Here is a 230,686-nt window from a genome sequence, read left to right on the forward strand (position 1 = left end):
TAGAAATGGCATATGCTGTTCTTAGTGCATAGTCAACGTGTAACTGATAAAGCTTTTGAAACGCTTGCTGATTCCCTTTTTTAATTTTCTTTATCAGCTTCTTCTCGTCATCTGCCATATTACTGCCTCCTTTTCACTCCTTTACTTACTAATACTACCCATCAGATTACAGAAAAGTTTTATTTTATTTATTTTTTCATAAAAAAAGCTGCCGAAAAATATGTTTTCCGGCAGCTTTTCACTATTTATTCATACTAGAGAAGAAATCTCCAAGCGGATCCTCTTCCTCTGCTTCTTCCTCTGTATTTTCTTCGTTGTTATGAACATCTAACTCTCCAATATCCAAGTCATCCATACGAAACTCAGACGCAGCAGACTCATGAAATGCCATAGGCGGTTCTTCTTCTTTTTCTAAATATTGATCAGCTTCTTCAATATCTTTGTTTAGAGTTGTCATTATAGATGTTACTCGTTTAGGGTCTGTTAGTAACTGATATAAGATAGAGCCAATCATAGCTTCAGAATGCTCATGCTTTAACCAGCTTTTCTGCTCTCTTGTTAATGGTTTAGGCAAAGGAACTGTTACAGTCTCTCTTTCTCGAACTACCGTCTCATGAACACCCTTTAAAACAAAATGTGCTATTTTACTAGAAAAATTTCTTCTTTCTACGTCTTTTAACTGTTGCAATTGTTTTAACAAATAATCTGGGGTTTCAGAGGGTACTCGAAATGTAATTGTTTGACCTCTTTCAATTTTCTTTACCATTTAATCACCTTATTTTGATTTCGTAGTCTTTTTTTCTTTTTCCACTACTTGTGGAGAAGATTTTTGCACAAAGTCGGTGATTAGCTTATAGTACGCATTCGCCATCATCCAAATGCTCTCGTTTTCATCTTCAAAGAATTCAATATTATAGCCATCTAACTTATTGTTTAACGCCTTAATATAATCTTTTAATACAGCCGATCCCCCACCCACAAAATAGCAAATTTCAGATTGGGAATTCTTCGCCCATACATTTCTTAAATAGCGATACTCTTTTTTCGCTAACTCTAATAAAATATGGTCTGTAATATCATGGACATTCGTTCGACTTCCTTTTACCATAATATGATTTCGATCATTTTTTCTAGTAATAATGTCCACTACATCTCTGCGGCTATCTAATTCTACTCCGTGTTTGGTTCGAATTTCTTCCCGAATTTGTTCCAATGATTCGGATACACCTAAATTAAACCCTTGTGCTTTATCATCATCAACATTTCGATTTCGAATAACGGCAATATCTGTGGATAAACCACCGATATCTTGGATCAAAATCTGTTTATCTATTATATCCTTGTTGATTACTTTTAAGTCATTATCCATTATTAAATTCACATAAGCAGCGAATCCTTCTGGATAAACTTTAACTTCATCAAACTTTATATTTACTTTTTTACCTTGATATTTTGGTGTTACAAGAAATTCAATTTGATGTACGGAACTTAATAAGTGGGATCGATAAGCTACGTCTTTACCTTCTTTTACTTCTCGCAGAGGTAAACCTGTACCCAGTGTATAGTTTGCATCTATTACTCCATTTTTCTCTTCAAAATCACTAGCGCTTACAGCATCTAGTGCCAATGACGTCAACAACATAATCAATGTTTGATCTTCTTCTGATTTACTACTACCTTGGTCTAATTCTTGAGAGTTCGTTGTCTTTGTAGCTAAACTACCGACTCTATATATAAGATTATTCTCAGATAGAGCAGGGGAGTGTATGCGAATATGTATATTCTCTAAGATTTCCTTATCATCTAACTCTTCAATTCCTATTACTGGTCTTTCTTCCAAATCTGGTGCAATAACATTCGGGATATATAATTCATTTTCTAACTTTCCATAATTTCCTTTTAAAGCATCATTACCTACATCTACTGCAGCAATTCTTGATTTTGTCATCATTTTACTCCTCTCTTCTATTAACCTATGAATCTAGCATATCGTTTTTTTATAAAAATCTCAAGTGATAAAAACATATTGTTTATAATATCGTATACTTGTAATCTTTTTGCAAACATTGATATAGCAATTTGTATTCTTTTTTGTTTACATGTGTACTTTAAATGTTTACGTTTGTTTACATATTTTGTATACATGTAAACTTTAAATTTTAATGATTAATAGCATCGTTTTTTCTTTTTGAGATACATTGTAAATATTTACAATAATTTCTTACAATTCACATCTTTCTATGCTATTATATTTAAAATGGGTATAATAGCCTATACGCAAGCTGATAAAATAACTATGGAAAGGATTTAATCTATGTACCGGTTACGCTTATTTATACTATTTATTTTTGCTTCTGCAATAACTGTTGCATTTTTATCTGGACCAATTAATGTTAGTATTTCTACTTATCTACCTGTGTTCGGGGTCTACTTCCTGTTTACAGCTTTATATTCCAACTTAAAAACAATTGTGAGGACAGGAAATGTAAATGTAGACTATAGCATTTCTTATAATTTGTCTTTAGTTTTGTATACTGGGCCGCTAGGATTATTTATTTTTGAGGTCTTTAGTAGATTTTACGTTTATGTTATCCGCAAAAAAAATGGTACAGCAGATGAGGATGAATTTCTGCACACGTTTTATAATATAGGTGGTCCTACTCTTCTTAATGTAATTGGATACTTTTGCTTCTTTTCCATCTATCCCTATGTAGAGCATCATACATTTGGTATCTGGCTTTTATTAATACCGATCGTTATCATCATTGATTTCTTATCGTCGTTATTACTACTAACGATATTTCATTTTGCAGGTAACATAAATACTGGACAAGATGCATGGGCTTTTATAAAAGGAAAAAGCATTTTAGATACGCTAAAAGGGGCTATTTCCAATGGGTTATTGTTTTTATTTCTAACAGAACAACATTGGGAAGCAATTATTGGGTTATTTATACTGAACTATTTAGTAAGCAGGTCAGCCGTTCTTCAATCTCGGACTCTCCAACATAAGATTGAAAGAGATCGATTTGAACAAATGGCTTATACTGACTTCCTTACTAAACTACATAATCGAACATACATGAATAAAATAATGAATGAACTCAATGAATCAGAGCAGTTAGTAGGCATTGTCGTAACAGATATCGATACTTTTAAACGAATTAATGATACATTTAACCACAACGTGGGGGATAAAGTAATTCAACATTTTGCCAATCATATTAAAAGCAAACTTAACGAACATGATTATCTATTTCGCAGTGGCGGAGAAGAATTCACAATAATCCTGACTAATCGGACTTACGAACAGTGCCAAGAACTAGTTTTGCTTTTAAAGGAAGAAGTGGCACAAACAAGTGCACAAGCAGAATATAGAGGAGATACTATTCACGTAGACTACACTGCTACATTTGGTCTCAATTACTACGATTGTGGGGAAAAGAGCGATATTCGAAAAGCATATATTCAAGCAGATGAGCTCCTAATTAAAGCGAAAAATAACGGTAAAAATAAAGTTTATATAGTTAATAGTACCCGTACGAACACTCAAGAAGATCTAGATATTATTGAGTGAAACATAAGAAGTCATACGTAGCAATAAAGAAAATGGACAAAACACGGTCATTTAAAACTCGCTTCAGCAATACGCCACTTATCTTAAGTGAATTTGTCAGCCTCAGGATGCTTATCCATCGAGGCTGCTCTTTCGTCTACTTATCGATGATACAAACTTCTTACCAATCAATTTTTATGTCTCAACCTCTTCTTCATATTTAGCAATAGCCGTAATTCACACATAAAAGGGTCTCTCAGAAGAATATCATACTATAAGTCAACTATGTACCATCGATCCATAAACGAATGATCTGAGCCTTCTATTGGACTCGGTAATAATGTAAAGTCGTTCTGCTCGTATAATTTATTTGCTTGTTTTAATTCATGTCTTGTTTCTAAATAGCATTGATTATATTTTCTTTCAGCAAATTCCAAAGCAGTTCTTAATAACTTTCTGCCAATTCCTTTGCCTTGATAATCTTGATGTACATAAAACTTTTGTAATTCACATATACCTTTCTCTTTTACATAAGGGGCAATACCAATCCCCCCTACTACTTCTTCACCCTCCACAGCTATCCAATACGAACCATCCTGGATTGAACTATAGTACTGAGATAAACGAGGTAATTGTGGGTCATAATAAGCTGTTCCTTCTCGATCAAGACTTACCGATTCTAAAGATTCTTTTATTAGTTTTTCTATTTGACGATTATCTTTTTCCTCAATCTCTCTAATGAACATAGATCAAACTCTCCTCCATATACAAAAAGCTCCCTTAATTGATAAAGGAAGCTTTCTTATAAAACTTAAACCGCTTTTGATTTCTTAATTTGTTTACTTCTGAGCTGACCGCAAGCTGCATCAATATCAGCTCCATTTTCCCAACGAACACCACAGTTAATACCAAGCTCCGTTAATGTCTCATAAAACGCTTGGATGTTTTCTGATTTACTACGACGATAATCAATATGCTCATCTACCGTATTGTATGGAATTAAATTAACATATGCTAGATGACGATGATTTTTAATTAAATTCGCAAGTTCGATCGCTTCTTTCTTATGGTCATTTACATCATCTAACATAATATACTCATACGTAATTCGTCGATTCTTCTTCTGTAAGTAATAATCAACAGATTTCATCAGTTTGTCTATTGGAAAAGCCCGATTAATTTTCATGATTTTCGTACGCAACTCATCATTCGGTGCATGTAATGAAATAGCCAGGTTTACTTGAATTGGATCATCAGCAAACTCATAAATTTTATGCGCTAATCCACTTGTAGATACCGTAATATGTCTTGCACCAATATTTAGACCACGATCATCATTTACTGTGTATAAGAAGTCCATGAGATTATTATAATTATCGAATGGTTCACCAATACCCATGACAACTATGTGGCTTACTCTATCCTTTTCACCGCGTTCGTCTAGATGTTTCTGTACATTCATAATTTGCTCTACAACTTCCCCACTAGAGAGGTCCCTACTCTTTCTTAACAGACCACTAGCACAGAAGGTACAACCAATATTACAACCGACCTGAGTAGTTACACAAACCGATAAGCCGTAATGAAAACGCATCAATACTGTCTCAATTAAGTTTCCATCTTCTAATTTAAATAAGAACTTTATAGTACCATCTTGTGACTCTTGGCGAATTTCCTCCCCCATTGTGTGTAGCACAAAATTATCTTTCAATAACTGAATAGCTGATTGATTCACGTTATTCATTTCGTCAAAGCTATTAATTCTCTTCTTATAAAGCCAATTCCATACTTGTTCGGCACGGAAACGCTTCTCACCATGTTCGATCAACCAATCTTTTAACTTTTCATATGTTAAGCCATATATAGATGATTTACTCATCAATAACCCTCATTTCCATTTTTACTCCTACACTATATTACTTGATATAGATTTGTATATCAAATAGATTTTTAAGAATTTAGCTAATTTAAAAGCACTCCCTATTAATTTTGACTAACAGGAGTGCTTTTAGACATTTTATATTAAATAATTATGGAAGTATCGTGTCTCCCATTAAGAAACGATCACACTCACGTGCAGCTCCTCGTCCTTCATTTATTGCCCAGACGATTAGACTCTGACCTCGTCGCATATCTCCAGCTGCAAAAACACCGTCGATATTCGTTTGAAATTCGCCGTATTTTGCTTTCACTGTAGAACGTGTTGTTGTTTCAACATCTAATGATTCGATTAGATCTTGATCTGGTCCTTGGAACCCAATAGCAACTAATACTAGATCCGCTGGCCACACTTTTTCTGTTCCTGGTATTTCTTCACGAATTTTCTTACCACCTTCATAACGTGTCTTTACGTTAATCGTGTGCACTTCTTTCACATGACCGTTTTCATCGCCTACAAACTTTGTAGTCTGAACTGCATAAGCTCGTGGATCCTCACCAAATTGTGCTTCCGCTTCTTTTTGACCATACTCCACTCGATGAATTTTTGGATATTGGGGCCATGGATTTGCTTCTTCATCACGTAAAAGATTACGTTTTTCATAGATATCAAATTGTGTAAGGCTTTTACAATTATGCCGAACAGAGGTAGCAAGGCAATCCGTTCCTGTATCACCACCACCAATGACGATAACATTCTTATCTTTAGCTGAAATATAGCTTCCATCTTCTAAGTTAGAATCTAATAGACTTTCAACATTGGCATGTAAAAAGTCCATAGCAGGATGAACTCCTTTAAGCTGACTACCTTCTACTGGCATGTCACGATGTAAACTTGCACCGCCACATAGTACAACGGAATCATATGTTTCTTGTAACTCTTCATTTGTAATATCTTTACCAACTTCTGTATTCGTAATAAACTCAATGCCTTCTTGTTCTAAGATGGACACACGTCTGATTACAATATCATAAGATAGTTTCATTTCTGGAATTCCATATGTTAATAGCCCACCAACGCGCTTATCTCGCTCATAAACTGTAACAGAATGTCCTGCTTTGTTTAACTGATCTGCTGCTGCTAAACCGGCTGGACCAGATCCAACTATTGCTACACGTTTACCAGTTCGGATTTTTGGTGGATTTGGTACAACCCATCCTTCTTCAAATCCTTTTTCAATAATCGAACGTTCCACCGTACGGATAGCTACCGCAGGCTCATTTATTCCTAACACACATGCACCTTCACAAGGGGCCGGACATGCGATTCCTGTAAATTCAGGGAAATTATTCATTTGATGTTCTTTATCAAGTGCTTCTCTCCATTTCCCCTCATATACTAAGTTATTCCACTCTGGAATTAAGTGATAGACAGGGCAACCTGAAGTTACCCCTGCTATCTCAATTCCTTGATGACACGTAGGAACACCACAATCCATACAACGAGCACCCTGTTTTTGCACTTCCTCATCTGACATCGGTGCCGTATAATCGTTCCAGTCTTTAACACGCTCTTGTGGATTTCTACCAGGACGCGTTTGTCGTTCATACTCCATAAAACCCGTTTGTTTTCCCATCAAAAGCCTCCCTTTCTGCTGACATGAATCGTACTTACACGTTCACCTTATCTTTTTGAACTTTAATTTGATTCGTTTCCTCAAAAGCTTGTAGTTCTGCTTCATACTTAGTCAATCCTGTATTCATTAACGTGGAGATACGTTCTCTCATTGCTAAATATGCTTTAGGAATCACGCGACTAAATGATATAGAATATTTTTCCCAGTACGCTAAGATTCGTGCAGCATGACCACTATCTGTATATTCCACATGCTTTTCAATTGATGCATACAGTTCTTCCAATTCATTTGCATCTGTAACACGCTCAACTTGAACGAGAGAATTATTTACCATATTCTTAAATTCGTCTTCTTCATCAAATACATAAGCAACTCCACCAGACATTCCAGCAGCAAAGTTTCTTCCGGTTTTTCCAAGCACGATTACTTGGCCGCCAGTCATATATTCACAGCCGTGATCACCGATACCTTCTACAACAATCGATGCGCCACTATTTCGCACTGCAAATCGTTCTCCTGCTATTCCTCGAATGTAAGCTTCACCTGCAGATGCACCATAAAATGCGACGTTTCCAATGATAATATTTTTTTCAGGTTCAAACGTAACTGTAGAAGATGGCCTAACAATAATTTTCCCTCCGGATAATCCCTTACCGACAAAATCATTGGCATCCCCTATTAATTTTAGTGACATTCCTTTTGGTATAAATGCTCCAAAGCTCTGTCCTGCTGAACCATTAAAGTTTAATTTAATCGTATCTTCAGGCAAACCATGTTCACCATATCTTTCTGTAATCGCATGACCTAATAAAGCCCCTGTCACACGGTTAATATTCCGAATAGCAACTGAAAATTCTACAGGTGTACCATCCTCGATTGCCGATTCACAAATTGGTAGTAGTTCTTGATAATCTAATGTTTTATCAATACCATGATCTTGCTGTTTCGTAGCATATTGATCTATTTTAAAAGGTAGTTCAGGTCTATATAATAATGCAGATAAATCTATATCTTTCGCTTTCCAATGATCAAGCTTCTTCTCCTCTAACACATCGGAGCGCCCAATCATTTCATTAATTGTACGGAAGCCAAGTTTCGCCATGATCTCTCTTGCTTCTTGAGCGATAAACTTCATGAAATTAACGACATGATCCGGATCACCAGAAAACTTTTCTCGTAAGCTTGGGTTTTGTGTTGCAATTCCAACTGGACAGGTATCTAAGTGACACACACGCATCATGACACAGCCTAATGCTACTAAAGGTGCTGTAGAGAATCCGTACTCTTCTGCTCCTAATAATGCAGCTACAACTACATCTCTACCCGTCATCATTTTACCGTCTGTTTCTACCGTGATACGGTCACGTAAACCGTTTAATAATAATGTTTGATGTGTTTCAGCTAATCCAATTTCCCAAGGAAGTCCAGTATGCTTCAAGCTAGTACGAGGTGCAGCACCTGTCCCTCCATCATAGCCACTGATTACAACATGGTCCGCTCTACCTTTCGCTACACCTGCTGCGATTGTTCCAACCCCTACAGCCGCAACTAGTTTTACACTAATTCGCGCATTAGGGTTCGCATTTTTTAAGTTATAGATTAATTCCGCAAGATCCTCAATGGAATAAATATCATGGTGAGGTGGCGGCGAAATTAATTCAACTCCAGGAGTTGATCCACGAACTTCTGCTACCCATGGATATACTTTTTTACCAGGTAGCTGACCACCTTCACCGGGCTTAGCTCCTTGTGCTACTTTTATTTGAATCTCATCTGCATTTACTAAATAATTACTAGTTACGCCAAAACGTCCAGATGCAACTTGTTTTACCGCACTTCGTCTTAAGTCACCATTTTCATCTGGTGTAAAACGATCGATAGACTCTCCACCTTCTCCAGTATTACTACGTCCACCTAATCGATTCATTGCAATTGCTAAAGCTTCATGTGCTTCTTTACTTATTGAACCAAAAGACATAGCACCTGTTTTAAATCGTTTTACTATATTCTCAACAGGCTCCACCTCTTCGATTGGTACCGGAGCTCTGTCTTTAAAATCTACTAATCCCCGTAAGGATTGTAAGTTTAATGCATCATCGGTTAGCATATTAGAATATTTCTTAAAGAGTTCATAGTTATTGGATCTAACAGAATGTTGCAATGTTTGAATGGTATGGGGATTATATTGATGATCCTCCCCATTGACTCTGTATTGGAACTCATCACCAGGTGTTAAATGACGTTTTCCTCCACGCGCATCTGCAAATGCTAGCTTATGCCTCATCATTGCTTCTTTTTCGATAATATCCAGCTTAATTCCACCTAATCGTGAAGCTGTACCGGTGAAGTAATAATCAATAACTTCTTCGTGTATACCTACTGCCTCAAAAATTTGAGCACCACGGTAACTTTGAATTGTAGATATCCCCATTTTCGATAATATTTTAATAATTCCGTCAGTTATAGCGGTAATATATCTCGTATAAGCCTCATCTACAGAAGAAACATTTATTTCATCTGCTTGGAATAGATTAAAATACGTATCGAAAGCAAGATAAGGGTTAATTGCTTCCGCTCCATATCCTAATAACGTCGCAAAATGATGTACTTCTCTAGGTTCCCCAGATTCAACCAATAAACTAACTTTCGTACGAACTCCTTTACGAATTAAATGATGGTGCAGACCAGAAACCGCTAATAAAGCTGGGATGGCTGCTTGTTTATCATTTACACCCCTGTCTGACAGGATAAGTAAACTAACACCTTTCTCCATCGCTGCATCAGCTTGTGCAAATAGTGAATTAAGTGCTTCTTTCATATTTCCTTCATTTTCAGTATCAAACAACGTAGATAGCGTTTCTACGGATAACTTATCTAAACGTTGACGACGTATCGCCTCTAACTCTTCATTACGTAAAACGGGAGTTTCTAGACGAATATGTCTACAATTATCCGCTGTTGGCTTCGTTAAGTTTCCTTCTGCTCCTATTGTTGTCTCTACCATTGTAATAATCTTCTCTCGAATCGCATCCAACGGTGGATTCGTTACTTGCGCAAACAATTGTTTAAAATAATTATATAGAAGTTGAGGACGTTTCGATAAGACTGCTAATGGTGAATCATATCCCATCGAACCTACTGGGTCTTTCCCATCTGAAACTAATGGTTTCATAATTTTATTTAACTCTTCTTGTGTATAACCAAAAGCTAACTGCTGTTCTAATAATTTATCTCCGTGGTTCACAGGAAAATCACTCGTCGTTTGCGGAAGATCCTGTAAATCAATCTTATTTTTCAACCATTCTTTGTAAGGCTTTTCTGAAGATATTTGCATTTTTATCGTTTCATCAGGTACAATAACTCCTTTTTCTAAGTCAATAAGTAGCATTTTTCCTGGTGCTAAACGATCCTTATACAAGATATCATCGGCAAATATATCTAAAGCCCCAACTTCAGAACCTAAAACTACCATTCCATCCTTGGTAACATAATATCTTGCTGGTCTTAATCCATTGCGATCCAAGCACGCCCCAATTTGATTACCGTTCGTAAATACTAAAGCTGCCGGACCGTCCCACGGTTCCATTAATGTACTATGATATTCATAAAAATCACGCTTTTCATCTTTAATATTGTCATCATTTGACCAAGGTTCCGGTACCATCATCATTGCTGTATGAGCTAATGATCTTCCTGAAAGATGTAAAAATTCAAATGTATTATCAAATATAGAGGAATCACTTCCATCTGTATCCATAACAGGTAATATCTTCTGCAAGTCTTCTTCACTAAAATGATCAGATACACAGAGTTGTTCCCTGGCTTGCATCCAATTTACATTACCACGTAGCGTATTAAATTCTCCATTATGGATGGTATATCGATTAGGGTGAGATCTTTTCCAACTTGGGAATGTGTTGGTACTAAAGCGTGAGTGTACGAGTGCTAGAGCAGATTTGAAATCAGGATGGTTGAGGTCAATATAATAAGCATCTAATTGTTCCGGTACTAACATACCTTTATAAACAATCGTTCTTGTAGATAAACTACAAATGTATACATCCTCATATTCCGGTTGACCTGCAACAATATTTTCGATGCATTTACGTATCACAAATAATCTACGTTCAAATTCCATCTGATCCTTAATGCTATCCGAGCGTTGGATAAAAAATTGTCGAACCGATGGGGCACTCTTAGATGCAACTTTCCCTATAAAAGATTCATTCGTTGGTACAGGCCTCCAGCCTAAAAATGTTTGTCCTTCATCTTCAACAATTTGTTCTATCATTTTTCTGCATGTCATTCTTAATTGGCGATCTCTAGGTAAGAAAATCATCCCTACGCCATAGTCACCTTCACGAGGTAAGTGAATATTCTCTTTCACACATTGAAGTTGAAAGAAACGGTCTGGTATTTGAGTCATAATACCAGCGCCATCACCGGTGCTTGTATCAGCTGATTGTCCACCTCGATGTTCTAGGTTACACAATATATTTATCGCATTTTGTACTATATTGTGAGTTTTCTTACCATTTATATTGGCAATCATCCCTATTCCACATGCTTCATGTTCAAAGTCTGGATGATATAGTCCCTGTTGATCAGGATATCCATGTTTACTCATCACAACAGCTCCTCTCTCGTATAGTTTCCGTTTTGAATCATTCTGTTTTTTTGAAGGACAACGCATCGTGTTTTGTTATTATATCATAAATTCAATTTAGACATAAAATTCTGATTACATGTTTTTATTGATTTATTCTCGCTACTCAAAAATGTAATCGCTACCATCATTAACACATTAACTTTTTTATTTTTTGAAATTTTTATCGTAAAATCGGTATTTTAATCTTGCAGACAGTTGCTTTTTTCTAAAAAGTATTTATTTATGTAACATTCGTCGCTAATAAAGTTCCCTCTAACAACAATAGTTCACTTATCAACAATTGATAGAAATTTGCTATTATTTCGTTATAATAATTACTTTCATAATACCAAACAAATAAGTAGACTCTAAAAGAAGAAACACTTATCATTGTTCTCATAACCTAGAAAGCAAGGAGGTTACTTGATGTTAACAAACGACAAACACAAAACATTTCAAGGTATACCGCTCTCTGTATTAGATTTAGCTCCTATTGTTCAAGGTTCTAATGCTAAACAAGCTTTTCAAGATAGCGTGCGTTTAGCCCAGCATGTAGAAAAGCTAGGATTTAATCGTTATTGGCTAGCAGAGCATCATAATATGCAAGGTATTGGCAGTTCAGCAACCTCGGTTCTAATAGGCTATATAGCAAGCCATACGAATCATATGAGAATTGGATCTGGTGGAGTAATGTTGCCAAACCATGCTACGCTTGTGATTGCCGAGCAATTCGGAACATTAGAATCACTTTATCCAGGCAGAATTGACCTTGGATTAGGTAGAGCTCCCGGAAGCGATCAAGCTACCGCTTACGCATTAAGACGAACATTACATGCAGGTCCCGACGAGTTCCCTATGCAGGTAAATGAACTACAAGATTATTTTTCTAATGATCCTGTATCACAAGTAAAAGCAGTTCCTGGTCAAGGTTTGGATATTCCTATATGGCTACTAGGATCTAGTGACTTTAGTGCTCGATTAGCAGCTGAAAAAGGACTTCCTTTCTCGTTTGCTTCTCATTTCGCACCACAATACACCGTGCCAGCGATACAGTTATATAAACGAAATTTCCAACCTTCAAATATAATGGAAAAACCGTATGCGATGGTTGGAATAAATGTTATTGCCGCAGATACCGATGAAGAAGCGGAATACTTAGCGAACTCTCATCGTATGCAGTTTCTAAATTTACGCAGAGGAAAAGAATCCAAACTTCAGCCACCTGTGGAAAATATGGACACCGTATGGACTCCAATGGAGAAAGCTGCAGTAGAAGAATCTCTTGATCCTCGTACAACCATAATTGGCAGTAAAGAAACAATCAAAAAAGGAATTGAAGCATTCCAAAAAGAAACAGACGCAGATGAGATGATAATTACCTCTCAAATTTATGATATGAAGGCTCGCCTTCGTTCGTATGAAATTATTGGAGAGATTATGGATTAACATAAAAATATCCGAACCTAACAGCCTGGTATTTATGAGAAGCTGTGGTTCGGATTTTTTATATTCACATGAATCAATTTCATAATTTATATATTGGATATAAAACCTTAATGTAACGCTGTGTTTGATTGCCATTGCAGACAGACACTATCCTTGAAGTAGTCGCCGTCCTCCATGACAATCAACGCCTTTCCTGATATCCATTTTAAATGAATTCAGTTGATTCTTTCAAGAAGACATACATTCAGCTTGTTCTGTTTATTATTCTTTAATCCGTATATTTTGCAATCTGATTTTGCTACTTGGTTGAGCAGGGACTTGATTGAGCTTATAGTTCAAATCTTGATCAGGAACATCATAATCTAATCGTAACAAGTATTCCAAGCTGATTCGCATCATTTGTGTTGTTATTCCCTCTCCTGCACATCGATGCCCAAACTCTAAGTCACCCGCCCCTTGCGGAATAAGTTTATAACGGTCTTTTTTATCTAAAAATTGAAACCGCTCAGGCACAAACTTTTCTGGTTCTTCCCATGTATCTTGATGGTGATTAGACCCATACAAATCTAGCAAGACAAGTCTGTTTTTAGGAAAATAGATATCTTTCCATATAAAACTTTCTCGTGCCTTAGCCACTACAAAAGGAACTGCAGGATAAAATCTCTTTACTTCCTGTATGAACCAATCAACATACTGTGAGTCTTTATGAAGCCTGTGCTTTACCTGTTTATTTTCTAGTATAGCTAATTGGCTAAAACAAGCATATCTCGTAATCGCAACAAACGGTCGTATTATATTTATTACTTCCTCAGCGGCATTTGGTATAGATAGTAATTTCCCGTTAGAATCTTCATACCAAGCGATTTGATATAGTGGAGATTTCTCTTTTGGGTGAATTCTACCCGTTCGTACCTGTCTAATAATGTAAGATATCCATTTAAGCGCACGCTTTTTTGCTTGATTTCCCTGGAAATAATTTGTTCCTTTGTTCGTAAAAGCCGTCAGCATTGAACGAATATCTTTTGTACGTAATGAAACATTCTTTGCGTACAAAGGAATGCCAATCCAGTTACAAACAGTAATGGTGAATAATTGTTCCAATTCATCTAACAATACTATCTCATCTTTTTGTTTCCATTGTTCTATAGCAATTTCCCATTGATTCTTGCTAATTTGTTCAAGTTGGATTTGCTGTTCATCATTCAATACATTTAACAGCATTTGTTTTCGTTTATGATGTTGACCATCATCCAAATGAAATACACTGTTCTTTCCAATAATTACACTTGCTGCCTTCTTGGGAAGTGCACCATAACGAATAAAACGAGATGAATCGTAAAATAATTCAGCAGCCTCCGGTCCACGCATTGCAATGCATTTTTTTCCGAGTATCTTTGTTTCAATAATATCTGAATTAAATTGATTCATACGATTGGAAAGAAATAAATAACCTTCATTCATCCATGCAATTGTATGATCAAGACCTTCTTCTTTCGGTAATGGTTTTACCATGGCGACTCCTCCTACTATAAGTAGCATTCCCTTATCCAACATAATAAAACGAAAAAAAGAGCTCATCAACGTTTAACGCTAATAAGCACTTTATATTTTATTTTGCAATGATCTTTTTAGTGATTTCAATTAATCTTTTTGTTTGTACAGAAACGGCAGGTTGAATATCTTTTGTGAAATTTCCATCCTGGTCCACCGTTGCACTTGCTCCATACGGATTCCCACCTGTGGTAAAAAGTACTGGATCAGAATATCCTGGAGGAATAATAATCGCGCCCCAATGCATTAATGAAGTATAAAAGCTTAAAATACTTGCCTCTTGTCCACCATGTTCATTTTGAGCAGAGGACATTGCACTTACCGTCTTATTAACTAAAGCTCCTTTGGCCCAGAGGCCTCCCTGTGTATCTAAAAACTGTTTCATTTGTGAGGCATAACCACCAAACCGAGTAGCCGTGCTAAAAAGAATTGCATCTGCCCATTCAACATCATCTGAAGAAGCCACTGGTACATCCTTTGTTTCTTCTACATTCTTTTTCCATGCTGGATTAGATTCTATTGCTTCTTTAGGGGCTAACTCTTGAACTTTTCGAACTTTCACTTCAGCTCCTGCTTCTTTACCAGCTTCTTCTGCCCACTTAGCCATCTGATAATTCGTTCCAGTTGCACTATAATATATAATCGCTAGTTTTACCATCATATCTCCCTTTCACAATAAACCTTTTATCTTGTTTATTTTTCCCATCATATGATGAACTATTCGAAGAAAGGCATGTTAAATTAGCGTTAGTAGTTGTGAAGCGTTCATTTCGATTTAATGTGCAACAATTTATCCTTTTAAATCTACATAAAAAACTCCAACCAAGTATGGATGGAGTTTTTCTTATTCACGTTCTCTTTCTTGATCAGATTCTTTATTGTCTGTTTGTTCAACATCTTCTTCTGTTTTTTCTCTAGACTCCTGTAAATTTTCCTTTTCTTCCTTCGTTTCTTCTTGTACTTCTTTTATAACATCTCTTAATTCGTCCTCAATTGTCGTATCAGCCATTTTTACACTGGCACGATATGCTGCTCTTGTTATTAAATGTCCAGCCACTGGAGCAGTTAAGAATACAAAAGCAATACCTAATAAAAGACGCACACTATAAAAGCCTTGTTCTGAAGCAAAGTAAATAAACGCGCCTAATAAAGTCATCAATACCGCTAATGTAGAACTTTTTGTACCTGCATGAGAGCGAGTATATACATCAGGGAAGCGAATTATTCCAATTGCACTAATGACCGCCATAATTGCTCCACCTAACATAAATAATGCTGCAACAAATTCAATCATTTCGTTTCCGGTCAATGATAACCCCCCTCTCAATATATTTCGAGAAGGCAATCGTGCTTATAAAAGCGAGAATTGCAAGTATTAAAATAACCTCTAGATAAGCTTTTGTTCCCTGAAGTACAGATATAATTGCTATGGAAGATACAAGCATTACACCAATCATATCTAAAGCTACAACACGATCAGGTAGGCTAGGACCAATTATAATACGAAACGCACTTATTGCTATTCCAACACCATATAGGGTAAGTGCTGCAATTAACATGCCTTGAATCATTACCTAGTCACCCCCATAATCGCTTTTTCGAATTTATTCAGTGAGCGTAATAACATATCTTTTGATTCTTCTACATCCATTGCATGGATATAAAAGGCATCTCCTTCTTGTGTTACCTCAATGACTACAGAACCAGGAGTCAACATCAATAAAAGCGCTAAGGCAGTAATTTCCCAGTCACCACGAAGCACTGTTTCATATTTAAACAATCCCGGCTTTATTTTAATTTTCGGGCTTAAAATATGCCCTAATACTAATTTCGTTGATAGAACTAATTCTCGAATGTAGATGAATATTAACTTAATCAAAGCAAAGAATCTAGCTAAGTAGAAACGTTCACCAAAAAATCGGTGCATTAAAAATACAATGGCGATACCAACAAGATATCCTGCAACAAATGTTGTAAATCTTAATTCATCTTCATCGCTTATTAAGGTCCATAATACTGCAATAAACACATTTAATAAAAACTGGGCGGGCATTTATAATCCACCTCCTCTAAGACAATTCTTAGTTATCATATAAAACCGCATCAATATAAATTTGTGGATTCGCTAAAACTTCCGCTGCATCTTTTACATAAACAGTTAAAGGTTCAACTCCGATACCAAGAATAAAAGATCCTGCTGCTAATATTATACATGGAATAATCCAGCCATTTTTCATTGGAATTTTATCTTCTTTACTTATAATCGTTTCTCCCCAAAAGCTAGTAAGGAATACACGCATTAATGAATATAGAACAAAAATACTCGAAATAAACGCTAAAGCGAGTAAAATATATGCCCCAGCCTCGACAGCTCCTTGGCCAACTAAGACTTTTCCAATAAAGCCACTTAAAGGCGGGATACCTGCTAATGCAAGTATAACAATGAAGAAAATCCAACCAAGTAAAGGATAATTTCGAATTAGTCCACTCATATAATCTATTCTTGTCTCCCCTGTAACAGCAATCATCGTTCCTGCAAGTAAGAATAAGAGTGCTTTTACAATCATGTCATGGATTAAATAAAAGATGGAGCCTTCCATCGCAGTCGGTGTTGCAACAGCTAACCCTACCAATATAAAACCAACAGCAATAACAACATTGTATGAAGCGATTAAACGCACATCCTTGTATGCTACTGCTCCAATACTTCCAATTATTAACGTCAATCCTGCCAATATGCCAATAATTGTATGCGTAATGTGTGGTTCATGATAAAACAGTAGCGTAAACACGCGAAACATCGCATATATTCCTACCTTCGTTAATAAAGCTCCAAATAAAGCAGCGATTGCAGTCGGTGGAACACTATAGGACCCCGGTAACCAGAAATATAATAATAATCCTGCTTTTAAAGCAAATACTGTCAGGAATACAATACTCACGACAGTAAGCATCGGCGACTGACCTTGTTCAGCTATTCGTACAGAAAGATGCGCAAAATTTAGTGTTCCTAATGCGCCATACGTATAAGCAATCGCAATTAAAAAGAACCAAGACGATACAACATTTATAATGACATATTTAATCGATTCTCTAAGCTGTCCTTTACGACCGCCAAATGCAATTAACACATAAGAGGCTAACAACATAATTTCAAAACACACATATAAATTAAATAGATCCCCTGTTAAGAAAGAACCGTTTACTCCTGCGACTAAAAAATTAATAAAAGGGTAAAAGAACATCTGCTCATAAGACTTTTCTGTTGAAGAAAAAGCATAAACAAGACATATTGCAGCAACAATACTTGTAGTTAACACAAGTAGCGCAGAAAATGAATCAGCCACAAATAATATCCCAAATGGCGGCTCCCATCCGCCGAAATCTAGACGGAGAATTCCATTTTGTTGAATTTGATGTAAGATATATGCAGTGATTCCGATATTGGCAATCATCGCAGCTAAACTACTCCAACGTTGCAGTTTAATGTGATGACGGAAAAATATTAACAGAATTCCAACAAGTATAGGGATCATCATAGGCATTGCAATAATATTATTCATTCCGATCCCCCCGTAACTGATCCAATTTGTCTGTTCCTGTTTCCTGGTACGTACGGTAAGCTAATACTAAGGACACAGCTGTTACAGCAAAGCTAATCACGATAGAAGTTAAAATAAGTGCCTGAGGTAGTGCATCAACGGGATTAGCATCTCCTTCACCTATAATTGGGACACTCCCATTTTTCAATCCACCCATTGTAATGATCAATAAGTGAGCAGCATGAGATAAAATAGCTGTTCCTAAGATTACTCTAATCAGACTTTTAGATAATATTAGATACGTAGCTGCCGTTACTAATATACCTGCTAGGATGGTTATTAATGTTTCCATAGTTATACATCCTCACTAATACTTAAAATAATCGTAACTACGACACCCACAACAGCTAATGCAACACCAGCTTCAAATAACATCACTGTTGCAAGTTCCGTTTCACCAAAGAAAGGCAAATCAAAATAATCAAAAGTTTGACTTAGAAATTCCTCTCCAAAAAGAAGTGCTCCAAAACCTGTTCCAACCGATAGAAGCGCTCCAAACGCTGCTACCTTTTTAAAATCAAATGGTAGAGCAGTACGAATTGTTTCAATATCATAAACAATAAATAACAATACGAAAGCAGAAGCTAATACAAGCCCTCCAATGAAGCCACCTCCCGGACTATGATGTCCAGAAAGAAACAAATAAACTGCAAGGGTGAGTATGATAAATGAAACAAGTTTTGCAACGGTACGAAGAATAACGTTATTTATCTTCATACTGCTCACCCTCCTTATTGTTATTCTTTAATTTAATAAATATATAGACACCTAGCCCGGCAATAAGTAGGACTATTACCTCCAGCATCGTGTCTAATGCACGAAAATCACCGAGAATAGCATTTACCATATTCTTTCCACCAGCAAGCTCATATGAGTCCTCGAAGAATTTCGAAATGGATTCAAATGTTTTTCCACTTTGGACCATTAATGCAATGACTGTAAATACCACACCAACACAAATGGAAATGACCAAATTAGTACCTCGTGTTTTCTTCGGGGTATCTTCTTTCTTCCATTCAGGGAGAAAGTAGTACGCTGCTAAAAATAGAACAGTGGTAACAGATTCTACAATTGTTTGTGTTAGAGCTAAATCTGGTGCTCTAAATAATACAAAGAATATCGCTACTCCAAACCCTAGAATACTATTTAACAGAATTGCAGTAAGTCGTGATTTCGCAAATAGGATTGCGATCGCCGCTGACATCATTGCTAGAGCAGTGATCAGCTCAAAATTAGAAATCGCAGCATTGGTAGGCAATTCAAATTGATATGCTTCGGTATAAATTAGGATTCCGCCTATAGCGATAATAAAGAATAAATAAATATATACTAAATAGTCTCTTAAATTTTGTGTCATATACGCATTTGTGAATCCAGTCGATTTTTCCTCTACTTGATCTAACATAAAGCTATAGAATACATTAAATGACCATTTTTGTGGAAATAGTTTATACACTCCTACCCAATACCTCTTAGTAAAGAATAATGCCAAACCAAAAAGCACCACTCCGATCGTCATAAATAATTCAGGTTCAAAGCCATGCCATGCATATATAGACTCGCTTAGCTCTGCACCTTCAGCGGCAAGATTCGGAAATATCCCAGCCATTGCGGGTGTAATTAAATTCTTTCCAATTATATTCGGGAAGAAGAAAATACCAATGACTAATAAAGCTAATATAATTGGTGAAACCAGCATCCCTGGTTTTGGTTCATGTGCAGGATGTTCTAATTTTTCTTCTTGATATGGACCTAGGAAAGTCTTTATAACGAGTATCATGGAATACACAAACGTAAATACACTTGCAACCCAAGCAATTATCGGCAGCAGGATCCCCCAAGTTTCTAGAGCGAAAAATTCTGCTTCACTTATATTAACAACTGCCATGAAGAACATTTCTTTACTTAAAAAACCGTTTAATGGCGGTAAACCTGCCATAGACAAGCTTCCAATTAACGCAATAGAGAATGTAACAGGCATCAGAGTAATTAATCCACCAAGTCGACGTATATCTCGAGTCCCTACACTATGGTCGACAATACCTACCACCATAAATAGAGCTCCTTTAAACGTAGAGTGATTTACGAGATGGAATAATGCAGCAAAAGAAGCACTTGTAAATGCAACCGATTCTGTGGAGTACCCTAAATTTAATGCGGCAGAACCAATACCAAACATACTCATAATCATCCCAAGCTGGCTAATTGTAGAATATGCGAGTAATGCCTTCAAATCTGTCTGTCGAACTGCATTAAAAGAACCCCAAAACAGCGTGAATAACCCTACACCTGTTACCGCCCAGAACCAAATAGATTCTCCACCAAAAACAGGAGTAAATCGAGCAACAAGATAGATTCCTGCTTTTACCATTGTCGCTGAATGCAAATATGCACTAACCGGAGTAGGTGCTTCCATCGCATCAGGTAACCATATATGAAATGGGAATTGAGCAGATTTTGTAAATGCACCGACCAATACTAAAATCATCGCCGCAATAAACAGATAATGATTATTAAATAAATTAACATTACCAATTACTTCCCGGATTGACCACGTGCCAGACATTTGACCAACCATAATGAATCCGACTAGCATGGCTATACCACCAGTAACGGTGATTAGTAATGATTTTTTCGCCCCATCTCTCGACCGCTTCCGTTGGTACCAAAAAGCTATTAAAAGGAACGAAGATATACTTGTCAGTTCCCAAAATACATATAAAACTAGCATGTTATCGGATGTTACCACTCCTAACATTGCCCCCATAAATAACATAAGGTATGTATAGAAGTGACCCAGTGATTCTTTGGATGAAAGGTAATAAATCGAATATAGAATGACGAGTGCACCTACACCAGATATTAGTAGGGAAAAAGTCAAGCTTAATCCATCTAGATAAGATGTAATGTTAATTCCGTAAGACGGTATCCAATTTAAGGTGATGGTGATTACATCTCCATTAGCTATAGTAGGGATAAATTGAGAAAAATAAATAAATAAACCAGTAGATACGACTAATGCAAACCAACCGACATGTATTCGCCGTACATATTTGTAAAGGAAAGGTATAATTGCTGCTGCAATAAAAGGAAAGATTATTGCAATAATCAATGTTGTCAAACTGTAACCTCCAATCAATAGGTTAACTTTACTGTTATCACACAAAAGTGTTAACAGGATATACTATTTAATGAATATCTATGACACCCATTTGTTGTGAAATAGGCGGGGTAATTGTAAACAAATGGAAAGACAAGATAAAAGTGGATGTACCCTGGTATAAATAAATGGTATTTAATCTACTCTAAATATGGTTACTCTGCTATAAAAGTTTATCCCACAATTTACATTAGTAATTATACAGGAAATCATTAGCAAGTGCATGCTTGAACACTTTACCACGATATAGACTAGAATTTCTTATTTTTTTCAAGTATGCTAGTAAAAGAATAGTTCCATGTATATGTTTTTAAAAAATAAAAATAAGGTCTATACGAATAAATAAATACGTGTTAGAATAATACAGTTTCATGGAAAATAACTAAGTTTCATATTTATTATAAACATAATAAACGTTACCATCCGGTTATACAAAAATAACTAAAAGGATTGTCCTTCACATTAGACTGCTAACCGGATTAAAATCGTTACATGAATATATTTAAAGAGGTGAGTTGCCGTTATGAAAAAAATTAGAGGCCGCATGGACGAAAGCATCCTTGTCTGCGTATACTATGGTCCAAATGGAGAGCGTTTAATCCGTCGTGGACATAAGCTTGCGCAAATCATGGATTGTCCTTTATATGTATTAACTGTAGATGCTTTACCTTACGATGAATTCGATGCAGAAAAATCCGGTTATGTAGAACGTTGGAAAGAACTTTGTGATGAACTTGATGTTGAAGACTTTATTATTAGAGATAATGAAAGGCGCTCATCCGTAAAAGCGATAAAAGAAGTAGCACACCAACATAATATTACCCAAATAATTATTGGCCAAAGTGCACAAAATCGCTGGGAGGAAATCACAAAAGGATCTTTTGTCAATGTATTACTTCGTGAAATTACATTTATCGACCTTCATATCGTGTCGGTTGATCGTACATTGAAAAGTACAGATGATATGATCTACGAAAAAGGCGTGCGTGGATTTTTGCAAAAAGATGAAGAAAAAGAAGCTTATCGCTTAAGTTTTGCACGTTCCAAGCATAATTTATATGAAGGCATTTTCTATAAAGAGATTGGCACCGACTTTAATAACGGTATTTTTAAATTCGTTAATAGTAAAGGTAAAACCTGTCAGGTTCATGTTACTGAAGATATTTGCACAGGAAAATTGACTGATCCTCCAAACGTTAAAAATAATAATTAATGATTAAAAGATCCAAGCCATTAGTCGCTCATTCCGATTAATCGTTTGGATCTTTATTTTGGAAAAATGGTCACTTGGTTCAACCAAAACTTAGCAACTTTGAAATTGATTGATTTTAATATAGTTCCGGAACCCTACTTTCAAAAATTGGTACATTCTTTCTGGCTTCCCTTACTTTCTGTAGATCAATATTATCAACAATCGTTTCCTCGTGATTTTCTGAACCTAATGTACGTATATCTCCCCATGGATTAATTACCAAGGATAGTCCACAAAATTCCACATTATTAAATATACCGACTCGATTGGCCGAAATAATAAAACATTGGTTCTCAATCGCTCTTGCTAGTTGTAAGTTTTTCCAATGATCTTTTCTTGCAGATGGCCATTCTGCCACAATATATATTACTTCAGCTCCGGATACTGCTAAGGAACGAGTAAGTTCTGGAAAACGAAGATCATAACAAATAATTAATCCCATTTTTATACCGTCTAATTCAAATGTACGTACCTTCTCTTCCCCACCATTTAAATAAGTAGGCTCATCTAGCATTGGAACTAAATGAATCTTATCGTACGTATAAACCTTTTCTCCGTTGCGATTTACAACAATTGCGGTATTATATATTTTTCCATTCCGTTTATTTGCTATGGAACCAGCTATGATATGCACTTGATTTTCTCTAGCTAACTGTTGTAAAAATGAACAAGTCGGTTCTTCTCCCTCATCAGCTACTTCATTTAAATCGGCAAGCGTATATCCCGTTGTCCACATTTCCGGAAGCACTATGATATCAATATCGTTCTTGGAAACTGTTTGTTCTATCCATGTTTTCACCTTTGTTCGATTTGCTTCTGGATTTCCTGGTACAATATCCATTTGATATATCGCATGTCTCATTCTACCCATCCCCTATCTCCATTTGTTTTATTGTATCAAAGTTGTAAAATTTTCAAAATCAGATACATGAATATGCTGCTTATTTGTATCCCAATCAGACTGCCGCTTTTAGAGGCATAAGGGTGGAACAAAATAATGCTAAAAGGAATTCGCTAGAAATAAAACCTCTAAAGTGACAGTCAACAGAAACAATTATAAAATAAAAGTATGGATATCATTAAATCCATGTTCTTACAGGAGGTAATGCAATGAATATTCAAGAAATATTTAACCAACTTCATGACCGAACTCCATCCCTCATGGGGCACGAACATTTCAAAGAATCCTCTGTAATCATCCCACTAATCGAAATAGATGGTGAAACTCACATATTGTTTGAAGTGCGTTCCATGCAAATGCGTAGTCAGCCAGGAGATATATGTTTTCCTGGTGGTCGAGTTGATTATACAGATAAGGACCCATCTCACTGTGCGATTAGAGAAACAATGGAAGAACTTGGCCTTTCGGAACAAGATATTACTGAACCAATCCCCCTAGACTATATCGTGAATGACCTTGGTAGAATTATCTATCCGTTTGTGGGCAGAATCATTCATCCTGACAAAATGACACCGAATCCAGCAGAAGTTGATCATACTTTTACAGTACCACTATCTTTCTTTTTAGAAACAGAGCCGAAAAGATATAAAGTACATTTACAAGTAAAACCAGAGGATAACTTTCCTTACCATCTAATTGTTGGCGGAGAAAATTATGACTGGCGTATCCGTCATGTTGAGGAATTGTTTTATCATTATAACGATCAGGCCATCTGGGGATTAACCGCCAAAATATTGACTCATTTTATTGAACTTATTAAAACAAACGAAAGGAGCTAGCACAATAACTAGCTCCTTTTTTCTATTCATCAAAACGCTCCCGCGCCTCCACCACCTGTACTGCTAGTTGTATTATTATTACTAGAGCTACTAGCATATACAGCTGGATTTATCATCATATTACTTGTATTAAATGTACTCGCTGTTGCAGTAGGATTATATATTAATGGAAAAGTAAGTTTCAATTCCTCAGGAAGATTTAATTCTTTACATACTTTTGTGAATTTACCCTCTGCTCCAATGACAATCGCATACTCTAATATTCGTTCCATCTTATCTGGTTCAGATGAAGTAGGATATCGATTTGTTGCAAATAAATGAGATGCATGTCGTACGGCATATTTCCGCTTTCGAATTTCCTTTATCCAGTAGTTAGCAGGAATAATCAACACAACCAACCCTGTAATTCCATAAAAAACGAGAGATAAAATAGTACCAGTATTAATTGTAAAGAATAAAGTAGGAAAAATTAAAATATAGAAATATAGTATCCACAATATCCATTTCTGTCGACGGAACCAAATACTAAGAATCGCTAGAACACCAAGTATTATAGTTAATACCCATTGTTCCGTTTGAGAAATAGGTTGAATCGTTAGAAGATGATAACACAAACCACTTACAGCAATCGTTGAGAGAATTGATAATACCGTAAATCCAGCAAAAGGGCGACGTAAATTTTGAAATCGATCTTGTTTCATTACGATATCTTTCCACTTTTGGAATTCATTATGGAAAATTTCTGCTTTCTCTTCTTTTTCTTTATCGGAGAGATCCTTATCTTCTTGTATGGATTCAAGGAGAAAATAGGCACCTTTCTCATCACGCTTTGTAAATAACCATTTCTTTAAAAATTGATCTGCCTCATTTAGTTGCGTCTTAGATTTCCCCCATGAAAACCGATACGTATTTTCTCCTTCCGTCCTCTCCGAAGGTACTTGCGACATGGTAACAATACCTCTTTGTTTTAATGAGAATAGCGCAGCAATAAAGCTTTCCGGCATGAGGGAACCTTTTTTCAAGAAGCTATTCATTAAAGGGTCCGTATCCTCAAAAACCCGTATCAAATAATCAGAACCTTTATCTCCGCGATATCGATTCGGGTGCACAAAAAATAGATAAGCCCCCGCCAATAATACTACTACAATACCTCCCCAAATTACTGGAGTAATTCCGCTTGTTGCTGTATCTAAATGAAGAATACGATTTTCGAGTTCTTCTTCCGCTTGTAATATAGCTAATTCCATTTCTTTATGCTCATCGATCTCCATACCGGAGAGTTGCTCTGCAGGAAACAACATTCGTATTTCTGAATCCTTACCTGCCTGTAAAGTCGAATTCGTGTACTGTATACCACTATCAACAGCACTTACCTTTCCACCTTCATCATCATGCAAAAAATAATGCATATTCTCATCTGTTTGATGCGGCGTGTGGATAGAAATCATTACATTACCAAGATCGGTTTCATTATCACTATCAAAAAATGCATACGTTACATCAGCAACATCTTCATACTTCGTAACAGAGCCATGTACTTCATAACTGTACAATACTTTTTTCGTTTCATTATTTGATTCCGTATAAATTTTCCACATATCGTCATCTTCTTCAGTTGTTAGCTTCTCTAGACCTTCTGTTGATATAGCGGGATCATCACTTGTCGTTAAAAAAGCTTCAAAATCTTTAACATCGGAATGAATTGACCGGGTTGTACCTTCATATGAACCGTCAAAGGTATATGTATACAATTCTTGTACAGTAATCCTACCGTCTTCTTGTATGTGAGCATCAATTTGTACTTCATCAATTGTAAACGAGCGATCATCTGAACAACCGCTAATAATAACAACCATGGATAACATCATTATAATAAAATATTTTTTCATCGTATCACTCCACCTCTATTAAGCAATACGTTTATCTGATAATAAAAGTTTCAAAAAACTCGAGCAATGCATCCACATCACTCGAGTATTACTTCATCAATTATTTAATAATGAATCTAGCACCGTAGCATCCGTAGCATGTTTCCATATATGAACGACTCCTGAATCACTTTCTGTACGAATAAGACGACCAATTCCTTGTTTCATCCGTAACATCATGTACGGAATATCAATTTCATGTAACGAATCTTTGGTGTATTTCCGCTTTGCCTTGAATACAGGATCATTCGGCGGATATGGTAAGGAAGCAATAATAACTTGGCTAAGTGCTTTTCCTGGGATATCCAACCCCTCCCATAAATGATAAGCACATAAAACAGATGGTACATCATACTGAAATCTACGGACAATTTCGCTGATTTCTTGATCTCCTTCATAAAGCATTGCGTATTCCCAATTCTGCTTATTAGCCCATTGACGAAACTCATTCATATCTACTTCTGAACGGAACAGAACTAAGCTATGCCCTTGATTGTGATTTAACTGTTCTTGTATTCCTTTGAATCGCTCATCTGAATCCTGATAAGAATGAAGTGTTATTTCTCGATTTGATTCATAATCAAACGGAGAGTCCACCGAAAAATAATCGTACTGTCCAATACCTAAACTCTTTTGCAAATAGGAAAAGTCATTGTCCTGAGATAAAGTAGCAGAAGAAAATATAAACGGAATATTTTGTGAGAATACTTCTTCTCGTAATACTTTCTCCACCAACCTTGGCATAATAACAAGACTACTATTGGTTTCATCTTGTTCTAACCAGTAAATTCCTTCATCATCATTTAATAGAATAGATAGACCATAAGAAAAAAACTCTAGATATTCTTCGATAATCTTGGTATGGTAAGCATCAATTGTAAAAAGCTCTGCATCAAATACAAGCTGTTCTAATAATTCCTCCACCATTTTATCTAATCGTCTTGCCATTTCTAACATCGGTTCACTGCGAGGAATTTCTAATCGATCGGACCCTTCAATATTTATCGCACTACTGGTAATAACATCAAACCATTCATCATGTAGGGATAAGATATCCTCTGCTAATTGTAGTGATTCCTCTCGTACATCTTGACCAGTATATCCAGTCAATACACTTGTAATATTATTAAAATTAAAACGATAAGTAAGTCCTTTTTGTGCTGCAAACTCTAATAAATGTCCTTCATCAAAAATAACAGAACTTGCTTCAGGAAGCAGTGGCAATTGCCCTTCACGTTTACGTGATTCTTTTGTCCAGACATGCTCCATATAGAAATCATGCGAACAAATAATAAGATCTTGTGCATGACGATAGTATTCACGGTTTAAGGTTTGCGCACTTCGATGTCTCCAATCACATGTCGCACATTGTTTTAATGGATCCCAACCAATTTGTTCCCATTGTCGATCGGACACCCATGGATACTCTTTACGATCCCCATACCGATAAAAGGATTGCATCGAGACTCCTTGTTCAAATACAAAATCAGGGATTTGATCATGTACAGCTAATATATCTTCATCATTGATTTTCTCTATTAAAGGATCTAGTTTTTTCATACATACATAGTTTTCTCTTGCTTTTGCAAGTCTAACATCTACTTCTAAGTCTAGTGCTTTCTCTAACTTATCAATATCTCCGCCTTCTTTGACAAGCTGTTCGATCAACGTTTCATCGGCGCATGAAATAATTACAGGCCTCCCCATATAACGGGCATAACAAATTGCATATAGTAAATAAACGATTGTTTTGCCAGTACCTACGCCCGCTTCTGCAAACATCGTTCTTTTATGTTTAAAAGCTTGCTCCAGCTGAAAAGCCATATAAATTTGCTCATCACGGAGTTCAAAACCTTTTTCAGGCAATATATCATAGAAGACATCGCCAATATAATCTCCTAATCGTTCAAAAAATCTTTCGTTTTTTGAAACAGTAAATGGTAGTGATTTTTTTTCAGTCATTATAGACTCCTTCAACTAACGTATTTATCTGTGAGTCCAAAAAGGATATTTATCCCATACTTTTTGAACATCACCATTAAACAACCCTCATCGTACCATTATAGTCAATTTTCTAGCAAGTTATCATCCTTTTTCTATTAAATTCGTTTTTTCTAAAACAAAAGCGCTACCGATTGTTTATCATCCTAGGTCCTGGACGTGGCTAATTAACGTAATACGCTTATCCACAGATGCAAAATGTTATCATTTCCTAACACACCAAAAAGACACATGAATAGCCTGCCCGCTATACATGTGTCTTCTAATATAATATCCCCTTTTGTCTTACACTTGTGGCACTGCCGGCAGCATTGTTCCATGCTCTCGGAAGTTAGCATGCCAAGAAAAAGCTTTTTCTAGAACATGCGGAGTCTGCCCACCCCGTTCTAGCGCTTCTTGGTAATACTCCCATAACGCTTCCTTATATAAAGGATGCACACAATTTTCAATAATTTGCGGCACTCGTTCTCGTGGTGCTAATCCACGAAGGTCTGCATAACCTTGTTCCGTAACAATTACATCTACATCGTGTTCGGTATGATCTGTATGCGATACATATGGAACGATACTAGATATATCGCCATTTTTCGCAATCGACTTTGTAACAAAAATCCCCAATCTAGCATTTCTAGCAAAATCGCCTGAACCACCAATACCGTTCATCATTTTCGTTCCGCCAACGTGTGTAGAGTTCACATTGCCGTAAATATCAAATTCTAATGCTGTGTTAATCGCAATTAGACCCAGTCGACGAATGATTTCTGGATGATTCGAGATTTCTTGCGGACGTAAGACAAGCTTACTCTGATATTCCGCTAGATTACTAAACACATGCTTCATCTTGTCTTCTGATAACGTAATGGAACATGCAGAAGCAAAGCTCACTTTACCTGCATCAATCAAATCGAAGACAGCATCTTGAAGCACTTCAGAATAAACCGTCAAATCTTTAAACTCAGAGTCTAGCATACCATGTAATACGGCATTAGCAACAGAACCTATTCCGGACTGCAATGGCATAAGCTTCTCTGTTAATCGTCCTGCCTGAATCTCCTCCCTAAAGAAATTCAGTAGATGGTTCGCAATTTGTTGCGTCTCCTCATCTGGCGGAACAATTGTCGAAGCTGAATCAGGTTGATGCGTAAAAACTATCCCCTTAATTTTATCCGTATCAACCTGAATACCGACCTTACCAATACGCTGATCGACCTCTTTTAATGGAATCGGATCACGATCTCCTTGTTTCCCAGGACCATAAATATCATGCATTCCTTCTAATTCCATTGGTTGCGCAGTATTGAGTTCAATAATAATGTTATCGGCAGTTTCAGCAAATGCAACTGAGTTACCTACTGATGTACTTGGAATAATATAACCATTTTCTGTTACAGAAATTGCTTCTATTATGGCATAATCGACAGCCTCCATCGCATCACCACGAAGCATTTCTGATGTGTGTGAAAGGTGTTGGTCGACAAATAAATGTTCCCCAGCATTTATTGCCTTACGCATAGATGGCTCAGCCTGAAATGGAATTCTTTTATTAACGATTCCTGCTTCTGCAAACAGCTTATCGATATTAGATCCTAAAGATGCCCCTGTGTATACATTGACTTTGAGGGATTCTCCCGCTTCCGCTCTTTTCACCAGCGCAGTCGGAACCGCCTTTGCATCTCCCGCACGTGTAAATCCACTAAGCCCCAATGTCATACCATCTTTAATCCAAGAAGCTGCTTCTGCTGCAGTTACCACTTTTTGCCCTAATTCCTTGTTTTGTATGCGCTTTAATTTTTCTTCCATCCTAATCCTCCCCCCCTTTTTGCAATTGTTCTTTCATCTTAACTGATTTTTCTAATTAATCGGGAGATTTAGAAGAAAAAAAGAATAATGCGCTTAATATACAGCAATCGATGATTTAAACAGCATAATCCTGTTAAAATCCTAATAATTTTCGGAAATAACTAGAATATGATTGACTTACCGGCACTTGTTCCCCATTCTTCATACCGAGCATAAAAGTAGAATGAGTATCCGGATAAATCTCTTCTATATTATTCACATTGACAATATAAGAACGATGGCAGCGTATAAAGACATCTGTAGGCAGCATGAACTCAAACTCCTGTAATGTATTTGTGTGAAATCCAGCATAGTCTTGAGCTACAGCATATGTTTTACGTTCCTTTGCTTCTAAATAAATTAACTCAGAAAAAGGTATTGGTTTCCAACCGTCTTGACTACGTACGGTAACCACTGATTTCCCCTCTGTATAAGCTGGATAGATCGCAAGTACACAACCTTCCATTTCATCCTCATTATAATAAGGTACCGCCATACCATGATAAGGCACACCATATATATTTCGATCAATAAATTCGGATACTTTTTTATTTGTTGTAATTGCTTTATAAGCTAGCGTTCCTTTTTTTATTGGATCGCCTTCATGAATCTTCAAATCAATACGCTTACTTCGTCGGTAATAAACATATTCATGCTTATTTGTAATTGCAATTGATACTTCTTCCGAAAACAATTCTACCATTACATCTAATAATGAACTTAAACTTAGTTGCTTCATAGAACATTCCCCTTATCATTACTCTCATTAGATTATATCATGAATAAGAAATGACCCAAGGCAAGTACATTATTTTCACAATTTTGTTTGATAAAAAATTTATAGCTGCATTTAACTTCAAACAGTGTGACCTAAGTAATTCATATGAAATAAAATTGATTTAATCAATAATCGTTATAATCGAGATGACAGCTTAGTCAATATTTGATACTCTAGAACCTAGGAAGAAGGTTTCATACATATAAGGGGTGTGCTTGCATGAAGAAGGTCGTAATACTCGGGGGAGGATATGGCGGAATTAAAGTACTAGCTGGATTACTTAATCAGTCATTATCTGAGGATATACATATAACAGTTGTAGATCGAAACCCATTTCGTTCGTTAAAAACAGAATTTTACTCTATCGCAGCAGGAACATCAGCTGATCACGATGTTCGTGTGGAGTTTCCAGAAGATTCCAGAGTAAACTATCTGTTTCAAGAAATCACTAAAATAGATGTCGAACAAAAGCGAATTTTATTTAACGACCCAGACATCATTGTAGAATATGATTATTTAGTTATCGGAATTGGTTGTGAAGATAATTTCCACGGAATTCCAGGAGCAAAAGAATACGCAGAAAGTGTTCAAACTTTTTCTAAAGCTAGACATACTGGAGTAGCAATTGGAAACTTGAAGGCATACGGAAAAGTTTCCGTGATTGGTGCAGGTTTAAGTGGAATTGAAGTTGCTTCAGAAATAAGAGAAAGTAGACCCGATTTAAATATTCGTTTGTTAGATCGCGGTGCGAATGTATTAAAAGCGTTTGATTCAAAAATACAAGACTATGTTGAGCAATGGTTTATAAAAAATGATGTAGACGTTATCCATCATTCTACTGTGGAATATGTAGAGAAAGATGGCGTATGTAATAACGGAGTGTGTTATTTGAATGATGTTACTATATGGACTGCAGGAGTACAGCCAAATTGGCTAGTTCGCCAACTACCTTTCAAAAAAGACATACAGGATAAAGTTATCGTAAATGATTTCTATCAAGTACCCGAGGATCCAAATGTGTATGTCTTGGGAGATTGTGCATCAAGTGAATACTCTCCAAGTGGACAATTAGCTGGATTACAAGGTGAACAAATAGCAGAAGTGCTATTATCCATCCTCGCAGACAAAGAACCAAAACAACCAAAACCTTTAAAATTAAAAGGTACGCTTGGTTCACTAGGAAAATCAGACGGATTTGGCAATATGGTAAAAACACCATTAACTGGACTCTTACCTCGACTTGCTAAAACAGGCGTCTTATGGCTAAGTAAACGACATTAATTTTATATCACCCATGAACTCAACTTAGATTGCCATCATCCATGGTAAAGAGAGTTGAGTTTTTATTTACCATAATCGGTAACTCGAACAAAACATACGTCAGTAAAATCCCTCATAAACATAAACAAGCAAAAAGAGGATCGGTAGACTGTTTACCCGCTCCTCATATATTTAATAGCTTCTGAAGTTCACACTATGCAAACATATTCAAATTCTAAAATAAAATGTATGAAATTTATCATCTAACTCATTCCTGAGAAAGTTAATTTCTAAATTCACGAAGTTGTTTGTTTATTTTAGTAGTTGATGAATATACTTCCTTGTACAAAAGGAATAAATCGTGATATACCTTAACGTTTTCCTCTATTGGTTTATATACCTTTTCTTCTTGAATAAAAACATCACCGCAGTCAGCTAAACTATTAAACCAACCAACTCCGACACTAGCAATCATTGCTGCTCCCATTCCTGGTCCTTGCTCACTCGTTAATCGAATAACATTTGCTTGAAAGATATCCGCTTGCATTTGTAGCCATAAATCACTTTTTGCTCCTCCACCTAGAGAAATAATAGATTCTATTTTCTTTCCACTTTCCCGTAAGATAGTTACACTTTCTTGCAAGGAAAAGGTAATCCCTTCTAAAACTGCTCTAGTGAAGTGTTGACGCTTATGGGATGCGTCTATGCCAATAAAACTCCCTCGAATATTTGCGTCCACATGCGGGGTTCTTTCTCCATTTATATACGGTGTAAATAATAAACCATTAGCTCCAGGATTTACAGTAGATGCTTCTTGTATTAATTCATCAAAACATATATCATGTGCAAATGTCTCCTTAAACCAAGAAAGGCTGTGACCTGCAGCAAGTGTTACTCCCATTGTATAAAAAGCATCAGGAGCTCCATGATTAAAGTAATGAACTTTACCTTCAAATTTTTTATCACCCGATTCTTCATAACTAAGCACAACACCGGAAGTACCAATACTAGCTAGAGTTTTCTCCTTACTAAGTACACCTGAACCAATAGCTGCACAAGCGTTATCCGCTCCTCCAGCAAATACTTTTGTTGCCATGTTTAACCTCGAATTCGTTGATGCTTCTTCTGTTAAAGTTCCTACTTCTTGGATTGAATTTATTAATTCAGGACAGATTTTAGTTGGAATTTCAAATAATTCACAGATTTCTTTACTCCACCTATTCTTCTCTACATCCAACAGTAAGGTTCCTGCTGCATCAGAATAATCCATGTGTAATTTTCCAGTTAGTTGATAACGAACATAATCCTTTGGTAATAAAAAAGTCGTTGTTTTTGCAAAATTAATTGGTTCATGCTTTTTCACCCATAATAATTTAGGAAGAGTAAACCCTTCTAGCGCTATATTCTTTGTAATTTCTAGTAATCGATCTTCCCCTAAAATACTATAAATTTCTTGGCATTCTTCGCTAGTTCTCGTATCATTCCATAAAATTGCGTTACGAATAACTTGATTTTTATTATTTAATAGTACTAAACCATGCATTTGTCCAGCAAAGCTTAACCCCGTAATTTTAGCAGGGTCAACCGCATTATCCGTTACTAATTCTTTAATCGCTTCATATGTTTGACTAACCCATTCATCAGGATCTTGTTCAGCATAGCCAGTTTTTTCTTGTATTAATGTTAATGATTTCGTTTTTTCATATTCTACTTTACCTTTTTTATTTACAAGAAGTACTTTAACACCACTTGTTCCAAGATCGACACCTAATACATATGACATCTAACATATCTCCTTTCATATAAACACAATCACATAGAGCAGACTCTGCTGCTCTATGTGATGATTGCACACCAATTATGCAAATGTCGTTAACAAATATTGATTGATTTTATTCTTAATAACTTCCAATTGACCTGAAGGTTGTGTAATTTCAGATAGTGTTAAGGCGTGTTTCTCTAATTGATGGAAATCTGTTTTTCCAGAAACAATATCTCTCCCTATCCCTTGGTTAAAAGAACGGTAACGATCCTCAACAACATTCTCAAGCACCCTATCATCCATTAACCGCTGCGCGACTTTCAATCCTATTGCAAAGCTATCCATTCCTGCTATATGTGCATGGAAAAGATCTTCTGCTGTGAAGGAACCTCTTCTGACTTTGGCATCAAAGTTCAAACCACCTTTTCCTAACCCATCATTTTTTAGAATTTCATACATTGCTAATGTGGTCGTATATATATCAGATGGAAATTCGTCCGTATCCCACCCTAGTAAAGGGTGTCCTTGGTTTGCATCAACAGATCCAAGCATATTATGAATACGTGCATAATGTAACTCATGTTCAAATGTATGACCTGCTAACGTTGCATGGTTTGCTTCTATATTAAATTTAAACGTATCTTGTAAATCATAGTTTTGCAAAAATGCGTACCCGCTAGCTACATCGAAATCATACTGATGACTAGTAGGTTCTTTTGGCTTCGGTTCAATTAAGAATTGTGCATTAAAATCAATTTCATTCGCATAATCTTTGGCCATATGGAAAAAGCGTGCTAAGTTATCCAATTCTAGCTTCATATTTGTATTAAGTAATGTTTCATATCCTTCTCTTCCGCCCCAGAAAACATAGTTTTCAGCTCCAAGTTCTTTACCAACCTCTAGCCCTTTCTTTACTTTCGCTGCTGCATAGGCAAACACATCCGCATTATTAGAAGATGCTGCTCCATGAACAAAACGAGGATGTGTAAAATTATTCACTGTATTCCAAAGTAATTTTGTTTTACTATCTTTCATATACTCTTTAATCATCGCTACAACAGTATCTAGATTTTCATTAGATTCTTTTAAACTACTTCCCTCTGGAGCAATATCTACATCATGAAAACAGAAATAAGGAATTTGTAATTTTTCAAAAAACTCAAATGCTGCTTCCACTCTTGCTTTTGCTAAGTCCATTCCATTGAACTTATCCCATGGACGTATTGCTGTGCCATTTCCAAATGGATCTGATAAGTCTTCTGTAAACGTATGCCAATATGCGACCCCAAATCGAAGATGCTCTTCCATTGTTTGTCCATTAATGGATTCCGTTGGGTTATAGAATTTAAAAGCGAATGGATTGTCAGATTTTGCTCCTTCATACTGAATGGTTCCAATTTCATTAAAATAACTCATCATTAATTCCTCCTCAAAATGTTTGTTTATCTAACAAACAAAGTTGATAGATAAACAGATTGTCCCTATACTATCTATATATGATACCCCTTACAAAGAAGGAGATATTTTCAATGAATCTATTTGCAAGTCGTCTTTATACCATAATGGAATGGGTGATGAAATATGCTTATTTACATTTATTGTGGGTTGTTTTCACCTTGTTAGGATTAGTAATAACTGGATTTTATCCTGCCACTCTTTCTGTATACTCGATCGTAAGAAAATGGTTTACCTCAAATCCGGATATCCCAATTTTTTCTACATTCTGGACTACATACAAAACTTATTTCAAGAAAGGCAATATATTAGGAATCGGTGCTAATCTAATCCTTAGTTTAGCGGTATTAAATATAATCTTTATTCAATCCTATCAAGGAACTTTTTCATTGATTCAAATTCCTTTATTAGCTTATTTATTTTTAGTTTGTTTATTTTTCATTTACTTATTTCCAGTTGCAGTTCATTATGAATTATCGGTTACAAGAATATTTAAACAATCTTCACTGATTTTACTGATTAGTCCAATCCACACATTGTTAATCATTGTTAGCTTTATTTCAATCTATTTTATTTTTGTACAAATTCCGGCACTTTTCTTTATCTTTGGGATCAGTATAATCGCGTCTATTTCAACATGGATCATTAAACATCGTTTCGAGATAATACAATCTTTTAAAAAATCATAAAGAGATTACCCTTTTACTGCACTTGCAGATAGACCTTCCATGATTTTATCGCTAAAGAAAATGAACGCAATTATGATTGGAAGTACACTAATAACCAACGTAGCTCCAATTGCTCCCCAATCCGTCATATATTGACCTATAAAGTTTTGAATACCGACAGTTAACGTTTTAAATTTATCGGAACTAATAAATGTATTTACAAATACAAATTCATTCCAGTTATAGATCATATTAATGATTACAGTGGTGGACATAATTGGTGCTGATAACGGTAAGATAATCTTGAAAAACAACCGATGAATGGAGCTTCCATCAATGATAGCTGCTTCCTCTATTTCTCTTGGTAATGTTGTGTAAAAGCCTAAAAGAATCATCACTGTTATCGGTAGATTATACGTCATATACGTAACAACAATCGATACTGGATTATCAATTAAATTTACATTGAGGAACATATTGTATAGTGGAATTAGCGCTGAATGAATGGGAATCATTAATCCTATCATAATAATTCCTAACACAAAGCTCGATAACTTCCATTTCATTCTCGTTATTGCAAATGTCGCCATACTTGCAATTAAAATAGTTAGTATTGTAGCAACAACTGTTATCCAAATGCTATTCCAAAAATACGTTCCAATTCCACCTTCAAACACTTTTAAGTAATTTTCCCATTTAGGATCAGTTGGTAATGCAAACGGATTTCCCGCAAAAATTTCCTGGTTCGTCTTTAAAGAGAAAGAGACCAGCCAAATGATTGGGAAGATCTGAAATACACCGACAACACCTAAACAAATATAAAGTAAAATATAACCGACTCGATGCATTTATATTTCCTCCGATCAGTACTGAATGGTGTCTTTTGTTTCTGTCGCTTTTCGAATAATAAAAGTAACGATTAATGTAATAATTAAAAGCAAGAAGCCTATGGCACTGCCATAACCAAAGTCATAACTAGAAAAAGCGAGCTTATACATATAGGAAGCCATTACTTCACTAGCTCCATTCGGCCCTCCTCCAGTCATTACATAGATTAGGTCAAAATATTTTAATGACCCAACAATAGCTAGAACAATAGTAACTTTGAATACGGTCATAATTAATGGGAATTTAATCCTAATTGCAATTTGAATCGGACTTGCACCATCAATTTTTGCGGCTTCTATAATAGATTCTGGTATATTTTTAAGTGCTGCATAGTAAATCAAAATATAGAAACCTGCATACTGCCAAATAATTGGTATAAAAATTGCATAAAGTACTATATTTGGATCAGCTAACCATGCTGGAGGATTTTCCACTCCTAAACTCGTTAAAATACTGTTTAGCATTCCATTACTAGGGTTATAGACTTTTATCCATAACTGTGCAATAGCTACCGATGAAAGCAACATTGGTATAAGATATATCTTCTTTAAAAAGTTTGCACCTTTAATTTTCGACGCAAGAATTAATGCTACTACTAAGTAAAGTAATAAACTTAACGCAGAAAATATAGCCAACAAAAATGAATGCAATGTACTTTCCCAAAACTTCGAATCCTGCATTGCCGTAATATAATTATCTAGACCGATAAATTGCATCGCTCCGATGCCATCCCAATCCATTAAGCCAAAATATCCTGACAATAACAATGGAATAACTATGAGAACTGCAATAAATAACAGCGCAGGAAGGATATAAAGTGTAATGATCCATTTATTGGACATAACTTTATCCATATGTGTTCAACCCCAATTTTGAATTTAATTAATAAGGCTGCCTAGCATATAATTCTATTTAATTTCCTGCAGACAGCCTTCATTATTATTTATTCCTCATTTGCTAGCGTTTCTTCATGTGTTTTTACAAACTCTTCTGGAGTAATTTCGCCACCAAATAATGCTTGAATCATGTCCAAATGAACTTGTGCGGCACTGGCACTCATTTGAACATCTGCATATAATGTAATGTTTGATGCATTATTTAAATCATCCAACACCTCTACATAGAGTTCTGGTAAATCTAATGCTTCTCCATCGATTTTTGTTGCAGGAATAATCCCTACTTCCGTTACTGCCCTCTCACCCCATTCTTTCACAAAGTAAGACACAAACGTTTTTGCCTCTTCTTTTACCTCGGAGTTTTCAGAAACGAATAGCCCAACACCAGGACCTCCTACATAGCTATTAAAGTCACCACTTCCATCAACTTGCGGAAACGGGAAGTATCCAACAGAATCACGAAATTCTTGAGGTACATCTTCATTCGTCGTATAGTTAGGTAAATCCCAAGTAGCAATTAAGTACATCGCAGCTTGACTTTCCATAAACATACTTTTTGCTTCTTGATCAGCCAACCCGTTGAAACCGCTAACAAAAGAATTATCGTTTACTAAACCTTGAAGATGTTCTGCTGCTTTTAGTAATGCTGGATCTTCAAATGAACCGCTTCTATCAATAGCACTGGTTAATACATCTTCATCTCCACCTAGACGATTTGCTAAATACATGTACCACATAGAACCTGTCCAAGCATCACGATTTCCTAATGCTACAGGAATTACGTCGTTTTCGTTTAATGTATCAACGACTTGATTAAATTCATCTAGAGTTGTTGGTTCTTCCAACCCATACTCATCGAATATTGCTTTATTGTAATAAATGGAAGATATATTTAACTCTAAAGGTAAACCATAAGCAGTATCATCAATAGAAAAGGCATCTGTTGTACCAGCTACAAATTCTTCTGATAGATTATCTTCCTCTAAGATATCATCTAAAGAAGCAAACATATTTCCATCAACAAATGGCTCCATATATCCGGCAGCCCATGTCATACCAACATCAGGTAATTCGTTCGAGGTAGATTGAACTTTAATTTTTTCTTTATATTGTTCATTACTTAAAACCTCTAGTTCTATGTCTATCCCTTCATTTTCAGTTTCAAAATCTTCTATAATTTGATTCACAACTTTATAATGTTGGGCAGAACTCCCTTCCGGCCATAAATGCATAAATTTAACTGTTTTTGAATCTCCTGAAGCACTATTTTCATCTTCTTCACCAGAACAAGCGACCATTAATAAACAGCAAATCAATACGAAAGTCAACACTGTAAACGCTTTCTTCATTTTCATTGAAACCCCCTGTTAAAAATATTCTCACAATTAATGAGTTGTCATTATATTAGCAAAAATAACTTTGTTTGTCTACCGGTTAAACAAAGTTTTGTATTTGAAATATAACATGCTATACTAATAATCAATCAGATGGGAGAAGGAGCGAATACATGAAAATAAATCGAACGTGGAATCAGTATGTAGTTAAACAAGAGAATAAGTCTTTAGTCTTTAATACTATTAGACAAAATTCTCCCATTTCAAGAGCAGATATCGCACAACAACTAGGCCTTAACAAAAGCACTGTTTCTTCATTAGTAAGCGAACTTATTAACGAAGAACTGATTGGAGAAGTTGGTCCAGGAGAGTCAAGTGGAGGAAGACGCCCTGTTATGCTGTTTTTCAATAATACAGCTGGTTACTCTATTGGAATCGATCTCGGTGTAAATTATATATTGGGGGTGTTAACAGATTTACAAGGAAATATTTTAGAACAAGAACAAGTTACATTTGATAACTTAACTTATGAAGAAATCCTAGTTCATCTAAATGAGGTTATACAGAAACTGATTACAATGACTTCAAAAAGTCCATATGGTGTTATCGGTATCGGTGTTGCAGTACCTGGAATTGTTAATAAAGAAGAGAAAATACTGCTTGCTCCTAATTTAAATTGGCGGAATATTTCTTTAAAAGAAGAATTAGAGAATCAATTTAATATTCCGGTTATTATTGAGAATGAAGCAAATGCGGGTGCGTATGGTGAAGTACAATTTGGCATCGGCAAAGAAAATAAAGAAATTGTATATGTCAGTGTTGGTGTAGGAATCGGGGTTGGCCTTGTATTAAACAACCAATTGTACAAAGGAAATAATGGATTTTCCGGAGAAATGGGGCATATGACTATTGATGCACATGGCGCAAAATGTAGTTGTGGAAGTGAAGGTTGTTGGGAGCTATATGCTTCTGAGAAAGCATTATTACAATTAGCTAAAAGAAATAAAATCTATACAACCGATCCATATGATTTACTAGACCATATGATCCAATTAGCCAAAAATAATGATTCAGTAGCGTTAGAAGCATTTAATGAAATCAGCAAATATTTAGCAATCGGGATCAATAATATTATTAATTCATTTAATCCAGAACAAGTCATTATTGGCAATCGAATGTCTGCTGCAAAAAAATGGATTGAGAAACCATTGCTTGATTCCATTAATAATCAATCACTATGGTTTAGCCAAAAGGATTTAAAAATTGATTTTTCAAGCCTTAACACACATTCGAATGCACTTGGGATGGCAGCATTTTCCTCTGAGAGATTCTTAAAAGTAACGATTTCTGGAAACGAAGTAATCCGTGTGAAGTAAAGCAATGGATCCATGATAAACCTAAGTTTTTTCGAACAATAATCCACCATGAAAAATAAAAAATGAGGTGAAATAATGACAAACATTAAAAATCCTATTTTAACAGGGTTTAACCCTGACCCAAGTATTTGTAGAGCTGGAGAAGATTATTACATTGCTGTTTCCACCTTTGAGTGGTTTCCCGGTGTTGGAATCTATCATTCTAGAGATCTGAAAAACTGGAAACTGGTATCTAGACCTTTAAACCGCCTCTCTCAATTGAATATGATGGGAAATCCAAATTCTGGAGGTGTCTGGGCTCCAGCATTGTCCTATAAGGATGGGAAATTCTGGCTTATCTATACGGATGTGAAAGTAACTGGAGGACAATGGAAAGATTGTCATAACTACCTCGTTACGTGTAACTCGATTGATGGAGAATGGTCCGAACCTATATATTTAAACAGCTCTGGATTTGACCCATCACTGTTTCATGATGAAGACGGCAAGAAATACTTAGTAAATATGGTTTGGGATTCCCGAATAAGCACTCATCCGTTTTATGGAATTGTTCTGCAAGAATATGATTCAGTGAAAGGAAAGTTAGTAGGAAAAAAAGAGATTATCTTTAAAGGAACAGATGTTAAGCTTACCGAAGCACCACACCTTTATAAAATTAATGATTACTACTATCTTCTAACAGCTGAAGGAGGGACTAGATATGATCATCAAGCTACAATTGCCCGATCCAAAAATTTACATGGACCATATGAAGTCCACCCCGATAATCCATTAATTAGTTCACATTCACATCCTAGAAATCCCTTACAAAAAGCTGGACACGCATCTATTGTTCAAACGCATACAGATGAATGGTTTATGGTTCACCTTACTGGTCGACCATTACCAAAGGAAAACCAACCCATTTTAGATCCGAGAGGCTATTGTCCATTAGGAAGAGAAACAGCAATTCAACGGTTGGAATGGAAAAATGAATGGCCGTATGTAGTCGGAGGAAATCAACCTTCGATGGAAATAGAAGGACCCAAAATCCCAGAATCATCCGCCGATGTACAACTATCTGGCATAGATGATTTTGACGAAAATGAATTAAATCTTAATTACCAAACTCTACGAATTCCATTAAACGAAAATATTAAGACGTTAACTGAACGCCCAGGTCATTTACGTCTATATGGTAGAGAATCGCTAACGTCAACATTTACTCAAGCTTTTGTAGCTCGGAGGTGGCAACACTTTGCATTTACTGCAGAAACTAAAGTTGATTTCCAACCAACATCATTTCAACAAGGGGCTGGTTTGGTTAATTACTATAACACTGAAAACTGGTCTGCACTTCAAATAACCTGGGATGAACAAAAAGGAAAAGTGCTTTCTCTAACAACATGCGATAACTTTAAATTTGAGCAACCTTTGCTTTCTAAGGAAATTGAAATACCAGATGAACAGGGAGATGTATATCTAAAAGTAGTAGTTAACTACAATAATTATCAGTATTTTTACTCATTTAATGGTAATGATTGGATTGCTATACCTATTACCCTACAATCTTACAAACTATCTGATGATTACGTTAAAGGTGGAGGATTCTTTACCGGCGCCTTTGTTGGGATGCAATGCCAAGATACAAGTGGTGAAGGAATTCATGCTGATTTTGATTATTTCTATTATCAACCTAAGATATAAAAAAGGATGCTATTTGTATTTATTAGTTATTTAATTTAACACTTTATTGTAAACGCTTAATGAATGACTCTATTACTAAATTTTTCTTTGTTAGCAAGCTGCAATAGTTATTGCTAATGGATATCTTTATTTAACTTCAGATGAGACAAAATTTATTACTGAAGAAGCATTAGTCTGGTGGATGTAGGTTCTTGACAGCCCTTAACAAAAAGCAAAACAGACGAGTCCACTCACACGCTGTTTTGCTTTTTGTTTGTTTTTTTTATCGTTTGAATTACACCCATTCCACAATATCATTTAAATTTTTTCTTGTTTTCGGTCGGCTCGGTTCTTCCTTACGATATCCAAAAGCCGCCATGACGGAAGGCTGATATCGTCCGTCTTCTAGTAAACCTTCACTTTCAAGTAGGTTATGCACATCCTTATAGATGAATCCTTCTATTGGTGTAGAATCAATTCCAATCTGGGCAGCAGCTGTCATCATATTCGCTAATGCGATATATGTCTGTTTTGATGACCAATCAAATAAAGTACGATCATTAAATAACTGCAAGAAGTTTTCTTGAAATGTCTTTATCCCTTTTAAAAGCATATCAGCAACTTCATCAGGCATTTGTTGAACTGTTCTTAAATGATTAGCCACATAGTCGGAATCATATCGAACATCTACTCGCGCAAGAATAATTACAAAATGACTCGCTCCACTAAGTTGTCGTTCCGCTCCTGAAGCAAGTTGCATTAATTTCTCTCTTAAATCTGAACTTTGCACGATTAAAAATTTCCAAGGTTCAAGACCGAGTGAGCTTGGTGATAACCTACCTGTTTCCAATATAAATTTAAAATCTTCGTCTTCAATCTTCTTGCTACCATCGTATTCTTTTGTAGCATGTCTAAATTGAAAAGCCTCTAAAATCTCTTGTTTCTTTTTCGCCTTATCCGTCATAGAATACCCCTTTCCTAAGCATGTCGTACATATTATCATTTCATCTAATTGTGAACAAATAATTGTACACTTCGTTGCCAACTATAATAAAAAAACTATAACCCAATTAATCTTACACTGGTTATAGTTTAGTTCTTTTCTCTATATCACAAAGATGCATCAATTATCTTTTGTTGTTCCTTAAGCATCTCTTCAAGCGCAACAGCAACACCATCTTCACGGTTAGTTAAGGTTGTATAACTACATAACGCTTTTATTTCATCTGCTGCATTACCCATTGCAACACCACGACCTGCCATCTGAAGCATACTTGCGTCATTCCAATTATCTCCAATAGACATAACATCTTCCATCGTCCATTGTTTTTGTTGAACATATTGCTCTACAGCCAACCCTTTTTGGGCCTCAGGGTGATTGAACTCTAAATTAATCTCACCGGAAGATGTAATGACTACTCCTTCTTCACTTCTTAACTTTTCACTTGCATTCGATAATTGCTCAGGTTCTGTAGCAAATACTAATATCTTATAAACGTTAATATCTGTAGAATCTAGCACTGCATGATAATCATTTATAAATTCTACCGGTTCAAATTGAAAACGACGTTCTGCCTGTTCCCTAACATCCTTCTCCGATATATTCGGATTTGCAGAAGTCATAATATCAACCATTACTTCCAGAAAATATTCCCTACTTCCTGAATATATCCCTTTATTTGTGAAAAGTTCAATGTACATGCCTTCTTGATCACAAACATCAGTAATTTGTTTTGCCACATCTTTTTCTAACGGAATACTTCGGATAATTTCTTTTTCTTTCGTATACGAGACAGCACCATTCAAACTAATCACAGAACAGTCAATCCCAGCTTTTTCAAGCGGAATACGTGCAGCATCATAAGACCTACCGGTGGCAACAATAAATTCAATGCCCTTGTCTATAGCTGCTTGTATTGCTTTTTGATTTGCTTCGCTTATCGTCCCATCTTCTTGCAAAAGTGTACCATCTAAATCAGATGCAATTAATTTCATATGCCATACCGCCTTTTCAAACAGAGTAACCATTCTCTACTATACCCTATTCTACTTAGCAGATTCCAATAATTTCTCCGCCTTTGCTATTTGCTGAAGCACACTTTCTTTTGCAGTACCACCTTCTACCGAACGAGCATTGACAACTGCTTCTGGCTTTAAAACATCAAAGATATCTTCATCAATAACTTCTGAATACTGCTTAAACTCTTTTAATGTGAGATCTAGCAAATATTTATTTTGCTCTATACAATGTAAAACAGCTTCTCCTACGACTGCGTGCGACTCTCGGAATGTCATTCCCTTATTAACAAGATAATCCGCAAGATCAGTTGCATTGGAATAATCATTAGATACAGCCTTGTACATGCTTTCTTTATTTACTTTCATCGATTCCATCATTGGCGCAAATAATTGCAAGGCTCCTTTTAATGTTTCATGCGCATCGAACATACCTTCTTTGTCTTCCTGCATATCTTTGTTATACGCAAGCGGAAGACCTTTCAACGTGGTTAACATTCCCATTAAATGTCCATACACTCTTCCTGTCTTTCCTCTGACTAATTCCGCAACATCCGGATTCTTCTTCTGTGGCATCATGCTACTTCCTGTTGTAAAAGAATCATCTAACTCCACAAAGTTAAATTCAGCACTTGACCACTGAACAAGTTCCTCACAAAGCCTGGATAAATGAGTGGAAACAAGCGCAGAGTTGGATAAGAACTCTACAACAAAATCCCGATCGCTTACGGCATCCAGACTATTCTCACATATCCCATCAAACCCTAGCTGCTCCGCAACGAAGTGACGATCAATTGGAAATGTAGTACCTGCTAAAGCCCCAGCACCTAAAGGGGATTTATTGACACGCTTTAGACTATCTTGAAAACGTTCAACGTCACGCTGAAACATAAAGACATAAGCCATCATGTGATGAGCAAAAAGTACTGGTTGCGCGCGTTGCAAGTGAGTATATCCTGGCATTACGGTATCCATGTTTGCTTTCGCCTGGGTAATTAATGATTGTTGAACTGCCTTAAGTAGATCAGACAGTTCGGCAATCACATCCCTTAAATACAGGCGCATATCTAGAGCTACCTGGTCGTTTCTGCTACGGCCAGTATGAAGCCTACCACCAACTGGACCCACTTCATCAATTAATAGCTTTTCAACGTTCATATGAATATCTTCATGTTCATTAGATAGTTCTGCTTCTCCTGCTTCAATTTTAGATAAAACTATTTTCAGACCTTCTGCAATTTTATCGGCATCTTCAGCCGGTATAATCTCACATTTTTTCAACATTGCAACATGAGCTAGGCTACCTTCAATGTCATAAGCCGCTAGTTTTTTATCAAATTGAATGGATGATGCATATTCATCTACCAATTCGTTGGTAGGTTTTGTAAATCTTCCGCCCCATAGTTTCATGGTTTCACAGCTTCCTTTACTTCCAAGTCTACTTTTTCAATTGATTTTTTACCTTGTGGTCCATTTACAGCGGAGTGAACCTGCGTAGGTAGTCCCCAAAGTTTAATAAATCCTAATGCAGCATCATGATCAAATGCATCTGCTTTGTTGTATGTCGCCAAGTCAAAATCATAAAGGGAGTTTTCAGACTCTCTTCCAATTACTTGTGCATGACCTTTATATAACTTCACTTTTACTGTTCCAGATACATGTTCCTGTGTTTTCTCAATAAAAGATTGTAGTGCTTCTGTTAAAGGTGAATACCATAATCCATAATAAACCGTTTGTGCTAGCTTCTGCTCAATTGTCGGCTTGAATTCCGCTACTTCTCTTGGTAATGTTAATGCTTCTAATTCCTGATGTGCAGCAATTAACGTCGTTGCTGCTGGTGCTTCATAAATCTCTCTTGATTTAATTCCTACCAAACGATTTTCTACATGATCAATTCTGCCAACACCATGTTTACCAGCAATCGTATTTAATTGTAGAATTAGTTCATCTAGAGGCATTTCTTTACCATCAATAGAGACTGGCTTTCCTTTTTTAAATGTAATTTGGATAACTTCTGGATCTTCAGGTGCATCTACTGGATCTATAGTTAGATCATAAGCGTCTTTAGGTGCCTCTGCCCATGGATCTTCTAAAATCCCACATTCATTGCTTCTGCCCCATAGATTTTGATCAATACTGTAAGGACTATCCAAGTTAATTGGAATTGGAATCCCATGTGACTTCGCATACTCAATTTCTTCTTCTCTTGACATTGCCCATTCACGAACCGGCGCTACAATCTTAAGGTTAGGGTTTAGTGCAGTAAATGATACATCAAAGCGCACTTGATCATTTCCTTTTCCAGTGCAGCCATGTGCAACAGCTACCGCTCCTTCTTCCTCTGCAATATCTACTAAAATCTTAGAAATAAGGGGTCTAGATAAAGCTGAAATTAAAGGGTACTTTCCTTCATATAATAGATTTGCTTGTAATGCTGGTAAGACATATTCTTCCGCAAACAAGTTTTTCGCATCAATAACATAGGATTTGATAGCTCCTACATCCAATGCTTTCTTCTTCACAAAATCTAAATCCTTACCTTCTCCAACGTCTAATGCAACTGCAATCACATCATAATTATATTTATCCTGTAACCATTTAACTGCAACAGAGGTGTCTAATCCTCCAGAATAGGCTAATACAATCTTTTCTTTTGTCATTTTGCCTTCCCCTCTCCGATATGTTCTATTATTGAATTATTATGCATTAATATGCATAATAATTCAATAGGTTCATAAAAAGTTTATTTTTTCTGATTATTTATTGACAAAATCGGAATGATCGCTGTTTTGATTGTCATTTTAGACGGACGCATTTTACAGTCCATTATTTACAGGATACAGGATAAAAAAATGGCTGCCCTTATTGGACAGCCATTTACCTTAGCATAATGATTTATATTATATTTTTCCCACTGCATCTTTGATGGAAGTTTCGCCAGATATAAGATCAAAACCTTTATGATACGTGTTTTTGGCATCTAGCACTTCGACAACTGTCGATGCTACATCTTCACGAGGGATAGAGCCTCTTTCTAGATTTTCACTAGCTTGAACCTTCCCAATAGCAGGATCGTTTAACAATCCACCTGGTCGAATGATGGTATAATCAAGGCTACTTTCCGTTAGTTTTTCATCAGCAAAATGTTTCGCAACCATATAATGCTTAATTGGGTTATCTGCCCAACTATCACGATTATGGGCTTGGAAAGCACTAATCATAACAAAACGTTTTACACCTGTTTTTTCAGCCGCTTCGATAGATTTGACAGCACCATCTAGATCAATGAGTAGTGTTTTATCGGCGCCTGTGCTTCCACCTGAACCAGCCGTAAATACGACTGCATCGGCTCCTTTCATAGCTTTAGCAATATCATCTACACCATCTTCTAGATTTGCTAGGACTGCATTAATTCCACGTTGTTTTAACTCTTCTAGTTGTTCTTCTTTTCGAACCATTGCAGTAACTTGATGACTTTCATTTGACTGTAATTGATTAACAAGGTGCGTACCAATTTGTCCATTTGCTCCAATTACTAGTACATTCATGTATAACAACTCCTTCTTGTTAACTAATTCATCTTCTATTGTGTGTTGTTCCCATTACTCATCTATTTCAAACAAAATCATTAAAAAATGAAAGATACCAGTAATGGAGCAAGCATCGATACAATCACTGCACTAACTACCATAGCTACTGTACCCAAAGTACCCTCCAACTCATCTATTTCTAATGAATGGGCTGAACCAATTGCATGGGATGCACTGCCAATGCCCACTCCCCTTCCTACAACATGTTCTATACGCATTGTTTTAAAAAGGAAGCTTCGCATAAATACTCCACTTATTCCAGCCATAATAACAAAAACAGCTGTTAAAGACACTTGCCCACCGATAATATTTGTTACCTCGATAGCAATTGGTGTAGTAACTGATTTTGGAACAAGCGAGTAAATGATTGTTTCGTCTACTTGTAACAGCTTCGCTAAAATAATTCCAGAGAGAATCCCAATAAACGCCCCTGCGATTGTGCCCATGAATATCGGGTATAACCATTTTAACAGCAGTTGTCGTCGTATATAGAGCGGGTAAGCCAACGCAACTACCGCTGGTCCTAACAAATAGTGAATCCAGTCTCCTCCAAGCATATATGTCTCATAGGGAATTTCACTTATAAGTAAGAAAACAATAATGGCAACCGAACTTACTAATACAGGTAATGTCAGTGGATGATTCCATTTCTTATTTAGTTTTCGTGACAAAATATATATAGACAATGTGCCAATGATAAACACAATCGTCAATAATGAATTAATCATGCTTTAATTCCTTCTTCCTAACTAACCACTGGCTAACATGTCCAGATATCACAATCACTAACGCTGTACTAACAATGATAATCGCTATTAAAAAAATGCCACTGCCTGCAAAAAGATGGAGAAAAGAAATAATACCTACTGTTGCAGGAATAAAAAATAATGGTAAATGTTTTACTAAGAGTAATGCTCCTTGGTCTACCCATGACGGTTTGACTAATCCGGTAATTAATAAAACAAATAATAAAATCATTCCAATAACACTACCTGGTAGGGTTAAATTTAAAAAATCATGAATCCATGTTCCCATTTGATATAAAACAATAAGTAATAACGTATGTATAATTACTTTTCCAACGTAAACCACCTTCATCACTGTTCCTTTCCTTCACCCTTACAATCAGACTTAAAACAAATGGTGAGCCTCTATAAACTAATGTATGAGGTCTCACCTTATTGTTTTAAGTTGAAACTTATTCCTAGCTACCTTACTCTTTTTTTACTAATTGAAATACAATGAAATTAAGACGATTAAAATACTCTTTAAAACTTTGGATGTAACTATAAATCTTCAGTAGAATATATTTATTTTATCACCAAGTCATAACCCTCTACACCTTGTATGACCATATTAGATACTATCTTATCAAAAGATGAAGAAGGAAGGAAATCTCTTCTTAAATAAAAAAGTTGCTGAGATATTTTCTCAACAACTAAATAGGGAGATTATATAGTTTAACCAAATCGACCGGAAATATAATCTTCGGTTCTTTGATCTGAAGGTTTCGTAAAGATACGATCTGTATCATCAAATTCTACCACTTCTCCGTTTAAGAAGAATGCTGTTTTATCAGAAATTCGTGCAGCTTGTTGCATATTATGGGTCACTATTATAATGGAATAGTCTTTTTTCAATTCCTGCACAAGTTCTTCTATACGAAGTGTTGACTTAGGGTCTAGGGCAGATGTTGGTTCATCCATTAAAATTACATTAGGTTCAATTGCTAAACAACGTGCGATACATAAACGTTGCTGTTGTCCACCTGACAGTCCATACGCGTTCTCATTAAGACGATCTTTTACTTCGTCCCAAATAGAAGCCCCTCTTAAACTTTTTTCTACAATCTCATCCAGTACTTTTTTATTTTTAATACCGTGAATCTTTGGGCCATAAGCTACATTTTCATATATAGACTTCGGAAATGGATTTGGCTTTTGGAAAACCATACCTACATGGGTACGTAGATCCTCTACTTTAAACGAGCGATCTAAGATATTTTTTCCTCTATAGGTGATTGTTCCAGTCGTTTTTACCGTCGGAACTAATTCCACCATTCGATTCAATGTCTTTATATACGTTGATTTCCCACAGCCAGACGGTCCGATAATTGCAGTTACTTCTTTTTCATTTATAGCTAGGTTAATATCTTTTAACGCATGTGTTTCCCCGTACCATAAATTAAGATCTTTTGTATCATATACAATATTTTTATTATTTACAGGTGCTTTTTTATCATTTTTATTAATATCTACTTGTACCTTCTTGTCCGCTGTTAATAAACTCATATTTTTTCCTTCCTTTCACTTACAATTAATAACGCTGTTGAAATTTATTTCGGATAATAATAGCAATCGAGTTTAATAGGAACAATAAAACTAGCAATACAATAATTGTAGCTGCTGCTAGATATGCATACTCCGCTACCAATGAAGAATCTAACGTCCAATAATAGATTTGCATTGGCAATGCAGTAAATGTATCAAATACTCCTCCAGGGAACGGAATGAGCAATGCCGGTATGCCTAATACTGTTAATGGTGCAGTTTCCCCAATTGCTCTAGATAAGGCTAGGATCGATCCAGTTAATATCCCAGGTAGTGCAGCTGGTAACACTATTTTTTTCACGGTTTGCCATTTCGTCGCCCCCATACCATAGGATGCTTCACTAAGATGACCAGGAACCGCACGAATTGCTTCTTGTGCCGCTACAATTACAATAGGTAATACTAAGAGTGATAAAGTTAATCCTCCGGCTAAAATGACATTCCCGAATTCTAACGTCCGTACGAATAAGGTGAGGCCGAGTAAACCATATACAATCGATGGTACACCTGCTAGGTTGGAAATATTTGTTGCTATAAACGATTGGAACTTGCCTTTTTTGGCATATAACTCCAAGTATATTGCAGTACCTACACCAATTAGCATCGTAACCGGGATTACAATCAGCATTAACCAAGCTGTACCTAATATTGCTCCCATAATTCCTGCTCTCTCAGGTGCTGTAGAAAGGTGACCCGTTAAGAAATCCCAGTTAATATAGGTGACCCCTTGTGTCAGTACTCGAACAATGAGAACTGCCAATACTACTAAACCGAACATCGTTGCTGCTAAAAATAGATATTTTGAGAGATTATTTTTTCGGATACGAGATGACATCCGCTTCTGTACTTGTTCAATATCCACATACTTTGTGCTCATCTAGTATTCCTCCCTAAACTTACGGGAAATATATCTTGCTAGTAAGTTCATAATTAAAGTGAAAACGAATAGTGTTAATGCTACTGCATATAAACTGTAATAGATGGTAGATCCTGCTGGGGCTTCTCCACCAGAAACTTCAACAATATACGCAGTCATTGTTTGCATCGATTGCGTGATATCGAAGGTAAAGTTTTTCGAACTACCACTTGCGATGGTCACGATCATGGTTTCTCCAATCGCACGAGAAATACCTAGTACAAATGAAGAGATAATTCCAGATAATGCAGCTGGAATAACGACCCTAAATGTTGTTTCTAACCTTGTTGCACCTAATGCTAGTGCTCCTTCACGCATGGAATTCGGTACCGAAGACATTGCATCTTCTGATAAAGATGCAATCATTGGGATAATCATTACTCCCATCACGATACCAGGACTCAAAATATTGGTAGCTTCCACGGAAGGAAACACCATCCGTATCAGAGGTGTTACAAAAGTAAACGCAAAGAAACCATAAACAATCGTAGGAATTCCTGCTAGTATTTCTAATAAAGGTTTTACTGTACGACGTACTTTATCTGATGCAAATTCACTCAGGTAAACAGCTGACATTAAACCTACTGGTCCTGCAACTAACATTGCAATGACCGAAGATATTATAGTACCGGTTAGTAATGGGAGGACACCAAATTCCGGATTTTGACTTAGCGGTTTTAATACTGTCCCTGTGAAGAATTCAATAATTGGTACTCGTTGAAAAAACGCTATTGATTCAGCTAATAACGTATATATAATACCTGCTGTTGTTAGAATCGATATGGAGGCAATTAATACCAAAAATACCGGTACTAGTTTCTCTGTAATTTGAGAAACACTCTTCTTTTGCTTATTCGCCTCAATCATCTTTCTAACAGAAGCAGTATTCTTATTTTCGCTGCTTGCTGCCATTCTTAAAGCACTCCTTCTTCGCGCTTACACTTACAACAAGATGAGAACCAACAATATTATCGGTCCTCACCTCGACAAGAATATTCGACTAATTTATTTTAATACTTCTAATTCTTCTACTAGACTTTGAGCCTCTTCTTCAGGAATCGGCGCAAATCCAGTTTCTCCTGCAAATGTGTTTACGTTATTCATAATGTAGATCGCGTAGTCGAGGACTTGAGGTTTTTCTTGAGCGTTACCTACATTAAGGTACGTAAATACGGGTCTAGTAAATCCTGCATAGTCACCATCTTCAGCAATAGTGTCTAGAGATGGTTCAACAGGTCCGTCTCCGAAATCGATGTTTACTGCTTGAATACTATCTTTATTGCTATCATAGTAACCAAACCCGAAGAATCCTATTGCATTTTCATCTTGAGAAATCAACGTTACTAGTGTGGAATAATCTTGTTGAAGATCAATTGTTTCCACTAGATCCTGTTCTTCTAAAATATTTTCATAGAAGAACTCATACGTTCCGTGATTTTCATTTGGTCCATACGTTTGAATTGGTTGATCAGGCCAAGAAGAATCAATATCTGACCAATTTGTATATTCACCAAGGAAAATACCTTGCACTTGCTCTTGTGTTAATTCTGTTGCCCAATCATTATCTGGATGGGTTACAATTGTTAAACCGTCTAGAGCAACTTTTAATTCTTTTACATCTATTCCAAGTTCATCCGCTTTTGCTTGTTCTTCTTCTTTTATTAAGCGAGAAGCATCATTAAAGTCTGTCCCGTTTTCGGCTAAGAATTTTTCAAATCCTGCACTCGTTCCAGCACGACTAACTTCCACTGATACGCCCGGTTGTTCATTAATCATATACTCTTCCGCAAGACGAGCCATTAATGGATAAACAGTACCTGATCCATCAATAGCAACACTTCCTTCTAATTCTTCTGAGTTACTATTTGAATCTGAATCTGAATTTGAATCTGACTCACCATTTGCGTCGTCAGATCCACATGCTGCTAACAGTACTAACAACATTGGTATAAGTAATACAAAAGCAAACTTCTTGAAATTCATTTTTTAGGTCCTCCCCCTAATTTGTGTTTGTATATTTATGGGCTTATTTCCTGCCCTCACTTGTAAGTATAGGAAGAGAATATTAAGAAAGTTTATGGTAAGTGTTAAGTATTTGTAAATTCCTAGTTCGATAAACTCATAAATTCAAACTCCAACCAAGGAAGGGGGCCGTTTTCCCCCTAACCATATTTTTTTATGAGAAACGCAAAAAAACTGTCTCGTAAGTCTTATGTGACTCGCGAGACAGTTTTCACTTTATTACTCCGATTGTAGTTGTGATTGTAATTCCATTTTTCCATCTGTGATCTGATACACTTTGTCACAGTCATCTATCAACCTTGTATCATGTGTTACGACGATGGTAGTTGTATTTTTTTCTTTCGTAATCTCTTTCAACATTCGCATAACCTCAAATGCACGATCTGAATCTAATGAGGCGGTTGGTTCATCAGCAAGTATAATGCTGGGGTTTGTATAAAGTGCTTTAGCAATAGCAACACGCTGTCTTTCTCCACCAGAGAGATCGCTTGGAAAGTTCTTTAGTAAGTGTTCAATTCCTAAAGATTTATATAATTGTTCCAGCTCTTCCCCTTTTAAATTATTCTTTTTCACTTTATCTAATAATTGCATTTGTTGCTTTATATTTAAAAATGGAACCAGGTTCGAAGCCTGTAGTACGAATCCTACTTCTTTCAAACGAACTTTTGAACGTTTTTTTTCATTTAGTTCTGTTATTGGTGTTCCGTTAATATATACATCTCCATCAGAGGGAGTCTGTAATCCGCCTGCTATGGTTAAAAATGTACTCTTACCAGATCCAGATGGGCCAATTACTGCAATCAGTTCACCTGCTTTTGCTTCGAAATACGTATGTTTCATGGCTTCCACTTTTGTATGCCCGGATCCAAAGACTTTTTGTACATTTTCTAATTGTAAAATTGTCATCTTTCCTTAGCCTCCAATCGCTTTCAATGGATCTATTTTTACTATTGTTTGCACGGATATAAATGCTCCAATAACAGAAACAAGAATAAGAACAACTGCATACACAAACATGTCCAGATAATTAAACGAAACCGGAACTTCTGGCGGTAAGAAGTAACCCGTCAGAATGGTCAATACTAATCCAATGACCACTCCAGCGAAGGATAGAAGGAAGGTTTGCGCAATTACTGATTTTGCTAAGTAGCCAGAGGAAATCCCCTGTGCCTTCATCACACCAAAGATACTTACCTTTTGAATGGTTAATACATATAAGAAAATAGCTAGAATAACCGCAGATATAACAAATAAGAAATATATCATGAAAGATAATGTTAAGTTTTGTTCTGTATAACCAGGGAGATTTTCGATAAATGTTTGTGTATCGACTACTTGCAGTTCTTCATCTACAGCTATTTCATTTAAGTTATTTGAACGAACTACGAATGCATTTACTTGTTCGTCGCCTTGTTCCACTGCTTCTCCATATTGCAACGTTTGTAGTGTTTCAAAATTTGTATACAAAACAGGAGCTGCGTTAAATCGAGCATTGTCAGTAAAGCCGACGATAGTTAACTTCTCATCAATAGAAGAAAGTGATAATTCATCTCCTACTGCAAAACCTTCTTGCTTTAAAGATTCATCTGCAATTACTTCACCTTCATTAGTAAATTCTTCTCCTTCTGTCACATTCGGCATGATAAATTCATCTTTATGTATTCCAAATATGAATGTATTTGCTTTGTTATCTCCATTACTTGCAATTGCACTTTGCTGCCCTAATTCAGCATAATCCTCTGATCCTTCTCCATCGTAGTCTTCTGCCTGCATTACAGACTGTTGCAAACGAAGATCTGATTCTTCGGTGAGAATTACCCCGTCTGCTTCCCATTTATCGACTGCTTCTTTATTTAAATCCTCCAGTCCATTGGCTAAGCCCGATAAAAAGAATACAAGGTAAGAAACGAGCATCAATACTCCGATAACGAGGGTAAATCGAAGTTTATTATTTTTTATTTCATTCCAGGCTAGAAACATCTAAGTACCTCTTTTCCTATTCTTTATTTACATATAGTTTAATTCATTCCTCTTTCTATAGCGAATTAAACCGCCTATAAACATGCAGAAAGACCACGTTACAGTATTTCTATTCGTGGTCTTTTTGTTCTACTAGTTATCGTATTCATGTACTGATTCGATTACTATTTTTTACTTTTGTACTCATTTGGAGTGGTTCCTTGACCCTCACTGTGGTTTTTGAAAGGGCTCTTTCTTCCGTTACGTTTTTCACCAGAATTAGAATTCTCTTTAAACTGATTATTATTGCTGTGCTTTTCAGACATTTGATCATCCTCCTTGTATTTATTTTCTTCTAGGGAGGTAAATTTATACACATATTGACTCGCCAATAAATGCAATATATAATTTACTTATGTAATATATATATTACATGTTAAGGAGAATACTATGATTAATCGTGTGAAATTAACTCGAATGGAAAAAAATTTAACACAACAACAATTAGCAGCACGCACAGGGATAACGAGACAAACAGTTGGGTTAATAGAAAAAGGACAATATAACCCGTCATTACAACTATGCATTAAGATAGCAAAAGAATTAGAAGTAACGTTAAATGATTTATTCTGGGAGGAGAACAACTCATGAATTCTTGGTTAAATGTATTTCTACCGAATGATGAATACAAAAAACAAAGAGTACTTTATTTTTTAGCTGAAGGCGGCGGTTTATTAGCTTTATATTTAATACTTATGTTAATTTTTATGGACTACTTTACAATAATAAAATGGAGCTCTTTCTTAACAATCGGACTAGGGTTGATCATTTTCATTTTTTATGTATTTTTCAGATATACTTTATCAGGCATTGAATACACGGATATTATGACAGACTCTCAACTTCATAAATCGAAAAAAGAACTTCGTAAAAAAAGTATATGGATGAGTGCATTTATGATTGTCGGTCTCTATATAAATTATTTTATTGGGTCACAAAACGGAGATTGGTATGACCCTCTTGGAATAGGAATACTAGCAGGGATTTTCATGTATATATTTGAATTAATTTCACTAAAACGATCTTACCGGAAAAATAAGGACCTTATCGACTAACGATTATACAAGAAGCTGTTTAAAAACTTTCTTAAAGTAAGTTCACCGGGGTAAAGATCTATCAAGGTAATAATCTTTTCTATTTTCCCCTCTTTATTAGCCTGTCTTTCGATTATAGAAGTGATAAACGTGGATACACAGAAGTGGATTTATACAACACTCATGTTGTTTGTCCACGATTTTCTATTCATTATCCATACACTATAATCGAGAGGAGGAAATGAACTAATGAAACTATATCTTGATCCCGGACATGGTGGTAGTGATCCTGGAGCTGTCGGCAATGGACTACAAGAAAAAACAATCAACCTAGATATCGCTATAAGAATACGTGATTTATTACTCTCCAATTACAATAATGTATCTGTAAAAATGAGCAGGACATCAGATAGTACAAAAAGCTTATCCCAACGGACGAACGAGGCTAACAATTGGAATGCAGACTATTTTCTTTCTATTCACTGTAACTCCTTTAATGGTTCAGCTTACGGCTACGAGGATTTCATCCACAATAGTCTATCGGATCAATCAACTACTGCTAGATACCAAAACATTATCCATGAAGAGGTAAGTAAAGTTAATCAACTGCGAAACCGCGGTAAAAAGAAAGCAAATTTCCATGTTTTACGCGAATCCCATATGCCTGCGCTTCTCACAGAGAACGGTTTTATTGACCATAGCGGTGATGCAGCAAAATTACGTGATCCCTCATGGCGGCAGCGTGTCGCACAAGGACATGTAAATGGATTAGCTCGAGCTTTCCAACTTCAGCCAAAGGATGATGCGCCCGATCCTTCTCCTAACTTCTTTAAAGTTATTGCCGGGTCATTCAAACAACGAATTAACGCAGAGGAACGTGTAGATCTTCTAACGGACGAGGATATGGAAGCAATTATTGTACCAGTAACCATATCTGGACAACAGTGGTATCGTGTTCAATCCGGTGCATTTCGTGATCGCGACAATGCTAATGCCAGAATAAATCAATTACAAGATCTAGGAATTGAAGCATTCATTATCACAGATTAAAAAAACAACTGGAGCACTATTTGAATAACTACTTCATACTTCACTGTCTTGCCTCCAAACAAAGATAGTTTAAGTAGAGATTCTTTAGTCGCTTTCCAGTTGTTTTTTGTCTTTTTTAGAAATGGAGTTCTTTTGAAGCATCTCCTTTTTTATTCATAATTCGAATCGCAGTTGGTTCCACTTTTAATATAATATACGAATCATCTTCTGGACCTGAGAAGTACTTCTTCATATCATCATTCCATAACTCTTCTTTTAATTCAGGACTCGACTCAATAGAAACCTTCCCTTGATATTCCACATACTCATCTCCAAACCCTTCTCCTTCATAACCGATTAATATATGTGTCCAAGGGTTTGATTCAATCTCTTCCACTTTATCCGTTTCTTTGTCTGTTGCAGTATATAGCGTTAACTCGCGATGGAAATATAGCATATAACGAGAATGTGGTTTATTATTCTTCACCGTAGCCATCGTACCAATTGGACTTTCGCTTAAGATTTGATCTACTTTTTTCCTTATCGATTCTTGACTCAATTCAAACACTCCTTATATAGCAAATATATAGGTAATAGTATGCCTACAAAAACATATTTTCATGAATATTTTTCTGTCTAACTCAATTAATAAATTGATTCATCTAATTAGAAAATATTTGCTCATAAAAAAGGATATTGTCTTCTTCTCTAGAAATCATAAAGGTAAGTAAGTTATAGCATAGAGGAGTGTTCGTTATGGTCATGTATCGTCTTCCCATATTAATTCTTACAACGAGTATTGTGTATATATTTATTTCTCCATCTGAACCATTTGTTTTTAGCTTATTTTTTAAAGTAATTCCAATGATCCTGATTATTATTTATGCAACAGAGCAAATGCCACCTGAGAAAAACGCTACTCATTGGTTTATTCTTATCGGCTTATGCTTTTGTATTATTGGCGACGCTACTTTACATTGGTTTATTATTGGTTTAACCGCATTTTTACTTGGTCATATAGGTTATACAATCGGTTTTCTCAAACAAGCACATTATTCATTCAAAAAAGGTGTTGCAATCTTACCAATCACTGCTTTTGCTATTTGGATAGGCGTCCAGCTTTTATCTTCGCTTAAAGAAAATGGCCAACAAGAACTCATTATCCCGGTCATCGCCTATATTACTATAATAAGCATCATGGCTTTCACAGCAATTTTGACGGGAAATCGTTGGGCTATACTTGGTAGTATACTATTTCTGATTTCGGACTCAATTCTTTCATGGAACATGTTTATCTCAACATTTGCAGTAGCAGATGATTTAGTGATGATTACTTACTATAGTGCACAATTTTTAATTGCCCACAGTTTATTCACAATCGTACCCAACGATACTAAACCAATCATATGGTAGATAACACTGGTGATTTACGTTCTTCTACGGACAATGTGAAGAACCCCGAGCATCTGCACGGGGTTCTTCATTCCATTATTCACTAACAAAATTGATCATTTTTATTCGGGTTCATCATACCAAATAGTGGCCGTAGGAATAATGCTACACCAGTTCCTAGTAATGCCATTATTGCCCATACCCAGCCGTGAAGACTGAATGAAGAGATTCCACCGAAGTATGCTCCAATATTACAACCAAACGCAAGACGCGCACCATATCCCATTAGTAATCCTCCGACGATAGCAGCTCCTGCTACACCTGGTTTAATCTTGCGCGGTTTAAAGTTACCCTGCGCAGTTACTGCAATAAATGCTCCTAAAATGATTCCGAAGTTCATTACACTTGTGGAATCCATTAATACGGATTGGGAAAGTGCATTTGCTGCATCCCCTGAAAAATATCCCCAGGAAGATACATCTACACCAACCGCTTGTAAGGTTTTACCTCCCCATAAAGCAAATGCAGAAGTAATCCCCCAAGGAGTTCCACGTACGAGTAGTACAAGTGCATTCAGTGCTGCTAAAATTACACCAGCAATAAATAATGGCCATGCTCCACGGAAAACAAGCTTCCAACCACTACCTTTTGCTAAAGGCTTCATTGCCGGTGGATTTTTACGTTTCGCTACGATTAACGTAATCCAATAAATAAGACCAAACAATAGAAGCTGAACAACCCACCCCCCAAAGAATCCTAATCCAGTCGACTCAGCAAGTGAAATCGGCGGTAAGGATGGAGTCTCTGTCCAAAAAGGTAAATGATATGCACCGAGGGTTGAACCAATAATAAAAGCAATTAATGTGAAAATCATGGATGATCCTCCACCACCAAGGTTATACAATGTCCCTGATGCACATCCATTACCCAATTGCATTCCAATACCGAATAAAAATGCTCCAACAAGTACACTAATCCCTACAGGTGAAACATATCCTTGCGGTTCTACCCCTGTAAAACTAAAACCATTACTTAAAATAATTGCAAATAAAGTTGTTGAAACAACAAACATAAGAAGATGCGCTTGAATACCTTGAACATTACCAACAGATGCTAGTCTTCTAAAGGCAGAAGTAAAACCAAAACGAGCATAAAGCAATGTCGCTCCTAGCGCTAATCCTAATATAAATAATACACCTTGTATCCAATCAGCTGTGATGACAATTGCTGAAAATAGAATAATAGATACAATGATCCCTATTATAAGAAGGGGCTTTTGCATAGGATTTAAGTCCGCCAAAATTGTTGTCTGTTTTTGCATAAAGTTTTTCTGAGTTACGGATTGCTCCATCTAAAACCCTCTTTTCCAATTAATTTACTAAGGATTAAGGATACATGATTTTTTTGAAAAAGTAAATAGCTTTGCTTGGCCTAATTTCATCACATTTAGATTATCTTAGTTGGAATTAATACAAGATGAAATGGACTAATGTAATGACTCAAAAAAAAAGCAAATGAAATATGTATCCTTAAAAGGCTACTATTCCACTTGCTCAGTAACAATCTTAATATATTATTTTAAAATTCATGACCTGCTATCGTATCTACAATACTGTCTTCAATACCCCTCATTGTAGAGCTTGATCCAAGATAGTTATTGATGAGTATAGAGAAAACAACTTCCTTTCCATCAGCCGTTGTTACATAACCGGATAATGTAGAAACTCCTGTAATCGATCCCGTTTTTGCCATTGCATTTTCCGTTGCAGGACTATTTGTCATCCGATTCCTCAATGTTCCACCAACCATTCTTTCAGGATGTCCAGCTAATGGTAAAGCAGATTGAAAAGAAGGGAACCATTCTTTCTCTTGAATTACATACAGAAGCTCCGATAGTTCTACCGCAGGAATAAAATTCTTATGCGACATTCCTGAACCATCTCGTAATAATATAGTATCCATGTTCAACCCCAATTCACCTAGAACATCTTCCATTACTACTAATCCTTCATCCCAACTACCATCGTCCTCAACCACTTTTCCCATTTCTTTTACTAGCGTTTCCCCATGTCCATTATTACTTAATTTCATAAATGGTATTAATAGTTCTTTTAACGGCATCGATTCTTTAGCAACACGTATTTCAGCAGAAGAAGGAGTTTCTTCAAAACGATCCTTGGATTTCCCTATAAAAGTTATGCCTTCCTCTTCTAAAGTTTGTCTAAACACGCTAATAACGTAATTGGTGGGCTCCCAAACAGATGCCCAAGACCGGGATAACGAGCCGTCTTTTGGCATTTCTCCTTCAATTACAATTGTATTATTCCCATGTTGTCGTTCAATTGAAATGTCTTTTTCTTCTCCGTTAGCGACCATCTTCGTTTTATTCTCAATTGATATATAATTATTCTCAGGAGTTAATGTTACTTCTGCTTTCTTTCCATTTTCACTTGGTCTGACCTCCACAATAACGGTTCCTGCATCATAATCGTCATCTGGTGACATAGTTAATGCAGAAACTTGTGCCCCAGTGAAGAACGGTTCATCGGACCAGTTTAAATCTTGGGAAAGACGAACATCATCATACCAAGTATCATCGCCAACTAAATCACCTTTAATTTTATGAATGCCCTGTTTCTTTAACTCCTTAGCGAATGCTTCCAGATCAGATTGTAGTAAGGTAGGATCTCCCTTCCCTTTAACATATACATCTCCGTGAAGAACTTTTCCACGTATTTTTCCATCCGTCAGTACTTCCGTTGTAAACCGATGGTCAGGACCTAGCGTTTCCAATGCTGATACAGCAGTTAGGACTTTCATATTTGATGCAGGATGTAATCGAATATCAATATTTCTAGAGAATAGTTGATCACCATTCGCAGCATCCATCACGCTAACCCCAGTTATTCCACCTTCTAAATTAGGGTTATCTAAAATGACAGCTAACTTTTCTTCTAAGGTTGCATCTTCTAGTTGTGTAATGTCCGTCTCGTCTGTGGCGTCAATCTTTGTTTCAAGATGTGGATAAAATAATAACAACCCACTAATTATGGCAATTAATCCAACAAGAACGACTAACTTACTAACAAAGGCTTTACGATTCATGGACACACACCTCTCTTTTTTAATATTCTAATAATTATACAACATTTTCCAATTTACAAATAGCTTTTCTTAGTAAATGTATTCTTTAGAACTAGAAATAGAAATTGAACAGGTTTTTTTAACTATAAAGGAACTCCACTATAAGTAAATTTATCTACAAACGCAAAAAGCTAATACCTTCATATGTAAGTATAACTGGTTTTTTATTTATAATACTTCTATTCTTATAAGTTGTTTTATCCCCAATTTTATACGTTATCCACAGAACGTTTTTACAACTCTTGACGGATAGTTTGTTGTATTGTTTTCGTACTCCACCTCAATTGCATGATTTTATTCCTTAAGAAAAAACCGTAAGCTACTTACGCTTACGGTTTAAATGAAAATGATGAGGGCTCTATTTTATTTTCTTTTATTTGTCTTGTTGATTGCATCAATTGATCAGCAAGAATAATTAATCGATCTAACACATTTTGGTTGGTTAGGACATAATTTGTAAAATCTTTTTCTTCGATAAAAACATATTTGGGTAATACCCAACCTAACATATACGTTAAAATAGGTTTTAAATGCTGTTCTGGTACAAGGTAATGTTTAGCTGAACCTGCAGTGGCTAAAATTCCGACAGTCTTATTGCGAAATGCATCCATTGGCAATAAGTCGAACAAATTCTTTAATGTACCTGGTATCGAAGCTTGAAAGGTAGGAGTACCAATTAATACCCCATCTGAATCTAGAATTTTTTCCAAGACTAACCTTGTGTCGCCTGTATAAGACTCCACCGAACGCCCATCACTAAAAACCAATTCATAATCCTTTAAATCAATTAACTCTACTTCCACTGATTCATATTGATTACTTATATATTTCAAAACATGTTCTACTGCAATTCTCGTTTTAGAACCTACAATAGACCCTGAAATTCCCACTATTTTCACGGAGCAACCTCCTTGTATGCAATACATCTAATGTAAAAATACATATAAATACACTATTATTATACCGATAGATATTGCTAAAATACAATTTGTTGCTTATAGTCACTTCTTACCAATCTATACTTAATTATCCTCAAGCGGTATCACTTCTATCGTTTCTACGATGTCAATACTTCCTATTACTGACTGTACCATGGAACAATTCTTAGAAGAAATAGCTAAAGCTTTCTCTGCTTTTTTTTGAGAAAGATTGTCTGCATAAACTATAAAATGCATGGATATTTTTTCAATTCGATTCGCCTCAGCTTCATTACGCTCTACTTCTGCTTCAATTTGGATATCTTTGAAATCAATTCGTTGTTTTTCCATTACTTTACGAAGTACTCCGCCACTACATCCGGCAATCGAAGAAACTAATAAAGCGAAAGGACGAAATCCATGCTCGTCTTCTCCAGAGATCGTTAAATTTCCATAGGATAATTCTGTTTGGAATGCTTGATTATTTAAACTAAATTTCATTTATATCCTCCTCTGTTTCTTTTCCAGGAAACCATTGATAACATTCTAAAGATATTTTCCCATGATTGTCTACTTTCACACCTTCTGATTCTAGCCTTGTTCTTTGTTCCCAGAATCCTTCTTCTGACTGAATTCCAATCTTCCCTTGTGCATTAATGACACGGTGCCACGGTAATTGATATTTTCCACTCATCGAATGTAAAATTCGTACGACTTGTCTTGCTGCTTGTTTACTACCTGCATTTGCTGCAATTTGTCCATAAGTCATCACTTTTCCATAAGGAATATCTTTCATAATTTCAATAACTCTTTCTGTAAAAGGAGTCATTTCACACCTCCACATACCAGTTTTTACAATGAATACATCCTATACATATAACAAAACTATACTATAGAATGCTTTAAAAGATAGACGTTAAAATCACTATTAAATTTAATGCAAAAGGAGGGCTTCACTTGGATTATAACCGCGTACAACAAATAATTAACTCACCGGAATTGATTCAAGTAACTTATCACGGGATTCCTGTTTATATACAGTCTCTTGACTGCAATAATATTGCTACTGTATTTCCCTTAGATAATTTGGATGATATACAGTCCGTTGATATTGCTGGTTTAGTTGAGTAAATTTTTTTCTTAAGAATTGAAGCTTTTCTAAAATGCTATACTTTCCAGCTGTCTCTCAGACCGACTAGAAAGCAAGGAAAAATTATTCTACACGTAATGTCTTGGTACTCTTTTTCCAATAAGACACACTGTTTCATAATGGATCGTTTGCATTTGCTCTGCAACAACGTCGAGCGGTATATACCCCGCATTTTCATCACCAAAAATGGTTACGATATCGTCTTTAGTTACATCCGTTTGAACTTCAGACACATCTATCATAGACTGATCCATACAAATTCTCCCTACAATGGGACACGCTGTTCCATGAACAGTCACATGACCTACATTTGATAACAAACGGGAAAAACCATCCGCATAGCCTATAGGAAGTGTTGCGATCTTGGACGTTTCCTTTGTTTCATACGTTAATCCATAGCTAATTGGTTGATGAGGGGGAACATCTTTTATGAGCACAGGCTTTGCTTTAAAGCTCATTACTTGCTGTAAGGACAATATTTCCTTTAAATGTTGTCCAGGGTATAACCCGTATAAACTAATGCCAACACGAACCATATCCATATGCATGTCAGGAAATGCTATCGTTGCTGCACTATTACAGCAATGCTTGATTGGTATCGAATAACCTTCATTTTCTAACGCTTCCATAATCCCTTGAAATGTTTCAAATTGTTTATATGTATACGCATCACTCTCATCATTATCAGCATCCGCAAAATGAGTGAAAATCCCTTCTACTTCAATTTCTTCCGTTTGTAGTGATGTCATTAGAGAGATGACCTCCTCAGAGGATCTTAACCCGATCCGACTCATACCACTATCCACTTTTATATGTATTTTTGCCTTTTTATCTAAAGATCGAGCTGCATCCTTTATCGCTTCCAGTGTTTCCGTCGAATATACGGTGAGTGTGAGGTCATGTCTAACAGCTTCTCTTACAGCGTAGCTTGGTGTAAAACCAAGTAATAAGATTGGAGCTAATATTCCAGCTTCCCGAATCTGAAGTGCCTCATCTATAAAAGCTACTCCAAGATATTCCGCCCCTGCTTCTAAGGATCTCCGCGCTATCGGAACGGCCCCGTGACCATAACCATCTGCTTTTACAACTGCCATCAACCTTGACTTTTCCTGTAAATGATTCTTAAATTGACGTACATTATAAGTTAGTGCATCTAAGGAAACTTCCACCCATGCATCGCGATAACTCGTTACTTTCATCATCTGTTCCTCCTACTACATCCATTCTCTAATATGAAACAACTGTATAACTTCAGCATTATTAAACCAATTATAGGAGAACTATTAACATCGTTTCAACTACAAATACCTATTCAAATTACAACAAGAACCGCATAATCCTATCACCCTTATAGAATTAATGCGGTTCTCCTACTATTACACATTCTGTTTTTCTTTAGTTTCTTGCACTTCTTCTTGCCTATCATCATTGTCTCCCGTCAATTTATTTAACATATAAGCTACAGTAGATTCTAATTTTTTGGCCAAATAATTCGTCCGTTCATACATAACACCTCGAAAATGATCCATTTGTCGAACGACTTTTTCTAGTAATGCTTCTTGACTTTCTATGCGTTCATTTATATTCTCTACTTCTACATCTTTCTCTTTCAATGTTTGCATGACTACTTGTTGCAATTGGTTTTGTTCTTCCACTTTAGCATGGTACTTTTCATTCGTTATCTGCATAGCATCCATCATTTCCTGCAATACTTGTTGACTCTTCTTCATTTCAGTTAAGTGGGAAGTTATTTGTTGCTTTGAAATGCCTTCTTCTTTTATTTGTATTGAAATGGATTGTTGATTTTCTTCTAATATTTGAAGCTTATCTAAGACATTTTGTTCCATCGTTTTATGATTCATACTATCTTCTTCTAAGGATTGCAGCTGGTCTGTTATAGAATTCCAATTTTGTTGTTGTTTAAGTCCTTGACCTGCCATTTGACTATTTAATCTTCGGATAGATTTCATGATCGATTGTTGAACATTATTGTGTTCCTCTAACACTTCTGACATATGACTTCGAACAAACATCTGTTGATTTGGTGCATGTAACTGCTCATGACTTTTATACACATTCTCATTTTCATTCATATATAAACTCAATGTTAGGCACCCTTTCTAATATTCTTAACCCTATCATATGCATGCGTATAGAAAATGGACTAATATCCTGTTAAAGAATGGGTAAAGGCCTATGATTACAGCGAAAAAAACAGTGACAAGTTATCGTCACTGTTCGTTATTTGATGGGACATTATATACAAAGTGGTGAATTAAATTGTGGTAAATATGAGGTTAAATATGGTTACGGCGTTTATATTGAAACTCCTTAAAGCTTTCCACAAAATCTTCTGGAGAAGTTTTGACAATATATGAATATACACCTTTCAATGTGTGTAAATACAGCATTCCGGAATCTTTTCCTACGAAACGATATGACATATCTAGAACATCATCAATCGGAAACTCACGATGTTTCGTCACAATCTTCTCGTTATAAAGATACATGTAGCGCTTTTCTTCGGTGTCTGTTTGTTGCAGACTACTCACATGGCGTACGACCTTGACATACGGGTGAGATGCAATTAAATCCATAAGTACCTCCAGAATTAATTCTCAGCTACGCGCAAATTATTCGTTTTCCATTGTAACCATTGATATTCCCTTGTTTGCCTTGGTAAGAATTGACGAATATCTTCTTCATGATAGCCAACTTGTAACCGTTTATCATCCACCATAATCGGACTGCGAAGCAAACGTGGGTGATCTTGAATTATTTCAAGCAACTCTTGAAGCGGAAGTGCCTCAATATCAAGGTTTAAGTCTTTATATATTTTCGAACGAGTAGAAATAATCTCATCCGTTCCTTCAACTGTCATTCTTAAAATATTTTGTAATTCATTTACTGTTAATGGTTCACGGATAACATTACGTTCTTCAAAATCAATACCATTTTTTTGGAACCATTGTTTCGCTTTCCTTGTAGATGAACATGCAGCGCCATAAATTATAACTGACATTAATCATACCCCATTCTCTATAGTAAATTTTTTACAATTCATGATTTATACAACCCTTTGCGAAGCAACTCCATCTCAATACGGAAGTTATCCATCGCTTCCTCATTGGAGATATTGCGCGAGAATTTATCTACGAGGTTTCGAAACGTAACAGACGTCAGAATTTGCATTACGTGAAAAAATTCTTGGTTGCCTGTTATATTCAGCTTGTTTGAATCAATCATTCCATTAATTCGGTTCAATGCGTCTTCCACATTACCGCCTACTTGTTTTTGACCGATAAATAAACCTGTAAATGAATCCTCTATTTCATGGGTCACGTTCATTAATGCATTTTGAAGAAATTTAAGGTTATCTTCATTGCTTAAATCCTCTAACATCAACTGGAACAAACGCTCCACTGCGATAAAGATATCACCGCCACTTTCTTCTAATGTAGAAAGAAAATATTCACGGCGTTTCTCCGTCTGCAGTTTTAAAAGATAATAAAAGGCGTCTTCTTTGTTCTCAAAATATTGGTAGAAGCTTCCTCTAGCAACACAAGCACTTTTCACAATATTGGAAATGGAGGCTTGAGATAACGGTACTCTAGAAAATTCTTTCTCTGCTGCTTCCATTAATTTTTTTCGTTTTGCATCCGGTAAATTGAAAAAGGTTACTTTTGGCATGTTACTTCCTCCAGCTTTCATATGTGACACCATGTCATGTTGTATAATTTAATATTATATGACACTGTGTCATAAGTCAACATTAATAATGACATCGTGTCACTTTTTTATGAAATTGTGTCTGAAATTTGACGTAGTTAACACTCTAAAAACCTATGTATAGCTTCTCCAACTCTGAAAATAATCATGCACCTTCCGTAGTGTATACCCGCTTTTAAAAAATATTTAACCTACAGATTAAAAAAGTAATTTCAACCGCACACTTTTCATGTATAATTATTTCGAATCTGACTAAAACTTGCACTGTTTTATATAACTATATGTAGTAACATCATCAGCTTAATTGGTCAGGCACAATCCGTATTCAAAAAATACGAAAAGTAATTTTCCAACATCTAACAGGAAAAGGAGTTAGAAATGAAAAATAATCAACCAATTATTCAATTCAAGAATGTCTCCAAACAGTTTGATAACGATCCTCTTGTCTTGGATCATGTCAGCTTTACAATAGAAAAAGGAAAGTTTTACACATTACTTGGTCCTTCAGGTTGTGGAAAAACGACTATTTTACGTCTAATCGCTGGGTTTACAGAAGCATCATCAGGTGACATCATTTTTGAAGGAAAAAGAATAAACCATATACCTGCCAATAAACGTCCAATTAATACAGTCTTCCAGGACTATGCCTTATTTCCTCACCTTAACGTCTATGAAAATGTTGCTTTTGGGTTACGAATTAAGAAATTGAAAAAATCCATGATCGATGAAAAAGTCAAGGAAGCACTTTCTTTTGTCAATTTAGTTGGATATGAAAATCGTGAAATTAAGGACATGTCAGGGGGACAACGACAACGTGTAGCAATTGCACGTGCAATCGTTAATGAGCCTGCAGTAATTTTACTAGATGAACCATTATCCGCATTAGATCTTAAATTAAGGTATCAAATGCAGTATGAGCTCCGTGAACTTCAACAAAGACTTGGCATTACCTTTATTTTTGTTACGCATGATCAAGAAGAAGCGCTCGCAATGTCCGATGAGATATTTGTTTTAAATAAAGGAAAAATCCAACAAAGCGGAACACCAAATGATATCTATGATGAGCCGATTAACCGTTTTGTCGCTGACTTTATTGGTGAATCAAATATTACTAAAGCAACAATGATTGAAGACTACCTTGTAGAATTTGCAGGAAAACAATTCACATGTGTAGATATGGGAATGAATGCAAATGAACCTGTCGAAGTCGTTATTCGTCCAGAAGACATGGAGATCACTTCTGTAGAACAAGGGATGATTTCCGTTACCGTACACACTCAATTATTCCGTGGTGTGCATTATGAAATTACTTGTTTGGATAGCGAAGGAAACGAATGGCTCGTTCAATCGACGAAAAAAGCCATTGTCGGTGAACAAATTGGATTGAGATTTCATCCAGAAGATATACATGTTATGCGATTTAATGAGTCCGAAGCAGACTTTGACCGCCGTTTAGATTCTTATTCGGAGGGAGAAACAGATGGAGAATAAGACGCTTCGTAGTTTATACATGCTACCTTATGCACTCTGGATTATCCTCTTCGTCATTGCACCGATTTTACTCGTTGTTTATTTCTCATTCTTTGATATTGAGGGTAATTTCTCTTTAGAGAATTATAAGAATTTCTTCACAGCGACCTATTTGCAAATGACCTTGAATTCATTTTGGTATGCATTTCTTATCACTTTATTTTCTCTATTAGTTGCTTACCCAACGGCATATGTACTGACCCGTACGAAACATAAGCAATTATGGCTTCTACTGATAATTGTTCCTTCATGGATTAATCTACTATTAAAAGCGTATGCATTTATTGGTATATTCGGCACGCATGGTGCAGCGAACCAATTCCTAGATTGGATCGGAATAGGATCGAGGCAACTACTTTTCACCGATTTCAGTTTTGTATTTGTCGCTGTATACATTTTTATACCGTTTATGATCTTACCTATTTTTAATGCGTTAGATAATTTAAATCCGAGCTTGCTGTACGCATCCAAAGATTTAGGTGCTTCAAAATGGACAACATTTCGAAGAGTTATTTTCCCATTAACAATAGATGGCGTGAAGTCTGGATGCCAAGTAGTTTTCATTCCTGCGCTATCTTTATTTATGCTTACACGATTAATTGCCGGAAATCGTGTGATTACGCTCGGAACAGCAATTGAGCAGCAATTCCTTGTCACCCAAAACTGGGGCATGGGAGCTACCATTGCAGTGTTCCTAATCATTATTATGGTAGGATTTATGGCATTAACATCGTTACGAAGGAGAGGTGTGTAATATGGAGAATAAATCCTCTTCATTCGCTAATATTTTTCTAGTCCTTATATTTTTCATTTTATATGCTCCAATCTTTTATTTAATCTTTTATTCATTCAATAGTGGTGGAACGATGAGTGGATTCGAAGGTTTTACTTTTGATTGGTATCGAGAATTATTCCAAGATACTCGCTTATTGATTATAGTGCTAAACACCTTGGTAATTGCGCTCTTGTCTGCACTAATTGCTACAATAATTGGTGTTTTTGGTGCTATCAGCATCCGATCTTATAAAAAAAGACGAACTCGCAATTCGCTTTTATCATTGAATAATGTGCTTATTGTAAGTCCTGATGTAATTATTGGTGCTAGCTTTTTAATTTTATTTACGTTGGCAGGAATTCAGTTAGGATTTTATTCCGTTCTCTTATCTCATATTGCTTTTAGTATACCTATTGTTGTATTAATGGTACTCCCTAAACTTCTTGAAATGAGTTCTTCTTTAGAGGATGCCGCTCGAGATTTAGGAGCAAGTAATTGGAATGTCCTGACAAAAGTTACACTACCTTATATATCACCAGGAATTTTTGCTGGATTTTTCATGGCATTAACCTATTCACTTGATGATTTTGCAGTAACTTTCTTTGTAACTGGTAACGGCTTTTCCACACTGTCTGTTGAAATTTATTCATTAGCTAGAAGAGGAATATCGCTAAATATTAACGCCTTATCAACTATTATGTTTATCGTAACAATACTTCTTGTAATTGTTTATTACTATCTTACACAGCGTAGTGGAACGAAAGGAGTTGGCTTGAGACGATGAAATCTATTATGCGATCGTTAAGTGCCATACTCATTGTGTCGATTGTTTTACTTATAATGATTAATCGCCTCAATGCTGCACAAGGTTTTTCCGGTGATAATACGTTGACCGTATACAATTGGGGAGATTATATTGACGAAGAATTAATTACTCTATTTGAAGAAGAAACTGGTATTACCATTGTGTATGAAACCTTCGATTCCAATGAAGCGATGATGACAAAAATCCAACAAGGCGGTACGACATATGATGTTGCTGTACCATCTGAATATATGGTACAAAAAATGGTGGAGGAAGATTTATTAATTGAATTAGATCATTCCAAACTTCCAAATCTAAGTAATATAGATGAACGATTTATGGATTTACCTTTCGATCCAAACAACCAATATTCCATTCCATATTTTTGGGGAACCGTTGGAATTATATTCAACACTAATCTTCTGCCAGAAGGAATGGAACTAACTGGGTGGCATGATTTATGGGACCCTGCACTAGAAAACCAAATATTACTCATCGATGGCGCTCGTGAAATTATCGGTATGGGGTTGAACTCATTAGGTTATTCCTTGAATGACACTAATCCTGAGCATCTCTATCAAGCATTAGAAAAATTAGAGGAACTTACGCCGAATGTTCGAGCGATAGTTGGTGATGAAAATAAAATGTTAATGGCCAATAATGAAGCTACGATTGCGATTGGTTGGTCTGGTGATGCCGCAGATATCATGGGTGAAAATGAAGCGATCGACTACTTAGTTCCAGAAGAAGGATCCAATCTCTGGTTCGATAACTTTGTTATCCCGAAAACTGCACGAAATATAGATGGAGCACATCAATTTATTAACTTTATGTTAGATGCAGAAATAGCTGCCCAAAATACAGAGTACGTGAGTTATTCTACGCCAAATAAAGAAGCACTGCAGTTTATGCCTGAAGAAATGGTTGAAGACGAACGATTCTATCCTGATCCAGAACTCACAGATCGCTTAGAAGTATACGAAAACTTGGGACAACGTAATTTAGCTTTTTATAATGAATTGTTTTTACAATTTAAGATGTATCGAAAATAATACTAATGCGTAGCATGCTCTTTCTATTTTAGAGTATGTTACTTTTTTTATGTGAATTAAGATAGACTCTATTTACTCGGGGCTTCGGCATATTGCTTAAGCACGTTCTATTGACTAATTATGCTTCGATTCTCTCTTGTTTTGGGTTTTAGAGCTGCTCTATTCACTAAATATCCTCGGATTCTCTCTTGTTTTGGGTTTTAAAGCATGAGCTATAGAAACTTTCAAAGTAAAATCGCCCGGAGGAAAGTTCAACATTTTCCTCGCGAGCGATTCTTTAACTGCCGAAGCACATGTCTTAGACAACCTATACCATTACTTTACAAATGTCATTTGTAAATTCTACTGGATCATTAATTGGTAATCCTTCAATAAGAAGTGCTTGATTATATAACAGGTTAGTATATAGTTTGAACTTCTCATCATCATTACCTTGCGCTGCTTTTAAAGATTGGAAAATATCGTGATTTACATTAATCTCCAATACTTTATCAGCTTGGATTTGCTGATCATCTGGCATTGCATTAATGATTTTCTCCATTTCAAGGGAGATTTCACCATCTGCAGTCAACACGACTGGATGTGATTTTAAGCGCTTCGAAGCACGTACATCTTTTACTTTGGTAGACAATACTTCTTTCATCGCTGTAAATAATTCTGCATTATCGTTGTTTTCTTGTTCATTTTCTTCTTTTTCGTCTTCTTCAATGCCTAAATCACCACTTGATACGGAACGGAATTCTTTTTCATCATAGTTCATAAGCATTTTAATGGCGAATTCATCGATTTCATCTGTGAAATAAAGAATTTCATAGCCTTTATCAGCAACTAATTCTGTTTGTGGAAGCTTTTCAATTCGATCTCTTGAATCTCCTGTAGCATAATAGATATACTTTTGATCCTCTGGCATACATGAAACATATTCCTCAAGGGTTACTAATTTCTTCTCTTTAGAAGAATAAAATAGAAGTAAATCTTTCAGCTCATCTTTGTTTTGACCGTAATCACTGTACACACCAAATTTAATTTGTTGACCGAATGCATCAAAGAATTTTTCATAGTTTTCACGTTCGTCACGTAAAAGACTTACTAGCTGCTGTTTCACTTTTTTCTTAATATTTTTAGCGATTAGCTTTAATTGGCGATCATGTTGTAGCATTTCACGGGAGATGTTAAGTGAAAGATCTTCCGAGTCTACCATTCCTTTAACAAAACTAAAGTAATCCGGAAGTAAGTCCGCACACTTATCCATAATTAATACACCGTTCGAATAAAGCTCAAGACCCTTTTCATAATCACGTGTATAGTAATTAAATGGCGCACTTTCTGGGATAAATAATATAGCATTATAACGAATGGAACCATCCACATTAATGTGTACATGTTTGAGTGGTTTATCAAATCCATAGCGTTTTTCCTGGTAGAAATTCGTATAGTCATCATCGGTTAATTCGCTCTTATTCTTCTTCCAGATAGGAACCATCGTATTAATTGTTTGTTCCTCTACTACATCTTCATATTCGTCTTCTGACCCTTCTTTCAACTTACTTTCCGTTACGTCCATTTTAATTGGGTAACGGATAAAATCAGAGTACTTTTTAATGATTTGCTGTAACGTAAATGTATCTAAGAACTCATCATAGTTTTCTTCTTCTTGATTTTCTTTAATATACAATGTAATTGTTGTTCCAATATCTTGCTTATCCGCTTCTGTAATAGAATATCCATCAGACCCTTTGGATTCCCATTTAAATGCTGCATCACTATCAATAGATTTCGTTACCACTTCTACTTTATCCGCTACCATAAACGCAGCATAGAAACCAACCCCGAATTGTCCTATGATATCATGGCCATCTTTAATTTCATTCTCTGATTTAAATGTATGAGAACCACTTTTTGCGATCACACCAAGATTATTTTCTAATTCTTCTTTTGTCATACCGATCCCTGTATCGACAACCGTTAATGTGCGTTCCTCTTTATTTGGAGTAATTTTTATATAATAGTTGTCCACATCAAATGACAGGGAATCATCGGTTAATGCTTTATAGTAAATCTTATCTATCGCATCACTTGCATTGGAAATCAATTCACGCAAGAACACTTCGCGCTGTGAATAAATAGAGTTAATCACCATATCTAATAGTTTTTGTGACTCGGCTTTAAATTTACGCTTTCCCATAATAACATCTCCTTCTTTTCTACATTTAGCACTCACTACTTACGAGTGCTAACCTCTATATTTTTAATAACATATCCCCATTTTTCTGTCAATATCGTTGGCGTTTGAAACAGGTTAGCCTGTATAATAGATGCCACTATTAGGAGGGATAAAAGTGATAAAAGATTGGCTGCAAGAATCTAATTATACCGTTATATTTACTGGGGCTGGCATGTCCACCGAGAGTGGTCTGCCGGATTTCCGATCTGCTAACACAGGGCTTTGGAAACAGCACGATCCTAGTAAAATTGCTAGTATAGATACACTGAATAATAATGTTGAAACATTTATTGACTTTTATCGAGAACGTGTATTGAAAGTAAAAGAATATGGTCCGCATCAGGGGCATTACATCTTGGCTGAATGGGAAAAGCAAGGCCTTGTCCATTCCATTGTTACACAGAACGTCGACGGATTTCATCAGGCTTCCGGCAGTAAAATCGTACATGAATTACATGGCACACTGCAAAAGCTACACTGCCAAAGTTGTGGAAAAGAATATAGCAGCAAAGAATATGTAGAGAATGAATATCATTGCGATTGTGGTGGCGTATTACGTCCTTCCATTATTCTGTTTGGTGAGATGCTACCTCAAGAAGCTTTTCAAACTGCATTTAACGACGCAGAGAAAGCAGATTTATTTGTCGTACTCGGCTCATCATTGACAGTATCGCCAGCGAATCAAATCCCATTAATCGCAAAAGAAAATGGAGCGAAACTTGTTATCGTTAATCAAGACCCTACACCGTATGATCAATATGCTGACATGACCATTTCTGATCAGAAAATAGGTGAATTTCTTCGCTCCATTTCCAATGAGGGGTAAGGACTAGCCTTATCCCTCACTTTTTGCAACAGTTGATAAAGTCACGATTTTAAAAATCTCGCTTCTTCCTTAACAAATTAAAAGCCGAACTAAATTACCAGTAACAAACATCTCTAACCCACGCAGGCAGAAGACCCTATGCTATCCGGTATTTAGTTCGGCTTATCATGATTTAGATAAGATACAAATTTATATCATCCATTTCGGGGGTGTATTTTTATCCCAGTAGATATCTCCAATATCATGATGTACTTTGAATTTGTCCGTGCTTAAGTGATAGTGAAAATTAAAATAATGTCCTTCTAACGGTCGATTATCTCGACGAACATGAAATTTAGCTACATGTTGTTTTGTCTTTTCATCATAAACATTAAATATCCGCTCACCGTAACCGGATGAAGGATCCTCGGTAATAGAAAGGAATGCATACGCCGTTTCTGTTTCTTCTAATAATGTATGTAATACCTCTTCTATTTTTGGAAGAATTTCTTGGTTAAATTCATCTTCTACTTTTGTAGCAATCTTTGTTCCAAACTTAATCATTGATTGTTCTTGAGCTTGAGACATCAGCCGATTTAATGCTGTGTCTAGATCCTCTTCGGTTGTAGCAATATCATCTTGTATTTCTATCGTCCTGGCTACTGTTTCCTGATCTGCGTTTGAAGAGGATGATACACTACCATTTTCCTTTTGAGCATCTACTTCCAGCAAGGTTGTCGGAGAGTACATACCTAATGTTAATATTGTAATAAGAACTACTGCTATCTTTCTCCACCATATCTTCATCTGCTCACCCACACTATCCCATGTCTTTATTAATATTTTATCACTTTATGTATCGTTGTCCATCCTACTTTCTTACTTTTTAAAAAATTCACCTTTATATAATGTATTTAATCCGTACTTCTCTAATAGATAGGCAAATTCAATTACATCCAAAAATTACCATTCATTTCATAACCGTCCATTCTCTCCATCAATCATCGTATCATTTAAATAGATTAATCCATCACGATTTAAACTTTTCGATCGCGCTCAAGCTGCGTTATTTTAAAAAAACAAGCTGATATTTCGAATGGTTAATTTAGTTTCTATAACAATCTAAAAAAATTTGTCGTCTTTCTTTGTAAAACAAATATGAATACGATATGTTAGTAGAAAGTGACAGAAAAACTCTATTTTAATGATATATTACGATAATACAAGCAGGCATCCCAAAAATAAGAAGGAGTTGTATCCATATGCTTATCAAACCACCAAAATTACAAGCAGGAGATAAAGTTGCAACCATTTCCCTTTCATGGGGCGGTGCTGGTGAAGAGCAGTTACAATGGCGCTATGATCAAGGGGTTAAGCGCTTAGAAGAAGTGTTCGGTTTACAGGTAGTCCCTACTCCTAATAGTTTAAAAGGAGAAGCATATCTGCATGAACACCCAGAAGCACGTGCAAAAGATCTAATGGAAGCTTTTGAAGATCCAGAAATAAAAGCTATTATCTCGAACATAGGTGGTGAAGATAGTATTCGTCTATTACCTTATATTGATTTCGATATCATTCAAAAAAACCCTAAAATATTCTTAGGATATTCGGATACGACTATTTCTCATTTTTTCTGCTATAAAGCCGGGGTATCTTCCTTTTATGGACCTGCTGTCATGACGGATTTCGCTGAAAATGTTGAAATGGATCCATATACTATCAAGCATATTCACAACACTTTATTCTCGAACGAAATAATTGGAGATATCGAACCACCAGAGCAATGGACTAGTGACTACCTAGAGTGGGATGTTAAAAATAAAGACACGAAAAGAACAACTTATCCAAATAAAACGTATGAAATTTTACAAGGAGAGGGTATTGTTCAAGGACGCTTAATTGGAGGATGTATTGACTCCATGGAAAGTATTAAAGGCACGAGTCTTTGGCCGGAAATCAATCATTGGAAAAATTCGATATTATTCTTCGAAACTTCTGAAGAAGAACCAAAGCCAGACCTTCTCGCTCGATGGTTACAAAATTATGCTACACAAGGCATACTTCAAAACGCGAATGGGATTATTTTTGCTAAACCGCATAGAGAAACCTATTACGAAGAGTATAAACAAGTGATTACAGCTGTATTAAAAGAAAATGGTCTATCGAAATTACCTGTTCTTTATAATGTAAGTTTCGGACATAGTGAACCAAAAGCAACACTCCCCTATGGTCGTATGGCAGGAATTAACTGTAACCAAGCTACTTTCTCTATCATGGAAAGTGCTGTACTAGAGTAGGTTAGTGGATTTTATTTACGAATTAGAAAATATTTCCTATTGCTAATAAATCATTTCACTTCATAAATTTGACATAATTATAGTAAAATAAAGTGACCGACTTCATAGAAAAGGGAGCTTAGGTGATGAAGAAGTTTGCAGAGGAATTATTACGACACAATCAACATCAAAATGAAGAGGAGCTTTGGAAGTGACGAAGCTAATCATTCCTGAAGAAGACATTATTCTTGCCGTATGTATATATATTGCTCGCCAACGTGAAATTGAGCCAGCTGAAGTAGAAGTTGAACTTTTTTATGATGATTATTCCGGTTTCTCTGCAGAAATAACCACTGTATTCGGCAAGCAAGAAATTGTAACAAAACATATTATTTCTGCTCTGCGTGAATGGATTAAAGAAAATTTACACGCTAATCCATATGCTGGACTTAAGCTTGATTTGAACCGGACAAATGGTATTTATGCAAGACTTCGTAGTGAAGATGAATAGAGCAATTTTCTTCATTAATTACACTCGGACTATTTATCAGAATTATTTTATTTTTAAAACCATATTGACTTAATTTATTTTATCCTCTAGAATTACTTTCAATATAACAACTAAATATTTTACGTTTTTTCTTATCTAGAGAGATTGAGGGATCAGGCCCTATGACATCTCGGCAGCGGATTCTTTATATTAAAGAATACTGTGCCAATTCCTGCAAATGCAAACGAGCATTTGAAAGATGAGAAACGATGGCTTCTACATATATACATATGGTACGAATCCCTCTTTTCTTGTCTTTCAAGAAAAGAGGGATTTTTTATTTCGCTTGGGGGTTGAGACATGATTGAATTTCAGAATGTAACAAAGACATTCACACTAGGAAAAAGAAAAGTAGAAGCTGTTAAAGAAGTATCTCTAACGATCGAAAAAGGAGATATTTATGGAATTATTGGGTTCAGCGGTGCAGGAAAAAGTACCTTGCTTCGATTAGTAAATATGCTTGAGCGCCCTACCGAAGGATCGGTACATATCCAGGGAACAGATGTAGGGAAATTATCCGCCAAGCAATTACGGGAGCGCAGAAGAAATATAGGAATGATTTTTCAGAATTTCAATTTATTCCAATCACGAACAGTCGCAGGAAATATTGCATATCCTCTCAAACTTGCTGGTACATCAAAAAGCGTCGTAACCAAAAGAGTTAGTGAACTGCTACAATTTGTTGGATTATCCGATAAAGCAAAAGATTATCCAGACCAATTATCCGGCGGACAAAAACAGCGTGTCGGGATTGCAAGAGCATTGGCCACATCCCCTGATATATTAATTTGTGATGAAGCCACTTCTGCTCTAGATCCAAATACAACATCGGATATTTTAAAATTATTAAAAAAAGTAAATCGAGATTTGGGTATTACCATCCTTCTTATTACACATGAAATGGGAGTTATTCAGTCCATATGTGACAAAGTTGCTGTGATGGAAGATGGGAAAGTCATTGAGAATGGAAATGTATTTGATACTTTTACAAAACCTTCTCACGAAACAACAAAACGATTTATTCGTTCGGTACAACAAGAACTCCCATCTGAAAAGGTATTAAAAGAGTGGACAGAAGCTGGTGGGGGTAATCTTTATCGTGTTTTATTCAAAGGAGAAAGAGCCACTGACCCCATCTTATCAAGTACAACTCGTAAGCATAACATTGACTTTAATATTGTCTATGGATCCGTTCGTGAACTACAGGAAAAATTATTTGGAAATCTCATAGTCTCTTTTGGAGGAGATGAACAGCAAATTCAACACGTTATTCAAGAATTAGAATTGATTGTTGATATAGAGGAGGTGTATTCACATGGGGGTTGATTGGAGTACGTTCTGGCCACGAATTGTAGAGGCAACAGGAGAAACCTTACTCATGGTCGCAGCGACATTATTTTTTGGTTCTATTTTAGGTATTTGCATGGGACTATTGCTATTTGTGACCCGTGAAAACAACATACTAGAAAACAAGATTATCTTTAATCTACTGAACTTTATTATTAATATTATTCGTCCTATCCCATTTATCATTTTTCTAGTCGCGATCTCACAAGCTACTAGGCTCGTCATTGGTACGACAATAGGAACTGCTGCTGCCATCTTCCCGATGACTATTGTTGCTAGTTTTACCATTGCAAGGGTAGTAGAAAATAATCTCGTAGGCATTGATCCTGGAGTTATTGAAGCTGCTAAAGCAATGGGAGCCAGTCCAATGAAGATCATCTTTACGGTACTAATTCCAGAAGCGCTAGGACCATTAATTCTAGGACTTACATTTGTATCTATTTCGTTAATCGATTTCTCTGCAGTAGCTGGTACAGTTGGCGGCGGTGGTCTTGGACATATCGCAATGACATATGGTTATCAGCGATTCGACGGTAGCGTTATGCTCGTCACCGTAATCATACTTATTGTTATGGTTCAACTAGCTCAATGGCTCGGTAATACTATTTCCAAAAAGATTATGCGTCGTTAAATCACAACTATATTAGGAGGAATTTCACATGGAAAAATCATTTATTTTACTAGCATTATTAAGTTTTACATTATTTTTAGCAGCATGCGGAAGTGATAACGCCAAAGCTGGAGACGAAGAAGTGACTGTAAAAATTGGAGTGAATGGTGCCGATGGCGTTCAATGGCCCCTTCTAAAAGAAAAAGCAGCTGAAGAAGGAATTAACATTGAACTTATCGAGTTTGCCGATTATACATTACCAAACAACGCTTTAGCTCAAGGAGATATTGATATCAATGCCTTCCAACACATTGCTTTTTTAGGGCAATATGTAAAGGAAAGCGGTGAAGACATCGTTCCGATTGGATCTACTGTTCTTGCGCCAATTGGTTTATATTCCGAGAAAATTAGTGACGTTTCTGAATTAAAAGAGGGAGACAAAATTGCCATCCCAGACGACCCGTCAAACCAAGCTCGCTCCTTACGTGTACTAGAGAGTGCAGGCTTACTAACCTTAAGTGATAATTTTGGAATGTTCGGTGATCCTTCACAAATAGAAGAAAACCCGTTGAATCTAGAAATTATTCCAATGACAGCACAACAAACTGCCCACGTATTGCCAGATGTCGCAGCATCTGTGATCAACAATGGTGTGGCTGGCCAAGCAGGGTTTGAGCCAGGTGAAGACCCAATTTATATTGAAGACGCAAATGGTGAGGCAACACACCCTTATGTCAATATTATCGCAACACGTGCAGAGGACAAAGACAATGAAGTATACCAGCGTATCGTAGAACTATATCAAGAAGAAGATATTGAACAGGCAATCAAGGATGATACAAACGGCGGTTCTTTCTTAGTGAAGTTAACACAAGAACAGTTAGATAAAGCTTTTGAACAGTTAAAGAAATAACAATTATATTGGAGGAGCAAAAAATATGACGATTGTTCAATCACGTCAAGAAGCAATTTTTCAAAGTATCGAGGATAACAAAGATAAATATATTCAAATTAGTCAGGATATTCATGCACAACCAGAGATTGGAAATAAAGAATTTTATGCAAGCTCGAGGCTTATCCAAACGCTTAAAGATGCAGGTTTTACTGTTGAATCATCAGTTGCAGGACATAAGACGTCCTTTTTCGCATCCAAAGATAGTGGCATAGAAGGTCCAACAATTGCCTTCTTAGCAGAATACGATGCACTGCCAGGCATCGGGCATGCTTGTGGTCACAATATCATCGGTACTACAAGTGTCGCAGCAGCTATCGGCTTAGCTGAATCCCTTACAGAAACTGCAGGACGTGTAGTTGTACTCGGCACCCCAGCTGAGGAAGGTGGTCCTAACGGAAGTGCTAAAGGCAGCTTTGTAAAACATGGTCTGCTAAAAGATATTGATGTAGCACTTATGCTCCATCCATCAGGAAAAACAAGCTTAACAAGTGAAACATTAGCAGTAGACCCATTAGAATTCCATTTCTATGGAAAGCCTGCGCACGCATCTGGAGCACCAGAAGAAGGTATCAATGCACTAGACGCTGTTATTCAATTATTTAACGGAATTAACGCATTACGCCAACAACTGCCTAGTGATGTTCGTATTCATGGTATTATCACCCATGGTGGAGATGCTCCAAATATTATACCGGAATATGCAGCTGCTCGCTTTTATATTAGAGCCGAATCTTGGAGCAAAACAGAGGAAACTGCTGAAAAAGTTCGTGCTATTGCAAAAGGTGCTGCGCTTGCCACTGGATCAACTGTCAAAGTGGAGCGATTCCAAAATGAGGTAAAAGATTTTGTGCTTACGAATACACTAGACAATATTTTAAAGAAAGAGTTAGAAAAGCAAGGTGAAACAGTAATCACGGAGAAAAAGAAAGGCAAAGGATCTACAGACGCTGGTAATATTAGTTATGAAGTACCTACCGCGCATGGCCATATTAAAATTGGTGAAGATAATCTAATTGGTCATACAGTCGAGTTCCGGGAAGCTGCAAAATCAGCAGCAGGTAACGAGGCTATTATAACAGGAGCTAAAGCTCTAGCTGCTACAGGATATCGCTTATTAACCGATAGCGAACTCCTTCACAGAGTACGTCAATCACATGAACAAGGGCTAGCTGAAAAACAATGAGAAAAGTATTGTGACAATATATTTAAAAGACAAATCCGAATGATATGATTATAATAACCTGCTTCAGAAATATACAGCGCTTATCCTAAGGTGGCTTCTGAGCCTCCGGATGCTAATGCATCAGGGACTCAAACTAGGCCTGCTTCCCACAGGACAGGGAAGACTTCGACAGCATGACATTGCACGCAGAAAAACAAAATCTTAACATTCCGTTCTAACCCTCCTCCCTTTCATCATATATTGAACAAAAGCTTGGACTTTTTGAAAGGAGGAGTGAGTTGGAATTAATTGAAATAGTCATACAAATACTCCTTATTAATATATTACTGAGTGCGGACAATGCGATTGTTATTGCTATGGCAAGTAGAAATCTTCCTACACATTTGCAAAGTAAAGCAATTTGGTGGGGAACTTTTGGCGCTATTGCTATGCGAATTCTATTTGTATTCTTGATGATTCACTTATTCCAAATGCCTTTTATTCAATTGATTGGTGGCATTCTCTTGCTATTCGTTTCCTATAAACTCTTAGTGGACAAGCAAGACTACGATAATATGAAAAGTGGTGAATCGTTACAAGAAGCTGTCTCCATTATCATCTTCGCAGATGTCGTAATGAGCCTTGATAATGTACTTGCTATTGCCGCCATTGCAAATAGCGATTTATTGCTTGTGATCGCTGGGATTATCCTAAGTATTCCTATCATCCTAACTGCTAGTGAATTTATATTAAAACTCATTCATAAATTTCCCGTTATTATTTATTTAGGAGCTGGATTACTTACATGGACTGCTGGAACAATGCTGTTAAAAGAACCATATATCCAACAATTTTTCTCACCAGTTGGTAACCAAGAGTTACTGTCATTATTAGGATTGACGCTTGTCGTATTGATGGTTGGTGGATGGAGACGGAAACAAGTACATGCACCAAAATAAAGTAAGCACCTTGCTGAAAGTTATCATCCAAGCAAGGTGCTTACTTTATTTTAATCTTGTCTATATCTTGTTTTTGTTGCTTTCCCTTCAAAACGACACTCCTTTTTTCATTCAATTACTTGCTTTGGTAGGTTTTTGCTTTTACAAATAAAAGAATCGTGATAATCGCTCCAATGGTTCCAAAACTAAATAGAATGACCTGTATGGAAATTTCCATCGCCGCTAATCCAGAAACAATTGCATAGGCGAGTGGATCGAAGCCATTCATAGCTAAGAATATAATACTCATTACCCTTCCCATAATGTGATCTTCTGTAATTTCTTGTGCAGCTGTAAAAAATGGTACAAACACAAACGACATGGAAAAGCCAATAAAGAATACCACAATAGTTAGTAATGTTAGGTTAGGAACTAAAGCGAATATAAGGTAAGCAATAATGGCGCCTGTTAAACCAATCAAAGATGTCTTTCCTTTGTTTTTAATGAGTATCGAACTTAATATTCCAGTACCAATGAGGAGACCAATTCCAAGACTCGACTCCATATAACTTAAATTTAATGGTGAGCCTCCGTAACTTTCTACTAGCAATGGTATTGCAATGTGCAATGTACCGAAGACAAAAAAGTTTAGGGTAATTAAAACAACTAACCCCGTCAACAAAAAATTCGACTTGCGGATATACTGAAAACCTTCTTTCATTTCCTTCACTGGCTGTTGTTGCACTTCATGTTCTACTGGAGCTTCCTTTATAAATTTTGGATAAATAATGACAGCAGATAAGAAAGCAAATATCGTGGCAACAAAATAGCTCCCAGCTACCCCCACTGTTTCCATTAAAACCCCTGCAAGTATAGGACCCGCTATAAATGCGATCTGGTCCGCTCCTTGAAAAATAGCATTCGCTTGTTGTAACTGCCTCTTCTCTACAATCTTAGGAATTAACGATGAGCTTGCTGGACCAAAGAAAGCATCCAACATCCCAAAGCCTGCTGCTAAGATTAATAACATCATAATAGATGCCGCATCATTCCATACAAGTAAAAATAAAGTTAACAATAATACCCCTTGCATGAAATTAGTTACAAACATAATAGAAGTTTTCTTATAGCGATCTGCTAAAATCCCACCAAATACCATCATTGCGATTCGTGGAACCGTTGCAGCGATAAGCACTAACCCAAGTGAACCAGCAGAATTGCTTTCACTGATTACAAACCATGTCGTTGTTGTTAAAAACATACTGAAACTAACAACCGCAAATATTCCAGCAACAAAGAGCAAGACAAATATTCTATTCCGTAATAATGACTGTGTTGCCATATCTATCCTCCGCCTTTGCATATAAAATTGAACAAGATATACTATTAATAATTAGTGTACTAAACGACCAACCTACCGAACGGTCGTTGTTAGATGAATATATCCCATCTATTACATTTTGTCAAAGGGGAAATTTTGTATGCACACAAAAGATAAAATACTATTTGAAGGAATGGAGTTATTTGCTCGTCAAGGCTATGAAGGAACCTCCATGACGAGTATAGCTAATGCTGTTGGCATTAAGAAGTCATCTCTATACGCTCATTACAAAAATAAAGCTGGTCTGTTTTTAGATGTTACTCAAAAAATTTCAAGTGATTATATTGATTTTGTTAAAAAGTCTTTAATGAACGAAGGTAAAAATATTCAAGAAACACTTTATCTCTCCTTTCTTAGTAATGTACATGACTTGGCTAATAACGATAGCAGTATAGAATTTTTTAACCGATTTATTTCATATCCTCCTGAAGAGTTAAAAGAAAGATTGTTAACGATAATGCTTAACAGTGAACAAACTGCACGTGCATTATTTGAAGATACCATTAAAAAAGGACAAGATATTGGGGAGATAACCACAGAAGTAACTGCAAAAGAAGCAGCCAATGTATTATACGGCTTGCTAGATGGATTATCCTACGAAACAAGTTATTATACATTTGATATTATCGAAAAACACGGTGAACAGATGTGGAAAGTGTTCTGGAGAGGAATCAAAGCCTAAGACAGAGGGATTGTACATAAAGTAAATACAACGTGAGCGTATTACTGCACATTACACTTGAGTTAAAATCGACTTTTTTTGTAAGTCATATGTTTGCCATAAAGTTATATCGGGTATTGCTTAATTCAATATTTTTTATTTTTTTACCCTTAAAATAGCTTTATGAAAAGGAGTTTATCTATGTCTTTACAAATTGTCGGTTTTTCTATCATTATATTAGCCGCCCTACTCGTTATTGGAAAACTGATCCGTCTTAAAGTTCCCATCCTTCAAAAACTCTTCTTACCCACCTCATTAATCGGTGGATTTCTAGCATTATTATTAGGACCCGAAGTATTAGGGAAACTAACTGGAGATGGCTTCCTTAATGCTGGCCTTTTCACCGATCAAATGGTAGAAGTCTGGGCTGGCCTACCTGAATTATTAATCAATGTTGTATTTGCTTGTTTATTTATAGGCTTTGTCTTACCAAAACCCAAAAAAATGTGGAGAATTGGTGGACCACAGATCGCTTTAGGTTATACGATGTCCTGGGCTCAATATGCAATAGGAATATTACTGGCGATTACAGTATTAACCCCTCTACTTGGACTAAGTCCTGCAGCAGGTGCCCTTATTGAAATAGGTTTTGTTGGTGGTCATGGTACCGCAGCTGGTCTACAGAGCACTTTTGAAGAACTTGGATTTGCAGAAGGTTATGACCTGGCTATTGGTTTGGCGACTGTTGGTATATTATCCGGTGTAATCGTTGGTATGATTATGGTTAACTGGGCAGCACGCAACGGAAAATCAAAAACACTACATCACCCAGATGAAATATCTTTTGAACAACAAACTGGAATTATCAATAAAGAACATCGTAAATCTGCAGGTACAAAGACAACATCATCACTATCGATTGAACCATTTGCCCTTCATCTAGGATTAATTGGAATTTCTATATTTATTGGTTTTGTCCTGTTAGAAATATTAGTTTGGTTAGAAGCTGTAACATATGGTGAAGCATTCGGTATTTATCTATTTGAATACGTACCTTTATTCCCATTTGCAATGATTGGAGGTCTTCTCGTACAACTCTTCCTATCTCGATTTGACCGTCATGAATTAGTTGACCGAGATACAATTAACACGATACAAGGAGTAGCGCTAGACTTTCTTATTATCAGTGCAATGGCAAGCCTGAGCTTGCAAGTTATTGGTGAAAATATTATCGCCTTTATATTACTAGCAGTTGCTGGTATAGTTCTCAACACCTTCCTTTTCCTCTATTTAGGACCGAAGATGATTCCAAGCTATTGGTTCGAACGAGGTATCGGTGACTTTGGCCAAAGTACTGGTGTAGCAGCAACAGGTATTATGCTTATGCGAATCGTTGATTCAGAGAATAAATCTCCCGCTCTGAATGCATTCGGTTATAAGCAAATTCTATTTGAACCAATGGTTGGTGGCGGATTAGTAACAGCAGCTTCCGTCCCATTTATCATCCAATTTGGTGCAGTCCCTGTATTAATTGGGGTGACTCTACTAACAATCGCATTCTGGTTATTAGGTACACTATACTTCGGAAAAATGAAAGAATCCGATTAAAGCGAAAGCAACAGCATGATTCATATTTCATGTTGTTGCTTTTTTCTCTTTATGATATCTTTAGAGAAACTTAGAATCGTATATTCCATCTATGAAAGTGCAACAATGAATTGAATACTATATTCAAACAGAAAGGGCAGATGTAACGTGCAAAAAAGATCACTACTGTTTGTCGCTCTAAGTTTCATCGTCTTGTTCATTGCTGCTTGTAATTCAGAAACACCAAAAGAGAATGACCCTAATGAGAATAGCCAAGATACTGAAGATGAAGGAGGTTCTTCCATGACAGAAGTGTCCGAAGCAAGTAATCTTTTAGCATTTCAATCTATTCAATCACTAGATCCTAATCGAGAAGGTAATGTATTTGTCTCACCGACAAGTTATTGGCTGGCTATGGCAATGGTGTATAATGGCGCCAATGGTGACACAAGGTCTGAAATGGACCAAGCACTACAGCTACAAGGAATAAACGTAGAAGATTTCAATCGACAAAATGCAGCTTTAATGGAGCATTTTACGAGCGTCAGTGATGAAGATGTAGAACTTAGTATCGCAAACTCCATCTGGCTTAATCAAGATTATGAATTTCTTGATACCTTTCACCAATCCGTTACCGATACGTATGAAGCTGAATTAGCACCCCTTACCACTCCTGAACGAATTAACGAGTGGGTTAGTAACCAAACAAATGGAAAAATAAAAGATATTATTAAACAAATTGATCCAGAACATGTAGCTATACTCGTAAATGCAACCTACTTTAATGGTGCATGGACATATCCATTTGATGAAAACAATACGCAAGAACGGACCTTTTATAAGGAAGATAACTCCTCTGTAGATGTACCATTTATGGCCTTAAATGAAGAACTACCCTATGTACAAACGGACCAAATGCAAGCCGTCTCATTACCATATGGGGAAAATGAAGACATGCAGATGGAGTTATTTCTTCCAAATGAAAACATAGAAATGAATGATTTCTTAGAAGGGTTCACTCTTGAAAATTGGCAAGAATGGCGAGATAGTATGGAAACTCAAAAAGGAAATTTACGCATGCCGAAGTTTTCTTTAGAATACGAAACGGAACTACAGAATTTTTTCCAATCACTCGGTATGCAGCAAGCATTTGATGCACAGAAGGCTGATTTTTCCAACATGATTGATCAAGAACAGATTGGTGACCTTTATATCGATAAAATTGTTCATAAAACATTCTTAGATGTTGATGAAGAAGGAACCGAAGCAGCTGGAGCAACTTCTGTTGAAATGAAAACGACATCGATTGAAATCGGAGAAAGCTTCGATATGGAAATCAATCGCCCATTTCTCCTCACTATTTCTGATAAAGAGACGGATAGTATATTATTTATGGGTATGATACACGAGCCTACTTCTGTTGATTAATGACATCACAATACCTTTTCAAAAAAATAATTTAGAAAGGATTTGTGTAAATTGAAGAAATGCTTTTTAATCATTCCGATACTTGGTTTATTCTTATTATTTTCAGCTTGTGGCACGGATGATAATAGTGTCACAGGTGGAAATAGTACTTCCGACAACCCTCCCACCACGAAAATTGACACCTCCGTTTTGGTAAATGACGCCAATCAAGCAAGTAATCATCTCGGTTTTCAAGCGTTACAACGATTAGAAGGTAATGATGAAGATAATATATTTGTCTCTCCGCTCAGTATTTGGTTAGCTGTTTCAATGGCATATAATGGAGCTAATGGAGATACGAAAGACGAAATGACCAATGCGCTACAACCAGAGAATATCGACCTTCAAACATTAAACGAACATAATGGCACTATGATGGACCAATTAAACCAGCACGATGATGTTGAGCTAAATATTCTTAATTCTATATGGCTAGATCCCGAATTCACTTTTCTTGAAGACTTTGAACATCAAGTTACTGAATCTTATAATCCAGAACTTGGTCCTTTAACGACAAAGGAACCGATGAACGAATGGGTTAGTGAAAAAACAAACGGAAAAATTACTGATCTTATTGAAAAAGTCGATGATGATCATGTCGCTTTCTTATTAAATGCCACGTATTTCAATGGTAATTGGAAGTATCCATTTGATGAAAATAATACACAAGATGGTTTATTCCATTTGGATGAATCATCCACCACAGAAGTCCCTTTCATGTCTCTTGATGAAGAACTTCCTTATTGGGAAACTGATGAATTTCAGTCAGTTGCACTTCCATACGGTGAAGAAGGAAACATTCAGATGGAGATATTTCTGCCAAATGAAAATATTGAATTACAGGAATTTGTTAATAAGTTAACGTTGGAAGACTGGCAGAACTGGCGGGAATCTATGCAAGAAACGGTAGGAAGTTTAAAAATGCCGAAATTTTCCTTAGAGTATGAATCAGAGTTACAGGATTTTTTTCAAGTTTTAGGTATGGAGAAGGCATTTGAAGAAAAGGAAGCTGACTTTACAAACATGATTGATCCGGCTCAGTTACGTGGTAATTTATACATTAGTAAAATCATGCATAAAACGTTTTTAGAGGTTGACGTAAGAGGAACAGAAGCAGCTGGGGCAACTTCTGTGGAGATGAAAGAAGAATCTGCTGTTGTTAGCCCAGCTCCTTTCGATATGGAAATCAATCGCCCATTTCTCCTCACTATTTCTGATAAAGAGACGGATAGTATATTATTCATGGGTATGATACACGAGCCTACTTCTACCTGAATAATTCTTAAATTCTACTCATAGCCAACCAAACTAAAAAAGAGTAGAATGGAAGTAATTTCTAATAGAGGAGAAATCATGTTGATAAAAACCATATTCTTATATATCTTTGCTATCTTATTTATGCTAGCGGGGATCGGACATTTCGTTATTGATGAGTTCTTTATTTCATCGATGCCAGAATGGGTGATCGGGCGCCCGTTAATTGTGTATATATCGGGAGTTATTGAGATTGTCCTAGGTGCCTTACTGCTTTATCCTGCCACTCGTAGAAAAGCAGGAATCGCCATTGCAATATTCCTTGTACTCGTATTTCCTGTAAATATTTACATGGCATTCAACGCAGAAAACTATAACACTCCAGAAATAGCACTTTGGATTCGTCTGCCATTACAATTTCTATTAATCTGGTGGGTAATGAAAGTAAGTAAAAAATAATATAAAAAATGGCCAAGCTATATTTTATGCTTGGCCATCTTAATTACGATATTTTCGTACCGTCTGGAACTTCCTCATCAGGACGTAGCAAAATAACATCTCCATCCTCAGGAACTCCACCTATTATTAACACTTCTGATTTAAAACCTGCTACACGCATCGGAGGAAAATTAACTACTCCTATCACTTGGCGACCTACTATTTCTTCTGGTTCATACCTTTTGGTAATTTGCGCCGAGGATTTTTTTGTTCCTATTTCATCACCGAAATCAATGGTCAGCTTAATGGCTGGTCTACGAGCCTCCGGGAAAGGTTCAGCATGAATTACCGTTCCAACCCGCATGTCTACCTTCATAAAATCATCAATTGTCGCCATGTATCCTTCCTCCCAACTATTTTGGATCATTACTTCTATGATATAATTGAGAAAAGTCAGAATCAACTATGTAATGTAAAATTTCTAGTAAAAATCCCCAAAGAAATAACACACTAAAATAAGAATATATTGGAGGACGCCTATGATTGAAGTAAAAATCAACCATGCTGGATATCATTTAGAACAATTATATTTATCGGATATCCACTTTTCTATCCCACCTGGAGAAACTGTTGGTTTACTAGGAGCTAACGGTGCAGGAAAAAGCACGACCATTAAGTCGATTATCGGAACGATCGAAGCATTTGATGGAGAAATACATATTAAAGATGGTCATCGACTTGCATATATACCAGAGGAACCTATCCTATACGATCACCTCACACTTTGGGAACATCTACGTTTAGCAGCCACTTCTTATGATTTACCCGATGAGCAATGGATTCCAAAAGCAGAGGAACTCCTAAAACTATTTTTATTAACAGGAAAAGAACATCATTTCCCCGTACATTTTTCAAAAGGAATGAAACAGAAATCATTAATTGTCTTAAGCTTTATGATAAAAGCAGATATTTATATTATTGATGAGCCATTTATTGGATTGGACCCAATCGCTACGAAAAACCTGATTACATTGTTGGAACAGGAAAAACAACGTGGTGCTGCTATTCTAATGACCACCCATGTACTAGACTCTGCTGAGAAACTCTGTGATACATTCGTCCTTCTACATGAGGGAAGAATGCTATTTAAAGGGAATCTAATTGAATTACAACAAAGAACAAATCAAACGTTAGACACTTCTTTATTAGATTGCTTCTATTATTTGTTAGAGGAGGAAGTAGCGAATGAACCCCGCCTTTAATGTGTTTAAACAAAGGCTTAGAACGGATTTAAAACAACAACGAAAAGCACGAAATATGGTATTGGATTGGACCATATTCGTCTATGCCCTTATACCAGGACTCGCAATTGGAATTTACGTTTATATGGAATGGCTTCAAGATATTCCTTTCATATTTACTTATATTGGCTGGTATGGTTGGATGACACTGTTATTCTTATCCATGTTCATCTTTGAAATTAAATTATACACTTATGTCGCTGATCAACTATTCTTAAGCAGAAACGTTCCATTCCTTAGAAAAATAACACAGTATGGAATTATATATTCTCTTCGCAACATAATTATACTTGGTACAATTATTTTCATTTTACCTAGTCTACTACTAATGGAAATATTTAGCCTAGATATCCAACAAATGATCTTATTATATATCTATTACATCACTGCTTCTTGTATTTTTACAACCTGGAAGAAGTATCAAAAAATCTATATATCATCATCTATTTTTCGATTAGTTAACCAAGTCCTACCGATCAGCGCAATTATATTAGGATCATCCTATATTATCGAAAATTCTATACTCACCTTTACATGGGTGGCCATTAGCGTGTTTGGTTGTATTGTTATTTCCCGAAAAACTTTATATAACGGGAATCATTTTCTAAAAATCGCGTTGCTCGATGATGCATTACGTAATCAAATGGGAAATTTATTATTAATGGATGCAAAGAATAAAGGTTACCATCTGCCATCAAATACAAAACCAAGACTATGGAAACATTCACAAGTAATGTTTAAGCAACGAAATGCTCCGATGATTTTTACAGATGCATTTATTAAGTCAATAATTCGGAATCATCGCCTTCTCTTTCCAATTTTACAGCTCAGTGTATTATTGATTGCTTTCATTATACTTACATCAGGTAGTTGGGTTTCTTATATTGTCTGGGGAATCTCTATTTATATTATTATCGATATCGCTAAAACTGGGTGGATGGGTTTCCGTCAAGATCCATATATTCGCTTGTTTCATTGGGATGAAACGATGCTACGTGATTCTCTAGAAAAGTGCGTGATATACTTGGCTACACCTATACTTATCTTCCTTAATATGATTTTTGGTTATCTACAGTTTCACATAATTGGCCTCCTCTTATTTCCTTTGTTAGTCATATTTCTCGTCAATTGGGGAGCCAAATCATTTGTGCGTAACTCGCCAGTTTCCTAAAGTTAGTGGAATACGAAGTCTCTTTTTAGGCAAGGTATTCGCTTCGTTATAATATAATAAAATTGGAGGTGATTTTCCTTGAGCAGATTATCTTTACTTCCTGTACCTGTAGGGCTTTTGACTTTCATTCTATCATTAACACTTTTTCTTTTTATTGATTCTCCATATCCGATCTTAGGTGCACTGCTAACAGCATATTTATTATTTGAACTCACCTACCTCATCCAATTTCAACAACAAAAAAATTAACGAGAAGGGTTCGGTAAATGATGTTAAAACCTGGTGATGGTCTTGATGATGGTTTTATTGTAAGCGATGTTAGTATCGATAAAATTGATTCTATATATCTGCCATGTATTCAAGAATCTGTTCATTCTCTAAAAAAATTATTCCCTCAACAACTGCATAGTGTGTATGTTTATGGCAGCGTTCCTCGAGGAGACGCAAAACCTGTTCATTCTGACTTAGATCTTATTGCTTTATTTTCGAAAAAGTTGAGCTCTGAAGAAGTTAATCAATTAAAAACACTGGCTAGCGAATTATCAAGTAAAAATCTTTCTATCGTTAGAGATGTTGGAATTGCTATAGCTGATTACGACTACACAATCGACCCTAGCAATTATTATGAAAATGCATTTCTAAGGGAAATTAGTGTTTGTGTTTACGGAGATGATTTGGGTGAACGGTTTGGACGCTATAAACTCACATCAGAAATCCCCATTAAATTCAATGGTGATATATGCAAGTCACTACATCGGACTTTAAATAGGTTAGAAACTCCTTCAGACGAAGCTTTCCGCACATACACACAAGGTTTTGCTCGTAAACTAATTCGAACTTATTACTCGATGGTGATGGTACGCTCCCAAATATGGTCAACACGGCTTCATGAGCAAGCTGAAATATTTATACATTACTTTCCGGACAAAGAATCGATTGTGCACACGCTTCTTAATTGGATAGATAATCCACCAACAGATCGCAAAACTGTTCAAATATTGTTTGAGAGAGAAGGCAATTGGGCTTGTGCCAATTTTGCTTATGAGGCCACTATGAGTAGCCTAAATATTAATGATGATAAATAAATGAAGGTAAAATCAATAAAATATTGACTTTACCTTCTCTCTTCATTACCACTTCGCTTTATGGTCTTCTGCCCATCCAAGCAACGAGTCGATTTTAATCGTTTTCCCATCATCTGTTTTTATTGTTCCTTGATAATGTCCGATCAGTTGATGAACACTCGATTCAATAATCACTGCTTTTGTTTCAGCGATACGTTCAAATATTGGATTGAATTGGAGATCCACTCGATCAGAACCAATCGATGTTAGTCTCCATGGTTTCTCGTAATCATCTTTGTCATACTCCCATTTAATATCTTCGTGAATCTTATGCAATCGATCATTAATCACGAGACCATTTTCATTTTGCCCCGTTTTATCTGTCCACTGTCCACCAAAATTCAAACCAATTCGTTGATTATCCAACACACCAGAAGCAGAGCCCCAATTCCAATTGGAAGCATATTTCCAAACACCTCGTCCAAAATCTAGACACCCAATTGCACGATCCGATTGCATTGAATAGTTTTTATCCCCCCAGGTTATTTTTCCAGATGCAGGGATTGCAGGTTGTTTAGAAGTAAATTGAAATCGTTTCTGCGTCCAAGGAACAACAACATTTAATGATTCATAATTATCCGGTCTTGCTAATTCTATATCTGCCTTTAATCCTTTTCCTTTATCAAAATCAGGTATCTCTATAGTTAACGTAGTGGACTCATCCAGTTCATCAAAATGAATACGCATGTCTTTTCCATCATAATGAAGTGATTCCCTAACCCCTTCTGGCATGTGAATACCCTTTCCAAATGGAATGAATGCAGTCTTTTCGTGGAATTCCTTTGTGTTCAAATCTAGTATATAAACAAACATCACAGCCGCATAATCAATATGAGATATGGTTGCGGAAAATAACACCTCTGGACTGGTTACACACCAATAGTTCCATTTTTTCTTCCGAGGGTAACTGCCAGTCACATTACATTGCACGAGCGGCTGTCTCGCCCATCCTATACTATGGTCATTCAACCTGCCATCAACGCATAAACGAACTGGTTTCTTTATTTCTATCGCTTGCATAACCCTAACGCCCCCTAGTATGTTTTTTTCTATTATACTAGAAATTAAAAAACGATCCCCAAAAGAGATCGTTTTATCTGAAACTATTCTTCTACACCTAGCATTTGTTTGGCCATCGCTTCCATTTCGCTCGATTCGGAAACAATCGCAAATTCTGCGACATCAATAGCATATGCTGCTTGCAGCTCGATAATATGTTCTTTCATTTTAGGCCATGTTGTACCACCTGCATTACTGTATGTTTCAATTAGCCTTTCTAACCCCGCTTCTTGATAAAGAATATAATGCGTCACGAAGTCTCTGGAAACATCCGTAACAGACACCTCTGTCCAATCAATAAAGCCTGTCACCTCTATTGCATCATTAATTAGCGTATGTCCAGGATGAACATCACCATGGCTCAGTCCGGTATTTTTTGGCCATAAAGATTCATCAGCTATCCATTTTTGCCATCTATTCCATAGCACTTCACTTACTCCAAAACGCTCTTTAACTTTTTCCATACGTTGTTTCATATTATCTCTTAAATCTTTCGCATCATTAATTTCAATGCCCGTATCGGTAAAATAATCTCTTGGCAGTTGATGGAGCTCAGCAAGTGCTTTTCCCAATGTCTGATGAAAAATATCCGGTGTATTTTCCATATCAAAACTCCATACATAATTTTGGATCTCCGGGTCTATAGTACCTGCTGGTCGGCCATCCAACTGCTTATAAGCAATCAATTCATCCGTATACACTTCCCATTTAGGCACTTGAAAAGAAACATGGTTATGAATGATATCTAATGCACGTTTCTCCAGGTCCGTACTTCGGGTAGAGTCGGGACGTCGAGGAATACGTAAAATCCATTGTGAGTCTTCTGTATCTTTCACATGAGCGACCTGAAAATCCAATCCAGATTCATTTAATTTCACTGTATCCTCTTTTACTTGTATCCCATGTTTCCTTGCTAAATCAATTACTTCATTTTTATCCATCTTAGAACCTCCCTCAATAGTTGTTTACTTTATAATTGCTCTGCGATATCTAGATAGTCGATAAACACCGACATGCTTTTAGATACCCATTTATCTTTGTGAATAGCTTGGAAGATAGCTAGTTCCTGTTTCACCTTAGAATTAGGGTATTCTATTAATTCCCCATCTTTGAGTTCTTTCTCAACTACAAATCGGGGTACGATCGATTGACCGAGATTACATATTACACTCTTTTTAATAGCTTCTACACTAGGCAATTCAATTGCCTTCATATTGATATCTGTAGTAGTATTCATATATTCTTCCATAATCGGGCGCCAACTACATTTATACTCTGTTGTTAGCATCCGCGGTGAAAAAGGTCTTCTCTCGTTCTTTCCTGGAAGTATATGAACGAGTTCTTCTTGTCTAATTTTTTTCGCCCAGACATCTTTCTGTGTCCAATTTTCAAGATCAACAAGGAAAGCAATATCAATCTCTCCACTCTTTAATTGACTATGAACATCTTCAAACCGTAATGATTTTAACACTACTTCTACTTTGGGATATTTCTCCATAAATTCCCCCAAAATACTCGGGAGCCAATGGATCATTAACGTTTCACTCGCACCAATGATTACTATTCCAGAAGGTTCTTCCGTATTCCTTAATCGATCTTTGGATTCGGAATACAGGTCAATAATTTCCATAGCATAGGGAAGAAACGTTTCTCCTGCCTGCGTTAGGCTTATACTTTTCCCCATACGATTAAACAAAGGAATTTCTAATTCTGATTCAAGATCATGAATATGTGCTGTAATAGAAGATTGAGCATAGCCTAGTTCATCTGCAGCTTTTTTAAATCCGCCTTTATCTACTATTGTTTTAAATGTCACTAGATGCCTTAACTCCATTTCACCCTCCATATTATCAAAATTACTGAACGTTAATATCTAATAATTCAATTTTACTGTATACACTCATTACTTTAAACTAGATATAACACATTTTCAATGAGGAGCTGATACTATCATGAAGGTATTAACAATTGTTGCACATCCTAGAGAAGAATCTTTAACGATGAAAGTCACCAATCGATTTATAGAAGGTCTACAAGATGCTGGTCATACTGTTGAATTTATTGATTTATATCGTCATGAATTTGAAGCTGCATTGCCAGTTGCTGATGAGCCTATATGGGATGCAGAGGAGCAGCATTTTTCACCAGAAGTTACGAAAGAGATAGAGCGAATGAAAAGTGCAGATGCATTAGCATTTATTTTTCCATTATGGTGGTGGAGTATGCCAGGAATTATGAAAGGTTATATAGATCGTGTGTGGAATTTTGGATTTGCATACGGAAATAGCAATTTACATCATGAGCATGTGCTCTGGCTTGGATTAGCTGCAGCTGATAAGAAAAAACTTGAAAAGCGAAAGTATAATACGATGATGGAACATTATTTTAATGTTGGTCTAGCTGATTACTGTGGTATTCCAAGCTCTACATTTCACTTACTCACCGAAACCAATAAAGTAAATTCTCAACAACTTGATAATTGGTTAATGCAAGCATATGAATTAGGACGTAACTATGAAAAATAAAAATAACTGTCGAAGAGAATAAGTAACTCTTCGACAGTTATGCTTTGCTCTTTATCTTGAAGTATATCCAGCATCAGCGTGAATTGTTGTACCTGTTACATAAGAAGCTGCATCAGAAGCTAACCAAAGACTTGCTTGGGCTACTTCACGTGCTTGTCCAAAACGATTTAACAGGCTTAATTGTGGAGCATATTCTTCTTCCGTATGGTTAAATTGCTCCAGAGCTCCTCTTAACATTGGTGTATCAATTGCACCTGGAGCTACTGTATTCACGCGAATATTTTGTGGTCCATTTTCTAGAGCAGCTACTTTGGTCATACCTACTACTCCGTGTTTTGCTGCTACATACGCAATATTATTTGGCTGTGGTCGGAAACCGCTCACTGATGAAATATTTACAATAGATCCTCCATTACCTTGCTCTAAAAGTTGTTGAAGCTCATATTTCATACATAATGCCGTACCTGTTAGATCAACAGAAATAAGCTTATCCCAATAATCTTCATCAAATTCAGAAGCTGGTTTATCATCTGGCGTTAGAGCCGCATTATTCACCGCAATATCTAATTTCCCAAATTGGTCTACCGCAAATTGAACCATCTGTTTTACTTGTGCAGAGTCAGATATATCTACCTTAATAAATGCAGCTTGACCACCTGCTTGTTTAACTTCTTCTACAACTTCTTGCCCCTTTTCTTCATTAAAATCAGCAATTACTACCTTCGCTTTTGATTCTGCAAACAATATAGCCGTTGCTTTCCCCATACCCATAGCTGCACCAGTAACGATAGCTACTTTATCTTCTAATATTGGAAATGTCATTATAATTCCTCCTTTGTCAGTTTATATTTTTTACTTTACGCTTTATTTGAAACCCTTACCATATACATTTTGATAACATTTGCTTGTTAATGAACAAAGATACATTTTTTGTTTGTTAAAAGTGCTGTATAATAATAGACGGATACAGATTGAAAGGTGTTTTGAAGATGAATGAAAATTACGTCGACAAAAGGATCCAACGTTCAAAGATAGCAATAAGAGAAAGTTTTCTATCGATTTTAGAAGAGAAACACTTCGAAGAGATTAGCATATCGGAAATATGCAGAGTGGCTAATTATAATAGAGGTACATTTTATTCTCATTATGATTCAAAGCAAATTCTATTAGAAGAAGTTATTCACGATACACTACATGATATGGTTGAAGAAATTAAAAAACCATATATAGAAATTGAAATAGTTGACATGAAGAGCATACCAATTGAAGATATATCCTTATTTTATTATTTAAAGGAAAATGCTGCATTGTATAAATTATTATTAAGTGATCATATTCGAGTTGATTTTCGGTTTCAATTGGCTAAAGCAATTGAAGATTTATTTATACAGGAATATGAATACGAAATCCTTTCTGATAGCAACGAAAATATAAACATAAAGTGGTTTTACATTTACCGAGCTCATGGAATAGCAGGTTTTATCATTCGTTGGATTGAAGATGATTTCCCTCACTCTCCATCTTATATGGCTAAGCAAATTGTCGAACTGATGGTATCATCTACAGCGATTTTCCACCAAAAAAAATAACTTGCCCCTTCATTTTAAAAAGGCAAGTTTTTAAAAAGGCAAGTTTTCTTCATTCGATAATTCTAGCCAATAAGGATACGAAACCAAGTAAGTACTTGCAATGCATATCATGATGACAATGGTCCACAATGTTGGTTCCCAAAAAATGTTTAGTAAAAGTACAAGTGGAATCACAAACATAAGAGCAGATGACCATTTTCTTGTGCGTTTGCTAATAAATTGTATTTCACTACAGTGAGGACATTTCATACGAGTATCCAATGTGAAAGACTTTTTCACCGTTTGTTTCCATGTCCAATTTCCTCCGCACTTTTGGCATTTTGGCATAAAAACACCTCCGATCAACTTGTTTGATTGCCATTACAGTCAGCGTTTTATTAGCAGGTACGTCCTCAACTTAATTAGGAATTTTCTGTTATTAATTTTAACATAATTATTACTATCATACGTTATTTCTTTTCCCATTGACTTTATCCACTATACATTTTAATCTGATTCTATAGGCAGGAATAAATAGGACTGGAGCTTGTCATCATGCAAATTATGAGAGCAAATGAATTCAATGATCAATATGTACGGGAGAAGTTCAGCAAAACATTCGTAGATGGTTTTGGCAAAGATCTTCGCTATTTCGCAGAGGATAAGGAAAAACTAGCAAAAGCGCTCGAGCATATGTTTATTCTTGAGAATTTTTATATAGCAGTGGTGGATGAAGATATTGCTGCAATCACCTTTTGTGCTAATGGAGATAATCTGGCTATCCAACATAATAAGAAAGAATTACGAAAACATCTTGGCTGGCTAAAGGGAACCATTGCGAATGTTGTTTTCAAAAAAGAATTTCAGAAACCATCGGTAAAAACAGGTGATAAGATTGCTAATTTAGGATTTGTTGCCACAGCTGACAAATATCGCCGCCAAGGCATTGCTTCTACATTAATGAACTATATCCTTTCCTTACCGGAATACGAGACGTTTTTATTAGAAACGATTGCCGATACCAATACAAGTGCGCTAAAACTCTATAAAAACCTCGGATTTAAAGAAATAAAACGAACCAAACAGAAACATACAAAGTTTAGTGGGATTAATTACTATATTGATATGGAATACAAGAAAAATGAATAACAAAAAGTCGTATCCACATAAAGATACGACCTTTATTATTTAACCCCTTTTGTTCTTAACACTTACCACGCTGTATGGAAAGTTCCTTTTTTATCCACTCGCTCATACGTATGTGCACCAAAATAGTCCCGCTGTGCTTGAATCATATTGGCGCCACTTTGAGAAGAGCGGTACCCATCATAGTAAGTTAAAGATGCTCCTAAACTTGGTAAGGAAAGTCCACTTTCCATCCCTTTTATAACAACTTTACGTAATGAAGCTTGATAGTCATTCATCTTCTCTTGGAAGAATGGCGATAGCAATAAGTTCGGTAGTTGTTTATCTGCTTTAAATGCATCACTAATTTCATTCAGAATACCAGCTCGGATAATGCATCCACCTCTAAATATCAACGCAATTTCTTCTAGTTTTAAATCCCAACCATAGGCTTCAGATGCTTGCTTATATTGGTGAAACCCTTGTGCATACGCACATATTTTGCCCATAAACAGTGCTTTTCTCACAAGTTCTAACCACGCTTGCTTATCGAGGTCTTGGTCTAGTTTCGTTGGACCTGACAACATTTGATCCGCCCGTACACGTTCTTCTTTTAAGCCCGATAAGAATCGTGCAAATACTGATTCTGTAATAATAGATAACGGAACACCTACATCCAATGCATTTTGGCTTGTCCATTTCCCAGTACCTTTTTGACCGGATTTATCTAAAATAACATCAACCATTGGCTTATTCGTTTCTTCATCGACATGCGTTAAAATATCACTCGTTATTTCCATTAAATAGCTTTCTAGTTCTCCTTCATTCCACTCACGAAATGTAGTTGCGATTTCTTCAACTGATAGACCCAGTCTTTCACGCAAGAACTGATAAGCCTCTGTGATCAGCTGCATATCAGCATATTCAATGCCGTTATGCACCATTTTCACATAATGTCCAGAACCTTCTTTACCTAAATAACCACAACATGCTTTACCATCAACTTGTGCTGCTATTTTTTCTAAGATAGGTGCAACTTCTTGATATACTTTTTCATCACCACTCGGCATAAGTGCTGGTCCATGAAGCGCTCCTTCTTCTCCACCAGAAACACCTACACTGACAAAATGTATACCAGCTTCTTTTAAGCGATGATAACGACGGTTCGAATCATTAAAATTAGAATTTCCTCCGTCCATCATAATGTCATCTTTATCTAGTAGAGGTACTAAGGAATCAATAACCGAATCAATAACGGGACCTGCTGTTACCATTAAAAATACTTTTCTTGGTTTTTCTAATGAATTTACAAAACGCTCTAAGTCATAATGTGCCTCTGCATTATCACTTGTAAAATTGGATTTAAATTTTTCTGTTAGGTCAGATGTATAGTTATAAACGGCAACTTTTTCTCCTTTATTTGCCATGTTCATCGCAAGATTTGCACCCATCACACCTAGTCCAAATACTCCAATAGAATTCATTCTTTTTGACACTTCCTTCATTGAGGTTGTTCAAAACATCCGGTGAAAAGACACATGTCAAGGGGACCTTCTAATATCACTCACTCCCTGTTGGAAACGCAGAAATCACTACATCCTGTGGAAGCTCGTTGGCTTAGCTTTGTGTTCCTCACGTATTTATTGTATACGTTTCAGCACTTAAAATTCCCCAATTCAAACTTATTCGTCTTTCTCGTCCTTCATTTGAACACCATTTATACAATTAAACTTAACGCTAGTGTAAACACTAGACCTGCGACTGAAATTACTGTTTCAAGTAACGTCCATGTTGCGAAGGTTTCTTTCATGGATAAATTAAAGTATTCTTTAAAGATCCAGAATCCTGTATCATTTACGTGGGACGCAATCAAGCTACCTGCACCAGTTGCTAACACCATTAAGGCAAGGTTTACATCTGTACCTTCCATTAATGGGATTACCATACCTACAGTTGTTAATGCTGCTACAGTTGCAGAACCAAGTGCAATTCTTAAGATTGCAGCAATCAACCAAGCAAGAAATATTGGGGACATACTCGTTCCATCAAATAAAGCAGCAACAGAGTCACCGACCCCGCCATCAATTAAGACTTGTTTTAAGGCTCCGCCACCACCAATAATAAGTAACATCATACCTATAGCGCGAACAGATTCTTCTGCAGATGTCATCAATTGTTTCATCGGTATTTTACGAGCAATACCCATTGTATAGATTGCAAGTAATAAAGAAATCAATAATGCTGTTGTTGGTTGTCCAATCATGCGCATAATTTCAAAAAGAATATTATCCGACACATCACCGATATCTTGCAGTAAATCAACTACTGTTGTAATTGCCATTAAAATTACAGGGAATAGTGCGGTTAATGCACTAACTGCAAAGCTCGGTGTTTCCTCTTCTGGAAATGATTTTGCCCCACCAAGTGATCCAAGATTACCAACTTTTGAAAATGCATCTGGAACAATTTTCTTAGCAACTTTAGTAAATAGTGGCCCAGCTAAAATAACCGTTGGAACCGCAATAATAATCCCATAAATAAGTACCATTCCAATATTTGCTCCGTATTGCTGAGCAATTACTGTTGGACCCGGATGTGGTGGTAAAAAACCATGCGTTACGGATAACGCTGCCGTCATTGGTAAACCTAAATATAATAAAGGTATTTTAATTTCTTTTGCAATTTGGTATATAATCGGTATTAGTAGAACTAACCCTACTTCGAAGAATAACGCTACACCAATAATGAATGATGCAATTACTACCGCCCATTGGATTCGTTTTTCTCCAAATTTGTGAATCAATGTCAGAGCAATTCGCTGTGCCCCACCAGCATCTGCAACTAGTTTCCCTAATATTGCACCAAAACCAAAGATGAGGGCAATGTCACCTAATGTACCGCCAAGTCCACCTTCAATCGATGTAACAATTTCTCCTAATGGCATCCCTAAAGCCAAGGCAGTTAGGAATGATACAATAATCAATGAAATAAATGTATTTAAATTCCATTTCATTATGAGTAGCAATAGTAATACTACAGCTAATGCTACAATAATTAATGGCATTATATTATCCACAAGTTCTCGCTCCCATCTTGATGTTATTATTTATTATCTATGGATTTCTGTTGATAAACCGCTATCTGTTCATATTCACTTTCGAGTGCACGTGCAATGCGAATAAAGATTGGCATCAGTTCTCGATAAGCTTCTACATTTGCTTCATTCGGTTCGTGTGCATGTGTATGTCCAATTAAATCTTCCACTACATCAAATGAATCGATTTTTTCTTCGGCATATAGTCCAAGCATGCATGCACCTAGACATGAAGATTCATAGCTTTTTGGCACAATTACATCTTGATCAAAGATATCTGCCATCATCTGTCGCCATAATTCCGATCTAGAAAATCCGCCTGTTGCTTTAATAGATTTGACTGGAACATCCATTACTTCTACTAAAGCAAGGAATACAGAATACAAGTTAAAAATAACACCTTCTAAAGCTGCTCGTACCATATGTTCCTTTTTATGATTTAAGGTTAATCCAATAAAGGAACCACGCACGTCCGAATTCCATAGTGGGGCACGTTCTCCAGCTAGGAATGGATGGAATAATAACCCATTGGAACCTGGGCTTACTTTACTAGCAATGGTAGTTAAAACTTCATATGGATCGACGTTTAAACGTTTAGCTGTTTCTACTTCACTTGCAGCCAGCTCATCTCGAATCCAACGAAGAACCATCCCCCCGTTATTGACTGGTCCACCAATCACCCAATGATCTTCTGTTAATGCATAGCAAAAAATACGGCCTTTTTGATCCGTTCTAGGTTTTGGGATCACGGTACGAATTGCACCACTGGTACCAATAGTTATTGCAACTTCCCCGTCTTTAATAGCGTTTACACCGATATTGGATAGTACACCATCACTTGCGCCAATGATAAATTTCGTATTGCTTGTGATTCCCATCTCTTTAGCAACTGTTTCGTCACAACCTGTTAAGATTTTCGTGGTCGGAACTAATGAAGATAATTGATCTTTATTTATTCCTGCTACCTGAAGTGCTTCTTCATCCCACGATAATTCTTCTAAATTCATCATTCCTGTTGCAGAAGCGATAGAATGGTCAACGACATACTCCCCGAATAATTGATAAAAAACATATTCCTTAATACCAATGTATTTTTTCGCCTTTTCCGCTATCTCTGGTCGTTCATTTTGAATCCATGTAATTTTACTTAATGGAGACATCGGATGAATAGGTGTACCAGTTTTACGATATATTTCATGCCCATTCATTTCCTGTTTAATTTTCTTCGCCCAACCAGCACTTCGATTATCTGCCCATGTAATACATGGAGTAATCGCTTGATGTTGTTCATCTATGGCAATTAAACTATGCATCGCACTACTGAAAGAAATAAAGGATAGATCTTCTTTATCAATAGCGGATTCTTCCATTACCCGCTTTATCGTCAAGCGTACCGCTAAATATATTTCTTCTGGATCTTGCTCTGCAGTGGATACATCCGGAGTATATAAATCATATCCGTGATTTCCTTGAGCAATGATTTCGCCCGTTTCCCGGTATAATACTGCTTTTGTACTTGTTGTGCCGATATCGACACCAAGCATATACTTATTTTGATTCAATGCTCTCCCTCACAATCTTCATTCGCTCATCGTCACTCCAGAGACGTTCTACACGATTTTGGACATCATTAAAGTTTTTATAAAATGCATTATTCACCAAGTTTGCATCTTTATTCTTGATCGATTCAACAATTAAACGATGATTTTCAATGATTCGCTCAAAGTCATTCTCATCCTCTTGCATACGATAACGCATCGATAATAAAACCAAACATTCCATTACTGGCTTCAAGTTTGTCCAAAGCATAGCGATATAGTGATGATTAATCGATCGGATAATCGTTTCATGAAATTCCATATCTAAGAACGAAAATTGATCGACATCTTTATACTTAATAGCAATCTTCATCATCTCGACCACTTTTTCAAGATCATTAATCAAGGATGCATTGTCCATATCTAACAACCGTTGAAAAGTAAACGATTCCATCATGAGCCTCACATCATATATTTCTTCGATGTCTTTCTCGGATATACCAATTACTACTGCTCCCATTCGCTCAGGGCGAACAATATTTTCACTACTAAGCACTTTTAGTGCCTCTCTAATTGGAGATCGACTGACTTGAAATTCTTTCGCTAATTGATTCTCAGATAAAACGGTTTCAGGTTCAATCGCTTGAGAGATGATACGCATTCTTAATTCAGCAACGACCTGCTCACCCTTAGAACTATTTATGACTTGTTTTCTTGGATAAAAGGCTTTCATAAATTCACCGTCCTCGACATGATGAATACTTGTATACAAGTATACTAACATCTGTTTTTTTGTTTGTAAACGCTTGAATTAGTTGGATTTAATAAAGGAAAATTCTATTTTTTATGAGAAATAAGATTCGGCTTGCGAATTCATACTATTCATTCCCACGTTTCTTAATAGGATTCTTGATTTGAAGTTAAAATTGATCCTTTTGTCATATCATGTCGCACGAATTATGCATATATTACCAAAAAATAGATTGCTAGTTTACAAGGCGCAGGATATAATTTTCTCATTGAGCTTGTCATTTTACTGAAAAGAGGAGAAAAGATGAAAAAATCGGCATTTATTCTTTGTATTATTATTTTAATTTCTGCCGTTTTACCGAGTGCGATTAGTGCTCAGACAAGTATTTCAGAAAAGGAATTAGAAAGATTTGCATCTAAAGTCAGTCAACAAAGAGGATTCACGGTAACCGTTGAGGATTTGGAGTATATTCTAATTTCCACAACGGGATTAGCGTTAACAGATGTGGAATCTATTGATGATCTTGAGCTAAATCTTGGAGAAGTAATTAAAAAGAATGGGAGTAATCTAGAGTGGATCTATGAAAGTTATGATTTAGACATAGATTCTCTTGAAAAATTACTTCATGAATATGGCGAAACAATGAATGATTATGTATTTGTAGAAGAATTATATTGGGCTGTCGACTTCTATATCGAAGAAAAAATAGAAAGAGATCCACACTTTGATGAGAACCTAGAAGTATATTTAAAAGATGTGAGTGCCATACGCGGATTTACGGTTACTAGAGAGCACATTGTGCATTCACTCTCTCTGTATGAAACGACACTGGAAGAGTTTAAAACAATAGAACGTCTATCTGATTTTCTAGCAGAAGTAATTAAAAAAGACCTGAGTAACTTAGGTACCTATTTTGATATGAGTAAAGACGAGGTTCTACAATTAATGAAAGATAATGGTTTAGATATCAATGATTATGTATATTTAGACGATCTAGGAATCGATTTATATGAATTTATTGAATGGGATGAGGAATATAGTTTTGATTTCGATTATTTGAAGACCTATGATTTAACGGATGAAGAATTACAACGATTAGATGAGCATATTTGGAATATCCTTGAAAATGCTAGTGATGAAACGATAGAACGTATCATTAATTTGGGTGAGAGAATGATGGCAATTGAAGAATTTGAGACAGCTACCGAGCTTACCGCTTCTCAAATTGCTGAACTTGTTTCCATCTATCATGAGTTTATTTCTATATTTGAGTTTGATATTCAATTTAGCTTAATAAAAGATGGCGTAGAAGAGTCTCTATCCCTCAATGCATTAATGTCGATGATAGAGCTAGTAAATGTCGATTTAAAGATTAGTATTTATAACCTACAAGGAGATTTTCTAGCAGATTTAATCATTACTGGAGAAATCGTGAACTCTGAAACGATTAATGAGACTGGTAACGCGATTATACCGAAACAAACGGAATCAAAAGAAACGTTTGAACCTGTACAGAAAGAAGCACCATCCGAAGCGACCACTTCCACTGTTAAAGGAGCAAAATTACCAGAAACCGCTTCGAATTATGCAGCAAATAGTCTGATTGGAATGGCTATATTACTCATTGGAACGCTTACTTTCATCCGATCAAGAAAAGTATCGACGCGTGAAAGATAAACGAATACTTACTATCATCGGGGCAGCCTTAATTATTGGTGGATTATGGGTTTTCTTAAACAATAGCATCTTATTTGTGAAGGGTTATGAACTTGGTACAACAAACGGACATACACTTATTGATAATCGTGCCATAAAAAAGCAAGAGATTGAAGAAGAGGCAGTGCAGGAACCTCCGAAGATTGGAGAAGAAATTGGTTCATTAACGATTGAACGAATAGATGCAACCATTCCTATCTTTCATGGCACTGATGAAGATGAATTAGCAAAAGGAATTGGGCATTTCGCTGATAGTGTACTCCCTGGGGAAAAAGATAATTCTGTATTATCAGGTCATAGAGATACCGTCTTTCGTCGATTGGATGAAGTGAAATTAGGTGATAACCTTGTTGTAACTACTGCTTCCGATTCTTTTACGTATAAAGTCCGAAAGATTCGAATTGTTGACGAGGATGATCGTACAGTCATTGTTCCGAAACCAAGGGCGACATTAACCGTAAGTACCTGTTATCCGTTTGATTTTATCGGATCTGCACCTGAAAGATATATATTAGAAGCGTATTTAGTAGAGTAAACACTTGAAAAAGGTGGAAAGATCGTTGTCCGATGATTCTTTTCACCTTTTTTGTTTTGGCTATTGCTATCCAGTGTATATTTATTTAACAAATTCTAAAGCTAAATTTTAGCAAAAGAGATAAACATCTTTTATACTATTACTAAATACAAGTAAATAGATAAGAATTATTATATATCAGAAAGGAAGATAAACAAATGAGCGAGCGCAATATTCCCTTATTGGTAACTACTGATTGGTTAGCTGAGAGAATGGATGATCCTAACCTACGCATCTTGGATGCAACGACATTTTTAAAACAACCAGCACAAGGCGGCTATTATGATGTATGGTCAGGTAAAGACGTATATGATAAAGGACATATTCCAGGTGCCGTGTATGCAGACCTTCTAGGAGAACTATCTGACGCTGACTCTCCTTTTAAATTTACGGTTCCACACCGAGAACAATTTATTGAAAAAATCACCGATCTTGGAGTTGGTGATGATACTTTTGTCGTTGTCTATGACCAAGCACAAGCAGTTGTTGGCGCGCCAATTATCGGTTCAGACTGGGCATCCAGACTTGCATGGCAATTACGCTATGAAGGTTTTGAAAATGTAGCAGTTCTTGATGGCGGCTTCTTAAAGTGGGAAAAAGAAGATCGTCCTATCTCTACAGAAGCAAAACCATACTCGAAAGGTCATTTTACTGGCACACGTAACGATGACTTATTAGCGACAAAAGAAGATGTAAAAAATGCAATGGAAGATGATAATGTTGTACTTATCAACAGTTTATCCCCAGCTGATTTTGCTGGCGAATCTGATACGTATGAACGTTCCGGTCATATTCCTAGCAGTGTCAATGTTTTCTTCGGACAACACAGTGACCAAGATACACTACAATTACATCCGGAAGAACAATTGCGAGAAACATTTGAAAAAGTTGGAGCACTAGACCCCAACAAAAAAGTCATTACCTACTGTGGTAGCGGAATTGCGGCTACGTGGAACGCATTAATTCTCAATCAATTAGGCCAAGATAATGTAGCTATGTATGATGGTTCCATGACAGAATGGGCCAATGACAAAGACCTTCCATTAAATAAATAGAGTTACTATCCAAACAAGTAGAAGCAACCATAGCTTCTACTTGTTTTTTTATGAAAAATTTTAGTTGTACAAGCTGTTAGATCGAATAGAATAGATATAGAACAGGAAAAATACGGCATTGGAGGCATCACTCATGCAGACGTTCTTTAGCTATGTATTATTGGGGCTTTCTCTATCTATTCCAATTGGACCGATCAATGCAGCGCAATTAAATAAAGGTATTCATCAAGGGTTTTTCCATTCCTGGCTCGTTGGCATTGGTGGAATGTTTGCAGATGTGATTTTTATGTTACTGATTTACTTTGGTGTAGCACCCTTCCTAACAACACCATTTGTAAAAACATTTCTTTGGGTGTTTGGATGTTTTATCTTAATTTATATTGGAATGGAGTCAATAATAAAAGCCAAATCTACGCTGAGTAATACATCCAATATTAAATCTACATCAAAGCTTAACTCATTTGGAACGGGATTTATCATCGCCATCTCCAATCCAATAAGTATAATTTTTTGGCTTGGTATATATGGTTCTGTATTAGCAAAAACCACTGAAACTTCTACGAATAGTCAGTTACTAATCTACAGTAGTGGAATTTTCCTCGGAATTATTTTGTGGGATATCTTTATGGCAAGCGTAGCGACAAGTTTCCGGAAATTTTTTCACAGTAAAGCTCTTTATTGGATTTCTATCGTTGCAGGTATCGTGCTTATCGGTTTTGGCATCTTTTTCGGATACGAAGCATTGAAAGCCATTCAATATATACTGTTTTAGGCATGCACCTAAACGACCTTCTCCTAATAAGCTATCTTTTAGGAGGAGGATTAGGCATGAGCATACTTTTTAATAATGTAACCATCAAGCAAAATTGGGAGTTACTTTCTCCTTGGAAGCAAGATGCTTATCAATATTTTCAATCAATGATTGGTGAAAAAAACGACTATCCTTGTGTACCTGCGCGACAAGGATTAAAAAATAATATGTTACGATTCGGCTTTCTGGATAATGTCGATGATACAAAGGTGTTGGCATCTTCGCTAAAAGAGTATGGAGATACTTCCAAAGCTATCGGACAATATACTTCTCTGATTATATTTATCCCTATGGATGATGATACACAGGCAACGGTAGAGGATTATCAGGTTTTATTCTGGGATTTGTTGTCAGATGTAACAAACTACGATACATCTGATTGGCCAGCAACTATACCGGATAATCCTGAACATCATGAATGGGAGTTTTGTTTCGACGGAGAACCCTATTTCGCTTTTTGTGCAACTCCTGTTCATCAGTTAAGAAAAAGTAGATATTTCCCTTATATGATGCTGGCTTTTCAACCGCGTTTTGTTTTTGATGAACTGAATGCTTCCACTTCCTATGGTAGGAAAATGAAGAAGGTCATTCGTCAGCGATTACAAGCATTTGATTCCATACCAGCTCACCCAGATTTAAAATGGTATGGAAACAGCGATAATCACGAATGGAAACAATACTTCATTGGGGATGATGATCAGACCTTAAGTAAATGTCCATTCACTCGTTTTAAACAAAGGATATCCAATCTTACGAAGATGAAGTAATATGCCATTTCTCTTTCATCATAAGCACCGCAATGGCAATCATGATAATAAAACCTATACTGACAAAGAAACCTATCCTACTAATTTCCGCAAATAACGTAGTTGCAACTGCTATAATGATCAATACTCCTGCAATAATAGGCTTCATAAAATTCCAGCGTGTCGGTCGCTGTAATTTCATAAAACTCGCTAAAATAAACAACCAATTATATAAAAGCATAAGTCCAGCCGCAGTAGTTATATATTCAAATATGCGATCTGGTAATAGTAAAGCAATGAATATAGAGACGAAAAGTCCTACGATTAAACAAACAAAAGCTGGGAAGGGAATTTTCAACCTTCCCTTTTTAGACAAAAAGGCTGGAGCATGATGGTCTTCAGATAATGAGACTAATATAGTGATAATCGCATATAAAGAAGCTACCATCGTGGAAAATCCCGCAATAATAAACACTCCATTAAATACGTCCGCAATAAGTGGTATGTCAAATGGCTGTAATGCTGTAATAAACGGGCTTTCATCTGCAATTATCTTCGTCTCATCGATAAACGCTAAAGCTAATCCTAATGCGATGATATAAATAGAGCCAAGCCCTAATAACATCCATCTCCCAGCTTTCAACGCTTCTTGCTTATTTTTCAAATCTGTCGCCACCAGCCCCATTATTTCAATACCACCAAAAGCATAAAATGCATAGATAAAGCCACCCCACCATATTGATGGTAAGTCACCACTAAATATATGGGGGATTGGATTAATTAAACTCTCTGTACCTTTTACTAACAAAAGTACAGCAACCAATATAAACATGATAATCGCAGAGGCTTTCATTATTCCAAAGATATTTTCCATTTTTTCAAACCCTGCAAGTCCCGTAAGTATAATCGCTAATCCTAACACTGCGAAGATGACCATGCATAGCCACAACGGCAAATTCGGAAACCAAAAGCGTGTAAAGATTCCTAAAGCAATTAATTGGCTTCCCATTATGAGCAGCTCGCTCAAACAATACACCCACCCATTACTAAAACCTGCCCAATCACCAAATGCTTTCTTGGCATATGTGCGAAACGAACCCTTATCTGGATATTCTATCGATAACTTTGCTAACGACTCATAAACAAAGTACGTGCCGATTGCAGCAAACAGGAATAACCATAGTACAGCCGCTCCTGATTGTTCAATAGCAATACTTGACCCTAAGAAATAACCTGTTCCAATGGTACAACCAATACCGACAAGGGATAATTGCCACCATTTCATGTTTCCTTGTTTTCGAACCATTCTAACCTATCCCTTACGTACAAGAGGAAGTGTCATACACCGTATTCCACCCCCAGCTTTTTCTAATTCGGCAACTTCTACTTCGATAAAATTTAACTTCGCTATGTTTGGGTGCTGTTTTAATCGTTGTTTATGTGCCGCTTTGCTCACTAACAATGTCTCCGGATTTAAATTAAGATAATTAATGTCTGGTAAAGAATCATACTGTGGTAGCCAATGTATATCAAAGCCATGCCGCCTTAAAAATGTCTCCAACATCTCATACCGCCCGCTTGCTTCCATCGATACATGTACGGGAAAATGTCGCATAAATGCCTTGGCAATAAACACATCTCCTCCAGCGACGTTCCCATCCATATCTAAATGCATCGTGTCTGCGTTTCTTGGTAAGTTAATCACAGCAATTTCCGAAAAACCACTAGCAAAGATGGTTTGTTTTATTTGATCTACACTATCAATGCTTGTTCGCATCCCGGCATTGATTAGTACAGCATCTTTATTCAAGACCATAACATCGCCAAACTCCAATGCTTTCAAGTCGTTGTTTTCACTTATTTGAAACGTTTCTGGGAACCAATCTTGAAATAGAATATGAGATTGCATATACTCCGGTTTTCGCATAAATGTACCTGCTTCACCAGGAATCATGGTTGTTCCAAATACACAAGCTAAATCGCGCACAAAAACACGGTGAATTAATTGCTGACTTAGCGCTTGGTCATTCTCTGATAAATATGAGCTATACTCCATAACTTCGACCCCAGCTTCCTCCAAAGCCTGCTTCATCATTTCAAATTCTTCGATTGCTTTTTCTACATGTACAGCACCGCTCCAACGTACCTCATCCAATACTTTTGGATCGGTAATGGATACTTCTGCTGGTCGGCAAAGGATAACTGCTTTTAATTCCTCGTGCTCTGAGTAACATACTGGACGTATAGGCTTCATTGGGTATCTTCCTTTAACATATAAGATGACCTTAGCGTAACCATCCTAAAAGAGAATATGTACGTGAAACCATTCATGAAAAAGTAGATATTGGGAAAAGTAAAAACGGTGTGACATTCATAATTAAGGAGGAAAATAAATGCATTCAATGAATCAAGGACAAGGTAATATCGGTCAACAGCCAAATCAGATGAACCAGCCAACGAATCAAGCTGGTACGACAAAACCTGGACAAAGTCTAAATCATGGCGGTCATGAGTTATTTGATGCCCATGAAGTTATTGCTGGTATCATCAGTATGCTTGATCAATATCAAATGTATGAACAACATATCCAAGATCCTGCACTAAAGGATATTTTGCATCGTCAAACAACTTTTGTAACAAAAACCTATAATACCATTGTTGAATCTTTTCAAACTGGGAATGATCCCAAAGTACCTACTCAAGAATACAAGATGCAACAATCCAACAATATTGTTTACGGTATTCAAGCTGGTAAACCGAAGAAACCGAATGCTTCTACCAGTGATCTATCGGATCAAGGAATCTCCGCCTATATGCTAGGAAATGCTAAGTCACTAACATCTTTGCTGGCGATGACAGCAGTCGAGATGACCAACCCCGTATTACGTAGAGTAATTGCTGACACAGTACCAAATTTTATTGAGCTTAGCTACGAGATTTTCTTATATCAAAATAAACACGCATATTATCAAGTTCCTCAATTAGCAGAACAAGATATGATCAATATGTTAAATAGTTATACAACCGTACAACAACCGCCAAATACTCCGTTACACTAAAGGTACACAAGCAGAAGCGCCCATTTATCACCGTATATCCTGCGCCCCTGTTTTTCAAGGGGTGGTTCGACTGGTCGAACTTCTTTATTTCTTTGAGATAAAGGATAAACGAATAGCGGACGCGAATTGATGTTGACTTAAATTTTATAATTTCCTTGAACACAAAAAAGAAAGTACCCTTTACATGCATAATAACCATTAAAGGGTACTTCTCTCATTAATACCTGGCAAACGAGATTGTTTTTTCAACTTTGTAGCCAAAAATTTAATAAAATTATTTAGGATTCACTACATAGATAAGAGAAGTTGAAACTTAATCCTCCCATATATCGTATAAGTAGTTAAGAGAGGAGATGGAACATGCACAATCAAATAGAAGAACCAACGGAGAGAATATCCGAGAAGGCAATACTTGTTTGGCGTACAGTAAACGGTATTATACTATCGGTAGCATTTATTATAGTAATTGCACTATTAATCGCACATACATATTTTTCTTGGTATGACTGGATAGCCTATGTACTATGGGGACTAGTTGCGCTTAGTATACTTGATATTATCTGGTCAATCTATTTAGAGCCTTATTTACAACAGAAATATTGGCGATATCAAGTAGATGAAGATTTTGTACAAATAAAACATGGTCGATGGAAACTTGTTCATATCGTCATTCCGATGACAAAAATTCAGTATGTCGGTTTGAAACAAGGACCGTTACTACGTAAATATAATTTACATACCTTATCTATTGGAACAATGGCTTCTACACACGAAATTCCAGCTATTCCGGAAGATACAGCTCGAGCGATACGAGACCAAATCGCTGAATTAGCAAATATTAATAAGGAGGAAGGAGAGGAATGATGCAATCAAAACGCATGCACCCATTAATGATTGCTTCATCCATTTTACGTTCGATTAAAGATCTGTTCTTTTTAATACTAATTTTATTTGTCATTAATATAGGGTCGACATCAACCTGGGTAGTTATTGGCAGATATATTCTAATTGCAATCTTTATTTTACTAATTATCACCGCTATCGTAGCGTGGTTCCGAACTTCATATGAAGTAAAAGAAAAATCGATTGTTATTCGACAAGGTGCATTTGTAATTAAACAACGGTATTTGCCTTTTGATCGCGTACAAAATGTAAAGACCAATACACCCTTTTACTTTCGCTTTCTCAATGTGACATCTTTAATTCTAGAGACTGGTTCGGGAGGTGACGATGCTTCATTCACCTTTCCTGCTCTCCACTTAGCAGATGCAGAGAAAATAGAAAGCACGATCGACCGCTTCCGAAAAACCGGTCATACAACAGAACAAGTTGAAGGACAACAAGCCATAGCGGTGACATCACAATCCGAAAACGAACGTAACATTGAAATGGAGCAAAAGCATTCAGAACGAAGGATACACTTTTCACCGACACGAAAAGATGTATTAAAAGCATCGATACTATCAGCAAGTTATATTGTATTAATTCCAATAATGTTATCGATTTTCCAACAAATTGATAGTGTTTATGATATCGACACTTATCTCGAAGATGGTTTCCAGTTCATATCCAATTCCTGGATGGTACTTGCCATCGCGATTACTTTAATTATCTTAGCGTCTATTACTTTTGGCGTTATACAAACATTTTTAAAGTATGGAAAGTATGAAATTGCTTCTGATGAAGAGCGAATTTACATTTCTCAAGGTGTACTTAGTGAAAAGAATTTCTCTATCCGAAAAAAGAATGTCCAGGCCATTGAAATGCGCCAATCCATTTTAAAACGGCTACTAGGATTAACAAGTGTAAAATTAATAAGTGCTGGTGAGATGGATCTGTCTGGAGATCCCGTTAATTCTCTATATCCATTTCTACCTACAAAGAGAGCCCTATCTTTAGTAGAAGAATTACTGCCAGGATTTGAAATCACGACAAAAATGGAGCGAATGCCAACTTCATCGCTTGTTGCACGAATGCTCCATATTCCGTGGATATGGATAATCGCCACAGGAGTTATTCTTTATTTCTTTCCAGAGTGGTGGTGGACATCTATTGTTTTGCTTATTTTAAACATTGTAGGACGATATCTCGATTATCGATTTGCTAAATTTACAATCAATGGATCATTTATTCAATTACAAACGGGTGGTTGGGAAATTACGACATTGGTTACCCAACGTCATAAAGCGATCGAATTTTCCGTAGAAGAAAATATCATTCAACGTCGTCTTGGGTTAATTACCGTTAAAACAAGCAATCGCGGTAAACCTGTGTACGTGAAGACCCTTGCTGACATACCTGCATCAATGGCAAATGAAGCCTATTATTGGTATAAACAATAATAGGCTTCACAACCGAAATTAAATATTCGAATGGCCGAAGTGATACACAGAGAAAATTGTTCGACTTTTCACTTAACGTATCTTATTATGATATTGATTCACATATTAAAATTAACAATATATTTATGAAGCTCGGTATTATAATAGGCAAATGAATACTCCACAAGCCGGTCTCTACTATCATAGGAATACCGTTCACGTTGTAATAACGGTTGTTTCTCTACTTCCAACAGTTCGGCAACTTCTTGTTCAGGAACAGATACACCAAATTCATCTTTAAATCGATAAAAGCGAATTCCTTGCTGATACAACATATCATAGAGGGAATTAACAAATACTTCCGGATCTTTTGGAAGTGTAATATGCCCAGCTATATAATGTCTGAAGTGTATATACGGTCTCCCATTTAGGATATACAGGCGTTCAATACAATAGACTTCATTACTGTCCAACTGATGTAGCGGCGGTGAGAGTTCTTCCACAACTGTTAAATCAATAAATTTCTTACGCAATTGATAACCTTCTCCGATTAAATATTCGGAGAACCGCTGACCTTTCGATAATTTGGAAACCACTTGATTCGCCAAAACCGTTGTCCCGATACCACTTCTTTTTTCTACGTAGCCTTCTTGAGCAAGTTGTTCTACCGCTTTGCGTATAGTTATCTTACTCACTTCAAACTCTCTCTCTAATTCTGGTTCAGAGGGAATTAGATCATTGACCTTATATCGCCCATTAATAATTCTTTCTTTCAAGATATCTTTCACTTGAATATATAAAGAACCTTCCCTTAAATTCAGTTTCATGGTTGATCTACCTTTCTATATCGGGATCATGATTATTTACTAATGCCCATACTTCTTTATCTGAGGAAATCGGCGAATCACCATAAGTCGTATGTGCTAATATTCCTGCTGCCATCGCAAATTGAATAGTATCTTTTTTCGAATACTGTTGTCGTAATCCATGCATTATACCACTAGCAAATCCATCTCCTCCACCGATACGATCGAAAATTCGAAATTCATAACGTTTGGAGAAATAAAATTTAGCATTTGTATATAAAAACCCTTCGATTTCATGCTTATTATCTTGTAATCTCTGCCTTATTGTACCAGCAATTGATTGAATTCCATATTCCTTTGCTACTTTTGGTATAAGGTGTTTGATTTGTGATTTTCGTTCTATCTCATTCGTAGCGTAGCCTAATATATGCATAGCGTCTTTTTCTGTCATAAAACATACATCACTTAGCTGCAGCATTTGCTGATAATCATTTTTCGCACGGTGAATATTACTTTTCCAAAGTTTCTGCCGATAATTACAATCAAATACTACTAAAACTCCACGTTCCTTTGCTTTTTTAGCAAGTGAAAGAATGGTATCCCTCGAATTCTCAGAGACTGCTAACCCAATGCCACAAAAGTGAATCATATCTGTATCTAGTAAAATGCGATCCATTTCATAGTCTGAAGTTACTGATTGATGAAAGGCACTGATTTTCCTATTGGTGTATGTGACTACGGATGGGCGCAAATCAAAACCATCTTCTAAAAAGAACATGCCTATATGGTCCCCATCTCGACGAATGTCTTGCGTTCCAATACCTAATGATTGCAAATACGATAGCGATGCTTCTCCGATATTATTATCTGGTAAAGTGGTGATGAGACTAGTCTGGTTGCCATATCTCCCTAGAGCCGTCAGCACATTCACTCCTGTACCCGAAAAAGACATATCTAACGCACGCGTTTGCACTAACTTCTTATTACCTGGTACATGGAGTCGCATCATTACTTCTCCAAATGCCTTCACTTTATTCGTCATACTGATCTCCTAATTTTTTCACAAAATGATAGATAGACTGTACATCCTCTAGTCTCGTACGACCGGTAGATCCATCGATAATAGATGAATAGACATGTGGAATAACTTTCTTCACACCTGCTTGAAGGGCAATTTCAATAATTTGTGGACTATTTTGAACATCTATTCCCCCTGTTGGCTCTAAATAAAAGTCTTCTTTTGCACAAGCCTTAGCTACTGCTTCATACTCTTCTAAACGACTCGTTCCACCCATTGGAAAGAACTTCAATGAATTCCCTCCCATTTCTTTTGTTAGCTGAATCGCTGCTTCTACTTCTACGATAATAAGAGATTTATTCGTTGGACCAGTAGCAATGTCGACAAGACCTGGTTGGCCAGTTGGCTTTACGAGGCTATTAATCATCGTTTGAGCATGATTTACAGCCGCTCTTGTATATCCTACTTTTGGGAAAACTTGATTAATATGTCTTGGTTTATACTCACGACTAATATCTGCAACCATCTTCCATTGTTCCGGGTTCCCACCACCTAAACCAAGAGAAATGGATCCATCTAGTACTTTATCATACACCCTTATATCTTCTAACGCTTCTTGTACGCTTGTATAATTGCTTGATAATAACCCGATAAGTACATGACCATCGGTTGCTTCATAGATTTCTTTTGCATTTGTTATATCGGAAGCTAATACATTTAAACAAATTCGATCGTTATAAAAGTTTTGAGCCATATAATTAACCTCCTATTAGGCTAGAAATTTCTTGTACAATGATATCCATATCTCCTGGTAATAATGGGCGAGGATCAATATCGAAATGCCCCTCATTTGCATGGTAATCCCTTGTATAAATAGCAGGATTTCCGTCTTTTAATTGATTCACTAATGTCGACGCATCCATAGGTGCTTCTGCTTCAATATGTACTCTTCCACGGTAAATTTCTCTCCCTGCTTCATCAGCCTGAATAGTTATCTTAACACCGTTCACTTCTTCTAGTTTCTTTAATTTATCTAATTCTGCTAATTGAAGTGATATATCGGTTTCTTCGTTAACAAATTGTTCTAATGCATGCAATAATCCGAAGATAGCTTCTTTCCCTACTTTCATCGCTCTCCCGATTCCCTTCATATGATAGGTTGCATACGTTATAAGCTCCGTTTTCCCAGCTAAAATGCCAGATGTAGGACCTTTTATTGCTTTGGAACCACTAAAGATTATCATGTCTGCAAGCTCTCCATATCCAGCAATATCTTCTTCTGCAGCTGCATCAACAATAAGTGGAATTTTTTTCTGACGTGCCCATTCACTTACCTCTTGTAAAGATGGCATATTCTTTTGCACACAATGATGCGATTGTACAAAAAGAATTGCCGCCGTATTCTCCGATACCGCTTGATTTATTTGGTCAATGCTGCAGCCATTTGCAAATCCTACACCTTTAGGTCTCCCACCACCTAAATGTATCATCACATCTACCGGAGCTCCATAATCTACTTGATGGCCTTTCATTATTAGTATTTCTCGTTGAGGCATAGATTCTTCATATAAATGCTCCACAAGGTAGCGATTATCCTTTGATATAACCCCCGCTACAGCAAGTGATATTGCAGCGGATGCAGAGTTTGTGATTAGCGCATGTTCTGTATGTACATACTTCGCTACTTGCTTTCCGGATTCCTGCACTAGTGCTTCCATTTCAAAGTAGTGTTTACCTCCATTAGCCATGCCATCGAGCACATAATCGGAAATTGTAGATACACCCAATATACTCATTCTTCCACTCGCATTAATCACTTTTCTCAAGTTCAAAGTACTTCCCTCCTATGATGACTGCCTCTGCCTTAATGAGCAATTCCCCATCAATACTCGTACCAAAGGAATCTGTTAATTTTTTGGATGATTCTTTTACTGTAAAAAATGTTAAGTCCGCTATCGAACCCGGTTGTAAGCTGCCTAAATCCGGTTTCCTTAGAATTTCTGCCGGTTTGATCGTAACTGCTTCAATAACTTCTTCTAAGCTATATCCTAATGCTAAGAATTTACTTAACATCGTCTCCATATTATAGACAGGCCCATTCTTTTGATTGTTTTGGTAAATATCTGTTCCTAAACTATCAAAATAAACTCCTTGTTGCTTCGCTTTTTGGGCAATTCCAAATGAAAAGCTAGAGCTTCCATGACCAACATCTAAATACACCCCTCTATCAATCGCAGCTAATAATGAGGGTTCAACAGAGCCATCTTCTCTAAAAATATGATTATTTTCTTTCTCATGGTAACAGTGCGTTAGAATATCTCCTTTTTTCATATAACTTAATACTTCATTAAGTTCAGGAGGAGCTGTTCCGACATGTACCATTAATGGGAGTTCTAATTTATGACGAAATGTTTCAGCTATACTTAGCGGTTGTATGCCATTTCCACAAACAACGCTTGCACTCATTCGTGCTTTTAATCCTACAATAAATTGCGGATATTCCTCTACTGCTTGCTGAATCGCAGCAAATGATAGATTATCCAGATCAGAAAGTTCATCCTGACGCATCAGTCCGATTCGAGATATATTTAAAAAAGCAAATACTCTCGTCGTTGCTTCTTGTGCAATGCGATAGAATTCATCAACATCATCCGCACCGCTGCTACCTGCATCTACAACCGTTGTTACCCCAGTCTTATAGCCAATTTGATCTGGCATCGCACAATATGGCTTATATTTAGGAAACGCATGTGTATGAAGGTCTATCCAACCCGGGGAAACATACATACCAGCTGCATCAACAATTACATCACCTTGAATTGTAGTCGTTTCTGAGGCTTCTACAATTCGCTGATTTTCAATTACAATATCTACGGTTGTTCCATTGACTAACGTTGCATTCTTTACAATTTGTACCATGGTATTTTCTCCTTCTCGAATAGTCCTACAGCTAATTGATACTTTCCCCTAAAAAAATATCTATCTCTTTTGGAACGAGCAGCAATTCATCCATTCTATGAATTGTTACTTTATCCTTCTACACTACCTGCGTTATACAAATATAGACATCAGGTCTTACTCTATATTCTTTTTATCTGGTTTGATTTTATTGTTACTGGCAACATACCTAAGATTTCTTCTTCCCCGAACACAGCACTCACAGCTACTTCTAGAGCTGGAGAGGAGACTTCATACGTACATATACAAGTATGAAGTTCTGGTAATAATGCTACATCATAAGGGCTTCTCATAACGATTGCGATTACTGGTATGTCACTTGCGGCAAGTGTTTCTAATAATAACTGTTGCATCGGTTGCTGCGCTAAATACTGCACCCCGAAAATCACCGCATCGTACTGCTTCCACTGTTCTACTTGCTCATGTATATCTTCTTCTGTCCAATCCGATGTTAATGCTATGTTTTTGGCATTCGGCTGATATGAACGCACTGCATCATAAAGACGAACAGTTGCATGAGATGGATCCTCTGCTGCCGACTGCGCACTAGCTTCTGGTGTGACAACAACTATATTGCTACTACTATCTATTGGTATGAGCCCATGATTATAAACCATTGTCACACCTCGTCGGTAGGCTTCCTTCGCCAATTTACGATGATCATTGCCACCGACAAAAGAAGGTACCTTTGCACCGGAATCTATACTCGTATTATTCCAATTGATATATGTATCTTTAACGCGCCTGATTCGTTCTGCCGAGGTTAATATAGATTCTCTACTCAGTTCGCCTGACTCTACCGCTGCCTTCACTTCTTGAAGCGCACCAACTTGCCGTTGTAACGTATGTGATACCATAGCTAGATCCACGCCTGCTTGCAACGCAGCTACGACCCCTTTCTCTGTACCAATTGTTTCTGATATTGCATTCATTTCCATACAATCCGTCGTAATTAAACCGGTATATCCTAATTTCTCTCGAAGCAATCCTGTTAATACTGCTTTGGATAATGTAGCTGGTTTATCTGCTTCCGGTTCCAATGCTGGAAAGTAGATATGAGCAGACATAATCACATCAGATTCCAAAGACGCTTGAAAAGGTCGTAACTCGATTTCTTCCAATCGCTCTATGCTATGAGGGATAACCGGCAAAGCTAAATGTGAATCCACTTTTGTATCACCATGACCAGGAAAATGTTTGAGCGTCGTCACAACACCTGCATCTTGCATACCTTTTACCGCTGCTTTTGCTAAACGAGCGACACGTTCTGGTGACTCTCCGTAAGAACGAACACCTATAACTGGATTATCCGGATTTACATTCACATCTACTACAGGAGCTAAGTTCCAATTAATCCCCAATGCTCTTAACTCTGTTCCACTCGCATAACCTACCTGATATGCGTTCTCTTCACTGTCACTTGCACCAATCGTCATCCCGCCAGGAAATATTGTCGTTCCTTCTCCAAGACGTCGTACTGTACCATTTTCTTGATCGACACAAATCAGCAGTGGACGTTCATATCCCGCATCACGTGCTTCTTTCTGCAAAGAAGCAGTTAATCGAAGTACTTCATCAGGGCTCCCAATATTACGTGTAAAAAGAATTATTCCACCGATATGATAGTCGTGGATAAGCTTTTTGATCGATTTTGGGACAACTTTGCCATCAAAACCGATTACAAACAGTTCTCCTATTATTTTCTCAATCATGAACTACCACCTCTTTCTGCATTCATTTATTATTTACTTCATATTTTCCGAATGTTTTCGAAACTCCCCACATTAATATATAAGCCGTTACACTTCCGCCAAAGAAAAATAACAACGCTGGTAAAGAATAGAAAGTAATAGATAAAAGCAGTCCAACTCCTACTAATAAAACAACTGTAAGAATAGGATGGATGACTCCGATAATAAAAGGCCATTTGATATAATCCATGAATTTCAAGTTGAAGTGTACATAGATTGGGAAGAAATAGGCAACTACCATGGCAAATAAAATTAAAATAACTACTACACTAAACTGAACCATCTGATAAATAAGACTTGTTTGTGTGCCTAGTATTTGAAATTCTATTGTTAGTAGGTAGCCTACTGCAGCTAGCAAGAGTCCTAGCCCATTTGCTTTTACAAACTCTTGGCGATATGTCTTCCAAAACAATGGAAAAATAGCAATATCCTGCTCACCCATATTCCATTTCCGAACCACTGCAAACATTGCTACGGTTGCGGGGATAAGCCCAAATATTCCCAACCCTAATATCGTAAAAGCAATCCAGAGAATATTTACATATGCAAATCGCGTTATCCAAACGGCTATTGAATAGTATCCTTGTGCGATACTCGTCATCTAAATCACCTCACTATGTGAATTCAATAATTGAAATGTAGACAAAAGCAGGTGTTCACTTCTTACACCGTGTTTTGCCTCATTTCAGTTATTCCTTTACAGAACCTATCAGAACTCCTTTTACAAAGAAACGTTGTAAAAATGGATATACAATTAATAGTGGTAGTGCAGAAACGATGATCACTGCATATTTTACTAATGAAGCTGTTTTTACTTGCTCTGCAAACGATTGAGCAGAACCAGCAGCATTGGAAATACTACTTGCATTCACTTCATTCAAGATCAAAATTTGCCGAAGTATTAGCTGTAATGGGAATTTATCTTCTGTACGTAAATAAATCAACGCATTAAAGTACTGATTCCATAAGGCAACTCCATGAAAAAGTGCCATTACAGCAATAATTGGTAATGATAACGGTAAAACTACCTTAATAAATAAGTAAAAGTCACTTGCTCCATCAATTTTGGACGCTTCGACAAGTTGATCTGGAATAGTTTGTTGGAAGAAGGTTCGCGCAACAAGAATCGACCAAGCTCCCACAACCCCTGGAATAACAATCGCCCACATTGTATCGAGCATTTGCAAATTACGAACAACTAAGTACGTTGGAATAAGTCCTCCATTAAATAGCATCGTGAATAAAATAAACCATAACCAAAATTTCTTCCCCATTAATTCTTTGCGGGATAAGGCATATGCTGCCGGCAATAAAACAAACAAATGGATGAGCACACCAACAATTGTGTATAAGATCGTATTTTTATATCCCGTCCAAATCGCATCATTTTGGAATACTCGTTGGAACCCATCAAAGGTAATATCCACTGGCCAAAGCCACATCTTCCCAGTGTTCACAGCTTGAGGATCACTAATGGATGCGCTCAGCACAAAAATAAGCGGATAAATGACGATTATTGTAATAATCGATACAAAAAGTATATTTAACCGGTCAAAGGCCTTATCCGATAAACTAAATCTAGACATATTGCATCCTCCTTCCTACCATAAGCTGTTCTCACTAACTTTTCGTGCGATTTGGTTAACGGTAATTAGTAGAACAATATTAATCGCTGATTCAAACAACCCAACAGCTGCTGCAAAACTATATTGTCCTTGCAGGATACCTGTTTCATATACAAACGTTTGGATAATATCCGATGTTTCGGAGTTTAATGTATTTTGCATAAGTAACACTTTCTCAAAGCCAATCTGCATAAAGTTTCCGATATTTAAAATAAATAATACAACGATGGTTGGCATGATACTTGGAATATTTATCCGGAAAATACGCTGTAATCTCGTGGCACCATCCACTTTTGCAGCTTCATGAAGCTCTGGGTTTACCCCCGCTAATGCTGCTAAATAAATAATGGTACTCCACCCTAGTGTCTGCCATTGACCGGACCAGACAAAAATATGGCGGAACCAATCTGGGCTTGTTAGAAATGGAATTGGTTCCATCCCTAAAGCACGGATAAGGTGATTGATTAATCCAGTGTTTGGATCTAGGAACGCAACAAGCATCCCAACAACAACAACGACAGAAATAAAATGCGGTGCATATGTCAAAGTCTGTGTCCACTTCTTATATGCCCCATTACGTAATTCATTAAATGCAAGTGCTAAAATAATCGGTAATGGGAAAAGTACGAGCATGTATAGATTCAAGACAAGTGTATTCTTTAATAATCTCCAGAAGTAATAGGAACTAAAAAAACGTTCAAAATGTTCAAAACCAACCCACGGACTTCCCCATATTCCTAGGTTCGCAAAGTAGTCTTTAAAAGCAATTTGAACGCCATACATTGGTATATAATGAAAAATAAAAAAGTACGAAACTACAGGTAAAAGAAATATATATAATTGCCAATTCGAAAACAAGTTCTTTTTTATTTTGTAGCTTCTACCCCTATGAGCGGGCAATTGTTTTGCCATATCATTGTCTACCTCCTTAAGCAGCTAACTAATGTACAACCTTGATACGTTCGTCGACCATGTATTCCTAATGAAACAACCTTAATTGGCAATTATGTATACTTTTGAACATTGCTTCGCTTACACGTCTGAAGTTGTATTGTCATGCTGGATAAATAGGAAGTAATGCTGTTCAATAGAATCTACTCTCTTTTTCTTTTATCAAAGGGAGTAGAGAGAGGAAAAGGGGGGAGCCTCTCTCTTCAAAATCCATCTGTAATCAAAAATTAATTCTCTGTATAACGGTTGTAAGCATTTTGATGTACTTCTACAACCTCTTCTAATCCCATTTGGTTTAGTGTGTCTACATAATTATCCCAGTTAGCTAAATCTTCATCACCAGTAATAAATTTGTCCCGCATTTCTTCGATATAGTTGTTGATATCTTGACCAGTAGATTGTAAGACAATATTCTCCTCGTCAGTAAATGTGAAACGCGGCCAAATTTCTTCTGGAACAAAAGGTTCAATCTTCTCAGCAGCTTCCATGGACTGAGGAGCAGTTTCTCCACCTTGGAAATAATCTGCTTTAATAATTCCGTTAATCGAACCTAACCATGTTAACTGCTTGGCTAGCGCTTGTTCAAAAGTTATATCTCCTTCAGGATTTAAGATGTGATCTTTATAAACCGCTTCACCGTCTTCTATTTCAAATGTTTCGCCTTCTACACCCATGTAGTAAAGTTCCGCACCTTCATCACTGTAGAAATGATCCATCCAACGTACCGTAGCAGCTGGATTTGAATTCTCACTAGTAATTACTAAGTTTGCTGGATCCCACACAGAAGAAGAAAGTTTATTATATGTTTGATGTCCTTCTGGTCCCTCTAAAGCTGCAACACTGCTATATTGAGAACCAATATCTTCACCAAATAATTCAATTGGATCATAGAAAATCATACTTCCATATAAATTATCAGAGGCATTTGCTAAGAATTGTCCCCACTCAATCGTAAAGATACTTTGATCAATTAATCCTTCTTCGTACAGTTTGTTAATATACTCAAGCATTTGCTTATACTCATCGGTTATAGCAAAGTTACGAACTTCACCAGAAGCATCCAAATCATAGTTCATATTTGACGGACCTTGATTCATGACTCCAAAAGAGCCAGCTAACCATTGCACTAATTCTTGGATCTGCGTGCCACCATAAGGTATTGTTTTACCGCCACCTACTGGATCAAGCTCTTTTACAGCCTTCAAATATTCATAGAATTCACCAGTTGTTTCTGGAATTTCCATTCCCAATTCATCCAACCAATCTTCATTCACCCATGGGCGAGCACTCAGACGTAAGGATAGGAAGTCTTCCTCAATAAGCGCTGGCATGGAGTAAATGTTTCCATCTGGGAACGTAAGTGCTTTTCGAATACTTGGGTCTTCTTCCATTAACGCTGTAAGGTTTGGAGCGTATTGTTCAATTAAATCATTTAACGGTAGGAATACATCTTGCCCACCATACCTTAATAAATCGCTACTCGTAAGCTGCGATAAGAAGAACGCGTCAGGTAAATCGCCACTACCTAAAGCCAGGTTACGATTTTCTTCTAAAGCATCTGGACTTACAAGATCCCAATTTACATTGATGTTTGTTTGATCTCTATATTCATTCCAAATTAGGATATCATTCCAATCATTGTCTTCATTTTGAGCAGGCTTGTTTGCAAAAAAAGTTAGTTCTTGCTCTTCATCAACAATAGGCATTCCTGATTCATTTACATCTTCGCTTGCAGCAGTCGCATCGTCGCCACCACCACTATCTCCGCCATCTCCTCCACCCTCATCATCGTTATTACAAGCAGATAAAGCGGTTACAAATCCTATTAGTAAAAGAATTAACAATAATCTTTTAACCTTCACTTTGCTTTCCCTCCCTAGAAAATACATTTCTACAACACGATTGATCCCCCTAAAACGTCAAACCAAACTATACCTATCTTTTATGTATCACCCCTCTATTAAAATAAAATGAAACTTCATTCAGTGGGAGAGTTTTCATTTTCCTAGCCCACTGAATGGTAGTACCACAGGGCATGACCTAAAGGTCGTTAAACAGCATCCTACATTCCAAGCAGTTTCCTCCTTTTGCGTGCGGATATAACTGCTCGATTTATGCAGGATGTAATGCAGCTAATTCAATTTATAAAATTTTTGTAAAATTTCTTCTTATTCGAAATAGTATCACTATTATATTGTAATGTCAATATAACATTATAATGTTTGTAATGTTTTTTTAGGAAGCTAATACTTCCTTTTGTTGAAATCCATATTTCTTTCTACATTAATTTTACACAAACTGGCCTTGGGACTGCATATCTCTGATTGGAATTTACCCATCCATCCTGTATTGTTTTTTCCATAACTATTAACTCATTGCTATGTTCATTGGCGACAATCACGTATTTATCTCCTGGAATTTTTGATTGGAAATGTCTTGGCCATTTGCTACCTAATCTCGAAACTGATAGTTTGTTTAACAATCCGTTGTTGATTATCTCGTAAGTTGTAATCGAATCATGTCCGCGGTTTGACACATATAGAAATTCTCCGTTGCATTGAACTTCTGCTCCATAATTTTCTTGTTTAGCATCGCTCGATAACGTGGATACTCTTTGTTGTAACTGTACGAGCTCTTTTTCTAAATCATATGCATATGCGAGTATTGTTGAATCGAATTCATTCACTACGTAAAATAATTCTATTTCCGGATGAAAATCAATATGCCTAGGTCCTGAAGGATACGGTGTTTCCACTTCAAATCGCCGCTGAAGTTTTCCTGTCTCTTGATTAAAATGTAAGAAATATAACTTATGCTGTCCAAGGTCTGTTGCAACATAATAATTGCTTTTGGGCAGGCGCCGTATTGTATGCAATCTTGATTCAGTTGAAAAATGAATACAATCGGTTTCTTCTTCTATTTTTCCATTCTCATTTGTTCGATAGACGACTAGATTTCCACCGGTATAATTACTGACAAACACATGGTCACCATTCACTTCAATATAACAAGGTCCGCCATGAGTAGGATGACGATTCCATTCAGTTAATTGGTTGTTTAATGGATCAATACCATAACAAACAACTTCTCCTTGTTTGACCTCACTAATAGCATATAAACAGGATTTATCCGTATTAATTTCTACAAATGAAGGATTATCTATGCCTTCAAAAGCTGCCACCTTTGCAAGCTTGCCAATCAGTGGATCAAAAGAAAGCCAGTGAATAGTTTCTTCATTCTTTTCTCCATAACTGCCAACAAACACATCTAACAATGGGTTCATTCGCTCCTCCCCTCCATTTCTAGTAAATTGGTAAGACATGAAAAAATACATTAGGAGATGCCATACGGTAATAGTAACTACCCCACCCAAGGCCTGTGGATTGTTCAAATCTTTTAGAATAAGAAAGTCTCTCTTGTTCTAGCTCCTCAATTTCTTCCAGTTCCCCCTCTACAAAACGTTCAATACGATCTTTTGCAGTTTCTAGACGGTTAAATAAACCTCCATAACGTATATCAATTACTTCCCAACCAAATGGTTTATTCATCGTTAGCCATTGCTTCCGATGGGCAGCTCGAAGTTCACGAACATCATCCAATAAAGGCACGATCTTTGTATCTACTAAATACGTTAATTCGGACAACTGCTTCTTATCATAGGCTCGTTTTAATTTCACTCCGAGAGATGCTTTATTTGCTAATACATTGCATAACTTTTTAGGCACATCATAATGAATCCTAGCATTTTCGTACGCTTCCTTCTGTTTCAATTCAATCTTCGTAGAAAGGTCTTCATAGTATTCATCTAAATCCAGCCCTTCTATATGTTTATCAAAAACACCTAATAATGGATCTTGCCATAAAAGGAACTTAGAAGGATTCGTCTGTTGAAGATTTCCTTCCGCTACACCAGGTGGTTGATCCAACTGATTCAATAATAATAAGGCATCTACATCTATACCGGTGATAAATGTCGCCCTCTGTTTGACTTCTACTTCATCTACTTGCTCGTTATATGCATGGTCTGCGTAATACTGTATTCCATAAAGAGAGGTGTACACATTGTTTTCATATCCATCATCCCCCCACAGTGTCACAAACACATCACGAATTCCGTTATTCTTACAGGCTTGAAGTGCTTGTTCACTCGCGCTTAAAGAAAGATGATAGTTTGGTGCAAATGTATTCCACACCCACATGCCTCCTGCAAATGCTGGCGTCCTGCCAAATCGCTTTAATTGCCCTATCATATTGTCATAGTGATCATAATCCGTCTGATTATACTGCCAATACATAAATTGAACATTTTCTGGTAATTGTTGAATAATATATTCTGGAAGATTCGTAGATTTATCGTACTGATCTCCGGTTTCTGATGCTAACTTTAAAAACATATCACTCCACATCATCGCTTCTAAATCATATTTATCAGTGATTTCTAATACGTTTGTTAAATGCTTCGACATCATTTCGAATCGGGATTGATAACCATGAATATTTAAGTATCTTCCCCTACCTACTTCTTCTGCTTCATCCATACCTATGTGGATACGTTTACTGCGGAATGGTTTTGTAACCGAATGGATCATTCTATCTAGTAAATCGTACGTATCCTCGCTATCTAGTAATAATGCCCCTCTCGTATCCTTGTACTTATAAGCTGCATCCCATTTTAAGAATTCCTCTAAATGAGCCAGCGTCTGGATACAAGGTATCAGCTCTATCCCAAATAAAGCAGCATATTCATCCAATTCACGTAGTTCAGCTTCTGAGTAGCGTCCGCGCATGTAGCCAAAATAAGGTTCATCGCTCACTTCATAGGTATCTTCCATATAAAGCATAACGCTATTATGCCCCATCATAGCTAACTTTCGGATGAAGTCTTTTAGTGTTGTTAATTTCATGGTCATATTCCGTGAAAGGTCGAACATCGGTCCAATAGTAGAAAAATGCATTTTTTCGTTTGTTTCTAGAGGAGTATCTTCTTGTTGTAGGTGTTGAAGTAGCATACTAAAAGCGCGAAAGAAATGATTAGGTTGGGCGTAAGTAATCGTCCCTTTACCTTGTTTATAAGAAATTGCTAAGCCATTGACTGCTTCTTCCTGCACACATGTAATGGTAATCTCTGCCCGCTCATCTAACGAAAAAGCATAACTTGCTTGTAACTCGCTTAACCCTTTCATGATTGCAGCACTGTCACCTGTTATAGTTAGATTCATATTCTATTACCTCCCTTTCTGTTCAATTATTTCATGAAACCTCCTAACCTATTTTTTATCAATCAAAATTTATTATTTCAAATTTTCAACATTTTCACAATAGATTTTTTGACATCAAGGTTATGGATGCATACCCTGGGGATTAAAAAAACTGTCCATAGCCTTCTCGTGAATCGTGATGAAGACTTCTGGACAGTATGTTTAAATTAGTTCATTCCAACACTCTCTACATGAAATTGTTCGTTTAATGATATCATTTCAAGTAATCCGAGTGCTGTTTCCGCACCTTTATTTCCAGCTTTCGTACCGGCTCTTTCTACAGCTTGCTCAATCGATTCCGTTGTTAGCACACCAAACAATACAGGTATGTTACTATTCATCCCTACTTGAGCTACTCCCTTAGAGACTTCATTACAAACATAATCATAATGTGTCGTTGCTCCGCGAATCACTGTTCCTAACGTTATTACTCCGTCGTATTTTTGAGAATGGACTGCGCGCTTGGTGATATAAGGAATCTCAAAAGCACCTGGAACCCAAATCACATCAATATTTTCCCTAGCTACGCCGTGACGAATAAGCATATCTTCTGCCCCAGATAATAGTTTCGAAGTAATAAATTCATTAAATCTACTTGTTACAATCGCTATCTTCTTGCCCTGTCCATTATAGTTGCCTTCATAAATTGTCATATGATCAAACTCCTTTAAGATTAATTTTCGATAGCTATTTCTTTTTCTCGATATTGAACGAGATCTTCTACTGTAATCAAGGTCAAATCCCAGTCTTTTGCAAGTGTTTCAAGCGCAGGATATCTTGCCATCGTCCCATCATCATTTAAAATTTCACAAATATATGCCGAAGGAATCGAATTGGATAGTCTAGCCAAATCAACAGCTGCTTCTGTGTGACCTCTACGTTCCAATACACCTGCATTTTTCGCGATTAGCGGAAACATATGACCCGGACGCTTGAAATCTGCCGCTTTTGATAATGGTTCAGCTAAAGCTCGTATCGTATCTGCACGATCAGCGGTAGATATCCCTGTAGAATTGGTATAATAATCAACACTAACCGTAAATTGAGTTCCATACGTATCCGTGTTGTTTGTAGCCATTGCATGTAAATCTAATTCCAGCGCTCGTTCTTCTGTGATAGGAACACAGATTAATCCTCGTCCGTATTTCGTCATAAAATTAACTTTTTCAGGCGTTACAAATTCGCTTAGCCCAACAAGATCTCCTTCTGCTTCTCGGTCCGCATCATCCGCAACAATAATCAACTTTCCGTTTCGTAAATCTTCGATCGCTTGCTCTATCTTGCTTAGCTCGTTCATATTTACCCTCCTTAAAATCCATTCTCTTGTAAAAAGGACTGTGATAAGGTTTGCTTATTTGCTTGAAGAATATATTTAGCAAGCATATCTGTCTCCATATTTACATAATCACCCACTCGACGTTGGGATAAAATCGACGCTTGTTGTGAATGAGGAATCAAACTAATCGTAAATGCATGACTGGATTTTTCTACAACCGTTAAACTCGTACCATCCAAGGTAATCGAACCTTTTGCAATTACTTCTTGCGCATATGGTTTCGGTAAAGTAAAACTCATGTAATATGCATTTTGGTCCTTCCATGTACGTTTCACGGTAACGGTAGAATCCACGTGCCCCGCAACGACATGTCCTTCAAACCGATCTGTTGCACGCATCGCCCTTTCCAAATTAACGGATGAACCAATACGCACATATTGAAGATTGGTCGATCGAAATGTTTCTGGCATAACATCAGCCGTAAATGTATCCTCGCCTACTTTTGTGGCAGTCAGACACACACCATTAACAGCCATACTGTCGCCAACGTTGTAATGCAGCAATTGAGCTTCCGTTGTATGAATGACAAGTTGAATTGTTTCGCGTCGTTTCTCTACATTCGTTACTTGCCCAATTGTTTGAACAACTCCAGTAAACAAATCATCAGCTCCTTTTATGAAATTTAATATCAGAAATGAATGTGATCTTTTAAAAAGGGGATTATAGTGATCTAGAGAGTAAGCAACTTCTAAATTCGTATTTGCAGAAGTAAGTGAGGACAAGTGAATAACATTCACTCCATATAAATAGCCCCGCAATATATAGATTGCGGGGCGTAGCTAACTCTAATAAACGATATGTGTAAAAATACGTAAATGTAAGACAGCTAGAAAAAACATCGTTTTCTCCACATCAAATAGATATACGTATCCATACAGCTATTCTTCTCCCATCCAGACTATTACTGTCGGCTCTAGATTCTCACTAGATCCACCGCATAAAAGCGGGTCACGGACTTCAAGTTCTGATGACTTGTCACCGCCGGTCGGGAATTACACCCTGCCCCGAAGAATACACTATTCAATTCTACATAAAAGTTTAGAACTTTCGATGTATAATGTCAAATGAAATTAATTAAGTACGTAGCTCGCCAATACAGTTTGAACTTCATAGATATTTAAGCTTTTGTTAAACTGCTTTTGGAAAGGCACAGAATTACCAGATATCCAGATTTTTAGTTCCGCATCTAAATCAAAACTTCCCGCTGTTTCAATACTAAAGTGAACGATATTTTTGTAAGGTATCGAATGAATTTCCATCTTTTTACCTGTTACACCTTGTTTATCTACTAGAATTAATCGCTTATTCGTAAAGATAAATAAATCGCGAATAAGTTTATACGTTCTCTCAATATTTTCTGATTCCGCTAAAACTTGCTGAAATTCTTCTTCAATCTTCCCGTTATCTACTTCGGATGCATTTCCCATAATACCATCAAAAAGACCCATGTAAATTCCTCCTAAATATTATTTATATAGGCAATTATACACTAAATTATAGTACATATAAAATATTTAAAATATTATATTTTTTATATAATATCCTGTTGCGTTATTTGATTTCCATTGCAGACGGATGCTTCTTAGCAGGCACAGCTTCAACTAATTAAGAAGATAAGGGCCCTCATTCGTGATACTTTCTTTCCTTTCCTAAACAAAAAAGCTTTTATTGTGATTTTTTCTCACAATAAAAGCTTTTTTAGTAATGCTGTCTATAAGAACATTTGTATGATTAAGCCAGTAATGAGCAGTATAATTGCCCCACCTAAGCGAGAGGAGATTTGAGCGAATGGCATTAATTCCATACGTTTGGAAGCTGATAATACTGCTACATCTCCCGTACCTCCCATGTTGGCCATACACAATCCACCTGTAATAGCTGCCTCAATTGGATAGAATCCTACGAGTTTACCGAGTAATCCTGCACCTAGGATTGCTCCTAATACCACCGCAAAGACAGTTAGAATATATTGAAGCGTTAATGCTTCGATTACTGTATTTAAATCAGTATACGCAACCCCGATTCCGAATAGAAGTGCTAATGTCCAGTTACTAGCTACGAACTGATACCACTGACTTGCTCCGTCTAAAACGGTTTGTGGTAAGATATTCGCAATTTTAGTTAAGGCTACTAAGATAATCATAATAGCATACGCATGAATGGGTAAGAAATCACCTAACACAGAACCGATCGTAAAGAAGGCAATTGCTGCAAGCAACCCTGCTCCCATTAATTTAATATCATATTTTTGTTCCTTCGTATCCTGAGTTACGCCTTCAATAATTTGTCCGTTCCCTGTTAAAGAAGGATATTTTTTCCCGATTAAATTTAGTATACTCGCTAAAACAATCGCAAAGACATTTCCTAATGCTAGCGCAGGTACTAACATGGAAATATAATAACTTGGACTATTACCTAATAGCTCTGAATAAATTTGACTCATCGGAACAGCACCTGCTCCCATGCCTCCACCCATAATAGGCAATGTTAAGACAAGAATTGCATCTTGGACCGTAAATCCTACAATGCTACCAATGATTGATGCTAAAATAACCGCACCGACGATTGCTCCGACGATGGGAACAAAGAAACGGATACCTACTTTTACTAATAGCTTGGAGCTCATTCCTAAAATACTTCCAGTAATAAGTGCTGCAATATAAAAATCAAGAAAACCGCCTGTTGTCATAAAGTCGGTAACACCCGTTACCACATACTCTGGCAATATACCGCTATACACCATAAATGCGGAACCAAATATCGCCACAATTGCTCCTCCGCCTAGAAAAGTACGTACAATAGGTGTTCTATCTCCTACGAAACCTAGTAGTTCACCGATAACAATCATAACAAGTAAACTACCAATCATACCTGCTGGAAGACTACCAGAATAGATAGCAATAATCGTTATTGCTGAAAATAGTAGAAACCATAAAACCGGCATTCCAAATATTTTCACTCCGGACTGTGGAAGGGAAACTGTATTATCTTTTGTTGTATTCGTTTTCATTTCTGTAGATTCTTTCATTTTGTTCACCTTTCTCTTTCGGTTTTATTTTTGAAGAGCCTTCCTCAAAATTAGAAGGAAGGCTCTTCCCCCTCTTACATTAACTTACAGAGCTTGTTTCCTTTTTCTGTTGGATAGCACTCGACATAACAGCTTGTGCAACACGTTCACCTGCTCGCTCATCCAAGGCATTTGGGATAACTTTATCTTTAGAAATCTCTTCATCTGATAATACATCTGCAATCCCATAAGCTGCAGCTACCTTCATTTCGGTTGTAATATCCCTTGCTCCCGCATCAATTGCTCCTCGGAATATCCCTGGAAATGCAAGTAAGTTATTGACCTGATTCGGATAATCCGAACGGCCCGTTGCTACTACTGCTGCACCAGCTTCCAATGCCTCTTCTGGGTAGATTTCTGGAATTGGATTCGCTAGCGCAAAAATAATTGGATCCTTCGCCATTGTTTGAATATGTTCTTTCTTTAATGCTCCAGGACCAGATACACCGATAAATACATCTGCTTCTGTAATCGCATCTTTCAACGTGCCACGAACATTATCTTTATTTGTTACTTCTGCCATTTCTACCTGCATTGGATTTAACCAATCTTCGCCTTTTGCTACCACGCCTTCTAAGCTTACTAACGTAATATTAGTTAATCCCGCATGATAGAGTAGCTTCGCTATTGCAATTCCTGCTGCACCAGCACCATTAATGACAATTTTAATAGGGCGATTCTGTTTGTTTACCACTTTTAAAGCATTCGTTAATGCTGCTAGTACAACAATTGCAGTTCCATGCTGGTCATCATGGAATACGGGAATATCTAATTCCTCTTTCAGACGTTTTTCGATTTCAAAACAACGAGGAGCTGCAATATCTTCAAGATTAATCCCTGCAAACGTTGGTCCCATTGCTTTTACAATATTTACAATTTCATCTACATCCGTCGTATCTAAACAAATAGGAAATCCATCAATATTAGCGAATTTCTTAAACAATAGTGCTTTTCCTTCCATTACAGGCATTGCTGCTTTTGGTCCAATATTTCCCAGACCAAGTACTGCTGTACCGTCTGTTACAATCCCTACCATATTCCCACGAGATGTAAGTGTATTGATTTTGTTCGGGTCATCGGCAATTTGTTTACATACATCCGCTACTCCAGGTGTATACACAAGACTTAAATCGTCTTCCGTATTGATTTCCATTTTCCCTGTGATTTCTAACTTTCCTTTATGCTTATAATGAAGTTCAATTGCTTCATCTTTTAAATTTTTATATACCACAATAATTACCCCCACCGTAATCGCTTTCAATTCGATTTCTTTTTTATTATAAATAGTTGACAAAAAATTGAACGGTTTTGAAACTATTAAAAGAGTTTTGAAATTAAAAAAAGCAGCTAATTATGTATTAGCTGCTGATATACGGGTATAAGTGATGATCATTTTCTCTTTTGTATTGGTACGAATAGACAGGTCGCCCTATTCCATACGTCATCTTCTCTTCGACCCAATCAATATCTACTAAAAACTTTAAATATTTACGGATAGAAACACGAGAAATATTGGTTTGCTCTGCTAATTCATCTGTGGAGAAAAATACGCCGTGCTGACGTCTGATTTCAGATACAATCACTTGTAACGTTGACTCTGTCAGACCTTTTGGCAATATTTTTTCTGGTTCACCAGCTTCTTCTTCCGCATGCATAAACTTGTCCAATTCCTTTTGCGTCATTACCTCTTTATCCAATAATAATTCATGTTTTTCTTTATAAGCAAGTAGGGATTGTTCTAATCGCTCAAATTCAAATGGTTTAATCAAATAATCTACAGCACCAAATCGCAGGGCTTGCTGTATTCGTTCTTTGTCTGATGCGGCCGTTATTAATATTACATCGACCTCTATGCCCACACTTCGAATATGAGATAGGAGCGCTAATCCATTTTCATCTGGCATATATACATCAAGCAATAATAACTCAACCGTTTGCTGTTCCATGGTTGCCTTCGCTTCCGCTGTGTTGGTTGCGATCGCTGTTACTTCGAATCCATCGATAAGCTGTATATATCTTTTATTAAATTCCGCTACCATTGGATCATCTTCTACAATTAGTACCCGAATCATTGTATATCTCTCCTTATCTGATAAGGAACTTCGACTTCAAAAATAGTTCCAGCTTCAAGTGTTTCAAAACGCAAGGATCCACCCAACGTCTCTACACTCTGTCTTACTAAATATAAACCATAGCCCCGGTTATTTCCTTTGGTGGAGTAGCCTTTTTGAAACATCTGTTGCTGTATATGTTCATCTATGCCAATACCATAATCTTGAATCCCTATATAGAGCCAATCATTCTTATAGCTTACATACATATCGATTGTACGGTTTTCTTTCGATTTTATTGCATCAATTGCATTATCTGTGAGATTTCCAATAATGGTAATTAATTTATGGACAACTTGATTATCGGCAGATGCAGGTATTTCTTCTGCGACATCAATTTGCAGATTAACATCTCTTTCTCTCGCATCGCTTAATTTACCTAGGAGAAACCCTGCCAATATCGAGTCTTTTACATTTTTGACAACATGATTTAGCTCATCATTACGCTGATTAACAATTTGTTTAATATAATCGTCTAATTCATCGTAACTTTTTGTCGTTACCATGCCATTAATCACATGCAATTTGTTCATAAATTCATGAGACTGTGCACGTAATGCCTCGGCATACAGCTTTACCCCTGATAATTGTTTGGCTAATTGTTTTAGTTCTGTTAAATCTCTAAAAGTGGAAATAGCACCTACCACTTCATCATTTACTATAATAGGCATTCGATTTGCCAAAATAGTCACGCCGTTTATTTTCTGTTCAACATCCATCTCGGGCTGTTTGCTTTTTAAAATATCCTCTAAATGCGAGTGAGGAAGAACCTCTTCTACGTTTTTACCAACAGGGGATTCGGTAATTCCTGCTTTTTCAAAAACTTTCATTGCGGCTTTATTTACAATCGTTATTTTATGGTCCTTATCGATGGTTATGATGCCTTCTCTTGCTGACTCTAACGTAGCGCTTCTTTCTTTTAGCAATTTAGCAATTTGAAACGGCTCTAAACCAAATAAAATCCGCTTAATATAACGGGCAATAAACCATGCTCCTAAGATGCCAATAATTAAACCAACAATCGAGCTAATTAGATTGCTGATATGATTGTTATTGATGACATCATCAATTTCTTGTAGGGATATCCCCACCGACACTGCACCAATTTGTTCGCCCTCTTCATTAAATATTGGGGAGAAAGCGCGCAATGAGTCACCAAGCGTCCCCTCAGATATGGAAATATGCTCGATACCTTGTTCTAATACGGTATCTTCATCCCCTCCTACAAAAGGCTTTCCAATTAACTCCGGGTTCGGATGTGACTTACGTATACCATCCATATCCATAACTACAATAAATGTTAAATCCGTATAGCGACTTATTTCATTCGTATATTCTTGTATATATTTCTCTTCATCTTTATTTTGTAGCCCATTAATTACCCATTCGGACTTGGCCATTGTTCGAGAAATAATTACTGCCTTTTCCTCAATATTTTCTTTTAGCCGTTCACCGGTTGCATAATTTATTAATAAATCATTGGTAATAAGAACAATAATAACTACTAAACAAACAAGCGTTGTTATCAATATGCTTAGACGTGTTTTTTTCTTACCCATCGATATTTCCTCCAAGATTATTGTCACTTTATCCTACCACAGAAAATTAATTTAGCGAGACATGTTAGCAAATTAGCGTCGGTTCCTTCCACTGATTGTATCCCGAATGGTACTACTCGGTAAAAAATGAAATCCTAGTCTCGAGGCAACCTGTAGTAGAAGGCATGGAAAGTTGGTGGTGAAGAAGCATGGGGATGGCAAAAGAATTGGAGTAGAACAAATGGTAGGATGGTGGTGTGGCGACAGGAGGGGGCTGGAGGGGCTGGAGGGACTGACGCTCCCGATTGCTCTAGCGTAATCGGAGATATCCCCCAGCCTGCCACATAGGAGTAATTTTGGTTGAGTTGATTGGGAACAGCTCTATTAACCACTTTTCAGCTTTCTTACGTTTTTTTGGGGTTAGAGAACCACTCTATTGACCGCTTTTCTAGCTTTCTTCCGTTTTTTTGGGTTAGAGAACCGCTCTATCAACCACTTTTTCAGCTTTCTTACGTTTTTTTGGGTTAGAGAACCTCCCTACATTCAAGAGAAATTTACTCAAATCGATATAATGCACCTGAAAAATCAATGGTCTTTCTTTCACCGCTACTGAACTGTACCATAAACGGTTTTTCGCCTTTTGATTGTAGAAAAGAGGCTGCTTTTCCATTATCCGTCGGTTCATAAAAGATAAGATTACCACCCGCAATACGTATAGGATATCCTTTGGCTTGTAACTCACTATCTATAAAAGGGGTACCCAATTCTACATCGAGCAGTTCACTCCAAGATGCAGCTGTTTCTGCTCCATTGTTCACGGCAAATCCGATGCTCTCCAAAGCTATATCTCCTATTGGATGATCTGCAATAGCGTTGCTTTTTTCCAAGTCTTTTTTTCTCCATTCATCTGATTCGTCCCATTCAATGAAAAATGGCAATTCAGGAGAGATCCCTTCGCGTCCTATAAATAATAATTTCCATTTGATTATACTTCCGTCTGGTCGAGTGCGGCTGAAGTCCGTGGGGCCATTCACCTCAAAACCAAGAGAAGCAAAACGTTGGGCGTCCGCTTGTAAATCCGTTGAACGTAATGCTACTCGTACAGCTCCATCTTCTTTTGCATCTAGAATACTTTTAATAAGTCCATGATCGACCTTAGCGGCTTCATTTGCAAGTTGTTCACTAAACACACCAATAAATTCAATATAGCTTAGTCCAAAATAACTTAACGCATTGTAAGTCCCTAAATTCACATGCTTCCCTCCTTGAACCGCATGAATTCCGAGTTCCTCACAACGTTCCATTGCTTTTTGTGGATCATTTACTACATGTACAAAATGATCAAATAAAAAAGACATGGATGGCCTCCCCAAATGAATAATATTATTCTACTTTTACCATTTGTTATAGCCTTTGTAAAGTTGGTTGTTAGCTACTTATTAAAATAGGAAAATACAGCAGTCCTCGAAACTCGACTCAATCTTGTTCATGTAATGATTCACTCGTAAACACTACTGTTTTTGTATTTTTTGGCGCAACCAACACTGGCCACCAAAACGGCGTTCCCCGCCAACCTTTTTCTTCCTCTCCATTTTGACGTAATAAGAGTAAGGCAGGAATGTCTGTAGCTACTTGTTTTGCTATTCTTAACTCTCCCTTTTCTCCAGCGGGAGTATCTGGAGCATCCTCATAACGATTCGAACCAGGTCGAATCCTGCTCATATTTCTGCCTCGCTTCACAATACACCATACATGCCCTTGATAAGTGGAATCGGTGTGCTGAGACAAATATTCCATACTTGCTAGGAAAGCTTTTACATCCCAAGACGAATCTGTATTGTCATCAAATGTTTTGGCGATGGTTCGTATAATTTTCTTCGCGTTATCAAGTCGTATTAAGAAAGCAACGCCGTCAGCCTTTCCACTTGCCCCAATCGCACGATCTAGCTTATCAATGGTTTGGCTGATGTACGTTTTATATCTAGTTTGAAACCCAACGGGAAGCATTCGTTTATATGAGCGTAATGTTGTTGTTTTTGATAGTAATAATTTATTAGGGCTGCAGGGAATAATTTCATTTTGCTGGTCTTGTTGAATAAAGACAACCCCTTGATCTTGTCCACCTTGTTCAAAAGCCTTTCGCAACCCTGTATCAAATTCATATATTTTCCTCATGACATGATAAATTTCTTTCGTTGTATAAAATCTTGTTACGGCTAAGTCTTCCTTAGGACGAAATCCATACATACGTGAATGCTGAAGGACCGTATCTTGCTGAAAGCGACGAGGATTTCTTCCATAATAAAAGCCGATTAAGTTTGCAATCGTTATCCCTCTATCTAATATTTGTCCGCCAATAAATATATTTAGTGGAGCTCTTAGTTTCAATTGACCAGTGTTATCTAGAAGCTGGTTTATATCCGTTTCTGAATTTACCTTTGATATCAAAAGATGATCTTTTTGCAGCGCCCATAATGATTCAAATTGCACTTCGGCGAAAGAAGGAATGTCACCTCCTAGCATCATTAAGGACTTTTTCATGTTTTCGAATGAAGCTCTTATCAGATTCAAGAGTAATTTTGGTTGATCATCTGCAGCTTGTTGTAGCTGACGTTTTATTTCTAAGATAATGGTTTCTTGCCACTCATGGGATAACTTAGCCTGCTCCGTATGGATAATAAAACTATACTTATTCATTCGTCTTCCTTGCTGCTTTTGCTGAATCCTTCGCATGACTCCTCCGACAACGAAATGAATAATTGAATTTCTAAGAGAAGAAATCTTGTTACTATGTAACGCCTCCTCTAATTTAAACCTTCTTCGGTCCTGCTTTTTTAATGCCATTAATTCGTCTTCGTTAATCGGTTCATATATATGAGAAGAAATAGAATCTCCTGCTTCACTTTCCTCAAAATAATATTTTCCACCTATATATTCATTCGGAACAGGCACAAGTTCTGTAAATGCAGGTTTCACCGGCTGAAAAACCTTCGAGGATCCGTCTACTTTTAACGTATCCGGTTGTAGATAAAGTGAGTATGGTGTTGCGGTTACTTGCAAGAAGCTAACATCTGCTAAATTTCTGCGAAGCCTATCAATTTGTCCGGCGATTACGTTGATTTCTGTAACCTCTCGCTTTGTTTTAGAAAATCCAATGCTTGCAAAGTCGGCCTCATCATCAATTACTAATGTTTTTTTAGTTGCTAAGGCAGGATAGCTTACCGACAAAACTTCTTCTAAACGCTTCAAGTTATTGGTTTCTTTCTTCACGACGATCATTTGTTTTTGCTGTAATTCATATTCAATTAAATTGTTTGGCATCGACATAATATCATGAATTTGCAAGACATCTTCATCTTCGATACCTTCAAACTCCTGATATAACCGTTGTAATGTTTGCCTTGCTAAAGCTCTGGTACCTTTTGTTAATACAATGATTACATCATAGCCATTATCCATCGCAAGGCCTGACAAACCAATAAATGTTCGCGTCTTCCCACTTTGAATTTTCCCAAGCAACATCCCTGGTCGGTTCATTGTAGTGCCATAATGTAATAGATGTTCTAACGATTTTTCTATACATTGCATGATTTCATTAGAATACGTATTTCGCTCTTTTAAATATGTATAAAACATTCCTGTTGTAAGTGCTTTTACTTGTTGCATAAATTCCTCCGCTGTTTCTATAGTCACCGTGATAAAGTATAGTTTTACTTATTATAAAAAACAACTATAGAAATTTTAGTCAATAACAAAAGCGCAAGCGCCCGTTTATCACCGTATGTCCTGCGCCCCTGGTTTTCAAGGGGTGGTTCGACTGGTCGAACTTCTTTATTTCTTTGAGATAAAGGAAACACGATAAGCGTATGCGAATCGATGTTTTCTTTATCGTAAGGAGGTTTCCGGAAGGACAATAGGTGATGGGCGCTGGAGCTGGACGTGGCTAAATAACTTAGTTGTTTAGCCACAGCCCAAAACTTTATAATTTCCTATACAATAACAAAAGCTTGCAAAGGATCGATCATCCTCTACAAGCTTTAGTATCTATTTTCTATTTAAGAAGAACGCTGCTGTAACTCTTTCATCTTCTTCACTTTAAATGGTGCATACAGGAGAACCCCAATTAAAACAAGTCCTAAATAACCAATTAATGGATAGAAGAAGGCAACAAGCTCTGTAAATCCTACAAAACTACATGCGAATCCAACTAATAGGACAATGGTATAAAAGTTCTTAAATTTCTTTGTACCAACCTCAGCAAATCGAGCACCGAAGGAGTAGAACATACTTAATCCCGTATTAAATATCATAGCGAAAATTACAATTGCCATAATCACTCCAAGTACCGGCGAGATATCGTTTACGATACCAAGCATTGGCATGTCCATATTTCCTACATCTTCTATTTTAGAGAAAATGGCTAAATGACTAAATACGATTAGAAAACCTAATCCAAGTCCACCTACTAAACCGCCAAGAGCTGCAGTTCTCGAGTCTTTTTCCGCACCACCCATTACAATTGCCATTGATGCCCCAACAGCAGTATTAAAGGAAGCATAATTAATCCCAGCAATAAACCAATTTGGTAATGATGATGTGTGTTGCTGTGCAACGTTGTTTAAAGCAGATATCGATCCATCGAATGTAAAGAAACTATAAATAGATATCAGTATAACAAATAATATTAAGAACGGTGTAATACCACCGATAATAGATACTACTCTATCGACTTTGACCATACCACATATAATAATTAAAGCTGTCATTAAAATAGTCCCTACAACCGCAGGTATCCCAAACTGCTGATTCAGGTTTGATCCTGCACCTGCGAGCATAACTACTCCTACACCAAAGAGTGTAAAGATAAGAATATAGTCGATAGCTCGACCAATCCATTTGCCACTTATTCGATATATCACATCTTTATGTGAATTTGTTTTCATCACACTTCCTAACCACACTAGTGCAAACCCAATATACGCAAATAAAGCGGTTGCAATTACGGCCCCAATAGTTCCCAAGAGACCAAAACTAGTAAAGTACTGTAACACTTCTTGGCCTGAAGCAAATCCTGCACCTACGATTACGCCTATGAAAGCGCTTCCAATCAATAGAATTCTTTTCATGATGTATATCCTCCCAACTTGTGTCATTATATACTATATCATCTTAAATATGAAATATATTTGTGTATATACTAAAATAGACAGATACATATTTGTTTATTTCTTTAAAAATAATGGAGGAAAAAAATGGATTTAAATATAGATACACTTCACAAACGATTGAATGACATTGTCACTTCACCAAATCAGTTAGCTGATAGCATTGCTGATCTATTCGAGTGTCCGATTACAATAGAAGATTCTAATCACCATGTGATTTCATATAGCCAGCATAAGGATGACATCGACCAGGTACGTATCTCTACTATTATTAATAGAAAAGTGCCAGATAAAGTTATTAATGCTTTCTGGAAGAAAGGGTATATGCCAAAATTAATTGATAGTGACGATCCCGTCGTGATTCCAGAAATACAAGAAGTAGGACTTGGCAACAGAATCGCTATCTCTGTTAGAAAACAAAATGAAATATTAGGATTCATCTGGGCACACACCTCTGATAAAACCTTCACAGAAGAAGAAGTATTCCTTTTTAAAGAAGCTGCCACCTATGTAAAAAAGTATTTCTTGAAAAATCGGCAGCATAATCGAAAATCCGAAGAAGGTTATCGTGATTTCTTCTGGCAACTTTTGCGCGGAGATTTACACAACACGGATGATATAAATCGCCAAGCAAAACAATATAACATCCAATTAAATGGAGATAAAACGATTGTTGTTATTCGTTTTTCAGATGAAGTGAATGAACAAATGGAAAAACATGCGTATTATTTATCCGAGTCTCAAGTGAAAGTAAATGTTATTACGCGCCTATTTGACGATAATGATTTTATTATGTTAGTAGGATTACCGAAAGAATCTAATTCAAAACAACTACTGTATGATTTTATTCAACAACTTATCCAGCGTATTGGAGAACAATTAAATCTAAACACTGTATTAGGGGCTGGCGGGTTACGTTACGAACAACCACAATTAATAGAACAGTCCTTTCACCAAGCGAAAAATGTGTTAAAACTCCAAGAACAAATACCGGAAAGATTAAATGATATCCTATTATATGAAGATTTAGGAGTATTGCAATTTATCGATACGCTTGCAGAAACGCGAAAAGATGAGCATTATTACAATCCTTATATGGAAAGACTGCGTTCTTATGATAAACGACATCAAACTTCTTTATTAGAAACATTAGATATTTATTTGCAATGCGATAGTAATGTATACCGTGCTGCAAAAGAGCTATTTGTTCATCCCAATACGATGAATTATCGGTTGAAACGGATTAAAGAAGTAAGTGGAATTGATTTAAAAAACGCGAACCAAAAAACAAATATTTATCTTGATTTGCTTATCGATAGCATTCATAAAACATGATTTGTGCAAATACACAAATCATGTTTTTTTCTTTTATATTTTTTAATGATGAAACCGCTTCAAGAAAGCTGTACGATAAGGTTAGAAATTGATAAAGGGGTTGTTTATAGATGATTATTGGTGTTCCTAAGGAAATTAAAAACAATGAGAATCGTGTTGCAATGACACCTGCTGGGGTCGTTCATTTAATAAATGCTGGTCATACTGTACAAATTGAGAAAGGTGCAGGACTAGGAAGTAATTTTGCAGATGCAGAATACAAAGAAGCTGGTGCTGAACTTATCGATAGCGCTGCTAGTGTTTGGGAAAATGCAGATATGATTATGAAGGTTAAAGAACCACTTTCTTCTGAATATAAATACTTCCGTAAAGGTCTTATTTTATTCACTTACCTTCACCTTGCTGCTGCTCCAGAATTAACAAAAGCACTAGTTGACAGTGAAGTAACTGCAATTGCTTATGAAACAATTACAGTAAACGGTACATTGCCACTATTAACTCCAATGAGTGAAGTAGCAGGACGTATGGCTACACAAATCGGTGCACAGTATCTAGAGAAATCAGAAGGCGGAAAAGGTATCCTTCTTGGAGGAATTCCAGGAGTTAGCCGCGGTAAAGTAACTGTAATCGGTGGTGGAGTTGTTGGTACGCACGCTGCTAAAATCGCTCTAGGTCTTGGGGCAGAAGTAACGATTATTGACTTAAACCCTGTACGCCTTCGTCAATTAGACGATATCTTTGGTTCAAGCATTCAAACATTAATGTCTAACCCGTACAACATTGCAGAAGCTGTAAAAGATTCTGATCTAGTTATCGGTTCTGTATTAATCCCAGGACGTAAAGCTCCTAAATTAGTTACAGACGAAATGATTCAATCGATGCAACCAGGATCTGTTCTTGTGGACGTTGCAATTGACCAAGGTGGTAACTTCGAAACAGTAGATCACCCAACTACACATGATGAGCCAATCTATGTAAAACATGATGTACTTCATTATGCAGTTGCAAACATCCCTGGTGCGGTACCACGTACAGCTACTGTTGGATTAACTAACGTAACAGTGCCATATGCGGTACAAATCGCTTCTAAAGGTGCAGTAAAAGCAATTCAAGACAACCCAGCAATTCTTACTGGTGTAAACGTTATGAATGGTAAAGTAACTTACGAAGCAGTTGCTGCTGACCTTGGATACGACTTTGTTTCACCTGAAGATGCAATCAAAGACGCAGAATTAGTTTAATTTTAATTGTTAAAATAAAGGTTGAAAATGAAAAAGCTAGCCTACCCAATATTTCATCTTTACCTTACTTTTAACGAATCCATTTCAAGTACCCTTCCTGCTATAAGCTTAGAAGGGTACTTTTATTCTAAGTGAAGAAATTATAGTGTAATTACCTTCAACTAACTATATTACCCAGTCATCTAGGGAGGAATCACAATGATTCAAGGAAGTTATCGTGACACATGGACAGAAGTATCATTAGATGCCATCCATCACAATGTAACGGCGTTTAAAAACCATATTGATCATCATACAAAGTTAATGGCGGTTGTAAAAGCGGATGGATACGGACACGGTGCTGTAGAGGTTGCACAGGAGGCTTTAACAGCAGGCGCCGATTATCTAGCTGTTGCTATCTTAGACGAAGCTATTCAATTACGAGATGCTGGAATTGATGCACCGTTGCTTGTACTTGGATACACACATCCCGATGGATTAAAAACAGCCATTGAACAGCAAATTACACTCACAGTTTTCACAAAAGAAGATGCAGAACAAGTGAAAATAGCTGCTGAGCTTCTGCAAAAGACAGCTCGCATACACCTAAAAATCGAATCTGGTATGAATCGGATCGGCATCGCTACGAAAGAAGAAGCAGTTGAAATAGCTAAAGCACTTCATTCTTCTTTTGTTATGTTAGAAGGTGCATTTACACACTTTGCCGATGCGGATAATACAGATCCCACTTATACAGAGATGCAATTTCACCGTTTTAATCAGATTATTTCTCATTTAAGAACGCATTGCCATATCCCTATTGTACATTGCTGTAATACTGCTGCGACAATAGCTTACCCGGATATGCATTTGGATATGGTTCGTGTTGGTATCGGCATCTATGGATTATACCCAGAAACACATTTGAAAGAATTGATTGATTTAAAACAAGCAATGAGTCTAAAAACAAAACCTGTTTATATAAAAACAGTTGATCAGGACACCGCAATTAGTTATGGTCTTACATTCACGACAGAGCGAAAGAGCACCATTGCAACAATGCCAATTGGTTATGCAGATGGCTTTTCTCGACTACTGTCTAATCGAGGAGATGTGATTGTACATGCCGGCCGCGCTCCTATTGTTGGACGAATTTGTATGGATCAATCGATGATCGATGTTACGGACGTGGAGAATGTTGGACTAGATGATGTAATTACCATTTTTGGTGAGCCTACCGAAGGATATATCGCGATGGAAGAAGTAGCTAATCTGATGGGGACGATACATTATGAAACAGCATGCCTAATTGGAAAGCGTGTTCCACGGATATATATGAGGCAAAGTGAAGCAGTTAATTATAAAGGACTAGTAGAGAAAGAACCTGTTACGTCTTAGTTTCTTGTTGAACAATATATTTCAGATTAATTATAGGCGGAAACTCTTGTAGAAAATCGGCTTTCAGTCCGTGCTGATCCTACTGGAGTCTCCGTCTTTTTTTAGATTTTTAAAGCTATAATGAAAAAATAAAGAACGGGCTAGAGTAAATAGAACGTAGCAATTATGAAATTGACTCATATTTAAAAATCGCAGGTAAAAATACAGTATTCCTCCATGGGAATTGTGTCTGTATTTCACCTGCGATTTTTTATCTATTCCATTACATTTCCTTCAGCAGGAATAGGGTTATCTTTTAACATTTTCGCTATGTGGATCGTATTATAGGCGAGCATCTGTACATGATTTTGGGTAAACTCATTTTCTTTCCCATCAGCTTCCATGAATGATGGTCCTGGACCAGCTTCACCAACCCAATATGCATCAACGTTTGGTGGAATAGTAAAGCCAATATGGGATAAACCAAATATAAGCGATGTCGCTGCATTTTTTGCACCGTCTTCATTTCCTGTAACAACAACTCCACCGACTTTATTATAATAAATTGATTGACCTTTCTCATTGGTCAGCCCACTACCACCATAAAGCCGCTCCATTGTAACGGTTGCGAGACTACTTTTCTCGCCTAACCAGATTGGCGTCCCGATAATTACAATATCAGCTTCTTTTATCTTTTCTAAAATTAGCGGCCATTCATCTCCATTACCTAAATCATCACTAATCCCAACCGGAATGTTGTAATCAGCTATTCGTACTGTTTCGCTTACTACATCTTCATGTTCATAAATATGTTTCACTTCGTTATATAAGGCATCTGTATTTGACGGTTCTCCACTTGTTTGTTTCAATGATGTATTTAAAAATAATGCTTTTAGTTTTGCCATATTTATCTCTCCTTTTTAGGTCTGTACCCGTAAATAGAGGTAATAAATCAAAAATATAATATTAACCATTTAAAATTATCTGAATTTATGTTGACTAAAGTGAGGCGTGTAGTATAGTTAATATATCAAAAAGATATATCTAATTGATATAAAGAAAGGTTGGAACTAAAAATGAAAACGTATAACGATACCACCTATGCAATTTTAGGTATTTTAACAACAGATTGTACATCAGGATATGACATTAAAAAACTAATTGATCAGAGCCTAAATCATTTTTGGAAGATTAGCTATGGACAGATTTATCCCACGTTAAAGTTACTAGTGGAGGAAGAACTCGCGGAAGTTGCACCGTCTTCAGAAGGCGGAAGAAAAGAAAGAAATGAATATTCACTAACTGAAAAAGGAGTAAGCACACTAAAAGCATGGTTAGAAGAACCTGTTCAACAGTTACCAGTGGAGAAAAACGAAATTTTACTTAAATTATTTTTCGGGAATCACCAATCAAATCAAGCGAGCATTCGTCTTATTGAAGATTACAGAACAAAGCTAGAAACACGTTATCAAACCTATACAGCAATTGAAAAATCTATTCAAGAACATGAATCAGCTTCCAAAGACGCAAAGTATTGGCTGTACACATTAGATTATGGAAAAAGAACAACAAAAGCCGCCATCAATTGGTGTGAAGCAACCATCAAAAATATCACAGAAGGAGAAGATATATATGAGTAAAGCGATTTATACGGGTGGATACACGACGGAAAACTCTGAAGAAATAGTAGTTTTTATCATCGGAATGCGCATTAACAAGTATATTGCTATTCATAAATGGCTTCCTGTTTTTCTGGCAATGCCACGGATGATTAAAGAATTATATACACAAAAAGACTCCCTTGGCTTCATTTCAATGGAAAGCTACTTTGGCCTAAAGACAACAGCAATGATTCAATATTGGAATTCCACAGAGGAGTTACATGCTTATGCCAGAAAAAACAATCATCTAACGGCATGGAGGAACTTTAATAAAAAAGTTGCTAACAATGATGCTGTCGGAGTTTATCATGAAACATATCAAATAAAGAAAGGCGAGTACGAAGCAATTTACAGAAATATGCCTCATTACGGGCTAGGAAAAGCACTCACACATATTCCCATTACTCCTAAGACTAATTCTTCGAGGAAGAGGTTGGCTAGTAATTCCTAATCACCTCTACTCTAACCGAAATATTTCACCATTAAATTTTAGTTGAATCAATTTCATATAAAATTCAATTGTTGACAGTTTTTCCACATGCAGGGCTACAACTAACTAGGAAATCATTCAAACCGCACAGAATATTCCATGCGGTTTGAATGATTTTAAAATTAATTATTTATTTTTTGTTGAGATTTAGGCTTGGAATGAAGGTCAGCGGAAGGTCCTGCTTGCAGTATAAAACTCCCTCCATCATGACCGATGATGTTTTTCACTTCTTTAGCAGTGGTGATTACAGAGGAAAGATTTATGCCAGTATCTACACCATTTTCGTGTAGGAAATGCACTAAATCCTCTGTTGCAACATTCCCTGATGCTCCTGGTGCATACGGACAACCGCCTAACCCAGCGATAGAACTATCAAAACGAATAACTCCTTGTTGGAGTGCACTTATCGTATTAGCTAATGCCATTCCTCTTGTATTATGAAAATGCATGGAGAAAGTAAGGGTTGGGTATGTCTCTTTTAAAACCCCAAGTGTTTCATATACTTGCTTAGGAGTTGCCATGCCTGTAGTATCAGCTAAGGAAACCTCTTCAATCCCCATCTTTTGGTAACGATCTAGTATCGGAATTAACTGATTTACTCCCACTTTACCTTCATACGGACAACCAAAAGCAACCGAGATGGAACCGCCGACTTTTGTATCGTTTTGGTTGGCGTATTCAATAATTGGTTCTAATTTATTTTGTGCTTCTATTACAGTAGCATTCGCATTAGATAAACTGTGCGAATCGGTGGCTGAGAGCATTAGCTTTAATTTCTTCACTCCAGCATTAACAGCTCGTTGCGCTCCCGTTAAATTAGGGACTAATGCTCTTAGATGAAGATTTTCTATATCATGTACTCTACTGACAACTTCCTCTGCATCCTTAAGTTGTGGAATTGCTTTAGGATGGACGAATGAAGTCACTTCCATTGTAGTAATACCCGTTTTAGCAAGACTTCTAATCATTTCTACTTTTTTGTCTGTTGGAATCCACTCTGGCTCTGCTTGAAAACCATCTCTAGGTGCAACTTCACAAATTATAGCTTTTGTAGGAAGTAAAAACGCTTGATCTGCCATAAACTAGATTACCCCCTGTTCCTTTAGTGTACTAATTTCTGCTTCTGAAAGACCTAGGTGATTTCCAAGAATCTCTTCATTATGTTCCCCTAATTCTGGCGCACGATGTCTTATTTTACCTGGGGTTTTTGAGAAGTTTGGTACCACACCTGGAACTTTAACTTTTCCTAATCGTGGATGCTCCACCTCAACAATATTATCTCTAGCTTGATAGTGAGGATCATTGAAGATGTCCTCTATTGTATAGATTGGACTAATAGGTACACCATAGTTATCCAAAATCTCCGTTAACTCTTTCAAGTTATGCTTTTTAATCCAGTTGGACACAATCTCTTGTACCTCACTATCATTTTTTAGTCTCTCAGAATTCGTATAATATCTATCATCTTCGAGCATATCTTTTCGATTCATCGCATCGGCTAGTCGATCAAAAGTAGAATCGGTACTACATACGAGTACAACAAATTTTCCATCCTTCGTTGCATACGTACCTGCAGGGCTAGAATGACCAGATAATCCTGGACTTCGATCTCTGACCTTTTTGTTTTGATCGTATTCTGCTATTAAAAACTCTAACATCCTGAAAATAGATTCATAGAGTCCCATCTCTACGACTTGACCTTCTTTTTCCTCATGGACATCACGATGGTATAATGCACTCACTGTAGCAAAAGCGACATATACTCCAGTTATATAATCCAATAAAGAATAAGATGGACTTACAGGCGGTCGATCAATATACCCCTGTATTGCAGTATGACCACTAAATGCCGTTGCAGGAGTACCAAAACCAGCTTTTTTACTATATGGACCCGTTTGTCCGTATCCAGATAAACGAACCATAATTAGCTGTGGATTCTCTTCTTTTAATTCTTCATAGCTTAGTCCCCATTTTTCCAATGTTCCAGGTCTAAAATTCTCAATAAGTACATCCGTTTGTGCAATTAACTTTTTGAAAATATTTTTTCCTGCTTCTTTACGAATATCTAAAGTAAGTGATTTTTTATTGCGGGCTAATCCTGGCCACCTTAAGGCTTCCCCATCTTTCCATGGGCCTACAGTACGAAGCGTATCACCTTTTCCTGGTAATTCAATCTTCGTCACATCTCCTCCTAAGTCTGCTAGTAAAGTTGCTCCAAATGGCGCGGCTATCATCGTAGATATGTCTAGGATTTTCAATCCTGTTAAGGGACCATAATTGTTGTTGTTCATCTTGACTCTCTCCTTTAGATCGATCTAAAAAACGCTTGTTTGATTAACCTTTCTTTATGCTGCATATACCCTCTCGATACGATGGTAAAGGATTAAAACGTATACATCTCCCTTTTAACCAAAACACTTAACATATTACGTTATTTAAAAATTGTATTAGAAAAACGATTACATTCTCTCCCACGAATTGGATTGCCAATTCATGTAACAGTTTACGCAACAATTTTTTCACAGTCAAGTAAATTCAAAATATTGAGTATAATATAAATTAACTATTTAAGCGATTATTTTACTTTCTTATTGTTCTATCCTCTGAAGAAATTTTATTGAAATAATTTTTCGCTTTGATTAACGTTTGTTTCACAAATTCAGGGTAACCTAATCTAATTGCTTCACTCCTATTCGGTTGTTCAATGGAGTATGGTATCTCGGGAATATTGTCGACAATTGAGGCGATATCAATCCCTCCATCTCCTACATAAGATCTGTCTTCACGCATAATTCGAATTAATTCTTCTTTTTGTTTTGGAATCGTACTCGGAGCATCACAAAGGTGAAGATATCGAAACCACTCCTTTGGCAAGGTTTTTAGATCTTCTACATTTTCTTTGGAACGATGAAAATGGTGTAAATCAATCATTAATCCTGCGTTTTCTTGTTTAACACTCTGCAATACATCAATAGCTCCCTCAAGATTAGAAACCCCAGCAATTGGAACAAATTCTAATTCTACTGTTAGTCCATACGTTTTAGCTAATTCACATAGCTCATGAAAGCGTTCCATGTAAAGAGATCTATCTTTTGTCCAAATACTACTTAATACATGCCTTCCACCTAACTCTGCACCAACTTCAAAAGCAGGCTCATACGCTTTTGGATCAATATCATCTTGTATTTTCGCAAGTTCAATATCAAGTAACTTTATTCCAGTATTCTCTAATGCTCTTTTTGTCTGACGGAACATTTCATGATTGTCGGCTAAAGCATAGTTTGGTTCGTTTGGAAGCCCCATGTAAATAGGGCGAAAACTAACAAAATCATAGCCAGCATCTGAAGCAAGATACGTTAATTCCGGTGGAGCATACTCCAATGCAGTCAAATGCGCAAGTGAAAATTGCTTTGTCATGATACTTCCTCCTTTTGTTAGATCGATCTAATTGAAAACGATAACAAAACAGTATCATAATAATCAAATAGTTTCAATCTTTTATTTGTTTAATAACTGACTGTAGTTACCTATAAAATAACAAAATCCCTTATGGAAAGAATAAGAGATTTTTCAACATTATAGGATACCAACCATCATAAGTACTTATATTAATTTTCATGAGCTCGATTACTTATATATCCTAGATTTTTAGAGATCTCAACGGAAGCCTCCATCACCATCTTTCTCAACTCGGGCCATTCCCTTGGTTTTAATCTGCTTGCAGGTCCAGACACAGATAAAACGGCAACAACTTCATTTTGAAAATTAAAAATAGGTGCTGCTGCAGCTGATGTACCAGATTCTCTTTCCTCAATACTAACTGCATATTTTTCCTTTATAATTAAATCCAGTTCATTCTTCAAATCTACTTTACTCTTTTTTAATGGCTGTGTATCCATCGCATCTTCAATAAATTCTTTTGATTGATAGGCTAGAAATACTTTCCCGCTTGCTCCTACTGTTAACGGTAGTTTTTGACCTACACTAATCATATGTTTAACAGATTGCAAACTCTCAAATTGCTGGACACATACTCGATGTTTTCCATCCAATATATAAAGGTTTACCGTTTCTTTTGTCTGTTCCCTCAATCTTTCCATAGTTGATTTAGCTAATGAATTCAGTTCAAAAGTTTGTCCCGCTACAAATCCGAGAAAATAAATTTGCTTACCTAGCCTGTATTTAGCATTTACTTCATCCTTTTCTACAAAATTATTCATCTCTAGAGTGGATAATAATCTTGTAGTAGTAGACTTGGCTAATCCTGTGTATAGGGATATTTCAGTTAATGTTAATTCAGAATTCTTCTCGATAAAACAATTTAATATATCAATCGATCTTTGTAAGGTTCTAATTCCTTTTGGAGAATCATTCATTTCCAACTTTTCTCCCCTCCCTCATTCTTATATAGATCCCATCGTAATTTTATAATAGATTATTAACATTGCTATTTCAATTCTCTAATAAATAACCTCTCTTCCTGCATGATTGTTTACCAACTACAACAGCACCGTTTTAGAATACTTGCAAAACCGTACCAAAAAATAAATTATTATAAATTTTAAATAAACTACTGTTAATTTAGAAATATTCTGATATAATGCTAATTGTATTAGAAATATTCCACTAGGTGAATTTCTCTCCCAACTAATGGAACTATTTGTAACCGTATTCATTGTAACTTAAGGTTTTAGCTTTAAATATGAAAAATATTTTTAGAAGGGATGTTATTAATGAAAAAGAATAAATGGTTTGTTTTATTATCAATGACAGTGTTATTACTTATTGTTTCTGCTTGCCAATCTGAAAATAGTAGTTCAGCAGGAGGAGATTCTTCCAACTACCCGAATAAAGATGTTAACGGAATTATTCAATGGGGAGAAGGAGGAGCTACTGATAATATCTCAAGAACCCTAGCTCCATTAGCTGAAGAAGAGTTAGGTGGATCTATCGTAATGCAGAATAGAGCCGGCGCTTCTGGTGCTATAGGTGCTCAGTATGTTTATGACCAACCCTCTGATGGCTATTCCTTATTATTCGGTGCTGAGAATCCAAACTTATATCAGACCTTAGGAATTTCAGAACGTGATTATCTAAATGACTTTGTTCCTATCACTATAATTGGACAAAGCTATGCAGGTATCGTTGTAAAAGCTGACTCTGAATATGAAACATTAGAAGATTTAGTAGACGCTTCTAAAAATAATCCAGGTGAGTTAGTAATGGGTACTTCTGGTGAAGGTGGGCTTCCACATGTAGCCGCTTCTATGTTAAAGAGTGAATTAGGTACGGAATTTAACATGGTTCCTTACGATGGAGATGGTCCATTGGCAACTGCTCTATTAGGTGAAGAAATTGATACTACTGTATTGGCAGTATCTGCAGCACAGGAATATGTAGAATCAGGTGATTTTCGAATGCTAGCGATCATTAATAACGAACCACTAGAATCATTCCCAGACACCCCATTAATTACTGATATTTATCCTGAATTCGATAAATATCTGCCTTGGGGACCATTCCAGGGTGTGTTTGCTCACAAAGATACTCCAGAAGACGTAGTGGAAAAGTTAGTTACTTCATTTGAAGCAGCACAAGAGAATGAAGAATTTCAGAACACGTTAAGCAATTTAGGTGTTAACCCCTTAAATCTCAATGGTGAAGAAGCAATTGAATACTTGGAACAGAATAGATCAACATCCACATGGATGCTTTATGACGCTGGTGAAACAGACACATCACCGGAAGAGTTTGGGATTCCAAGAGTTGAATAATTAATACTTCTAAAAGGGTTTGGGACAAAACCAACAAGTTTTGGTCAAAAGATGGATGATAGCTAGAATAAGCGTAGAAAATATATCCAGACTTCGCTTAGATATTGCTGTCCCAAGCCCCTATTTAAAACAAAAAGTTAGTAGATTCATTAAATTATAAGCTATACACTCAAATCCAAAATGATGACATCGATACTTAGTAACACAAATAATTCACTTATACATCACATTGTTGAATATTACGTAAGGAGCGTAATGCTATATGCATATTTTAAAATCAACTGCGCCAGGGCTTATTATGATTATCGTTAGTGCGATCATCTTCAGCCAAGCCATTATGATAGAAGGAGCGTCCATTTTTGATCCAGGAGGAAGCATTTTCTTCTCTATGTTGATTTCTTCTGTCATGGCCATTACAGGTATTGTAACTTGTCTCCTTGATGTACGCACGCTAAAAAGAAACAGAGAAGAGTCAAAAGAAAATCCAATTTCATCGAACGTAGAGAAGGATTCAACTAGCGCAATAGAAACATTTAAAAAACAAGATTATAAGCTTGTTTTATTCTACTTTTTACTGATACTTGGATATGTATTGATTATTCCGATCGTCACATTCTACCCTGCCACTTTTATATTTTTAACGGTTAGTATGTTTTATTTAAAAAATGTTTCCTGGAAACTAAATCTTCTTGTATCAGTAGGCAGTTTGCTAGTTATCTATCTTTTATTCGCACAGTTTTTAAATATTATTTTCCCATAAGGAGATTTATTTAAGATGGACTTCGTACAACAAATACTTTTACCAATTACGGATATTAATTTAATCTTACTAGTTGCAGCAGGTACACTCACAGGTATTCTTATTGGTGCTATACCTGGATTATCTGTAACGATGACCGTTGCACTCATTCTGTCATTAACTTATTCATGGGATCTACTCCCTGCATTGGCAGTAATGATAGGGGTATACTTCGGTGGTGTGTTCGGTGGATCTCGACCAGCCATTTTATTAAATATCCCTGGATCACCTTCTTCTGTTGCTACTTCTTTTGACGGATACCCTCTTGCTAGTAATGGGGAAGCGAAAATGGCTCTTACTTTAACAACACTTTTCTCTTTTGTAGGAGGAATTATTGGTGTTACGGTATTAGCTTTTGCGGCTCCGTTAGTATCTTCCATAGCTATCCAATTTGGCCAAAGAGATTATTTCTTGCTGGCTATGCTTGGTCTATTATTAGTAGGTGGACTTAGTAAAGGCTCCCTTGCAAAAGGAATATTCGCAGCCGGTGCTGGGGTTATTTTAGGATTGGTAGGGATGGATTCAATTGGCGGTGGTACAAGATTTACCTTTGGCTCTCTCCAATTAATGAATGGAATTGATTTTGTTATTGCGATTCTAGGGTTGTTTGGTTTAGCAGAAGTACTGTATCAATTAAGAACCATCAACAAGAAAAGCATCACTGCTACCTTAAAAAAAATGGCGTTCCCTCCTATTAAATTTATTTTAAAATTCTTGCCACTCTCCATCCGAGTTTCTGTCCTCGGTGTACTTGTTGGTGCTCTTCCTGGCGCTGGTGGGGAAATAGCTGCGCTTCTCTCATATGATCACGCAAAACAATCTGTTAAAAAGCCAAGTCGACCATTTGGAGAAGGAGCTTATGAAGGTGTGATTGCTCCTGAAACAGCGAATAATGCTGCAATTGGTGGGGCCCTTATACCATTACTAACATTAGGTATACCTGGTGATGCCGTAACCGCTATTTTCATTGGTGCATTATTTATTCACGGATTACAGCCAGGACCGTTACTAATGGAGCAAAGTGCAGATGTATTTGGCGTTATGGTTGGTGCTTCCTTACTCGCAAACATATTTTTACTTATTTTTGGATTACTTATCGTCAATATCTTTATCAAAGTGATCAAGATTCCGAAGCAGGTTCTATATCCAATAATTATTGTTATTACTATTATTGGTGCTTATGCAATTAATAATAGCCTTACAGATGTTTATTGGATGTTAGGCTTTGGTATCGTAGGTTTATTCATGAAGATACATCAATTTCCAGTTGCTCCAATGGTTTTAGGTATTATCTTAGGACCATTACTCGAAACATCTTTCCGACGCGCTTATATTAGTTCACAAGGTACATCTGACTTTTTACTTGGATTTGTGAATTCGCCAATCACTATAATCCTACTGATATTCTTTTTATTTACCATTCTATCTCAGACAAATCTTCTACCACGATTTAAGAAGAAGAAAAGCAGTTAATTGATCACACAGCAAGCCAAAAAGAGCCCGGGGCAACTGATTCATGCAAAATACAACATGCCCAGTAAGTGGTACATCCTAAAATAGGTGTACCACTTCTTTTCATTTATCTTCATCATGTATGTATAGATGACCATGAAAAAAGATTCCAGCTATCTAATTGATAACTGGAATCTTTTTTCTTCTTAAGGCTAATTATGTCCTAGCCCCTTGTATATCTGTTTTATTGAACACTTTCATGATGAACTTTTTTGCCTGGAGAATAGATATCCATGATATTCCAATGCCCATCTGTAGGGACTGGATTATTTACCATCGGCACATCTAATACAAATGGTCTATTGGATGCAATCGCTTGTTCCAGTGCGGGTTTAAATTCATCCGCAGACTGAATTTTTACCGCTTCAACGCCATAGCCTTTTGCAATTTCTGCATAATTTGGAGAATAAGTGTCTTCCCCACGCTTGAAAACTGTTCCATAGGTTGTGTCAAAGTGCGCTTTTTCTAACCCAGCAATCGTGCCATAGGATGAGTTATTCATTACGATCCATATTACCGGAATATTCTCTTCCACGGCAGTGGCTAAAAGTGCTGGGTTTTGTCCAAATCCTCCGTCTCCTACTAATGAAATTACTACTTTATCTTTCTTGGCAATTTTAGCCCCCATTGCTGCAGGTGCGCCAAATCCCATTGTTGCATAGCCACCAGGTGTGAGAATACTTCCTGGTTCATAAATTGGAAATTGCTGTCCGACTCCGTTTTTATTCCAACCAACATCAGTTGTAATATATGCATCCCTTGGGATAACGGACCTTACATCCGCTAAAATCCTTTGGGGAGATAGTGGATAACTATTCGATTCGCTTGCTTCTAGGTTACTCTGTGTAAATTCTTTACGGTAGTTTTTAATTTCTTCCTTGATTTTACTATTCGATACGCCATCAGGAGCGATCTCTTTGGCTACACGATTTAATACGGTAAGAGCCTCTTTTAAATCAGCTACTACCCCTATTTCAACAGGATAATTTCTCCCGATTTCATTCGGATCTATATCTATTTGTATAAGCTTCGTATCAGGAATATTAAATGTGTATTCCGGTTCCCAAGAGCTGCTATCCGCTTCGGCAAACTGCGTTCCTAAAGCAAAGATTTGATCAGCAGTTCTTGTTTTTTCATTAATAAATTTCGTACCCCAAAAACCTGTCATCCCTAATACTAATTCATTATCATCTGGGATAACTCCTTTACCCATTAAGGTATGTGCTACTGGTATATCAAAATGATTCACAAATTCAAGTAATTCTTCTGCTGCATCCGCTAAAATAACCCCACCGCCTGCATAAATTACAGGAGATTTAGCTTCTAAGAGTGATAGAATAATTTCTTTCGCTTTTTCCTCATTAATAGATGGTTTGGCAATCGATCTCGTATGATGCTTTGTTTTCTCAAACAGTGTGTCATCTATTTCTTTTGAGAACATATCCATTGGTACGGAAACTAATACTGGACCAGGTTTACCACTTTCAGCAAGTTGAAATGCTTTTTCGATAATCTCTGGAAATAAATCTGGACGATCTACACGCCATGCACGTTTCACGAATGGACGATAGATTTCATATTGGGATCCATCTGCATGATAGTTAACTTCTTGATGAGGATGTTTTCCATAATAATGGCTAGGTACATCTCCTGCAATAACAACCATTGGTATGTTATCTAAAGCTGCATTTGCAACCCCGGTTGCGGCATTCGTTAATCCTGGGCCTAAATGACTTAAAACTACTGAGGTCTCTTTTTTTGCTCTCGCATATCCATCTGCCATATGGGCTGCTATTTGTTCGTGACGTACATTGACAAAGTTAATCGAACTTTTCTCAAGCTGCGATAGGAATGCTATGTTGGTGTGACCACACAATCCAAATATATGTTCCACACCTCTATCTTCCAAATATTCAACTAACAAATTAGAAACTAGTCTTTTCATGTACATTACCTCCTAGAATTTCAAAATAATTTTCCCATAATCTCCTGATACCGCATACGTGTATGCCTTTTCATATTCGTTTACAGAAAGAATTTTTGAAATAACTGGTTCTACTTGAAAATCTTCCTGTAACAAGAATTCTATACTCGTATTAAAGTCTTCTGGGAAGTTATATATTATTGATCCATAAATTGTTACTTCCTTGCGAACGATTTCTACAACTGGTAAATTTGCATGTGGCGGCATTCCTATAGCTACAAAGGCTCCACCTGGTTTTAATAATTGTATTCCCTGTTCAAAGGATTCACTTGTTCCTGCTGCTTCTATAACTACATCAAACAATTCCTCAGCATCGGCTGATTGACATGTAGAGACGTTGTGATAGCTATGAGATACTTTGTTTAACTTATTTTGTTTAACATCGATGGCGGTAACTTGAGCGCCTAAGTATTCGGCCACCGCAATTGCTAACATCCCCTCGTTACCACATCCGATGATGGCAACTTTTGTTTCCTCTGTAATCACTACTTTTTTCATTGCGTGAACAATAACTGCCAATGGTTCAATAAGAACTGCCTTTTCATTGGTCAATTGATCGGGTAATGACAATACGTATTTTGCCGAGATAACAAACTCTTCAGCAAAACCACCATCTCTATTAATACCTAATGATTGTTTCTCCGTACAAATATTTGTTTTTCCTACCTTACAATACTCGCACTTACCACAGAAGGAGTTTGGCATAATTGCGACGCGTTTTCCAGCAAAATCGGCTGCAGATTTACCTGTTTCTATGACGGTTCCTATTAATTCATGACCAGGTACAACTGGATAGTTCGCATGTGGAAGCTTTCCTTTAAATACACTAATATCAGATCCACATATCCCTCCGTATATTAGCCTAATTCTAACTTCATCATCGCTTAATTTTGACCTGGAAGCTAACTCTCTAAATTCAATAACTCCAGGACTTGATAAATAAAGCCCATTCACATTATTCACCTTCTATTCCTCAAATTACCTTTTCTATTACACGCGCAGCACTACCATTTTTGATTCTGTCATTTCTTCAAGAGCATATCGAGGGCCTTCTCTACCGATACCGCTATTTTTCACACCACCATACGGCAAGTGATCTAATCGGAAATTAGATGTACCGTTAATGACTATACCTCCAACTTCCATCTCGTCTGCTACTCTGTATGCTAAATCAATTTGATTTGTAAAAATGCCAGTCTGTAATCCAAAAGGAGAATCGTTCGACTCTTGTATCGCTTCCTCAATATTCTTATACGGTATTACACTAACTATCGGCCCAAACACTTCTTCACAGACAACTTTACTCTTTTTCGGAGGATTGAATAATACAGTTGGTTCCACAGAGGCTCCGTTCTTGGTTCCTCCTTGAATGATTTCAGCACCTGATTCCACTGCTTCATTTATCCACTCTATTACTCGGCCTGCAGCTTTCTCGTCAACTAGAGTACCTATGTCGGTATGGGGATCTAACGGATCTCCAACTTTTAATTTTGATACCTCTTGCTTCAATAGTTCTATAAAATTGTCTTTAATTTCTTCTTGAACGTAAATTCGTTGTACCGAGATACAGCTTTGGCCAGAATTACTATAGCCTGTTTTAGCACATAGTCGAGCAGCTGTTTCGATATCAGCATCCTGATGAACAATGGTTGCTGCATTTCCACCAAGCTCAAATAATGTCTTCTTAATTCCTGCTATCTGACTAATATTCCTACTTGCCACTAATCCGCCGGTAAAAGAAATAACGTTTATTCTTTCATCTTTTACAATCTGCTGACCAACATCTACTCCACCGAGCAGCATATGGATGGCATTCTTCGGAAACCCTGCTTCAAATAACAGTTGTAAAAACGCTGTTGCAATTAACGTCGTTTGTGGAGCTGGTTTTAAAAGGGTTACATTTCCACCAGCAAATGCAGGACCTACCTTGTGACACACCAAGTTCAAAGGTGCATTAAATGGTGTGATAGCAGCAACAACGCCAACTGGAACTCTATAGATACTAGCAATTGTATTTAGTCCTCTTTCAGAAGAACTACCTGGTATGGTTTCGCCATGTAATCTTTTCGCTTCTTCACCTGAAAGCTCTAACGTTTCAATTGATCTATCAACTTCTCCTAATGTATCTTTAAGTGGTTTTCCGAGTTCACTCGATAACAATTTAGCAAACTTCTCTTTATTTTCTTCTAATAAATATGCTGCTTTTTTCAAAATTTTAGAGCGTTCGATAATTGGTATGTTTTTAACTTGTTTTTTACCTTTATACGCAGTGGCAAGCGCAATTTCCACATCATCTGATTGTGCGAAGTACTGTTCACCAATGACTTCTCCAGTAAATGGATTTTTTATTTCTTGTTTTTCTCGATCAGTTGTTAACCACTCCCCGTTAATGAAAGATTGTGCTTTTCTTATACTCATTCTCTTCACCCTCTTTTTTGTTAGATCGATCTAATATAATCATAAACTAAATTTTAAAACAATTCAATGCGTTTTATAACTCCCTTCATTTAATTTCACCACAGCTTGTTTATTTATAGATAATTTAATAGCCTCAAGTACTTCTAATGTCTTCAATCCCTCCTCCCCAGGAACGAGAGGTGTGGTTTCACCTTTTAATATATCGATAAAGTGACTTGCTTCTTCCTTTAACGGATCATTCGATTTAACTTCAAATTTCTCTTCCTGTAATTCATTTTTCCATCCATAACCGTCTCCCGTATACGAATACATCCGAAAACTAGGAAAGCTTAAACTTCCTTTGGTCCCGAAAAAGTGATAACAGTCTTTATCAATTTGCCTATAATCACTATTCTCACCTACTGTTAATTCATAAGCCCATGGAGAGGGAACACCATCTGATATAAAATAGTTCGCAGTAATGCCATTACTTGCCTCTAACATAACAGAGGCTGAATCTTCTACTGCATTATTTCTTATTTTACTTTGACTAGATGCGTAAACTCGTAGGAAATCCAAGCCTGTCACATACCTTAAATTGTCGATATCATGGATGCCATTAATTAGCAATGGCCCCCCTCCTTTTTCGACTTTCCAAGATTCATTGTAATATGCTTTATCTTTAGCGAGTGCCCATAACATATTTACTGCTATTAAATCTCCTATGGCCCCCGACGTTATAATCTCTTTCAACTTCCTTATTTTACTTGAGAACCGCCGATGATGGCCGACCATTAAATGTACTTTTCGTTTCGCACAATACGTAATTATTTCTTTTGCTTCCTCCACTGTGGAAGCAATTGGTTTTTCCACTAATATATGCATACCCTTATCTGCACACGCTTCTACTGCTTCTTTATGCAACGCATTGGGGAGTGTTATTACTACTCCATCTAATTCACACTCTAGAATAAGCTGCTTGTAATCCTCATAAATAGGAACATGCAAGTTAGCAGCCCGTTGTTTTGATAAGTCATTTCTTCCCGCAACTGCGACTAATTCGACATCTGACATTTGGTAAAAGTGCTTTGCAAATGCATAACCATGATTAATCCCCAGTACTGCAATTCTCATCATTTCATCACCTCTCCTGATAATTATAATTTTCTGATATATTAGGGTGTAGCTCCTCATTTCCTGCTTTTATTATATTGCTTTTTAAATATCAAAAATGTAAGATAAACGTATCGCAATGAATCAATTACTGTAGAGTAATGCGGATAATATGAATGGATTAGGTGAAATAATGAGTAATAAACAATCCCGTCGAGTGACCTTAATGGAAGTGGCTAACCACGCTGGTGTATCAAGAGCAACAGCATCATTGGTCGCACGTAATAGCACAAAAATCTCTAACGATACAAAAGAAAAAGTATTGCAATCCATGAAAGAACTAGGATACGTATATGATAGAATTGCTGCTAACTTACGATCTCAAACTTCCACAACAATCGGTATTATTATTACAGATGTAGCCAACACTTTCTTTTCAGAATTGCTGTTAGGTGTACACCAAGAATTAGAGAAATTTGGATACACTGTATTTTTAGGAACAACGTTTGACTCCGTCGATAATCAGGTGAAGCTAATCTCCACCATGCTAGAACACCGTGTCGGTGGAATTATATTATGTCCTGTCTCCAGCACTTCAACAGAAACGATTGAACGTGTGCAAAATATTGATATACCTATGGTTGTCGCTGTCAGAGAACTTCCTTTTATCGAAACCAACTATGTTGGTCTTAACTATACACAAGGTGCAAAAAAAGCTACCAGCTATCTATTAGAAAAAGGACATACTCGAATTGCATTCTTAGGTGGCCGCTCAGAGTCTTCTACATGGCACGAAAGAATAGAAGGCTTTTATCAAGCACATCAGAACGCCGGGATAAATGTTGACTCATCATTAATTGTTGATAGTTCTCCAACAAGAGAAGGCGGTATAGAAGCCGTTCAAACAATAATTAATCATCCAAACCGTCCAACAGCCATTTTTTGCTTTAGTGATATGATCGCTTTTGGTGTAATAATTGGCTTACGAAAAGCTGGAATTACACCTGGTGAAGACATTGAAATTGTTGGATTTGATAATGTTCCTGAGACAGAAATTGTTTATCCTCCATTAACAACCGTTTCTTCCTTTCCTCAACAAATTGGAGCAGAGGCGGCTAACCTATTGCATAAAAAAATGACATCAGATACAAACGAAAAGGAACGTATTATTCTCCAACCTGAATTGGTAAAACGAGATAAATAATACATGTAAGGTAGTAAAATCTTAACTTGGATTAATTAGAAGAGTATGATTTTACTACCTTTTTTCATAATGGTTGTATCGATTTCAACTGCTATTTTCATTTAATATATAACTGCTGCTTCTTTATCTTGTCACTACTTCCATTCACCGATTGTATCTTTCATCATCTGAATCATTCGTTTTAAATTAGCGATTGGAACCTGTCCAGGTGCTGAACTTTGAACTCCCAATCCAAAGGTGATAATTGAGCCATATGCCCAACCTACGATTCTACTTAAACTGCCTAGAGCTCCCATAGACATTGTGACGACGGGTATATCCATTGATTCATTTGCTTCCTTCGTCAATTCTAAAAGGCGTAGCACATCGTCTTTTGTTTGCGGCATTACAGCTACCTTAGCTATATCCGCTCCATAAAACTCCATTTGATATAATCGTTTTAAAATAACTTGTCTATTAGGAGTATAATCAAAATTATGATAAGAGAGGATCAATTTTTTATTATATTTTCTTGATGCTTCTCTTAATTGTTTTACGTAAACACAGTCATTTCCTACTTCATAATCTACCATTTCTACAGATGAATTCTCACAAACTTCTAAGAGCAATTGAACTTTTTCTTTTTCTGATAGTGGTATGTTCTCGCCACCTTCTTTTTCAGACCTTATCGTAACTAATAATGGTATAGAACTAGCAGAGGTTAGTTGCTTTAAAGTGGACAAGACTTCAGTTGTATCGCTAATGGAATCAAAATAGTCCAATCGCCATTCAATTAAATCCGGTTCTTCAAGGATCAACGAATGTAATTCTGTAATAATCTCTTCTTTACTTTTACCAGTGATTGGAGTGCAAATGTAAGGGATGTTCTTATTAGTAAATAAATCAGCTGTCATTGTTTATCCCTCCTTTTAGATCGATCTAAATAATTTGAATCTTATTATACAAGAGTTATTCTTTTTAAGCAAAATGAATATTGTTCGATATAATTCTAGACTCTCAAAACCAGCCTCGCTTCTATATCTATTGACACTTTTTTCCCATCTTTGCAATAATAAAATATAACTAAAACAATAATGGGTGGGAGATATGTAAAATGGATTTTAATTTACAGCAAGCGAGAACAACGGAGACGATAATGAATGTGCTTCAAAAATATCCTCATAAAATAGAAATAAAACTAGATAGTATTTTAATAGATCGTAACATGACACAATTTCAATTACATAAATTAACGGGCATTCGTATGGCTACAATTAGTGAATTTATTAATGGAAAGAAAGGATCTGTTAATTTTGTTCACCTCGTAACAATAATGGCTGCGCTTCGTATAACCGATATTTCTGAGATTATTAGTGTAAAGTTTGATAAAGAAGTGGAAGAAGCTTGGAAAGAAGAAATGAGTAATTATGAAGGTCGAGGACTGACAGCGAAACAACAAGAATTGGAAGAAGAAGTTGTAAAAACCATGTAAATGCCATGCCTATACCAATGAACTAAAAGGAACTATAGTTGGATTGATTCTGAACCATGAACTGCCGTCTGTCAAGGAACGGTTCATTCATCCAACTATAGTTCGCTTTATGGTATAGCCACATTAAACTTCTTTCACTACTGTTTTCGCATACGTATCTTGTGGAAGTACACTGCCATCTTCCCCTTCAAATCCTTTACGGTTGCCAAAGTATTTGAACGTACTTACATAATCACGATAAGCCATTCGTTTAATTATTTGATTGGACGTCGGAGCTTGTCCGTCTTTCGCTTCTAATTTTATGCCTACTTGTTTATACCCCACTGTCTGACCGCAAGTGCGTAATTGCGCATATTCCAATCCCCACATAACAACTGTTGGCGTTATTAAAGCATGAACAGCTTCATTTTTAATTTTCTTACGCAGGATTTGCTCTACCCCAATTGTTACCGCAGTAGAAATAGCCAAATCAATGAAAAATGCTTTTGTTCTTTTCTTCGTCATCGATTTCATTTTTTACTACCTCCTATGTAGTTCTTATATTATATACGCTGATGCAACAGAATCGGTTTCAACTTTTTTAAAATCTCCTCGCTATAATCATAGAATCATGAATGTTACGATATATATAGAAAGGTTTCTTCAACCTCAATTATTTATATTCAAAATAGGGTATACCTAATATGAAGGAGTGATAGTGATGAACCAAAAACAATTGGAACAAATGAAAACTAGCAAAGGATTTATCGCAGCACTGGATCAAAGTGGCGGAAGTACACCGAAAGCTCTTGCAGCTTATGGCATTCCTGAAGATTCCTACAACAATGAAGATGAGATGTTTGATTTAGTTCATGAAATGCGTACAAGAATCATTACTTCTAAAGCATTTGATTCAGACTCAATTATCGGCGCCATCCTATTTGAACAGACGATGGACCGTGAAATTGAAGGTATGTATACAGGCGATTATCTTGCGGAGAAAAAAGGCATAGTTCCCTTTTTAAAAGTGGATAAGGGACTCGCTGAAGAAACGAATGGCGTACAATTAATGAAGCCGATTGATAATTTGGATGAGACGTTACGCCGTGCCAATGAACGTAATATTTTTGGAACAAAAATGCGTTCCGTAATTAAACAAGCAAATCCTAAAGCAATTAAGGAAGTCGTCGATCAACAATTCGATATCGGCAAGAAAATTATTGCAGCTGGATTAGTGCCGATTATTGAGCCAGAAGTAGACATCCATAGCCCAGAAAAAGAAAAATGCGAAGACTTGTTAAAAGCAGAAATAATAAACCATCTTAACCAATTAAGTGAAGATGAGAATGTTATGTTAAAATTAACGATTCCAACCAAGAAAAACCTATATAAAGAACTTATCGATCATCCAAGAGTAGTGCGTGTTGTGGCATTATCAGGCGGTTACTCGACCGATGTCGCAAATGAAAAACTGAAAGAAAACAACGGTTTAATCGCAAGCTTTTCCCGTGCATTAAGCCAAGATCTCAATGCCGATCAATCCGATGAAGATTTCAATTTGGCTCTAGAAAAAGCAGTCAAATCAATTTATGATGCTTCTGTGTAATGCGAATTAAAAGTAGCAGCATCCTATGCATGTAGGGTGCTGCTACTTTTGTGTTTGCTCGCTTTAGTGAGTTAAAGTCGGGTCGGGGACCTGGTCTATTCACCATTATTTTTGTGATTAGCTTCTGTTTTGGGTTTTAGAAGCGCTCTATTCACCATTTTTCTTGCATTTCACTTCTGTTTTGGGTTTTAGAAGCGCTCTATTCACCATTATTCTTGCGTTTTGCTTCTGTTTTAGGTTTTAGAAGCGCTCTATTCACCATTTTTCTTGCGATTTGCTTCTGTTTTGGGTTTTAGAAGCACTCTATTTGTGAACCGATTCTATTTTAGTTTAGAGATGTGTTCTATTCACCACTATTCGACTTTCTCAAATCCTTGTGATTCAATTAATTCGATTGATTTCTCCAGACTAATGCCTTCGGTTGGATCTCCTTCAAACATGGAGCCTTCTAATTCCGCTATTTCACTTGCATCTGCTTCATTGTAATCTACGGTTACCTTCTCGACTACTTTATCATCCTGGTAATCAATTTCATGAGTTAAGCCATTGATATTTTGATATTCTTCAACTAATGGTGCCAGCAACTCCTCTGCTTCTTCTTTCGTTGTGACTCCAAGTGCACTGTACTCAATTTCACTTTCGGAGACTTGCTTTACAACATTATCACCTTCTGCAGTGTAGGTTAATGTTATCGAAATCCCATTTTCTTCTGCCTGGTACGTCACTGTTTCTTCACTGCCACAAGCGGCCAATATGAACATCGTAACAGCGATAAACAACAACCCTGCCATCCGTGCTAAAAAATGCTTTTCCATTCATTCCTCTCCTATCGTCTCTAAGTTGATCAAAGGGCATCTGTATAAAGATAGTTTGAGGTTAGGTAAGTTAAAATTTTCAATACTATTAAGACAAAAAAGTGTGGTTAGTCTATATAATAGGTGCTCCATTTGTCCATTTATTTTCGTATATCCCTTCGGAAACACACTGTATAAATGTATTCCTCTAAAAAAGAAATATGCAAAAAAAGAACCATAATTCGACGGACATCCTCCGAGAATTATGGTTCTACGGTGTTATAAAAAATTATTAATTAATTTTCTCCATTCGTTCTTCTTCCTCTTCTGCTTTTTTACGACGAACTCGATCTCGCCATGCAGGTACGACTAAAGCAATAATCATAACTACGAATAATGATACTGCAAGTGGACTGGTATAGAAGATGCTCCATGATCCACCGGAGATTGTTAACGACTGACGTAGTGCTTGTTCCATCATTCCACCAAGGATAAAGGCCAAAATAAAAGGTGCTGCTGGAAAAGCGAAGACACGCATAAAGTAACCTAAGATACCAAATAAAACGAGTAAGTATAAATCAAATGTGCTAAAGCTCACTGCGTATACCCCGATTAAACTCGAGATAATGACTAATGAGATAAGTAGAGGTCTTGGTACTTTCAAGATTTTCACAAAATAAGGTATCAACGGAAGATTCAAGACTAGTAGAAAGATATTCCCGATATACATACTTGCGATAACACCCCAAAAGATCCCTGGGTTTTCGGTCATTAATAATGGTCCTGGCTGAACACCTAAGACAAGGAATGCACCTAGCATGACTGCTGTTGTACCTGAACCTGGAATTCCTAAGCTCAACAATGGAACAAAAGCACCACTGGTTGCAGCATTGTTCGCGGTTTCTGGAGCAGTTAGTCCTTTGACTGAACCTTTACCGAACTCTTTTGGATTCTTCGCTATCTTCTTTTCACTTATGTATGCTACGAAAGAAGATATAGTTGCACCAGCACCAGGTAAGACACCTAGGATAAATCCTAGAAATGATTGCCGCGTTAATGGTCCTTTCATTTCTTTTACATCTTGCTTTGTCAGTTTCAAGCTACCTATATTGGCTAAACCATTCATTTTTTGTTTGCGATTTAATATTAAAAAACATACTTCTGCTAGGGCAAACACTCCAAGTGCGATTACTAGAAAATCAATACCATCTAATAGATTAACACTTCCGAACGTAAAACGACTTGTGCCAGTTTGCGAATCAATACCAATGGTGACGACCATAAAACCTAATACAGCAGCGATTAGCGCTTTAATCGTTGAACCGTCTGATAAACTAGCAATTGCTGTTAAGCCTAACAACATCAGTGCAAAATATTCAGGAGGACCAAAGATAATCGCTACGCTTGCAAGCATAGGGGCAAAAAGCATTAATAAAATAACACTTACTGTACCGCCAATAAATGAAGCAATTGCTGAAATCGCTAGTGCTTTACCTGCTTTTCCTTGTTGGGCCATCGGATATCCATCAAAGGATGCCGCCACTGTTCCTGCAACTCCGGGGGCATTTAACAAAATAGAAGAAGTAGAACCTCCATACATAGACCCGTAGTAAACACCTGCCATCATTACCAATGCAATAGTAGAATCCATGCCGTAAGTTACAGGAATCATGATCGCAATTGCGCTAATCGGTCCTAAACCGGGGATCATCCCAATTATGGTTCCTACTAAAACACCTAGAAATACAAACATAATTGCTTCTAAACTGAAAGCTACTTGGAACCCTTGTAAAATACCATCAAACATTTATCCGCTCACTCCCTTCTTTTTTAAAATGGCATAAATCCTGCTGGCAATCGAATTGCTAAAGCATAATTAAACAGGCTATACGCGCCAACGGAAAATAATAATGCTGTTAGAATTAAAACTGTCCAGTTCTTGTATCCTAAAAATCGTGAGCTAGCGATTATGAATACAAATGTCATAATCACAAAACCGAGTACTTCTAAAACGGTAATGTATAATAGAATCATTGCTAATACTCCTAAAAGCATATACACTTCTTTTTTTGGGATCACACGATTCTTCTTTTGATCATCCGTATCCTTATCTTTTGTAAAGAAAAAGAATATGGCTAATAGTAATAATGCAAATCCTAATAACTTTGGTACTAAATCGGAATCTACTGGTACAAAAATGTACGCAGGAAGCTGATAGGCCATAATCAGATAACCTGCAGCAATGATGATCAGTACTAAAGAAATGCCTTTATTTGCCGTTAATTTCATTATTCATCCTCCTTTACTCATCGATAAAACCAAGATCTATCAAGATTTTCTCTAATTCCACATACTGCTCATCTAAAAAGACTTGGAATTCTTCACTATTCATAAATTGTTCATCCCAGCCATACATATCTCGAACTTCTGCAAAGGCTTCTGATTCAGAAACTTTTTGGAATGCTTGTTCATAATAAGCAAGCTGTTCGTCGGTCATATCCGGAGGACCAAACATGCCTCTCCAAACGATAAATTCTGCATCAATGCCCTGTTCTTTTGCTGTAGGAAGGGTTTCTAAAAATTCATCTCCTTCCAGTCTTTCTGGTGCGGTTATTCCTAGAATTTTCATCTTCCCTGCACGCGCTTGGTCGACAGCATCCATCACACCCGTTGAAATAACGTCTACACTACCATTTAAAACGGAAGTCATTCCCCCGCCATCTTGATCGGATACATAGCGTATTTTTTTGATATCCACGCCTGCTTTATCTGCGAACATCATAAATTGAATATGATCCATACTACCTGGGGAAGATACACCGACGACCGTTACACTCTCTGGATCCTCTCGCATGTCTGCAAACAACTCATCCAATGTATCCCATTTGGCATCCTCACGAACGGCAAATGCCCCATAGTCTGCGATTAAATTCGCAATCGGTGTAAAGTCTTCATACCCAAACGGGGATTGTCCATTTAAGTAAACGAAGTGCAATGGCGGAGAACTAACAAAAATGTTATGGGGATCGTTTCGTTTATGTATGTACGACCATGCTACAGCACCGCCACCACCTGGTTTATTGACAACACCAAAACTTTCATCTGCTAGTTGTTCTTCATCAATCGTTCGCGCTAACATTCGCGCAGTTGTATCCCAACCTCCACCAGCTGCTGCCGGAGCAATAATTTCAATCGAACGATCAGGCACCCACTCTCCCTGGTCGTTCACTGATCCACTTTGTACAGGTAAAGAGCACCCAGCAAGTAAGATTAGCGGTAAAATAAAAATTGACACTGACCTTCTAAACAATGTAAGCGCCTCCTTATTTTTTGTTATTTTCTCATTTTACTCACAAGTTTTACTTTTGTAACCGTTTTCAAAATAATGTTCATTAAAACTCTTTTATTCATTTTGTTCTTTTTGTTCACGATAATTTTAAAACCTCCCCAAAAACAGCAATAAAAAAATAGGCGTTTTCTACAGGGACCGATTGGAACATTTTCGGAAATAAGATTTTCCGAGAAATTGCTCACCTTCGCACCCGAAGAAATTGCCTATTTTTCCTTCTACTATTTAAATGATCATTGTTTTTACTGCGTGACATATTTACGTTCTGGCCGACCTACAATCCCATATTCCAATTCTGCTTTGGCTTTTCCAACGGATATTAAGTATTCCAAGTACCTTCTTGCAGTAGTGCGGGAAACGCCGATATCTTTTCCCACTTGATCTGCTGTCATGCCACTGGATTGTTTTTGCAATACTTCGTTCACCTTCTTAAGCGTCAGTTCATCAATTCCTTTTGGATATTCTTGTTTTTCCATAATTTCTTGTTGATTTTGAAAGAGCTGATCTGCCAGTTGCTGCGTAAATTCCCCTTGCGAACGGATAAATTGGTGATTTTTAACTGCTTTATTTATCGCATCTGCTAGCCGATCAAGCGCAATCGGTTTTATTAAATAGTCAATCACACCAGAAAGGTATGCTTTCTTCAACATTTCGATATCCGTTGCTGCAGTAATCAATATAATTTGCAGTGCTGCGTGTTCTTGCTTATATGTTTCAATCATATTAATACCAAGCTCATCTGGCAAATATACATCCAATAATAATAAATCAAATTTGTTTTCTTTTAACTTGGCTAATGTTTCATACGCGGTTGCAGCTCTTTCAATATATTGTATATCTTGAAACTTCTCTAAGTATTGACAATGAATATCGGCAACCCGATAATCATCCTCTGCAACAAGAACATTCATGATTCCGCTCCCCCTTTTTTCGGAATATACACGATAAATACGGTTCCATTCGGTTCATTAGCTGTTATTTCCAAAAAGCCTTGTAACTCTAATAAAGCTGCTTGTACAAGCGCTAACCCATATCCACGATTCTGCCCATCTTTCGTGGAATAACCTTGTTTCATAATATTATCGTAATCAGCCGGACTAATGCCTGTACCATTATCAGCTACCTCAATAACTAAGTCATTTCCCATATCAGTAAGAAAAATATCTATCTTTGGATTGTCTGTATTCACAACGGCATCAAAAGCATTATCTATAATATTACCAATGATTGTCACTAGTTGCGCTGTCATCTGTTCTGGCCATTGATAATTAATATGGCTACCTTCATTAATAGTAAATTCTATCTTTTTCTCCGAAGCTTTTGATAATTTTCCAATTAAGATTGCTTGTATCGTAGAATCACTGATTTGTTCAAATAGTACCTTCTCATAACTCTGCTGTTTTCCAACCTCTTCATGGATAAATTGCTTCGCCTTATCCGTATGCCCAAGCTGTAACCAACCAGAAATGACGTAGAGCTTATTGGTATACTCATGTGTCTGCGCCCGTAAATCTTGTGAATATTGCTGGACTTCAGATAAGGTATGAATAAGTTCTTGCAAATCCGATCTTACTTGAAAGCTAGCAACTTTGCCTCCATAGTCCCCATCGTCATCTATTAATTTATAGCGTACGAGTAATACGGTTTGGTTAATCGTTGTTTCAAAAGAACCCTCTCGATGTTCTTCAGTTAAGACATATGCTAGCTCTGTATTCGGTAGTACCTCTTGTACCGGTTTGCCAATGACATCATGGCGTATATGTAACATTTCTTTCGCAGAGTAATTGACCAATGTTATATGCCCACGTTGATCGGTGGCAATTAATCCTTCTTTTATTGATTCCAGGATTGCTCCACGTTCTTTGTATATTCGAGCGATTTGATACGGCTCTAGACCAAACGTATCTTTACGAATACTTTTTGCTAATAAAAAGCTTCCTGCGACACCAATGATAAATATTAGCGATAACCATACTAAAAATCCGATAAGACCTTGTTTAAATAAAGAATCTACATAGGAAATCATATATCCGACCGATACGATTCCAATAATATCGCCATCACTGTTGAAAATCGGTGACTTCCCGCGTACAGATGCCCCTAAACTTCCATTTGCTATAGATACATAATTCTCCCCGTCCACCAAAGCTTGTTCATTATCCCCGCCAACCATTTGCATACCGACTTTGTCTGGATCAGGGTGTGTGTACCGAAGTGAATTACGGTCACCTATGACGATAAACTCTGCATTTGATTGTTTTCGAATCCGCTCAATAAATGGTTGCAGCACATCTGCATCCTTTTGGTGTTCAATGACATGTTGCACTTCTGGAATTTCCGACACAGCAATTGCGGTAGTCAGTGCTTGCTGACCAATCAGTTGTCTTGTCTGGTCTCTTTCATAGGAAATATACAACACCATTACCATTAACATGATGGCGGTAACAAGGATACAACCAAGCACAAGAAATTTTCTCTCTAACGACCATTTCATTCCCTTATCCTCCCATACAAATAGTATAGCGACTATGGGTATAAAAGGTAAGGGGATACGAATAAATCAAGATAGACTATTTCTCCCTTTTTATGTATTCATCTCTATTCCGGGGTTGATCTTTTGAATTTCTTTGATAAACAATTGCATCCGTTTTGGGGAAATTTGAATTACTTTATAGTTACCGTAATGAATCTCCAGACGGTGAACAGAGAGACAAGGTCCTACAAACAAATTCGTCGTTTTCCGAATCGATTTAATCTCATTGATATTAATGGACCACTTCATCGGACCGTAGGATATTCGAAGTGTATTATTATCAATTCTGTATCGTGTGTTGAACCAGATTGACCCTAGCAATAAAATCAAGGCAGCCATAACGAAAATAGCTACTATATCGACCTCAACATAGATGGATTGAAATATATTCCATGTAAATAACAATATAAAAGCCCAAACCACAATGCCCATCAATATATCTTTTCTCGATGCAATTACCATTTATCCTACCTCCCTCCAATATGGACCTCTTATTTTTAAGAAAAAAGCTAACCTAGCATACACTAAATTAGCTTGTTAATCTCTCTATCTTTTATTTTAATATTTTACTTCAAACTTGGTAAGCTCAGTGTCTTCTGCTAGCTCCTTTACTTCCATATCTTGAACTCTAGCAAACTTAGTGGGGCCTTTTTCTACTTCGTTTAAGAAAGCATCTACGTTTTTATCTTCGCCTTGGGCCTCGATAAGCACACTGCCGTCATCTTCATTTCTCACCCATCCGACAATAGCATTTTCTGTCGCTGCTTGCTGTGTAAAATAACGAAATCCGACGCCCTGCACTTGTCCTTTTACATTTACTTTTATATGTCTCACCTTATCACCTCTAGTTGTAACATACCCGAAAATAAATAGAGCCACACTATAAAAGTATGACTCTACTATTTTTATTTATTCCAATCGCGAAGAGGTTTATATCCAGAATGATGAAGAAAATCATATACTGTTTCATCACTTAAACTATTTATATTAATATTCTTTTCCAAAGCAGTAATATGCATACGTGCTGTATACTCTAATGTTTGTAAAGCTGTACGGGCCTCTTTTAAATTGACATCACAGACAATGATCCCATGATTCTCTAATAAAAAGACATTCGCATCTTTCGCTCTTTCTTTTACAGCTTGTGCCAATTCCTTACTCCCTGGATGATAAAATGGAACTCTCGTAATTCGCTCCAAATAATACATAGATTCTACAAAATAATTTGACGGAAGTTCAATATCAGAATTAGCAATTAATGTACTGTAGAAAGGAGATGCATGTAACACAGCATTAATTTCCGGCCTTTCTTCATAAATCCACTCATGCATCAAAAATTCTTTCGAGGGTTTTTTACCTACTACATGCTCTCCTTCTTTACAGAAAGAGAAGTCTTCCACCTCTAATTCTCCTAAATAAGTACCGGTAGCAGAAATGATATACCCGTCGCCAGATCTAGCACTAATATTGCCCGCAGTACCCCAGGCAAGGTCTTTATCCATCATAAATTTTCCAGTTGAGCTTAATTGACTTAATAGCTGATTATCCATTTATTCACTTCCTTTATTTATTTCATCCATTCCACTAGGCTCATTGTTATGGAAGGGATATATGTTATAACGATTAAGCTAATTAAAATAGCAATATAGAAAGGAATTAACCCTTTTGTTAAATGATCAATACGTACTTTTCCTATTTTTGATACTACAAATAGATTCAACCCTAATGGTGGTGTTACCATACCAATCGCTAATGTAACGATCATAACAATACCAAAATGAACTGGGTCTAATCCGAGTTCTACAGCAACCGGCACAAGAATAGGAGCTAAAATGATAATAGAAGCGTTTGTCTCCATAAACATACCCACAAGTAAAAGTACTAGAATAACTATAGTTAAGAATACCATCGGACTATCTGAAATAGATGTTATTAGACTAGCAACCTGTTGCGGTATATTTTCAATTGTTAGTATCCAGCTAAATAATCCAGCCGTAGCAAGAATAAACATAATGGTAGAAGTTGTTACAGATGCTTGGGTTAATATTTCTTTTATGTTTACTTTATTAATTGCTTTGTAAACGAAAACACTAACGATAAATGCATAAGCAACCGCAACACCAGCAGCTTCAGTGGCAGTAAATATTCCACTATATATTCCGCCTAGAATGATAATTGGCATGATTAATGCTGGAATTGCTTCTAAGAATGCTTTGCCAATATCTTTGCTTGATTTCTTTGGTTCTTTTAAATAATTACGCTTTTTAGCCAATATATACACCGTTACAACGAGTCCAATACCAATGATGATTCCTGGTACCATTCCGGCGATAAATAAATCTCCAATAGATGCCCCGACAGCTGTCCCATACAATATTAAAGGTATACTCGGTGGTATTATAATTCCTAACGTTCCAGAAACAGCCTGTACTCCACCTGCAAATTCTTTATCATAACCTCGATTAATCATCGCTGGAATCAAGATTGCGCCAAGCGCCGCAGTTGCGGCTACACTTGATCCTGATATAGCAGCAAAGAACATCGTGGTTACTACAGTTACAATCGCTAAGCCTCCTGGTACATGACCAGTAATTGCATTAGCCAAGTTTATTAATCGTTGTGATATCCCCCCATATTCCATTAAAGCACCCGCAAGTATAAACAACGGAATCGCTAGTAAAGGGAAAGAATCAAGTGAGACAAAAGCACGTTGTGCCAATGTTAACAACGGTATGTCTCCAGCTACTAATATCGCCAGACTAGAAGATAACCCTAATGAAATTGCCACAGGTACACCGATAATAAATAGAACAATTAACGATAGAACTAATACAAGTATCATAGTAAGTCACCTACCGTTTCCTTCGAATCATCATCTTCAGGTGGACTTATTAACAATGCAATAATATTACACAACATAAGAAGCGAACCAAGTGGTATTGCCGCATATGCCCACGCCATCGAATACTGTAAAGTTGGCGTCGATTGACCAATTACGATATAGGTCAACTGTGCACCATAAATAACTAACATCAAACTAAAAATTCCACAAATGTATAATACAATTTTTTGCAAGCGTGCTTTGTTTTCTGTTTTTATAATTTCTAATAGAAAATCAATCGCGATGTGCTGATTATGTCTCATCGCTAACCCCGAACCTAAAAACACAATGTAAATCATCAAGTATTTTGCTAATTCTTCTGTCCAGCTTAATGGCACGTTAATGACAAATCGTGTTGTTACTTGCAATACAACCAAAACAGCAAGTCCAACAAGGAAGAAAGATACCAAGTATTTCACCCAATTATTAATGCTATCCATGATATTAATATATGTTTTCATTGGCTCTACTCCCTCATTTCCTGTATGGTATCGTATAGTTCTCTGCCATATTTATCAGCTAATGCTTCATTCACTTCTTGTACAGCTTCTCTAAATGGTTCTTGATCTACTTCTATTACTTCCACACCTTGGTCAAGCATGTCTTGAAGTGCCTCTTCCTCTTCTTGGAAAACGATTTCATTTTGGAAATTACGAGCTTCTTCTGCGGCTTCTAAAACAGCTTCTCTTTCTTCTTCTGTTAAGTCTTCAAAAGCTTTTTCACTCATTAGTAATTGAACATATCCAAATACATGGTCCGTTTTTACAAGGTAATCTTGCACTTCATGAATTCGAGCACTTGCTGTAAAAGCAATTGGATTTTCTTGCGCATCGATAACACCTGTTTGTAATGAGGAATATACTTCTCCAAAGTTCATTGGAGTTGGACTAGCTCCCATCGCCGTCCACCCTTCGACGGATGCCTCGATGTTTGGTACTCTGATTTTCACACCTCTTAAATCAGAAGGTGATTCAACCAATTTATTTGTTGTTAGTTCCCGCGGTCCTCTAAGCCAGAACTCTAACCCTCGCACACCTGTTTCTTCCAGCATTTCCTCCTGCAATCGCTTTCCATTTTCGCCGTAAACAAACTCCTCCAAGTGTTCCAAATCTTCAAATAAATAAGGTAGTTCTAAGATGGAATAAGGCTCATAAAAGTTAGACATTACACCGGCAACTAATGCAAAATCTACTGATCCTATTTGCATGCCCTCTACTAAATCACGGTCTGACCCCAAAGTAGAGCTTGGATAAACCTCTACTTTGACGGTACCATTTGTTTTTTCAGACACTAGTTCTGCAAATCTGACTGATCCCTTATGCCAAGCATTGGACTCACTTTGTATATGTCCTAGCCTTAACACTTTTGGTTCCTCAGCACTCGATGTTCCTTGACTACACGCAGCTAATAGTAAAGCTACAGCCGATAAAAGTAATACGATTATTTTTGATTTCATTTTTATCCCCCTATTCAAATGAAACAAGTACTTTAACGGATTTATCTTTCTTTTTATCTACAATTGTAAAACCCTTTGCTGCTTCTTCATAATGCAATTTATGGGAAATAACCTTCTCTACATCAAGTTTCCCGCTTGCGATTATTTCTAGGGCTTCTTCTGTATCCGGACGGTTATATGTCATGCACCCAATAATTTCTTTTTCATTTTGCTGTAACTGTTCGATATCAACAGACTGTTGTCCATGGAACATGGCTACGGTAACCACTCGTCCACCTTTTCTTAGTAGATTAAGAGAGTCATTTACAATACCAGGAACACCCGCAGTGATAAATACTTTATCAAAAGATCCTTTATCTAAGCTCTGCTTCGCATCATGAATCCAGTTTGAATTATCCTTAATATTAATAACTTCTGAAGCACCCATTTCTTTTGCCACTTGTAGTGAATAGTCGAGCACATCCGTAACAACAATATCTTTTACGCCTTTAGCTTTCACAGCGATAAGTGTAAGAAGGCCAATTGGTCCGGCTCCCAAAATTGCTACTCGATCGGTTGGTTGAACATCGCCTTTAAACGCTGCATGTACACCTACAGCAAGAGGTTCGACTAATACACCTTGATCATAACTAACGGAATCTGGTAATTTAATTACTTGTTCTTCAGGCGATGCGAAATATTCAGCCATTGTCCCTAACCAGTCTCCCATTCCTGGAGCTAGTCTTGTATCAGAGTAATTTACATTTCCCGTCATTACTCCTTCACTCTCACCTGTACCGATTTGCGGCTCCACCGTTACTCGATCACCAACCTTGAATTTAGTAACGGATGATCCAACTTCTACAACTTCTCCAGCTACTTCATGTCCAATAACGACCGGGGGTTTACGAAATGGATGTAAGCCTTTATACGTATGAATATCGGAACCGCAAATCCCAGCGACATTTACTTTGATTTGCACCTCATTCGGTTTTAACTCGGGGACCTCTATATCTTTCACAATAATTTTCTCAGCATCTTCTACAAATACCGCTTTCATAAACTATCTCTCCCTCTTATATCAGCAGGAGTTATTGAAAGTACATCATCTTGGAGTCCAATAGATGCTTTTTCATTAACTCTACGCACTTTATATCTCCTGTTTTTAAAGCATCTAAAACTTCTACATGTTCGGAGTAAAACTTCTCTACCCTACCAGGATCTTTCTTGAGATGGCGAAGTGTAATTCTTCTTAAGTGATCTTGGTAGTTTAATAAAACTCTCGTGATCTCCTTATTTGCTACAAATTGACTTATCGCTAAGTGAAACTCATGGTCTAATGTAGCAAATAATGTAACATCTTTCGTTTTAGCAGCCTCTTTAGTTGCTTGTACGTTTTGTTCCAATTCTTTTAATTGTTCATCTGTAATACGGTGATACAGTTCTTGGCAATTAAACGTTTCTAATGCTATTCGCAAATTATATATATCGTTGATTCGTTCAATAGAAATATCATTGACAATGATTCCTTGCTTTGACGAAACAGTAACAAATCCTTCAGACTCTAATCTTACGAGCGCATTTTTTATTGGTGTTTTACTCATACCTAACTCATCTATTAATGTACGCTCTGATAAAAATTGTCCCGCTTCATAATGCTCTTCTAAAATTTTGGATTTTATTTCCTGATAGGCAACGTCTTTTAATAACATATTCAAATACATCCTTTAACAAAATTATTTAGAGCCTGACTGATAGACTTTCTCGAAAAACGCTGGTCCTCCAAGTTGACCACTCTTTAATGCAATTTCTAGTCCATCATATTTTGCTCTCTCTGAATATGCTATACATAAAGGTGCCCCGGGCGCAATAGAATCGAGCACTTCTAGTCCATAAATATCAAGATTTGAAGTAACAAAGCCCGATGTGTCACCACCAGATATGATTACTCTTCGCAAATCAGCTCGATCAATAACTGACTTTGTCCACTCGCCTAATTTTTCGCCAATGTATATGCCTATATCTTGTTTATTGATGCCGTTATTTAGTAGATGCTCTTTTGTACGAGCAATAATTGGATCCTCGTTACCTTTTGCTGTATACATTATTACTTTTTTCTTTTCTTCTATTTGCTGAATGATGTTATCTAAGAATGCTTCAACGAGAGAAGGATCTGTATACATTTCAAATGGTATTTGAATTAATTCAAACCCAGCTTCTTCTGCATTCTCTAATTGTTGCTTTGTTACATCAGAGACACTTCCAGAAACAGCGAATAGTTGATGAACATTGCTTGGACTGGTGGCTTTATTTTCTTTTGCTATTACGCCTTCCCGTCTTACTGCATCGCCAATTGCATATTCTACACCGGATGATCCGACTATAAACTGAGGCTCATCGCTTCGCTTTTCCCACAATACTTCTGAAACTTTTTTCATGTGAGAAGCATTCAATGCATCATAGAGTATAATATCAGCTTCATTATTTTCTTGATTTATTATTTGTTGGGCAGTGTTAGCCTCTAAATCTAATACATTTACTTTTGCGATCTTTTGTTTTGTCTGCGCTTGCAAATGTTTTGCTAAATCTGCCTCATCCATTGGAGTAACTGGATGTTTGGACATCACTGGATGTTTATCCAATCGATATATTTCTTCCTGGAATTTTGCAAAATGTTCACCAAAGACTGTATACCTTCCCAAATTCGGGGCTGCTACAAGAAGTGGATAACTTCCTTTTGTAAAATAGTTTCTTGCTATATCAATAGCAAAACCGATACTCCCAACCTCTGGAGCAGAGTCGAATGTAGAACAAACTTTATAATGGACAAAGGTTGGATTTAGTTGACGTAAGAATTCATAGACTGGAGACAATTCTTCCTCCATACCCTTGGTACCTTTTGCTCTAGCAGTTCCTGCAACCCCTATACAATCTACGTGTCGAAAGCGATCGATCATTTCCTGGTCTGGAATCTTGAGAAAAAGTATTGTTTTCAAACCGTATTGATCCAGTGCTTCCATTGCATCCGTTGATCCGGTGAAATCATCACCATAAAACCCTAATAAAAGCCTTTTCATCCTTATCACCACCAAAATATCTAACTTAGATCTATGTTGTATCTAAAAAAGATATTAACAGTTAACTGAAAAACTGTCAATAATCCGAAAATTATTTTTAACATTATTCAGCAAACTAAAAAGCGAGCCCACGATGCATAAGCATCAGAAGGCTCGCCTGCCGCTTTAGAATAAGCGAAGTAAATTTTTGACTTGATTTTTTAACACCTAATCATTCGGATTAACGTTATTTTACTATCTGTCATTCCGTTAACTGATCCATCACCCAATTTGTCCTAGCGCCACTTTCACCAGTGCTTGGGGCTTGTTTAGAATCTGAGGTTAGATCCTTCACGATCGATTCAATTAGCGGTTGATGGACATGTTTTGGACGTTCAAATGTCCATTCTTCCTGTCCATCGGCAGTTGTCAGAATGATAGGATCATCCCCAAAGGTAGAAAAGGTTATCTTCCCCTTACTGCCAACAATTTCATTTTTATCTATATTCTCAAAAGCAGTGAAACACCAATTCCCAACTCCATGCACGCCAGATTGGAATCGATAAGTGCCAGTAACAATATCTTCTGCTTCATAGTATTCCGCTTGATTGGACTTCATTCCATGCACCTCTTCAATTGGCCCAAGTAAGAAATCAAGAATATCTAATGTATGGCTGGCAAGGTCAAAAAACAGTCCTCCGCCCGATATTTCGGGTTGTAATCTCCATGGTAGTGATGATGCCTTTATATCTTCTGAGACTTTTTGATATTGCGTCGTTGAGACAAAACGCACGTCGCCTATTGTCTTGGCATCAAGTAATTCCTTCACTTTTTTAAATCTAGGTTGTGCTCTGCGATAATATGCGACATACAGCGGAACGCCTGCATCCTTACACGCCTGGATCATTTGCTGGCATTCTGCTTCGTTCAATGCCATTGGTTTTTCGACATATACAGGTTTCCCTGCCTGAGCTACCTTCAGAGTATACTCTTTATGGGAACCTGGTGGCGTCGCGATATACACGGCATCTACATTCGCATCGTTGATTAAAGCATCCGCATCATCATACCAGGTTGGCACGTTATGCCTTTTTGCATAGTCCTTAGCAAGTTCCCCTGTTCTTCGCATGACTGCCACTAGCTCAGAATGATCTACCTTTTGAAATGCCGGTCCACTTTTTACCTCCGTTACATCACCGCAACCAATAATACCCCAACGCACCTTCTTATACTTCATTCGTTATCCCACTCCCCTTTAAACGCATGTTCAGTTTATGTGTAGTGTACCACTAATACGCGCTTTCGGATATGAGTTTTGTCTTATTAAGCGATCAACTTTACTAAGTACAATTCACTAATCTAATATTTTTGAATTATTATTTGTTTATTCTAATTCTAAACGGGAACTAACGAAGTAACACACTTATTAATTGAGGAGGAGCTTTTGATGAGTAATCAAGAACAAAACAAAAAGAATCAGCAGCTAGATCAATTCCGAGTTAATGATAAAGATAAATCTCTTACAACCAATCAAGGATTAAAAATGAATGAAGATGAGTTTTCACTAAAAGCAGGTGAACGTGGCCCGTCATTATTAGAAGACTTTCATCTGCGAGAGAAGATCACCCACTTTGACCATGAACGCATTCCGGAACGTGTTGTCCATGCAAGAGGTTTTGCTGCCCATGGGGAATTTGAAGTTTATGAATCACTTGCCCCATATACAAAAGCAAATTTCCTAGGTGAAGCAGGAAAGAAGACACCAGTATTTGTACGTTTTTCTACCGTAGCAGGTTCTCGTGGATCAGGTGATATGGCACGTGACGTCAGAGGTTTTGCAACAAAATTTTACACAGATGAAGGAAACTATGACTTAGTTGGAAATAACATTCCCGTCTTCTTTATACAAGACGGCATTAAATTTCCTGACTTGATCCACGCAGTTAAACCCGAACCACATAATGAAATACCACAAGCACAATCTGCTCATGATACATTTTGGGATTTTGTTGCCAATAACCAGGAAACTGCACATATGATTATGTGGCATCTGTCCGACCGGGCAATTCCGCGAAGCTTTCGAATGATGGAAGGCTTTGGTGTCCATACATTCCGTTTTGTTAATGAGGAAGGACAAGCTTTCTTTGTAAAATTCCACTGGAAACCTGTCTTAGGTGTACATTCGGTCATTTGGGATGAAGCATTAAAATTAAACGGTAATGACCCTGATTTCCAACGCCGTGACCTGTATGACGCGATTGAAAATGGTCAATATCCTGAGTACGAGTTAGGATTACAAATTATAAAAGAAGAAGATGAATTTAACTTTGATTTTGATGTTCTAGACCCAACCAAGATATGGCCAGAAGAAGATGTACCTGTGAAAATTGTTGGTAAAATGACATTGAATCAGAATATAGATAATTATTTTGCAGAAACCGAACAAGTTGCCTTTCATCCAGGTCATGTCGTACCAGGGATTGATTTTACGAATGATCCGTTGTTACAAGCACGTCTCTTTTCATATACAGACACGCAGCTCATTCGTTTAGGTGGACCTAACTTTCATGAAATCCCAATTAACCGACCTGTCTGCCCATTCCATAATAATCAACGTGATGGCTATGGAAGACAAACGATTAATTCTGGACAAGTAAGCTACCATAAAAACTCCTTGGCAGATAATACACCAACACCTGTAAGTGAGGAAAATGGTGGCTATAAACACTATCAAGAGAAGGTTGAAGGCAAGAAAGTACGAGCTCGCAGTATTAGTTTTGAGGATCACTTCACACAAGCTGCATTATTCTGGAATAGTATGAGCGATGTCGAGAAAAACCACATCATTGATGCGTTTAGCTTTGAACTTGGAAAGTGTAAGGAAGTAGCGATTCGCGAACAAGTTCTCGATATGTTCTCCAATGTCAGCCATGACCTTGTCACAGGAATTGCGGAGAACTTAGGCTTAGCGATACCAAAGAAAAAAGAAATCGACTATACGAAATCGTCACCAGCCTTAAGCCAAGCCAACACAAAGAAAAAAGCGGACACGCGTAAAGTTGGCATTATTGTCGCTGATGGATTCGATGAAGAATTATTCTCTCATATAAAAGCATTAAATGAAGCAAACATTAATCCGGAAATCATTAGTGATCACCAAGGATCCATTTCAAGTAAAGAAGGAAATAAAATTCCGGTACACCATACCTTTAAGACGGCAGACTCTGTACTCTTTGATTCCATACTAATCGCTAGTAAAGAGGGGACTAAACCATTATTCACAAAAGAAGCTCCAAACTTCGTGAAAGAAGCTTACATGCACTATAAACCAATTAGTGCGCTTCAAGATGGCGCTTCTGTGCTTCATGATTTAGGACTAACAGATGAAAAAGGTGTAGTTACCAATAATGCAAGTCAATTTGTAGAAGCAGTTGCCGAAGCGAGATTCTGGAATCGTGACGGGAAGTAAATAATAGAAGAGGCTGGGACAAAAGAATTCGCACAATTGTCTCAGCCTCTTTCCTGTTCACTATAAAATTCACAAACCCAAAAGGGCTTACATATCCCTTGTATGAACGCATCTTTCCTAAGCAACCGTTAATTTGAAACGATTCGTAATCCTATTACTGCAACAACTATTAAACTTAAGAAGAATATACGTTTGCGATCTGCTGAATCATTATAAAAAATCATACCAATCACTACACTTCCAACTGTTCCCATACCCGTCCATACTGCATAAGCAACACCTAATGGAATAGTAGACATTGCAATGGATAATAAGGTTAAGCTAACAGCAAATCCAATAATCAAAAAAGCAAATCCAGATTTCTTTTTCCCAGCAGATACTTTCTGAATTCCGTTAACACCTACTACTTCGGATAGACCTGCAAGAATTAGGATGATCCAATTCATGCTTTACCAACCTCTTTCTGTTGCTTTTTTTAACCTGTAACGGATTTTAATCCTAATACTCCGACTAATAGTAATACAACAAATAAAATAACACCTACGTTAACTGCAGCACCGAAAAAGATAATATCAACAGTAACTGTCCCTAAAGTACCCAACCCTACAAACACAGCATAAACGGTAGCAGTTGGCAGTCGAGTAGATGAAACAATCAATGTTCCAAAGCTTACTATGATTGCTATAATAGTGAGTGTCCAAGTTAAACCATCGTTGGCATACTTCAATCCAGATGCCCAACCCACTTCAAAAATCGCAGCAATTACAACAAGAAACCACCACATGATTAAATCTCTCCTTTTAATGATTTAGGATTATTATCACCAATATTGTAAACAACAACCCTTCTTTATAAAAAACCAAAAAACCCGGGACATACCACTATACTTAGTGATATCTCCCGGGCTTTTATCCCTCCGTGGACAAAGAAAAAATTCTTTGCACTTTCTCTCGGACCAGACCCAATAAGGCGGAACCCTAGAAAGTATTTACGAATGATTATATTCAATTCTAACTAAATCATAGTACAAAATTCGAAAAAAGACAAGCGTCACGGGCGGAATTATTGCGTAGATGTCACGAAACTACGATGGCAAGTAGTGTGGTTTTAACGCCAAGATGGCCCCGGTTTTTCGAAAAATTCCGGGGATCATCCGGCGAGCTTATTTTAGTAACTAAATCCTAAAATCGTTTTTGCCTGAACCATTTTGTAACGCACAGCCGACTGCTTCATTATAATAAAAATCCTCCATAGATTAATGCACCCGCGATGACAAATGCAGGATGTAATTTCATTCGCTCCATCAATACATAACTAACGATGGCAAGTAGTGCGGTTTGCCAGAACCCTACCCCAATGTAAGATTCACTAAAGAAACGCCATGCCATTACACCGAGTAAGATTCCGATCACTGGCCGTATGTAGAGGGTCATTCGTTTTACTTTTGGAGAATTTTTGTACTTGTAAAGAATACCTAATAACACGATAATTAATACCAACGATGGAGCAACTGTTGCAAATACAGAAATGGATGCACCCAAAGCTCCTGCAACATCGTAGCCAATATAACCCGCCATCTTTGTAGCAATTGGTCCCGGCAAAGAATTGGCAAGTGCAAGCACTTCACTGAATTCTTGAACTGTCATCCATCCGAATCGACTAACCACTTCATTCTCTACTAATGGAATCGACGCTGGACCTCCACCATAACCAAGAATTCCTGGTATAAAGAAGGCGATAAATAGTTCCAAATAAACCATTATGAACCACCTTCCCTTGCTGGTTTCTCTTCCTCTTGTTCAGGAATCTTATCCTTTTTTAATAAAGCAATAGCAAGTAACGCTGCGATAAGAATACCTGGATGGATCTGTAACAATTCAAGCAGAACGAAAGCAATGATTAACATAATGCCAGTTTGCATCCAACCCATACCTTTGCCGGCTTTATCTATAAATTGCCATGTCAATGTCGCTAGCATCACCGCAACTACAGGGATCACTGCTGCCGTCATTCCTTGTACCCAATCGTATTCCTTAAAAGAGGACAGTGATACTAACAAACCGATCATAAGAAAGATGGTTGGCACAATACCAGCTAGTACGGCATTAAGCATTCCCCAAAAACCTGTAACTTGATAACCGATGTACCCTGCAAGCTTGGTTGCGATTGGACCTGGGAGTGTATTCGCAAGTGCTAATACATCTCCAAAGTCCTCTTCATTCATCCATTTATATTTTTCCACAACTTCTTTATAAATAAGCGGTATGGAACTTGGGCCTCCACCAAATCCCAACATACCCACGCGAAAAAAAGCGATAAAAATATTCCAATGTGTTCTCATATAGCAAATTCCTTTACTGAGCTGTTGTTGTTGCTTACCAAGCGGCTACCGTACCATCTGTACGGGATTCCGTGCCGCCAACCAGTACGCCTGTTTCGGGATTTCTCCAAATGATCTGCCCGCGCCCAAAACTGTTCGGTTCTAATTGAATACGTATGTTGTGACCTTTCTTCGCTAAATCCATTGCGATGTGGTGCGGGAAAGTGTTTTCCACTTCGACTTGTTTGTCTTTCATCCATTGCCACCTTGGTGCATCTAAAGCTGCTTGCGGATTTAACTGAAAATCAATGGTATTCATAATTACTTGTACATGACCTTGAGGCTGCATAAATCCTCCCATCACGCCAAAAGGACCGATTGGTTCTGCGTCTTTTGTTAAAAATCCAGGAATAATCGTATGATATGTTCGCTTATTTCCAGCTAATGCATTGACATGATTCGGATCCATCGAAAAATTATGCCCGCGATTTTGCAGAGCAATTCCCGTGCCAGGAACCACAAGGCCAGAACCAAATCCCATATAATTACTTTGAATAAAGGAAACCATATTCCCCTCATTGTCTGCCGTTGCTAAATATACGGTACCGCTTAGCGCTGGTTCGCCTGCTTTTGGTTGAATCGCTTCATCTCCAATCAGACCTCTTCGATACTCTCCATAGGAATCACTCAATAATTCTTCCACCGAATGCTTCATATGATCTTTTTCTGTCACATGTTCCTGCCCATCAGCAAAAGCAAGTTTAATTGCTTCCATTTGCTTATGATACGTGTCAGTTACTTCTTTCGTATCAAATGTATATCCTTTTAAGATATTTAATGCTTGTAAAGCGATGATCCCTTGTCCGTTTGGCGGTATTTCCCACACATCATAGCCACGGTAATTTACTTTAATCGGGTCCACCCACTCTGGTTGATGAGCTGCCAGGTCCTCTGCTGTTAAAAATCCGTCATTCGCTTCAGAGAATGCACTTATTTTCGCCGCCAATTCTCCACGGTAAAATGATTCCCCGTCTGTATCGGCAATTTCTTGTAGTGTGTTTGCATGATTAGGCGAGCGCCACATCTCTCCTGTTTCTGGAGCACGACCGTTTGGAGCAAAGGTCTCAAACCATTCATGAAACATATCATCCGATAATTCCTTTTTAAAAACCGTATATGCCTTTTTCCAAAACTTACTTAACGTTGGTGACAAAGGATACCCGTCTCGTGCGTAATTAATCGCTGGTTGCAATACTTCTTGTAACGATAGCTTGCCAAACCTCTTGGATAATGCTGCCCAAGCACTTGGTGCTCCAGGTACCGTAACTGGAATCCAACCATATTTTGGGATGTGATCCTTTCCTGTTTCTTTCACTTTGTCAATGGAGATGGATTGCGGTGAACGGCCACTTGCATTAAGTCCATGCAGTTTACCTTTTGTCCATACTAACGCAAAAGCGTCACCGCCAATCCCATTCGAAGTCGGTTCGACAACTGTTAAACATGCCGCTGTAGCAATTGCAGCGTCAATCGCATTACCACCTTTTTTTAGAATCGACAGTCCGGCTTCTGATGCAAGTGGCTGCGATGTTGCCACCATTCCATTTTTTGCATAGGTTGCATGCCTTGGATTTGTATAAGGATATGTTTCGGTATGAAAAAAATTCATCAAATCTCCCTTTCTATTACGTGTTCAAAAAGGAGGATGAAAAGGACCGAGAAGTTCGAGGCGGCGTAGCTCCCCGTACCAGAACGTATGTAATGAATACGTGAGGAACTTAAAGCTGAGCTAACGAGCTTCCACAGGATGTGGTGATTTCTGCGTTGCCCACAGGACGTGGGCGATTTTAGCAGAAGGTCCCCCCTGATATGTGTCATTTTCACCACACTTTTTGAACAACCTTTTCTATTATTCTTTCACTTTCTTACTTATCTTCATATTACTATAGATCCCATATCCCATCGATAGGATCGATAGGATAATTAAAGCTGCCGATATTGGGCGAGTGAAAAACATAGTCAAACTGGGACTCACCGATACAGCTTGGCGCAAGTTTTCTTCAATCATTGGACCTAAAATGATCCCTAAAATAAATGGCGCTAACGGAAATTTATTGGCCTTCATCCAAAATCCGAGCAGCCCGAAAATCAGTAGAACCCACACATCAAAGATTCGATTATTTACTGCGAAACTTCCAAGCACACATAATAATAGAACAATAGGCACTAATAAGTGATGCGGGATTTGGTTAATTTTCATAAAGACTTTGATGCCAAAGCTTTGGATAATCAGCATTAAAATGGCTGCGATAAATAATGAAATAAAGATTCCATTTACGAGAACGGGCTGATTCTGCATTAACAATGGTCCTGGTTGAATACCGTGTATTAATAATGCTCCAAGCATCATCGCTGTTACAGCGTCACCCGGAATCCCGAAAGAAAGCATCGGTACAAGTGAACCACCTATGGAAGAGTTGTTCGCAGATTCTGCTGCAATTAGCCCATCCTTACTCCCTTTTCCAAATTCCTGAGGCTTCTTGGAAAACTTCTTGGCAACATCATAGCTCAAGATATTCGCAATACTACCACCGGCTGCTGGTAAGATACCGACCAATGTACCAACCAGGCTCGAGCGGATCACATTCACTCCTGATTTCCATAAATCTCGAATAGTTTGTAGTATCGGATAAGAGACCGAAGCGCTGCTATCGAGAGATAATTGGCCCGGTGGCTTACGTATATCATCCATTAATTGAGAAAAGGCAAATATCCCAATTAGAACGGGGAGAAAGTTAAATCCTGCCATCAGCTCGGTCATGCCAAAGGTAAATCGCGACACAGCGGTGAGCGGATCGGATCCTACCATTGAAAACATCAAACCCAAACTACCAGCGATTAAGCCTTTTAATAACGAACCTTCACTTAGACTGGCAATAGCGCTAATCCCAAATAACATGAGGGCAAACATTTCCCATGGTCCGAATGCTAACGCCCACTCTGCTAAAATTGGGGCAGTGAAAATTAAAATAATACCGGAAATAATCGTACCAACAAAGGAAGACCACAACCCAATTGCTAACGCCTTTCCGGGTTGTCCGTTTTTTGCCATAGGATAACCATCAAACGTAGTCGCCATCGCTGAAGGAGTTCCTGGGATCCCTAGTAAACAAGCCGTGATTAAGCCTCCTGAACTACCACCAACTTGAACACCCATCATCAGGGCAATTCCATTGATTGGTTCCATCCCAAAACTAAATGGCAATGTTAAAGCTACTCCCATGGTAATCGTGAATCCAGGTATACTTCCTATAATGATTCCGGCAATTACTCCCGTAAGTAAGATAAGGATGGTTTGTACATTTAAAATTGCTTCAAAACTTAATAAAATAGATTCCATTTAGATAATTCTCCTTTTAAAAGAGTATGCCAGGAGGTAGAAATACGGATAATACCTGTTGAAATACCACATATAATATGAAAACCAAGCCAATCATGAATAAAATAACTAACACAATTTTATTTTTATTGGGTGCTAATACCGTATATAAACCGATTAAAAATAGAATGGAAGCGATGAAGTATCCAGCATACGGCAGGATAAACACGTATGCGGCAAACAAGCCAAATGTAATGATGACTTTTTTATTGCTGCGTATGGCGCTACGTATCGATACTTTTTCTGATTTCGAATCTTTCGTAAACCGATATATGCTTTGCGTGAGTAAGCAAACACTTAAAAACACTAATACGGCAATAATAATATTTGGAAAGAAATTGGCTTCTGTTTTTCCGAACCCTTGAATAGGAATTTGAGTTGAACCGATATAAGCCAACCCACTGAACGCTAACAAGAGAATTGCATTTAATAAATCACGTTTTGCACTGATCAATGCCTATAAACCTCCTACTTATCTAGTAAGCCACTTTTTTCTAATGATTCTTCCATTTCTTTTTCATTGTTTTGCAGGAATTCAACATATTCTTCTGTTCCTTTAAAGTTCACATCGGTTCCAATTGCATCTATTCTCTCTTTAAACGACTCGCTATTAGCCACATTCTTTAGCGCTTCATTTATTTTAGAGACGATTTCTTCTGGTGTATCTTTCGGAACAACAATCCCACGGTTCGCAGCATTGACGACATCGATTCCTTGTTCTTGTAATGTCGGTACATCCGGCAAGTCAGGATGTCTCTCTTCTCCTGTATAACCTAATAATTTCATTCGATCATCTTCCATATAATCCTTACCTGCAGCGATAGAGACACTCCCTAGTTTTACGTCATTGGCTACAACTGCTTTCATTCGATTCGCTGTCCCATCATAACCAACAATATTAAATTCGATATCTGACGCGGTTTGAATCAGAGCAGGTTCTAACTGAGATGTCGACCCAATCGATGCGCCATACGTTATTTCGCCAGGATTTTCTTTTGCATCAGCTACCACTTCTTCCATTGAATCCCACGGGTTGGACGGATTGGTTGCTACGAGTTGATATGTAGACGTCATTAAAGAAACAGGTTCAAAGTCAAAGTAACCAAAATCTGCTTGTCCGGTTAATTGCGACATCGCTACAGAGTCATGAACAGCGAGCAATGTATAGCCATCATTATTTGCTTGAAGCGCTTGTTGTGCCCCTACTACTCCACTTCCCCCAGCAACATTTTTTACGACAACTGTTGCATCTAATTCTTTTTCCAACTCTTCTGCAACAATTCGATTAATCGCATCGGTATCTCCACCGGCATCCCACGGTACGATTAATTGAATATCTTTAGAAGGATAATTCTCCGCCTGTTCTCCACTACTTGTACTCGGGGGACTACATGCTGCTAATAAAACTAGACAAAATAGAACTAAACCACTCCATAAACGACGTTTCATGACAATTCCTCCTTTTATTTGTCAGTAATTTCATACTTTTTGTAAATTAGTTAATATAATAATAAACAACTATACGGCTGTCAATAGATTTTTTGTACAATTGTAAAGTTTTGATAAATTTATACTTACTAATGTAATGAATTTAGTAAATTTTACTTACTTTATGTTTCGGCGCCAAAGAGATAGCATGTTGTTTTGCTTCATGTTATATTCTGTTAAACTACATTTAGGGTGAAAATTAGGATAGGAGCCGAAAAACAATGAAACTAGATAACATTGACAAAAAGCTATTAGAAGAGCTTTCAGAAGATGGCCGCTTATCGTATGTCGAGCTGGCAGAAAAGGTTGGCTTATCTCGTGTTGCGGTAAAGGATCGTATTAAAAATTTAAAAGAAAAAGGTGTCATTGAAAAGTTTACGGTGGTTATCAATTCAGAGAAATTCGGAAAACAAGTGTCTGCTTTTTTTGATATAGATGTCGAACCAAAACAATTGCAGGAAGTTGCCCAAAATCTAGCTAATCACCCGCAAGTGGCTAGTATCTATCAAATGACTGGACCGAGCACCTTACATACACATGTATTAGTGGAGGATTTTCAGAAATTAGAAGTGTTTATTAATGAAGAATTGTATTCAGTAGAAGGTATTACACGTGTCGAAAGCTCGATAATATTAAAGCGCTTCAAAAGTCGTACTGGATTTAAGTTGTAGAGGATGAATGGTTTGAAGTTAAAGAATGGAATACGGGGAATTTTACTGTGGTTGAACGGTAGAAAATGTAAGGATTTTTATTATGACTGTATATCAATATGATCGATATATTAATAAGAGAAAAAAGACGGAAATTTACATAGAGAATAACAAACAGGGTGAAGTGACAGGGAAGTATAGAAATATATGGAAAATGCTTCAAGATATAATTTTGAAGAGTGTAAGCTCGATTACTTATGAGCTAACCGATAGCAATCAAAATCTAGTAGCTGTAACTGATGATGTTACTTCGCTCTTTAGTAAAAAGAAAATACAGGTACACTACTATGATCAAAGTGAATGGAATACGATTTTAGTAGAGGAAACAACGTTCATTGATCTAGGTGATGTGGTTACATTTACATATGAGAATGAAAGTTATGTAATTAAAAAAAAGCCGTTTAAACCAGCTATTCTCCATACAAATAACCTCCCTATTGACGAATGGAAAATTAACTTTAAAAATCGGGAGGTAGTGTTTGATTTAAATACTACCTATCTTGATAAGGAATTCCTTTTTTTAGGTATTCTTCACGCTTATTACTATGATAAAAACTAAATTTCAAGTGAATTGCATTATTATTAAGTTCATATAAGAGATTGGGATTATAGCAGATTCTTGAGCTCTTTGATGATCATTCTATTGACCAATTCTCTAGTGATTCGTCTTACTTTTGGGCAATAGAGCGCTTCTATTGACCAATCCTCAAGTGATTCGTCTTACTTTTGGGCAATAGAGCACTTCTATTGACCAATTCTCTAGTGATTCGCCTTACTTTTAGGCAATAGAGCACTTCTATTGACCAATTCTCTAGTGATTCGCCTTACTTTTGGGCAATAGAGCTCTTCTATTCACCATTTCTCTAGTGATTCGCCTTACTTTTAGGCAATAGAGCACTTCTATTGACCAATTCTCTAGTGATTCGCCTTACTTTTAGGCAATAGAGCACTTCTATTGACCAATTCTCTAGTGATTCGCCTTACTTTTGGGCAATAGAGCTCTTCTATTGACCAATTCTTGAGCAATACGCAAAACTTTTAGGTAATAGAGCACTTCTTAAAAAAAATAGACAATCTTACTAAAACGCTACACTTGCAGATGCAGTCTTCACCTTATCTCACTCGCCACCAACAAGCTGTAAACCGTGTCTACATGTGGCGTGTCTAAGTGGTGCTTCTGACTTTTCCGATATAAGAATCCTTGAATATAATCGATTTCCATTGGGTTACGATTTAACTGATCGTAATACATACTCGTGCCCATATGCGGCGGGTAGCCATCGTAAATATCCATGATGGCTTGTACGGTAGATTTCTCAAAATGGATCCCTTCCGCATGAGCAATCGTCATTCCCTCTTTAATCAATGATTCACACAGGTTTCTGACCTTTTCATTCGTTACAACAATTGCAGTATTCCGGCTCAATGCAGTGACAGAATTAATCCCGAGATTGACGAGCAGCTTAAACCATATATCGTGAAGATAATGGGGGCTAATTTGGATATCGAGGTCACTTCCTTCAACTAGTTGATGTAGGGCGATTGTGTCTTCATTTTCAGGTAAAATTAATTTCCGATCACGAAAATGCGTTATCGTTTGGTCCTTTTTTTGTCCGCTGATATACACGACGGCTTGATAGGTATGTGGCATAGTTATCTGTTCGAGTTGCCCATAGCCATTTTGACAAATGATCGTTACTGTATTTTCATGAGAGAGCTTTTCTACAAATGGAAGCACTGCCGATAGCTGTGTGCCTTTTACTGTGATAAAAATATAATCCAGCGTGGTTTCAAAACGGGATAGTTCTTCTACGAGCAGTGTACTTTCCGCCAACTGCCCTTTCCGCTCGATACGTACTTCTCCAGCATTTCTTCCTAATAAATGTACCTGAAGACCATGTTGCAACAGAGATTCCGCAATTACGGAACCAACTGCCCCTGGTCCGATAACTCCAAACTTTTTCATAGCTAAGCTCCTTTTCAACTATCAAACGCATTGTTAATCTATACAGATAATTCTATAATAAGTACAAGAATAAAAATAGTAGGTGACGAAAAATGAAGGCCTTGAAAGATTTCATGCGGATGAAGCATGAAGGAGAAAAAATTTCGATGTTGACTGCTTATGATTATCCGAGTGCAAAGCAAGCGGAAGCTGCTGAAATAGATATGATTCTTGTCGGTGATTCCCTAGGGATGACGGTACTTGGCTACGAAAGCACTGTCGATGTAACTCTCGACGATATGAAGCATCACGCGCGTGCAGTGCGCCGTGGCGCAAAGGATACGTATGTTGTCGTTGATATGCCTTTTGGTACCATCGGCATTGATGCAAGTACCGATACAGCTTTTGCCATTGAATTATACCGAGACACTCATGCAAACGCTATAAAAATCGAAGGCGCACATGCCGCTCCTGTTATTAAAAAATGCCATGATATCGGTATTCCTGTCGTTGCCCATCTTGGGTTGACGCCGCAGAGTTACGGCATCACAGGCTATCAACTACAAGCAACCTCTAAAGAAGCAGCCAAACAGCTGATTGAGGATGCTAAACTTGTTGAAAAAAGTGGTGCGATTATGCTTGTCTTAGAAGCAATACCAAGTGACCTTGCCCATGTAATTACCGAGTCGCTTACGATTCCGGTTATCGGGATAGGCGCAGGTGTAGGAACGAATGGACAAGTCCTTGTGTATCATGACGTACTTAATTATGGTGTCGAGCATAAGCCAAAATTTGTAAAGCGTTATGGTGATTTTTCTATTGGTGTAGAATCCATAAAAAACTTTCATGACGAGGTGAAGCGACAAGCGTTTCCTACTGAAGAATACACATACAAGAAACAAATTATGAACGAGGTAGACGAATGACAAAACGAATTACGACCATAAAAGAAATGCAACACCTTAGTCGAACACGGAAAGCACATAATAAACAAATTGGATTTGTACCAACGATGGGGGCATTGCATGACGGGCATTTACAAATGGTGAAGCAATCAATAGCGGACAATGACTATACCGTGGTCAGCGTCTTTGTAAACCCACTGCAATTTGGGCCAAATGAGGATTTCGATGCTTATCCACGAACCATTGAAGAGGACGAGGCACAGCTAGATGCATTAGGTGCCGATTATGTCTTCTACCCGAGCGTGGAAGAAATGTACCCTAAGCCACTCGAGCTTTCGATCAACGTCCATCGAATGGCGGAAGTATTAGAAGGAGCAAAGCGTCCGGGTCATTTTGACGGTGTGGTAACCGTCGTCAATAAGTTATTTAATATTATCCGTCCTGATATCGCCTATTTTGGAAAAAAAGACGCGCAGCAACTGGCAATCATTGAAAAGATGGTCGAGGAATTTAATCATCCGATTACCATTCGAGGCATGGATACGATACGTGAATTAGATGGATTAGCAAAAAGCTCGCGCAACATTTACTTAACAGACAACGAGCGACAAGAAGCCGTTCAATTATATCAAAGTCTATTAAAAGCAAAACAGTTATATGATGCGGGTGAACGAAGCAGCGATGTTATCATCGATGAAATCCACACCCATTTAACCACACATACATCCGGAACGATTGAAGAGATTGCGATTTACAGCTACCCAGAACTGATAGAACAAACACAGATTACTGGCCGGATTTTTATATCGTTAGCCGTGAAATTTTCACAAGCGAGATTGATCGATAATATTATTGTAGAAAAAAGTTGAAAGTAGTTGTCCAGCTCTTTATCGTAGGCCGATTTCCTAGTTTCTGACTACCTGAGATGTTCGTTACAAGCATAAAAAAATAGTGGGTATTCCCCACTATTTTCCCTTTCTAAATATACGAGATCAATGTTCCTCCAATAGCACCGGTTAGAACAATCACCCACGGTGGAAGTTTCCAATAAACTAGCATACTGAATAATACCGCTGCAAAAGCAAAATCAACAGGTGACAGAACGGCACTCGTCCATATCGGCTGATAGAAGGCTGCGATTAATATACCTACTACAGCAGCATTCACTCCCATTAATGCGCCTTTAATCTTGTGGTTATTTCGTAAGCTATTCCAAAATGGCAACGTACCTAATATTAATAAAAATGCCGGTAAGAATATTGCGATGGTAGCAAGCAAACCGCCAACCCATCCATTCATAACCGCTCCTAGATAAGCAGCAAATGTAAATAATGGTCCCGGTACAGCCTGTGCAGCACCATAACCGGCTAAGAAAGCTTCTTCACTTACCCATCCAGTAGGGACAAATTCTCTTTCCAACAGCGGTAGAACAACATGTCCACCACCAAAAACAAGCGAGCCTGAGCGATAAAAACTATCAAACATCGCCACCCAGTGAGATGACGTTATCTCTCTTAGAACGGGGAAAAGAACTAACAATCCAAAAAACAATGACAAGCATATAAATCCAAACTTTTTCGTTAATATTTTTACGTGTGTATGTGATTCTTCTACATCACTTTTATAATTTTTATACAAAACATAACCAATCATTGCTGCGATGAATATAACAACAACTTGTGAATAGACCGTTTGCCATAAAAGTGTGATAACTAAAGCAACTAATGCGATTGTCTTTCGTTTTACATCAGGCGTTAGCTTTTTAGCCATTCCAATTATTGCATGCGCTACAATCGCAACCGCAACTAATTTTAACCCATGTATCCAGCCCATTTCTGCTACATTAAAGCTTTGCATCAACAAAGCAAAAATAACGAGCGCAATCACCGATGGTAACGTGAATCCGATAAATGAAACGATGCCGCCTAAAGTACCTGCGCGCATCACACCTATTCCGATGCCTACCTGACTGCTAGCTGGACCAGGCAAAAATTGTGCTAATGCAACGAGATCAGCATAACTTTTTTCATCCATCCATTTTCTTCTTCTTACATACTCTTCGTGAAAATAACCGAGGTGGGCAATTGGCCCTCCAAAAGAGGTTAAACCTAAACGAGTGGAAATAAATAATATCTCCAACAACGCACTTAATGAAGATTTTTCATTTTGCTTATAACTCATATACCATGTACTCCTTTTTGAAGTTAATCTTTGATTTCTTTAAAGAGTTCATATGCTTTTTCCCTTGCCTCTTGTAAAATTTCTACTCCCTTATCGGTTGCTGTGTAATATTTTCTAATCTTCCCTTCAACGTTCTGCTCTTCTTTATGAAGCAGTCCGTCTTTTTCCATCGAATGTAAAATGGGATAAAGCGTTCCCGCACTTATACTATATCCATGCTCTTTTAATTCTTCTAACATCCACAACCCAAAAACCGGGTGCTCATTGGCATGGTGTAAAATATGAATGTGTATAAACCCTAGAAACAATTTCCGTAATACTCTATCCTCCAAAAATATACCTCCAATAGCGTGAGATTCAATATCGAAGTTCGTTATCGAAACTCAATAATGATAGTAACATATGTACCCTTTTCAAAAAAGTTAATTTACAAAAACTTAACAAACGAAGCAATCTACATAAGTTATAAGCGTATGAATTAGTTTAAATTATAGTATAAATAAATCCAAATTGTAATTTTAGCCCATTCGCTTTTTTCATTCCACGTAAAATGATGAACCCTTCGTTTGTTATGAAGTGGAAAACTGATGAGGCTTAGAGGATATTCTAGTGTAGGGCTCTGAAGTCATAGATAACAAAATCTTCACGGAATGACTTGTTTTTTATGTTACTATTTTAGTAGGTAAAATGTGATGTGTAGACAAGGGGGCATACGATGATTTTTTTCAGGCATTTATTTGTAAAAGTCATCCGATTAAATAATTGGTTTCTTTTACTTTCGACGATTGTACTAGTACTGACAAGCAGTTACTTCATCTATTTTTTAGAACCGGATACATTTGCGGATCCTTTTGAGGGTCTCTGGTGGACAATGACAACCGTGACAACCGTAGGCTATGGTGATGTGTCTCCAACCACTGTTTCAGGAAAAATATTTGCGATGTTTTTATATATTATTGGAATCGGAATCATGACTATTTTTATCGGTAAAGCCGTCGATTTCTTAAGTGTTCGTAAACGATTAAAGGAGGCAGGGAAATTGAATATTACAACAGAAGATCATATTATCTTAATAAATTGGACAAAAAAAGCGAGTATTACGCTAGAAGAATTACTAAAAACATTCAATGATATATCCATCGTTATTATTGATGAAAAAGTTACCAAAACACCAATTTTACATGAACAAGTGGAGTTCGTTCATGGTAACCCAGCGAATACGGATGTATTACTACAAGCGAACTTATTAAAAAGTAAATCGATAATGGTTTTTGCTTCAGAAGACAGTGTCGCAACATCCCAAGCAGATGGTCAAACGCTGTTAATTGCCACGACTTTAGAAAGTATTGGAAAAGAATACAAAAAAAATATCTATACGATATGCGAGGTTTTAGAATCAAGGCATATCCAAGCATTTCAACATGTTTCCGTCGAAGAATTTATCACTGCCAATGATACGGCAGCGCATTTAGCAGCACGTTCGATTTTATACAATGGTTCGAGTGAAATTATTAGGCAGCTAACTAGCAATACAGCCTATGATCTGTATTCCATCAGTAAAAAAGACGCTTGGAAAACCTATGAAGATGCACGTGCCGAATTAGCCGTTCAAGGTGCCATGCTGATATCAAACGGAAATGACCTGTCGATTATTAAACAATTGTCCGCACCCATTCCACATGATGCAAAACTGTTTATCATCTGTGATGAAAGTGCTTATGAGAGAATTATTTCTTAATGGGGATTGGGAATACTTAGAGAGTTTATTTAAGTACAGAGCAACTAGCAAAGCAGGACGGTTGAAGTGGTTGAGCCGAGTTTTGATGTGGTAAGTGAATGAGTTTGACGGTTCGGATGATGGTATTTTTTAGTGGGAGATAGATTGGGTTTGCGTTGGATCGGGCTCGGAGGTCTGGGGGGTGTTCTATTGACCATCGTTTTACGATTCTCAAGAGCTAGTTTGGTTGAGAGGGCTGTTCTATTCACCACTTTTTCCGCTTTCTCCAGCTTTTTTGGTTAATAGAGCTGTTCTATTCACCACTTTTCCCGATTTCTCCAGCTTTTTTGGTTAATAGAACTGCTCTATTGACCACTTTTCCCGATTTCTTCAGCTTTTTTGGTTAATAGAGTACGTCTATTAACCACTTTTCTTGATTCTCTAGCTTGTTTTGGTTGAGAGACTATCGCTTGATTGTTTAATAAGTTTTGCACTCGGCCTAATTGTAAAATTCCAAAATGTTTTCTAAATTTCAGAATTTATGTTGACATTATTTGTGAAATATTTCACAATAAAGATATGGAAGATATTTCATATTTTACCGATAAGGATGTGGTGAGCATGAGAACAAGTCAACAAGCTGTGAATCGTGTGGTACTTATTGGGGGTGGATCGGTTGGTGTTAGTTATGCATTTGCATTGATGAATCAAGGTGTGACGGAGGAATTGGCAATTATTGATTTAGATGCAGATAAGGCTCTAGGTGATGTGATGGATTTAAATCACGGAAAAGCCTTTGCTCCTTCATTGACGAATGTGTGGTTGGGTGAATACGGGGATTGTAAGGATGCGGATATCGTATGTATTTGCGCTGGGGCTAACCAACAGTCTGGGGAAACTCGCTTAGATCTTGTAGAAAAAAACATGAAAATCTTTAAAGAAATTGTGACTGACGTGATGAATAGTGGCTTCAATGGTATATTTTTAATCGCAACAAATCCCGTCGATATCTTGACACAAGCGGTTATCTCGTTCAGTGGACTGCCGCCCCATCGTGTGATTGGGAGTGGGACTACGCTTGATACGGCAAGGCTGCGATATGAACTAGGAGAGTATTTTCACCTTTCACCGAAAAATATTCATGCTTATATTATCGGTGAACACGGTGATACGGAACTCCCACTGTGGAGCACAGCTACTATAGGAACGGTACCGCTTCTCACGTATTTAAATCGAAGTGAATCCTATACAACAGAAGATTTAGACGACATTTTTACAAATGTACGGGATGCAGCATACCGAATCATTCAGAAAAAAGGAGCTACCTACTATGGTATAGCTATGAGTCTTGTCCGGGTAACGGAAGCAATATTAAAAGATGAACACAGTATTTTAACTACCAGCAGCTTTCTTCAAGGTGAATATGGTGTAGATAATGTATGTATTGGCGTGCCGACGATTATCAATCGAAATGGGGTTAGTGAAATAATAGAAGTGCCAATGAACGAAGATGAACAGAAACAATTTAATCATAGCGTTCAGACGCTTAAGGGAATTTACGAACCTACGATGCAAATGATGAAATAGTATAGAACATGAATGAAGGGGAGCACATCAGCCTGCTTGTACGTTTTTGATTTTTGGTTATGTATTGGGGAGACCTTTTTTAGACTACGATGTTTTATTTACCGACTAACTAGGGAAAATAAATTGTACGTACAAAAATAAGAAAGGATGCAATACGATGCCACAAAATCCAAGAACAAAATATACAAATGAAGATTTCCCAAAGCAATTTCAAGAACAGCCAGGTATTCAAAGAGAAATGACGCCGATTCCTGACTGCGGCGAAACAACGTACAAGGGATCGGGACAGTTACAAGGCAGGAAAGCACTCATTACAGGTGGTGACTCTGGTATTGGAAGAGCTGCTGCTATCGCGTATGCTCGTGAGGGTGCAGATGTTGCGATTAATTACCTTCCTGTGGAAGAATCAGATGCATTGGAAGTAAAAGCACTTATTGAAGAAGCCGGACAAAAAGCCGTTTTACTTCCCGGAGATTTACGTGATGAACAATTCACTCGTTCATTAATACACGAAGCTATCAATGAACTAGACGGATTAGATACGTTAGTCATGGTTGCTGGTGAACAACAAGCTGTAGAAGACATTACGAATCTTTCAACAGAACAATTAGTATCGACCTTCCAGACCAATGTATATTCCATGTATTGGATGGTTCAAGAGGCCATCCCACACATGCCGCCGGGAAGCTCTATTATTACGACTTCCTCCGTGGAAGGTTATGACCCTTCACCAATGCTAATGGACTACGCGCCAACAAAAAGCGCGATTATTGGTTTCACCAAAGGGTTAGCCAAACAATTAAGTTCCAAAGGAATCCGTGTTAATTCTGTCGCACCTGGTCCTTACTGGTCTGCTCTGCAAATATCCGGCGGTCAGCCACAAGAAAACATTCCGAAGTTCGGTAAAGAAACACCTGAAACACCTTTAGGCCGAGCCGGACAACCAGCAGAATTAGGCGGTCTATATGTATTTATCGCTTCAGAACACGCAAGTTATGCGACCGGTCATGTATTTAGCGCTACAGGCGGTTTGCGTGCGAACTAAGCTTGATAAAACAATCTTATTCTCAATATAAAGAAGTACATCACTTTCTACAGTGATGTACTTTTTTATTTAGTGTGTAAATCTATTTAGGTATAAAGTTCGTAAAATATCCACAGTCAATGCCATTCTTTAGTGATATAATTTGTGTTGCTTTTACATCTATTATATTAATAAATTGCACCATTCTTAATTATACTTTCGATTACTGGGTCTATTTATCTATTTAAACCACAAATTGAACAATTTCTATATGAAGATTACTATGATGTCGTCGATCAAGGAGAAAAACTCCCCCATCTGCATTAGTAGATGAAGTAAAGGAAAATTATCCCGAAGCAGGTGTTACAAAATTTCGGCCGGGAGAAGATGCAACCCGTTCAGCTGAAGTGAAAATTACGCAGGACGGAGAGACTCACACGATCTTCGTGGATCCTTATAACGCGGAGATAATCGGACAATTGAATGATCAACACCGGATTATCGACCGAGTGGAAGAATTCCATGGTGAATTAATGCTAGGCACCTATGGAGATTTAATTGTGGAGTTGGTAGCATGTTGGACACTTGCGCTTGTCTTAACCGGAATCTATCTATGGCGACCGAAAAAAATGCGCGTATTTGGGGTATTCTTGCCAAGACTAAAGGCACGCAAGCGTACGTTTATACGAGATCTTCATGCAGTACCAGGCGTATGGTTATCCATCGCTATCGTATTCCTCGTCTTTACTGGTTTACTATGGACAGGAAATTGGGGTACGAAATTCCAGAACCTAACAACGAATAGTGGCTTTGGTTACCCTCCTAGCATTTGGGTGGGCAGTGCGCCTAGTTCCGAAGTTCAAACCAAGGATATTGCAGATGTTCCATGGGCAGCAGAGACATTGGAAGTTCCAACCTCTAACCAAAATGGATATCTACCAGTAAGCGTTGACGAGGTCGTCAATATTGCAGATCAGCAAGAGATTTATCCGACCTATGAAGTAATATATCCACAAACAGATGATGGTGTATATACCATCTCGGTCTTCCCGCCGAAAGCTAGAGATGAAGCGACCATGCATATTGATCAATATACGGGTGCTATTTTAGCGGATTATCGCTATGATAACTATCAACCGCTTGGAAAACTGATGGCTTGGGGGATTACCGTTCATAAAGGATTAGAATACGGATTAATCAATCAAATCATTGGATTAATTGTATGCCTTGGTATTATCGGCTTGGTCATTGGCGGAACGGTCCTTTGGTGGAAACGTAAACCAGATGGTCATTTTGGAGCGCCGAGGTCGAACAGTATTGTAAAGATTCGCGGATTGTTGATTATCCTTATTATTTTCTCTATCATCTTCCCAGTGTTTGGTTTATCGGTCCTTGTGATATTCTTCATCGATTGGCTCATTATCCGACGAATACCAAAGCTAAAACATGTCTTCCACGGACCACCTTCAAAAGGAGGCATGTAGCATGATGATGAAAAATATCCGAATCGCTTCTTTATGGATCATCGTGTTAGTCGCATTAGTTAGGTGTTCATTAGACGAGGATGTTGCAGAGCAATATAAAAAAGAAACACCTCTAGAAATCGATATTCAAGTTCCAGAATATATTGAGGCGAAAGAAAATACAGAAGTAACGTTTGAACTTAGCCAGAATGGAGAATCTGTATCTACACTAGATGACCTTTCTGTAACGACTTGGATGGTAGATTCAGAAACCACCAAACAATTAGTTGCTGAAAATGTAGGAAATGGCGAGTATAGTGTAGAAACGAGCTTTGATCAGGATGGAATATACCATATGAAGGTAACAGCGAGCAAAAACAACGCGACGATTATGCCGACAAAGCAGTTCATTGTTGGTAACTATGAAGAAGAGGTCAATGAACCGACGGAAGATGAACATGAAGGACATGATCACGACAGTCATCATTAATCTACATTGTAACTTTTTATGATGTCTCAACCTTTTTTTACCATACAAAAGAGAGAAAGAGATTGGGACAAAAGTATTCAGGCAAAAGAAAATCTGAACAATCGGCCTATGAAAACCGCTTCAGAAATATACTCCGCTTTCAGTGGGAGGAAGACTTCGAAAGCATTGCATCGCACGCAGAAAATTGATTTTTATTTTCAAGGAGTCTCCGTATATTTCTTACGCTTATTCTAGCATTCATACGTCTTTTGACGAAAACTTTTTATTCCACTATGCTCTTTCTCTTTACTTTTATCTTTTTATTTCAGTTACTACAAGTTCTTTTACAGCTTGATATAATACTTCTACCCCTACGAGCAAGGAGGATTCATCTATATCAAATTTTTCATTATGATGACCAGCAGCAAGTTCTGTACCAAAAACGCAGTAGGTTGCTAGTCCACCATTTTGCTGTACCTTCTCCATAAAATACGTAGCGTCTTCAGAACCTGCACTCTCATTACTTTCAAGTATCGATTTTTCGATAACAGCGTGGGAATCAGCACATTTTTGTACGATTTCAGCCAACTCTACAGAACACTTGCAATCTAGTGCTTCACCAACAACATCTATACCGTAATTGATTTGATGCATGTTTGCTGCTCCTTCTACTATCGAAAACACGTGATCTTTGATATAGTCATTGATTTCTGAGGTTTCACCCCGTGTTTCAACTAGTAGATTCGCATGACTAGCGATAATATTTCTTCCAGATCCACCGTGAATTTCTCCAACGTTTACTCTCGAAGAGCCCTTGGAATGGCGCGGAATAGCGTGTATATTCAATATGGCTGATGCTGCTGCTAAAAGTGCATTCTTTCCTTCTTCGGGCTTACCGCCAGCGTGAGATGCGATACCATCAAACTGTATATCCAGCTTGGAAGTAGCTAAAAAACCATTATTCGCCGCAACAAAATGATGATGCGGGACACCTGTTCCGATGTGAGTGGCAATGAAATAATCTACATCATCAACCACTCCTGCACTTGTCATTGACTTCGCCCCTCTAGTCCCTTCTTCTGCTGGTTGGAAAATCAACTTTATCTTACCTTGTAGCTTTTCTTTGTTTTCAGCGATCAGTGTGGCAAGCCCTAATCCCATCGCAGTATGTGAATCATGTCCACAAGCGTGCATTGTATTGGGAACCTTTGAACGATACCCTTCTTTATTGGGAATATGATTGGCTTCTTCTGATTCATGGATCGGCAAAGCATCCATATCAAACCGAAGTGCTATTGTTGGCCCTGGTCTGTTCGTATCGATGGAAGCAACCACGCCAGTATATCCTTCAGAAAAATGATCCATATAAGCTTCCTGTGCACCATTATCAAGTGCCCACTCGATGTGTGCTTTCGTTTCTTCGTCATTCGGCTTTCCCATGCACTCGGCTTCTGACATTACCTCTTTACCTAATTGCAGCGAAAAACCAAGATGATGAAGCGTATCAGCCACAATAGATGCTGTTCTCATTTCTAAAAAACCTTTTTCTGGATATTGGTGAAAATCCCTTCTCCACGTAATTAATTGCTCACGTAACTCTTTCACTGTCATGAAACGTCCTCCAAGTTTTCGTTAATTTATAGATGTGGGTAGATTCCTGGTCCAAAAGGAATTCCTACATAATAAAATATCATAATAAGTATAATCCACGTAATTAAGAACGATATCGTATATGGAAGCATTAATGATATATACGTACCGATACTTGCTTTCTTATCATAACGCTGCATAAATGCAAGAATAATTACCATATAAGGAAACAGCGGGGTAACGATATTAGACGATGAATCTGCAATCCGATACGCGACCTGAGTAAATGCTGGATGATATCCTAGCTGCATAAACATCGGAATAAATATAGGTGCCTCGATTGCCCATTTTGCTGAACCGGAAGTGATAAGGAAATTCAAAAAGGCTGTAAAAATAATATATCCGATGATGAGACCCATACCTGTAAAATTGATGCTAGTAAGGAAGTCTGCTCCATTCACCGCTAACCAAGTACCTAAGTTGCTCCAGTTAAAGTAGGCAATAAATTGAGCGATTGCAAATACAAGTACAATATAACTTGCCATATCCTTGATGGATTCACTCATATACGTGGTAATATCTTTACCTGATTTAATTTTTCCAACCGTTAAACCGAACGTTACACCAATAATGATAAAGAAGAATAACACGAGTGGGATAATTCCACTTAAAAATGGCGAAGAAGGTAGAATTCCACCGTCATCATTCGTTAACGGGCTATTCGGAACAAGAACCGTAACAGCAACAAGAGCAATATATGAAAGCCCTGCTATCATTGCATAAATTAAACCTTTTTTAGCATTAGGTAGTTCTTCCGTATTTTCCTCTTCTACTATATCTCCCTCATACTTCCCTAATCTCGGCTCTATAAATTTACTCGTTACTAATCCACCGACAATCGTCAATACAAATACAGATACAACATTAAAGTACCAGTTATCTAGAGGTGTTACGATCATAGACTCATCGATAATTTGTGCCGCTTCTGTTGATATTCCAGCGAGTAGGGCATCCGTTCCAGCAATAAATAGATTTGCTGTAAATCCTGCCCCTGCTCCGGCAAAACCTGCTGTAAGACCCGCAAGCGGATGTCTGCCAACTTTATAGAATACGAGAGCTGCTAACGGCGGGATCAATACAACAGCCGCATCGGAAGCTAAATTTCCTAAAATACCTACGAATACAACTGTATACGTTAATAAAAATGGTGGTGACTTTAGAATTGTTTTGCGAATAGCATAATCTAGTAATCCAACTCTCTCCGTCAAGCCAATACCTAGCATCATTACAAGCACAAGACCTAAAGGTGCAAAGCCTGTAAAGTTATCTAGCATGGACGTTAATATAAACTCTAATCCTTCACCAGAGATTAAGCTTCTTATTGGTAGTGTTTCTCCTGTTCCCGGATGATCTACGGATGCGTTAAACAAATTAAAAATCCAGGAAACGATAATCATTAATACGGCTAAACCAAGAAATAGCATGAATGGATCAGGTAATTTATTCCCTACTTTTTCTACAACATCAAGAAATCTCTGAAATACTCCTTTTTTCTTCATTTCATCACTCTCCTTAAATTGCTTTTCCGCTTAGTGTAGATGGTTTTACATCCGTTGGAATCGGACAGGTATATGGATTTTTTTCCTTAAATGCGGTAAATTCTTTTTGTACCTTTTGAAATCTTTCCTCATGAATCAACATATCTAAACCAGTCAACGCCATCGTACTGGCTGCACGTAGCATCCCTTTGTTGGCGATACTGCTTAGCCCTTGAGTTGTCATTTGCCAAGTGTGCAGAGGTGTACCCAATACGGATGTAGCTGTTGTTAATTGTGCAGTGGGGACAACCCAGCTGACATCGGCAACATCCGTAGAACCATGCAACAACTCTTCTGTTGCGTGGTAATCTGACACACTATCGGATACGTATTTACCTTCCAACTCACTTCCGTCCCCTTCATAACCAAAGCCCTTCATTAAGTCCACCGTAAAATCTCTTTCTTCATCCGTTAACGTATCTGAAATTGCTTTAGCAAAAACTTCTTCTTCTTCCGTAAGCGGTTCTATCTTTATATCGCGCAAGTAATTATGCATGATTTCCTCTAGATTTCGATTGGGAATATAGTTCGAACAAGCCTTATCAAATTCAACCGTGAGCTTTGTATCCGTCATTAGTGCAGCACCCTGAGCAATTCTGTGTACGCGCTGGTAAATATTTTCTGCTTGTTCTACTTTTGCAGCCCGAACAAGATACAATACTTCTGCATGAGACTGTACGACGTTTGGTGAAATCCCGCCTGTATTTGTTACTGCATAGTGAATACGCGCATCATCTACTACGTGCTCCCGTAAATAATTCACACCTACATTCATCAGCTCGACTGCATCTAATGCACTTCTCCCTAAATGAGGAGAATTAGCCGCATGTGCTGCGGTACCTTTAAACTTAAATAACACTTGATAGTTTGCCAGTGTCGGGCGATTCATGATGGAATTCGATGGAGACGGGTGCCAAGTCAGAGCAATATCCACCTCATCAAACACACCTTCTCGCACCATAAACGTTTTACCAGAACCGCCTTCCTCTCCGGGACAACCAAAGAATGTAACTGTACCAGGTAATTGATGTTCTTCTAAATAACACTTCACTGCACAGGCAGCAGCAAAAGAGCCTGTACCTAATAAGTTATGACCGCATCCATGACCAACATCATTCTCTAAAGGTTGGTACTGCGTCTCTCCCGCCTGTTGGCTTAATCCAGATAGCGCATCAAATTCTCCTAAGAATCCAATTACCGGTTTTCCAGATCCGTAAGTAGCGACAAATGCAGTATCAATACCCGCGACATTTCTAGTGACGGTAAATCCTTGCTTTTCACATTCATTAGCTAAATAAGAAGACGATTCATATTCTTCAAATCGAGTTTCCGGGTGATTAAAGACATATTCTGAGACCTTTGTAAAATACGCTTGATGTTTTCTTAAATAATCTTCAACAAACTCCTTCATCATACCCCTCCAATTTATGCTTCTTGTTCTAAATATCTTGCGATGAGGCTTGTTCCTTTGTATAAATCCGCTGTTTTCGTATATTCCTCTGGATGATGGCTAATGCCGTGTTTCGAAGGAATAAAAATAAGACCGCATGGCCATTTACTTGCCATATTCATCACATCGTGGCCGGCACCACTATCCATACATATCGTCCTAAGGCCCATCGATTCACTTAACTTATACAATTTACCCTGCATTAGCTTATCCAGGTTAACCGATGCATCATCAACGATTTTATTGACTGTGACTTCTATCTTTTTATCTTCCGTAATCTTCCCGCAATATTTATTTATCAATTCTGACATTTCATTTTTTAACTGGTCGTTTGTACTACGTATATCTATGCCTAGTTCAATTTCTCCAGGAATCATATTCATCGCATTTGGTAATACACGAGCAACACTGACAGTGGCTACAAGTGTTCCGCTTTTTCTTTCATTGATCTTTATCGCTTCATTCTCTACATAATTAATTAACGGGGCGATGGCAACAAGCGCATCTTTTCTATAGTTCATCGGAGTTGTTCCTGTGTGATTGGCCATCCCTGTTGCCTTTACCTGAAGTCGAACTGGTCGAGCTATTCCATTGACAATACCGATATCTAATCCTTGATCTTCAAGGACTTTACCTTGTTCAATATGAAGCTCCAAGAATTGCTCTAACTCATCTGCAGGTAGTTCCGCGCTATCCATTGTCTCCCAATCTACTCCAAACTGCTCGACCGCTTCTTTAATGGTAATCCCTTCACTATCTTTGATGTTAGCAATCTTTTCTTTTTCTAATTCTCCTGATATCGCCTTGCTCCCTATCGTGGATACGCCAAATCTCGCAGACTCCTCGGATGCAAAACAAATAATCGCAATATTTTTCTTTGGGATGAATTGTTTTTCTTTTAATAACTTTATGGCACCGAATGCAGTAAGTACTCCTGCAACTCCGTCAAAGCCGCCTCCGTTATAGACGGTATCTAAATGTGACCCAAGGCCAATAGTCGGAGCATGTTCGTCTACAACCCATTTTGCCCATTGATTACCAGCTTGATCTTGATATGTAGACAAACCAAGTTCTTTCGCTATAGTTATAAATCGTTGATGCGCAACCTTTTCTTCGTCGGTATAGCCTAGACGCGAAAAACCTTCAGGCTTATTCATCGAATCGGTTACATTCAATTCACATAATTTTTTGTCTAGCCAATCTTCCAAAAGACTCCCCCCACATCTCGCTGTAATAATTAGCAATCGTTATTCTTGTGAAGCATTTACCAATGCATGCTCAACAAAACAATACACATTCTTCGGTCTACCTCTTTGATTGGATTGAACTTTTCCACATTTACGAACAACATTTGCCTGTTCTAATTCCGCTAAAATCCTCCTGCCATTTCGCTCTGTACTTTGCAGCCATCTCGAAATATCTTCTGCCGTAAACTTTTGCAAATTATATTTATGCGCATATACATAAATGCGCATGACATCTCTTGGACTAGCTACTTCTTTATCAAACTTATCTGCTAATCGTTGTTTAAGTTCGTCCATATTGAATACATCTTCTCGAGCGCTTGTCAGTCTTTCTGTAATTTCATATCGCCCTTCCACCACTGTAATAGGTGATTGTTCATTTATTTTTGCTTGATTTAAGCCATACCTCACATTATGCTCTGCATGTAGTACATTTTCGCCAAAACCAATCGTGATACCAATGGAGATCTGGTCTCTCACCTGATACTCATCGATAAGTTGATACAATGCACGTTCTACTTCCTTATCCAGTTCGCCCTTCGTTGTAAAAATGAAGTATAATCCGTCTCCTTCTTCTACAAAAGAACCACTAATATTCTCGGTAAGCTCTAATAATGATTTCTTGAGATTTAATTCGTGATGCTTCCATTTAAAGAATTGATATTGGTCACCTGTATTTGCAGTATTCAAAACTTTACAGCCAATAATCGCCATCTGACGATTTTCAAATAGGTGTGCTTGCGCTCTTTCTCCAAGTAATTCAATTGTTAACTTGATCGCTAGATATGAAGGGGTCAATCGATAAACTGGATACCCTTCCTTCTTTAACTTGTCGTAAGCATACCGAACAGCAGTAATTGCTATTTCTACTTTATTTTCTTCAAGGAGCTTTCGGTGAAAATTTACTAGATTGTCGAGCTGATGATGTGATTGAAAAGGCATGCTGTAATACTGAATAGGTTGAAGGTTGTAAAAGGATAATACTTTCTCTAACTCTGTTTCTTTAAAGTTATCAATACTTATTTTTCTATATATTTTACCTCTATCAAGCTGTGCTTCTAGAAGCGTCCCAAAAAAGCTAGAGCCATGTAATAAGGGATAACTTCCTTCTTTGTGATCAATTAGCTTGTTTTCGATAGCAAAAGAATAATTCATTACCCCAGAAAACAGCCATTGATCGACTAACAATCGATTACTTTCAATAATTTCCTTAACTTCACTCACGTCACCATACATAAACGGAAGAAAAGTCATATCGGGAAATTCCTGGGAAACTTTCAAGATTTTTTTGACCGATTCTGAAGGTCCAATTACTCCTATTTTAATTTGGATGGTCTCACCCCCAATATTTTGAAAAAATTAAAAAGAAAATATATAAGGAAAATTTCCTTTATTTTTTCAAATATTACTAAAACATTATTTATTTGTCAATCTATTCTAATATTCTAATATTTTACAAATCACTATTCGAGTAAGATAAATTAACACCCTAAATACACAGGAACCTTACTGCTTCACAAGTTGCATCACATCACCTTTTATGGAATTATTCCTATATTTCGGAAAATCCTGCAGCACGACGAAGGCGGTGATACGCCAAAACGTCCCCACAAACAGTAGGTCCTTTCACCCAGCCAATGATTCATTTGTAATATATTTCAATAAAATTAGGTCCATTATCCCCTACAAACGAGTGTAGGTATTTGGTACGTTATATAAAGTAAAGCTAAAAAATTCCATAATAATGGCCAGCTAATATGACTAGCTTGAGTAAATTTGCGAGTCGGTTCATTATGGTAAAATATGCACGTAATGGTAAAAAAATAAACGAGGTGTTGTAGCAATGAGTGAAGAGATCAAGTTTCAGCAAGCACCTGCAGAGAAAAGCATCCAAGAGCTAAAAACGATGATAGAAGGTTTACATAAAGATATAGGGGAAACCATTAACGGAAATAAACAGATAAAAATGGTAGATGCCTATAACGAAATCAAGGAAGAATATGAATCTATTTTGTCTGACTTTATGACACTTTTTCAAAATAATGTGAATGTAACAGAACAAGCGGTTAAAGAAATGATCGAGTTAGACTATAAACTCAGCGAATATATTCGCATTGATGAATAGGTAGGTGAATGGATAATGAAAGAGTTTGACGTAAAAGAAATTCATCAAGGTGTGGAATCTGCAAAAACAGACCTAGAAACAGTGACGGAAGATATCTCTCATCTTCAACGTTCGATTACGGACTTTCACGGAATGGAGGATGCCTTAAAAGGAAAAGCAGGTACAGCCATTCGTTCATTTTACAACGACGTTCACCAGCCATTTCTTACTTTTTTACATCAATCAATGCTAGAATACAAGGATAGTTTAGAAGCGATGAAACAAGAGGTTCAATCGTTTGAGCCGCATCAGCACGGATTTATTAGTGAAAGCTTTTTAGAAAATGAATTAGATCCTAGCTTTGATAAAGCGAAGCAAAAAACGAGTTACTTGACCGATGAGACCAATCAAATCTTAACGAGTATTAGTGATATTATGTATCTATCACCATTGGATGACTCGGCTTTTCAACATAATATTGAAAAAGGCAAACAAAAAATCGATCATGTCATTCAAGATTTACATGAATTGGATAGCAAACACGCTTCCAAGCTACAACAAACTAAAGACGATATCAGTACGTTAAAAAGCTATCTTTCTGAAATGTCATCTCGGCTTCGTAATGGTAGCATTTCGATAACCGAATTCGATATTAACAGTATTAAGAACTTACCAGACTATCAAAAAGTCATTGAGCAGAATTATGAAAAAGGAAACATCGTCATTAATGCCGATAATATCCATGATCTGCCGTTACAAACCATCGCAAAAGCAAACAGCGATGGTTTGGATGGGCTGGATGAAAACTTCCAGGTTATTTTAAATAAAGCGTATGAGGATTTAGAACAAGGAAATATCACTAGAGAGACGTATTATTCCATATTTTCTACGGTGAATAAGACGAAAGGAAATCTAACCGAAGCAGAATTGGAAGAAGAAGTTCCAGAGTCATTTTGGAACTATGTGAATGATAATAAGGATAAGATTGGGGAAAACCTGTCGAAAGACTTATTATCTACAAGTGTACAACAAATAGGGATCGCGACAACAAAACTTGGTGGCTTAATTAATGTAGTAACAGGCGTTAAGGGTCCATCGGGTCCAAGTTCGTTTGTAATGGTGAACCCCGCAACTTCTGGCGCTTCTAATTCATTAATACATTATGGTAGTAAGATTACCAGTGCAGGAAAGTGGCTAGGACGAGGATTTATGGCTGCAGGCTTTGGCATAGGAATGTATGATGATTTAGCGAATAAAGATAAAAGTGTTGGCGAAGCTATTACACATAATACAACCGCTCTAGGAATAGGGGTTGCAGGAAGCGCGATCGGAACAGCTGCAACTGCAGTATTACTCGGTAGTAACCCAGCAGGCTGGGCTGTTTTAGGTGGGGTAGCTGTAGGTACAGGATTAGTAACTGCTTTTAACTTTGCCTATGATAATAACTTCTTAGGGTTACAAGATGGCTTGGATTATGTGGGACAACAACTAGATAAAGCAGGTGAAGCTGTAGCTGACTTCGCATCCAGCACAGTTGACTCCGTAAAAGAATCGGCAAAAGATGTAGGAGAAGCAATCTCTAGTGGCATCGATGCCATTAATCCAATGAATTGGGGATGGGGATAACTAAATGAAAGCAAATGTACAATTTGTATATAAAAAAGCGAGATATAATTTAATTACGATGAATGGCGAGAACTATATCCTCGATAAGGATAGTCCCAAGTGGATCATATGGCTGCCTTTCTTATTTTGGTTTATCTCGCATCGAGCATATAAAGTGGACAGTGAAGTGACAGTAAATAAACTTGTTCGCCATTCCGAGAAAACAAGTGGCAGTACGATAAATATATTGGCTATCGGGATTTCCTTAATCCTTGCCAATTTGATACGACCAATTATGGATTCCTTTAATATAGATATGTCTACATTTCTTGCAACACTAATTGTACTTGTAGTGACTGTTTTAATGTTCCTATTACGCATATATATTGGAAGAAATAATCAACAGAAACTTTACGCACAAGTCAGCTCTGAATTAAGGAATGTAAAAGAGCTACATATCAAAGTAAAATCGATGGGGTATTTCCTCATCTATACAGGTTGCTACCTGTTTATCTTAGCTTTTCTCATTGCTTGTGCAATGATGTATATTATATACGGAAACACAATCATTCTAGTGGTTTACACGATGTTAGCTTTTATCTTTTTCATGGGCAATCTATTTACAGTAACGCCGGGACAAATGGAAGTTCGGGTGAAGGATTGACTTGTTTGATGCAATAGAAAGTTAAGCGGGAATCGAAGAGGTAGCTATGAAGCGACACGTAATTTTATGGAGTTCCTATTATTTGTAGACAAGTTTTATAAAAAATAGATACTTAGTAAAGGAAACATACTCTCCACCAATTAATTTGATTTTAAGAACCGATAAAGCAGGAGAAGCAATCAGTAGTGGATTAGATGCTATTAATCCAATGAATTGGGGATGGAGTTAGGTATATGAGTTCTGAAGTAAATATTATAAAAAAAAATTTAAGATACAATTTGATAAAAGCAGATAATGAATATTATATTATCGATAAAGATCAACCTTTCCTTACCAATTTTTTGCTTCCATTCCTTTATTGGATTTTTCCTAAAAAGGTTACAAAAATTAGTGGGGATACAGCAGAGCAGATACAAACCGTTTCAAATAAAGAAGCTACAACTAGCAAGGTTAGTTATATCGGTATAGGTTTTTCAGTAATTCTTGCTAATTTAATCGGACCTTTACTAGATTACTTAGACGTGGATATAACACCTTTTATTGCTTACTCCATTCTATTTTTAATCACTCTTTTGTTGGTATTATTTAGGGTGATAGTGAGCAATAAATTTAAACACTCTCTTTTTCAACAACTTCATTTATCACCCAATCAGGCAGACGAAACGTTATGGGTGACACCACGTAGAGTTAAGAATATTGCTAGCTTACTCTTTTTAACTATATTCATTTGGGCTTTCGTTGTTGGTGGTCTGGTTTCCTTTTTCCTTTACGGGAACTTATTTATGTTATTTGTATTTACCTTAGCATTTTTTATATTGCTTTTTTTGAATATACTTTGCGTAACGCCAGGTAAAGATACGATGAAAATTCGATTTAAAAAATAGTTCACTATAAATCGCCCTGTAAAGCAGTAAAACCAACCATGAATTGGGGATGGGGCCAATATTATGAAGCAAGAAGTTACTTTTATTTCAAGAAATGTAAGATATGTACTTGTTGAAATTGATAAACAATACTATTTGTTAGATAAAGACAAACCTTATTTACTAGTTCTTTTATTTCCTTTTTTGTATTGGATTTTCCCAAAGAAGGTTCGACAGATCAGTGCTGACTCAGTAGCATTATTAAAAACCGTAGATAACCATAACACCAAAAATGGAACAGTTAGTCTGATTGGTATTGGTATTTCTCTCAGCAGATAAATTGTTCTACTTAGAAAGGAATGAAATACATATGAGCAAGAAGGTGTCTTTTAAAGAAAGCAGAATATTCATTACTACCTTTTTGCTATTAGGAACGGGATTTTTGACGAGTGCAGTTCCTGAAGGTAGTTTGCAAATCATGACCTTCAATTTACTGTTAGCACTGGTTGCTGGGGTCTTGTTTTATTACTTTTGGAAGAAAACGAAACATAAAAGCAAACGCTATTTCTCCTTACTGTCCTATGTAATGTTAAATGTGATGGCTATTCAACTTGCTATTCCGCTACTGCGTATCTACTTTTTGACACTTACTTTTTGGATTGGCGTTGGTATGTTAATCATAATGATGACCGTGCCCTATTTCACGTCAAGAAAGATAGCCATCAGTATTCAAAAACCAGGGAAGTCAAAATTAGGGAAATTATATTTGCTTTATGTCGCATTGGTATTTCTTTTTGGCGGGTCAGCATATACGAATTCAATCTATACGTCGAATCCCGATGCCATCGTTATTGCCGTACTTGGACTTCTTTTTTCTCTATTATTTCTATTCGTGGCTCCTGTTCTTCTGATTAAACCTGCAGAAATGGATGAGCTCACAAAATAATAAATTTCATATAGCTACTATTATAGTTGGCTTTCTACTATATAAATGTCAACTACTATTTTACTTTCTGGTAAGTATTGTATCTCCAATTGTTGGTTTTGGTATTTTTCATTATATTCATCTTCTTCTATCCAAAGGTGAAGGGTATCGAAAGAAGTTCCTTCCATTTCAATCGTGGATAGGCTTGGGTTATCTACATAGCTATTAGATTCAAATAGTACTCTATCCGGTACACCTTGAATAGTAGCTAAATCCTTCTTATCATACGCTTCTTTATCTTGATACACATTTACCACTCCATCAACTGAAACAATACATACGCACATAAAAAAAGCGGAAATTATAAATAAAATTATTTTTTGGAATTTCTTTTTACTTTGAAGAAAAAAGAGGAAAAAGAACGCCGCCAAGGACAATAAAAATAAAACAGCAGCAAAAGCAGTCATTATTTGTCCCATCATAAAGCTAATTTCAAACGTTTCTCCTAATACAATGATGACAAGTACACCGATAATACTAATTATTGCAGTATAAATTGCTATTTTTTTCATCTCACATACCTTTCTAGCGCTACTTTATCCATCTGGTTTTAATAAGCACTGTTATTTTCATGAATTTTTTCTGTTTCCTTATAAAAAGCTAGTAATCTCGTCACGCGAGTTAAGCGAAACATCGACAGACTTTCTAGACGAACTATGAATTTGGATCTTTTCGTTCGTCTCCCCAAATATCCAGGTTTTCTATAAAGGCTTCAAGATCTCCGTTACTCACTTTATACACGGTGTCTTTCATTGTTAGTTCGCCATTTTGAAGCATTAAAGACAGCTGATTCTGAGGTAAATTTATTTCAATGGCGTACTCGCCCTTTAACTGAATAGGTTCTTTTCCAACCATTTCCTCGAGCTCTATAACTTCCATTGCTTGAAGTGTGTTATGTATTCGTTGGTCTTCATCACCTGGAATGAATGCCCACGTTTCATCCTTTTCGTTCGCAAAGACTAGATTGATAATATCTTCTTGAATAATTTCTTCTTCAATAACTTCCTGAAGGTTTGTTTTGTAAGTAAAATCAAACCAGACAAAATAAGCAACTATAAATATAAAAGTTAAGGCAGTCACTCCAATTACTTTCTTTTTATTCAACGCTTGCACCACCGTTTGAAAAATTAAAATATTTCATCTAGTTCTATTGTACCGGAATTGATTCTTTCTTTGTAGTTTAATTTTACGTTCTTTCTATTTATTTCTACCATAACATTTCCAAAAAAAGGATTAACCACAGCGGAATGGATTTGAAGAAATAATGATGGAGTGACGATTCAGTAGTCAGATCGGGGGATATCGATAAGAGGATAAAGATACGGTAAATACAGAAGTAATTTCCCCCGCTTTTTTTGATTGAAAGCGGGGGAATACTACATTCATAGGGAGCTATTTTTCTAAGTAGTCAATAAGCTTATCCAAGTCTTTTGCACAAGCTTTTTTAAATGTACCTGCCATCATTTTACCGAAAAATTTAGTGAATCCAGTTAGTTTATTTATCTCCCCATGCAACGAGATTTTGGTCTGCGTAGTATCGTCACCTGGCGCAATGATACACGTATATATATATTCTCCTTTACCTGTTGTCCCTTTTGTACCGTCACAACGAAGTACAATTTTATTCGGTTCATCTAATTGAATGACCTCAAAATGTTCAGTAGCCTTTGCACCATACATTTTTCTCGTTTCATGCCATTCACTTCCTACTTTCATTGGTCCTTCATCCAAGCGTTGCATCTTCACTAACCCTTGCATCCAGTTTTCCGCATGATCAATATCCAACAAAGCATGGTAAGCGTCTTGTTGGTTTACTTTAGCTGTTCTTTCCACTTCAAATTGAATACTCAAACGACGTACCTCCTTCTTAAACTGAAACTTTCATCCGTAGGCTTATGATTGTTATTTTAACGATATAGCTTACTTCTTATTCTGACGATATAAATCCATTGATTTATAACCTTGAGCTAATATATCAACCATTTGCGTTTGGCGCTTTTCTCTTGTTTTTTGTTGTTTTGCCGAAAAGATATAACGTGCCCAGTCTTTCTGATAACCAGGTGTTAATTCCTTGTAAACCTTATATTCATTTGGGTAATCCGCTAGCATTTTTTCTATATCTTTTACGTGAATTTCATAATCTGCTACAGATTGACTTGATGCAGATGATTTTTTCGTTTTGATCTTCTCTCGTTTCAGCCCGACCACTGTAAACACCTCGTCCATACTGATCATGCGCGAAAATTTCAAATCGCTATTCCCTACATAACCATCCTCACCCACATGCAGAGCAGGGAAAATTTCATCTCGATGTACGAATGTGTCATACCTTTTATTTCCTTTTTTTGGGTATGCAAAGAATAAATACCCTTTTTCCAATAGTTGTTCCTGATCTATCATCCGTTTTGTTTGCGTCACCATCTCGTCCAGCGTCTCTACAAAAATAAAAATCGCATCGTGATCTCCGGACAATGTCTTCTGATATCCATCAAAAATACGATAATCGTCTGGTTGATGAAGCACAGCCATGTTGACGTACTTATCTAACTTAAGCTTACTTGAAATCGACATAGGATGACTCCTTTTCAATGAAAGACGTTAATATATATTAGTATAGCACATTACGATTAGACAATTTCCCATTTTCATTTTCATGCATTTAATGCAATGCACGTTAGGAAGAGAGTTTTTCGTTAATGACTGAAAATGAAATGTTAATGATCCATTTGTATATAGCTCTAAGAGGATTTGAGGGTAAGTCAGTAAAGAAAAACAAAATATTTCAACGGCAGATCAACTTAGGATGAAAAACACTTTTGAGGTTATTAGCCGACTCTTTTTCCCATACATAGTTTTAGAAAATAAAGGAAATATATAACCACACCTTATTTTATACTAGGAGGAATACCAATGTCAGGACAAAATCAACATCAGGAGATTCAAGAATGTACAAATCAAGTAAAACAAGCTTATCAAATGATTATACAGGCAAAAACAAGTGGAAATATGGAACAGTTAGCACAAGCGCAAGAGCAATTACTTCAAGCAGAGGAGCACTTAAAATATACACAGGAGCGTTTTGGAACTGAGGCGTTAAATAATCCCCAATTCCAGCAGACCGAAGAACAATTACATGATGCCCGTCAGGAAATAGAGCTCTTCAAAAATAATCATAGATAGAGTTGAAGCTGATAATGTAGATTTTCACTTCTTTATGACTGATCAATTAGTGGCACTTATGCCAATCAAAATTAGTATACCCCGAAAATTTGATAGAATTTTTTCGGGGTATGATTATTCTTAGTACTATACTTTCAGAGTACATACCCCCCTTTGTCTCATATGCCTAATTCGCAATTACTGATTTCATCTCCTACTCTATTTATCATTTCTTATAACCCTGTCATGTGACATACCTTGAAATATTTTTTAAACACGTCTACTTTTCTAATCAAATTCTCATTTTCCTATAATTATCGTCTCATATAAAAACGTTATGATAAGGGTACAAGCCATAAAGGAGGAATTACTTATGAGAAACAAACTATTGATTGGAACTGTAGCAGGAACAGTCATTTTTGGCGGAGCCGCAATCGTAGGGGCATCGGAAAACAATAAGAATGCGGAAATTTCTGCGGAACAAGCCCTCCAAACAGCCTTGAAGAATACGGAAGGGTTTGTGCAAGAAGTCGATTTGTCATTTGAAGACGAAGAAAATTACTATGAAATCGAAATCGAAAGTAATGACAAAGAGTATGAATTTAACATCGATGCAACAACAGGAGAAGCCTTAGGCCAAGAACCAGATGCTGAAGGCGAAAATGAAGAACAGCAAGAAGATGGACAGGATAATTCCGATAATAACCAATATCCAAATGAACCAAGTAACCTTACTTCTTTTGAAGAGTACAACACCATTACCGACCAGGTAAACACAGACAATCTGACGTTCCACTTGGAAACAGACAACCAAGGAAATCGCATCATGTTCCTCGTTGATGAAGACGGCGAAAAGCATTATAAAACCATTTTCATTAAACACTCTAGCCACTTGAAAATGATTGACTTGAATGGTGGCGGACAGATTTTCTACGAACAAATTTAATATAACGAAATATTAAGGATGCAATACTATTCTCGATAGTTGCAACGAAAGAAGATGGGACATAACAATGTGTTATGTCCTTTGTTTGGTATTGGCATAATTGACTTGCTACTGTTTGGTTAGAGATGGTCCGTTGGCGGATTCTGGTTTGGCTATTGCTTCGTTAATTTAAGACCTTATTCTCGATCCTAATTAAAATCTCTTTGTATATAGCCTTGTTTCTTGGCATAGTTATTAATGGTTTTAATTAATTTATGCTTAGATATGGAGAATGATTGATGAATTTCTCTTTTATTATCAATCTGATATTCCTCAAAAACGATAAAGTTTAACTCATCCATTTTCTTTACTACGAATTGATTACATTCATACTCGCCACACCTGATGTTGTATGAATAAATAAAACTAATAATGCCGTCATAGTATTCTTGATCAGAAATCTCTATTTCTAGAAAGGACTTTAATATTTCTTGCATGAGTCAACACTCCCCTGGCAGTTAATTCCCCCTATTACGTTGGTACGTATTCCATTGGCTCCGTTCAATGAACGTAACCATTTTCCTTATAATAATCAATTGCCTCATCGCTTGGCCGGTAAAGATTCTCCACGCATAATTATTACATCAGCCTCATCGTTGTGATACATGTCGGGTCGTTTTCAAATGTCGAAATTGTCGATGTTGCTTGCTTATTATCATATGTAATCGTTGCGTTGAATTCTTGATCTCTTGGCAACCATAAATCCACAAACCCATTATCAAACGACTCTACGGTATCATCAAAAACCACATTGCCATCCATATCTTCAATGTAAATATCAAATGGCTTTTTCACTAATTCACCTTGGCAGCCTGTCAAACTATGAAACGTGCATGGATGCGTCTCGTTGACGTACGGAGCAATGGAAACAAAAAACTCGTCCTCCGGCATAGGGTAAATATCCACCTTATCCTCATCTTCCACCGTAAGTTGGGTTGCATTAACAGAAGCAGATGAAGCAGTTAATTGATCCGTGCTATAATCCTGAATCATCGATTTAATATCTTCCTTGGATTGTTCCGTATCATTGGTACAGCCAACTAAAACAAACAAAAAAGCAATAATATTGAATAAAACTGATTTGATTTTCATCAATAGTCCTCCTCGTTATATCTACTATTAATATAACATTTATATTGACGGAGGATTGTGACGAATTATTATCGTTTATGAACTTGGACGAACGGTGGGTGGTGTGAGCTTTTTGAACTGCCGAATATTATAATGAATAAGTTTTTTATGAACTGTAGCGGGTAGATGAATATAAACTGATATTTATTAGAATTAGAGAGCTGTTCTATTGACCACTTTTTTCGGTTTCTGGAGTTTATTTGGGTTAGAGAGCCGCTCTATTGACTACTTTTTTCGATTTCTGAAGTTTATTTGGTTTAGAGAGCTGCTCTATTAACCACTTTTTTCGGTTTCTGGAGTTTATTTGGGTTATAGAGCTGTTCTATTGACTACTTTTTTCGATTTCTCAAGTTTATTTGGGTTAGAGAGCATATTATAAGCGGAGGCTGACTTAATGTTTTATTTAAAAATAATTAGCGCGTTTATTGTTGGTACTATTATCACTTTGATATATCAATACTTTATAACCGAAATAAACATACCGATAATTTTTATTACTTGGATTATCGGTTTAACAGTATTATTGATTCATTATGCTTTCATTGGGAGAAAGAAAAAAAGCTCTGGTTAGAGGTAACTTTTTTAAAGAGTGAATGATCACGGATGCCAACTTCGCAATAACGGTTAAAGCCTAATTCATAATTGTTTGGAGTATGGAGTACAACAACAAACTAGGCTTTTATATAACATCATCGAAATACTAGAGACAATTAGACGGAAGGAAAAATTAATCGTATTCCATTTCTAATTTTGTTAATCTTGTTGTTCTTGTTGTTCTTGCTGTTCAGACGGCTCTTCTGTTGGATCTGGCTCCTGTTCATCTTGACCAGTTGTACATCCAAACAATAGGCTAGTTGAAAAAATTGCTGTGAAAACAGTTGCGTAGAATTTTTTCTTGTTCATTTAACTCACCTCACTTAGATTAATTACACCTTATTTCTCCCCAATATCATTCTACTTATTCAATTTTTGTGGGGCGCCCTGGTTGATGTGTAGTTTTAATATTCAAATTTTTTATGTATACTATTTGTATATAAACAAAGAAAGGATGTGGGATATGATATATAAACACCGGCAACAACCTTCTGAACTGCCTCTCCTAAGGTGCCTTCACACCCGCATGAATTTATCCGCAGAAGATAAAAAGTACTATTTTAATTTAGAAAAAGGGTTCGAAGGTGAACTTCGATTTGATCTGTTTGCTAAAGAACTAACGTGCGAATGCCTTATCCTCCATGATTTGCTACTTACTTCAAACAATACCACCTTTCAAATCGATTCATTGATGATCACCGCAGAAACCATTTTTATTTATGAAGTTAAAAATTTCTCAGGGGATTATTATTATGAATCAGAGAAATTTTTCAACATGCGCGGCACAGAAATCCTTAACCCGCTGCATCAGGTAAGTCGAACGGCATCTCTATTACGTTCATTACTTTTCAAACAAGGATTTAACCTCCCCGTGGATTGCAAGGTAATCTTTATTAACGAGCATTTCACCCTCTATCAAGCTCCAGTGAATGACACCCTGATTCATCCCACTCAACTTAAAACGTATTTCCACAAACTGAATACACTCCCTTTTCTGTTAACAAAAAGACACCATCTCTTAGCAGAAAAATTACTAGAGCTTCAACTTGATGCTTCGCCAGTCAAACCAAAACTTCCTTCATACCAATACGATCAACTAGAAAAAGGAATTTCCTGTGCAAAATGTCATTCGTTTTCTGTTTTTGTGGACGGGAGAAAATGCGTTTGTAATAATTGCACACATGAAGAAATTGTAGAGAGCGCTGTAGTGCGCGCAGCTAAGGAGTTTAAGCTACTTTTCCCAAAGGAGAAGATGAGTACTGGAATTGTTCACGATTGGTGCAGCATCGTTAGATCGAAAAAGCGGATTAAGTATATTCTGGATAAGAATTTTAATGCAGCTGGAAAGAATCGCTGGCTTTATTATGAATGAGGACATTAATATTTGATCGGGGTGGCTATAATTGGGGGATTAGCCTCCTTTTGACGTCCATGGGCCATGCCTTAGATTCGGTCGATTTGGGAATGAACAGGGAGATGGAGAAGAAGACCAGTCATAATAACAATGAATTAGGGTCGGGTAGAGGTAAGAGCCTTTCTATTGACTACTTTTTTCGGTTTCTACAGTTTATTTGGTTTAGAGAGCTGCTCTATTGACTACTTTTTCCGATTTCTCATGTTTATTTGGTTTAGAGAGCCGCCCTATTGACCACTTCTTTCGATTTCTCATGTTTATTTGGTTTAGAGAGCCGCCCTATTGACTACTTTTTCCGGTTTCTACAGTTTATTTGGTTTAGAGAGCCGCCCTATTGACCACTTCTTTCGATTTCTCATATTTATTTGGTTTAGAAAGAAATAACCACCTTAGCTGATAGCTAAAAAAGTGGTCATTTCTTTCTTCATTTACTGAGTTTCCGTTGTTATGTCTATACTGTTCATCAGTTGTTAAGTTTGTATCTCATTGTTGTTAAACCAACTATTCTACTCCCACTTCTGCATGTAATTTTCCGTTTGATGTAGGAGTGCATGATAAGCTAATTCAGTTATATCACCAGCATCATAGTGGTGTTCGAGTAAGTCTACAAACCCTTGCATGTGCTTGAGAATTTTTTCAGCGTTTCCTTGTTTCTCAAACTGTTTGACAGCTTTCAAGTGAATTTCTAATGAACGAGCAGCATCTTCATCCGCGAATTCTTCTTCTGTTTCAAAATGTTTAACTAGTAGTTCTAAGCTTGTTACATTATTTTCTAAGTCCGGCATTAGTATAATTCGCTGATCGGTGGCTTCTTCTATCTTATCGCGGCTATATAGTAATGGAAAAGCGCCATCGTTTGCCCAAGTATCAAATAAATTATCATAGTGTTTGCTATTTGGGTCTCCAGATTGTCCAGGGCTGTTCATGGCAATTGAATTATCCCATTCGCCGACATCGACTACTACTCTAAATGTAGCACCGTGTGTTTGTTTGAAATTCGAATTATATCTTGATGCGCCAACCGTATCTCCACTTCCGCCACGTGGAAGGGGACCAATATTCATATCTGCTGCTTGTTCCTCACCAACTAACTTGGCTAATGGATGATTTAAATACGCATGTTTTAACTCTCCCCATTGCCACTCATTCATGTTTGACCCTAGTAACTCCTCGACTTGTTCAATCGCAGTATTTAATGAAGAAAGCAAAATCTCATCACGTATTTCTACTGGGTTATCACCGAAGCGTTCGTCTGGATTTTCTAACAAATCTAAGATGACAAGCGGATCACCAGAGCCAATATAATCTGCAGCTTCCTCCGACATAATCTCTGCCAATACAGCGTCACCTAAATGATATTGGTACCACACTTCAAACAAGGCACCGGCTGATGTTTCCACAGACAGTTCACCATCCCAAGATCGCAATAATTCCAATGCTTCAACCACCTGTTCATCGGAGGAATTAAATTCGATGTCATTCAGTAAATGGATAAGACGTTTTGCTGGAATGGATGTATAGTCAGTTTGTAATTGTAGTGAATCCTCGATTCCCATTTTTTCATTGCTTTCCATGACTTCTTTTATCCGTTGAAAGCGAAATGGTGCTGTCCACTCGAATCCAAGTTTATATTTTTCATAGTCATAATCGTTGGGTAAATTCATTTGATTCGCTGTTCCGATCCAACCCCTGTCTGGATTAAACTCATGAGGCATCTTTTCTTGATTGAGAAAACCATCCCATTCATACGTTCCATCACCCGGAACTGGTAAAAGTCCATCCCAATTGTCACGAACTGGGGTTAATCCGCCTGGTTTCCAACCGATATCTCCTTCCACATCCGCATAGACTTGATTCTCGGACGGTGAACCCCATCGATTCATTGCTTCATAAAACTCGTCCCAGCTCTCGGCTCCCATATACGACAAGCTCCCCAAATATGGTGCCATTCCTGGTTCTAACCACCCGGCTCTTACCGCATACGCACGGTTATTCTCTTCATCTTTATAAATAACTGGACCGTGTCGGGTAAACTCTAAATCGGCAACTTGTTCTTCTCCATCTTTTACCTCAATGTCTTCGGAGACAGAAGTCATCGATTCCCAGCCATCTTCATAACGATACTCCGATGGGTTATCGGGATTGGTTTCGTACACGTAGAGGTCTTCCTGATCAATGGAAAAAATCGTTAGTCCCCACGCGCTTGTACCATTATGACCAATCGATACACCTGGCAAAACTGGTTCTCCTCCTCCAATTACGTCTAATCCCGGTGCAGATAAATGAGTAATATAACGTAAGGATGGTACATCGACCGCTCGATGCGGATCGTCTGCCATAATTGGACGTCCTGTTTCCGACTTTTCCGGGCTTATGACCCAATTGTTACTTCCGAGTGAAGATTCCATTTCAATCTGTTCATTTAAATTTCCTGCCTCTGTTGTCAGTTGTGTCTCCACATCTTCTAGCCCTTCAGCTTCATTTTCGGCGTTATCAAAACTCACTCCACTGGTCGCTAATTGATAGGTATCCAATATGTCTTCGGAAATCCCCTCAAGGTTTAATCCCTCTGGTACTTCTGTCTCCCAGTCAGGTTGGAGTTTTTTGCGAACGCTTTCAACATCTTCTCCATGATCTCGCAAAGTAATCGCTCGAGCTACTTCATTCGTAATATTTCTCGTTAATCCATGACTGCGAATACGAACGACATCTTCTGGCTCCCATTTTGATGGCTTATAATCAAGGATATCAAATTCATCCGGCAGCAAATCCGGATTCGCTTCCGTCATTTCAACATACGCGTTAATCCCTTGCGTAAAAGCAGTTACAATATCTTCCGTTTCTGGACCATATGCTTCCCATTCTTCCTCCATATCCCCTCGATATAAGAATAATCGCTTTGCCTTATCCTGTTCCACGTAATCTGGACCAAGCACTTCCGATAGCTCACCGAGTCCATTTTTTCGCCATAAATCAATTTGCCATAAACGATCACGTGCCACATTGAATCCTTGAGCAAAGTAAACATCCGCTTGAGATGAAGCATATATATGCGGAATTCCCCAGTTATCTACAAGGATTTCAGCTGGCTTTTCTAATCCGTCTAATTCATGAATCGTTGTCGTTACACTGGAGTTCGCATTACTCGTCGTGCTGCCTATACTCGATAAAAAAGGTGTCATCAAAAGCATACAAATAAGCGCAAATATCAATATTTTCTTCATGGACTCACTCCTCATAAAATATGTTCCCTACGCATTCCCTGTTCTGTATTTTCTTTTTTTCACCCTTCTCTCCTAATCTTTTTCAGCACGTTCTATTAATTTCTTGAACTCCTTTCTCTATAAGATTTGGTGAGAATTATTCCCCTTTACCCTTTACAAACGCACAGCTGGAAAATGAGTCGTACAGCTATCTCCTACAATTTTCCAGTATTTTCAATTTGATTATAGCAACCACTATTTACAACGTCAATAAATTTAAAAAATTCAATCTATTTTACCTATCATATTCAGTATAATAGGGCTATTGGTAGTTTTGTTAGTAGAATTTGAAGTAATAATAGGCATTGAAAAAGATATTATAGCTAATAAATTTAAGGTAGAGGAAATCAAAAAAACAGCCCTATTTACTAGAGCTGCTAATTTTTTTAGCTTCATCGTGTAGAGGATTTGTATTGTTAGCCATTAAAGCCATTATTCACTTTGTAAATGTGGTGATAACCTATCTGTAAGCAATTTATAATAAAACAACAACTTGTAATAGAATCCCGCAAGAAAAGGCTGTACCTTTCAAATGGTACAGCCTCATGTTATATAAGTCTACTCCCCAGGCTCTAACACCAATTCCTCACCCTCAGCTCCATCCAACCTGGTCTCGTGAAAATTTCCTTCGACCCAGTCGTTCATTTGGTCGTGATACCAATCGCTTCGGAAATGTCCGTCCTGGCCTGGGCCGACGATATGGTAGCCCGATTGCATGTCGCTTGTGTCAATGACGAATCGCCAGGAAGCACCGTGATCGACTTCTCCAGTTTCTTTATCATAGCTTGTTGCCATTGGCGTTACACCACTGCCGCCAACGGGGATTGCATCTTCATTGTTGAGGAAAAATGCGAGTAAAGGACTGACGCTCGATAATGGGTGGTGGAATTGCACTTGGTGGTAGTCGCCCCATTTCCAGGCGGATAGGTCTTCTCCATAGGTTTCTGTTAGTTTTTCCATCGTGTTCTCTAGTGCGTCATGCAATACTACTTCGATGCCGCCTTTGTCTTCTATCCATTGTGATTTCTGACCGCTCGCGGCTTTGCGTAATACGTTTTCGGTTGATTGGGATTGTGTGGAGAATAATTCTCGCATCACTTGTGGTATTTCCTGTTGATAAATGGTGCTTTGAATTGCTTGCATCCAATGTTCAAAGATAAGTGGCTGTGGTGCATCCTTATCTGCGACGAAATCCCATTCCGACAGTGCATCCAATGCTTCTTTTTCTTGCTCGGTAAGTTCTGTATCTTCCAGCACTTTTTGAAAAATCGGTACGAACTCCCTTGCACGTAAGTCGGTCTGATCCATTTGTAAATCTTGCATATCTTCTGCTGTAAAATTATCACCCGATTCAAGCACTTCCGCAATCCGTTCATAGCGATATGGTTGCGCCCACACGTTACTGATATGGTACGGGTAACTGTCGGGTGCAATCTGATTGTTAGCCGTTGCGATAAATCCTTTTTCCGGGTTAATGACGGTCGGCAATTCATCATAAGGGATATAGCCTTGCCATTCACTCTCTGCTTCCCAGCCATTCAGTGGCAATAATGCATCTTGGCCGTCCTCATAAATTGGAATTTTTCCATTTGCTTTATAGGCAATGGTTCCATCGTTGGAGGCAAAAACAAAATTCTGCGCTGGTACGAGGAACTTTTCTAACCCCTGTTCAAATTCCTCCCAGCCCGTTGCTCGGTTCATTTCCATAATCGCTTCGAGCTCTGTGCTGGCATCGAGCGCCGTCCATCGTAAGGAAAGTACGGTATCCTTTCCAGATTCAGAGGCAAACTCGGAAACAATCGGCCCGTGTCTCGTCTCGACCACTTCATAATCCACCGTTTCACCATCTTTCACTTTAATTGGCTCTTCCATAACGGTCGCTTCTTCCCACTCGTCTTCAAAAAGGAATTCATGTGGGTTGTCCGGGTTACGTTGCTCAATATATAATTGCTGCACGTCTGGTCCCGTATTGGTCACCCCCCAAGCGATTTGCTCATTATGACCAAGGATAATGCCAGGGACACCCGCAAAAATAACCCCGCTCACATTCAGTCCATCTCCTGACTCCAAATGCATCTGTAGCCAGATCGATGGCGTTGCCAGCCCGAGATGCGGGTCGTCTGCCAATAATGGCATTCCAGACGCTGTCTTATCTCCGCTCACCACCCAGTTGTTGCTGCCATTGAATGGATGCGGAATAACCGCATGCTCAAAACTCGCCGCGATATCTATTTCCTCATCCTGAATTATTGTTGGTTTATTTTCCGGATAGGATGGGAACAGCTCATAAGCTTTTTCTTGTTCATAATTGTCCAAAAGGTAATAGTTGAACGCTTGCTGCTGCCAATGTCCGCCGAGGTCAAATGCCATAAATTTTCCAATTGTCAATGAATCGACAGGTGTCCATTCTTCCGGCTCAAAGTCCATTAGCGTAAACTCCACAGGCAAGCTATTATTCGCTTTGGCTTCTTCCATGTAGGCATTCACCCCCGTTGAAAACCACTCCAGCACCTCGACGGATTCTTCCGAGTACACCTCATACGATTTCTCTGCGGCCCTTCTCAGCCCAAGCGTGCGAAAATATTTATCCTGATTCAGCGCGTCTTCCCCGACAACCTCACTTAATGTGCCAGAGGCTTGTCTTCGCGATAATTCCATCTGAAACATTCGACGATCCGCCTGAATATATCCCTGTGCAATATACATATCCCGGGCAGTCTCCGCTTGAATATGCGGCACTCCATCCTCATCAGTAATCACGGTTACTTCGTTATCCAGCATTGGAAGCTCCATTGTGCCTTCTGTCTGCGGGAGTGATTTATTTATGTATCCGTTTACAAATAAAAACGCAATAAGTGCAAGCAAAAAAATAGATCCTAACCCACCCAGCAGTATCTTCTTTGTACGAATGCGTCGCTTTTTCTTTGGTTGCGACACTTGTTCTCTCTGTCTTTCCCCCATTAGCAAGACCTCTCTTATTCACAAAATTTTTAGAAATATTTTAGTTTAAGAGAATCATAGCACTTTGGGCGCAGATGGGCAAGACGCATGTGGGAATTTCAAGCAGTTCTAGGAATATAAGGGCACCTGGATGGTTCTATTGACCACATGTTTGGCGGTTTGTTTGATTTTTGGGAGAAGCGCTCTATTGACCAATTGCTTGGCGTTCCGCTTGTGTTTTGGGCAATAGAAGGGTTCTATTGACTACATGTTTGGCGGTTTGTTTGATTTTTGGGTAATAGAAGCGCTCTATTGAACAATTGCTTGGCGATTCGCTTGTGTTTTGGGTAATAGAAGCACTCTATTGACTAATTGGTTGGCGTTCCGCTTGTGTTTTGGGTAATAGAAGGGCTCTATTGACCAATTGCTTGGCGATTCGCTTGTGTTTTGGGTAATAGAAGCGCTCTATTGACTAATTGGTTGACGCTTCACTTGAGTTTTGGGTAATAGAAGCGTTCTATGCTTCCTTTTTTTCTACTAGCTCTGTTATTCTGAGCTGGAGTCGCCGTCTTTCATTAGCTCTTCTGTCATTTCTTCAACTAATGCTGGTCTGCCATGAAATTGGGCTGGGGTATTTTGAAAGAGTTCAATGCACCAAGCGTCGTCATTCTTCACCGCAACTAGCGTTTGGTGAGCGTTCATTGATGGATCAATCTCTTTTTTCCCAGGTGGGATCATTCCTGCAATCGCGTGTAAAATGGCGGTCTCGTTTCCTAAACGACGCACGTTTTTAACTTTTTTAATAAAAGGAGGCGTGGGATGCTCTTCAAAGATTGGGACAAGATGCGATAATATCTCTTTTTTGCCAATTAGCTTACTGCCATCAAATCCAATTTGGACGCCTTGATCTGTAAAAAGGCCAGCCATTCCTTCTGCATCGCGTTTGTTCCACGCATCTATTAGTTTTTGGTAAAGTTGTTGGACTTCCTGATCGAATGAATTATTCATCGTAATTCCTCCTTCATTTGCTTTTGAAAAACCGCGTCCGTTAATACAAATATTTCTAAGCTGATTTCCTTCTACTGGGAAAATCCCTCTATTGCAATTATATAGAAGCGGCATCGATTTTCATATTATTTACCCTAGCATTCGTTTCCATCACTTCTCCTTCTTCCCCATCACCACCATTAACGTAACTTTATGAATCCCGAGCATAAGGACACCTGCCATGCCTTGATCGTATCTTGTATGAAACGGCGGGGGAAGTATTTCTGCAGATAGAGATTCAGTAGGTATACAGAGGTGAGCAGTTATTTGTGTTAGGAAAGGGTTATTAACGCCATCTATGATTGCGCTGAAAATAAATAATAAACAAGCTGGCATTAAAAGGATGCCGCTTAAAGATGCATATTTCTTCTTTTGCTCCCCGGAAAGTCGATGTGACGTATCACGTGTAATCAGTGGCCACCACATTAGAACGGCCAGGATCAAAAGAAAATATGTCATTACGTGATAAGCAACGGGATTGTTTGAAAGAAACGTTAACACGGCCGGCAAGTGATACATAAAAAATAATACAGAAAACAGAATTAATGCAGCTTTGAGAATGAGCGACTGCCTGGTTCCTTTGCTGTCTGCCTTCGATATCTTCCAAAACCTTTTCCATAAAGCGCTTGGAATCCCTGTTATAAGTAACGGAGGAACTATAAAATATAAAATGCTCATTTGGATCATATGTAAGCTAAAGGAAAGGTGACTAATTGTGGCTAATGGACTGCCCATGATTACGTAGAACAAACTTAAACTAAGGAAGAAAAGAATCGGTTGTCGATGGTACACTTTTACGTCGGTTAAAAAAATGAT

At 37.2% G+C, this 230,686-nt stretch carries 219 protein-coding genes, 1 pseudogene and 3 riboswitches (2 of these 223 cut by a window edge); of the genes and pseudogenes, 76 read left to right on the forward strand and 144 right to left on the reverse strand.

The genetic code is table 11. The annotated features are described in order from the left end of the window. The 3 genes from OB_RS15765 to OB_RS15775 form a co-directional block, all read right to left on the reverse strand. Nucleotides 1–118, reverse strand: the beginning of a protein-coding gene (locus tag OB_RS15765) for an RNA polymerase sigma factor (RefSeq protein ID WP_011067489.1). Its footprint begins 422 nt before the window's first position; 118 of the gene's 540 nt are visible here — the first part of the coding sequence; it begins with the start codon at nt 116–118; its stop codon lies off the left edge, out of view. 123 nt (nt 119–241) lie between these two features. After that, the gene (locus OB_RS15770; RefSeq protein WP_011067490.1) at nt 242–766 is read right to left on the reverse strand and encodes a hypothetical protein; all 525 of its coding nucleotides are present in this window, start codon (nt 764–766) and stop codon (nt 242–244) included. A 9-nt stretch (nt 767–775) separates the two neighbouring features. Further along, nucleotides 776–1,948, reverse strand: coding sequence for a ParM/StbA family protein (locus tag OB_RS15775; RefSeq protein WP_011067491.1), 1,173 nt, complete (start codon nt 1,946–1,948; stop codon nt 776–778). A 366-nt stretch (nt 1,949–2,314) separates the two neighbouring features. Between OB_RS15775 and OB_RS15780 the strand changes: the two genes are divergently transcribed. Beyond that, nucleotides 2,315–3,577: a GGDEF domain-containing protein gene (locus OB_RS15780; RefSeq protein ID WP_011067492.1), complete on the forward strand. Its 1,263-nt coding sequence runs from the start codon at nt 2,315–2,317 to the stop codon at nt 3,575–3,577. 251 nt (nt 3,578–3,828) lie between these two features. Here the strand turns inward: OB_RS15780 and OB_RS15785 are convergent, their stop codons facing one another. From OB_RS15785 to gltB, 4 genes are all read right to left on the reverse strand, one after another. After that, entirely contained in the window at nt 3,829–4,302 is a 474-nt protein-coding gene (locus tag OB_RS15785) for a GNAT family N-acetyltransferase (RefSeq protein WP_011067493.1), read from the reverse strand. 65 nt (nt 4,303–4,367) lie between these two features. Then, nucleotides 4,368–5,435: a 23S rRNA (adenine(2503)-C(2))-methyltransferase RlmN gene (gene rlmN, locus OB_RS15790; RefSeq protein ID WP_011067494.1), complete on the reverse strand. Its 1,068-nt coding sequence runs from the start codon at nt 5,433–5,435 to the stop codon at nt 4,368–4,370. A gap of 151 nt (nt 5,436–5,586) precedes the next feature. Then, the gene (locus OB_RS15795; protein ID WP_011067495.1) at nt 5,587–7,071 is read right to left on the reverse strand and encodes a glutamate synthase subunit beta; all 1,485 of its coding nucleotides are present in this window, start codon (nt 7,069–7,071) and stop codon (nt 5,587–5,589) included. A gap of 34 nt (nt 7,072–7,105) precedes the next feature. Continuing rightward, entirely contained in the window at nt 7,106–11,698 is a 4,593-nt protein-coding gene (gltB, locus tag OB_RS15800) for a glutamate synthase large subunit (protein ID WP_011067496.1), read from the reverse strand. Nucleotides 11,699–12,145: 447 nt separating this feature from the next. Here gltB and OB_RS15805 point away from each other — a divergent pair, with 447 nt between their 5' ends. Further along, nucleotides 12,146–13,165 carry an LLM class flavin-dependent oxidoreductase gene (locus OB_RS15805; protein ID WP_011067497.1) on the forward strand — a complete coding sequence of 340 codons (1,020 nt, stop codon included), beginning with the start codon at nt 12,146–12,148 and terminating at the stop codon, nt 13,163–13,165. A 261-nt stretch (nt 13,166–13,426) separates the two neighbouring features. On the opposite strand, the gene OB_RS15810 is transcribed toward OB_RS15805, so the two are convergent. From OB_RS15810 to OB_RS15850, 9 genes are all read right to left on the reverse strand, one after another. Continuing rightward, the gene (locus OB_RS15810; RefSeq protein ID WP_011067498.1) at nt 13,427–14,677 is read right to left on the reverse strand and encodes a cytochrome P450; all 1,251 of its coding nucleotides are present in this window, start codon (nt 14,675–14,677) and stop codon (nt 13,427–13,429) included. Nucleotides 14,678–14,774: 97 nt separating this feature from the next. Next, entirely contained in the window at nt 14,775–15,374 is a 600-nt protein-coding gene (gene wrbA, locus OB_RS15815) for an NAD(P)H:quinone oxidoreductase (RefSeq protein WP_011067499.1), read from the reverse strand. A 186-nt stretch (nt 15,375–15,560) separates the two neighbouring features. Beyond that, a complete protein-coding gene (locus tag OB_RS15820) occupies nt 15,561–16,010 on the reverse strand; it encodes a Na+/H+ antiporter subunit G (RefSeq protein ID WP_152023759.1) in 450 nt (149 codons plus the stop codon). Further along, a complete protein-coding gene (locus tag OB_RS15825; RefSeq protein WP_011067501.1) occupies nt 16,003–16,287 on the reverse strand; it encodes a Na(+)/H(+) antiporter subunit F1 in 285 nt (94 codons plus the stop codon). Before OB_RS15825 ends, OB_RS15820 begins: the two co-directional genes overlap by 8 nt. Further along, nucleotides 16,287–16,769: a Na+/H+ antiporter subunit E gene (locus OB_RS15830; protein ID WP_011067502.1), complete on the reverse strand. Its 483-nt coding sequence runs from the start codon at nt 16,767–16,769 to the stop codon at nt 16,287–16,289. Before OB_RS15830 ends, OB_RS15825 begins: the two co-directional genes overlap by 1 nt. Before the next feature lie 28 nt (nt 16,770–16,797). Then, nucleotides 16,798–18,279: a Na+/H+ antiporter subunit D gene (locus tag OB_RS15835; protein WP_011067503.1), complete on the reverse strand. Its 1,482-nt coding sequence runs from the start codon at nt 18,277–18,279 to the stop codon at nt 16,798–16,800. Then, nucleotides 18,272–18,610, reverse strand: coding sequence for a Na(+)/H(+) antiporter subunit C (locus OB_RS15840; protein ID WP_011067504.1), 339 nt, complete (start codon nt 18,608–18,610; stop codon nt 18,272–18,274). Before OB_RS15840 ends, OB_RS15835 begins: the two co-directional genes overlap by 8 nt. 2 nt (nt 18,611–18,612) lie before the next feature. Further along, entirely contained in the window at nt 18,613–19,035 is a 423-nt protein-coding gene (locus OB_RS15845; protein WP_011067505.1) for a Na(+)/H(+) antiporter subunit B, read from the reverse strand. Continuing rightward, nucleotides 19,022–21,439 carry a Na+/H+ antiporter subunit A gene (locus tag OB_RS15850; RefSeq protein ID WP_011067506.1) on the reverse strand — a complete coding sequence of 806 codons (2,418 nt, stop codon included), beginning with the start codon at nt 21,437–21,439 and terminating at the stop codon, nt 19,022–19,024. Before OB_RS15850 ends, OB_RS15845 begins: the two co-directional genes overlap by 14 nt. 562 nt (nt 21,440–22,001) lie before the next feature. Here OB_RS15850 and OB_RS15855 point away from each other — a divergent pair. Continuing rightward, complete coding sequence (locus OB_RS15855; RefSeq protein WP_011067507.1) at nt 22,002–22,691, forward strand: hypothetical protein; 690 nt, start codon at nt 22,002–22,004, stop codon at nt 22,689–22,691. 115 nt (nt 22,692–22,806) lie between these two features. On the opposite strand, the gene OB_RS15860 is transcribed toward OB_RS15855, so the two are convergent. Continuing rightward, a complete protein-coding gene (locus OB_RS15860; RefSeq protein ID WP_011067508.1) occupies nt 22,807–23,592 on the reverse strand; it encodes a carbon-nitrogen family hydrolase in 786 nt (261 codons plus the stop codon). A gap of 248 nt (nt 23,593–23,840) precedes the next feature. Here OB_RS15860 and OB_RS15865 point away from each other — a divergent pair, with 248 nt between their 5' ends. Next, nucleotides 23,841–24,470, forward strand: coding sequence for an NUDIX hydrolase (locus tag OB_RS15865; protein WP_011067509.1), 630 nt, complete (start codon nt 23,841–23,843; stop codon nt 24,468–24,470). A gap of 29 nt (nt 24,471–24,499) precedes the next feature. On the opposite strand, the gene OB_RS15870 is transcribed toward OB_RS15865, so the two are convergent. From OB_RS15870 to OB_RS15885, 4 genes are all read right to left on the reverse strand, one after another. After that, nucleotides 24,500–26,359 (reverse strand): DUF2207 domain-containing protein, encoded by a 1,860-nt coding sequence (locus OB_RS15870; RefSeq protein WP_011067510.1) that lies wholly within the window; start codon nt 26,357–26,359, stop codon nt 24,500–24,502. Nucleotides 26,360–26,455: 96 nt separating this feature from the next. Next, a complete protein-coding gene (locus tag OB_RS15875; protein WP_011067511.1) occupies nt 26,456–28,360 on the reverse strand; it encodes an ATP-dependent DNA helicase in 1,905 nt (634 codons plus the stop codon). Nucleotides 28,361–28,684: 324 nt separating this feature from the next. Further along, nucleotides 28,685–30,199 (reverse strand): acetyl-CoA hydrolase/transferase family protein, encoded by a 1,515-nt coding sequence (locus OB_RS15880; RefSeq protein ID WP_011067512.1) that lies wholly within the window; start codon nt 30,197–30,199, stop codon nt 28,685–28,687. Nucleotides 30,200–30,332: 133 nt separating this feature from the next. Next, the gene (locus OB_RS15885; RefSeq protein WP_011067513.1) at nt 30,333–30,977 is read right to left on the reverse strand and encodes a LytTR family DNA-binding domain-containing protein; all 645 of its coding nucleotides are present in this window, start codon (nt 30,975–30,977) and stop codon (nt 30,333–30,335) included. A 258-nt stretch (nt 30,978–31,235) separates the two neighbouring features. Between OB_RS15885 and OB_RS15890 the strand changes: the two genes are divergently transcribed. Then, complete coding sequence (locus OB_RS15890; protein ID WP_011067514.1) at nt 31,236–32,297, forward strand: NAD(P)/FAD-dependent oxidoreductase; 1,062 nt, start codon at nt 31,236–31,238, stop codon at nt 32,295–32,297. Nucleotides 32,298–32,559: 262 nt separating this feature from the next. Here OB_RS15890 and xylB read toward each other — a convergent pair whose 3' ends face one another. After that, nucleotides 32,560–34,059 carry a xylulokinase gene (gene xylB, locus OB_RS15895; RefSeq protein ID WP_011067515.1) on the reverse strand — a complete coding sequence of 500 codons (1,500 nt, stop codon included), beginning with the start codon at nt 34,057–34,059 and terminating at the stop codon, nt 32,560–32,562. 75 nt (nt 34,060–34,134) lie between these two features. Then, nucleotides 34,135–35,454, reverse strand: coding sequence for a xylose isomerase (gene xylA, locus OB_RS15900; protein WP_011067516.1), 1,320 nt, complete (start codon nt 35,452–35,454; stop codon nt 34,135–34,137). Nucleotides 35,455–35,567: 113 nt separating this feature from the next. Here xylA and OB_RS15905 point away from each other — a divergent pair, with 113 nt between their 5' ends. Further along, nucleotides 35,568–36,182 (forward strand): YesL family protein, encoded by a 615-nt coding sequence (locus tag OB_RS15905; protein ID WP_011067517.1) that lies wholly within the window; start codon nt 35,568–35,570, stop codon nt 36,180–36,182. A 5-nt stretch (nt 36,183–36,187) separates the two neighbouring features. Here OB_RS15905 and OB_RS15910 read toward each other — a convergent pair whose 3' ends face one another. The 3 genes from OB_RS15910 to OB_RS15920 form a co-directional block, all read right to left on the reverse strand. After that, nucleotides 36,188–37,009 (reverse strand): carbohydrate ABC transporter permease, encoded by an 822-nt coding sequence (locus OB_RS15910; protein WP_011067518.1) that lies wholly within the window; start codon nt 37,007–37,009, stop codon nt 36,188–36,190. A gap of 15 nt (nt 37,010–37,024) precedes the next feature. Further along, on the reverse strand, nt 37,025–37,903 hold the full coding sequence (locus OB_RS15915) for a carbohydrate ABC transporter permease (RefSeq protein ID WP_011067519.1): 879 nt from the start codon (nt 37,901–37,903) through the stop codon (nt 37,025–37,027). An 89-nt stretch (nt 37,904–37,992) separates the two neighbouring features. After that, complete coding sequence (locus OB_RS15920; RefSeq protein ID WP_011067520.1) at nt 37,993–39,300, reverse strand: extracellular solute-binding protein; 1,308 nt, start codon at nt 39,298–39,300, stop codon at nt 37,993–37,995. A 152-nt stretch (nt 39,301–39,452) separates the two neighbouring features. On the opposite strand from OB_RS15920, the gene OB_RS15925 reads away from it, so the two are divergent. After that, the gene (locus OB_RS15925; RefSeq protein WP_011067521.1) at nt 39,453–40,655 is read left to right on the forward strand and encodes an ROK family transcriptional regulator; all 1,203 of its coding nucleotides are present in this window, start codon (nt 39,453–39,455) and stop codon (nt 40,653–40,655) included. Between the two features lie 75 nt (nt 40,656–40,730). Then, nucleotides 40,731–42,341: a glycoside hydrolase family 43 protein gene (locus tag OB_RS15930; protein ID WP_011067522.1), complete on the forward strand. Its 1,611-nt coding sequence runs from the start codon at nt 40,731–40,733 to the stop codon at nt 42,339–42,341. A gap of 274 nt (nt 42,342–42,615) precedes the next feature. On the opposite strand, the gene OB_RS15935 is transcribed toward OB_RS15930, so the two are convergent. The 14 genes from OB_RS15935 to OB_RS18525 form a co-directional block, all read right to left on the reverse strand. Beyond that, the gene (locus OB_RS15935) at nt 42,616–43,284 is read right to left on the reverse strand and encodes an NAD(P)H-dependent oxidoreductase (protein ID WP_011067523.1); all 669 of its coding nucleotides are present in this window, start codon (nt 43,282–43,284) and stop codon (nt 42,616–42,618) included. A gap of 146 nt (nt 43,285–43,430) precedes the next feature. Then, entirely contained in the window at nt 43,431–44,315 is an 885-nt protein-coding gene (locus OB_RS15940; RefSeq protein ID WP_011067524.1) for a Cof-type HAD-IIB family hydrolase, read from the reverse strand. A gap of 51 nt (nt 44,316–44,366) precedes the next feature. Continuing rightward, on the reverse strand, nt 44,367–45,746 hold the full coding sequence (argH, locus tag OB_RS15945) for an argininosuccinate lyase (RefSeq protein ID WP_011067525.1): 1,380 nt from the start codon (nt 45,744–45,746) through the stop codon (nt 44,367–44,369). After that, nucleotides 45,743–46,996: an argininosuccinate synthase gene (locus tag OB_RS15950; protein WP_011067526.1), complete on the reverse strand. Its 1,254-nt coding sequence runs from the start codon at nt 46,994–46,996 to the stop codon at nt 45,743–45,745. The genes argH and OB_RS15950 overlap by 4 nt, the downstream gene beginning before the upstream one ends. Nucleotides 46,997–47,236: 240 nt before the next feature. Continuing rightward, nucleotides 47,237–47,884, reverse strand: coding sequence for an SDR family oxidoreductase (locus tag OB_RS15955; protein ID WP_011067527.1), 648 nt, complete (start codon nt 47,882–47,884; stop codon nt 47,237–47,239). Between the two features lie 80 nt (nt 47,885–47,964). After that, entirely contained in the window at nt 47,965–48,654 is a 690-nt protein-coding gene (locus OB_RS15960; RefSeq protein ID WP_011067528.1) for an LrgB family protein, read from the reverse strand. After that, the gene (locus tag OB_RS15965; RefSeq protein WP_011067529.1) at nt 48,647–49,024 is read right to left on the reverse strand and encodes a CidA/LrgA family protein; all 378 of its coding nucleotides are present in this window, start codon (nt 49,022–49,024) and stop codon (nt 48,647–48,649) included. The genes OB_RS15960 and OB_RS15965 overlap by 8 nt, the downstream gene beginning before the upstream one ends. Before the next feature lie 362 nt (nt 49,025–49,386). Continuing rightward, complete coding sequence (gene pstB / locus OB_RS15970) at nt 49,387–50,217, reverse strand: phosphate ABC transporter ATP-binding protein PstB (RefSeq protein WP_011067530.1); 831 nt, start codon at nt 50,215–50,217, stop codon at nt 49,387–49,389. A 25-nt stretch (nt 50,218–50,242) separates the two neighbouring features. Then, a complete protein-coding gene (pstA, locus tag OB_RS15975; protein ID WP_011067531.1) occupies nt 50,243–51,133 on the reverse strand; it encodes a phosphate ABC transporter permease PstA in 891 nt (296 codons plus the stop codon). Beyond that, nucleotides 51,134–52,084, reverse strand: a complete 951-nt coding sequence (gene pstC, locus OB_RS15980) for a phosphate ABC transporter permease subunit PstC (protein ID WP_011067532.1) — start codon at nt 52,082–52,084, stop codon at nt 51,134–51,136. 93 nt (nt 52,085–52,177) lie between these two features. Then, nucleotides 52,178–53,155 carry a PstS family phosphate ABC transporter substrate-binding protein gene (locus tag OB_RS15985; protein WP_011067533.1) on the reverse strand — a complete coding sequence of 326 codons (978 nt, stop codon included), beginning with the start codon at nt 53,153–53,155 and terminating at the stop codon, nt 52,178–52,180. Between the two features lie 258 nt (nt 53,156–53,413). Then, on the reverse strand, nt 53,414–54,100 hold the full coding sequence (locus OB_RS15990; protein WP_011067534.1) for an ABC transporter ATP-binding protein: 687 nt from the start codon (nt 54,098–54,100) through the stop codon (nt 53,414–53,416). A 6-nt stretch (nt 54,101–54,106) separates the two neighbouring features. Next, complete coding sequence (locus tag OB_RS15995; protein WP_011067535.1) at nt 54,107–55,174, reverse strand: ABC transporter permease; 1,068 nt, start codon at nt 55,172–55,174, stop codon at nt 54,107–54,109. A 164-nt stretch (nt 55,175–55,338) separates the two neighbouring features. Beyond that, nucleotides 55,339–55,479: a hypothetical protein gene (locus tag OB_RS18525; RefSeq protein WP_173338121.1), complete on the reverse strand. Its 141-nt coding sequence runs from the start codon at nt 55,477–55,479 to the stop codon at nt 55,339–55,341. A gap of 124 nt (nt 55,480–55,603) precedes the next feature. Between OB_RS18525 and OB_RS16000 the strand changes: the two genes are divergently transcribed. The 3 genes from OB_RS16000 to OB_RS16010 all read left to right on the forward strand — a co-directional run bounded on the left by OB_RS16000 (nt 55,604) and on the right by OB_RS16010 (nt 57,297). Further along, nucleotides 55,604–55,804: a helix-turn-helix transcriptional regulator gene (locus OB_RS16000; protein WP_011067536.1), complete on the forward strand. Its 201-nt coding sequence runs from the start codon at nt 55,604–55,606 to the stop codon at nt 55,802–55,804. After that, nucleotides 55,801–56,268, forward strand: coding sequence for a hypothetical protein (locus OB_RS16005; RefSeq protein ID WP_011067537.1), 468 nt, complete (start codon nt 55,801–55,803; stop codon nt 56,266–56,268). The genes OB_RS16000 and OB_RS16005 overlap by 4 nt, the downstream gene beginning before the upstream one ends. A 228-nt stretch (nt 56,269–56,496) precedes the next feature. Beyond that, on the forward strand, nt 56,497–57,297 hold the full coding sequence (locus OB_RS16010; protein ID WP_011067538.1) for an N-acetylmuramoyl-L-alanine amidase: 801 nt from the start codon (nt 56,497–56,499) through the stop codon (nt 57,295–57,297). Between the two features lie 115 nt (nt 57,298–57,412). Here the strand turns inward: OB_RS16010 and OB_RS16015 are convergent, their stop codons facing one another. Further along, on the reverse strand, nt 57,413–57,835 hold the full coding sequence (locus OB_RS16015; protein WP_011067539.1) for a pyridoxamine 5'-phosphate oxidase family protein: 423 nt from the start codon (nt 57,833–57,835) through the stop codon (nt 57,413–57,415). Nucleotides 57,836–58,032: 197 nt separating this feature from the next. Between OB_RS16015 and OB_RS16020 the strand changes: the two genes are divergently transcribed. Further along, on the forward strand, nt 58,033–58,689 hold the full coding sequence (locus tag OB_RS16020; RefSeq protein WP_011067540.1) for a lysoplasmalogenase: 657 nt from the start codon (nt 58,033–58,035) through the stop codon (nt 58,687–58,689). Nucleotides 58,690–58,771: 82 nt separating this feature from the next. Here OB_RS16020 and OB_RS16025 read toward each other — a convergent pair whose 3' ends face one another. From OB_RS16025 to OB_RS16045, 5 genes are all read right to left on the reverse strand, one after another. Further along, a complete protein-coding gene (locus tag OB_RS16025) occupies nt 58,772–60,019 on the reverse strand; it encodes a YeeE/YedE family protein (protein WP_011067541.1) in 1,248 nt (415 codons plus the stop codon). Between the two features lie 227 nt (nt 60,020–60,246). Further along, nucleotides 60,247–61,773, reverse strand: coding sequence for a D-alanyl-D-alanine carboxypeptidase/D-alanyl-D-alanine endopeptidase (dacB, locus tag OB_RS16030; protein ID WP_011067542.1), 1,527 nt, complete (start codon nt 61,771–61,773; stop codon nt 60,247–60,249). 368 nt (nt 61,774–62,141) lie between these two features. Further along, complete coding sequence (locus OB_RS16035; RefSeq protein WP_011067543.1) at nt 62,142–62,711, reverse strand: NADPH-dependent FMN reductase; 570 nt, start codon at nt 62,709–62,711, stop codon at nt 62,142–62,144. 123 nt (nt 62,712–62,834) lie between these two features. Next, nucleotides 62,835–63,230: an OsmC family protein gene (locus tag OB_RS16040; protein WP_011067544.1), complete on the reverse strand. Its 396-nt coding sequence runs from the start codon at nt 63,228–63,230 to the stop codon at nt 62,835–62,837. Then, nucleotides 63,220–63,558, reverse strand: a complete 339-nt coding sequence (locus OB_RS16045; RefSeq protein ID WP_011067545.1) for an MGMT family protein — start codon at nt 63,556–63,558, stop codon at nt 63,220–63,222. Before OB_RS16045 ends, OB_RS16040 begins: the two co-directional genes overlap by 11 nt. Nucleotides 63,559–63,686: 128 nt before the next feature. On the opposite strand from OB_RS16045, the gene OB_RS16050 reads away from it, so the two are divergent. Beyond that, entirely contained in the window at nt 63,687–63,860 is a 174-nt protein-coding gene (locus OB_RS16050; RefSeq protein ID WP_041544341.1) for an H-type small acid-soluble spore protein, read from the forward strand. Nucleotides 63,861–63,947: 87 nt separating this feature from the next. Here the strand turns inward: OB_RS16050 and alr (OB_RS16055) are convergent, their stop codons facing one another. The 5 genes from alr (OB_RS16055) to OB_RS16075 all read right to left on the reverse strand — a co-directional run bounded on the left by alr (OB_RS16055) (nt 63,948) and on the right by OB_RS16075 (nt 67,569). Next, a complete protein-coding gene (alr, locus tag OB_RS16055) occupies nt 63,948–65,078 on the reverse strand; it encodes an alanine racemase (RefSeq protein ID WP_011067546.1) in 1,131 nt (376 codons plus the stop codon). Nucleotides 65,079–65,255: 177 nt separating this feature from the next. Next, nucleotides 65,256–65,984, reverse strand: coding sequence for a hypothetical protein (locus OB_RS16060; RefSeq protein ID WP_011067547.1), 729 nt, complete (start codon nt 65,982–65,984; stop codon nt 65,256–65,258). Between the two features lie 192 nt (nt 65,985–66,176). Next, the gene (locus OB_RS16065; RefSeq protein WP_011067548.1) at nt 66,177–66,476 is read right to left on the reverse strand and encodes a hypothetical protein; all 300 of its coding nucleotides are present in this window, start codon (nt 66,474–66,476) and stop codon (nt 66,177–66,179) included. Between the two features lie 14 nt (nt 66,477–66,490). Next, a complete protein-coding gene (locus tag OB_RS16070) occupies nt 66,491–66,901 on the reverse strand; it encodes a Spx/MgsR family RNA polymerase-binding regulatory protein (RefSeq protein ID WP_011067549.1) in 411 nt (136 codons plus the stop codon). Between the two features lie 38 nt (nt 66,902–66,939). Next, complete coding sequence (locus tag OB_RS16075) at nt 66,940–67,569, reverse strand: TetR/AcrR family transcriptional regulator (RefSeq protein WP_011067550.1); 630 nt, start codon at nt 67,567–67,569, stop codon at nt 66,940–66,942. Nucleotides 67,570–67,986: 417 nt separating this feature from the next. Between OB_RS16075 and OB_RS16080 the strand changes: the two genes are divergently transcribed. Genes OB_RS16080 through OB_RS16095 form a run of 4 tightly spaced genes read left to right on the forward strand, consistent with a single transcriptional unit; the run spans nt 67,987 to nt 71,770 of the window. Beyond that, nucleotides 67,987–69,099 (forward strand): ABC transporter ATP-binding protein, encoded by a 1,113-nt coding sequence (locus OB_RS16080; protein ID WP_011067551.1) that lies wholly within the window; start codon nt 67,987–67,989, stop codon nt 69,097–69,099. Then, the gene (locus OB_RS16085; protein ID WP_011067552.1) at nt 69,089–69,892 is read left to right on the forward strand and encodes an ABC transporter permease; all 804 of its coding nucleotides are present in this window, start codon (nt 69,089–69,091) and stop codon (nt 69,890–69,892) included. The genes OB_RS16080 and OB_RS16085 overlap by 11 nt, the downstream gene beginning before the upstream one ends. A gap of 1 nt (nt 69,893) precedes the next feature. After that, a complete protein-coding gene (locus OB_RS16090) occupies nt 69,894–70,697 on the forward strand; it encodes an ABC transporter permease (RefSeq protein ID WP_011067553.1) in 804 nt (267 codons plus the stop codon). Beyond that, the gene (locus OB_RS16095; RefSeq protein WP_011067554.1) at nt 70,694–71,770 is read left to right on the forward strand and encodes an ABC transporter substrate-binding protein; all 1,077 of its coding nucleotides are present in this window, start codon (nt 70,694–70,696) and stop codon (nt 71,768–71,770) included. Before OB_RS16090 ends, OB_RS16095 begins: the two co-directional genes overlap by 4 nt. Nucleotides 71,771–72,077: 307 nt before the next feature. On the opposite strand, the gene htpG is transcribed toward OB_RS16095, so the two are convergent. Further along, on the reverse strand, nt 72,078–73,955 hold the full coding sequence (gene htpG / locus OB_RS16100; RefSeq protein WP_011067555.1) for a molecular chaperone HtpG: 1,878 nt from the start codon (nt 73,953–73,955) through the stop codon (nt 72,078–72,080). A gap of 154 nt (nt 73,956–74,109) precedes the next feature. On the opposite strand from htpG, the gene OB_RS16105 reads away from it, so the two are divergent. Further along, the gene (locus tag OB_RS16105; protein WP_011067556.1) at nt 74,110–74,820 is read left to right on the forward strand and encodes an NAD-dependent protein deacylase; all 711 of its coding nucleotides are present in this window, start codon (nt 74,110–74,112) and stop codon (nt 74,818–74,820) included. Nucleotides 74,821–75,009: 189 nt separating this feature from the next. On the opposite strand, the gene OB_RS16110 is transcribed toward OB_RS16105, so the two are convergent. Further along, nucleotides 75,010–75,606 carry a YpjP family protein gene (locus OB_RS16110; protein WP_011067557.1) on the reverse strand — a complete coding sequence of 199 codons (597 nt, stop codon included), beginning with the start codon at nt 75,604–75,606 and terminating at the stop codon, nt 75,010–75,012. Nucleotides 75,607–76,061: 455 nt separating this feature from the next. Here OB_RS16110 and OB_RS16115 point away from each other — a divergent pair, with 455 nt between their 5' ends. The 7 genes from OB_RS16115 (at nt 76,062) to OB_RS16145 (ending at nt 82,658) form a co-directional block, all read left to right on the forward strand. Beyond that, complete coding sequence (locus OB_RS16115; RefSeq protein WP_011067558.1) at nt 76,062–77,096, forward strand: S66 family peptidase; 1,035 nt, start codon at nt 76,062–76,064, stop codon at nt 77,094–77,096. A 190-nt stretch (nt 77,097–77,286) separates the two neighbouring features. Continuing rightward, nucleotides 77,287–77,586, forward strand: coding sequence for a YxcD family protein (locus OB_RS16120; RefSeq protein WP_011067559.1), 300 nt, complete (start codon nt 77,287–77,289; stop codon nt 77,584–77,586). 128 nt (nt 77,587–77,714) lie between these two features. Continuing rightward, nucleotides 77,715–77,831, forward strand: a riboswitch (SAM riboswitch). A 94-nt stretch (nt 77,832–77,925) separates the two neighbouring features. Continuing rightward, on the forward strand, nt 77,926–78,951 hold the full coding sequence (locus OB_RS16125) for a methionine ABC transporter ATP-binding protein (protein ID WP_011067560.1): 1,026 nt from the start codon (nt 77,926–77,928) through the stop codon (nt 78,949–78,951). After that, entirely contained in the window at nt 78,941–79,603 is a 663-nt protein-coding gene (locus tag OB_RS16130) for a methionine ABC transporter permease (protein ID WP_011067561.1), read from the forward strand. The genes OB_RS16125 and OB_RS16130 overlap by 11 nt, the downstream gene beginning before the upstream one ends. A gap of 28 nt (nt 79,604–79,631) precedes the next feature. Beyond that, nucleotides 79,632–80,495 carry a MetQ/NlpA family ABC transporter substrate-binding protein gene (locus OB_RS16135; protein ID WP_011067562.1) on the forward strand — a complete coding sequence of 288 codons (864 nt, stop codon included), beginning with the start codon at nt 79,632–79,634 and terminating at the stop codon, nt 80,493–80,495. Between the two features lie 25 nt (nt 80,496–80,520). Continuing rightward, the gene (locus tag OB_RS16140) at nt 80,521–81,720 is read left to right on the forward strand and encodes a M20 family metallopeptidase (protein ID WP_011067563.1); all 1,200 of its coding nucleotides are present in this window, start codon (nt 80,521–80,523) and stop codon (nt 81,718–81,720) included. Between the two features lie 278 nt (nt 81,721–81,998). Continuing rightward, complete coding sequence (locus tag OB_RS16145; protein ID WP_011067564.1) at nt 81,999–82,658, forward strand: TerC family protein; 660 nt, start codon at nt 81,999–82,001, stop codon at nt 82,656–82,658. A 115-nt stretch (nt 82,659–82,773) separates the two neighbouring features. On the opposite strand, the gene OB_RS16150 is transcribed toward OB_RS16145, so the two are convergent. Continuing rightward, the gene (locus OB_RS16150; protein ID WP_011067565.1) at nt 82,774–83,979 is read right to left on the reverse strand and encodes an MFS transporter; all 1,206 of its coding nucleotides are present in this window, start codon (nt 83,977–83,979) and stop codon (nt 82,774–82,776) included. A gap of 139 nt (nt 83,980–84,118) precedes the next feature. Here OB_RS16150 and OB_RS16155 point away from each other — a divergent pair, with 139 nt between their 5' ends. From OB_RS16155 to OB_RS16175, 5 genes are all read left to right on the forward strand, one after another. Next, nucleotides 84,119–84,700, forward strand: coding sequence for a TetR/AcrR family transcriptional regulator (locus OB_RS16155; protein WP_011067566.1), 582 nt, complete (start codon nt 84,119–84,121; stop codon nt 84,698–84,700). A gap of 180 nt (nt 84,701–84,880) precedes the next feature. Then, a complete protein-coding gene (locus tag OB_RS16160; RefSeq protein WP_011067567.1) occupies nt 84,881–86,287 on the forward strand; it encodes a sodium/glutamate symporter in 1,407 nt (468 codons plus the stop codon). A 147-nt stretch (nt 86,288–86,434) separates the two neighbouring features. After that, a complete protein-coding gene (locus OB_RS16165) occupies nt 86,435–87,694 on the forward strand; it encodes a serpin family protein (RefSeq protein WP_231846960.1) in 1,260 nt (419 codons plus the stop codon). Nucleotides 87,695–87,745: 51 nt separating this feature from the next. Continuing rightward, nucleotides 87,746–89,008 (forward strand): serpin family protein, encoded by a 1,263-nt coding sequence (locus tag OB_RS16170; RefSeq protein ID WP_011067569.1) that lies wholly within the window; start codon nt 87,746–87,748, stop codon nt 89,006–89,008. Between the two features lie 78 nt (nt 89,009–89,086). Beyond that, on the forward strand, nt 89,087–89,446 hold the full coding sequence (locus OB_RS16175) for a DoxX family protein (RefSeq protein ID WP_041544345.1): 360 nt from the start codon (nt 89,087–89,089) through the stop codon (nt 89,444–89,446). 43 nt (nt 89,447–89,489) lie between these two features. Here OB_RS16175 and csaA read toward each other — a convergent pair whose 3' ends face one another. Beyond that, a complete protein-coding gene (gene csaA / locus OB_RS16180) occupies nt 89,490–89,822 on the reverse strand; it encodes a chaperone CsaA (RefSeq protein WP_041544346.1) in 333 nt (110 codons plus the stop codon). 142 nt (nt 89,823–89,964) lie between these two features. On the opposite strand from csaA, the gene OB_RS16185 reads away from it, so the two are divergent. The 4 genes from OB_RS16185 (at nt 89,965) to OB_RS16200 (ending at nt 92,982) form a co-directional block, all read left to right on the forward strand. Further along, the gene (locus tag OB_RS16185) at nt 89,965–90,687 is read left to right on the forward strand and encodes an ABC transporter ATP-binding protein (protein WP_011067572.1); all 723 of its coding nucleotides are present in this window, start codon (nt 89,965–89,967) and stop codon (nt 90,685–90,687) included. Beyond that, complete coding sequence (locus OB_RS16190) at nt 90,671–91,897, forward strand: ABC transporter permease (protein ID WP_011067573.1); 1,227 nt, start codon at nt 90,671–90,673, stop codon at nt 91,895–91,897. The genes OB_RS16185 and OB_RS16190 overlap by 17 nt, the downstream gene beginning before the upstream one ends. 78 nt (nt 91,898–91,975) lie before the next feature. Further along, the gene (locus OB_RS18530; protein WP_173338122.1) at nt 91,976–92,146 is read left to right on the forward strand and encodes a hypothetical protein; all 171 of its coding nucleotides are present in this window, start codon (nt 91,976–91,978) and stop codon (nt 92,144–92,146) included. A gap of 17 nt (nt 92,147–92,163) precedes the next feature. After that, on the forward strand, nt 92,164–92,982 hold the full coding sequence (locus tag OB_RS16200; RefSeq protein ID WP_231846961.1) for a nucleotidyltransferase domain-containing protein: 819 nt from the start codon (nt 92,164–92,166) through the stop codon (nt 92,980–92,982). A 45-nt stretch (nt 92,983–93,027) separates the two neighbouring features. On the opposite strand, the gene OB_RS16205 is transcribed toward OB_RS16200, so the two are convergent. The 3 genes from OB_RS16205 to OB_RS16215 form a co-directional block, all read right to left on the reverse strand. Beyond that, nucleotides 93,028–94,041 (reverse strand): DUF2804 domain-containing protein, encoded by a 1,014-nt coding sequence (locus tag OB_RS16205; RefSeq protein ID WP_011067575.1) that lies wholly within the window; start codon nt 94,039–94,041, stop codon nt 93,028–93,030. 83 nt (nt 94,042–94,124) lie between these two features. Further along, on the reverse strand, nt 94,125–95,021 hold the full coding sequence (locus OB_RS16210; protein ID WP_011067576.1) for a macrolide 2'-phosphotransferase: 897 nt from the start codon (nt 95,019–95,021) through the stop codon (nt 94,125–94,127). A gap of 29 nt (nt 95,022–95,050) precedes the next feature. Then, nucleotides 95,051–95,914: a LysR family transcriptional regulator gene (locus OB_RS16215; protein WP_011067577.1), complete on the reverse strand. Its 864-nt coding sequence runs from the start codon at nt 95,912–95,914 to the stop codon at nt 95,051–95,053. A 118-nt stretch (nt 95,915–96,032) separates the two neighbouring features. On the opposite strand from OB_RS16215, the gene OB_RS16220 reads away from it, so the two are divergent. Then, nucleotides 96,033–96,605 carry an NAD(P)H oxidoreductase gene (locus OB_RS16220; protein ID WP_011067578.1) on the forward strand — a complete coding sequence of 191 codons (573 nt, stop codon included), beginning with the start codon at nt 96,033–96,035 and terminating at the stop codon, nt 96,603–96,605. Nucleotides 96,606–96,656: 51 nt separating this feature from the next. Here the strand turns inward: OB_RS16220 and OB_RS16225 are convergent, their stop codons facing one another. Next, nucleotides 96,657–97,427: an SDR family NAD(P)-dependent oxidoreductase gene (locus OB_RS16225; RefSeq protein WP_011067579.1), complete on the reverse strand. Its 771-nt coding sequence runs from the start codon at nt 97,425–97,427 to the stop codon at nt 96,657–96,659. A gap of 167 nt (nt 97,428–97,594) precedes the next feature. On the opposite strand from OB_RS16225, the gene OB_RS16230 reads away from it, so the two are divergent. Next, on the forward strand, nt 97,595–98,194 hold the full coding sequence (locus OB_RS16230; RefSeq protein ID WP_011067580.1) for a TetR/AcrR family transcriptional regulator: 600 nt from the start codon (nt 97,595–97,597) through the stop codon (nt 98,192–98,194). Nucleotides 98,195–98,224: 30 nt separating this feature from the next. Here the strand turns inward: OB_RS16230 and OB_RS16235 are convergent, their stop codons facing one another. Beyond that, entirely contained in the window at nt 98,225–98,521 is a 297-nt protein-coding gene (locus OB_RS16235) for a TIGR04104 family putative zinc finger protein (protein WP_011067581.1), read from the reverse strand. Nucleotides 98,522–98,728: 207 nt separating this feature from the next. Between OB_RS16235 and OB_RS16240 the strand changes: the two genes are divergently transcribed. Continuing rightward, complete coding sequence (locus OB_RS16240; protein ID WP_011067582.1) at nt 98,729–99,322, forward strand: GNAT family N-acetyltransferase; 594 nt, start codon at nt 98,729–98,731, stop codon at nt 99,320–99,322. Nucleotides 99,323–99,384: 62 nt separating this feature from the next. On the opposite strand, the gene gnd is transcribed toward OB_RS16240, so the two are convergent. The 4 genes from gnd to OB_RS16260 form a co-directional block, all read right to left on the reverse strand. Continuing rightward, nucleotides 99,385–100,782 carry a decarboxylating NADP(+)-dependent phosphogluconate dehydrogenase gene (gene gnd / locus OB_RS16245; protein ID WP_011067583.1) on the reverse strand — a complete coding sequence of 466 codons (1,398 nt, stop codon included), beginning with the start codon at nt 100,780–100,782 and terminating at the stop codon, nt 99,385–99,387. 233 nt (nt 100,783–101,015) lie between these two features. Continuing rightward, a complete protein-coding gene (locus OB_RS16250) occupies nt 101,016–102,362 on the reverse strand; it encodes a gluconate:H+ symporter (protein ID WP_011067584.1) in 1,347 nt (448 codons plus the stop codon). A 38-nt stretch (nt 102,363–102,400) separates the two neighbouring features. Next, nucleotides 102,401–103,936, reverse strand: a complete 1,536-nt coding sequence (gene gntK / locus OB_RS16255; protein WP_041544617.1) for a gluconokinase — start codon at nt 103,934–103,936, stop codon at nt 102,401–102,403. Between the two features lie 4 nt (nt 103,937–103,940). Then, nucleotides 103,941–104,663, reverse strand: a complete 723-nt coding sequence (locus OB_RS16260) for a GntR family transcriptional regulator (RefSeq protein WP_011067586.1) — start codon at nt 104,661–104,663, stop codon at nt 103,941–103,943. Between the two features lie 321 nt (nt 104,664–104,984). Here OB_RS16260 and OB_RS16265 point away from each other — a divergent pair, with 321 nt between their 5' ends. The 5 genes from OB_RS16265 (at nt 104,985) to OB_RS16285 (ending at nt 109,604) form a co-directional block, all read left to right on the forward strand. Further along, nucleotides 104,985–106,358, forward strand: a complete 1,374-nt coding sequence (locus OB_RS16265) for a processed acidic surface protein (RefSeq protein WP_011067587.1) — start codon at nt 104,985–104,987, stop codon at nt 106,356–106,358. Beyond that, on the forward strand, nt 106,348–106,932 hold the full coding sequence (locus OB_RS16270; protein WP_011067588.1) for a class D sortase: 585 nt from the start codon (nt 106,348–106,350) through the stop codon (nt 106,930–106,932). Before OB_RS16265 ends, OB_RS16270 begins: the two co-directional genes overlap by 11 nt. 197 nt (nt 106,933–107,129) lie before the next feature. Then, a complete protein-coding gene (locus OB_RS16275) occupies nt 107,130–108,026 on the forward strand; it encodes a sulfurtransferase (protein WP_011067589.1) in 897 nt (298 codons plus the stop codon). Nucleotides 108,027–108,159: 133 nt separating this feature from the next. Beyond that, entirely contained in the window at nt 108,160–108,798 is a 639-nt protein-coding gene (locus tag OB_RS16280; protein WP_011067590.1) for a LysE family transporter, read from the forward strand. A gap of 56 nt (nt 108,799–108,854) precedes the next feature. After that, nucleotides 108,855–109,604, forward strand: coding sequence for a YqcI/YcgG family protein (locus OB_RS16285; protein ID WP_011067591.1), 750 nt, complete (start codon nt 108,855–108,857; stop codon nt 109,602–109,604). On the opposite strand, the gene OB_RS16290 is transcribed toward OB_RS16285, so the two are convergent. Both OB_RS16290 and OB_RS16295 read right to left on the reverse strand, forming a co-directional pair. After that, nucleotides 109,588–110,889 (reverse strand): amino acid permease, encoded by a 1,302-nt coding sequence (locus OB_RS16290; RefSeq protein WP_011067592.1) that lies wholly within the window; start codon nt 110,887–110,889, stop codon nt 109,588–109,590. The two genes, OB_RS16285 and OB_RS16290, sit on opposite strands and share 17 nt — an antisense overlap. A gap of 6 nt (nt 110,890–110,895) precedes the next feature. Then, nucleotides 110,896–111,837 carry an arginine deiminase family protein gene (locus OB_RS16295; protein WP_011067593.1) on the reverse strand — a complete coding sequence of 314 codons (942 nt, stop codon included), beginning with the start codon at nt 111,835–111,837 and terminating at the stop codon, nt 110,896–110,898. A 139-nt stretch (nt 111,838–111,976) separates the two neighbouring features. Between OB_RS16295 and OB_RS16300 the strand changes: the two genes are divergently transcribed. The 3 genes from OB_RS16300 (at nt 111,977) to OB_RS16310 (ending at nt 114,984) form a co-directional block, all read left to right on the forward strand. Beyond that, nucleotides 111,977–112,642, forward strand: coding sequence for a spore coat protein (locus OB_RS16300; RefSeq protein ID WP_081427526.1), 666 nt, complete (start codon nt 111,977–111,979; stop codon nt 112,640–112,642). A gap of 360 nt (nt 112,643–113,002) precedes the next feature. Next, nucleotides 113,003–113,506 carry a PH domain-containing protein gene (locus OB_RS16305; protein ID WP_011067595.1) on the forward strand — a complete coding sequence of 168 codons (504 nt, stop codon included), beginning with the start codon at nt 113,003–113,005 and terminating at the stop codon, nt 113,504–113,506. After that, nucleotides 113,503–114,984, forward strand: coding sequence for a PH domain-containing protein (locus OB_RS16310; RefSeq protein WP_231846963.1), 1,482 nt, complete (start codon nt 113,503–113,505; stop codon nt 114,982–114,984). Before OB_RS16305 ends, OB_RS16310 begins: the two co-directional genes overlap by 4 nt. Before the next feature lie 98 nt (nt 114,985–115,082). Here the strand turns inward: OB_RS16310 and OB_RS16315 are convergent, their stop codons facing one another. The 23 genes from OB_RS16315 to OB_RS16425 all read right to left on the reverse strand — a co-directional run bounded on the left by OB_RS16315 (nt 115,083) and on the right by OB_RS16425 (nt 142,508). Then, complete coding sequence (locus OB_RS16315; RefSeq protein ID WP_011067597.1) at nt 115,083–115,790, reverse strand: GntR family transcriptional regulator; 708 nt, start codon at nt 115,788–115,790, stop codon at nt 115,083–115,085. 7 nt (nt 115,791–115,797) lie between these two features. Next, a complete protein-coding gene (locus OB_RS16320) occupies nt 115,798–116,811 on the reverse strand; it encodes a sugar kinase (protein ID WP_011067598.1) in 1,014 nt (337 codons plus the stop codon). Beyond that, complete coding sequence (dagF, locus tag OB_RS16325) at nt 116,801–117,541, reverse strand: 2-dehydro-3-deoxy-phosphogluconate aldolase (protein WP_011067599.1); 741 nt, start codon at nt 117,539–117,541, stop codon at nt 116,801–116,803. The genes OB_RS16320 and dagF overlap by 11 nt, the downstream gene beginning before the upstream one ends. A 4-nt stretch (nt 117,542–117,545) precedes the next feature. Next, a complete protein-coding gene (locus tag OB_RS16330) occupies nt 117,546–118,613 on the reverse strand; it encodes a DgaE family pyridoxal phosphate-dependent ammonia lyase (protein WP_011067600.1) in 1,068 nt (355 codons plus the stop codon). Next, the gene (locus OB_RS16335; protein ID WP_011067601.1) at nt 118,597–119,706 is read right to left on the reverse strand and encodes an amidohydrolase/deacetylase family metallohydrolase; all 1,110 of its coding nucleotides are present in this window, start codon (nt 119,704–119,706) and stop codon (nt 118,597–118,599) included. Before OB_RS16335 ends, OB_RS16330 begins: the two co-directional genes overlap by 17 nt. Nucleotides 119,707–119,867: 161 nt before the next feature. Next, nucleotides 119,868–121,457 carry a beta-N-acetylhexosaminidase gene (gene nagZ / locus OB_RS16340; RefSeq protein WP_011067602.1) on the reverse strand — a complete coding sequence of 530 codons (1,590 nt, stop codon included), beginning with the start codon at nt 121,455–121,457 and terminating at the stop codon, nt 119,868–119,870. 22 nt (nt 121,458–121,479) lie between these two features. Next, nucleotides 121,480–122,097: a YesL family protein gene (locus OB_RS16345; protein ID WP_011067603.1), complete on the reverse strand. Its 618-nt coding sequence runs from the start codon at nt 122,095–122,097 to the stop codon at nt 121,480–121,482. Nucleotides 122,098–122,185: 88 nt separating this feature from the next. Further along, nucleotides 122,186–123,082, reverse strand: coding sequence for a carbohydrate ABC transporter permease (locus OB_RS16350; protein ID WP_011067604.1), 897 nt, complete (start codon nt 123,080–123,082; stop codon nt 122,186–122,188). 15 nt (nt 123,083–123,097) lie between these two features. Next, the gene (locus OB_RS16355; protein ID WP_011067605.1) at nt 123,098–124,033 is read right to left on the reverse strand and encodes an ABC transporter permease; all 936 of its coding nucleotides are present in this window, start codon (nt 124,031–124,033) and stop codon (nt 123,098–123,100) included. Nucleotides 124,034–124,299: 266 nt separating this feature from the next. Next, nucleotides 124,300–125,934 (reverse strand): ABC transporter substrate-binding protein, encoded by a 1,635-nt coding sequence (locus OB_RS16360; protein ID WP_011067606.1) that lies wholly within the window; start codon nt 125,932–125,934, stop codon nt 124,300–124,302. A 416-nt stretch (nt 125,935–126,350) separates the two neighbouring features. Continuing rightward, nucleotides 126,351–127,355, reverse strand: a complete 1,005-nt coding sequence (locus OB_RS16365) for a lactonase family protein (RefSeq protein ID WP_011067607.1) — start codon at nt 127,353–127,355, stop codon at nt 126,351–126,353. Nucleotides 127,356–127,374: 19 nt separating this feature from the next. Next, a complete protein-coding gene (locus OB_RS16370; RefSeq protein ID WP_011067608.1) occupies nt 127,375–129,291 on the reverse strand; it encodes a beta-N-acetylhexosaminidase in 1,917 nt (638 codons plus the stop codon). 206 nt (nt 129,292–129,497) lie between these two features. Beyond that, nucleotides 129,498–129,983, reverse strand: coding sequence for a 6,7-dimethyl-8-ribityllumazine synthase (gene ribE, locus OB_RS16375; protein ID WP_011067609.1), 486 nt, complete (start codon nt 129,981–129,983; stop codon nt 129,498–129,500). A gap of 20 nt (nt 129,984–130,003) precedes the next feature. Beyond that, a complete protein-coding gene (gene ribB, locus OB_RS16380) occupies nt 130,004–130,627 on the reverse strand; it encodes a 3,4-dihydroxy-2-butanone-4-phosphate synthase (RefSeq protein ID WP_011067610.1) in 624 nt (207 codons plus the stop codon). Between the two features lie 11 nt (nt 130,628–130,638). Next, complete coding sequence (locus OB_RS16385) at nt 130,639–131,265, reverse strand: riboflavin synthase (RefSeq protein WP_011067611.1); 627 nt, start codon at nt 131,263–131,265, stop codon at nt 130,639–130,641. Between the two features lie 278 nt (nt 131,266–131,543). After that, nucleotides 131,544–131,682, reverse strand: a riboswitch (FMN riboswitch). A gap of 54 nt (nt 131,683–131,736) precedes the next feature. Further along, nucleotides 131,737–132,114: a PH domain-containing protein gene (locus OB_RS16390; protein WP_011067612.1), complete on the reverse strand. Its 378-nt coding sequence runs from the start codon at nt 132,112–132,114 to the stop codon at nt 131,737–131,739. Between the two features lie 263 nt (nt 132,115–132,377). Beyond that, on the reverse strand, nt 132,378–133,694 hold the full coding sequence (locus OB_RS16395) for a 2-hydroxycarboxylate transporter family protein (protein WP_011067613.1): 1,317 nt from the start codon (nt 133,692–133,694) through the stop codon (nt 132,378–132,380). A gap of 79 nt (nt 133,695–133,773) precedes the next feature. Further along, a complete protein-coding gene (locus OB_RS16400; protein ID WP_011067614.1) occupies nt 133,774–134,964 on the reverse strand; it encodes an NAD(P)-dependent malic enzyme in 1,191 nt (396 codons plus the stop codon). 127 nt (nt 134,965–135,091) lie between these two features. Then, complete coding sequence (locus OB_RS16405; protein WP_011067615.1) at nt 135,092–135,805, reverse strand: response regulator; 714 nt, start codon at nt 135,803–135,805, stop codon at nt 135,092–135,094. After that, the gene (locus OB_RS16410) at nt 135,802–137,403 is read right to left on the reverse strand and encodes a sensor histidine kinase (protein WP_011067616.1); all 1,602 of its coding nucleotides are present in this window, start codon (nt 137,401–137,403) and stop codon (nt 135,802–135,804) included. Before OB_RS16410 ends, OB_RS16405 begins: the two co-directional genes overlap by 4 nt. 533 nt (nt 137,404–137,936) lie before the next feature. After that, nucleotides 137,937–138,740 carry a VOC family protein gene (locus tag OB_RS16415; RefSeq protein WP_011067617.1) on the reverse strand — a complete coding sequence of 268 codons (804 nt, stop codon included), beginning with the start codon at nt 138,738–138,740 and terminating at the stop codon, nt 137,937–137,939. A gap of 118 nt (nt 138,741–138,858) precedes the next feature. Further along, nucleotides 138,859–141,048, reverse strand: coding sequence for a Z1 domain-containing protein (locus OB_RS16420; RefSeq protein ID WP_011067618.1), 2,190 nt, complete (start codon nt 141,046–141,048; stop codon nt 138,859–138,861). A 389-nt stretch (nt 141,049–141,437) separates the two neighbouring features. After that, a complete protein-coding gene (locus OB_RS16425) occupies nt 141,438–142,508 on the reverse strand; it encodes a YkvI family membrane protein (protein ID WP_011067619.1) in 1,071 nt (356 codons plus the stop codon). 126 nt (nt 142,509–142,634) lie between these two features. Here OB_RS16425 and OB_RS16430 point away from each other — a divergent pair, with 126 nt between their 5' ends. From OB_RS16430 to alr (OB_RS16440), 3 genes are all read left to right on the forward strand, one after another. Further along, the gene (locus OB_RS16430; RefSeq protein ID WP_011067620.1) at nt 142,635–143,882 is read left to right on the forward strand and encodes a PucR family transcriptional regulator; all 1,248 of its coding nucleotides are present in this window, start codon (nt 142,635–142,637) and stop codon (nt 143,880–143,882) included. 110 nt (nt 143,883–143,992) lie between these two features. After that, nucleotides 143,993–145,123 (forward strand): alanine dehydrogenase, encoded by a 1,131-nt coding sequence (gene ald / locus OB_RS16435; protein ID WP_011067621.1) that lies wholly within the window; start codon nt 143,993–143,995, stop codon nt 145,121–145,123. Nucleotides 145,124–145,321: 198 nt separating this feature from the next. After that, nucleotides 145,322–146,500 (forward strand): alanine racemase, encoded by a 1,179-nt coding sequence (gene alr / locus OB_RS16440; RefSeq protein WP_011067622.1) that lies wholly within the window; start codon nt 145,322–145,324, stop codon nt 146,498–146,500. A gap of 254 nt (nt 146,501–146,754) precedes the next feature. Here the strand turns inward: alr (OB_RS16440) and OB_RS16445 are convergent, their stop codons facing one another. After that, complete coding sequence (locus tag OB_RS16445; protein WP_011067623.1) at nt 146,755–147,384, reverse strand: flavodoxin family protein; 630 nt, start codon at nt 147,382–147,384, stop codon at nt 146,755–146,757. Between the two features lie 171 nt (nt 147,385–147,555). Here OB_RS16445 and OB_RS16450 point away from each other — a divergent pair, with 171 nt between their 5' ends. Together OB_RS16450 and OB_RS16455 are read left to right on the forward strand one after the other, a co-directional pair. Continuing rightward, entirely contained in the window at nt 147,556–148,119 is a 564-nt protein-coding gene (locus OB_RS16450) for a PadR family transcriptional regulator (RefSeq protein WP_011067624.1), read from the forward strand. Continuing rightward, entirely contained in the window at nt 148,112–148,591 is a 480-nt protein-coding gene (locus OB_RS16455) for a DUF4188 domain-containing protein (RefSeq protein ID WP_011067625.1), read from the forward strand. The genes OB_RS16450 and OB_RS16455 overlap by 8 nt, the downstream gene beginning before the upstream one ends. Nucleotides 148,592–148,752: 161 nt before the next feature. On the opposite strand, the gene OB_RS16460 is transcribed toward OB_RS16455, so the two are convergent. The 4 genes from OB_RS16460 to OB_RS16475 all read right to left on the reverse strand — a co-directional run bounded on the left by OB_RS16460 (nt 148,753) and on the right by OB_RS16475 (nt 153,006). Further along, complete coding sequence (locus tag OB_RS16460; RefSeq protein ID WP_011067626.1) at nt 148,753–149,709, reverse strand: hydroxymethylglutaryl-CoA lyase; 957 nt, start codon at nt 149,707–149,709, stop codon at nt 148,753–148,755. 3 nt (nt 149,710–149,712) lie between these two features. Continuing rightward, nucleotides 149,713–150,921 carry a CaiB/BaiF CoA transferase family protein gene (locus OB_RS16465; protein WP_011067627.1) on the reverse strand — a complete coding sequence of 403 codons (1,209 nt, stop codon included), beginning with the start codon at nt 150,919–150,921 and terminating at the stop codon, nt 149,713–149,715. 289 nt (nt 150,922–151,210) lie between these two features. Then, nucleotides 151,211–152,047 carry a sugar phosphate isomerase/epimerase family protein gene (locus tag OB_RS16470; RefSeq protein ID WP_011067628.1) on the reverse strand — a complete coding sequence of 279 codons (837 nt, stop codon included), beginning with the start codon at nt 152,045–152,047 and terminating at the stop codon, nt 151,211–151,213. Between the two features lie 191 nt (nt 152,048–152,238). After that, a complete protein-coding gene (locus OB_RS16475) occupies nt 152,239–153,006 on the reverse strand; it encodes an IclR family transcriptional regulator (RefSeq protein WP_011067629.1) in 768 nt (255 codons plus the stop codon). A gap of 357 nt (nt 153,007–153,363) precedes the next feature. Between OB_RS16475 and OB_RS16480 the strand changes: the two genes are divergently transcribed. The 3 genes from OB_RS16480 to OB_RS16490 all read left to right on the forward strand — a co-directional run bounded on the left by OB_RS16480 (nt 153,364) and on the right by OB_RS16490 (nt 156,676). Continuing rightward, nucleotides 153,364–154,404: a Bug family tripartite tricarboxylate transporter substrate binding protein gene (locus OB_RS16480; protein ID WP_011067630.1), complete on the forward strand. Its 1,041-nt coding sequence runs from the start codon at nt 153,364–153,366 to the stop codon at nt 154,402–154,404. A gap of 262 nt (nt 154,405–154,666) precedes the next feature. Beyond that, nucleotides 154,667–155,164 (forward strand): tripartite tricarboxylate transporter TctB family protein, encoded by a 498-nt coding sequence (locus tag OB_RS16485; RefSeq protein WP_011067631.1) that lies wholly within the window; start codon nt 154,667–154,669, stop codon nt 155,162–155,164. Nucleotides 155,165–155,179: 15 nt separating this feature from the next. After that, nucleotides 155,180–156,676 carry a tripartite tricarboxylate transporter permease gene (locus OB_RS16490; RefSeq protein ID WP_011067632.1) on the forward strand — a complete coding sequence of 499 codons (1,497 nt, stop codon included), beginning with the start codon at nt 155,180–155,182 and terminating at the stop codon, nt 156,674–156,676. 223 nt (nt 156,677–156,899) lie between these two features. Here OB_RS16490 and OB_RS16495 read toward each other — a convergent pair whose 3' ends face one another. The 4 genes from OB_RS16495 to OB_RS16510 all read right to left on the reverse strand — a co-directional run bounded on the left by OB_RS16495 (nt 156,900) and on the right by OB_RS16510 (nt 162,233). After that, the gene (locus tag OB_RS16495; RefSeq protein WP_011067633.1) at nt 156,900–158,660 is read right to left on the reverse strand and encodes a thiamine pyrophosphate-binding protein; all 1,761 of its coding nucleotides are present in this window, start codon (nt 158,658–158,660) and stop codon (nt 156,900–156,902) included. Between the two features lie 12 nt (nt 158,661–158,672). Continuing rightward, nucleotides 158,673–159,653: a zinc-dependent alcohol dehydrogenase gene (locus OB_RS16500; RefSeq protein ID WP_011067634.1), complete on the reverse strand. Its 981-nt coding sequence runs from the start codon at nt 159,651–159,653 to the stop codon at nt 158,673–158,675. A gap of 36 nt (nt 159,654–159,689) precedes the next feature. Beyond that, on the reverse strand, nt 159,690–161,117 hold the full coding sequence (locus OB_RS16505; RefSeq protein WP_011067635.1) for an aldehyde dehydrogenase family protein: 1,428 nt from the start codon (nt 161,115–161,117) through the stop codon (nt 159,690–159,692). A gap of 63 nt (nt 161,118–161,180) precedes the next feature. Further along, the gene (locus tag OB_RS16510) at nt 161,181–162,233 is read right to left on the reverse strand and encodes a Gfo/Idh/MocA family protein (RefSeq protein ID WP_041544356.1); all 1,053 of its coding nucleotides are present in this window, start codon (nt 162,231–162,233) and stop codon (nt 161,181–161,183) included. Nucleotides 162,234–162,402: 169 nt separating this feature from the next. Here OB_RS16510 and OB_RS16515 point away from each other — a divergent pair, with 169 nt between their 5' ends. Beyond that, the gene (locus OB_RS16515) at nt 162,403–163,413 is read left to right on the forward strand and encodes a substrate-binding domain-containing protein (RefSeq protein WP_041544620.1); all 1,011 of its coding nucleotides are present in this window, start codon (nt 162,403–162,405) and stop codon (nt 163,411–163,413) included. 134 nt (nt 163,414–163,547) lie between these two features. Here the strand turns inward: OB_RS16515 and aroD are convergent, their stop codons facing one another. Further along, entirely contained in the window at nt 163,548–164,306 is a 759-nt protein-coding gene (gene aroD / locus OB_RS16520; RefSeq protein WP_011067638.1) for a type I 3-dehydroquinate dehydratase, read from the reverse strand. Between the two features lie 200 nt (nt 164,307–164,506). Between aroD and OB_RS16525 the strand changes: the two genes are divergently transcribed. Next, nucleotides 164,507–164,884: a helix-turn-helix domain-containing protein gene (locus OB_RS16525; RefSeq protein ID WP_050750226.1), complete on the forward strand. Its 378-nt coding sequence runs from the start codon at nt 164,507–164,509 to the stop codon at nt 164,882–164,884. A gap of 123 nt (nt 164,885–165,007) precedes the next feature. On the opposite strand, the gene OB_RS16530 is transcribed toward OB_RS16525, so the two are convergent. Beyond that, on the reverse strand, nt 165,008–165,397 hold the full coding sequence (locus tag OB_RS16530) for an RDD family protein (RefSeq protein ID WP_011067640.1): 390 nt from the start codon (nt 165,395–165,397) through the stop codon (nt 165,008–165,010). A 187-nt stretch (nt 165,398–165,584) separates the two neighbouring features. Here OB_RS16530 and OB_RS16535 point away from each other — a divergent pair, with 187 nt between their 5' ends. Continuing rightward, nucleotides 165,585–166,469 (forward strand): fructose bisphosphate aldolase, encoded by an 885-nt coding sequence (locus tag OB_RS16535; protein WP_011067641.1) that lies wholly within the window; start codon nt 165,585–165,587, stop codon nt 166,467–166,469. 353 nt (nt 166,470–166,822) lie between these two features. Here OB_RS16535 and OB_RS16540 read toward each other — a convergent pair whose 3' ends face one another. From OB_RS16540 to OB_RS16615, 16 genes are all read right to left on the reverse strand, one after another. Continuing rightward, entirely contained in the window at nt 166,823–167,284 is a 462-nt protein-coding gene (locus OB_RS16540) for a YehR family lipoprotein (protein WP_011067642.1), read from the reverse strand. A gap of 271 nt (nt 167,285–167,555) precedes the next feature. Beyond that, a complete protein-coding gene (locus OB_RS16545; protein ID WP_011067643.1) occupies nt 167,556–169,070 on the reverse strand; it encodes a tripartite tricarboxylate transporter permease in 1,515 nt (504 codons plus the stop codon). 23 nt (nt 169,071–169,093) lie between these two features. Continuing rightward, the gene (locus OB_RS16550; RefSeq protein WP_011067644.1) at nt 169,094–169,552 is read right to left on the reverse strand and encodes a tripartite tricarboxylate transporter TctB family protein; all 459 of its coding nucleotides are present in this window, start codon (nt 169,550–169,552) and stop codon (nt 169,094–169,096) included. Nucleotides 169,553–169,565: 13 nt separating this feature from the next. Beyond that, nucleotides 169,566–170,573 (reverse strand): tripartite tricarboxylate transporter substrate binding protein, encoded by a 1,008-nt coding sequence (locus tag OB_RS16555; RefSeq protein WP_011067645.1) that lies wholly within the window; start codon nt 170,571–170,573, stop codon nt 169,566–169,568. 281 nt (nt 170,574–170,854) lie between these two features. After that, the gene (locus tag OB_RS16560) at nt 170,855–171,523 is read right to left on the reverse strand and encodes a response regulator (RefSeq protein WP_011067646.1); all 669 of its coding nucleotides are present in this window, start codon (nt 171,521–171,523) and stop codon (nt 170,855–170,857) included. Next, a complete protein-coding gene (locus OB_RS16565; protein ID WP_011067647.1) occupies nt 171,520–173,106 on the reverse strand; it encodes an ATP-binding protein in 1,587 nt (528 codons plus the stop codon). Before OB_RS16565 ends, OB_RS16560 begins: the two co-directional genes overlap by 4 nt. A 90-nt stretch (nt 173,107–173,196) precedes the next feature. Further along, entirely contained in the window at nt 173,197–173,607 is a 411-nt protein-coding gene (locus OB_RS16570) for a PH domain-containing protein (RefSeq protein ID WP_011067648.1), read from the reverse strand. Between the two features lie 96 nt (nt 173,608–173,703). After that, complete coding sequence (locus tag OB_RS16575) at nt 173,704–173,979, reverse strand: acylphosphatase (RefSeq protein ID WP_041544360.1); 276 nt, start codon at nt 173,977–173,979, stop codon at nt 173,704–173,706. A 71-nt stretch (nt 173,980–174,050) separates the two neighbouring features. Further along, complete coding sequence (locus OB_RS16580; protein WP_011067650.1) at nt 174,051–174,695, reverse strand: class II aldolase/adducin family protein; 645 nt, start codon at nt 174,693–174,695, stop codon at nt 174,051–174,053. 17 nt (nt 174,696–174,712) lie between these two features. Then, a complete protein-coding gene (locus tag OB_RS16585; protein ID WP_011067651.1) occupies nt 174,713–175,987 on the reverse strand; it encodes a TRAP transporter large permease in 1,275 nt (424 codons plus the stop codon). After that, a complete protein-coding gene (locus OB_RS16590) occupies nt 175,984–176,487 on the reverse strand; it encodes a TRAP transporter small permease (protein WP_011067652.1) in 504 nt (167 codons plus the stop codon). The genes OB_RS16585 and OB_RS16590 overlap by 4 nt, the downstream gene beginning before the upstream one ends. A gap of 5 nt (nt 176,488–176,492) precedes the next feature. Beyond that, nucleotides 176,493–177,482, reverse strand: coding sequence for a TRAP transporter substrate-binding protein (locus OB_RS16595; RefSeq protein ID WP_011067653.1), 990 nt, complete (start codon nt 177,480–177,482; stop codon nt 176,493–176,495). A 10-nt stretch (nt 177,483–177,492) separates the two neighbouring features. Beyond that, entirely contained in the window at nt 177,493–178,521 is a 1,029-nt protein-coding gene (locus OB_RS16600) for a zinc-dependent alcohol dehydrogenase (RefSeq protein WP_011067654.1), read from the reverse strand. A 31-nt stretch (nt 178,522–178,552) separates the two neighbouring features. Beyond that, nucleotides 178,553–179,173 carry a GntR family transcriptional regulator gene (locus OB_RS16605; RefSeq protein WP_011067655.1) on the reverse strand — a complete coding sequence of 207 codons (621 nt, stop codon included), beginning with the start codon at nt 179,171–179,173 and terminating at the stop codon, nt 178,553–178,555. A gap of 24 nt (nt 179,174–179,197) precedes the next feature. Beyond that, nucleotides 179,198–180,538, reverse strand: a complete 1,341-nt coding sequence (locus OB_RS16610) for a four-carbon acid sugar kinase family protein (RefSeq protein ID WP_011067656.1) — start codon at nt 180,536–180,538, stop codon at nt 179,198–179,200. A 241-nt stretch (nt 180,539–180,779) separates the two neighbouring features. Beyond that, entirely contained in the window at nt 180,780–181,754 is a 975-nt protein-coding gene (locus OB_RS16615) for a Gfo/Idh/MocA family protein (RefSeq protein ID WP_011067657.1), read from the reverse strand. A gap of 210 nt (nt 181,755–181,964) precedes the next feature. On the opposite strand from OB_RS16615, the gene OB_RS16620 reads away from it, so the two are divergent. Beyond that, on the forward strand, nt 181,965–183,986 hold the full coding sequence (locus OB_RS16620; RefSeq protein ID WP_011067658.1) for a catalase: 2,022 nt from the start codon (nt 181,965–181,967) through the stop codon (nt 183,984–183,986). Nucleotides 183,987–184,114: 128 nt separating this feature from the next. Here the strand turns inward: OB_RS16620 and OB_RS16625 are convergent, their stop codons facing one another. The 8 genes from OB_RS16625 to OB_RS16660 form a co-directional block, all read right to left on the reverse strand. Next, nucleotides 184,115–184,432, reverse strand: a complete 318-nt coding sequence (locus OB_RS16625) for a DMT family transporter (RefSeq protein ID WP_011067659.1) — start codon at nt 184,430–184,432, stop codon at nt 184,115–184,117. A gap of 29 nt (nt 184,433–184,461) precedes the next feature. After that, nucleotides 184,462–184,770, reverse strand: a complete 309-nt coding sequence (locus OB_RS16630) for a DMT family transporter (protein WP_011067660.1) — start codon at nt 184,768–184,770, stop codon at nt 184,462–184,464. A gap of 111 nt (nt 184,771–184,881) precedes the next feature. After that, a riboswitch (guanidine-I (ykkC/yxkD leader) is annotated at nt 184,882–184,978 on the reverse strand. 240 nt (nt 184,979–185,218) lie between these two features. Further along, nucleotides 185,219–185,746 (reverse strand): chromate transporter, encoded by a 528-nt coding sequence (locus OB_RS16635; RefSeq protein ID WP_011067661.1) that lies wholly within the window; start codon nt 185,744–185,746, stop codon nt 185,219–185,221. Then, on the reverse strand, nt 185,746–186,327 hold the full coding sequence (locus tag OB_RS16640) for a chromate transporter (protein ID WP_011067662.1): 582 nt from the start codon (nt 186,325–186,327) through the stop codon (nt 185,746–185,748). Before OB_RS16640 ends, OB_RS16635 begins: the two co-directional genes overlap by 1 nt. A gap of 34 nt (nt 186,328–186,361) precedes the next feature. Then, nucleotides 186,362–187,975: a gamma-glutamyltransferase family protein gene (locus OB_RS16645; RefSeq protein WP_011067663.1), complete on the reverse strand. Its 1,614-nt coding sequence runs from the start codon at nt 187,973–187,975 to the stop codon at nt 186,362–186,364. A gap of 240 nt (nt 187,976–188,215) precedes the next feature. Further along, nucleotides 188,216–189,706, reverse strand: coding sequence for a tripartite tricarboxylate transporter permease (locus OB_RS16650; protein ID WP_011067664.1), 1,491 nt, complete (start codon nt 189,704–189,706; stop codon nt 188,216–188,218). Nucleotides 189,707–189,722: 16 nt separating this feature from the next. Continuing rightward, nucleotides 189,723–190,199: a tripartite tricarboxylate transporter TctB family protein gene (locus tag OB_RS16655; protein WP_011067665.1), complete on the reverse strand. Its 477-nt coding sequence runs from the start codon at nt 190,197–190,199 to the stop codon at nt 189,723–189,725. A 14-nt stretch (nt 190,200–190,213) separates the two neighbouring features. Further along, nucleotides 190,214–191,194 carry a Bug family tripartite tricarboxylate transporter substrate binding protein gene (locus tag OB_RS16660; RefSeq protein WP_011067666.1) on the reverse strand — a complete coding sequence of 327 codons (981 nt, stop codon included), beginning with the start codon at nt 191,192–191,194 and terminating at the stop codon, nt 190,214–190,216. A gap of 260 nt (nt 191,195–191,454) precedes the next feature. Here OB_RS16660 and OB_RS16665 point away from each other — a divergent pair, with 260 nt between their 5' ends. Further along, nucleotides 191,455–191,904: an Lrp/AsnC family transcriptional regulator gene (locus OB_RS16665; RefSeq protein ID WP_011067667.1), complete on the forward strand. Its 450-nt coding sequence runs from the start codon at nt 191,455–191,457 to the stop codon at nt 191,902–191,904. Between the two features lie 82 nt (nt 191,905–191,986). Beyond that, on the forward strand, nt 191,987–192,502 hold the full coding sequence (locus OB_RS16670) for a tubby C-terminal domain-like protein (RefSeq protein WP_011067668.1): 516 nt from the start codon (nt 191,987–191,989) through the stop codon (nt 192,500–192,502). A gap of 549 nt (nt 192,503–193,051) precedes the next feature. Here the strand turns inward: OB_RS16670 and OB_RS16675 are convergent. After that, nucleotides 193,052–193,927 carry an oxidoreductase gene (locus OB_RS16675; RefSeq protein ID WP_231846965.1) on the reverse strand — a complete coding sequence of 292 codons (876 nt, stop codon included), beginning with the start codon at nt 193,925–193,927 and terminating at the stop codon, nt 193,052–193,054. 74 nt (nt 193,928–194,001) lie between these two features. Here OB_RS16675 and panB point away from each other — a divergent pair, with 74 nt between their 5' ends. Further along, on the forward strand, nt 194,002–194,814 hold the full coding sequence (gene panB / locus OB_RS16680; protein ID WP_011067670.1) for a 3-methyl-2-oxobutanoate hydroxymethyltransferase: 813 nt from the start codon (nt 194,002–194,004) through the stop codon (nt 194,812–194,814). Further along, nucleotides 194,811–195,662: a pantoate--beta-alanine ligase gene (gene panC / locus OB_RS16685; protein ID WP_011067671.1), complete on the forward strand. Its 852-nt coding sequence runs from the start codon at nt 194,811–194,813 to the stop codon at nt 195,660–195,662. Before panB ends, panC begins: the two co-directional genes overlap by 4 nt. 109 nt (nt 195,663–195,771) lie before the next feature. Here the strand turns inward: panC and OB_RS16690 are convergent, their stop codons facing one another. Together OB_RS16690 and OB_RS16695 are read right to left on the reverse strand one after the other, a co-directional pair. Beyond that, nucleotides 195,772–196,974 (reverse strand): chromate transporter, encoded by a 1,203-nt coding sequence (locus tag OB_RS16690; protein ID WP_011067672.1) that lies wholly within the window; start codon nt 196,972–196,974, stop codon nt 195,772–195,774. Between the two features lie 23 nt (nt 196,975–196,997). Beyond that, nucleotides 196,998–197,306 carry a PadR family transcriptional regulator gene (locus tag OB_RS16695; RefSeq protein WP_011067673.1) on the reverse strand — a complete coding sequence of 103 codons (309 nt, stop codon included), beginning with the start codon at nt 197,304–197,306 and terminating at the stop codon, nt 196,998–197,000. A gap of 383 nt (nt 197,307–197,689) precedes the next feature. Here OB_RS16695 and OB_RS16700 point away from each other — a divergent pair, with 383 nt between their 5' ends. Next, entirely contained in the window at nt 197,690–198,712 is a 1,023-nt protein-coding gene (locus OB_RS16700) for a potassium channel family protein (RefSeq protein WP_011067674.1), read from the forward strand. Nucleotides 198,713–199,056: 344 nt separating this feature from the next. On the opposite strand, the gene OB_RS18810 is transcribed toward OB_RS16700, so the two are convergent. Next, the gene (locus OB_RS18810) at nt 199,057–199,185 is read right to left on the reverse strand and encodes a hypothetical protein (RefSeq protein WP_269445902.1); all 129 of its coding nucleotides are present in this window, start codon (nt 199,183–199,185) and stop codon (nt 199,057–199,059) included. A 127-nt stretch (nt 199,186–199,312) separates the two neighbouring features. On the opposite strand from OB_RS18810, the gene OB_RS16705 reads away from it, so the two are divergent. The 5 genes and pseudogenes from OB_RS16705 (at nt 199,313) to OB_RS16720 (ending at nt 203,255) form a co-directional block, all read left to right on the forward strand. Further along, nucleotides 199,313–200,278, forward strand: coding sequence for an L-lactate dehydrogenase (locus tag OB_RS16705; protein ID WP_011067675.1), 966 nt, complete (start codon nt 199,313–199,315; stop codon nt 200,276–200,278). A gap of 157 nt (nt 200,279–200,435) precedes the next feature. Further along, the gene (locus OB_RS16710) at nt 200,436–201,323 is read left to right on the forward strand and encodes an SDR family oxidoreductase (protein ID WP_011067676.1); all 888 of its coding nucleotides are present in this window, start codon (nt 200,436–200,438) and stop codon (nt 201,321–201,323) included. A gap of 213 nt (nt 201,324–201,536) precedes the next feature. After that, nucleotides 201,537–201,629 (forward strand): hypothetical protein, encoded by a 93-nt coding sequence (locus OB_RS18815; RefSeq protein WP_269445929.1) that lies wholly within the window; start codon nt 201,537–201,539, stop codon nt 201,627–201,629. 50 nt (nt 201,630–201,679) lie between these two features. Further along, nucleotides 201,680–202,786, forward strand: a pseudogene (locus OB_RS16715) (PepSY-associated TM helix domain-containing protein); the annotation flags it as partial. Between the two features lies 1 nt (nt 202,787). Then, a complete protein-coding gene (locus tag OB_RS16720) occupies nt 202,788–203,255 on the forward strand; it encodes a FixH family protein (protein ID WP_011067678.1) in 468 nt (155 codons plus the stop codon). A gap of 291 nt (nt 203,256–203,546) precedes the next feature. On the opposite strand, the gene OB_RS16725 is transcribed toward OB_RS16720, so the two are convergent. From OB_RS16725 to OB_RS16745, 5 genes are read right to left on the reverse strand one after another with little or no spacing between them, the layout of a single operon-like run. Continuing rightward, nucleotides 203,547–204,845, reverse strand: coding sequence for an amidohydrolase (locus OB_RS16725; protein ID WP_011067679.1), 1,299 nt, complete (start codon nt 204,843–204,845; stop codon nt 203,547–203,549). 26 nt (nt 204,846–204,871) lie between these two features. Next, entirely contained in the window at nt 204,872–206,383 is a 1,512-nt protein-coding gene (locus OB_RS16730; protein ID WP_011067680.1) for an AbgT family transporter, read from the reverse strand. Nucleotides 206,384–206,396: 13 nt separating this feature from the next. After that, nucleotides 206,397–207,836, reverse strand: coding sequence for a M20 family metallopeptidase (locus OB_RS16735; RefSeq protein WP_041544363.1), 1,440 nt, complete (start codon nt 207,834–207,836; stop codon nt 206,397–206,399). Nucleotides 207,837–207,847: 11 nt separating this feature from the next. Beyond that, complete coding sequence (locus tag OB_RS16740) at nt 207,848–209,080, reverse strand: Zn-dependent hydrolase (RefSeq protein WP_011067682.1); 1,233 nt, start codon at nt 209,078–209,080, stop codon at nt 207,848–207,850. Nucleotides 209,081–209,119: 39 nt separating this feature from the next. Further along, complete coding sequence (locus OB_RS16745) at nt 209,120–210,397, reverse strand: hypothetical protein (protein ID WP_160162361.1); 1,278 nt, start codon at nt 210,395–210,397, stop codon at nt 209,120–209,122. 562 nt (nt 210,398–210,959) lie between these two features. Between OB_RS16745 and OB_RS16750 the strand changes: the two genes are divergently transcribed. From OB_RS16750 to OB_RS16775, 6 genes are all read left to right on the forward strand, one after another. Further along, nucleotides 210,960–211,241, forward strand: coding sequence for a YwqI/YxiC family protein (locus tag OB_RS16750; protein WP_011067684.1), 282 nt, complete (start codon nt 210,960–210,962; stop codon nt 211,239–211,241). A gap of 15 nt (nt 211,242–211,256) precedes the next feature. After that, a complete protein-coding gene (locus OB_RS17900; protein ID WP_011067685.1) occupies nt 211,257–212,846 on the forward strand; it encodes a ribonuclease YeeF family protein in 1,590 nt (529 codons plus the stop codon). Between the two features lie 4 nt (nt 212,847–212,850). Further along, nucleotides 212,851–213,489: a DUF443 domain-containing protein gene (locus OB_RS16760; RefSeq protein ID WP_011067686.1), complete on the forward strand. Its 639-nt coding sequence runs from the start codon at nt 212,851–212,853 to the stop codon at nt 213,487–213,489. Nucleotides 213,490–213,722: 233 nt separating this feature from the next. Further along, nucleotides 213,723–214,373 (forward strand): DUF443 domain-containing protein, encoded by a 651-nt coding sequence (locus tag OB_RS16765; protein ID WP_011067687.1) that lies wholly within the window; start codon nt 213,723–213,725, stop codon nt 214,371–214,373. 63 nt (nt 214,374–214,436) lie between these two features. After that, nucleotides 214,437–214,691, forward strand: coding sequence for a DUF443 family protein (locus tag OB_RS16770; RefSeq protein ID WP_011067688.1), 255 nt, complete (start codon nt 214,437–214,439; stop codon nt 214,689–214,691). A gap of 31 nt (nt 214,692–214,722) precedes the next feature. Continuing rightward, the gene (locus OB_RS16775; protein ID WP_011067689.1) at nt 214,723–215,298 is read left to right on the forward strand and encodes a hypothetical protein; all 576 of its coding nucleotides are present in this window, start codon (nt 214,723–214,725) and stop codon (nt 215,296–215,298) included. A gap of 20 nt (nt 215,299–215,318) precedes the next feature. Here OB_RS16775 and OB_RS16780 read toward each other — a convergent pair whose 3' ends face one another. The 4 genes from OB_RS16780 to OB_RS16795 form a co-directional block, all read right to left on the reverse strand. Then, a complete protein-coding gene (locus OB_RS16780) occupies nt 215,319–215,849 on the reverse strand; it encodes a hypothetical protein (RefSeq protein WP_011067690.1) in 531 nt (176 codons plus the stop codon). Between the two features lie 142 nt (nt 215,850–215,991). Next, nucleotides 215,992–216,441, reverse strand: coding sequence for a hypothetical protein (locus OB_RS16785; RefSeq protein WP_011067691.1), 450 nt, complete (start codon nt 216,439–216,441; stop codon nt 215,992–215,994). Between the two features lie 288 nt (nt 216,442–216,729). Then, the gene (locus OB_RS16790; protein WP_011067692.1) at nt 216,730–217,188 is read right to left on the reverse strand and encodes an SRPBCC family protein; all 459 of its coding nucleotides are present in this window, start codon (nt 217,186–217,188) and stop codon (nt 216,730–216,732) included. Between the two features lie 69 nt (nt 217,189–217,257). Further along, a complete protein-coding gene (locus OB_RS16795; protein ID WP_011067693.1) occupies nt 217,258–217,908 on the reverse strand; it encodes a YdeI/OmpD-associated family protein in 651 nt (216 codons plus the stop codon). A gap of 339 nt (nt 217,909–218,247) precedes the next feature. On the opposite strand from OB_RS16795, the gene OB_RS16800 reads away from it, so the two are divergent. Next, entirely contained in the window at nt 218,248–218,517 is a 270-nt protein-coding gene (locus OB_RS16800; protein ID WP_011067694.1) for a hypothetical protein, read from the forward strand. Nucleotides 218,518–218,869: 352 nt separating this feature from the next. Continuing rightward, the gene (locus OB_RS16805) at nt 218,870–219,442 is read left to right on the forward strand and encodes a PepSY domain-containing protein (RefSeq protein WP_011067695.1); all 573 of its coding nucleotides are present in this window, start codon (nt 218,870–218,872) and stop codon (nt 219,440–219,442) included. A 188-nt stretch (nt 219,443–219,630) separates the two neighbouring features. Here OB_RS16805 and OB_RS16810 read toward each other — a convergent pair whose 3' ends face one another. From OB_RS16810 to OB_RS18535, 3 genes are all read right to left on the reverse strand, one after another. Next, nucleotides 219,631–219,918, reverse strand: coding sequence for a hypothetical protein (locus OB_RS16810; RefSeq protein ID WP_011067696.1), 288 nt, complete (start codon nt 219,916–219,918; stop codon nt 219,631–219,633). A 142-nt stretch (nt 219,919–220,060) separates the two neighbouring features. Further along, a complete protein-coding gene (locus OB_RS16815; RefSeq protein ID WP_011067697.1) occupies nt 220,061–220,573 on the reverse strand; it encodes a CueP family metal-binding protein in 513 nt (170 codons plus the stop codon). Nucleotides 220,574–221,365: 792 nt separating this feature from the next. Next, on the reverse strand, nt 221,366–221,515 hold the full coding sequence (locus OB_RS18535) for a hypothetical protein (protein ID WP_011067698.1): 150 nt from the start codon (nt 221,513–221,515) through the stop codon (nt 221,366–221,368). A 217-nt stretch (nt 221,516–221,732) separates the two neighbouring features. Between OB_RS18535 and OB_RS16820 the strand changes: the two genes are divergently transcribed. Further along, nucleotides 221,733–222,578: a nuclease-related domain-containing protein gene (locus OB_RS16820; RefSeq protein ID WP_231846966.1), complete on the forward strand. Its 846-nt coding sequence runs from the start codon at nt 221,733–221,735 to the stop codon at nt 222,576–222,578. 548 nt (nt 222,579–223,126) lie between these two features. On the opposite strand, the gene OB_RS16825 is transcribed toward OB_RS16820, so the two are convergent. The 4 genes from OB_RS16825 to OB_RS16840 all read right to left on the reverse strand — a co-directional run. Next, nucleotides 223,127–225,844, reverse strand: coding sequence for a penicillin acylase family protein (locus OB_RS16825; protein WP_011067700.1), 2,718 nt, complete (start codon nt 225,842–225,844; stop codon nt 223,127–223,129). Between the two features lie 597 nt (nt 225,845–226,441). Next, complete coding sequence (locus tag OB_RS16830) at nt 226,442–228,844, reverse strand: penicillin acylase family protein (RefSeq protein ID WP_011067701.1); 2,403 nt, start codon at nt 228,842–228,844, stop codon at nt 226,442–226,444. 525 nt (nt 228,845–229,369) lie between these two features. Further along, a complete protein-coding gene (locus tag OB_RS16835; protein ID WP_011067702.1) occupies nt 229,370–229,831 on the reverse strand; it encodes an SgcJ/EcaC family oxidoreductase in 462 nt (153 codons plus the stop codon). 150 nt (nt 229,832–229,981) lie between these two features. Beyond that, nucleotides 229,982–230,686, reverse strand: the 3' portion of a protein-coding gene (locus OB_RS16840; RefSeq protein ID WP_011067703.1) for a cytochrome c oxidase assembly protein. 99 nt of this gene lie beyond the right edge of the window; only the last 705 of its 804 coding nucleotides appear in the window; the start codon falls outside the window, past its right edge — the gene reads right to left on this strand; it ends in the stop codon at nt 229,982–229,984.

This window comes from Oceanobacillus iheyensis HTE831, assembly GCF_000011245.1.
GTDB classification, from domain to species: domain Bacteria; phylum Bacillota; class Bacilli; order Bacillales; family Amphibacillaceae; genus Oceanobacillus; species Oceanobacillus iheyensis.

What these genes read in the sequence shown, in the direction of transcription:
- OB_RS16665 (WP_011067667.1), top strand. Translation starts at nt 191,455, where the DNA reads ATGAAACTAGATAACATTGACAAAAAGCTATTAGAAGAGCTTTCAGAA.
- OB_RS16000 (WP_011067536.1), top strand. Translation starts at nt 55,604, where the DNA reads ATGATTAATCGTGTGAAATTAACTCGAATGGAAAAAAATTTAACACAA.
- OB_RS16250 (WP_011067584.1), bottom strand. Translation starts at nt 102,362, where the DNA reads ATGCCATTAATTATTGTAGCATTAGCTGTAGTATTACTATTGCTACTC.
- panB (WP_011067670.1), top strand. Translation starts at nt 194,002, where the DNA reads ATGAAGGCCTTGAAAGATTTCATGCGGATGAAGCATGAAGGAGAAAAA.
- OB_RS16550 (WP_011067644.1), bottom strand. Translation starts at nt 169,552, where the DNA reads ATGAAATTAACGGCAAATAAAGGCATTTCTTTAGTACTGATCATCATT.
- OB_RS16630 (WP_011067660.1), bottom strand. Translation starts at nt 184,770, where the DNA reads ATGTGGTGGTTTCTTGTTGTAATTGCTGCGATTTTTGAAGTGGGTTGG.
- OB_RS16300 (WP_081427526.1), top strand. Translation starts at nt 111,977, where the DNA reads ATGCATTCAATGAATCAAGGACAAGGTAATATCGGTCAACAGCCAAAT.
- OB_RS15905 (WP_011067517.1), top strand. Translation starts at nt 35,568, where the DNA reads ATGAATCTATTTGCAAGTCGTCTTTATACCATAATGGAATGGGTGATG.
- OB_RS16640 (WP_011067662.1), bottom strand. Translation starts at nt 186,327, where the DNA reads ATGAGAACACATTGGAATATTTTTATCGCTTTTTTTCGCGTGGGTATG.
- OB_RS16215 (WP_011067577.1), bottom strand. Translation starts at nt 95,914, where the DNA reads ATGGAGTTAAGGCATCTAGTGACATTTAAAACAATAGTAGATAAAGGC.
- pstB (WP_011067530.1), bottom strand. Translation starts at nt 50,217, where the DNA reads ATGAGTTTATTAACAGCGGACAAGAAGGTACAAGTAGATATTAATAAA.
- OB_RS16615 (WP_011067657.1), bottom strand. Translation starts at nt 181,754, where the DNA reads ATGAAGTATAAGAAGGTGCGTTGGGGTATTATTGGTTGCGGTGATGTA.
- OB_RS16320 (WP_011067598.1), bottom strand. Translation starts at nt 116,811, where the DNA reads ATGACGAATAAAGTGAAGGCATTTGGAGAAGTAATGATGCGACTCCAT.
- OB_RS18525 (WP_173338121.1), bottom strand. Translation starts at nt 55,479, where the DNA reads ATGTCTGAAAAGCACAGCAATAATAATCAGTTTAAAGAGAATTCTAAT.
- OB_RS16095 (WP_011067554.1), top strand. Translation starts at nt 70,694, where the DNA reads ATGAAATCTATTATGCGATCGTTAAGTGCCATACTCATTGTGTCGATT.
- dagF (WP_011067599.1), bottom strand. Translation starts at nt 117,541, where the DNA reads ATGGCTCAAAACTTTTATAACGATCGAATTTGTTTAAATGTATTAGCT.
- OB_RS16610 (WP_011067656.1), bottom strand. Translation starts at nt 180,538, where the DNA reads ATGAAAAGGCTTTTATTAGGGTTTTATGGTGATGATTTCACCGGATCA.
- OB_RS15925 (WP_011067521.1), top strand. Translation starts at nt 39,453, where the DNA reads ATGAAAATAAATCGAACGTGGAATCAGTATGTAGTTAAACAAGAGAAT.
- OB_RS16010 (WP_011067538.1), top strand. Translation starts at nt 56,497, where the DNA reads ATGAAACTATATCTTGATCCCGGACATGGTGGTAGTGATCCTGGAGCT.
- OB_RS16725 (WP_011067679.1), bottom strand. Translation starts at nt 204,845, where the DNA reads ATGACAGTGAAAGAGTTACGTGAGCAATTAATTACGTGGAGAAGGGAT.
- OB_RS17900 (WP_011067685.1), top strand. Translation starts at nt 211,257, where the DNA reads ATGAAAGAGTTTGACGTAAAAGAAATTCATCAAGGTGTGGAATCTGCA.
- OB_RS15930 (WP_011067522.1), top strand. Translation starts at nt 40,731, where the DNA reads ATGACAAACATTAAAAATCCTATTTTAACAGGGTTTAACCCTGACCCA.
- OB_RS16275 (WP_011067589.1), top strand. Translation starts at nt 107,130, where the DNA reads ATGAGCGAGCGCAATATTCCCTTATTGGTAACTACTGATTGGTTAGCT.
- OB_RS16210 (WP_011067576.1), bottom strand. Translation starts at nt 95,021, where the DNA reads ATGGATAAAAATGAAGTAATTGATTTAGCAAGGAAACATGGGATACAA.
- OB_RS16160 (WP_011067567.1), top strand. Translation starts at nt 84,881, where the DNA reads ATGTCTTTACAAATTGTCGGTTTTTCTATCATTATATTAGCCGCCCTA.
- OB_RS16560 (WP_011067646.1), bottom strand. Translation starts at nt 171,523, where the DNA reads ATGAATGTTCTTGTTGCAGAGGATGATTATCGGGTTGCCGATATTCAT.
- pstC (WP_011067532.1), bottom strand. Translation starts at nt 52,084, where the DNA reads ATGGCAGCAAGCAGCGAAAATAAGAATACTGCTTCTGTTAGAAAGATG.
- OB_RS16445 (WP_011067623.1), bottom strand. Translation starts at nt 147,384, where the DNA reads ATGGCAAAACTAAAAGCATTATTTTTAAATACATCATTGAAACAAACA.
- OB_RS16720 (WP_011067678.1), top strand. Translation starts at nt 202,788, where the DNA reads ATGATGATGAAAAATATCCGAATCGCTTCTTTATGGATCATCGTGTTA.
- OB_RS16235 (WP_011067581.1), bottom strand. Translation starts at nt 98,521, where the DNA reads ATGCCAAAATGCCAAAAGTGCGGAGGAAATTGGACATGGAAACAAACG.
- OB_RS16530 (WP_011067640.1), bottom strand. Translation starts at nt 165,397, where the DNA reads ATGAAATCGATGACGAAGAAAAGAACAAAAGCATTTTTCATTGATTTG.
- gnd (WP_011067583.1), bottom strand. Translation starts at nt 100,782, where the DNA reads ATGAATTCTATTGGAGTATTTGGACTAGGTGTGATGGGTGCAAATCTT.
- OB_RS16810 (WP_011067696.1), bottom strand. Translation starts at nt 219,918, where the DNA reads ATGCAAGAAATATTAAAGTCCTTTCTAGAAATAGAGATTTCTGATCAA.
- OB_RS16635 (WP_011067661.1), bottom strand. Translation starts at nt 185,746, where the DNA reads ATGGTTTATTTGGAACTATTTATCGCCTTCTTTATACCAGGAATTCTT.
- OB_RS16040 (WP_011067544.1), bottom strand. Translation starts at nt 63,230, where the DNA reads ATGAAATTTAGTTTAAATAATCAAGCATTCCAAACAGAATTATCCTAT.
- OB_RS16090 (WP_011067553.1), top strand. Translation starts at nt 69,894, where the DNA reads ATGGAGAATAAATCCTCTTCATTCGCTAATATTTTTCTAGTCCTTATA.
- OB_RS16020 (WP_011067540.1), top strand. Translation starts at nt 58,033, where the DNA reads ATGGTCATGTATCGTCTTCCCATATTAATTCTTACAACGAGTATTGTG.
- OB_RS16730 (WP_011067680.1), bottom strand. Translation starts at nt 206,383, where the DNA reads ATGAAGAAAAAAGGAGTATTTCAGAGATTTCTTGATGTTGTAGAAAAA.
- OB_RS16705 (WP_011067675.1), top strand. Translation starts at nt 199,313, where the DNA reads ATGAGAACAAGTCAACAAGCTGTGAATCGTGTGGTACTTATTGGGGGT.
- OB_RS16490 (WP_011067632.1), top strand. Translation starts at nt 155,180, where the DNA reads ATGGACTTCGTACAACAAATACTTTTACCAATTACGGATATTAATTTA.
- OB_RS15775 (WP_011067491.1), bottom strand. Translation starts at nt 1,948, where the DNA reads ATGACAAAATCAAGAATTGCTGCAGTAGATGTAGGTAATGATGCTTTA.
- ald (WP_011067621.1), top strand. Translation starts at nt 143,993, where the DNA reads ATGATTATTGGTGTTCCTAAGGAAATTAAAAACAATGAGAATCGTGTT.
- OB_RS16450 (WP_011067624.1), top strand. Translation starts at nt 147,556, where the DNA reads ATGAAAACGTATAACGATACCACCTATGCAATTTTAGGTATTTTAACA.
- OB_RS16605 (WP_011067655.1), bottom strand. Translation starts at nt 179,173, where the DNA reads ATGTTATTAAAAGACGTTGCCTATCAGGAAATAAAATCCAAAATTTTA.
- OB_RS16495 (WP_011067633.1), bottom strand. Translation starts at nt 158,660, where the DNA reads ATGAAAAGACTAGTTTCTAATTTGTTAGTTGAATATTTGGAAGATAGA.
- gntK (WP_041544617.1), bottom strand. Translation starts at nt 103,936, where the DNA reads ATGCTTGGTGTCGATATCGGCACAACAAGTACAAAAGCAGTATTATAC.
- OB_RS16620 (WP_011067658.1), top strand. Translation starts at nt 181,965, where the DNA reads ATGAGTAATCAAGAACAAAACAAAAAGAATCAGCAGCTAGATCAATTC.
- alr (WP_011067622.1), top strand. Translation starts at nt 145,322, where the DNA reads ATGATTCAAGGAAGTTATCGTGACACATGGACAGAAGTATCATTAGAT.
- OB_RS15780 (WP_011067492.1), top strand. Translation starts at nt 2,315, where the DNA reads ATGTACCGGTTACGCTTATTTATACTATTTATTTTTGCTTCTGCAATA.
- htpG (WP_011067555.1), bottom strand. Translation starts at nt 73,955, where the DNA reads ATGGGAAAGCGTAAATTTAAAGCCGAGTCACAAAAACTATTAGATATG.
- dacB (WP_011067542.1), bottom strand. Translation starts at nt 61,773, where the DNA reads ATGAATCGTAAAGCCTTTGTTAGTAAGTTAGTCGTTCTTGTTGGATTA.
- OB_RS16820 (WP_231846966.1), top strand. Translation starts at nt 221,733, where the DNA reads ATGAATTTATCCGCAGAAGATAAAAAGTACTATTTTAATTTAGAAAAA.
- OB_RS15880 (WP_011067512.1), bottom strand. Translation starts at nt 30,199, where the DNA reads ATGGAAGAAAAATTAAAGCGCATACAAAACAAGGAATTAGGGCAAAAA.
- OB_RS16110 (WP_011067557.1), bottom strand. Translation starts at nt 75,606, where the DNA reads ATGAAGATATGGTGGAGAAAGATAGCAGTAGTTCTTATTACAATATTA.
- OB_RS16475 (WP_011067629.1), bottom strand. Translation starts at nt 153,006, where the DNA reads ATGAATGATTCTCCAAAAGGAATTAGAACCTTACAAAGATCGATTGAT.
- OB_RS16735 (WP_041544363.1), bottom strand. Translation starts at nt 207,836, where the DNA reads ATGATGAAGGAGTTTGTTGAAGATTATTTAAGAAAACATCAAGCGTAT.
- OB_RS16420 (WP_011067618.1), bottom strand. Translation starts at nt 141,048, where the DNA reads ATGCAACAAGTAAAAGCACTTACAACAGGAATGTTTTATACATATTTA.
- OB_RS15940 (WP_011067524.1), bottom strand. Translation starts at nt 44,315, where the DNA reads ATGAAATTAATTGCATCTGATTTAGATGGTACACTTTTGCAAGAAGAT.
- OB_RS16005 (WP_011067537.1), top strand. Translation starts at nt 55,801, where the DNA reads ATGAATTCTTGGTTAAATGTATTTCTACCGAATGATGAATACAAAAAA.
- OB_RS16805 (WP_011067695.1), top strand. Translation starts at nt 218,870, where the DNA reads ATGAGAAACAAACTATTGATTGGAACTGTAGCAGGAACAGTCATTTTT.
- OB_RS16765 (WP_011067687.1), top strand. Translation starts at nt 213,723, where the DNA reads ATGAGTTCTGAAGTAAATATTATAAAAAAAAATTTAAGATACAATTTG.
- OB_RS16425 (WP_011067619.1), bottom strand. Translation starts at nt 142,508, where the DNA reads ATGAAAAGAATTCTATTGATTGGAAGCGCTTTCATAGGCGTAATCGTA.
- OB_RS15785 (WP_011067493.1), bottom strand. Translation starts at nt 4,302, where the DNA reads ATGTTCATTAGAGAGATTGAGGAAAAAGATAATCGTCAAATAGAAAAA.
- OB_RS15870 (WP_011067510.1), bottom strand. Translation starts at nt 26,359, where the DNA reads ATGAAAAAATATTTTATTATAATGATGTTATCCATGGTTGTTATTATT.
- OB_RS16415 (WP_011067617.1), bottom strand. Translation starts at nt 138,740, where the DNA reads ATGTCTTTTTTATTTGATCATTTTGTACATGTAGTAAATGATCCACAA.
- OB_RS16825 (WP_011067700.1), bottom strand. Translation starts at nt 225,844, where the DNA reads ATGAAGAAAATATTGATATTTGCGCTTATTTGTATGCTTTTGATGACA.
- OB_RS16190 (WP_011067573.1), top strand. Translation starts at nt 90,671, where the DNA reads ATGAACCCCGCCTTTAATGTGTTTAAACAAAGGCTTAGAACGGATTTA.
- OB_RS16290 (WP_011067592.1), bottom strand. Translation starts at nt 110,889, where the DNA reads ATGGTTCGAAAACAAGGAAACATGAAATGGTGGCAATTATCCCTTGTC.
- csaA (WP_041544346.1), bottom strand. Translation starts at nt 89,822, where the DNA reads ATGGCGACAATTGATGATTTTATGAAGGTAGACATGCGGGTTGGAACG.
- OB_RS16470 (WP_011067628.1), bottom strand. Translation starts at nt 152,047, where the DNA reads ATGACAAAGCAATTTTCACTTGCGCATTTGACTGCATTGGAGTATGCT.
- OB_RS16305 (WP_011067595.1), top strand. Translation starts at nt 113,003, where the DNA reads ATGCACAATCAAATAGAAGAACCAACGGAGAGAATATCCGAGAAGGCA.
- ribB (WP_011067610.1), bottom strand. Translation starts at nt 130,627, where the DNA reads ATGAACGAGCTAAGCAAGATAGAGCAAGCGATCGAAGATTTACGAAAC.
- OB_RS16135 (WP_011067562.1), top strand. Translation starts at nt 79,632, where the DNA reads ATGGAAAAATCATTTATTTTACTAGCATTATTAAGTTTTACATTATTT.
- OB_RS16570 (WP_011067648.1), bottom strand. Translation starts at nt 173,607, where the DNA reads ATGGTAATTGCATCGAGAAAAGATATATTGATGGGCATTGTGGTTTGG.
- OB_RS15915 (WP_011067519.1), bottom strand. Translation starts at nt 37,903, where the DNA reads ATGGATAAAGTTATGTCCAATAAATGGATCATTACACTTTATATCCTT.
- rlmN (WP_011067494.1), bottom strand. Translation starts at nt 5,435, where the DNA reads ATGAGTAAATCATCTATATATGGCTTAACATATGAAAAGTTAAAAGAT.
- OB_RS15885 (WP_011067513.1), bottom strand. Translation starts at nt 30,977, where the DNA reads ATGAAGCAACTAAGTTTAAGTTCATTATTAGATGTAATGGTAGAATTG.
- OB_RS15965 (WP_011067529.1), bottom strand. Translation starts at nt 49,024, where the DNA reads ATGAAGGTGGTTTACGTTGGAAAAGTAATTATACATACGTTATTACTT.
- OB_RS15990 (WP_011067534.1), bottom strand. Translation starts at nt 54,100, where the DNA reads ATGACAATTTTACAATTAGAAAATGTACAAAAAGTCTTTGGATCCGGG.
- OB_RS15855 (WP_011067507.1), top strand. Translation starts at nt 22,002, where the DNA reads ATGAAAAAAATTAGAGGCCGCATGGACGAAAGCATCCTTGTCTGCGTA.
- OB_RS16505 (WP_011067635.1), bottom strand. Translation starts at nt 161,117, where the DNA reads ATGAGTATAAGAAAAGCACAATCTTTCATTAACGGGGAGTGGTTAACA.
- argH (WP_011067525.1), bottom strand. Translation starts at nt 45,746, where the DNA reads ATGAAACTATGGGGCGGAAGATTTACAAAACCTACCAACGAATTGGTA.
- OB_RS16625 (WP_011067659.1), bottom strand. Translation starts at nt 184,432, where the DNA reads ATGAATTGGATCATCCTAATTCTTGCAGGTCTATCCGAAGTAGTAGGT.
- OB_RS16395 (WP_011067613.1), bottom strand. Translation starts at nt 133,694, where the DNA reads ATGAAAGAATCTACAGAAATGAAAACGAATACAACAAAAGATAATACA.
- aroD (WP_011067638.1), bottom strand. Translation starts at nt 164,306, where the DNA reads ATGACAGCTGATTTATTTACTAATAAGAACATCCCTTACATTTGCACT.
- OB_RS16410 (WP_011067616.1), bottom strand. Translation starts at nt 137,403, where the DNA reads ATGGGTAAGAAAAAAACACGTCTAAGCATATTGATAACAACGCTTGTT.
- OB_RS15810 (WP_011067498.1), bottom strand. Translation starts at nt 14,677, where the DNA reads ATGGTAAAACCATTACCGAAAGAAGAAGGTCTTGATCATACAATTGCA.
- OB_RS16710 (WP_011067676.1), top strand. Translation starts at nt 200,436, where the DNA reads ATGCCACAAAATCCAAGAACAAAATATACAAATGAAGATTTCCCAAAG.
- OB_RS16350 (WP_011067604.1), bottom strand. Translation starts at nt 123,082, where the DNA reads ATGTCTAGATTTAGTTTATCGGATAAGGCCTTTGACCGGTTAAATATA.
- OB_RS15795 (WP_011067495.1), bottom strand. Translation starts at nt 7,071, where the DNA reads ATGGGAAAACAAACGGGTTTTATGGAGTATGAACGACAAACGCGTCCT.
- OB_RS16455 (WP_011067625.1), top strand. Translation starts at nt 148,112, where the DNA reads ATGAGTAAAGCGATTTATACGGGTGGATACACGACGGAAAACTCTGAA.
- OB_RS16460 (WP_011067626.1), bottom strand. Translation starts at nt 149,709, where the DNA reads ATGGCAGATCAAGCGTTTTTACTTCCTACAAAAGCTATAATTTGTGAA.
- OB_RS16515 (WP_041544620.1), top strand. Translation starts at nt 162,403, where the DNA reads ATGAGTAATAAACAATCCCGTCGAGTGACCTTAATGGAAGTGGCTAAC.
- OB_RS16535 (WP_011067641.1), top strand. Translation starts at nt 165,585, where the DNA reads ATGAACCAAAAACAATTGGAACAAATGAAAACTAGCAAAGGATTTATC.
- OB_RS16750 (WP_011067684.1), top strand. Translation starts at nt 210,960, where the DNA reads ATGAGTGAAGAGATCAAGTTTCAGCAAGCACCTGCAGAGAAAAGCATC.
- OB_RS16795 (WP_011067693.1), bottom strand. Translation starts at nt 217,908, where the DNA reads ATGTCGATTTCAAGTAAGCTTAAGTTAGATAAGTACGTCAACATGGCT.
- OB_RS15890 (WP_011067514.1), top strand. Translation starts at nt 31,236, where the DNA reads ATGAAGAAGGTCGTAATACTCGGGGGAGGATATGGCGGAATTAAAGTA.
- OB_RS16265 (WP_011067587.1), top strand. Translation starts at nt 104,985, where the DNA reads ATGAAAAAATCGGCATTTATTCTTTGTATTATTATTTTAATTTCTGCC.
- OB_RS16200 (WP_231846961.1), top strand. Translation starts at nt 92,164, where the DNA reads ATGATGTTAAAACCTGGTGATGGTCTTGATGATGGTTTTATTGTAAGC.
- OB_RS16335 (WP_011067601.1), bottom strand. Translation starts at nt 119,706, where the DNA reads ATGGTACAAATTGTAAAGAATGCAACGTTAGTCAATGGAACAACCGTA.
- OB_RS16480 (WP_011067630.1), top strand. Translation starts at nt 153,364, where the DNA reads ATGAAAAAGAATAAATGGTTTGTTTTATTATCAATGACAGTGTTATTA.
- OB_RS16085 (WP_011067552.1), top strand. Translation starts at nt 69,089, where the DNA reads ATGGAGAATAAGACGCTTCGTAGTTTATACATGCTACCTTATGCACTC.
- OB_RS15830 (WP_011067502.1), bottom strand. Translation starts at nt 16,769, where the DNA reads ATGCCCGCCCAGTTTTTATTAAATGTGTTTATTGCAGTATTATGGACC.
- OB_RS16045 (WP_011067545.1), bottom strand. Translation starts at nt 63,558, where the DNA reads ATGACTCCTTTTACAGAAAGAGTTATTGAAATTATGAAAGATATTCCT.
- OB_RS15955 (WP_011067527.1), bottom strand. Translation starts at nt 47,884, where the DNA reads ATGAATGTACTAGTAATTGGAGCAAATGGACAAATTGGTACGCACCTT.
- OB_RS16510 (WP_041544356.1), bottom strand. Translation starts at nt 162,233, where the DNA reads ATGATGAGAATTGCAGTACTGGGGATTAATCATGGTTATGCATTTGCA.
- OB_RS16205 (WP_011067575.1), bottom strand. Translation starts at nt 94,041, where the DNA reads ATGCAAGCGATAGAAATAAAGAAACCAGTTCGTTTATGCGTTGATGGC.
- OB_RS16150 (WP_011067565.1), bottom strand. Translation starts at nt 83,979, where the DNA reads ATGGCAACACAGTCATTATTACGGAATAGAATATTTGTCTTGCTCTTT.
- OB_RS16525 (WP_050750226.1), top strand. Translation starts at nt 164,507, where the DNA reads ATGGATTTTAATTTACAGCAAGCGAGAACAACGGAGACGATAATGAAT.
- OB_RS15935 (WP_011067523.1), bottom strand. Translation starts at nt 43,284, where the DNA reads ATGACGGATAAGGCGAAAAAGAAACAAGAGATTTTAGAGGCTTTTCAA.
- OB_RS15920 (WP_011067520.1), bottom strand. Translation starts at nt 39,300, where the DNA reads ATGAAAATGAAGAAAGCGTTTACAGTGTTGACTTTCGTATTGATTTGC.
- xylA (WP_011067516.1), bottom strand. Translation starts at nt 35,454, where the DNA reads ATGAGTTATTTTAATGAAATTGGAACCATTCAGTATGAAGGAGCAAAA.
- OB_RS16595 (WP_011067653.1), bottom strand. Translation starts at nt 177,482, where the DNA reads ATGAAATCAAAAATAATCGTATTACTTTTATCGGCTGTAGCTTTACTA.
- OB_RS16070 (WP_011067549.1), bottom strand. Translation starts at nt 66,901, where the DNA reads ATGTCAGTTATAATTTATGGCGCTGCATGTTCATCTACAAGGAAAGCG.
- OB_RS15860 (WP_011067508.1), bottom strand. Translation starts at nt 23,592, where the DNA reads ATGAGACATGCGATATATCAAATGGATATTGTACCAGGAAATCCAGAA.
- OB_RS15950 (WP_011067526.1), bottom strand. Translation starts at nt 46,996, where the DNA reads ATGACAAAAGAAAAGATTGTATTAGCCTATTCTGGAGGATTAGACACC.
- OB_RS16690 (WP_011067672.1), bottom strand. Translation starts at nt 196,974, where the DNA reads ATGAGTTATAAGCAAAATGAAAAATCTTCATTAAGTGCGTTGTTGGAG.
- gltB (WP_011067496.1), bottom strand. Translation starts at nt 11,698, where the DNA reads ATGAGTAAACATGGATATCCTGATCAACAGGGACTATATCATCCAGAC.
- OB_RS15825 (WP_011067501.1), bottom strand. Translation starts at nt 16,287, where the DNA reads ATGATTCAAGGCATGTTAATTGCAGCACTTACCCTATATGGTGTTGGA.
- OB_RS16220 (WP_011067578.1), top strand. Translation starts at nt 96,033, where the DNA reads ATGAAGGTATTAACAATTGTTGCACATCCTAGAGAAGAATCTTTAACG.
- wrbA (WP_011067499.1), bottom strand. Translation starts at nt 15,374, where the DNA reads ATGGTAAAACTAGCGATTATATATTATAGTGCAACTGGAACGAATTAT.
- OB_RS16155 (WP_011067566.1), top strand. Translation starts at nt 84,119, where the DNA reads ATGCACACAAAAGATAAAATACTATTTGAAGGAATGGAGTTATTTGCT.
- OB_RS16835 (WP_011067702.1), bottom strand. Translation starts at nt 229,831, where the DNA reads ATGAATAATTCATTCGATCAGGAAGTCCAACAACTTTACCAAAAACTA.
- OB_RS16295 (WP_011067593.1), bottom strand. Translation starts at nt 111,837, where the DNA reads ATGAAGCCTATACGTCCAGTATGTTACTCAGAGCACGAGGAATTAAAA.
- panC (WP_011067671.1), top strand. Translation starts at nt 194,811, where the DNA reads ATGACAAAACGAATTACGACCATAAAAGAAATGCAACACCTTAGTCGA.
- OB_RS16565 (WP_011067647.1), bottom strand. Translation starts at nt 173,106, where the DNA reads ATGAAATGGTCGTTAGAGAGAAAATTTCTTGTGCTTGGTTGTATCCTT.
- OB_RS15865 (WP_011067509.1), top strand. Translation starts at nt 23,841, where the DNA reads ATGAATATTCAAGAAATATTTAACCAACTTCATGACCGAACTCCATCC.
- OB_RS16645 (WP_011067663.1), bottom strand. Translation starts at nt 187,975, where the DNA reads ATGAATTTTTTTCATACCGAAACATATCCTTATACAAATCCAAGGCAT.
- OB_RS16545 (WP_011067643.1), bottom strand. Translation starts at nt 169,070, where the DNA reads ATGTTTGATGGTATTTTACAAGGGTTCCAAGTAGCTTTCAGTTTAGAA.
- OB_RS16175 (WP_041544345.1), top strand. Translation starts at nt 89,087, where the DNA reads ATGTTGATAAAAACCATATTCTTATATATCTTTGCTATCTTATTTATG.
- ribE (WP_011067609.1), bottom strand. Translation starts at nt 129,983, where the DNA reads ATGACAATTTATGAAGGCAACTATAATGGACAGGGCAAGAAGATAGCG.
- OB_RS16140 (WP_011067563.1), top strand. Translation starts at nt 80,521, where the DNA reads ATGACGATTGTTCAATCACGTCAAGAAGCAATTTTTCAAAGTATCGAG.
- OB_RS16660 (WP_011067666.1), bottom strand. Translation starts at nt 191,194, where the DNA reads ATGAAACGTCGTTTATGGAGTGGTTTAGTTCTATTTTGTCTAGTTTTA.
- OB_RS16670 (WP_011067668.1), top strand. Translation starts at nt 191,987, where the DNA reads ATGACTGTATATCAATATGATCGATATATTAATAAGAGAAAAAAGACG.
- OB_RS16390 (WP_011067612.1), bottom strand. Translation starts at nt 132,114, where the DNA reads ATGGGTCTTTTTGATGGTATTATGGGAAATGCATCCGAAGTAGATAAC.
- OB_RS16025 (WP_011067541.1), bottom strand. Translation starts at nt 60,019, where the DNA reads ATGGAGCAATCCGTAACTCAGAAAAACTTTATGCAAAAACAGACAACA.
- OB_RS16285 (WP_011067591.1), top strand. Translation starts at nt 108,855, where the DNA reads ATGAGCATACTTTTTAATAATGTAACCATCAAGCAAAATTGGGAGTTA.
- OB_RS16185 (WP_011067572.1), top strand. Translation starts at nt 89,965, where the DNA reads ATGATTGAAGTAAAAATCAACCATGCTGGATATCATTTAGAACAATTA.
- OB_RS15995 (WP_011067535.1), bottom strand. Translation starts at nt 55,174, where the DNA reads ATGTTTCTAGCCTGGAATGAAATAAAAAATAATAAACTTCGATTTACC.
- OB_RS16580 (WP_011067650.1), bottom strand. Translation starts at nt 174,695, where the DNA reads ATGGATAATCAGCTATTAAGTCAATTAAGCTCAACTGGAAAATTTATG.
- OB_RS16065 (WP_011067548.1), bottom strand. Translation starts at nt 66,476, where the DNA reads ATGGATTTAATTGCATCTCACCCGTATGTCAAGGTCGTACGCCATGTG.
- pstA (WP_011067531.1), bottom strand. Translation starts at nt 51,133, where the DNA reads ATGAGCACAAAGTATGTGGATATTGAACAAGTACAGAAGCGGATGTCA.
- OB_RS16770 (WP_011067688.1), top strand. Translation starts at nt 214,437, where the DNA reads ATGAAGCAAGAAGTTACTTTTATTTCAAGAAATGTAAGATATGTACTT.
- OB_RS16775 (WP_011067689.1), top strand. Translation starts at nt 214,723, where the DNA reads ATGAGCAAGAAGGTGTCTTTTAAAGAAAGCAGAATATTCATTACTACC.
- OB_RS16600 (WP_011067654.1), bottom strand. Translation starts at nt 178,521, where the DNA reads ATGAAAGCGGTATTTGTAGAAGATGCTGAGAAAATTATTGTGAAAGAT.
- OB_RS15960 (WP_011067528.1), bottom strand. Translation starts at nt 48,654, where the DNA reads ATGATTAATTCATTATTGACGATTGTGTTTATCATTGGCACATTGTCT.
- OB_RS15985 (WP_011067533.1), bottom strand. Translation starts at nt 53,155, where the DNA reads ATGAATTTCAAGAAGTTTGCTTTTGTATTACTTATACCAATGTTGTTA.
- OB_RS16230 (WP_011067580.1), top strand. Translation starts at nt 97,595, where the DNA reads ATGAATGAAAATTACGTCGACAAAAGGATCCAACGTTCAAAGATAGCA.
- OB_RS16465 (WP_011067627.1), bottom strand. Translation starts at nt 150,921, where the DNA reads ATGAACAACAACAATTATGGTCCCTTAACAGGATTGAAAATCCTAGAC.
- OB_RS16830 (WP_011067701.1), bottom strand. Translation starts at nt 228,844, where the DNA reads ATGGGGGAAAGACAGAGAGAACAAGTGTCGCAACCAAAGAAAAAGCGA.
- OB_RS16365 (WP_011067607.1), bottom strand. Translation starts at nt 127,355, where the DNA reads ATGAACCCATTGTTAGATGTGTTTGTTGGCAGTTATGGAGAAAAGAAT.
- OB_RS15820 (WP_152023759.1), bottom strand. Translation starts at nt 16,010, where the DNA reads ATGATTGAATTTGTTGCAGCATTATTTATGTTAGGTGGAGCAATTATG.
- OB_RS16115 (WP_011067558.1), top strand. Translation starts at nt 76,062, where the DNA reads ATGCTTATCAAACCACCAAAATTACAAGCAGGAGATAAAGTTGCAACC.
- OB_RS16370 (WP_011067608.1), bottom strand. Translation starts at nt 129,291, where the DNA reads ATGAATCTAACTATAACAGGTGACAGTGCTGCAATCATGAAAGGGTTA.
- OB_RS16590 (WP_011067652.1), bottom strand. Translation starts at nt 176,487, where the DNA reads ATGAAAACATATATTAATATCATGGATAGCATTAATAATTGGGTGAAA.
- OB_RS16700 (WP_011067674.1), top strand. Translation starts at nt 197,690, where the DNA reads ATGATTTTTTTCAGGCATTTATTTGTAAAAGTCATCCGATTAAATAAT.
- OB_RS16800 (WP_011067694.1), top strand. Translation starts at nt 218,248, where the DNA reads ATGTCAGGACAAAATCAACATCAGGAGATTCAAGAATGTACAAATCAA.
- OB_RS16430 (WP_011067620.1), top strand. Translation starts at nt 142,635, where the DNA reads ATGGATTTAAATATAGATACACTTCACAAACGATTGAATGACATTGTC.
- OB_RS16075 (WP_011067550.1), bottom strand. Translation starts at nt 67,569, where the DNA reads ATGCCAAAAGTAACCTTTTTCAATTTACCGGATGCAAAACGAAAAAAA.
- OB_RS15840 (WP_011067504.1), bottom strand. Translation starts at nt 18,610, where the DNA reads ATGGAAACATTAATAACCATCCTAGCAGGTATATTAGTAACGGCAGCT.
- OB_RS16225 (WP_011067579.1), bottom strand. Translation starts at nt 97,427, where the DNA reads ATGACATTTCCAATATTAGAAGATAAAGTAGCTATCGTTACTGGTGCA.
- OB_RS15770 (WP_011067490.1), bottom strand. Translation starts at nt 766, where the DNA reads ATGGTAAAGAAAATTGAAAGAGGTCAAACAATTACATTTCGAGTACCC.
- OB_RS15910 (WP_011067518.1), bottom strand. Translation starts at nt 37,009, where the DNA reads ATGCATCGAGTCGGTTATATTTTACTTTATATTTGTTTAGGTGTTGTC.
- OB_RS16080 (WP_011067551.1), top strand. Translation starts at nt 67,987, where the DNA reads ATGAAAAATAATCAACCAATTATTCAATTCAAGAATGTCTCCAAACAG.
- OB_RS16815 (WP_011067697.1), bottom strand. Translation starts at nt 220,573, where the DNA reads ATGAAAATCAAATCAGTTTTATTCAATATTATTGCTTTTTTGTTTGTT.
- OB_RS16485 (WP_011067631.1), top strand. Translation starts at nt 154,667, where the DNA reads ATGCATATTTTAAAATCAACTGCGCCAGGGCTTATTATGATTATCGTT.
- OB_RS16280 (WP_011067590.1), top strand. Translation starts at nt 108,160, where the DNA reads ATGCAGACGTTCTTTAGCTATGTATTATTGGGGCTTTCTCTATCTATT.
- OB_RS16405 (WP_011067615.1), bottom strand. Translation starts at nt 135,805, where the DNA reads ATGATTCGGGTACTAATTGTAGAAGATGATCCAATGGTAGCGGAATTT.
- OB_RS15875 (WP_011067511.1), bottom strand. Translation starts at nt 28,360, where the DNA reads ATGACTGAAAAAAAATCACTACCATTTACTGTTTCAAAAAACGAAAGA.
- OB_RS16585 (WP_011067651.1), bottom strand. Translation starts at nt 175,987, where the DNA reads ATGATACTTGTATTAGTTCTATCGTTAATTGTTCTATTTATTATCGGT.
- OB_RS16315 (WP_011067597.1), bottom strand. Translation starts at nt 115,790, where the DNA reads ATGAAACTGAATTTAAGGGAAGGTTCTTTATATATTCAAGTGAAAGAT.
- OB_RS16780 (WP_011067690.1), bottom strand. Translation starts at nt 215,849, where the DNA reads ATGAAAAAAATAGCAATTTATACTGCAATAATTAGTATTATCGGTGTA.
- xylB (WP_011067515.1), bottom strand. Translation starts at nt 34,059, where the DNA reads ATGTCATATGTATTAGGTGTCGATCTTGGAACAAGTGGTGTTAAAGTA.
- alr (WP_011067546.1), bottom strand. Translation starts at nt 65,078, where the DNA reads ATGAAAGTAACGAGTTATCGCGATGCATGGGTGGAAGTTTCCTTAGAT.
- nagZ (WP_011067602.1), bottom strand. Translation starts at nt 121,457, where the DNA reads ATGATTGAGAAAATAATAGGAGAACTGTTTGTAATCGGTTTTGATGGC.
- OB_RS16260 (WP_011067586.1), bottom strand. Translation starts at nt 104,663, where the DNA reads ATGAAAGCCTTTTATCCAAGAAAACAAGTCATAAATAGTTCTAAGGGT.
- OB_RS15845 (WP_011067505.1), bottom strand. Translation starts at nt 19,035, where the DNA reads ATGAAGATAAATAACGTTATTCTTCGTACCGTTGCAAAACTTGTTTCA.
- OB_RS16760 (WP_011067686.1), top strand. Translation starts at nt 212,851, where the DNA reads ATGAAAGCAAATGTACAATTTGTATATAAAAAAGCGAGATATAATTTA.
- OB_RS16650 (WP_011067664.1), bottom strand. Translation starts at nt 189,706, where the DNA reads ATGGAATCTATTTTATTAAGTTTTGAAGCAATTTTAAATGTACAAACC.
- OB_RS16540 (WP_011067642.1), bottom strand. Translation starts at nt 167,284, where the DNA reads ATGGAAAAGCATTTTTTAGCACGGATGGCAGGGTTGTTGTTTATCGCT.
- OB_RS16355 (WP_011067605.1), bottom strand. Translation starts at nt 124,033, where the DNA reads ATGGCAAAACAATTGCCCGCTCATAGGGGTAGAAGCTACAAAATAAAA.
- OB_RS16240 (WP_011067582.1), top strand. Translation starts at nt 98,729, where the DNA reads ATGCAAATTATGAGAGCAAATGAATTCAATGATCAATATGTACGGGAG.
- OB_RS15835 (WP_011067503.1), bottom strand. Translation starts at nt 18,279, where the DNA reads ATGAATAATATTATTGCAATGCCTATGATGATCCCTATACTTGTTGGA.
- OB_RS16345 (WP_011067603.1), bottom strand. Translation starts at nt 122,097, where the DNA reads ATGACGAGTATCGCACAAGGATACTATTCAATAGCCGTTTGGATAACG.
- OB_RS16130 (WP_011067561.1), top strand. Translation starts at nt 78,941, where the DNA reads ATGGGGGTTGATTGGAGTACGTTCTGGCCACGAATTGTAGAGGCAACA.
- OB_RS18535 (WP_011067698.1), bottom strand. Translation starts at nt 221,515, where the DNA reads ATGAACAAGAAAAAATTCTACGCAACTGTTTTCACAGCAATTTTTTCA.
- OB_RS15805 (WP_011067497.1), top strand. Translation starts at nt 12,146, where the DNA reads ATGTTAACAAACGACAAACACAAAACATTTCAAGGTATACCGCTCTCT.
- OB_RS16125 (WP_011067560.1), top strand. Translation starts at nt 77,926, where the DNA reads ATGATTGAATTTCAGAATGTAACAAAGACATTCACACTAGGAAAAAGA.
- OB_RS16310 (WP_231846963.1), top strand. Translation starts at nt 113,503, where the DNA reads ATGATGCAATCAAAACGCATGCACCCATTAATGATTGCTTCATCCATT.